General features: G+C 66.6%; 205 protein-coding genes, 3 tRNA genes, 9 pseudogenes and 1 riboswitch (1 of these 218 only partly in view). Of the genes and pseudogenes, 95 read left to right on the forward strand and 122 right to left on the reverse strand.

All coding sequences use genetic code 11. From position 1 onward, the window contains the following. The 3 genes in view from mftR to K3G64_RS04205 are tightly spaced (at most 55 nt apart) and all read left to right on the forward strand, a layout consistent with a single transcriptional unit that may run on beyond the window. On the forward strand, positions 1-86 hold the 3' portion of the coding sequence (gene mftR / locus K3G64_RS04195) for a mycofactocin system transcriptional regulator (protein ID WP_238889217.1). Its footprint begins 514 nt before the window's first position; 86 of the gene's 600 nt are visible here — the last part of the coding sequence; its start codon lies off the left edge, out of view; the stop codon is at positions 84-86. Positions 87-141: 55 nt separating this feature from the next. Next, positions 142-672: an RNA polymerase sigma factor gene (locus K3G64_RS04200; protein WP_238889219.1), complete on the forward strand. Its 531-nt coding sequence runs from the start codon at positions 142-144 to the stop codon at positions 670-672. After that, positions 669-1,946 (forward strand): VOC family protein, encoded by a 1,278-nt coding sequence (locus K3G64_RS04205; RefSeq protein ID WP_238889220.1) that lies wholly within the window; start codon positions 669-671, stop codon positions 1,944-1,946. Before K3G64_RS04200 ends, K3G64_RS04205 begins: the two co-directional genes overlap by 4 nt. Before the next feature lie 5 nt (positions 1,947-1,951). Here K3G64_RS04205 and K3G64_RS04210 read toward each other — a convergent pair whose 3' ends face one another. After that, positions 1,952-3,127 (reverse strand): NAD(P)/FAD-dependent oxidoreductase, encoded by a 1,176-nt coding sequence (locus K3G64_RS04210; RefSeq protein WP_238889221.1) that lies wholly within the window; start codon positions 3,125-3,127, stop codon positions 1,952-1,954. Between the two features lie 58 nt (positions 3,128-3,185). After that, the gene (locus K3G64_RS04215) at positions 3,186-3,632 is read right to left on the reverse strand and encodes an Lrp/AsnC family transcriptional regulator (protein ID WP_238950398.1); all 447 of its coding nucleotides are present in this window, start codon (positions 3,630-3,632) and stop codon (positions 3,186-3,188) included. Between the two features lie 114 nt (positions 3,633-3,746). On the opposite strand from K3G64_RS04215, the gene ddaH reads away from it, so the two are divergent. The 4 genes from ddaH to K3G64_RS04235 are packed head-to-tail and all read left to right on the forward strand — an operon-like array spanning position 3,747 to position 8,269. Beyond that, a complete protein-coding gene (ddaH, locus tag K3G64_RS04220; RefSeq protein WP_370647094.1) occupies positions 3,747-4,601 on the forward strand; it encodes a dimethylargininase in 855 nt (284 codons plus the stop codon). Continuing rightward, positions 4,574-5,848, forward strand: coding sequence for an ornithine--oxo-acid transaminase (gene rocD, locus K3G64_RS04225; RefSeq protein ID WP_238889222.1), 1,275 nt, complete (start codon positions 4,574-4,576; stop codon positions 5,846-5,848). Before ddaH ends, rocD begins: the two co-directional genes overlap by 28 nt. Before the next feature lie 19 nt (positions 5,849-5,867). Further along, positions 5,868-7,391 (forward strand): amino acid permease, encoded by a 1,524-nt coding sequence (locus K3G64_RS04230; RefSeq protein ID WP_238889223.1) that lies wholly within the window; start codon positions 5,868-5,870, stop codon positions 7,389-7,391. Beyond that, a complete protein-coding gene (locus tag K3G64_RS04235) occupies positions 7,388-8,269 on the forward strand; it encodes a universal stress protein (RefSeq protein WP_238889224.1) in 882 nt (293 codons plus the stop codon). Before K3G64_RS04230 ends, K3G64_RS04235 begins: the two co-directional genes overlap by 4 nt. 16 nt (positions 8,270-8,285) lie before the next feature. Here K3G64_RS04235 and K3G64_RS04240 read toward each other — a convergent pair whose 3' ends face one another. From K3G64_RS04240 to K3G64_RS04285, 10 genes are all read right to left on the reverse strand, one after another. Beyond that, a complete protein-coding gene (locus K3G64_RS04240; protein WP_238889225.1) occupies positions 8,286-9,137 on the reverse strand; it encodes a mycofactocin-coupled SDR family oxidoreductase in 852 nt (283 codons plus the stop codon). Positions 9,138-9,301: 164 nt separating this feature from the next. Next, a complete protein-coding gene (locus K3G64_RS04245) occupies positions 9,302-10,138 on the reverse strand; it encodes an SHOCT domain-containing protein (protein ID WP_238950401.1) in 837 nt (278 codons plus the stop codon). A 78-nt stretch (positions 10,139-10,216) separates the two neighbouring features. Next, positions 10,217-11,065: a cutinase family protein gene (locus K3G64_RS04250; protein ID WP_238889226.1), complete on the reverse strand. Its 849-nt coding sequence runs from the start codon at positions 11,063-11,065 to the stop codon at positions 10,217-10,219. A 212-nt stretch (positions 11,066-11,277) separates the two neighbouring features. Beyond that, positions 11,278-12,468 carry an elongation factor Tu gene (gene tuf, locus K3G64_RS04255; protein ID WP_238889227.1) on the reverse strand — a complete coding sequence of 397 codons (1,191 nt, stop codon included), beginning with the start codon at positions 12,466-12,468 and terminating at the stop codon, positions 11,278-11,280. 167 nt (positions 12,469-12,635) lie between these two features. Further along, a complete protein-coding gene (fusA, locus tag K3G64_RS04260) occupies positions 12,636-14,741 on the reverse strand; it encodes an elongation factor G (protein ID WP_238889228.1) in 2,106 nt (701 codons plus the stop codon). A 72-nt stretch (positions 14,742-14,813) separates the two neighbouring features. After that, positions 14,814-15,284 carry a 30S ribosomal protein S7 gene (gene rpsG, locus K3G64_RS04265; RefSeq protein WP_068145307.1) on the reverse strand — a complete coding sequence of 157 codons (471 nt, stop codon included), beginning with the start codon at positions 15,282-15,284 and terminating at the stop codon, positions 14,814-14,816. After that, positions 15,284-15,658, reverse strand: coding sequence for a 30S ribosomal protein S12 (gene rpsL / locus K3G64_RS04270; protein WP_066901499.1), 375 nt, complete (start codon positions 15,656-15,658; stop codon positions 15,284-15,286). Before rpsL ends, rpsG begins: the two co-directional genes overlap by 1 nt. A 338-nt stretch (positions 15,659-15,996) precedes the next feature. Beyond that, positions 15,997-16,617: a TetR/AcrR family transcriptional regulator gene (locus tag K3G64_RS04275; RefSeq protein ID WP_238889229.1), complete on the reverse strand. Its 621-nt coding sequence runs from the start codon at positions 16,615-16,617 to the stop codon at positions 15,997-15,999. Between the two features lie 66 nt (positions 16,618-16,683). Further along, the gene (locus K3G64_RS04280) at positions 16,684-17,208 is read right to left on the reverse strand and encodes a DUF3558 family protein (protein ID WP_238889230.1); all 525 of its coding nucleotides are present in this window, start codon (positions 17,206-17,208) and stop codon (positions 16,684-16,686) included. 2 nt (positions 17,209-17,210) lie between these two features. Then, positions 17,211-17,744, reverse strand: coding sequence for a DUF3558 domain-containing protein (locus K3G64_RS04285; protein ID WP_238889231.1), 534 nt, complete (start codon positions 17,742-17,744; stop codon positions 17,211-17,213). An 87-nt stretch (positions 17,745-17,831) separates the two neighbouring features. Between K3G64_RS04285 and K3G64_RS04290 the strand changes: the two genes are divergently transcribed. Further along, entirely contained in the window at positions 17,832-18,266 is a 435-nt protein-coding gene (locus K3G64_RS04290; RefSeq protein ID WP_238889232.1) for a DUF3060 domain-containing protein, read from the forward strand. Next, a complete protein-coding gene (locus K3G64_RS04295; protein ID WP_238889233.1) occupies positions 18,263-18,661 on the forward strand; it encodes a DUF3060 domain-containing protein in 399 nt (132 codons plus the stop codon). The genes K3G64_RS04290 and K3G64_RS04295 overlap by 4 nt, the downstream gene beginning before the upstream one ends. Positions 18,662-18,687: 26 nt before the next feature. Here the strand turns inward: K3G64_RS04295 and K3G64_RS04300 are convergent, their stop codons facing one another. The 15 genes from K3G64_RS04300 to rplJ all read right to left on the reverse strand — a co-directional run bounded on the left by K3G64_RS04300 (position 18,688) and on the right by rplJ (position 44,191). Continuing rightward, complete coding sequence (locus K3G64_RS04300) at positions 18,688-19,455, reverse strand: crotonase/enoyl-CoA hydratase family protein (RefSeq protein ID WP_238889234.1); 768 nt, start codon at positions 19,453-19,455, stop codon at positions 18,688-18,690. Then, complete coding sequence (locus tag K3G64_RS04305) at positions 19,452-20,210, reverse strand: PaaX family transcriptional regulator C-terminal domain-containing protein (RefSeq protein ID WP_238889235.1); 759 nt, start codon at positions 20,208-20,210, stop codon at positions 19,452-19,454. Before K3G64_RS04305 ends, K3G64_RS04300 begins: the two co-directional genes overlap by 4 nt. A gap of 7 nt (positions 20,211-20,217) precedes the next feature. Beyond that, positions 20,218-21,156 (reverse strand): crotonase/enoyl-CoA hydratase family protein, encoded by a 939-nt coding sequence (locus K3G64_RS04310; protein WP_238889236.1) that lies wholly within the window; start codon positions 21,154-21,156, stop codon positions 20,218-20,220. Between the two features lie 88 nt (positions 21,157-21,244). Further along, complete coding sequence (locus tag K3G64_RS04315; protein WP_238889237.1) at positions 21,245-22,900, reverse strand: acyl-CoA dehydrogenase family protein; 1,656 nt, start codon at positions 22,898-22,900, stop codon at positions 21,245-21,247. 51 nt (positions 22,901-22,951) lie between these two features. Beyond that, positions 22,952-24,190, reverse strand: coding sequence for a cation:proton antiporter domain-containing protein (locus K3G64_RS04320; RefSeq protein WP_238889239.1), 1,239 nt, complete (start codon positions 24,188-24,190; stop codon positions 22,952-22,954). Positions 24,191-24,240: 50 nt separating this feature from the next. Continuing rightward, on the reverse strand, positions 24,241-25,446 hold the full coding sequence (locus K3G64_RS04325) for a phosphatase PAP2 family protein (protein ID WP_238889241.1): 1,206 nt from the start codon (positions 25,444-25,446) through the stop codon (positions 24,241-24,243). Between the two features lie 67 nt (positions 25,447-25,513). Then, entirely contained in the window at positions 25,514-26,266 is a 753-nt protein-coding gene (locus K3G64_RS04330; protein ID WP_238889243.1) for a deoxyribonuclease IV, read from the reverse strand. Positions 26,267-26,388: 122 nt separating this feature from the next. Then, positions 26,389-30,342: a DNA-directed RNA polymerase subunit beta' gene (locus tag K3G64_RS04335; protein ID WP_238889245.1), complete on the reverse strand. Its 3,954-nt coding sequence runs from the start codon at positions 30,340-30,342 to the stop codon at positions 26,389-26,391. 76 nt (positions 30,343-30,418) lie between these two features. Then, the gene (gene rpoB, locus K3G64_RS04340; RefSeq protein ID WP_370647095.1) at positions 30,419-33,901 is read right to left on the reverse strand and encodes a DNA-directed RNA polymerase subunit beta; all 3,483 of its coding nucleotides are present in this window, start codon (positions 33,899-33,901) and stop codon (positions 30,419-30,421) included. A 404-nt stretch (positions 33,902-34,305) separates the two neighbouring features. After that, positions 34,306-36,126, reverse strand: coding sequence for an alpha/beta hydrolase (locus K3G64_RS04345; RefSeq protein ID WP_238889249.1), 1,821 nt, complete (start codon positions 36,124-36,126; stop codon positions 34,306-34,308). Between the two features lie 108 nt (positions 36,127-36,234). Further along, on the reverse strand, positions 36,235-39,582 hold the full coding sequence (locus K3G64_RS04350) for a lipocalin family protein (RefSeq protein WP_238889250.1): 3,348 nt from the start codon (positions 39,580-39,582) through the stop codon (positions 36,235-36,237). Between the two features lie 54 nt (positions 39,583-39,636). Next, positions 39,637-41,907 carry a molybdopterin-containing oxidoreductase family protein gene (locus K3G64_RS04355; RefSeq protein ID WP_238889252.1) on the reverse strand — a complete coding sequence of 757 codons (2,271 nt, stop codon included), beginning with the start codon at positions 41,905-41,907 and terminating at the stop codon, positions 39,637-39,639. 9 nt (positions 41,908-41,916) lie between these two features. Continuing rightward, positions 41,917-43,014 (reverse strand): ABC transporter ATP-binding protein, encoded by a 1,098-nt coding sequence (locus K3G64_RS04360; protein ID WP_238889254.1) that lies wholly within the window; start codon positions 43,012-43,014, stop codon positions 41,917-41,919. A 194-nt stretch (positions 43,015-43,208) separates the two neighbouring features. Then, complete coding sequence (gene rplL / locus K3G64_RS04365) at positions 43,209-43,604, reverse strand: 50S ribosomal protein L7/L12 (RefSeq protein ID WP_238889256.1); 396 nt, start codon at positions 43,602-43,604, stop codon at positions 43,209-43,211. A gap of 59 nt (positions 43,605-43,663) precedes the next feature. Then, positions 43,664-44,191, reverse strand: a complete 528-nt coding sequence (rplJ, locus tag K3G64_RS04370; RefSeq protein ID WP_238889258.1) for a 50S ribosomal protein L10 — start codon at positions 44,189-44,191, stop codon at positions 43,664-43,666. 372 nt (positions 44,192-44,563) lie between these two features. On the opposite strand from rplJ, the gene K3G64_RS04375 reads away from it, so the two are divergent. Beyond that, positions 44,564-45,217 carry a hypothetical protein gene (locus tag K3G64_RS04375; protein WP_238889260.1) on the forward strand — a complete coding sequence of 218 codons (654 nt, stop codon included), beginning with the start codon at positions 44,564-44,566 and terminating at the stop codon, positions 45,215-45,217. A 19-nt stretch (positions 45,218-45,236) separates the two neighbouring features. On the opposite strand, the gene K3G64_RS04380 is transcribed toward K3G64_RS04375, so the two are convergent. From K3G64_RS04380 to K3G64_RS04400, 5 genes are read right to left on the reverse strand one after another with little or no spacing between them, the layout of a single operon-like run. Beyond that, on the reverse strand, positions 45,237-46,148 hold the full coding sequence (locus K3G64_RS04380) for an ROK family protein (protein WP_238889261.1): 912 nt from the start codon (positions 46,146-46,148) through the stop codon (positions 45,237-45,239). Continuing rightward, the gene (locus K3G64_RS04385) at positions 46,148-46,696 is read right to left on the reverse strand and encodes a DUF7158 domain-containing protein (protein WP_238889263.1); all 549 of its coding nucleotides are present in this window, start codon (positions 46,694-46,696) and stop codon (positions 46,148-46,150) included. Before K3G64_RS04385 ends, K3G64_RS04380 begins: the two co-directional genes overlap by 1 nt. Then, positions 46,693-50,859, reverse strand: a complete 4,167-nt coding sequence (locus K3G64_RS04390) for an NEW3 domain-containing protein (RefSeq protein ID WP_238889264.1) — start codon at positions 50,857-50,859, stop codon at positions 46,693-46,695. Before K3G64_RS04390 ends, K3G64_RS04385 begins: the two co-directional genes overlap by 4 nt. A gap of 40 nt (positions 50,860-50,899) precedes the next feature. Beyond that, complete coding sequence (locus tag K3G64_RS04395) at positions 50,900-51,166, reverse strand: hypothetical protein (RefSeq protein ID WP_238889266.1); 267 nt, start codon at positions 51,164-51,166, stop codon at positions 50,900-50,902. Positions 51,167-51,216: 50 nt separating this feature from the next. Then, positions 51,217-51,984 (reverse strand): endonuclease/exonuclease/phosphatase family protein, encoded by a 768-nt coding sequence (locus K3G64_RS04400; RefSeq protein WP_238889268.1) that lies wholly within the window; start codon positions 51,982-51,984, stop codon positions 51,217-51,219. Positions 51,985-52,028: 44 nt separating this feature from the next. On the opposite strand from K3G64_RS04400, the gene K3G64_RS04405 reads away from it, so the two are divergent. Continuing rightward, complete coding sequence (locus tag K3G64_RS04405) at positions 52,029-52,580, forward strand: nucleotidyltransferase (protein ID WP_238889270.1); 552 nt, start codon at positions 52,029-52,031, stop codon at positions 52,578-52,580. On the opposite strand, the gene K3G64_RS04410 is transcribed toward K3G64_RS04405, so the two are convergent. Beyond that, the gene (locus K3G64_RS04410; RefSeq protein ID WP_238889272.1) at positions 52,570-53,526 is read right to left on the reverse strand and encodes a helix-turn-helix transcriptional regulator; all 957 of its coding nucleotides are present in this window, start codon (positions 53,524-53,526) and stop codon (positions 52,570-52,572) included. The genes K3G64_RS04405 and K3G64_RS04410 overlap by 11 nt on opposite strands. Positions 53,527-53,588: 62 nt before the next feature. Between K3G64_RS04410 and K3G64_RS04415 the strand changes: the two genes are divergently transcribed. Both K3G64_RS04415 and K3G64_RS04420 read left to right on the forward strand, forming a co-directional pair. Further along, positions 53,589-54,113 (forward strand): DinB family protein, encoded by a 525-nt coding sequence (locus K3G64_RS04415; RefSeq protein WP_238889274.1) that lies wholly within the window; start codon positions 53,589-53,591, stop codon positions 54,111-54,113. 2 nt (positions 54,114-54,115) lie between these two features. After that, entirely contained in the window at positions 54,116-54,721 is a 606-nt protein-coding gene (locus tag K3G64_RS04420) for a DinB family protein (RefSeq protein WP_238889276.1), read from the forward strand. Between the two features lie 46 nt (positions 54,722-54,767). On the opposite strand, the gene K3G64_RS04425 is transcribed toward K3G64_RS04420, so the two are convergent. Then, positions 54,768-55,637, reverse strand: coding sequence for a type IV toxin-antitoxin system AbiEi family antitoxin (locus K3G64_RS04425; RefSeq protein ID WP_238889278.1), 870 nt, complete (start codon positions 55,635-55,637; stop codon positions 54,768-54,770). Positions 55,638-55,811: 174 nt separating this feature from the next. On the opposite strand from K3G64_RS04425, the gene K3G64_RS04430 reads away from it, so the two are divergent. From K3G64_RS04430 to K3G64_RS04450, 5 genes are all read left to right on the forward strand, one after another. Continuing rightward, positions 55,812-57,179, forward strand: a complete 1,368-nt coding sequence (locus tag K3G64_RS04430; RefSeq protein WP_238889280.1) for an ABC1 kinase family protein — start codon at positions 55,812-55,814, stop codon at positions 57,177-57,179. A gap of 1 nt (position 57,180) precedes the next feature. Beyond that, the gene (locus K3G64_RS04435) at positions 57,181-58,086 is read left to right on the forward strand and encodes an alpha/beta fold hydrolase (RefSeq protein ID WP_238950403.1); all 906 of its coding nucleotides are present in this window, start codon (positions 57,181-57,183) and stop codon (positions 58,084-58,086) included. A gap of 62 nt (positions 58,087-58,148) precedes the next feature. Next, the gene (locus tag K3G64_RS04440; protein ID WP_238889282.1) at positions 58,149-59,027 is read left to right on the forward strand and encodes a cyclopropane mycolic acid synthase family methyltransferase; all 879 of its coding nucleotides are present in this window, start codon (positions 58,149-58,151) and stop codon (positions 59,025-59,027) included. Next, the gene (locus K3G64_RS04445) at positions 59,024-59,884 is read left to right on the forward strand and encodes a cyclopropane mycolic acid synthase family methyltransferase (protein WP_238889284.1); all 861 of its coding nucleotides are present in this window, start codon (positions 59,024-59,026) and stop codon (positions 59,882-59,884) included. Before K3G64_RS04440 ends, K3G64_RS04445 begins: the two co-directional genes overlap by 4 nt. 105 nt (positions 59,885-59,989) lie before the next feature. Continuing rightward, a complete protein-coding gene (locus K3G64_RS04450; RefSeq protein WP_238889286.1) occupies positions 59,990-60,886 on the forward strand; it encodes a cyclopropane mycolic acid synthase family methyltransferase in 897 nt (298 codons plus the stop codon). 54 nt (positions 60,887-60,940) lie between these two features. Here K3G64_RS04450 and K3G64_RS04455 read toward each other — a convergent pair whose 3' ends face one another. Beyond that, positions 60,941-62,581, reverse strand: coding sequence for a PE-PPE domain-containing protein (locus K3G64_RS04455; RefSeq protein ID WP_238889288.1), 1,641 nt, complete (start codon positions 62,579-62,581; stop codon positions 60,941-60,943). A gap of 472 nt (positions 62,582-63,053) precedes the next feature. Between K3G64_RS04455 and K3G64_RS04460 the strand changes: the two are divergent. From K3G64_RS04460 to K3G64_RS04500, 9 genes and pseudogenes are all read left to right on the forward strand, one after another. Next, a pseudogene (locus K3G64_RS04460) lies at positions 63,054-63,233 on the forward strand (RNA polymerase subunit sigma-24); the annotation flags it as partial. 72 nt (positions 63,234-63,305) lie between these two features. Next, on the forward strand, positions 63,306-66,050 hold the full coding sequence (locus K3G64_RS04465) for a helix-turn-helix transcriptional regulator (RefSeq protein ID WP_370647097.1): 2,745 nt from the start codon (positions 63,306-63,308) through the stop codon (positions 66,048-66,050). A gap of 129 nt (positions 66,051-66,179) precedes the next feature. After that, positions 66,180-66,476 (forward strand): hypothetical protein, encoded by a 297-nt coding sequence (locus K3G64_RS04470; RefSeq protein WP_238889291.1) that lies wholly within the window; start codon positions 66,180-66,182, stop codon positions 66,474-66,476. 82 nt (positions 66,477-66,558) lie between these two features. After that, positions 66,559-69,369 carry a helix-turn-helix transcriptional regulator gene (locus K3G64_RS04475; protein WP_370647098.1) on the forward strand — a complete coding sequence of 937 codons (2,811 nt, stop codon included), beginning with the start codon at positions 66,559-66,561 and terminating at the stop codon, positions 69,367-69,369. A gap of 98 nt (positions 69,370-69,467) precedes the next feature. Beyond that, positions 69,468-70,154 (forward strand): LpqN/LpqT family lipoprotein, encoded by a 687-nt coding sequence (locus K3G64_RS04480; protein WP_238889293.1) that lies wholly within the window; start codon positions 69,468-69,470, stop codon positions 70,152-70,154. Positions 70,155-70,251: 97 nt separating this feature from the next. Beyond that, positions 70,252-70,671: a hypothetical protein gene (locus K3G64_RS04485; protein WP_238889295.1), complete on the forward strand. Its 420-nt coding sequence runs from the start codon at positions 70,252-70,254 to the stop codon at positions 70,669-70,671. 471 nt (positions 70,672-71,142) lie between these two features. After that, complete coding sequence (locus K3G64_RS04490) at positions 71,143-71,349, forward strand: hypothetical protein (RefSeq protein ID WP_238889297.1); 207 nt, start codon at positions 71,143-71,145, stop codon at positions 71,347-71,349. Between the two features lie 224 nt (positions 71,350-71,573). Then, on the forward strand, positions 71,574-73,316 hold the full coding sequence (locus tag K3G64_RS04495) for a DUF4012 domain-containing protein (RefSeq protein ID WP_238889299.1): 1,743 nt from the start codon (positions 71,574-71,576) through the stop codon (positions 73,314-73,316). A 216-nt stretch (positions 73,317-73,532) separates the two neighbouring features. Then, positions 73,533-74,987, forward strand: a complete 1,455-nt coding sequence (locus tag K3G64_RS04500; RefSeq protein ID WP_238889301.1) for a polysaccharide biosynthesis tyrosine autokinase — start codon at positions 73,533-73,535, stop codon at positions 74,985-74,987. Positions 74,988-76,106: 1,119 nt separating this feature from the next. On the opposite strand, the gene K3G64_RS04505 is transcribed toward K3G64_RS04500, so the two are convergent. Further along, positions 76,107-76,919: an ATP-binding protein gene (locus K3G64_RS04505; RefSeq protein ID WP_083044876.1), complete on the reverse strand. Its 813-nt coding sequence runs from the start codon at positions 76,917-76,919 to the stop codon at positions 76,107-76,109. After that, the gene (gene istA / locus K3G64_RS04510; RefSeq protein WP_238889302.1) at positions 76,916-78,469 is read right to left on the reverse strand and encodes an IS21 family transposase; all 1,554 of its coding nucleotides are present in this window, start codon (positions 78,467-78,469) and stop codon (positions 76,916-76,918) included. The genes K3G64_RS04505 and istA (K3G64_RS04510) overlap by 4 nt, the downstream gene beginning before the upstream one ends. A 208-nt stretch (positions 78,470-78,677) precedes the next feature. Between istA (K3G64_RS04510) and istA (K3G64_RS04515) the strand changes: the two genes are divergently transcribed. From istA (K3G64_RS04515) to K3G64_RS25630, 3 genes are all read left to right on the forward strand, one after another. Beyond that, positions 78,678-79,919: an IS21 family transposase gene (gene istA, locus K3G64_RS04515; protein ID WP_238886612.1), complete on the forward strand. Its 1,242-nt coding sequence runs from the start codon at positions 78,678-78,680 to the stop codon at positions 79,917-79,919. A gap of 2 nt (positions 79,920-79,921) precedes the next feature. Further along, a complete protein-coding gene (gene istB / locus K3G64_RS04520) occupies positions 79,922-80,704 on the forward strand; it encodes an IS21-like element helper ATPase IstB (protein ID WP_441338866.1) in 783 nt (260 codons plus the stop codon). Between the two features lie 106 nt (positions 80,705-80,810). Next, positions 80,811-81,494, forward strand: coding sequence for a class I SAM-dependent methyltransferase (locus K3G64_RS25630; protein ID WP_370647099.1), 684 nt, complete (start codon positions 80,811-80,813; stop codon positions 81,492-81,494). Positions 81,495-81,840: 346 nt separating this feature from the next. On the opposite strand, the gene K3G64_RS04525 is transcribed toward K3G64_RS25630, so the two are convergent. The 10 genes from K3G64_RS04525 to K3G64_RS04570 form a co-directional block, all read right to left on the reverse strand. After that, entirely contained in the window at positions 81,841-83,061 is a 1,221-nt protein-coding gene (locus K3G64_RS04525) for a hypothetical protein (RefSeq protein WP_238889303.1), read from the reverse strand. Positions 83,062-83,099: 38 nt separating this feature from the next. After that, positions 83,100-83,453, reverse strand: coding sequence for a hypothetical protein (locus K3G64_RS04530; RefSeq protein ID WP_238889304.1), 354 nt, complete (start codon positions 83,451-83,453; stop codon positions 83,100-83,102). Positions 83,454-83,568: 115 nt separating this feature from the next. Further along, entirely contained in the window at positions 83,569-85,044 is a 1,476-nt protein-coding gene (locus K3G64_RS04535; RefSeq protein ID WP_238889305.1) for a hypothetical protein, read from the reverse strand. Continuing rightward, a complete protein-coding gene (locus K3G64_RS04540) occupies positions 85,041-86,147 on the reverse strand; it encodes a glycosyltransferase family 4 protein (RefSeq protein ID WP_238889306.1) in 1,107 nt (368 codons plus the stop codon). The genes K3G64_RS04535 and K3G64_RS04540 overlap by 4 nt, the downstream gene beginning before the upstream one ends. Continuing rightward, positions 86,144-86,713 (reverse strand): hypothetical protein, encoded by a 570-nt coding sequence (locus K3G64_RS04545; protein WP_238889307.1) that lies wholly within the window; start codon positions 86,711-86,713, stop codon positions 86,144-86,146. Before K3G64_RS04545 ends, K3G64_RS04540 begins: the two co-directional genes overlap by 4 nt. Before the next feature lie 1,220 nt (positions 86,714-87,933). Further along, complete coding sequence (locus K3G64_RS04550; RefSeq protein ID WP_238889308.1) at positions 87,934-89,043, reverse strand: polysaccharide pyruvyl transferase family protein; 1,110 nt, start codon at positions 89,041-89,043, stop codon at positions 87,934-87,936. Positions 89,044-89,182: 139 nt separating this feature from the next. Further along, positions 89,183-90,181: an NAD-dependent epimerase/dehydratase family protein gene (locus tag K3G64_RS04555; RefSeq protein ID WP_238889309.1), complete on the reverse strand. Its 999-nt coding sequence runs from the start codon at positions 90,179-90,181 to the stop codon at positions 89,183-89,185. Between the two features lie 17 nt (positions 90,182-90,198). Continuing rightward, positions 90,199-91,464 carry a glycosyltransferase family 4 protein gene (locus K3G64_RS04560; RefSeq protein WP_238889310.1) on the reverse strand — a complete coding sequence of 422 codons (1,266 nt, stop codon included), beginning with the start codon at positions 91,462-91,464 and terminating at the stop codon, positions 90,199-90,201. A gap of 479 nt (positions 91,465-91,943) precedes the next feature. Next, the gene (locus K3G64_RS04565; RefSeq protein ID WP_238889311.1) at positions 91,944-93,722 is read right to left on the reverse strand and encodes an SLC13 family permease; all 1,779 of its coding nucleotides are present in this window, start codon (positions 93,720-93,722) and stop codon (positions 91,944-91,946) included. A gap of 427 nt (positions 93,723-94,149) precedes the next feature. Continuing rightward, a complete protein-coding gene (locus K3G64_RS04570) occupies positions 94,150-95,655 on the reverse strand; it encodes a sugar transferase (RefSeq protein ID WP_238889313.1) in 1,506 nt (501 codons plus the stop codon). 663 nt (positions 95,656-96,318) lie between these two features. Between K3G64_RS04570 and K3G64_RS04575 the strand changes: the two genes are divergently transcribed. Next, positions 96,319-96,792: an arsenate reductase/protein-tyrosine-phosphatase family protein gene (locus K3G64_RS04575; protein WP_370647100.1), complete on the forward strand. Its 474-nt coding sequence runs from the start codon at positions 96,319-96,321 to the stop codon at positions 96,790-96,792. Positions 96,793-97,022: 230 nt separating this feature from the next. Here the strand turns inward: K3G64_RS04575 and K3G64_RS04580 are convergent, their stop codons facing one another. From K3G64_RS04580 to K3G64_RS04640, 13 genes are all read right to left on the reverse strand, one after another. Continuing rightward, positions 97,023-97,292 (reverse strand): DUF732 domain-containing protein, encoded by a 270-nt coding sequence (locus K3G64_RS04580; protein ID WP_238889316.1) that lies wholly within the window; start codon positions 97,290-97,292, stop codon positions 97,023-97,025. Positions 97,293-97,583: 291 nt separating this feature from the next. Further along, complete coding sequence (gene rplA, locus K3G64_RS04585; protein ID WP_238889317.1) at positions 97,584-98,291, reverse strand: 50S ribosomal protein L1; 708 nt, start codon at positions 98,289-98,291, stop codon at positions 97,584-97,586. 113 nt (positions 98,292-98,404) lie between these two features. Then, positions 98,405-98,833: a 50S ribosomal protein L11 gene (rplK, locus tag K3G64_RS04590; protein ID WP_238889318.1), complete on the reverse strand. Its 429-nt coding sequence runs from the start codon at positions 98,831-98,833 to the stop codon at positions 98,405-98,407. A 47-nt stretch (positions 98,834-98,880) separates the two neighbouring features. Next, a complete protein-coding gene (gene nusG, locus K3G64_RS04595; RefSeq protein WP_370647101.1) occupies positions 98,881-99,717 on the reverse strand; it encodes a transcription termination/antitermination protein NusG in 837 nt (278 codons plus the stop codon). Between the two features lie 59 nt (positions 99,718-99,776). Beyond that, entirely contained in the window at positions 99,777-100,202 is a 426-nt protein-coding gene (gene secE, locus K3G64_RS04600) for a preprotein translocase subunit SecE (protein WP_238889319.1), read from the reverse strand. Positions 100,203-100,277: 75 nt separating this feature from the next. Beyond that, positions 100,278-100,350, reverse strand: a tRNA-Trp gene (locus K3G64_RS04605). Between the two features lie 116 nt (positions 100,351-100,466). Further along, the gene (gene hadC, locus K3G64_RS04610) at positions 100,467-101,036 is read right to left on the reverse strand and encodes a (3R)-hydroxyacyl-ACP dehydratase subunit HadC (protein WP_238889320.1); all 570 of its coding nucleotides are present in this window, start codon (positions 101,034-101,036) and stop codon (positions 100,467-100,469) included. A gap of 2 nt (positions 101,037-101,038) precedes the next feature. Continuing rightward, positions 101,039-101,467, reverse strand: coding sequence for a (3R)-hydroxyacyl-ACP dehydratase subunit HadB (gene hadB, locus K3G64_RS04615; protein ID WP_238889321.1), 429 nt, complete (start codon positions 101,465-101,467; stop codon positions 101,039-101,041). Further along, positions 101,454-101,903: a (3R)-hydroxyacyl-ACP dehydratase subunit HadA gene (hadA, locus tag K3G64_RS04620; protein ID WP_370647162.1), complete on the reverse strand. Its 450-nt coding sequence runs from the start codon at positions 101,901-101,903 to the stop codon at positions 101,454-101,456. Before hadA ends, hadB begins: the two co-directional genes overlap by 14 nt. Positions 101,904-101,982: 79 nt before the next feature. Continuing rightward, positions 101,983-102,150, reverse strand: coding sequence for a 50S ribosomal protein L33 (rpmG, locus tag K3G64_RS04625; RefSeq protein ID WP_059101288.1), 168 nt, complete (start codon positions 102,148-102,150; stop codon positions 101,983-101,985). A gap of 38 nt (positions 102,151-102,188) precedes the next feature. Continuing rightward, positions 102,189-102,262, reverse strand: a tRNA-Met gene (locus tag K3G64_RS04630). Between the two features lie 30 nt (positions 102,263-102,292). Beyond that, positions 102,293-102,365: transfer RNA gene (locus K3G64_RS04635), tRNA-Thr, on the reverse strand. An 81-nt stretch (positions 102,366-102,446) separates the two neighbouring features. Next, positions 102,447-102,686, reverse strand: a complete 240-nt coding sequence (locus K3G64_RS04640) for a DUF4352 domain-containing protein (RefSeq protein WP_238889325.1) — start codon at positions 102,684-102,686, stop codon at positions 102,447-102,449. A 147-nt stretch (positions 102,687-102,833) separates the two neighbouring features. Between K3G64_RS04640 and K3G64_RS04645 the strand changes: the two genes are divergently transcribed. The 10 genes from K3G64_RS04645 to K3G64_RS04690 all read left to right on the forward strand — a co-directional run bounded on the left by K3G64_RS04645 (position 102,834) and on the right by K3G64_RS04690 (position 111,632). Next, on the forward strand, positions 102,834-103,697 hold the full coding sequence (locus tag K3G64_RS04645; RefSeq protein ID WP_238889327.1) for an NYN domain-containing protein: 864 nt from the start codon (positions 102,834-102,836) through the stop codon (positions 103,695-103,697). 21 nt (positions 103,698-103,718) lie between these two features. Next, entirely contained in the window at positions 103,719-104,435 is a 717-nt protein-coding gene (locus K3G64_RS04650) for an MBL fold metallo-hydrolase (protein ID WP_238889329.1), read from the forward strand. 30 nt (positions 104,436-104,465) lie between these two features. After that, positions 104,466-105,125 carry a hypothetical protein gene (locus K3G64_RS04655; RefSeq protein ID WP_238889331.1) on the forward strand — a complete coding sequence of 220 codons (660 nt, stop codon included), beginning with the start codon at positions 104,466-104,468 and terminating at the stop codon, positions 105,123-105,125. Between the two features lie 155 nt (positions 105,126-105,280). Next, positions 105,281-106,174 (forward strand): hypothetical protein, encoded by an 894-nt coding sequence (locus K3G64_RS04660; protein WP_238889333.1) that lies wholly within the window; start codon positions 105,281-105,283, stop codon positions 106,172-106,174. 80 nt (positions 106,175-106,254) lie between these two features. Further along, entirely contained in the window at positions 106,255-106,953 is a 699-nt protein-coding gene (locus K3G64_RS04665) for a crotonase/enoyl-CoA hydratase family protein (RefSeq protein WP_238889335.1), read from the forward strand. 11 nt (positions 106,954-106,964) lie between these two features. Continuing rightward, a complete protein-coding gene (locus K3G64_RS04670) occupies positions 106,965-107,582 on the forward strand; it encodes a TetR/AcrR family transcriptional regulator (protein WP_238889337.1) in 618 nt (205 codons plus the stop codon). 80 nt (positions 107,583-107,662) lie between these two features. After that, the gene (locus K3G64_RS04675) at positions 107,663-108,400 is read left to right on the forward strand and encodes a hypothetical protein (protein WP_238889338.1); all 738 of its coding nucleotides are present in this window, start codon (positions 107,663-107,665) and stop codon (positions 108,398-108,400) included. Beyond that, entirely contained in the window at positions 108,333-109,994 is a 1,662-nt protein-coding gene (locus K3G64_RS04680) for an HD domain-containing phosphohydrolase (protein WP_370647102.1), read from the forward strand. Before K3G64_RS04675 ends, K3G64_RS04680 begins: the two co-directional genes overlap by 68 nt. Positions 109,995-110,259: 265 nt before the next feature. Further along, a complete protein-coding gene (locus K3G64_RS04685) occupies positions 110,260-110,616 on the forward strand; it encodes an STAS domain-containing protein (RefSeq protein WP_238889340.1) in 357 nt (118 codons plus the stop codon). Positions 110,617-110,648: 32 nt separating this feature from the next. Then, entirely contained in the window at positions 110,649-111,632 is a 984-nt protein-coding gene (locus K3G64_RS04690; RefSeq protein WP_238889341.1) for a magnesium transporter CorA family protein, read from the forward strand. 1 nt (position 111,633) lies between these two features. Here K3G64_RS04690 and K3G64_RS04695 read toward each other — a convergent pair whose 3' ends face one another. After that, a complete protein-coding gene (locus K3G64_RS04695; protein WP_238889342.1) occupies positions 111,634-112,773 on the reverse strand; it encodes an NAD(P)/FAD-dependent oxidoreductase in 1,140 nt (379 codons plus the stop codon). 263 nt (positions 112,774-113,036) lie between these two features. Between K3G64_RS04695 and K3G64_RS04700 the strand changes: the two genes are divergently transcribed. Then, positions 113,037-113,483: an STAS domain-containing protein gene (locus K3G64_RS04700; RefSeq protein ID WP_238889343.1), complete on the forward strand. Its 447-nt coding sequence runs from the start codon at positions 113,037-113,039 to the stop codon at positions 113,481-113,483. A gap of 51 nt (positions 113,484-113,534) precedes the next feature. Continuing rightward, entirely contained in the window at positions 113,535-114,236 is a 702-nt protein-coding gene (locus K3G64_RS04705; RefSeq protein WP_238889345.1) for a DUF3060 domain-containing protein, read from the forward strand. Here K3G64_RS04705 and K3G64_RS04710 read toward each other — a convergent pair. From K3G64_RS04710 to K3G64_RS04725, 4 genes and pseudogenes are all read right to left on the reverse strand, one after another. Beyond that, complete coding sequence (locus tag K3G64_RS04710; RefSeq protein ID WP_238889347.1) at positions 114,233-115,129, reverse strand: haloalkane dehalogenase; 897 nt, start codon at positions 115,127-115,129, stop codon at positions 114,233-114,235. The genes K3G64_RS04705 and K3G64_RS04710 overlap by 4 nt on opposite strands. A 48-nt stretch (positions 115,130-115,177) precedes the next feature. Further along, positions 115,178-116,005 carry a sulfurtransferase gene (locus tag K3G64_RS04715; RefSeq protein WP_238889349.1) on the reverse strand — a complete coding sequence of 276 codons (828 nt, stop codon included), beginning with the start codon at positions 116,003-116,005 and terminating at the stop codon, positions 115,178-115,180. Positions 116,006-116,008: 3 nt separating this feature from the next. Next, positions 116,009-116,620, reverse strand: a complete 612-nt coding sequence (locus K3G64_RS04720; RefSeq protein ID WP_238889351.1) for an HD domain-containing protein — start codon at positions 116,618-116,620, stop codon at positions 116,009-116,011. Between the two features lie 31 nt (positions 116,621-116,651). Next, positions 116,652-117,808: pseudogene (locus K3G64_RS04725) on the reverse strand (zinc-binding dehydrogenase). A 198-nt stretch (positions 117,809-118,006) separates the two neighbouring features. On the opposite strand from K3G64_RS04725, the gene recC reads away from it, so the two are divergent. From recC to K3G64_RS04775, 10 genes and pseudogenes are all read left to right on the forward strand, one after another. Beyond that, positions 118,007-121,252 (forward strand): exodeoxyribonuclease V subunit gamma, encoded by a 3,246-nt coding sequence (gene recC, locus K3G64_RS04730; protein ID WP_238889353.1) that lies wholly within the window; start codon positions 118,007-118,009, stop codon positions 121,250-121,252. Then, positions 121,252-124,539 carry an exodeoxyribonuclease V subunit beta gene (gene recB, locus K3G64_RS04735; RefSeq protein WP_238889354.1) on the forward strand — a complete coding sequence of 1,096 codons (3,288 nt, stop codon included), beginning with the start codon at positions 121,252-121,254 and terminating at the stop codon, positions 124,537-124,539. The genes recC and recB overlap by 1 nt, the downstream gene beginning before the upstream one ends. A 38-nt stretch (positions 124,540-124,577) precedes the next feature. Then, positions 124,578-126,233, forward strand: a complete 1,656-nt coding sequence (gene recD, locus K3G64_RS04740) for an exodeoxyribonuclease V subunit alpha (protein WP_370647163.1) — start codon at positions 124,578-124,580, stop codon at positions 126,231-126,233. Positions 126,234-126,333: 100 nt separating this feature from the next. Beyond that, positions 126,334-127,185, forward strand: a complete 852-nt coding sequence (locus K3G64_RS04745; protein WP_238889355.1) for an endonuclease domain-containing protein — start codon at positions 126,334-126,336, stop codon at positions 127,183-127,185. Between the two features lie 99 nt (positions 127,186-127,284). Continuing rightward, positions 127,285-128,691 carry an SLC13 family permease gene (locus tag K3G64_RS04750; protein WP_370647164.1) on the forward strand — a complete coding sequence of 469 codons (1,407 nt, stop codon included), beginning with the start codon at positions 127,285-127,287 and terminating at the stop codon, positions 128,689-128,691. Positions 128,692-128,719: 28 nt separating this feature from the next. Beyond that, positions 128,720-129,620 (forward strand): annotated as a pseudogene (locus K3G64_RS04755) (isocitrate/isopropylmalate family dehydrogenase). 240 nt (positions 129,621-129,860) lie between these two features. Beyond that, positions 129,861-130,307: an SRPBCC family protein gene (locus K3G64_RS04760; protein ID WP_238889357.1), complete on the forward strand. Its 447-nt coding sequence runs from the start codon at positions 129,861-129,863 to the stop codon at positions 130,305-130,307. Further along, positions 130,300-132,123: a sulfatase-like hydrolase/transferase gene (locus K3G64_RS04765; RefSeq protein WP_238889358.1), complete on the forward strand. Its 1,824-nt coding sequence runs from the start codon at positions 130,300-130,302 to the stop codon at positions 132,121-132,123. Before K3G64_RS04760 ends, K3G64_RS04765 begins: the two co-directional genes overlap by 8 nt. A gap of 486 nt (positions 132,124-132,609) precedes the next feature. Beyond that, positions 132,610-134,244, forward strand: coding sequence for a fatty acyl-AMP ligase (locus tag K3G64_RS04770; RefSeq protein ID WP_238889359.1), 1,635 nt, complete (start codon positions 132,610-132,612; stop codon positions 134,242-134,244). 40 nt (positions 134,245-134,284) lie between these two features. After that, a complete protein-coding gene (locus K3G64_RS04775) occupies positions 134,285-135,091 on the forward strand; it encodes a GAF and ANTAR domain-containing protein (protein WP_238889360.1) in 807 nt (268 codons plus the stop codon). On the opposite strand, the gene K3G64_RS04780 is transcribed toward K3G64_RS04775, so the two are convergent. Then, positions 135,088-135,846 (reverse strand): GAF and ANTAR domain-containing protein, encoded by a 759-nt coding sequence (locus K3G64_RS04780; protein WP_238889362.1) that lies wholly within the window; start codon positions 135,844-135,846, stop codon positions 135,088-135,090. The two genes, K3G64_RS04775 and K3G64_RS04780, sit on opposite strands and share 4 nt — an antisense overlap. 36 nt (positions 135,847-135,882) lie before the next feature. Next, the gene (locus tag K3G64_RS04785) at positions 135,883-136,590 is read right to left on the reverse strand and encodes a GAF and ANTAR domain-containing protein (protein ID WP_238950409.1); all 708 of its coding nucleotides are present in this window, start codon (positions 136,588-136,590) and stop codon (positions 135,883-135,885) included. A gap of 311 nt (positions 136,591-136,901) precedes the next feature. Between K3G64_RS04785 and K3G64_RS04790 the strand changes: the two genes are divergently transcribed. Continuing rightward, complete coding sequence (locus tag K3G64_RS04790) at positions 136,902-137,039, forward strand: hypothetical protein (RefSeq protein ID WP_238889364.1); 138 nt, start codon at positions 136,902-136,904, stop codon at positions 137,037-137,039. Between the two features lie 10 nt (positions 137,040-137,049). Here K3G64_RS04790 and K3G64_RS04795 read toward each other — a convergent pair whose 3' ends face one another. The 3 genes from K3G64_RS04795 to K3G64_RS04805 all read right to left on the reverse strand — a co-directional run bounded on the left by K3G64_RS04795 (position 137,050) and on the right by K3G64_RS04805 (position 139,465). After that, positions 137,050-137,250, reverse strand: coding sequence for a hypothetical protein (locus tag K3G64_RS04795; protein WP_238889366.1), 201 nt, complete (start codon positions 137,248-137,250; stop codon positions 137,050-137,052). A 156-nt stretch (positions 137,251-137,406) separates the two neighbouring features. Then, complete coding sequence (locus tag K3G64_RS04800; RefSeq protein WP_305071275.1) at positions 137,407-138,477, reverse strand: fatty acid desaturase family protein; 1,071 nt, start codon at positions 138,475-138,477, stop codon at positions 137,407-137,409. Between the two features lie 184 nt (positions 138,478-138,661). Next, positions 138,662-139,465: a transglutaminase-like domain-containing protein gene (locus K3G64_RS04805; RefSeq protein ID WP_238950410.1), complete on the reverse strand. Its 804-nt coding sequence runs from the start codon at positions 139,463-139,465 to the stop codon at positions 138,662-138,664. A gap of 332 nt (positions 139,466-139,797) precedes the next feature. Between K3G64_RS04805 and K3G64_RS04810 the strand changes: the two genes are divergently transcribed. Further along, positions 139,798-140,247, forward strand: a complete 450-nt coding sequence (locus K3G64_RS04810; RefSeq protein ID WP_238889368.1) for a DUF5994 family protein — start codon at positions 139,798-139,800, stop codon at positions 140,245-140,247. 5 nt (positions 140,248-140,252) lie between these two features. Here the strand turns inward: K3G64_RS04810 and K3G64_RS04815 are convergent, their stop codons facing one another. The 5 genes from K3G64_RS04815 to K3G64_RS04835 all read right to left on the reverse strand — a co-directional run bounded on the left by K3G64_RS04815 (position 140,253) and on the right by K3G64_RS04835 (position 144,934). Further along, positions 140,253-141,593: a DEAD/DEAH box helicase gene (locus tag K3G64_RS04815; protein ID WP_238889369.1), complete on the reverse strand. Its 1,341-nt coding sequence runs from the start codon at positions 141,591-141,593 to the stop codon at positions 140,253-140,255. 254 nt (positions 141,594-141,847) lie between these two features. After that, on the reverse strand, positions 141,848-142,267 hold the full coding sequence (locus tag K3G64_RS04820; protein ID WP_238889371.1) for a pyridoxamine 5'-phosphate oxidase family protein: 420 nt from the start codon (positions 142,265-142,267) through the stop codon (positions 141,848-141,850). A gap of 90 nt (positions 142,268-142,357) precedes the next feature. Further along, positions 142,358-143,815, reverse strand: a complete 1,458-nt coding sequence (locus K3G64_RS04825; protein ID WP_238889373.1) for a wax ester/triacylglycerol synthase domain-containing protein — start codon at positions 143,813-143,815, stop codon at positions 142,358-142,360. Between the two features lie 31 nt (positions 143,816-143,846). Further along, positions 143,847-144,296 carry a DUF5994 family protein gene (locus K3G64_RS04830; RefSeq protein WP_238889374.1) on the reverse strand — a complete coding sequence of 150 codons (450 nt, stop codon included), beginning with the start codon at positions 144,294-144,296 and terminating at the stop codon, positions 143,847-143,849. 200 nt (positions 144,297-144,496) lie between these two features. Then, a complete protein-coding gene (locus K3G64_RS04835) occupies positions 144,497-144,934 on the reverse strand; it encodes a nitroreductase family deazaflavin-dependent oxidoreductase (protein ID WP_238889375.1) in 438 nt (145 codons plus the stop codon). A gap of 229 nt (positions 144,935-145,163) precedes the next feature. Between K3G64_RS04835 and K3G64_RS04840 the strand changes: the two genes are divergently transcribed. Further along, complete coding sequence (locus K3G64_RS04840; RefSeq protein ID WP_238889376.1) at positions 145,164-145,949, forward strand: hypothetical protein; 786 nt, start codon at positions 145,164-145,166, stop codon at positions 145,947-145,949. Positions 145,950-146,051: 102 nt separating this feature from the next. On the opposite strand, the pseudogene K3G64_RS25735 reads toward K3G64_RS04840, so the two are convergent. After that, positions 146,052-146,174: pseudogene (locus K3G64_RS25735) on the reverse strand (ERCC4 domain-containing protein); the annotation flags it as partial. Between the two features lie 14 nt (positions 146,175-146,188). Next, positions 146,189-146,851, reverse strand: a complete 663-nt coding sequence (locus K3G64_RS04845; RefSeq protein WP_238889377.1) for an NUDIX hydrolase — start codon at positions 146,849-146,851, stop codon at positions 146,189-146,191. 73 nt (positions 146,852-146,924) lie between these two features. Between K3G64_RS04845 and K3G64_RS04850 the strand changes: the two genes are divergently transcribed. Both K3G64_RS04850 and K3G64_RS04855 read left to right on the forward strand, forming a co-directional pair. Further along, the gene (locus K3G64_RS04850) at positions 146,925-148,358 is read left to right on the forward strand and encodes an ADP-ribosylglycohydrolase family protein (protein WP_238889378.1); all 1,434 of its coding nucleotides are present in this window, start codon (positions 146,925-146,927) and stop codon (positions 148,356-148,358) included. 44 nt (positions 148,359-148,402) lie between these two features. Next, the gene (locus K3G64_RS04855) at positions 148,403-149,362 is read left to right on the forward strand and encodes a ribonuclease HI (protein WP_238889379.1); all 960 of its coding nucleotides are present in this window, start codon (positions 148,403-148,405) and stop codon (positions 149,360-149,362) included. 7 nt (positions 149,363-149,369) lie between these two features. On the opposite strand, the gene K3G64_RS04860 is transcribed toward K3G64_RS04855, so the two are convergent. Beyond that, positions 149,370-149,723, reverse strand: coding sequence for a Fe-S protein (locus K3G64_RS04860; RefSeq protein ID WP_238889380.1), 354 nt, complete (start codon positions 149,721-149,723; stop codon positions 149,370-149,372). 127 nt (positions 149,724-149,850) lie between these two features. Continuing rightward, a complete protein-coding gene (locus K3G64_RS04865) occupies positions 149,851-150,483 on the reverse strand; it encodes a TetR/AcrR family transcriptional regulator (protein ID WP_238889381.1) in 633 nt (210 codons plus the stop codon). Positions 150,484-150,552: 69 nt separating this feature from the next. Here K3G64_RS04865 and K3G64_RS04870 point away from each other — a divergent pair, with 69 nt between their 5' ends. Next, a complete protein-coding gene (locus K3G64_RS04870; protein ID WP_238889382.1) occupies positions 150,553-151,773 on the forward strand; it encodes an oxygenase MpaB family protein in 1,221 nt (406 codons plus the stop codon). A gap of 4 nt (positions 151,774-151,777) precedes the next feature. Here K3G64_RS04870 and K3G64_RS04875 read toward each other — a convergent pair whose 3' ends face one another. Beyond that, the gene (locus K3G64_RS04875) at positions 151,778-152,332 is read right to left on the reverse strand and encodes a TetR/AcrR family transcriptional regulator (protein ID WP_238889383.1); all 555 of its coding nucleotides are present in this window, start codon (positions 152,330-152,332) and stop codon (positions 151,778-151,780) included. Between the two features lie 120 nt (positions 152,333-152,452). Here K3G64_RS04875 and K3G64_RS04880 point away from each other — a divergent pair, with 120 nt between their 5' ends. Next, positions 152,453-152,785: a hypothetical protein gene (locus K3G64_RS04880; protein WP_370647165.1), complete on the forward strand. Its 333-nt coding sequence runs from the start codon at positions 152,453-152,455 to the stop codon at positions 152,783-152,785. A gap of 31 nt (positions 152,786-152,816) precedes the next feature. Here K3G64_RS04880 and K3G64_RS04885 read toward each other — a convergent pair whose 3' ends face one another. Then, on the reverse strand, positions 152,817-153,293 hold the full coding sequence (locus K3G64_RS04885; protein ID WP_238950411.1) for a DUF1942 domain-containing protein: 477 nt from the start codon (positions 153,291-153,293) through the stop codon (positions 152,817-152,819). A gap of 118 nt (positions 153,294-153,411) precedes the next feature. Here K3G64_RS04885 and K3G64_RS04890 point away from each other — a divergent pair, with 118 nt between their 5' ends. The 3 genes from K3G64_RS04890 to K3G64_RS04900 all read left to right on the forward strand — a co-directional run bounded on the left by K3G64_RS04890 (position 153,412) and on the right by K3G64_RS04900 (position 155,623). Then, positions 153,412-154,422: a TIGR03617 family F420-dependent LLM class oxidoreductase gene (locus tag K3G64_RS04890; RefSeq protein ID WP_238889386.1), complete on the forward strand. Its 1,011-nt coding sequence runs from the start codon at positions 153,412-153,414 to the stop codon at positions 154,420-154,422. A 118-nt stretch (positions 154,423-154,540) separates the two neighbouring features. Then, positions 154,541-154,771 carry a hypothetical protein gene (locus K3G64_RS04895; RefSeq protein WP_238889388.1) on the forward strand — a complete coding sequence of 77 codons (231 nt, stop codon included), beginning with the start codon at positions 154,541-154,543 and terminating at the stop codon, positions 154,769-154,771. Between the two features lie 171 nt (positions 154,772-154,942). Next, positions 154,943-155,623 (forward strand): sensor domain-containing protein, encoded by a 681-nt coding sequence (locus K3G64_RS04900; protein ID WP_238889389.1) that lies wholly within the window; start codon positions 154,943-154,945, stop codon positions 155,621-155,623. Positions 155,624-155,626: 3 nt separating this feature from the next. Here K3G64_RS04900 and K3G64_RS04905 read toward each other — a convergent pair whose 3' ends face one another. Genes K3G64_RS04905 through K3G64_RS04920 form a run of 4 tightly spaced genes read right to left on the reverse strand, consistent with a single transcriptional unit; the run spans position 155,627 to position 159,789 of the window. Continuing rightward, on the reverse strand, positions 155,627-155,944 hold the full coding sequence (locus K3G64_RS04905; RefSeq protein ID WP_238889391.1) for a hypothetical protein: 318 nt from the start codon (positions 155,942-155,944) through the stop codon (positions 155,627-155,629). Beyond that, positions 155,937-156,752: a slipin family protein gene (locus K3G64_RS04910; RefSeq protein WP_238889392.1), complete on the reverse strand. Its 816-nt coding sequence runs from the start codon at positions 156,750-156,752 to the stop codon at positions 155,937-155,939. The genes K3G64_RS04905 and K3G64_RS04910 overlap by 8 nt, the downstream gene beginning before the upstream one ends. Continuing rightward, positions 156,752-157,384: a hypothetical protein gene (locus tag K3G64_RS04915; RefSeq protein WP_238889393.1), complete on the reverse strand. Its 633-nt coding sequence runs from the start codon at positions 157,382-157,384 to the stop codon at positions 156,752-156,754. The genes K3G64_RS04910 and K3G64_RS04915 overlap by 1 nt, the downstream gene beginning before the upstream one ends. Next, entirely contained in the window at positions 157,381-159,789 is a 2,409-nt protein-coding gene (locus K3G64_RS04920) for a nitric-oxide reductase large subunit (RefSeq protein WP_238889394.1), read from the reverse strand. Before K3G64_RS04920 ends, K3G64_RS04915 begins: the two co-directional genes overlap by 4 nt. Before the next feature lie 160 nt (positions 159,790-159,949). On the opposite strand from K3G64_RS04920, the gene K3G64_RS04925 reads away from it, so the two are divergent. The 5 genes from K3G64_RS04925 to K3G64_RS04945 all read left to right on the forward strand — a co-directional run bounded on the left by K3G64_RS04925 (position 159,950) and on the right by K3G64_RS04945 (position 164,472). Then, positions 159,950-161,161 (forward strand): FAD-dependent oxidoreductase, encoded by a 1,212-nt coding sequence (locus K3G64_RS04925; protein WP_238889395.1) that lies wholly within the window; start codon positions 159,950-159,952, stop codon positions 161,159-161,161. A 111-nt stretch (positions 161,162-161,272) separates the two neighbouring features. After that, positions 161,273-161,587: a WXG100 family type VII secretion target gene (locus K3G64_RS04930; protein ID WP_238889396.1), complete on the forward strand. Its 315-nt coding sequence runs from the start codon at positions 161,273-161,275 to the stop codon at positions 161,585-161,587. Positions 161,588-161,596: 9 nt separating this feature from the next. After that, the gene (locus K3G64_RS04935) at positions 161,597-163,330 is read left to right on the forward strand and encodes a TNT domain-containing protein (RefSeq protein ID WP_238889397.1); all 1,734 of its coding nucleotides are present in this window, start codon (positions 161,597-161,599) and stop codon (positions 163,328-163,330) included. Between the two features lie 35 nt (positions 163,331-163,365). Continuing rightward, positions 163,366-163,809: a hypothetical protein gene (locus K3G64_RS04940; protein ID WP_238889398.1), complete on the forward strand. Its 444-nt coding sequence runs from the start codon at positions 163,366-163,368 to the stop codon at positions 163,807-163,809. Positions 163,810-164,055: 246 nt separating this feature from the next. After that, the gene (locus tag K3G64_RS04945) at positions 164,056-164,472 is read left to right on the forward strand and encodes a hypothetical protein (RefSeq protein WP_238889399.1); all 417 of its coding nucleotides are present in this window, start codon (positions 164,056-164,058) and stop codon (positions 164,470-164,472) included. Positions 164,473-164,519: 47 nt separating this feature from the next. On the opposite strand, the gene K3G64_RS04950 is transcribed toward K3G64_RS04945, so the two are convergent. After that, positions 164,520-166,181, reverse strand: a complete 1,662-nt coding sequence (locus tag K3G64_RS04950; RefSeq protein WP_238889400.1) for an NERD domain-containing protein — start codon at positions 166,179-166,181, stop codon at positions 164,520-164,522. Positions 166,182-166,334: 153 nt separating this feature from the next. Here K3G64_RS04950 and K3G64_RS04955 point away from each other — a divergent pair, with 153 nt between their 5' ends. After that, positions 166,335-167,306 (forward strand): aldo/keto reductase, encoded by a 972-nt coding sequence (locus K3G64_RS04955; protein ID WP_238889402.1) that lies wholly within the window; start codon positions 166,335-166,337, stop codon positions 167,304-167,306. 137 nt (positions 167,307-167,443) lie between these two features. Beyond that, on the forward strand, positions 167,444-169,894 hold the full coding sequence (locus K3G64_RS04960) for an alkaline phosphatase family protein (RefSeq protein WP_238889404.1): 2,451 nt from the start codon (positions 167,444-167,446) through the stop codon (positions 169,892-169,894). A gap of 15 nt (positions 169,895-169,909) precedes the next feature. On the opposite strand, the gene K3G64_RS04965 is transcribed toward K3G64_RS04960, so the two are convergent. The 4 genes from K3G64_RS04965 to K3G64_RS04980 form a co-directional block, all read right to left on the reverse strand. Further along, on the reverse strand, positions 169,910-170,845 hold the full coding sequence (locus K3G64_RS04965) for a glycine betaine ABC transporter substrate-binding protein (protein ID WP_238950412.1): 936 nt from the start codon (positions 170,843-170,845) through the stop codon (positions 169,910-169,912). A gap of 29 nt (positions 170,846-170,874) precedes the next feature. Then, positions 170,875-171,594, reverse strand: coding sequence for an ABC transporter permease (locus tag K3G64_RS04970; RefSeq protein WP_238950413.1), 720 nt, complete (start codon positions 171,592-171,594; stop codon positions 170,875-170,877). A 65-nt stretch (positions 171,595-171,659) separates the two neighbouring features. Then, a complete protein-coding gene (locus K3G64_RS04975; protein WP_238950414.1) occupies positions 171,660-172,838 on the reverse strand; it encodes an ABC transporter ATP-binding protein in 1,179 nt (392 codons plus the stop codon). A gap of 10 nt (positions 172,839-172,848) precedes the next feature. Then, positions 172,849-173,496: an ABC transporter permease gene (locus K3G64_RS04980; protein ID WP_238950415.1), complete on the reverse strand. Its 648-nt coding sequence runs from the start codon at positions 173,494-173,496 to the stop codon at positions 172,849-172,851. Between the two features lie 365 nt (positions 173,497-173,861). Here K3G64_RS04980 and K3G64_RS04985 point away from each other — a divergent pair, with 365 nt between their 5' ends. Together K3G64_RS04985 and K3G64_RS04990 are read left to right on the forward strand one after the other, a co-directional pair. After that, positions 173,862-174,395 (forward strand): DUF732 domain-containing protein, encoded by a 534-nt coding sequence (locus K3G64_RS04985; protein WP_238889405.1) that lies wholly within the window; start codon positions 173,862-173,864, stop codon positions 174,393-174,395. A gap of 18 nt (positions 174,396-174,413) precedes the next feature. Then, on the forward strand, positions 174,414-175,382 hold the full coding sequence (locus tag K3G64_RS04990; protein WP_238889407.1) for a hypothetical protein: 969 nt from the start codon (positions 174,414-174,416) through the stop codon (positions 175,380-175,382). On the opposite strand, the gene K3G64_RS04995 is transcribed toward K3G64_RS04990, so the two are convergent. The 3 genes from K3G64_RS04995 to K3G64_RS05005 form a co-directional block, all read right to left on the reverse strand. Continuing rightward, positions 175,379-177,112, reverse strand: a complete 1,734-nt coding sequence (locus tag K3G64_RS04995; protein WP_238889408.1) for a DUF4407 domain-containing protein — start codon at positions 177,110-177,112, stop codon at positions 175,379-175,381. The two genes, K3G64_RS04990 and K3G64_RS04995, sit on opposite strands and share 4 nt — an antisense overlap. Positions 177,113-177,289: 177 nt before the next feature. After that, positions 177,290-177,685, reverse strand: a complete 396-nt coding sequence (locus tag K3G64_RS05000; RefSeq protein WP_238889409.1) for a TA system VapC family ribonuclease toxin — start codon at positions 177,683-177,685, stop codon at positions 177,290-177,292. Continuing rightward, positions 177,682-177,909: an antitoxin gene (locus tag K3G64_RS05005; RefSeq protein ID WP_238889410.1), complete on the reverse strand. Its 228-nt coding sequence runs from the start codon at positions 177,907-177,909 to the stop codon at positions 177,682-177,684. Before K3G64_RS05005 ends, K3G64_RS05000 begins: the two co-directional genes overlap by 4 nt. A gap of 82 nt (positions 177,910-177,991) precedes the next feature. On the opposite strand from K3G64_RS05005, the gene K3G64_RS05010 reads away from it, so the two are divergent. After that, positions 177,992-179,611, forward strand: coding sequence for a peptide chain release factor 3 (locus K3G64_RS05010; protein ID WP_238889411.1), 1,620 nt, complete (start codon positions 177,992-177,994; stop codon positions 179,609-179,611). A 28-nt stretch (positions 179,612-179,639) separates the two neighbouring features. On the opposite strand, the pseudogene K3G64_RS05015 reads toward K3G64_RS05010, so the two are convergent. The 4 genes and pseudogenes from K3G64_RS05015 to K3G64_RS05030 all read right to left on the reverse strand — a co-directional run. Continuing rightward, a pseudogene (locus K3G64_RS05015) lies at positions 179,640-179,849 on the reverse strand (PIN domain-containing protein); the annotation flags it as partial. 115 nt (positions 179,850-179,964) lie between these two features. Then, positions 179,965-180,351: a type II toxin-antitoxin system VapC family toxin gene (locus K3G64_RS05020; RefSeq protein WP_238889412.1), complete on the reverse strand. Its 387-nt coding sequence runs from the start codon at positions 180,349-180,351 to the stop codon at positions 179,965-179,967. Continuing rightward, entirely contained in the window at positions 180,351-180,605 is a 255-nt protein-coding gene (locus K3G64_RS05025; RefSeq protein ID WP_238889413.1) for a type II toxin-antitoxin system VapB family antitoxin, read from the reverse strand. The genes K3G64_RS05020 and K3G64_RS05025 overlap by 1 nt, the downstream gene beginning before the upstream one ends. Positions 180,606-180,762: 157 nt before the next feature. Continuing rightward, the gene (locus tag K3G64_RS05030) at positions 180,763-181,914 is read right to left on the reverse strand and encodes a serine hydrolase domain-containing protein (protein WP_238889414.1); all 1,152 of its coding nucleotides are present in this window, start codon (positions 181,912-181,914) and stop codon (positions 180,763-180,765) included. A gap of 275 nt (positions 181,915-182,189) precedes the next feature. Here K3G64_RS05030 and K3G64_RS05035 point away from each other — a divergent pair. Beyond that, a pseudogene (locus K3G64_RS05035) lies at positions 182,190-182,760 on the forward strand (glutamate synthase-related protein); the annotation flags it as partial. A gap of 93 nt (positions 182,761-182,853) precedes the next feature. Here K3G64_RS05035 and K3G64_RS05040 read toward each other — a convergent pair. The 4 genes and pseudogenes from K3G64_RS05040 to K3G64_RS05055 all read right to left on the reverse strand — a co-directional run. Beyond that, positions 182,854-183,009: a hypothetical protein gene (locus tag K3G64_RS05040; protein WP_238889415.1), complete on the reverse strand. Its 156-nt coding sequence runs from the start codon at positions 183,007-183,009 to the stop codon at positions 182,854-182,856. Positions 183,010-183,644: 635 nt separating this feature from the next. After that, positions 183,645-184,643 carry an AAA family ATPase gene (locus tag K3G64_RS05045; RefSeq protein WP_238889416.1) on the reverse strand — a complete coding sequence of 333 codons (999 nt, stop codon included), beginning with the start codon at positions 184,641-184,643 and terminating at the stop codon, positions 183,645-183,647. Continuing rightward, a complete protein-coding gene (pnuC, locus tag K3G64_RS05050; RefSeq protein ID WP_238889417.1) occupies positions 184,640-185,302 on the reverse strand; it encodes a nicotinamide riboside transporter PnuC in 663 nt (220 codons plus the stop codon). Before pnuC ends, K3G64_RS05045 begins: the two co-directional genes overlap by 4 nt. A 242-nt stretch (positions 185,303-185,544) precedes the next feature. Continuing rightward, a pseudogene (locus K3G64_RS05055) lies at positions 185,545-185,728 on the reverse strand (DUF3375 family protein); the annotation flags it as partial. 171 nt (positions 185,729-185,899) lie between these two features. On the opposite strand from K3G64_RS05055, the pseudogene K3G64_RS05060 reads away from it, so the two are divergent. Further along, positions 185,900-186,077, forward strand: a pseudogene (locus K3G64_RS05060) (DUF6036 family nucleotidyltransferase); the annotation flags it as partial. Positions 186,078-186,169: 92 nt separating this feature from the next. Here K3G64_RS05060 and K3G64_RS05065 read toward each other — a convergent pair. The 3 genes from K3G64_RS05065 to K3G64_RS05075 form a co-directional block, all read right to left on the reverse strand. Continuing rightward, complete coding sequence (locus tag K3G64_RS05065) at positions 186,170-187,318, reverse strand: ATP-binding protein (RefSeq protein ID WP_238889418.1); 1,149 nt, start codon at positions 187,316-187,318, stop codon at positions 186,170-186,172. Positions 187,319-187,460: 142 nt separating this feature from the next. Further along, on the reverse strand, positions 187,461-187,670 hold the full coding sequence (locus K3G64_RS05070; protein WP_238889419.1) for a hypothetical protein: 210 nt from the start codon (positions 187,668-187,670) through the stop codon (positions 187,461-187,463). After that, the gene (locus tag K3G64_RS05075; protein WP_238889420.1) at positions 187,671-187,970 is read right to left on the reverse strand and encodes a hypothetical protein; all 300 of its coding nucleotides are present in this window, start codon (positions 187,968-187,970) and stop codon (positions 187,671-187,673) included. Positions 187,971-188,055: 85 nt separating this feature from the next. After that, a riboswitch (SAM riboswitch) is annotated at positions 188,056-188,167 on the forward strand. Between the two features lie 65 nt (positions 188,168-188,232). On the opposite strand from K3G64_RS05075, the gene K3G64_RS05080 reads away from it, so the two are divergent. Then, a complete protein-coding gene (locus K3G64_RS05080) occupies positions 188,233-188,805 on the forward strand; it encodes a hypothetical protein (protein ID WP_238889422.1) in 573 nt (190 codons plus the stop codon). 167 nt (positions 188,806-188,972) lie between these two features. On the opposite strand, the gene K3G64_RS05085 is transcribed toward K3G64_RS05080, so the two are convergent. Beyond that, positions 188,973-189,863: a hypothetical protein gene (locus tag K3G64_RS05085; RefSeq protein WP_238889423.1), complete on the reverse strand. Its 891-nt coding sequence runs from the start codon at positions 189,861-189,863 to the stop codon at positions 188,973-188,975. 241 nt (positions 189,864-190,104) lie between these two features. Here K3G64_RS05085 and K3G64_RS05090 point away from each other — a divergent pair, with 241 nt between their 5' ends. The 4 genes and pseudogenes from K3G64_RS05090 to K3G64_RS05105 form a co-directional block, all read left to right on the forward strand. Continuing rightward, positions 190,105-190,479, forward strand: coding sequence for a hypothetical protein (locus K3G64_RS05090; protein ID WP_238889425.1), 375 nt, complete (start codon positions 190,105-190,107; stop codon positions 190,477-190,479). A 15-nt stretch (positions 190,480-190,494) separates the two neighbouring features. Further along, positions 190,495-191,136: a vWA domain-containing protein gene (locus tag K3G64_RS05095; RefSeq protein WP_238889427.1), complete on the forward strand. Its 642-nt coding sequence runs from the start codon at positions 190,495-190,497 to the stop codon at positions 191,134-191,136. A 92-nt stretch (positions 191,137-191,228) separates the two neighbouring features. Further along, positions 191,229-191,795, forward strand: coding sequence for a TolC family protein (locus K3G64_RS05100; protein WP_238889429.1), 567 nt, complete (start codon positions 191,229-191,231; stop codon positions 191,793-191,795). A gap of 416 nt (positions 191,796-192,211) precedes the next feature. Continuing rightward, positions 192,212-192,469: pseudogene (locus K3G64_RS05105) on the forward strand (DNA cytosine methyltransferase); the annotation flags it as partial. Positions 192,470-192,502: 33 nt separating this feature from the next. Here the strand turns inward: K3G64_RS05105 and K3G64_RS05110 are convergent. From K3G64_RS05110 to K3G64_RS05120, 3 genes are read right to left on the reverse strand one after another with little or no spacing between them, the layout of a single operon-like run. After that, on the reverse strand, positions 192,503-196,306 hold the full coding sequence (locus K3G64_RS05110) for an ATP-dependent DNA helicase (protein ID WP_238889431.1): 3,804 nt from the start codon (positions 196,304-196,306) through the stop codon (positions 192,503-192,505). Between the two features lie 27 nt (positions 196,307-196,333). Then, positions 196,334-198,316 (reverse strand): AAA family ATPase, encoded by a 1,983-nt coding sequence (locus tag K3G64_RS05115; protein ID WP_238889433.1) that lies wholly within the window; start codon positions 198,314-198,316, stop codon positions 196,334-196,336. Next, positions 198,313-201,753 (reverse strand): DEAD/DEAH box helicase, encoded by a 3,441-nt coding sequence (locus tag K3G64_RS05120; protein WP_238889435.1) that lies wholly within the window; start codon positions 201,751-201,753, stop codon positions 198,313-198,315. Before K3G64_RS05120 ends, K3G64_RS05115 begins: the two co-directional genes overlap by 4 nt. A 643-nt stretch (positions 201,754-202,396) precedes the next feature. Between K3G64_RS05120 and K3G64_RS05125 the strand changes: the two genes are divergently transcribed. Next, positions 202,397-202,924, forward strand: a complete 528-nt coding sequence (locus K3G64_RS05125; RefSeq protein WP_238889437.1) for a hypothetical protein — start codon at positions 202,397-202,399, stop codon at positions 202,922-202,924. Here the strand turns inward: K3G64_RS05125 and K3G64_RS05130 are convergent. Further along, positions 202,911-203,804 (reverse strand): hypothetical protein, encoded by an 894-nt coding sequence (locus tag K3G64_RS05130; RefSeq protein ID WP_238889439.1) that lies wholly within the window; start codon positions 203,802-203,804, stop codon positions 202,911-202,913. The genes K3G64_RS05125 and K3G64_RS05130 overlap by 14 nt on opposite strands. A 129-nt stretch (positions 203,805-203,933) precedes the next feature. Here K3G64_RS05130 and K3G64_RS05135 point away from each other — a divergent pair, with 129 nt between their 5' ends. Further along, the gene (locus K3G64_RS05135) at positions 203,934-205,592 is read left to right on the forward strand and encodes a DUF7937 domain-containing protein (RefSeq protein ID WP_238889441.1); all 1,659 of its coding nucleotides are present in this window, start codon (positions 203,934-203,936) and stop codon (positions 205,590-205,592) included. 9 nt (positions 205,593-205,601) lie between these two features. Here K3G64_RS05135 and K3G64_RS05140 read toward each other — a convergent pair whose 3' ends face one another. From K3G64_RS05140 to K3G64_RS05150, 3 genes are all read right to left on the reverse strand, one after another. Beyond that, entirely contained in the window at positions 205,602-206,039 is a 438-nt protein-coding gene (locus K3G64_RS05140) for a hypothetical protein (protein ID WP_370647103.1), read from the reverse strand. Positions 206,040-206,570: 531 nt separating this feature from the next. Continuing rightward, positions 206,571-206,726 carry a hypothetical protein gene (locus K3G64_RS05145; protein WP_238889445.1) on the reverse strand — a complete coding sequence of 52 codons (156 nt, stop codon included), beginning with the start codon at positions 206,724-206,726 and terminating at the stop codon, positions 206,571-206,573. Positions 206,727-206,826: 100 nt separating this feature from the next. Further along, a complete protein-coding gene (locus K3G64_RS05150) occupies positions 206,827-208,047 on the reverse strand; it encodes a serine hydrolase domain-containing protein (RefSeq protein ID WP_238950416.1) in 1,221 nt (406 codons plus the stop codon). 144 nt (positions 208,048-208,191) lie between these two features. On the opposite strand from K3G64_RS05150, the gene K3G64_RS05155 reads away from it, so the two are divergent. The 8 genes from K3G64_RS05155 (at position 208,192) to K3G64_RS05190 (ending at position 215,325) form a co-directional block, all read left to right on the forward strand. Then, positions 208,192-208,920: a sulfite exporter TauE/SafE family protein gene (locus K3G64_RS05155; RefSeq protein WP_238889447.1), complete on the forward strand. Its 729-nt coding sequence runs from the start codon at positions 208,192-208,194 to the stop codon at positions 208,918-208,920. Positions 208,921-208,984: 64 nt separating this feature from the next. Then, positions 208,985-209,830 carry a superoxide dismutase[Cu-Zn] gene (gene sodC, locus K3G64_RS05160; protein WP_238889449.1) on the forward strand — a complete coding sequence of 282 codons (846 nt, stop codon included), beginning with the start codon at positions 208,985-208,987 and terminating at the stop codon, positions 209,828-209,830. A gap of 37 nt (positions 209,831-209,867) precedes the next feature. Next, positions 209,868-211,127 carry an alpha/beta hydrolase gene (locus K3G64_RS05165; protein ID WP_238889451.1) on the forward strand — a complete coding sequence of 420 codons (1,260 nt, stop codon included), beginning with the start codon at positions 209,868-209,870 and terminating at the stop codon, positions 211,125-211,127. A gap of 32 nt (positions 211,128-211,159) precedes the next feature. After that, positions 211,160-211,900 (forward strand): peptidoglycan recognition protein family protein, encoded by a 741-nt coding sequence (locus K3G64_RS05170; RefSeq protein ID WP_238889453.1) that lies wholly within the window; start codon positions 211,160-211,162, stop codon positions 211,898-211,900. A 79-nt stretch (positions 211,901-211,979) separates the two neighbouring features. Further along, positions 211,980-212,909: an alpha/beta fold hydrolase gene (locus K3G64_RS05175; protein WP_238889455.1), complete on the forward strand. Its 930-nt coding sequence runs from the start codon at positions 211,980-211,982 to the stop codon at positions 212,907-212,909. A 203-nt stretch (positions 212,910-213,112) separates the two neighbouring features. Then, positions 213,113-213,235 (forward strand): DUF2293 domain-containing protein, encoded by a 123-nt coding sequence (locus K3G64_RS05180; protein WP_238889457.1) that lies wholly within the window; start codon positions 213,113-213,115, stop codon positions 213,233-213,235. Positions 213,236-213,378: 143 nt separating this feature from the next. Further along, positions 213,379-214,089, forward strand: a complete 711-nt coding sequence (locus tag K3G64_RS05185; RefSeq protein ID WP_238950418.1) for a M15 family metallopeptidase — start codon at positions 213,379-213,381, stop codon at positions 214,087-214,089. Positions 214,090-214,707: 618 nt separating this feature from the next. Continuing rightward, the gene (locus K3G64_RS05190) at positions 214,708-215,325 is read left to right on the forward strand and encodes an RES family NAD+ phosphorylase (protein WP_238889458.1); all 618 of its coding nucleotides are present in this window, start codon (positions 214,708-214,710) and stop codon (positions 215,323-215,325) included. 35 nt (positions 215,326-215,360) lie between these two features. Here the strand turns inward: K3G64_RS05190 and K3G64_RS05195 are convergent, their stop codons facing one another. The 4 genes from K3G64_RS05195 to K3G64_RS05210 are packed head-to-tail and all read right to left on the reverse strand — an operon-like array spanning position 215,361 to position 217,793. Then, positions 215,361-215,759, reverse strand: a complete 399-nt coding sequence (locus tag K3G64_RS05195) for a type II toxin-antitoxin system VapC family toxin (protein WP_238889460.1) — start codon at positions 215,757-215,759, stop codon at positions 215,361-215,363. Continuing rightward, positions 215,746-215,976, reverse strand: a complete 231-nt coding sequence (locus tag K3G64_RS05200; protein WP_238889462.1) for a FitA-like ribbon-helix-helix domain-containing protein — start codon at positions 215,974-215,976, stop codon at positions 215,746-215,748. Before K3G64_RS05200 ends, K3G64_RS05195 begins: the two co-directional genes overlap by 14 nt. A gap of 51 nt (positions 215,977-216,027) precedes the next feature. Beyond that, complete coding sequence (locus K3G64_RS05205) at positions 216,028-216,459, reverse strand: hypothetical protein (RefSeq protein ID WP_238889464.1); 432 nt, start codon at positions 216,457-216,459, stop codon at positions 216,028-216,030. Continuing rightward, entirely contained in the window at positions 216,456-217,793 is a 1,338-nt protein-coding gene (locus K3G64_RS05210) for an alpha/beta hydrolase (RefSeq protein ID WP_238889466.1), read from the reverse strand. Before K3G64_RS05210 ends, K3G64_RS05205 begins: the two co-directional genes overlap by 4 nt. Positions 217,794-218,066: 273 nt before the next feature. On the opposite strand from K3G64_RS05210, the gene K3G64_RS05215 reads away from it, so the two are divergent. Continuing rightward, on the forward strand, positions 218,067-218,546 hold the full coding sequence (locus K3G64_RS05215; protein WP_238950420.1) for a DUF309 domain-containing protein: 480 nt from the start codon (positions 218,067-218,069) through the stop codon (positions 218,544-218,546). Between the two features lie 54 nt (positions 218,547-218,600). Further along, entirely contained in the window at positions 218,601-220,889 is a 2,289-nt protein-coding gene (locus K3G64_RS05220; protein ID WP_238889468.1) for an alpha/beta hydrolase-fold protein, read from the forward strand. A gap of 17 nt (positions 220,890-220,906) precedes the next feature. On the opposite strand, the gene K3G64_RS05225 is transcribed toward K3G64_RS05220, so the two are convergent. Continuing rightward, positions 220,907-221,299 carry a hypothetical protein gene (locus tag K3G64_RS05225; RefSeq protein WP_238889470.1) on the reverse strand — a complete coding sequence of 131 codons (393 nt, stop codon included), beginning with the start codon at positions 221,297-221,299 and terminating at the stop codon, positions 220,907-220,909. A gap of 188 nt (positions 221,300-221,487) precedes the next feature. Here K3G64_RS05225 and K3G64_RS05230 point away from each other — a divergent pair, with 188 nt between their 5' ends. Continuing rightward, positions 221,488-221,916 (forward strand): lipoprotein LpqH, encoded by a 429-nt coding sequence (locus K3G64_RS05230; protein WP_238889471.1) that lies wholly within the window; start codon positions 221,488-221,490, stop codon positions 221,914-221,916. Between the two features lie 7 nt (positions 221,917-221,923). On the opposite strand, the gene K3G64_RS05235 is transcribed toward K3G64_RS05230, so the two are convergent. Together K3G64_RS05235 and K3G64_RS05240 are read right to left on the reverse strand one after the other, a co-directional pair. Then, positions 221,924-222,751: a DUF1206 domain-containing protein gene (locus K3G64_RS05235; protein WP_238889473.1), complete on the reverse strand. Its 828-nt coding sequence runs from the start codon at positions 222,749-222,751 to the stop codon at positions 221,924-221,926. A 91-nt stretch (positions 222,752-222,842) separates the two neighbouring features. Then, positions 222,843-224,402, reverse strand: coding sequence for a DUF2252 domain-containing protein (locus K3G64_RS05240; RefSeq protein WP_238889475.1), 1,560 nt, complete (start codon positions 224,400-224,402; stop codon positions 222,843-222,845). Positions 224,403-224,519: 117 nt separating this feature from the next. Here K3G64_RS05240 and K3G64_RS05245 point away from each other — a divergent pair, with 117 nt between their 5' ends. Continuing rightward, entirely contained in the window at positions 224,520-226,031 is a 1,512-nt protein-coding gene (locus tag K3G64_RS05245) for an MFS transporter (RefSeq protein WP_238889477.1), read from the forward strand. Between the two features lie 7 nt (positions 226,032-226,038). On the opposite strand, the gene K3G64_RS05250 is transcribed toward K3G64_RS05245, so the two are convergent. Beyond that, positions 226,039-227,430 (reverse strand): WS/DGAT/MGAT family O-acyltransferase, encoded by a 1,392-nt coding sequence (locus K3G64_RS05250; RefSeq protein ID WP_238889479.1) that lies wholly within the window; start codon positions 227,428-227,430, stop codon positions 226,039-226,041. Between the two features lie 86 nt (positions 227,431-227,516). Further along, positions 227,517-227,978, reverse strand: a complete 462-nt coding sequence (locus K3G64_RS05255; RefSeq protein WP_238889481.1) for a cyclic nucleotide-binding domain-containing protein — start codon at positions 227,976-227,978, stop codon at positions 227,517-227,519. A 169-nt stretch (positions 227,979-228,147) separates the two neighbouring features. Here K3G64_RS05255 and K3G64_RS05260 point away from each other — a divergent pair, with 169 nt between their 5' ends. Further along, on the forward strand, positions 228,148-229,395 hold the full coding sequence (locus K3G64_RS05260; RefSeq protein ID WP_238889483.1) for a cytochrome P450: 1,248 nt from the start codon (positions 228,148-228,150) through the stop codon (positions 229,393-229,395). Positions 229,396-229,428: 33 nt separating this feature from the next. Here K3G64_RS05260 and K3G64_RS05265 read toward each other — a convergent pair whose 3' ends face one another. Further along, positions 229,429-230,625, reverse strand: coding sequence for a fatty acid desaturase family protein (locus K3G64_RS05265; protein WP_238889485.1), 1,197 nt, complete (start codon positions 230,623-230,625; stop codon positions 229,429-229,431). Between the last annotated feature and the right edge of the window lie 61 nt (positions 230,626-230,686).

Below are 230,686 nucleotides of genomic sequence, written 5' to 3' on the forward strand. Positions count from 1 at the left end.
TGGCCGACGAGTCGGTGTCGCTGCGCCAGGCGCTCGGCGCCTCGTTCGACACCGTCGCCGACGGGCTGTGGGCGCTGGACCGGTGAGAATTCGTCTCAAGTAAGGCGTCGGAGTTCGGCCCCGGACGGCGACGATAGGGGTGTGAGCGCCGAACCGGATGGCACCGACGCTCCGCGGACTCTGCTGGCGCTGTACGACGACGCCCTGCCGGTCGTGTACGGCTACTTCGTCCGGCGCTGCGGTGACCGCGGAACCGCCGAAGACCTGACGTCGGAAACCTTTCTGGCGGCGATGGACACCGCCCGCAGGAAGGGTTCAGCCGCTCCTGATATCACCCTGCCGTGGTTGCTCGGGGTGGCTCGCCACAAGCTGGCCGACCACTACCGACGCCGCCACGACCGGTTCAGCGTTCCGGTCGCCGAGGTGCCCGAGCAGTTCGACGCATCCGACGACTGGGACGCCGAACTCGACCGCATCGTCGCCGAGAGCGTGTTGGCCAAGCTGCCCGAGCAGCACCGCACCGTGTTGGCGCTGCGCTACATGGACGACCGGTCGGTGCCCGAGTGTGCCGACGTGCTCGGCCGTACCGTGCACGCCACCGAGGCGCTGCTGGTCCGGGCACGCCGGGCGTTTCGAGCGCACTACCCGCAGCCGGAAGGAGGACGGCCGTGAACACCCGTGACCCGCTGGCCGTGCTGCACGGCGGCGAACTGCCGGTCCAACCCGATCCGGCGTTCGCGGCCCGGCTCCGGGCACGGTTGGAGTCAGCGCTGTCCCTACCCAATCGAACTGAAGGAGTGGAAATGAGTGGCACCGACACGGCACTGGCGGAACTGTCCGAGCCGGCCGCAGAATCGACCGTCCCGCGGCCCGCGGCGTTGCCCTACCTCGCCGTGGCCGATGCGCGGGCAGCGATCGACTGGTACGTCGACACGCTGGGCGCCAGCGTGCTCGGCGATCCCATCGTGATGGACGACGGACGCATCGGACACGCGGAGCTCGTGATCGGCGACGGCGTGCTCTACCTGGCCGACGAGTATCCCGAGTTCGGGCTGAAAGCTCCTTCCCCGCAGGCAGTTTCGGTAAGCCTGCTGCTGCAGGTCGGCGATACCGATGCCACGCTGGAACGGTGCCGCGAGTCCGGTGCCCAGGTGCTTCGCGAGGCGTACGAGAATTACGGATCGCGCAATGCGACGATCGTCGACCCGTTCGGGCACCGCTGGATGCTCAGCGGCCGGCTCACCGGCGCGGCGGTGCCGATTCAGCACGGCGACGTCGGGTACATGTCGGTGTGGGTTCCCGACGCCGATCGGGCGGCGGCGTTCTACGGCCACGTGCTCGGCTGGACCTTTGACCCCGCCACCCGCGAGGTGACGAACACCCGTCAGCGCATCGGCATCCACAGCGTCGCGAGCGCGCAGGGCTTGATGTGCTGCTATGCGGTGGCCGATCTCGACGGCGCACGGCAGTCCATTCTCGACGCAGGCGGCACGGTCGGCGAGGCGCAGGTCCACCCGTTCGGCACGGTGGTGGACGCCACCGATACCGCAGGGACCGCGTTCGCGATCTTCCGGCCGGCACCGGGCACACCGCGGCCCGCCTTGAACGGTGAAGGGCCGGGCGAGCTTTCGTACCTCACCTACCAGGTGCCCGACTCGACGGCGTTCAAGGCGTTCTACAGCCGGATACTGTTCTGGGGCTTCGAGCCCGGCCGGGTCGACGACGGCTGGCAGATTCAGCAGACGCACCCGATGGCGGGTGTGGCCGGCGGCAGCGCCCGGCCGGCGATCGTGCCGATGTGGACCGTGGCCGACGTCGAGGCGGCCGTGGCCCGCGTGCGGGAGGCCGGCGGCACCGTCATCGAAGAACCGTCGCAGCAGTCCTACGGCTTGTCGGCGTTGTGCACCGACGACCAGGGCACCCGCTTCTACCTGGGCCAGCTCTAGATCGCTCAGCCCAGGACGTCGGCGATGGGTGCGCCGGATGCGATCTTGTTGCGCACCTTCATCACCTTGCCGGGCATGCCCCCGCCGACCACGCCGGCCACCAGGCCGTCGCGTTCGTAATAGGCGAGGAACTTGCGGCCGTCGTCCTCGACGATGTGGACCGTGTCGCCGGCCTCCGGTTCGCCGAGGCACTGGATCTTGACGTCGTACTGGTCGCTCCAGAAGTACGGCACCGATACCGTCGCCGGCGGTTCCGCCCCCAGCATCGTCGGCACCAGCACTCGCGCCTGGTCGGCGACGTTGCTCCAATGCTCAACGCGCACTTGGTGTCCCAGCCGGTGTCGCCACGACGCCACGTCGCCGATCGCCCACACGTGCGGTGCGCTCGCGCGGCCGTGGTCGTCGCAGACCACGCCGTTGTCGAGTTCGATTCCGCTGTCCACCAGCCAGTCCGTGCCCGGCTTCGAGCCGATGCCGACAACCACGAGGTCGGCGTCGAGTTCGGTGCCGTCGCCGAGCACCACCTTCTCGACCCGCTCGCCACCGCGCACCTCGTCGACACCCACACCGCAGCGCACGTCGACACCCTCCGCGCGGTGCAGGCGGGCCACGAGTTCACCGATCTGCTCGCCGAGCACCGAGGCCAGCGGCGCGGGCTGCGGTTCCACCAACGCCACCTCGACCCCGAGTTTGCGCAGGCTGGCCGCCACCTCGCAGCCGATGAAGCCGGCGCCGACGACGACGGCACGCCGCGCCGACCCGGCCTCCTTGCGCAGCGCCACGCTCTCGTCGTAGTTGCGCAGCACGTGGATGCCGCCGAGATCCGGGAACGACGGGATCCGCTTGGGCACCAGCCCCGTGGCGATGATCAGCTCGTCGTAGCGCAGTTCGCTGCCGTCGGCCAGCGTCAGCGTCTGCGACGAGGTGTCGACGGCGCGCGCACCGTTGTGGAGCAGCACGGTTACGTCGTTGTCCGCGTAGAACTCCGCCGGTTTGAGCGTGACGTCGTCGGTCTCGGAGCGCAGCACTTCCTTGGACAGCGGCGGCCGGTCGTACGGCAGATGGTCCTCGTCGCTGACGATCGTGACCGGACCGGGGTACTCCGAACGGCGCAGTTGCTCAGCGGTGCGGGCCGCCGCCAGGCCGCCACCGACGATGACGATGCCCCCAGGAGTGGTCATGGGCAGTTCTTACACGATGGCCGCGGCGTCTGGTCCGGCACCCCGCCCGCGGGGAGCGTCAGCCCCGGTCGCGGTCGATGATGTTGGTCAGCACCACGATGCTCTCGCTGCGCTCGACGTCGGCCGCCGACCGAATCCGTTCGAGCGCCTCCTCGAGGTGGCGCATGTCGCGGGCCACCACGTGCAGTATCGCGTCGGCCGTGCCGGTGACGGTGGCGGCGCTGATCACCTCCGGGATGTCGATCCACGCCGCACGCAGGCGGTCTGGCGCGATCGTGCCGTGGCGGAACACCTGTACGTAGGCCTCTGTGGTCCAGCCGAGCGCGCTGCGGTCCACGACCGTAGTGAAACCACGGATGACACCGCTGTCGAGCATCCGGTCCACGCGTCGCTTCACCGCGGGGGCCGACAAGCTGACCTGCTCCCCGACCTCCGCATAGGTGGCCCGCGCGTCGTTGGTCAGCACCGCGAGGATGCGCTCGTCGGTCTCGTCGAGCCGGTCCATCGTCACCTCCACGCAACGGATCACCGCGATCCTAGCCAACTCGCGATATTTCGAACGCGTATACGCAAGAAGCGGTGATTGATTGCGACAGATGCCCGGCAATACCGTTGATTCATGACGATGCCGCGGGTGCAGGTCGCCGCCCAGACCATCGATGGCGCGGTGCCGCGCAGGCCGAGCCCGCGACACTACGTCATGACGGCGCCCACGTTCTTCGGCGTCGAATACGCGATCAACCCCTGGATGGACACCTCCGTGCCAGTCGACGCGGCGCTGGCGGTGTCCCAGTGGGACGGGCTGCGCCAGACGTACCACCGATTGGGCCACACCGTCGACCTCGTCGAACCCGTCGCAGGCCTGCCCGACATGGTGTACGCCGCCAACGGCGGTCTGCTGGTCAACGGCGCCGCTGTCGTCGCACGCTTCGCTCACCCGCAGCGCGCAGCCGAATCGACGGCCTATGCGAAGTGGATGTCCGAGCGTGGATACCAGCCCGTAGAGACCCGGCATGTGAACGAGGGCCAGGGCGACCTGTTGGTGGCCGGACCGATCCTGTTGGCGGGATACGGCTTTCGCACCGACCGTCGAGCACACATCGAGATCACCCCTATCGTCCAGATGCCGGTGATCAGCCTCGAGCTCGTTGATCCTCGCTTCTATCACCTCGACACCGCACTGGCGGTGCTCGATGACACCACGATCGCGTATTACCCGCCGGCGTTCGGCGCGCGGTCGCGGGCCGAACTGCTCGAGGTCTTTCCGGATGCGATCGAGGTCGGTAGCGCAGACGCCTATGCGCTGGGGCTGAACGTCGTCTCTGACGGCTTCAACGTCGTGCTGCCCGCCGGTGCAGCGGGTTTCGCCGGCCAGCTGGAGCGCGCAGGGTTCCGGCCCGTGTGCGTCGGCCTCGCCGAACTTCTCAAGGGCGGCGGTTCTGTCAAATGCTGCACACTGGAGGTACATTCGTGACGACTGTCGAAACCCGCCGCTCGGCCACCGGCGCGGTGATAGCCCTCGACGACAGGTATGTCGCACACAACTATGCCCCGCTGGCCGTCGTCGCCGCCACCGCCGAGGGCGCGTGGATCACCGACGTCGAGGGCCGCCGCTACCTCGACTGTCTGGCGGCGTATTCGGCCGTCAACTTCGGCCACCGCAACCTGGAGATCACCGCGGTCGCGCACGCCCAACTCGACACCATGACCCTGGTGAGCCGGGCCTTCCACACCGACCGGTTGGCGCCGTTCTGTGCGGCGCTGGCGGACCTCTGCGGCAAGGACATGGTGCTACCGATGAACAGCGGCGCCGAGGCGGTGGAAACCGGCCTGAAGGTCGCCCGCAAGTGGGGCACCGACGTCAAAGGCGTGCCCGCGAACGAGTCGAAAATTGTGGTGGCCCACAACAACTTCCACGGCCGCACCACCACGATCATCAGCTTCTCCGACGACGACGCGGCCCGCCGCGGCTTCGGTCCCTACACCCCCGGCTTTCGTGCCGCCCCGTTCGGTGACGCCGACGCGTTCGCCGATGCGATCGACGAACACACCGTCGCGGTGCTCGTCGAACCCATCCAGGGCGAGGCCGGGATCGTCGTCCCGCCCGACGACTTCCTGCCCCGGCTGCGGGCCCTGTGCACCGAGCGCGAAGTGCTTCTGATCGTCGACGAGATCCAATCCGGGCTCGCGCGCACCGGGCGTACCTTCGCCTGCGACCACTGGGGCGTCACACCCGACGTCTACCTCCTGGGCAAGGCCCTCGGTGGCGGCGTGGTTCCGCTGTCGGCGGTGGTGGCGAACCGCGAGGTGCTCGGCGTGCTTCACCCCGGCGAGCACGGTTCGACGTTCGGCGGCAATCCCCTCGCCGCCGCGATCGGCACAACGGTGGTGGCGATGCTACGGCGGGGCGAATATCAAGCGCGCTCAGCGGATCTCGGCGCTCACCTGCACGGGCGCCTACACGGGTTGCTCGGGCACGGTGTCGTCGCGGTTCGAGGCCGAGGCCTGTGGGCGGGTGTCGACATCGACCCGGCGCTGGGCACCGGCAAGCAGGTCAGCACCCGCCTCGCCCAACGCGGCGTGCTGGTCAAGGACACCCACGGCGCAACGCTGCGCTTCGCCCCGCCGCTCGTCGTCACCGCAGACGAGATCGACTGGGCGATCGAGCAGTTAACCGATGTGCTCGCCGATATGGGTTCACACTTGTCCCTACCCCGATAGCCGGTCCACAGGAGGGTCCATGACCGCCCCGTCGACATCCCTCTCCCAGCAGATGCGACGACGTCGGCCGGTGGTCGGCGCCCCCGTCGCCCGTGGTGCCTCCGACCATCTGAAACGAAGTATCGGCACCTTCCGGCTGATGATGTTCGGAGTGGGCGCCACCGTGGGCACCGGCATCTTCTTCGTGCTCGCCGAGGCGGTGCCCGAGGCAGGCCCCGCGGTGATCGTCTCGTTCGTCTTCGCCGCCGTCGCCGCCGGCCTGTCGGCCATCTGCTACGCCGAACTCGCCTCCGCGGTGCCCGTGTCGGGCTCGACCTACTCGTACGCCTACACGACGCTCGGCGAGTTCGTCGCCATGGGCGTGGCAGCGTGCCTGCTGTTGGAATACGGCGTCTCGATCTCGGTCGTTTCCGTCGGGTGGAGCGGCTACCTCAACGAACTGCTGGACAACCTGTTCGGTTGGCAACTGCCGCAGGCGTTGTCGTCGGCACCGTGGGCTGAGGATCCGGGGTTCATCAACCTTCCGGCGGTGGTCCTGATCGCCCTGTGCGCACTGCTGCTGATCCGTGGGGCCAGCGAATCGGCGTTGGTCAACACCATCATGGTGCTCATCAAACTGGGCGTATTGCTGCTGTTCGTCGTCATCGCCTTCACCGCATACGATTCCGACCACTTCGCCGGCTTCTGGGATGCCGGCATCGGCGGCATCACCCTGGCGGCGGGCTCCATCTTCTTCACGTTCATCGGGCTGGATGCGGTCGCCACCGCCGGTGACGAAGTCAAAGACCCCCAGCGCACCATGCCGCGCGCGATCATCGGGGCGCTGCTGATCGTCACCACCGTGTATCTCCTGGTGGCCTTCTCGGCGCTCAGCTCGCAGCCGACCGCGGAGTTCGGCTCCGAGGAGCAGGCCAGCGCCGGACTGGCGGTGATCCTGGAGAACATCACCGGCGGAAGATGGGCGAGCACGGTGCTGGCCGCGGGCGCGGTGATATCGATCTTCTCGGTCACGCTGGTCGTGATGTACGGTCAGACCCGCATCCTGTTCGCCATGGGACGCGACGGCCTGCTGCCCGCGATGTTCGCGAAAGTCAACTCGCGCACCATGACTCCGGTCAGTAATACGATCGTCGTCGCGGTGGTCTGTGCGCTGCTGGCCGGGTTCGTCCCGCTCGAGTATCTGTGGGACCTGGTCTCCATCGGCACCTTGGTCGCGTTCATCGTCGTCTCGATCGGCGTGGTCGTCCTGCGGGTACGTCAGCCCGAACTGCCGCGCGGATTCAAGGTGCCGCTGTATCCGATCACGCCGGTCCTGTCGGTGCTCGCGTGCACCGCAGTGCTGCTCAGCCTGCCTGCCAACACTTGGTTCTGGTTCGGTCTGTGGGTCGGGGTGGCGCTGCTGTTCTACCTGTTCTGGGGGCGCCGCCACAGCGCGTTGAACGACGTCGGCGACGGCAGCGACGGCAGCGACGGCAGTGACGGCTATGTCCCGGTCGCCGCCGACGAAGTGCCGCTGACGCGCGAACCGGAGGACAGGCAATGACCGTCGCCGTCGGCTATCTCGCGGGCAAGGGCGGACGGTCGGCGCTCTACCTGGCGGTGGAAGCCGCGCAGACGCTCGAGACCTCGCTTGCCGTCGTCACCGTTGTCCCGCGGCCGTGGCTGACGCCCTCACCGGCGCGCGTCGATGCCGAGTACGCCGAGTACGCGCGGCAGTTGGCGGCGCACTCGGCCGAAGACGCCCGCCAGGTCATCGGTCCGCTCGCACCGAACCTCGATGTGAGCTATCACAAGGTCGCTCACCGGTCGGCGTCCGGTGGACTGCACCAAGCGGTCGCCGAGCTCGATGCCGACGTGTTGGTGCTGGGTTCGGCCTCCGACGGCAAGCTCGGCCAGGTGGTCGTGGGGTCTACGGCGGACCGGCTGCTGCACTCGTGCTCGGCGCCGGTGGCGGTCAGCCCGCGCGGTTACCTTGGCACGAAGGCGGGCGGGCTCACGCGCATCACCTGCGCCTACCCCGGCACGACGGAGTCGGTCGCGGTCGTGGAACGCGTTGCGGCGCTTGCCAAGCGGCTCAGGGTGCCGATGCGGGTGGTGACGTTCGCGGTGCGCGGGCGCACGATGTATCCGCCCGAGGTCGGCCTTCACGCCGAAGACTCGATCCTCGAGGCGTGGGCAGGCCAGGTTCGACAGCACCTGTCCCAGTTGCAGGACGACGGTGTCGTCGGCGAGGACGTGGTGCTGCAAGTGGTCACGGGCAACGACTGGTCCGCGGCGCTCGACGCCGCGGAATGGCTCGACGGTGAACTGCTCGCGCTGGGCACCTCGCCGGCGGGCCCGATCGCGCGGGTGTTTCTCGGCTCCCGGGGCACCAAGATCGTTCGGCACAGCCCGGTGCCGGTACTCGTGCTACCGGGCTAGCACGGGCGGTCGGCGGTCAGTGCTTCATGGCGCCGCGGTCGACGGCGATCTGGCTGCCCGACAGCGTCTTCGAGCCGTCACCGGCCAGCCACGCGACGACGTCGGCCACCTCTTCGGGCTCCATGAAACCCTGCAGCCCCTTGTTCTCCTCGTCGACCGGCTGATACGGCATGGGCGCGAAGCTGTGCAGATAGCTCGGGTACTTGGCGAAGATCGCCATCATCGCGTCCTTCTCGACCATTGGGGTCTCGATCGAGTACGGATGAATCGAGTTGACCCGGATACCGAACTCGCCTGCCTCGATCGCCAGCGAGTTGGTCAGCGCGGTCAGGCCGTGCTTGGACGCCGCGTAGTGGGCGTTGCCGGGTGTCGCCTTCAGGCCGGCCGACGAGCTGACGATGACCACCGAACCGCCGTTGCCCGCTTCGATCATCGCGGGAAGGGCCGCGCGGATGGTGCGCCATGTGCCGTTGAGGTTGACGTCGATGACGGTGTCCCACTGTTCTTCCGACATCTCCCAGATGCGGCCCCAGCTGAGCACCCCGGCGTTGGCGATCAGGATGTCGAGCCGCCCGAACTGCTCCACCCCGTCGGCGACGACCTGCTGCAGCGCCGCCAGGTCGCGGATGTCGACCTCACGAGCGAGGACCTTGCGGCCCGTCGCCTCGACCTGTCGAACCGTCTCGGCGAGTTCTTCGGAGGTGGCCATCGGGTAGGTGATGCTCTCGGAGATCGGCGCGCAGACGTCGATCGCGATGATGTCGGCGCCCTCCTCGGCCAACCGGACCGCATGCGCCCGGCCCTGGCCGCGCGCGGCCCCGGTGATGAACGCCACGCGGCCGTCCAGGGGTCGGTTCGTCGCCGTCACCGCTGCTCCTCTCAGTTGGCGCGAGCGACCGTGTCTGAACAGCGACACGCCGCCCAGACCCGTACAAAAGCGGTCGCTCGCGCCGGTGCGACCGCTGCCTTCACGCTAACAGTCGAACTGGAACGTGTTCTAGTGGCCTATCGGACCTGAGGACCCAGGACCCGTCACAGGTCGGCGATGATCTGCTGGCGCTTGGCCGTGTACTCCTCGTTCGAGATGGCGCCGGTGGCACGCAGCGTCTCGAGTTCCTGCAACCGTTGGGCGGTGGACATCTCGGGCGCGGCCACCGTGGCCGCGGTGGGCGCCGCCGCGGCAGCGGCGGGCGGGGCGGGCGCCTGCTGCGCTGCGGCGCGACGGACGACCTCTTGGACCTGTTGCCGCGCAGCGGGGTTCGATCGCAGGTCGATCATGTTGTTCAGGCCGATGTTGTTGGCCTTGAGAATCTGCAGGATCTCCATCAGTGGGCCGGCCTGACCGGTCAGGTCGTAGCTCGTGTTGTCCTCGGCGATGGTGAAGTTGGCGGGCATCAGTCCGCTGACCAAACCGCTGCGCTCCCAGTCGATCTGGTATTCGTTGGTCATCGGGTCGACCAGCGCCACCAGTTTCCGGTTGGTGATCATCGGCAGTCGGGCGATCGACGCGATGACGCGGTCCTGGGTGGCGAACGGCACGAGCCCGGGTCCGGAGATCTGCAGATCGAGTTTGACCAGCGGCTGCTCGTTGATCCGGGTGCCGGTCTCCTGGATGCCGGTGACCTGGGCCAGCGCCAGCACGCCGGTCTGCTCCAGGGCGGCCGTCTTGGCCGCCGACTTGGCGCCCGCGGCAGTGATCGCCAGCGCGATCAACACGTCGGCCGCGGTGATCAGCAGGCCGGTCCAGAACATCCACTGCAGCATCGGGTTCGGCCCGGTGGCGAAGTAGATGACCAGGAAGATCGGGCCGACGATGCCGCACAACAGCACGAACGCCTGAATCCGGACGTAACGCCAGAAAGTGGACACGGCCATGCTCCCGTCACTCACGTTTGTGCGTGACAGATTAACGCCGAATCGCGGCCCGTGAGCCGGATCGTCGCGCGGTTAGGGCGTCGGTGCCGTCGCAGCCAGCGGCGTGATCGGCTCGGCGGGCGCCTCCGCGATTCCCGCAGGCCCGAGGAGCTCGTACAGCGGCTGCGTCCAGCGGTACCCGCCGGTGCTGTTGGTGTAGCCGGTGTGGATGACCGTCGCGATCGGCGAGGTCTCCTCTGCTTCGGGGTCGTAGTCGCAGACCGCGTCGCCGAGCTCGCACACGCTAATGGTGCGGGCGCCGATGGCCGGCGGCAGCGGCGCCGGAGCGTGGGCCAGGATGGGCCAGTCCTGCGCGACGCCCTTACCGGCGCCGGGCACCGACGTCACCGAGCCGATGTTGATGGTCGGGTCGGCAGGCAGGCGGTCGCCGTCGGCGATCAGCAGCGCACCCGCCACGTTCGGGTTGGCGCCCAGCGTGTGCAGGTTGCGGTGCACCACCATGGCCCCCTGCGAGTAACCGGCGAGGATCACCTTCGACGTCGGGCACTTCGCGGAGAACGCGGCGTATTGCGCACCGAGCGCGGTGGCCCCGGTGTCGACGCTGCCCATGAAGCCCAGCCAGTCACCGACACCGCCGTCGTCGTCGGGCACGGCGACGGCGGGATACTCGACCGCCTCGGCGGTCATCGTGCGTCCGTCGGCGGCCAGTTTCTGCTGCAGATCGCGGTAGGACTGGTAGATGTCGTCACCCATGCCCGCATTGGCGCTGAGGTCGCCGTCGCGCTGCCCGGAGCCCGCGGCGCCCATCCAGTGCACGTCGGGGCAGTCGGTCTGGGCGGCGGCGACTCCAGCAGACGCGCCGACAAAGGCGGCGCCCGCGACGGCCGCGGCGCTGGCGAGCGTGGTGAAACGACGGAACATGGACCCTAACCTCTCTGCGCCCCGACCAGGGCATTCGGGAAGTACATCGGCTCGGCGGCGCCGCCTGTTACAGCCGTACACGTTTGCCGAGATCGACGAAAGGGCGAATTCCTCCCGCACTTCGTCGCCCATACGTCGGTTTGGGCGCACAAGCGCACAAGCGCACAAGCGGCGCCCACCCCGAAAGGTGAGCGCCGCTTCGCTGCAGCGAACTACTTGACGATCTTGGTCACCCGGCCGGCGCCGACGGTGCGGCCGCCCTCGCGGATCGCGAAGCGCAGGCCCTCGTCCATCGCGACGGGCTGGATCAACTTGACCGAGATGTCGGTGTTGTCACCGGGCATCACCATCTCGGTGCCCTCCGGCAGCGTCACGACGCCGGTCACGTCCGTGGTGCGGAAGTAGAACTGCGGACGGTAGTTGTTGAAGAACGGCGTGTGCCGGCCACCCTCGTCCTTGGACAGGATGTAGACCTGACCCTCGAAGTCGGTGTGGGGCGTGGTGGTGCCGGGCTTCACGACGACCTGGCCGCGCTCGACGTCCTCACGCTTGATACCGCGCAGCAGCAGACCGACGTTGTCACCGGCCTGGCCCTGATCGAGCAGCTTGCGGAACATCTCGACACCGGTGACCGTGGTCTTGGTGGTGCCGGGGCGGATTCCGACGATCTCGACTTCCTCGTTCACGTTGACCACACCGCGCTCCACACGACCGGTGACCACGGTGCCGCGGCCGGTGATCGTGAAGACGTCCTCGACGGGCATGAGGAACGGCTTGTCGGTTTCGCGGACCGGGTCCGGAATCGACTCATCGACCGCCTCCATGAGCTCCACGATCGACTCGACCCACTTCTCGTCGCCTTCGAGCGCCTTGAGCGCCGAGACCTTGATGACCGGGGCTTCCTCGTCGAATTCCTGAGCCGCGAGCAGTTCACGAACTTCGAGCTCGACGAGCTCGAGCAGTTCCTCGTCGTCAACCGCGTCGGCCTTGTTCAGCGCGACCAGGATGTAGGGCACACCGACCTGGCGGGCGAGCAGCACGTGCTCACGCGTCTGCGGCATCGGGCCGTCGGTCGCCGCGACCACCAGGATCGCGCCGTCCATCTGGGCGGCGCCGGTGATCATGTTCTTGATGTAGTCGGCGTGACCCGGGGCGTCGACGTGCGCGTAGTGGCGCTTGTCGGTCTGGTACTCCACGTGGGAGATGTTGATCGTGATGCCGCGCTGACGCTCCTCAGGCGCATTGTCGATCTGGTCGAATGCGCGCGACTCGTTCAAATCGGGAAACTTGTCGTGCAGCACTTTGGTGATTGCTGCGGTCAGCGTCGTCTTGCCGTGGTCAACGTGACCGATGGTCCCGATGTTGACGTGCGGCTTCGTCCGCTCGAACTTCGCCTTCGCCACTGTGTGGTCCTCCTGGACTGTGTTGGTGCTTGTTGTTAAGCAGTGATCTTTGCAGTTGTTGGTCCCCGCAGAGACGGCAGGTCAGTCTTACTGACCCGTCGCCTTCGCTGATTCCGTTGCTCGACTCCGGATCAGCTCCGAGCCTCGGCGCTGGCGCGCCTCGATTCTCACTGACCCGTCGCCTTCGCGATGATCTCCTTCGACACGGTCGCCGGTACTTCGGCGTACGAGTCGAACACCATGGAGTAGTTCGCCCGGCCCTGGGTCTTCGACCGAAGGTCGCCGACGTAGCCGAACATCTCCGACAGCGGCACCTGCGCCTTGACGACGCGGGCACCGGCCCGCTCCTCCATGGCCTGGATCTGACCACGGCGGGAGTTCAGGTCACCGATCACTTCACCCATGTAGTCCTCGGGTGTGGTCACTTCGACCGCCATGATCGGCTCGAGGATCACCGGCTGAGCGGCCTGGGCGGCCTTCTTCAGCGCCTGTGAGCCCGCTACTTTGAACGCCATTTCCGACGAGTCCACCTCGTGGTACTGGCCGTCGAGCAGCGTCACCTTGAGGTTGACCAGCGGATAACCGGCCAGCACGCCGTACTGCATCGCGTCCTGGGCGCCGGCGTCGACCGACGGGATGTACTCCCGGGGGACACGGCCGCCGGTGACCTTGTTCTCGAACTCGTAGGTCGCCCCGTCCTCCCCCTTGAACGGCTCGACGCTGATGATGACCTTCGCGAACTGTCCGGAGCCACCCGTCTGCTTCTTGTGGGTGAACTCGACCTTCTCCACCGGGCGCTTGATGGTCTCGCGGTAGGCCACCTGCGGCTTGCCGACGTTGGCCTCGACCTTGAACTCGCGCTTCATCCGGTCGACGAGGATGTCGAGGTGCAGCTCGCCCATTCCGCCGATGACGGTCTGGCCGGTCTCGTCGTCCTGGTGGACCTTGAACGTCGGGTCCTCCTCGGCCAGCTTCTGGATCGCCGTGCCGAGCTTCTCCTGGTCGCTCTTGGTCTTCGGCTCGATGGCCACCTCGATCACCGGATCGGGGAAGGTCATCGACTCCAGGACGACCTGCTCGTTCGGGTCGCTCAGGGTGTCACCGGTGGTGGTGTCCTTGAGGCCGATGACGGCGTAGATGTGCCCAGCCGAGGCCCGGTCGACCGGGTTCTCCTTGTTGGAGTGCATCTGGAACAGCTTGCCCAGCCGCTCCTTCTTGCCCTTGGTCGCGTTGATGACCTGCGAACCGGACTCGACGGTGCCCGAGTACACGCGCACGTAGGTGAGCTTGCCGAAGAACGGGTGCGTCGCCACCTTGAACGCCAACGCCGAGAACGGCTCGTCGACGGACGGGTTGCGGGTGACCTCCTCGTCCTCCTTGCCCGGCACGTGGCCCACGGCAGGCGGCACGTCCAGCGGCGAGGGCAGGTAGTCGATGACCGCGTCGAGCATGGGCTGCACGCCCTTGTTCTTGAACGCGCTGCCGCACAGCACGGGGTAGGCCTCCGAGCTGATGGTCAGCTTGCGGACCGCACCCTTGATCTCCTCGACCGACAGGTCCTCGCCGCCCAGGTACTTCTCCAGCAGCGCCTCGTCGGTCTCGGCGACGGTCTCGAGCAGCTTGGTGCGGTACTCCTCGGTCTTCTCGGCCAGCTCGGCGGGGATCTCGACGACGTCGTACTTCTCGCCGAGCTTGGCCTCGGCGCTCCACACCTTGGCCTTCATCTCGACCAGGTCGACGACGCCCTCGAAGTCGCTCTCCGAGCCGATCGGCAGCTGGAGCGGGATGACGTTGGCGCCGAGACGCTCCTCCATGGTGCGCACCGAGAAGTAGAAGTCGGCGCCCAGCTTGTCCATCTTGTTGACGAAGCAGATGCGCGGGACGTCGTACTTGTCGGCCTGGCGCCACACCTGCTCGGACTGCGGCTCCACGCCTTCCTTGCCGTCGAAGACGGCGACGGCGCCATCGAGGACACGCAGCGACCGCTCCACCTCGACGGTGAAGTCGACGTGGCCGGGGGTGTCGATCAGGTTGATCTGATGGTCGTTCCAGAAGCAGGTGGTCGCGGCCGAGGTGATCGTGATCCCTCGCTCCTGCTCCTGCTCCATCCAGTCCATCGTGGCGGCGCCGTCGTGGACCTCACCGATCTTGTAGGAGATACCGGTGTAGTAGAGGATCCGCTCGGTGGTCGTGGTCTTACCGGCATCGATGTGGGCCATGATGCCGATGTTGCGGACCTTGTTCAGGTCGGTAAGCACGTCCTTCTGTGCCACAGAAGTCTTCTCTTTCGCTTGGTAGTTGCTGTTGTTGGCTACGCCGGCGGCCACACTGCGCGCCGGCGGCGATCACCAGCGGTAGTGCGCGAAGGCGCGGTTGGCCTCGGCCATCTTGTGGGTGTCCTCGCGCCGCTTGACTGCGGCACCCAGGCCGTTGCTGGCGTCGAGGATCTCGTTCGCCAGGCGTTCGATCATGGTCTTCTCGCGGCGCTGCTTGGAGAAGCTCACCAGCCAGCGCAGGGCGAGCGTCACCGAGCGGTCCGGCCGCACCTCGACCGGAACCTGGTAGGTGGCGCCGCCGACGCGGCGGCTGCGAACCTCGAGGGCCGGCTTGACGTTGTCCATGGCCCGCTTGAGGGTGACGACCGGATCGGTGCCGGTCTTCTCGCGAGCCTGCTCGAGCGCACCATAGACAATGCGTTCGGCGAGCGATTTCTTCCCGTCCAGCAGAACCTTGTTGACCAGCTGGGTGACCAGTTGCGACCCGTACACCGGGTCGTTGACCAACGGACGCTTGGGCGCGGGTCCCTTGCGCGGCATCAGCTCTTCTCCTTCTTCGCGCCGTAGCGGCTGCGGGCCTGCTTGCGGTTCTTGACACCCTGGGTGTCCAGCGAGCCGCGGATGATCTTGTAACGCACCCCCGGCAGATCCTTCACACGACCGCCACGCACGAGCACCATCGAGTGCTCCTGCAGGTTGTGGCCCTCGCCCGGGATGTAGGCGGTGACCTCGACCGCGCTGGTCAGCTTCACGCGCGCGACCTTGCGAAGCGCCGAGTTCGGCTTCTTCGGGGTGGTGGTGTACACGCGGGTGCACACGCCACGGCGCTGCGGGCTGCCCTTGAGGGCCGCGGTCTTCACCTTGGCGACCTTGTCGCGGCGACCCTTGCGGACCAGCTGGTTAATGGTTGGCATCTACCGGCTTTCTGTGTTGCTCTTCTGGTTGCTCTTCAGTTCTCAAGTCTCTGTACTGCTGTTTCGACCCGTCCGCGTACCCCGCGATCGGGTGTGTCGCACGCACCCGCCTGAGGCAATTCGAAGGCTTTGCCTCAATGTCAGGGCACGGCGACATGCGAATTGGCCCGGCGTGCAGGCACGCTTCGCAGGTCTATTTGGTGACCGCACCCGCGATGCGCCTTATCTGCCAGGCACGATCGTCCACGATACCAGCCAGCGGTCAGCGCTCCAAACCCGTCGGAATCAGCCTAACCGCAGGTCAGGTCTACTTCCGCTGTGGATGCGTCAAGCGCCGCTCAGCGCCTCTCCATTCCGGAGGCCAGCCGCAGCACCATGTCGGTGAACACCAAGTCGGTGTCGATGCCGTTCATCACTCCGGTCATCTCCAACAGCACGAAGCCGTGCATCGCCGACCAGAACTCCAGCGCCGCATAGAACGCGTTCTCACCCTCGAGTCCGTAGGACGCCAGCACCGAGATGACCGGTGCCGCGGCGGCCCGTGTCGCATCGGTGAACTCGGGGTCGTCCCCGCCGAGCGGCATCCGGGTGAACGCCGAATAACGCCCCGGATGGTGATGGGCGTAGCTGCGGTAGGCGCTCGCCATGACCATCACCGCGTCGTCGCGGGTCCGGCCCTGCCCCACCGTGTTGAGCATGTCGATGATGTCCCCGACGACGCGCATCCGCACCGTCCGTCGCAGGTCGTCGAGGCTGGTGACGTGGTTGTACAGCGATGGGCCCTTGGTGCCGAGCTGGGTTGCCAGCGCGTTGATCGTCAACGCGTCCCAGCCCTCCCGGTCGAGGAACGTCAGTGCGGCGTTGACGATCGAGTCACGGCTGAGCCGCGATGCTCGTCGGCCGGTGCCGACGGATGCCGACGGCCGGGCGACATCCGAGGTCTGCTCCGGCGGTGTCATGTATGGGCTCGCCCTTCGGGTCGCTGATGCTCCGCGAGAAAACTAACACCTCTAGTTTCCGCGGACTCAGTTGACGCGCTCCTGACTGAGCTCGGCGAGTTGCTCGGTGACCGAGCACAGTTCGGGCAGTGTCGAGGGGTTCATCGTCTGGATCGACCAGGTGATGACGTCGCCGCCCTTGGCCACGTAGAAGCTGCAGGCGTTGGCGTCGGAGGCCTTGAACCCCTTGTTGCCGTCGACCGACAGCTCGGTCAGCGTGCGGCCGGCCTGTTGTTCGAGCTTGCGCTCGGTGTCCATGTCGCTGCCGCGGTACCACCACGTCGAGATGCCCATCCCCGCGCCGACGGTGCCGAACATCGAGTTCTCCTGCCAGAAGCAGCCGGCATCGCTGACCACGGCCGGACTGAACTCGGCGCCGCCCGCCGCGTCGGCGATGTCGGCGTCGGTGATGCCGTTGCAGTCGACGCTGTCGAACCCACCACCCGGCGCGGACGGTGACGGCGCTGCGGGTGGCCGATTCTCACCCGAACCGCAGCCGGCCAGCAGCACGCACACCGCCGCCGCGACGGTGGTGGTATATCGCAACCGCACGGTCACATCTCCGCCCGCAGCGTGGCCGACAGCAGCTCCTCGGCCTCGGCGCAGGGATCACCGGCCGACCGGCCGCGGAACTGCACCCACCAACTCAGCACGCCGCTGCCTGCGGCCGCCGTCGCCGAGCACGCCGCGCCGGTGATGTCGCGGCGCGCCGTGAACGCCTCGTGGCGCTCGACGACGATGTCGGTGACCTCGGCGCCACGCTCGGCGGCCACCGTGCGCTCGCGGTCCAACGTGCCCGATTCGAACCACGAGTAGGTGGCATCGACCGTCTCCTCGCCACGGAACAACACGTACTGACAGACCGCGCCGCTGTACGGGCGGGTCACCCCGTCGGCGCCGAGAGTCTCCTGCACGGTCTCGTCGACGAGCAGGCCGCAGCGGTCGTCGACGTAGCCGTAGCTGCGGTCCGGGTCGGGGACCTCCGGGCGGGCCCGCAGCGCGCTTCCGTCGACGGTTTCAGCACACCCTGCCACCGTCACCACCGCCACGATCGCCGTGACAGCAATCGGACCGAACCGCCAACGCATCGCCGCTCACGCTACCCAGCGCGCCGCCCGATGGCGACTCGGCCGAACCTTGCCGAGACCAAGGCTCGACGACGTACGCTCTCCTCCATGACGTGGACTGTTGTAGCCCGGTCACTTGCGGCATCCACCTTCGCGTTTCCGCTGCTCGTGGCCGCTCCCGGCGCACAGGCGGAACCGGTGGTCTGCTACCCGCTGGCGCGCAACTGCGCCGACACCGGCGTCGTCGGTAGCCACCGGGGGACCGACACCCACATCACGGGTATCGGCATCGTCGAGACCATCGACTGCAAGAACTCCACGCTGCTCGTCAACGGCGCCAACAACCAGATCACCGCGCTCGGGAGCTGCTGGGCGGTGACCACGCAGGGCAACAACAACATCGTGGTGGCCGACAACGTGGTCAACGACATCACGGTCTACGGCTGGGATCAGACGGTGCTCTACAAGAACGGAGCCCCGTTGGTGTGGGACCGCGGCCGCGAACTGGGCATGACCAACCGCATCAACAAGGTGCCGGCGTGAGGACCCGCGGTTACGCCGCCGCGGCCGCCGTCGCCGCCGTCGTGCTCGCCGGCTGCGGGTCGGAGAGTTCGGACAGTCCGACTCCGACCGCGACCGCCGGAGACGAGGGCGCCCAGGTCGAGGTCGGCAACACCATCAACTACGGCTCGTTCGGCACGACGGCCGACATCGACTGCGCCGACGGCAAGTCACTGAACATCGGCGGCTCGAACAACACGCTGACCGTCAAGGGCACCTGCGCCAGCGTCAACATCGGCGGCGCCGACAACAAGGTCACCTTCGAGCGGGTCGAGCAGGAACTGTCCGTCGTCGGCCTGAACAACACCGTCACCTATCAGGAAGGTGACCCAAGGGTCAACGACACCGGCGCCAACAACACGATCAGCAGGGCCTAACCCTCACCTGACGAACGTGGACCCAGTCACGCGCTCGCGCCGTGACGGCCGGCGCCGGCGGCGAACCGCGCCGCGCCCTCCAGTGATTCGGCGGCGACGCGCGACATGCTGCCGAACTCGAAATCCATCGCCTCGGCCTCGGCTCGCCCCCACTGGTTGAGCATCGACAACCGGTCGGCGCGCATACACTGCTGCGGCAACCCGGCCAGTTCGGCGGCGAGTTCCTCGGCATGTTGGCGCGCTTCACCTTTGGGCACCACGCGGTTGGCCAGTCCGATCGACAGCGCTTCGGCGGCGTCGACGGCACGTCCGGTCAGGATCAGGTCCATGGCGCGACTGTGCCCGATCAGCCGCGGCAACCGCACGGTGCCGCCGTCGATCAACGGCACACCCCACCGGCGGCAGAACACGCCCAGGACCGCGTCCTCCTCGACCACCCGCATGTCGCACCACAACGCCAGTTCCAGCCCGCCGGCGACGGCGTAGCCGCTGACCGCCGCGATCACCGGCTTGGACAGCGCCATGCGGCTCGGACCCATGGGGCCCGGACCGCTGCGATGGACGGGGTTGGCGTCGGGGGTGCCGAACGCCTTGAGATCGGCTCCGGCGCAGAAGGTTCCGTTGTCGCCCCACAGCACGGCCACCGAGGCCGAGTCGTCCTTGTCGAACTCGTCGAACGCGGCGTACAGCTCGGCCGCGGCGGGGCCGTTGACGGCGTTGCGCGCCTCCGGACGGTTCATGATGACCGTCGTCACCGGGCCGTTGCGCTCGACCCGCACTCCACCACCGGTCATGTCGCCTCCATCAGTTCGTCACGTCGCGTGAGCGACAATCCGGCACCATCGCGCCGCATGGACAACTCCGCGGCGAAGTCATTGTAGGAACCCCGCAACCGCGCACCGGGCCAGTCGTCGGGCAGCAGTTCGGCGGGCAGCACCGGATCGGTCAGCAGGTGGCGCACCGACGCGGCCGCGACGACGAACCGCCCGGGAACGTCGGCGGCCGAATCCATCTCGGCCAGCAGCCGATGTCCGGTACGCGCCCACCGCGACAGGTCCCAAAGCCGGCGGGCCAGGTCAGCGGGGTCGGCGTCGCGCGATCGCAGTACCCGCACCCGGCGGTGCACCTCGGCAGGCACCTCCGCTGCCAGATTGTCGGGTCGCATCCACACCCCTTCCCGCAGTTCCCCGAAGCGGCTGTCGTGCAACATGTTCCGCAAGCCGGCCCGGGTACGTGCGTCGACGCCCACGCTGGTCACCACCAGCGTCGTCCACTCGCCGTGCCAGTCGCGAAGCCGCGGGTCGATCGCCTCGTCCTGACGACGCTGACGGGCCAGGAGCCGGTCCGACAATCGGTAGCCGTCCTGGGACCGCACCAGATCACCGCCGGCGACCATCCGCGTCAGCGCCACCCGCACCGTGGGCTCCCTGATGTCGAAATCGGCCGTGAGCCGGATCAATTCGCTAGCGGTGGCCCACGCCGGATGCGCACCGAGCAGCACGCTCAGCACGACGGAGCGCGCCGTCATCCGCGACAGCGACTTGGCCATTGCGGCGCTACACCCCGGACGTCCTGCGGCCGTGGTCGCCGAACGGTTCGTCACGCTGGCGCACCGCCTCGCGGAACCCGTGCTCGCGGGACTGCGCGACGAACGCGTGACCTTCGGGCGTGTGGCGCGCGACGCCGTCGAACACCGTCGAGATCATCGCGCTGTTGGCCACGCCCTGGTTGAGCAGTGCCGAGTTCATCGCCAGCTTCACCATGATCAGTTGGTTGATCGGCACGCGGGCGATCCGCTCGACCAGCCGCTCGGTGCGCTCGTCGAGATCCTCAGCCGACGGCGCCTCCACCGCCAGCCCCCACTTGGCCGCCTGCGCCCCGGTGATCGAATCACCGGTCAGCAAAAGGCGTTTGGCACGCTGATCACCGAGCCGGTGTGCCCACATCCCCGCTGCGGGCACGCCCCACACCCGGGTGGGCGGATACCCGATCTTGGCGTCGGCGGCCGCGATCACCTGGTCGGCGTGCAGTGCGATGTCGGTGCCGCCCGCCACGCAGTAGCCGTGGATCTTGACCACCGTCGGCTTGTCGCAGTGCAGCAGGCTGGAGAAGCCGCGGACGAAGCGGCTCATCATCTGGTAGTCGATCATCGGGTCCCACGGCTGATCGGGCAGATGGTTGATCGCCTGCCTGCGGCCCGACAGCACGGTGTCGCGGTACGGGCTGCCGCCACCCGCCGACGAGGAGCCCTCGGCGTAGGCGGACAGGTCGAAACCCGCGCAGAAGCCCTCTCCGCGACCGGAAACCAGGATCACGTGCACGTTCGGGTCGAGGTCGGCCCGCTCCACCAACGCCGACAGTTCCAAGGGAGTGTCGGCGACGATCGCGTTGCCCTTCTCGGGCCGGTTGAAGGTGATGCGCGCGACCCGGTCGGTGACCTCGTACGTCATCGTCTTGAGGTCGTCGAAGTCGACGGGCCTGATCGCGTGCGTCACGCCGTCATCTCCCTCTTGCGCCGAAATAGCATTCCTGGCTGTGAAACAGCCGTCGTGACCGCCCGGAATGCTATTCCGCGGAGGCCCGTCATCCCTTGACCAGCGCCCGCTCGAGGATCGGCGCCAGGTCGAGGCCGGTCGGCAACGTTCCGAACGCACCGCCCCAGGCTTTACCCATCCGGGTGGCCAGGAACGCCTCGGCGACGGCCGGATGCCCGTGGCGCACCAGCAGCGAACCCTGCAACGCCAGGCTGATGTCCTCGGCGACCTTGCGCGCCCGGTACTGGATGGTCTCGAGGTCGCCCAACTCGGGCCGCAGCGCGTCGACGTGGCCGTCCAGTCGCGGATCCGAACCGGCCGTCGACGCCAGTTCGTCGAACAGCACGTCGATGCACTCCGGCCGGGTCGCCATGGCGCGCAACGTGTCCAGTGCGCTCACGTTGCCCGACCCCTCCCAGATCCCCATCAGGGGCGCCTCGCGGTACAGCCGCGGCATGCCCGAGTCCTCGACATAGCCGTTGCCGCCGAGGCATTCCATGGCCTCAGCCGCGTGCGGGGTCGCCCGCTTGCACACCCAGTACTTTGCGGCGGCCAGCCCGATCCGGCGCAGCAGCGTCTCGCGCTCGTCGCCGCGCACGGCGGCGTCGGTGGCGCCGGCCATCCGCATCGCGATGATGGTGGCCGCCTCCGCCTCGACCGCCAGGTCGGCCAGCACGTTGCGCATCAGCGGCTGGTCGATCAGATACTCGCCGAACGCCTTTCGGTGCTGGGCGTGGTGGATCGCCCGGCTCAGGCCGGTGCGCATGCTCGTCGCGCTGCCCAGGGTGCAGTCCAGCCGGGTGAGGTTGACCATCTCGATGATGGTCGGCACACCGCGACCCTCCTCGCCCACCAACCAGGCCGTGGCGCCGTCGTACTCCACTTCGCTGGAGGCGTTGGCATGGTTGCCGAGCTTGTCCTTCAGCCGCTGCAGGAACATCCGGTTGCGGCTGCCGTCGGGCAGAATCCGTGGCAGCAGGAAGCAGCTCAGGCCGCCGGGCGCCTGCGCGAGCACCAGGAAGATGTCACACATCGGCGCCGAGGTGAACCACTTGTGACCCCGCAGGGAGTAGCTTCCGTCGCCATTGGGCGTCGCCTCGGTGGTCCCGGCGCGCACGTCGGAGCCGCCCTGCTTCTCGGTCATGGACATCCCCGCGGTGATACCGGCCTTCGCGGTCGGCACCGTCAGCTCGGGGTCGTAGTCCCGGCTCACCAGCAGCGGCTCGTACACCGCCGCCAACTCGGGGTTGGTGCGCAGCGCGGGGACGACGGCGTAGGTCATCGAGATCGGGCAGATGTGCCCCGGCTCGGGCGTCCACACCGAGGTCTTGGCCGCGCGCACGACGTGTGCACCGGGCCGCTCGTCGGCCCACGGCGCGGCGTGCAGGCCGTGCCGGATCGCGACGGTCATCAGCTCGTGGTAGGCGGGGTCGTACTCGACCTCGTCGACGCGGTGACCGTACCGGTCATGGGTGTGCAGCACCGGCCGGTTGCGGTCGGCGAGCTCGCCCCAGCGCTGCGCCTGCCGCGAACCCGAGAGCGCGCCCAACTCGGTGACCTCGTCGAGGCCCCACTGCCCGCCCTCGCGGATCAGCGCCTCGACGAGAACCGGCGAGGTCGCCGGGTTGTGGTCCTCCAGCGGAGGGGTCTGATTGGTGACGACATGCGTGTCTGCGGACGCAAGGAGCGATGGGGCTTCAGCCATGGCAACTACTATTACATTTTCGCCGACGACTGCACAAGATACGTAATGCGATCACTTCGCCGACTCGCGGTCAGCTGCGGCCGCCTCACGTTCTGCGGCTTTGACGTAGAGGGAGCGACCGAGCACCCCGCTCAGCCCGAAGGCGATGGTGCTCATCACCAGCACGAGGCATCCGGCAGCCAGCACCGTCTCGTCGACACCCATGCGCTCGGCCTCCAAGGTGAGGTAGAACAGCGCCGACACCCCGACCGGGCCGAACCACCCGAGGTAGAGGGCATCGCGCGTCTGCAGTCGCAGTGGACGCCGGAGCAGCAACAGGATCGGGATGCGCCGCAGCACCAGGATGGCGAGCGCCAACACGACCGCCCGCCAGCCCAGCTCGAACCAAGTGGCCCACGGCAGCGTCGCCCCGAGGATCACGAACAGCGGCAGGACGGCGAACCGGTTGATGGCCTCGTCGATGGGCACCTCCGCCGCCCGTTCCCGACCGGTCCCGACCAGGTTGAACGCCAGACCGCCGACGAACACCGCGAGGACGCCGTCGGTGTGCACGAGGCCGGCAACGCCGAGTATTCCCAGTGCCAGCACCAGGGTGAAGAACAACGCGGGCGCCGAGGCGGTGGCGCCGTACCGGTCTCCCCACTTCAGCGCCAGTCCCCCGGCCGACCCCATCCCGGCGCCGACCGCGACCGCTCCCAGTACCTGCCACAGGGATTCTCCGAGCGCGGCACCGGCGCCCAGGCCTCCGGCGACGGCGATCGCGGCCAGGACGAGCGGCAATGCCAACCCGTCGTTGGCACCGGACTCCAACGACAGCAGCCGTCGGTCGTGGGCAGGCAGATCCCGCTCGGCGTCCTCACCGGTCACCACGCTTGACGCCAGCACCGGGTCCGTAGGACAGATCGCGGCGCCCAACAGAACCGCTGCGGCGAGCGGAATCGAGAGCACCAGCCAGCCCAGCGCAGCCGACACCATCGCCATCACCGGCATCGCGACCAGCAGCAGCAGAGTCACCGGACGCCAGCAGCGCCGCACGTCGGCGAACGGGTATCGCAGCGCCACCGCCATCACCGACACCGCAAGCAGGATGCGGCTCGCCTCGTGCAGCAGCGAATGTGCTTCGGTGATCGGCGGCAAGCGGAACACGTCGAACACCTGGGGGCCGATCAGGACCCCGGCGACCAAACCCAACAGCGGTTCGGAGATCGGCAGCCGGCGCATCTTGGCTGACAGCGCCGCGACGACCACCCCGAGGATGCCCACGGCGGTGAGTACGATGTCGACTTCCATGGCCTAACCGTTCCCGTTCAGCCGCCGAAGAATCACCCCGCGCTGCCGAGTCAGCGACTGTCGAGTTCGGCGACCTCCCGGCGAAGCGGCGCGGGCTCGACAGACTCCGGTTCGGCCGGTTGCGGCACGGCAGGCTCGGGCGCCCAAGGTTCCGCCGCGACGGGTTGCGGCTCGGCAACGGGCATCTGCACCGGTTCCAAGTCGATCGGGCGCATCGCCCGGGCATGACGCCAGGCTTCGTATCGCTTCACGGCGAGCATCACCGCGGCCGCCAACGCCCACCCGAGCAGGATGTCGATGACGTAGTGCTCGGCGGTGTAGACCAGCGTGAAGGCCATCACGAGCACATAGGCGGCGAGTAGGGGACGCCATCCCCGGTGCACGCGACGCCACAGGAACGCGGCGATCGCCGCGGTCATGCCCGCGTGCAGCGACGGGATCGCCGCCACGAGGTTGACGCTGGCCTGGCCCGCGTCGAGCAGTGCGCTGGCGGTGTGCATGTTGAGGTTGCCCCAGCCGCGGCCGACGATCCGCTCGATCCACGGGTTCGCGCCCTCCTGACTGGACTGCATCGCCCCGAGCAGACCACCGTCGGGCACTCCGCGGGCCGAGCGGAACATGCATCGCACGCTGGCCGGCCCCCCTTCCACGTCGGCCGGCGTGCAGCGAGCCGCTGCCCACGGCGGCGCGGCCGGCACCAGGGCGTAGATCGACAACCCCACGAAGTTCAGCCCGACGAACAAACGCACGAACGATTTCCACTCCTCGCGGTCCCGCAGCCAAAGAACCGCAGCCACCACATACGGGAGGATGAAGAACGACATGTAGACGCAGCTGCTGACGACCTCCCACCACGGCGGCTGCGGTTGCTTGAGCTGCTCCTGCAGCCACACCGTCGGCACCGTCCCGAAGAACAGCCAGCGATCGGCATCGGCCGGCCACTCCCACAGCGTCGGGCGGCCGATCATGTCCGCCGCTCCCCTGCTCAGGTCGTAGGCGATGAGCACCAGCGCGAACGGCAGCCAGTCGCGGACGACGTAGAGCATGCGCCGGCCCCGCCCGATGCTGGCCGCCAGCAGTCCCGTGGCGATGTAGAGCAGCAGCAGCTCGCGGTTGAAGGCGAATCCGAGGGTGACGGTCCGGTAGACGATGACGGTCGCCCACACCGCGACGGCGATCCACCGCACGATGGTGAGCCGGCTGGCCCGCACCTCGGCGCTCGACGCCACAACTGGCGACTCGTCGATCGCGGCCATATTCGATGAATCTAGTTCACCGTCGCGTCACCGACAGTTCGTGGGTGGTTCGGTTAGCGGATCGTGATCAGCCGAGGTGGTCGCGCAGAAACGCGATGTCGTCCTTGCGGCCCTCGTCCGAGGTTTCGCAGATGACGGGCGCGTCGGCCGCCTCGACCACGGCGACGAGCAGCTGCGGGTCGATCTGGCCGGTGCCGAAGTTGGCGTGCCGGTCGGCACCCGAACCCGCCGCGTCGCGGGAGTCGTTGCAGTGCACCAGGTCGATGCGCCCGGTGATCGCCTTGATGCGGTCGACGGCGTCGATGAGCGCCTCACCGGCCGCCCACGCGTGGCAGGTGTCCAGGCAGAAGCCGATGCCCTTGTCGCCGATGTGGTCCCACAGCCGCGCGATGACGTCGAAGTGCCGGGCCATCGCGTGGTCACCGCCTGCGGTATTCTCCAGATAGACCGGCACGTCGCTCTCCAGGTAGTCCAGCGCCTTGACCCAGCGCTCGAAGCCGGCCTCCATGTCGTTGTCGTCGGCGTGCCCGCCGTGCACGATGACCGCCGTCGCGCCCACCTCGGCTGCCGCGTCGCAGGTGTCCTGCAGGATCTTGCGCGACGGGATGCGGACCCGGTTGTTGGCCGAGGCGACGTTGATCAGATACGGCGCATGCACGTACAGCGGCATGGTGGCCGCCCTGAGCGCCTCGGCGTCCTCGCGTGGCTTGGGTTTCTTCCAACTCTGCGGGTTGCCGAGGAAGAACTGGACCACATCTGCGCCGTCGGCCGCGGCGTCGGCCAGCGGGTCGTCTCCGTGAACATGGGAACCGATAAGCACGGAGCCGAGTCTAGGCGTGCGGTGTGACCGGACAAATCGCGCCGAGGTCGACGAAATGGCGCGATCTACTCGCACTTTCTCGCCCAAACGTCGGTTTGGGCGAGAAAGTGCTAGCGGTAGTCCTACCGATAATCCGAGTAGCCGTAGTCGTCCAGCGGCACCGCGGCACCGGTGGCCTGGCCGAAGTCCGGGCTGTAGTACTGATCCTCGTACGACGGGATCGTGTACGCGGCGGCCCTGGCCTCCTCGGTCGGCTGCACCTGGATGTTGCGGTAGCGGCTGATGCCCGTACCGGCCGGGATCAGCTTGCCGATGATCACGTTCTCCTTCAGACCGTTGAGCTTGTCGCTGCGGCAGTTGATCGCCGCATCGGTCAGCACGCGAGTGGTCTCCTGGAACGACGCCGCCGACAGCCACGAGTCGGTGGCCAGCGACGCCTTCGTGATGCCCATCAGCACCGGGCGACCCGCCGCGGGCTCGCCGCCCTCGGCAACCACCCGACGGTTCTCCGACTCGAACTCGGCACGCTCGGTCAGCGAGCCGGGCAGGAACTCCGTCGAACCCGAGTCGATGATCGTGACGCGACGCAGCATCTGCCGGACGATCACCTCGATGTGCTTGTCGTGGATCGACACACCCTGAGCGCGGTAGACCTCCTGGACCTCCTTGACGAGGTGGATCTGCACCTCGCGGGGGCCCTGGACACGCAGCACCTCGTGCGGGTCGGCGGAGCCTTCCATCAGCTGCTGGCCCACCTCGACGTGGTCACCGTCAGCGAGCAGGCGTTCGGTGCCGTCGTCGTGCTTGAACACCTTGAGGCGCTGACGACGAGACAGCTTGTCGTACACCACTTCCTCGCCACCGTCATCGGGGACGACGGTGATCTTGTAGAAGCGCTCACCCTCTTCGAGGCGCACCCGTCCGGTGACGTCGGCGATCGGCGCCTTGTCACGCGGCACGCGGGCCTCGAACAGTTCCTGCACGCGCGGCAGACCACCGACGATGTCGCTGCCACCGGAGACGCCGCCCTGGTGGAACGTACGCATCGTCAGCTGCGTGCCGGGCTCGCCGATGGACTGCGCGGCGACGATGCCGACCGCCTCGCCGATGTCGACGAGCTTGCCCGTCGCCATCGAACGGCCGTAGCACATCGCGCACACGCCGGTGCCCGTCGCGCAGGTCAACACGGAGCGGACCTTGACCTCGGTGATGCCCGCGGCCAGCAGCGCCTCGATCGCCGGGTCGCCGAGGTCGTGGCCACGCTCGACGACGACGTTGCCGTCGGAGTCGACCGCGTCGGTGGCCAGGGTGCGGGCGTAGGCCGACGTCTCGATGTGCTGATCGCGCACCAATCCGTCGACGCCGGGCTCGGCCAGCTTCACCAGCACACCGCGCTCGGTCTCGCAGTCGGTCTCGCGAACGATGACGTCCTGCGACACATCGACCAGACGACGGGTCAGGTAGCCCGAGTCGGCGGTACGAAGCGCCGTGTCGGCCAGGCCTTTTCGCGCGCCGTGGGTGTTGATGAAGTACTCCAGCACCGTCAGGCCCTCACGGAACGAGGACTTGATCGGCCGCGGGATGAACTCACCCTTCGGGTTGGTCACCAGGCCCTTCATACCGGCCAGCGTCCGCGTCTGCGTGAAGTTACCGGTCGCACCGGAGTCGACGATCGTGATGATCGGGTTGTCGCTGGGGTAGTGCTCCCGCAGCGCCTTACCGACCTCTTCGGTCGCGTCCTGCCAGATCTTGACCAGGGCCTCGTTGCGCTCGTCGTGGTTGAGCGCACCGCGCTGGTATTTCTTCTCGATCCCGTCCGCTTCCTTCTCGTAGCGGTCCAGGATCTCCTGCTTCTGCGGCGGCACCAACACATCGGCCATGGAGACCGTGACACCCGAACGCGTGGCCCAGTAGAAGCCGGCGTCCTTGAGCTTGTCCACGGTCTGCGCGACCACGATCATCGGGTAGCGCTCGGCCAGGTCGTTGACGATGCGCGCCTGCACCTTCTTGTGCATCTGCTCGTTGACGAACGGATACCCCTGCGGCAGAAGCTCGTTGAAGAGCACCCGACCCAGCGTGGTCTCGGCGGTCCAGGCGTCGCCCGGCTTCCAGCCCTCGTCGCCGAACAGCTCGGCCTCCAACTCGACCGGCGGACGCAGCTGCGTCAACCGCACCCGGATCTTGGCCCGCACGCTCAGCGCGCCGCGGTCCATCGCCATGATCGCCTCGGCGGGCGAGCTGTACACACCGGACTCCGGCTGATCCTTTGCGGCCGCGGTGTATTCGCCGGTGTCGCCGTCGATCATCGTCGTCAGGAAGTACAGCCCGGTCACCATGTCCAGACGCGGCATGGCCAGTGGACGGCCCGACGCCGGCGACAGGATGTTGTTGCTCGACAGCATCAGGATGCGGGCCTCGGCCTGCGCCTCCGCGCTCAGCGGCAGGTGCACGGCCATCTGGTCACCGTCGAAGTCGGCGTTGAACGCTTCGCAGACCAGCGGATGCAGCTGAATCGCCTTGCCCTCCACCAGCTGCGGCTCGAAGGCCTGGATGCCGAGGCGGTGCAGCGTCGGTGCGCGGTTCAGCAGCACCGGGTGCTCGCCGATGACCTCTTCGAGGACGTCCCACACCTGCGGGCGCTGACGCTCCACCATCCGCTTGGCGCTCTTGATGTTCTGCGCGTGGTTCAGGTCGACCAGCCGCTTCATCACGAACGGCTTGAACAGCTCCAGCGCCATCAGCTTGGGCAGACCGCACTGGTGCAGCTTGAGCTGCGGGCCGACCACGATGACCGAACGGCCGGAGTAGTCGACGCGCTTGCCGAGCAGGTTCTGGCGGAACCGGCCCTGCTTGCCCTTCAGCAGATCCGACAGCGACTTCAGCGGACGGTTGCCCGGTCCGGTGACGGGCCTGCCCCGACGTCCGTTGTCGAACAGCGCGTCCACCGACTCCTGAAGCATGCGCTTCTCGTTGTTGACGATGATCTCGGGCGCACCCAGATCGATCAGCCTCTTGAGCCGGTTGTTGCGGTTGATGACGCGGCGGTACAGGTCGTTGAGGTCCGACGTGGCGAAACGGCCGCCGTCGAGCTGGACCATCGGGCGCAGCTCCGGCGGGATCACCGGCACTGCGTCGAGGACCATGCCCATCGGCGAGTTGCTGTTGCTCTGGAACGCCGCGACCACCTTGAGCCGCTTGAGGGCGCGAAGCTTCTTCTGCCCCTTGCCGTTCTTGATGACGTCGCGCAGTTCGTCGGCCTCGGCGTCGATGTCGAAGTTCTCGATCAGCCGCTTGATGGCCTCGGCGCCCATCGCACCCTGGAAGTACTCGCCGTAGCGGTCCTGCAGTTCGCGGTAGAGCACCTCGTCGACGATGAGCTGCTTGGGCGCCAGCTTGGTGAAGGTGTTCCAGATCTCCTCGAGCCGGTCCAGCTCGCGCTGGGCCCGGTCGCGAGTCTGGCGCATCTCACGCTCGCCGCCGTCGCGCACCTTGCGGCGCACGTCGCTCTTGGCGCCTTCCTTCTCCAGCTCGGCCAGGTCGGCCTCGAGCTTCTGGCTGCGCTCGGCCAGGTCGAGGTCACGCTGGTCCTCGACGGCCTTGCGCTCGACGACCATCTCGGCCTCGAGCGTGGACAGCTCGTTGTGGCGCATCTCGTCGTCGACGTCGGTGATGACGTAGGCGGCGAAATAGATGATCTTCTCGAGATCCTTGGGCGCCAGGTCGAGCAGATACCCGAGCCGCGACGGCACACCCTTGAAGTACCAGATGTGCGTGACGGGCGCAGCCAGCTCGATGTGGCCCATCCGCTCACGGCGCACCTTGGCGCGGGTCACCTCGACGCCGCAACGCTCACAGATGATGCCCTTGAAGCGGACGCGCTTGTACTTGCCGCAGTAGCACTCCCAGTCGCGAGTCGGTCCGAAGATCTTCTCGCAGAACAGGCCGTCCTTCTCTGGCTTCAACGTGCGGTAGTTGATGGTCTCCGGCTTCTTGACCTCGCCGTAGGACCACTGACGGATGTCGTCGGCGGTGGCGAGACCGATGCGGAGCTCATCGAAGAAGTTGACGTCTAGCACGTAACTCCCTTTCCCCTTTCGGGATTAGCGGCGCTTGTGGTTCTTCGCGCAAGCGCTCATCACACCAAGTAACTACTTAAGCCAAATCTTCTACAGAAGCAGATTCGTTGCGGGACAGGTTGATTCCGAGGTTCGCGGCAGCCCGCTCCAAGTCCTCGTCGTCACCGTCGCGCATCTCGATCGCGGCGCCGTCACTGCTCAGCACCTCGACGTTGAGGCACAGCGACTGAAGTTCCTTGAGCAGCACCTTGAACGACTCCGGAATGCCCGGCTCGGGGATGTTCTCGCCCTTGACGATCGCCTCGTAGACCTTGACCCGCCCGACGGTGTCGTCGGACTTGATGGTCAATAGCTCCTGCAGCGTGTACGCCGCGCCGTAGGCCTGCATGGCCCAGCACTCCATCTCGCCGAACCGCTGGCCGCCGAACTGCGCCTTACCGCCCAGCGGCTGCTGGGTGATCATCGAGTACGGGCCGGTGGAGCGGGCGTGGATCTTGTCGTCCACCAGGTGGTGCAGCTTGAGGATGTACATGTAGCCGACCGTCACCGGGTACGGGAACGGTTCGCCACTGCGGCCGTCGAACAGCTCGGCCTTGCCGTCGTCGTTGACGAGCTTGTCGCCGTCGCGGTTGGGCAACGTGGCCGACAGCAGGCCCTGCAGCTCGTTCTCGCGGGCGCCGTCGAACACCGGCGTCGAGACGATGCTGCCCGGCTCGGACTCCATCAGCTCCTCGGGCAGGGCGCTGGCCCAGTCCGGCGATCCGTTGATCTTCCAGCCGGCCTTGGCCACCCAGCCCAGGTGCGTCTCGAGGATCTGGCCGATGTTCATGCGACGCGGCACACCGTGGGTGTTGAGGATGATGTCCACGGGCGTGCCGTCGGGCAGGAACGGCATGTCCTCGACGGGCAGGATCTTGCCGATGACGCCCTTGTTGCCGTGGCGTCCGGCCAGCTTGTCGCCGTCGGAGATCTTGCGCTTCTGCGCGACGTAGACGCGGACCAGCTCGTTGACACCGGCTGGCAGCTCGTCGTCGTCCTCGCGGGAGAACACCCGGATGCCGATGACCTTGCCGGATTCGCCGTGCGGCACCTTCAGCGACGTGTCGCGCACCTCGCGCGCCTTCTCACCGAAGATCGCACGCAGCAGCCGCTCCTCCGGGGTCAGCTCGGTCTCACCCTTCGGGGTGACCTTGCCGACCAGGATGTCGCCGTCGCGGACCTCGGCGCCGATGCGGACGATGCCGCGCTCGTCGAGGTCGGCCAGCACCTCATCGGAGATGTTCGGGATGTCCCGGGTGATCTCCTCGGCGCCCAGCTTGGTGTCGCGGGCGTCGATCTCGTGCTCCTCGATGTGGATCGAGGTGAGCACGTCCTCCTCCACCAGACGGTTGGAGAGGATGATCGCGTCCTCGTAGTTGTGGCCCTCCCACGGCATGATCGCGACGAGCAGGTTCTTGCCCAGCGCCATCTCGCCGTTCTGGGTGCACGGACCGTCCGCGACGACCTGGCCGGCCTCGACCCGCTCGCCGGCGTCGACGATCGGGCGCTGGTTGGCGCAGGTGCCGTGATTGGACCGGGCGAACTTGCGCATCCGGTAGGTGTGCCGGGTGCCGTCGTCGGCCATCACGGTGATGTAGTCGGCGGAGACCTCCTCGACCACCCCGGCCTTGTCGCTGACGACGACGTCGCCGGCGTCGATCGCGGCGCGCAACTCCATGCCGGTGCCCACCAGCGGTGCCTCGCTGCGCACCAGCGGAACCGCCTGGCGCTGCATGTTGGCACCCATCAGGGCGCGGTTGGCGTCGTCGTGCTCGAGGAAGGGGATCATCGCCGTCGCGACCGACACCATCTGGCGCGGCGAGACGTCCATATAGTCGACCTCGGTGGAGGAGACGTATTCGACCTCGCCGCCCTTACGGCGCACCAGGACGCGCTCTTCTTCGAAGCGGCCGTCGGCGTCGATCGGCGAGTTGGCCTGCGCCACGACGTGGCGGTCCTCCTCGTCGGCGGTCAGGTACTCAATGTCATCAGTGACGACACCGTTCTTGACCTTGCGGTACGGCGTCTCGATGAAGCCGAACGGGTTGACCCGGGCGTACACCGACAGCGATCCGATCAGGCCGATGTTCGGGCCCTCGGGCGTCTCGATCGGGCACATGCGGCCGTAGTGGCTGGCGTGCACGTCGCGGACCTCGAGGCCGGCACGCTCACGGGACAGACCGCCGGGGCCCAGCGCCGAGAGGCGACGCTTGTGGGTCAGGCCCGACAGCGGGTTGTTCTGGTCCATGAACTGGCTCAGCTGCGAGGTGCCGAAGAACTCCTTGATCGCCGCCACGACGGGACGGATGTTGATCAGGGTCTGCGGCGTGATCGCCTCGACGTCCTGAGTCGTCATGCGCTCACGCACGACGCGCTCCATGCGCGACAGGCCGACCCGGATCTGGTTCTGGATCAGCTCGCCGACGGTGCGCAGGCGACGGTTGCCGAAGTGGTCGATGTCATCTACTTCAACAGGGACCTCGACTCCGCCAGGAACGGTCATCACCATCTGGCCGTCGTGCAGGCGGACCAGGTACTCGATGGTTGCGACGACGTCCTCTTCGGTCAGCGTGGACGTGGTGATCGGCTCACCGGCGTTCAGGCCGAGCTTCTTGTTGACCTTGTAGCGGCCGACGCGAGCCAGGTCGTAGCGCTTCTCCTTGAAGAACAGGTTCTCCAGCAGGGTCTGCGCCGACTCCTTGGTCGGCGGCTCGCCCGGGCGCAGCTTGCGGTAGATGTCCAGCAGGGCCTCGTCGGTGCCCGCGGTGTTGTCCTTCTCCAGCGTGCTCATCATGATCTCGCTGAAGCCGAAGCGCTCGGTGATCTGCTCGTTGGTCCAGCCCAGCGCCTTGAGCAGCACGGTGACCGGCTGACGGCGCTTGCGGTCGATGCGAACGCCGACGGTGTCGCGCTTGTCGACGTCGAACTCCAGCCACGCGCCGCGGCCGGGGATCACCTTGACGCTGTGCAGCAGCTTCTCGGTGGACTTGTCGATGGTCTCGTCGAAATACACGCCCGGCGAACGGACCAGCTGGGACACCACGACACGCTCGGTGCCGTTGATGATGAAGGTGCCCTTCTCGGTCATCATCGGGAAGTCGCCCATGAAGACCGTCTGGCTCTTGATCTCACCGGTGTTGTTGTTGATGAACTCGGCCGTGACGAACAGCGGCGCCGCGTACGTCATGTCCTTGTCTTTGCACTCGTCGACGGGTGCCTTGACCTCGTCGAAGCGCGGATCGGAGAAGGACAGCGACATCGAACCGGAGAAGTCCTCGATCGGCGAGAGCTCGGTGAGCACCTCTTCGAGGCCGCCAACGGGCGTGACCTCGCCGCGCTCCTTGGCCTTCTCCCGCCAGGCCTCGGAGCCGATCAACCACTCGAAGGACTCGGTTTGAACGTCGAGAAGCCCGGGAACCTCAAGGGGCTCACGGAGCTTTGCGAAGGAAATTCGGTTCGGTGCCCCGGGGACGGAGTTTTTCGTAGCTTCTGCTGTTTTGCTCTGGCGAGAGACTGCCAAGATGCATCCTTCCAGCACCTCAAGCGACTGTCGGGTGAGCCGGTGAGCACCGGTCCGTCTGCCGCGTTATCTGCGTCGGTTCGGCTGGCCACTCACGACCACGAACTTCCCGAACAAACGGCACGCGACTAGATCACTGAGCGGGGCTCAGGCTAGGACACCGGTGTCAGATGCGGGTTTAGGTGGGCAGGACGCAGCCAGCGCAACGTCCAACAGTACCGCAGGACGGCGTATTCCTCAACCAGCGCGTGCGAGGGCAGATCGGGCGCTGGCTGGCGACTCGATACTTCTCTACCCGTCCACACATTGCTGCGAAATAGATTGGCCCCTCGAAGCCTTCCCGTCAAGAGATAACACGCTGTTCGCTGTGGAGTTCTGCGTCGAATCGACGTCGGATCGCGCCGTCAGGCCGCGATCGAGTCCTCGCAGCCACCCGCCACACCCATCGAGGCCGCGACGCAGATCGGCTCGAAGGTGAAGATCCAGTTGCCGAGCGCGACGAACGGCTGCAGGAAGTTCAGCGGGAACCACTTGGTCAGCGAGTTCGGCAGCGCGACGGCGGTCGCGTCGCCTCGCGGCGTGTCGATCGACACCTTCTGGCCCGGATCGAGATACACACCCTGATCTTGCGTTCCAGCGAACATGTCGTTGACCCAGCCGACCATGATTCGTTCGGCGGCCACTACGTTGCGCGGCTTCGAGAAGCCCGACACCAACTGCTGCGCAAACTGGATCAGCGGGTTGCCGCCACGCATCGTGTCGACGTGGGCGCCGTCGACGAGGGTCACGCCGATGAAGGCGTTCGGGCGTGCCTGCTGCAGCGCGGCGCTGCCGACCCCGAACTGATTCCAGAAGTACTTGGGTGCCGCCAGCTGGTAGATCGGGATGGTGTCGGGCACGTCGTCGAGTGAGAGCGCCATCGCGCCGTCCTCTAGGCCGACGCCGTCGAGCAGCACCACCCCGGCCAGCCGATCGATGCTGCTGTCCTGGGCCATGAAACCGGCTGCACCCGACACGGCCCCGCCGCCCAGGGAGTGCCCCATCAGCACGACACGATCCGGCACCGGACCCGAATAACCCGCGGCGAGCGCGCTGTTCGCCAGTGCGGGATTGCCCTCGTCGAACAGGCTCGCAATGGCTTCGTGCATCGGTGCAGCCCCGAGCCAGCACGCGTCCGCGGCCAGGAAGTTCGACGTGATCGAGGGCGCCACCACGATGCTGTTGGTCTGTTCGGCCAGGGCCGCGGCGGTGTGGCTGTACCACGGTCCGCTGGCCAGGAAGCCGTGCTGCAGGTAGATCAGCCGCTCCGGCGGCTGGTCCTTGACCGCCTTCGGTACGTACCAGTCGGCCGTCACCTCGATGGTGTCGCCATCGTCGCAGCCGCAGTTCAGCACCAGGCTCGAGCTGCGCACGGTGACCGTGCTGTTGGCAGGCAGGATCGGGGGTCCGCCCAGCAACCGGGTCGCCATGCCATAGAGGTTGAACACGATCGTGCCGATCACCCGGATGATGCCGGGGATCTGCGGCGCGGTCGCCGTCGCGTTGACGGCTGCCGTCGGCGCTGCGGCGAAGGCCACCGCCTGCACCTCGGGGGTTTCCGCGGCGTCGGCGGCGTTGTCGATGACGACCGTCATGCGCTGGTGCCCGGCCGGTTCACCGATCTCCGCCTGCTGGTCCTTCTCGACCACGGTCTCGGTCTCAGGTTCGACGGCGACGATGCGCGCGTACTGGGGCGCAGTGGTGGGTTCCGGCTGCGCCGGTGTGACCGTCACCCGGTCTGTGCCGCCGCTGTCGGAGTCGTTCTTCTCGATGTCGTTGTTCTCGGTGACGCGCTCCACCGGACGGCCTTCGGCGTCAGCCGTGGTCTCGGTCTCGCCTGCCGCGTTCTCGGTGTCCTCGTCGACGGAGTCGGCGGGCTCCTCCTCCACGGGCTCTTCGCCCGACTTCTCCTCGTCGGTGCCGCTTCCCTGTTCCGTCTGCGTGTCACCGGGAGTCGGCGCGGCGGAGTCGCCATCGATTCCGACGGTGGACTTGGTGTCGTTTCCGACGGTCGAGTCGGTGTCGTTCCCGACAGCGGACCTGGTTTCCGACGACTCGGACGAGCCCTGGCCGCCGGCGCTTGACGCGTCATCGGCGATCGCCACGCCCGCGCCCGCGACCATGGCCGCCGACATGCCTGCCGTTATGACGCCCGCACTCACCCACACCAGAAACCGGTCGACCATGACCCCTCCTGTTCGACAACCCGAGCAAGATAACGCGCGTTGTCAGCACCGCGAGGCGTTTCGGCCGCCCCACGTGGACTCACCGGCGACGTTTCGGCGAAAGTTCGCTTACACCGCGACAGTCGCCGTCGGGTACTGCCCGGTGCGCAGGATCGGGCCCCGCACCCCGAGTTGCTTGGCCCGGTCGAACAGCTGGTCGTACTCAGCGTCGCTGACGACCTGATCGCGGGTCAGGATGTAGCCGCTGAACCGGCTGGGATCGCTGACGATGGCCCAGCTGTAGTCGGGTGCGTAGTCGAGGATCCAGTAGTTGCCCGGCTCGTTGGCGGAGGGCTGGCCGAAGAAGAAGCCGACGTTGAGCCGGGTGTTGGAGGCGTTCACCGGGACCGCGGAACCGACGATGGTCGACTTCAAGCCGTTGGGGGTGAAGTAGTACCCCGAGTTCTCCACCCGGATCGAGCCGTCGGCATTCAGGCTGTACTGCGCCTTGGTGTTGACCAGGCCGATGGAGAAGAACTGCGGCACACTGCCCTGCTCGTACCAGGTGCCCAGGTAGTCCTCGACCGTCACCGGCGGCGGTGCCGGCAACGTGGCGGCGGTCGCCTCGCCCATGACGAAGTCCTTGTTGCCCCCGTCGTAGGCGATGGGGGTCTCTCCGTCCGGTCCGTAGATGCCGTAGAGGGGCCCCTCGATCGTCTCCGAGTAGGTCGTGTTGCCGGCATAGATGTCGTTGACCCACCCGGTGGCCAGCGTGCGCACCGCGGCCTTGGCGCCCGGCGGGGAGGGGCGCACGACGATCGAGCTCAAGACCTCGGCAAGCTGCGCGAACAGGCTGTCACCCGCGATGACGTCGGTATGCGAGCCGTTGCGGATCTGCAGGCCGTTGAACCGGAGCGGGTAGGTCGCCACCATCGTCTCGGTGGTCACGTCCCAGGCGTTCCACCGCTGCGGCGGCGCGGAGATCTGATAGACGGCGATCTCGGCATCGTCGAGTGCCTGCAGCGAGTCGGTGAACAGCGGTGCCCGCGAGACGCCGTCGAACATCACCACCCCGAGCAGGTTGTCCTCCTGGGGTGTGTCGACGATGAGCGCGCCCACCGCGGTGGCGAAGTTGCCGCCGGCGGAGTGGCCGGTGAGGAGGAACTTCTCGGGCAGCGGGCCGTCCAGCCCTGCGTTGTTGGCGCTGACGGTCAAGGCGGAGCGCGAGCCCTGGAACATCGAGGCCGCCGCCTCCCGAATGGCCTCCCCGCTCAGGACGCAGCCCGGGCACAGTGGGCTTTCGAACGACGGGATGGTGGGCGCGACGACGATGCTGTTGGTCTCCTGCGCCAGCGCCTGAGCCATGTCCGAGTACCACGGGTTGAAGCCCAGGAACCCGTGCTGCAGCCAGACCAGGCCGTTGGCCTGCACGGTGCCGTCGGCCTGGGTGGGGAAGTACCAGGTGGCCGGCGCGGCGTACCCGTTGTCGCCGACCGGGATGTCGAGCGCGGCCCTGCCCGTGCGCACACCGGTGACGCCGTTCGAGTACACCGGCCGCACGACCGGCTGGTCGGGGTCCAGCCCGTTGCTGCCGGTGTTGATCGGGGTGGGCAGGATGCTGAAGCCGAACAGGCTGCCGACGGCGTCGATCACCGAGGTGAGGACTCTGCCGCCGAAGGAGAGCTGGTTGGCCACGGGCGACGGCAGCGCCAACGCCGCGGCGGGGCCCATGATGATCTGCTGGTTGGCCGCCGCGTAGAAGCCGTACTGCGGCGCCGACGGCGTCGAGCCGACGTACATGTCGTTGATCCACCCGGTGCTCAGCGTGTACACCGCGGCGGTGTTGCCCGCAGGCACCCGGCCGGTCACGAGTTGCAGCACGAGGTCGAACAGCGGGTTGACGCCCATCATCGAGTCCACGTGCGAGCCGCCGGCCAGCACCACCCCGGTGAACTGTCCGGGCAGGGCGCTCAACAGCGCGTTCGTGGTGGCGCCGAAGGCGTTCCAGGCCTGCGCAGGCGCGGCGATCTGGTAGATCGGCTTGCCTGCGGCCTCGAGCACGTCGACCTGTTGGGTGAAGCTGCCGTCCATCGCGCCGTTGGAGACGCCGTCGAACATGAGCACGCCGACGAAATCGGCATCCTGGGCGTCGGTGCCGTCGTTGAGGTAGTCCGAGGCCACCGCGGTGGCGAACCCGCCGCCCGCGGAGTGGCCGGCCAGCACGAACTTGCCCATCAGGGCATCGGTGGAACCGGTGTATCCGGCGGCCTCGGCACTGTTGATCAGGGCGGTGCGGTTGGGATCCAACAATGCCGCGGACGCGGCCTGCTGGCTGCTGGCGCAACTAAGGCAGCCGCCGGAGAAGGTGAACGGAATGGATGACAGCGTGGGGGCGACCACGATGCTGTTGGTCTTGGCGGCCAGTTCCCGGGCGAGTGCGGAGTAGAACGTGTTGGTGGCGCCGAAGCCGTGCTGCAGCCAGATCACGCCCTGGGCGTCCACGCTGCCGTCGGCCTGGGTCGGGAAGTACCAGTCGGCGGCCACGGAGTTGCCGATGAAGGCGCCCGGGATCACCAGCCGGGAATGGCCGACCTGCACGCCGGTCACGCCGTTGGTGGCCCCTGGCAGGAGCGGGGCCGCCTGCTCGGCAACGGCCTGCGTGGTGCGACCGGCAGGAACCGTGCTTGGCGGCGGGGTGACCGGCGCTGGATTCAACAGCCGCGCCGTTCCGGTGAGCAGGTTGAGCACGATGGAGCCGAGGACGTCGGTGGGCGAGCGCGCGGGCGCGGGCTCCGGGGCCTGGACGAGGGCAGTCGATTCCACTGACGGCAGATCGAACGCGTCCATGGTGCGTGCCGCGGGCATCGCCGGTTCCGGCGCGGCGATGGTCGCGGCGGCGGCGAAAGCGACCGCCGGATCGAGCGTTTCGGGTGCCGACGGAACGGGTTCCGACGTCACCCGCCCAGCCTCGGGCGCCGGGCTCGGGGACCAGGTGGAGAACGCCTGCGTTGACGGGTCCTCGACGGTCGGGTCGGATCCGTCCTTGCGCGTGTCGGTGGTCTGGTCGGACATGTCGACCGGCGCCTGGGGGGTGGGCTGCGCCCCGACGCCATCCGCTTCCTCGACCGGGGCTTCGGTCTCTTCGGTTTCCTCCTCGACGAGTTCGTCGGGCTCGTCGCCATCGACGTCGGCCCCGGTGTCGGTGCCCGTTTCGTCGTCGTCGCCGGCCCCGGTGTCGTCACGCAGCGGGTCGGCGCCCGGTGCGTCGGTGTCCGGGTCGGTGCCGGCATCGGTGTCCGGGTCGGGGTCGGCGGCCTCGGAGTCGTCGTCGCGGGACTGCGACGCCGTCGTGCCGTTGGCATCCGAGCCGCCCTCCGTGCTGGCGGCCGCCAACCCGGTTCCACAGGTCAGCAGCGCCGCGGTGACACCGGCCGTCACCACGCCTGCGCCCAGCCACCTGACGATCTCGTCGCTCATAGTCATAGAACCTATTGCGCATCCGTCAATTCGGGCGGGCCCGTCAGGGAACCGTCACATCTCGGCGTGCACAGCCGCGGTTTCGACGCGCGACACCCGCACCGGTACCCCGGTCAATCGGGCCATCCCGGCCAGGCTCTCGATGTCGGCGGGGTCGCTGGACATCAACCGGTTGACGTTGGCACCGCCGGCATCGTTGGCCACCCGCCACCGGGCGGTGCCCTTATGCCCCCACCCGTGGGGGACCGCGACCACCCCGCCGACGATGTCCTTGGTGACGGCCACCGGCAACTCGATCTCGCCGTGGGGCGACGCGATCCGCACCATGTCGCCGTCGGCGATGCCACCCGCCGCGGCGTCATCGACGTGCATCCGCGCCTGCTGCACCCGGTCACCGCGCATCAGCAGCGGCGAGTTGTGCAGCCACGAGTTCTCCGACCTGGCCTCGCGCATGCCGATCAGGCGCATCGGATAGCCGTCGGGCACCCTGCGGCAGGCCAGCTTGTCGACCTCGGCAGCGATCTCGTCGTGGCGCAATCGCATCCTGCGGCCGCGGTACACGACCGTGTCGCGCAGCACCCCGTCGCGCAGGTTCGGCGCCAGCACCGCGCCGTGCGGATGGTCGGCGATCAGCTTCGAGAAGCTCAGCCCGCGGCGCAGACCGAACCGGTCGCCGCCCTCACCCAGCCGGATCACCGCGTCGACCAGCAGCCGGGGACTCAGCCGAACACCCGACGCGCCGAACAGTTTCCGTGCACCCGCCAGCCCGGCGAAGCCGAGCGTGCGACGCCACAGCCGGCCGGTCAGGTCGTCGATGATCTCCCACTCGGCCCGCGCCTGGCCGACCGGCGCGACGACCGCCTCGGTGGCCTGGCGGAACGGTGTCGGCTGCAGGGACTGGAACGGCAGCGGGAAATCGTCGCGCTCGTACATCGTCGTCGCGGGCAGCACGTAGTCACAGTGCGCCAGCGTCTCGTTGACGTAGATGTCGATGCCGACCATCAACTGCAAGGAGTCCAATGCTTCTTCCAGTTCGTCACCGTTGGGCACCGACAGCACCGGGTTGCCGGCACTGACGAACAGCGCCTTGACCTGACCGCGGCCCGGCGTGGTGATCTCCTTGGCCATCACCCCGGCGGGTTCGGACGCCAACACCGACGGAAAGCCGCCCACTCGCGAGCGCCGTCGCGAGTAGATCGTCCGCAGCAGCGCGCCGCCTGCCTTGTTGAGCCACCGCTCCCCCGGCAGCCCGAACCGGCCGAACATGCTGCCGCCGGCGACATCGAGGTTGCCCGCCACCAGGTTCACCGCATCGAGCAGATACGTTGTGAGCGTTCCGTTTTCGCCGATGCTGGTGCCGACGCGGCCGTACACCGCGGCGCGTTCGGTGCGCACCAGGTCGCGGGCCAACGACCGGACCGTCTCCGGGTCGATACCGGTGTGCTCGGCGGTCGCCTCGGGACTGAACGGCCGGGCCAACTGCTCGAGCCAGACGCCGCCGTCGGCCTGCCGCGCCAACCGGGCGCGGTCGACGAGGTTCTCCCCGAACATCACCTGCAGCAGCGACAGCAGCAGATAGGCGTCACCGTCGGGCACGATGCCCAGCCACTCGAACTGGGCCGCGGTCTCGGTCTTGCGCGGATCGACCACCAGCACCCGACCGCCGCGCTTGACGATGTCGTGCATGCGGTCGCGGATCCGCGGCACGGTCAGCACGCTGCCGTGCGAGACAACCGGATTCGCGCCCATCACCATCAGCAGGTCGGTGCGCAGCACGTCGGGCACCGGCAGCGCCAGCGGCGTGCCGTAGAGCATCTGGCTGGCGACGAAGCGGTTGTTGACGTCCTGCGAACCGGCGGTGAACACGTGCAGTCCCCGGCCGCCGGTCAGCCCGAGTCCGAAGCCGAGCATCAACGTGGTCAGGCCCAGCGTGTGGGAATAGCTGAACGCCCCCGGGTTGCCGTAGTACCAACCGATCGCGCCGGAACCGTGCCGCCGATGGATGGCGGCCACCCGGTCGGCGATGTCGGCCATCGCCTCGTCCCAGCCGACCGGCTCGAAGTCGCCGTCGGCGGATGAGCCGCTTGCGCGAAGACCCTTGGGCTGAGTGCGCCGCAACGGGGTGGTGACGCGGTCAGGATCGTTGACGACCTCGGTGAACGCGATGCCCTTCTGGCAGGCGAACCCCGCCGACAGCGGATGGTCCTTGTCAGGGCGCAGCGCGGTCAGTCGGCCGTCTTCGACGGTCGCGATCATGCCGCACAGCGGCTCACAGATCCGACAGAACGTGGTGTGGTGAGCGCGGGCGGTATGCCGAACGCTCATCGGAGCGGCCTACTGCTGGGCGCGTGGGATGGCGCCGGTGGGGGCGTCGTCCTCGGCGGTGCGGTGCCGGGCGGTCGCGTCGTCGTCGTCGTGGTACGAACGCCCCTGACTCTGACCCTGACCCTGCGAGCTGCTCTCGAGGTCCTCGCGGATGGCCTCCTGCGCGGCAGGCGGCAGGGTATGCATGATCTCGCGCACGCGGGCCTGGCGACGGTATACGGCCTGGCGCTCCGGCATGCCCGGCGTCGCCTGGATCTGCGGCGGCACGCCTTCGATCTCCTCCACGCCACCGTCGTGGTGGCCGGCGTCCATCATGGCCTGCTCCTCGGCCATCGTCGACTCGTCCTTCTCCTCGGACATGCCGATCGGGCCGATGCGCCGGCCGTTGAGGAACTGACGGACGACGGGCTCGTCGCTGGTCAGCAGCACCTCGCGCGGACCGAACATCACCAGATGCTTGCGGAACAGCATGCCCATGTTGTCGGGCACGGTGCGGGCGATGTTGATGTTGTGCGTGACGATCAGGATCGTCGCGTCGATCTGCGCGTTGATGTCGATCAGCAGCTGCGACAGATACGCCGTACGCACGGGGTCCAGACCCGAGTCGGGCTCGTCGCAGAGGATGATCTGCGGGTCGAGCACCAGAGAGCGGGCCAGCCCGGCACGCTTGCGCATACCGCCGGAGATCTCGCCGGGGAACTTGGTCTCGTCGCCGGCCAGACCGACCAGCTCGAGCTTCTCCATGACGATGTTGCGGATGTCGCTTTCCTTTTTCTTGGTGTGCTCACGCAAGGGGAAAGCGGTGTTGTCGTAGAGGCTCATCGAGCCGAACAGGGCGCCGTCCTGGAACATCACTCCGAACAGCGTGCGGATCTCGTAGAGCTCCTTGGCCGTGCACTGGATGATGTCGGTGCCGTCGACGATGATCTTGCCGCGCTCGGGGCGCAGCAGGCCGATCAGCGACTTCAGGAACACGGATTTGCCGGTACCCGACGGGCCGAGCAGCACGCTGACCTCACCCGGCGGCAGGTCGAAGGTGACGTCCTCCCAGATTCGCTGGGGGCCGAAGGACTTGGTCAGTCCCTCGATCTGAATACCAATGCCCACGCGAGATCCTTCCGCCAGATTTCATCCCCGCCACCTGCGCTCCCGCTTGTGGCTTGAGTCACTGTAGCCTACGCCGCCGCGTCCGTATTCGGGTGCGCTCAGATTGTGACAGACCCACAAATAGCCGTGGGGCCGGTCTGTTTGCCAGACTGGCCCCACGGGGTGTTCTCGTCGGCTCGGCCGACGGGTGCTGACTACTTGACGGACACCGACGCGCCCGCGGCCTCGAGCTTGGCCTTGGCGTCGTCGGCGGCGGCCTTGTCGACCTTCTCGAGCAGCGGCTTGGGCGCGCTGTCGACGAGATCCTTGGCCTCCTTCAGGCCCAGACCCGAGACGATCTCTCGGACGACCTTGATGACGCCGATCTTCTTGTCGCCGGCACCCTCGAGGATGACGTCGAACTCGGACTGCTCCTCGGCGGCCTCGGCGGGCGCTCCGCCGGCGGCGGCACCCGGGGCGGCCGCGACGGCGACCGGAGCGGCGGCGGTGACCTCGAAGGTCTCCTCGAACTTCTTGACGAACTCGGAGAGCTCGAGCAGCGTCAGTTCCTTGAACGCGTCGAGCAGCTCGTCGGTGGACAGCTTGGCCATGATTGGTCCTTTCTGGTTCTTACTTCTCGTGGCTAGTGGGATGCCGATGAAGGACGCGGCTACGCGGCCTCTTCGGCGGCCTTCTTTTCTTGCAGAGCGGCGGCCAGCCGGGCGACCTGCGACGCCGGAGCGCTGAACAGACCGGCGGCCTTGGACAGGTTGGCCTTCATCGCGCCGGCCATCTTGGCCAGCAGCACCTCGCGCGACTCCAGGTCGGCGATGCGCTCGACCTCGGCGACGGTCAGCGGGCGACCATCCATGTAGCCGCCCTTGATGACGAGCGCCTTGTGGTCCTTGGCGAACTTCTTGATCGCCTTGGCTGCGTCGACGGCCTCGCCCTGGACGAACGCGATCGCGGTGGGCCCGACGAACAGCTCGTCGAGGCCCTCGATGCCCGCCTCCGCCGCGGCACGCTTGACCAGCGTGTTCTTGGCGACGGTGTAGGTGGCGGAATCACCGAGCGAGCGGCGCAGGTCCTTGAGGTTGGCCACCGTCAGCCCGCGGTACTCGGTGACCAGCGTCGCCGAAGCCCCCTTGAACTGCTCGGCGATGTCGGCAACCGCGGTGGCCTTGTCAGCCTTGGCCATGCATGCCTCCTCGTGGATGGGAACCGTCAGGCCGAGAAGGAAGGAGGGCGGAAAACGACGAACGCCCCGACGCAGACGGGTCGGGGCGCGCAGCAAGCGTGAGCCTCGTCCTCCTGCGTGGGCCGCCCGGGTGATCCGGGACCTTCAACCGATTGCTCGGTGACCGACGGTCTTCGGTGGAACGCGGTCAAGAATAGCCGACCGCCCTGCGATCAGCCAAAACGCTCGCCGCGCATGTGCGGTTCGACGCGGTTGGTCACTCTCACCGCGAAATTTGCGCCGGAGTCACAGACGCAGCGGCTCCGCCGAACGCCACGACCCGTTAGCTGAATCTGTTGTTATCGGCGGCGCCGCGTGCATAGCATTGTCGCCATGGCAAACCATGGGGGAAGTAGTCAGACGGTTCCAGAAGCTCATAGCGAGGAGGTCGGCGGGGGCGACGGCATGGAGGTCGCAGTAAACACTGGTGGCAGCGCAAACGTCGGTTCGAAGAAGAATCCGAGAAAGAATGAGAACCGGCAACCGCTGTCTTGGTTACCGATATTGCTCGGTCTTTTCCTACTCGTCTTGAACATCGCCGCCGCTGCTCGGCTGTGGAAATTCCTCCCAATCTCGAAGCCGCAGAGCGCGGTTCCGATCGTATTGCTCGCATCGAGCGTCTTCATCGGTGTGTTTCTCATCGTTTACGCGATCGCCCTGCGGCGTAGTGAACGGCACAGCACCGGTATCGACGCCCAGGTGGCGCCGCGATCAACTACCGCTGGCCAAACGACATCATTTGCCAGGTGGGTCACAGTGCCCCTTCTGGTCGCCCTACCCGCGCTACTCCTGACGGTCTGGGGCGCCGAGGTCGCTCAATCCGGCACGCCGCAACCCAATGCTCAGAAGCCGTGCATCGAGCTGTACCAGCAGGCGGCCAGCATTCAGAGGGACAACCCGACTTTCCGGATGCCACCCCAAGACCGTGACGAACAAAGGTGCAACATCAACAGGGCTCTGCGCCTGCAGGCGGCCCCGCCCCGCTGACGGGATAGCGGACGGCCCCCTACACCCGCTCACGCAACAGCGCCGCCGCGCCGACGAGGCCCGCGTGGCCGCCCAGTTCAGCGGGCACCACCTGCAGATCGCGGATGAAGCCGAGTCCGGCATAGGACGCCAGCTTCTCGCGCACGGGGTCGAACAGCAGCGCACCGGACTTCGCCACGCCGCCGCCGATCACCACGCGGTCCAGGTCGCACACCGCGCCCACCGACGCGATCATCGCCGCCACCGCTGTCGCGCCCCGCCTGAACGCCCGCAGAGCGATCGCATCGCCTGCACGCGCCGCGTCGGCGAGTTCTTTCGCGTCGGCCCCGGCCGGCGCGGTCCAGCCCTGCTCGCGGGCCCACTGCGCCATCCGCGGTCCGGCGGCGACGGTCTCGACGCAGCCGTGCCCGCCACAGGTGCACAACCCGCCGTCCGGGTCGACGACGACGTGGCCGACGTGCCCGGCGTTGCCGGTGCGGCCGTCGTACGGCGCACCGTCGAGCACCAACCCGCCGCCCACCCCAGTCGACACCACCATGCCGAGCAGGTAGTCGGCCCCGCGCCCCGCCCCGCGCCACCGCTCCCCCAGCGCCATGCACAGCCCGTCACCGGCAAGCCGCACCGGGGCGCCGACGGTCATCGACACCCGCTCGACGATCGGGAACCGTTGCCACTGGCCGATGTTGATCGGGCTGACCGTCCCAGTGAGCAGGTCGATCGGTCCGGCCGATGCGACGCCGACACCGCGCACATGGCCGCCGGCGCTCGCCAGCGCCTCGGTGATCAACGAATCAACCACCGCCCAAATCGATTCGGCATCACCGTCGGGTGTCGGCAACTTGGCCGTGTGGACCAGCGCGCCGCGATCGTCGACCAGACCCGCGGCGATCTTCGTGCCGCCGATGTCGAGTGCCAGCGTCAGCTCGGCCATCAGTGCCGGTGCGTGTTGTCGGGTTGGCGGGGATCTGCGGGATGCTCGTATCCGGGCGCAAGCTGTACGACGACCGCGCACCGGGCGTCCAGCCACAGCCGGAAGGCCCGCCGTCGCGCCGCACCCAGGAGATCGGCGATGATCTCGGCATCTGAGTTGTACCGCAGGGGGTTTCGCGACCGGTACGACGCCACGGCAGCGGCGCTCACGTCGACACCAGCGGTGACGTCGACGAACAGCGCGCGGGCCAACGGATCGGCCAGGACCGACGACGCCACACTGCCGAGCTCCAACCGGACCGTGTTGTTCGGCAGCAGGTCTGCCTCCGCAGGCGCATTGTCGGCCGTCAGTGCGCGGTCCGCAGCCTCGGCGGCCACCACCCGCTCGGCGACCAGCAGCTGTGTCAGCCAACGCCGGAGCTGACGTCCTTCGCTGGTGCCCGGTCGCGGCAGCGACGCCGTGATGTGCGACGCCCGGAGTCGCGCTTCCCGCGCGTCGATGTCGGCGACCGTCACCGGCACGCCGTCCACCGACGCAGCGACCCTCATCGCACCGTTACCTTCACCGCCGGTGAGTACACCAGGTGCCCCGCGGCGGCGAGCCGGACCAGCGCCCACCATTCACCGGGCTGCGCGCCACGCGGGGGCGCGACGTCGAACACGATGTCGGCCGTGCCGCGCGCGGCCAGCTCCATACCCGTTGCGGCGGGGCCGATCCACTCCCACGTCCCCCACGGGCTGATGAGGTGCGCCTCGACGGCGACGGCCGCACACGCGTCGGTGCCGACGGTCACCGTCAGCTGCGCCGTCTCGCCGGCGGCGATTTCGACGGGATCCGGCCCGCTGACCAGACGCAGCAGGACGTCCTCGGCGGGCGCGTTCACGTCGACGACGCAGACGTCCTCGACCATCTGTCGCCATGAGGCAGGCAGATGGCTGCCGGTCAACGTCAGTTCGGCCCGCACCGGATAGCGCCCGGGCGGGACTGTCCCGGGCATCGAGACCGTCACGTCGGTGTCGAGGTATTCGCCGGACGGCAGCATGAACGGCAGCACGGCCGGGTCCGCGCTCCACCCGTCGGGTACCACCAGTCGCACCCTACCGTGCAGCCCTGCGTCGCTGCAGTCGCTGACCACCGTAAGCCGCAGGCGCACAACCGAATCCGAGGCGAGCACCTGTTGGGGGTGCAGATGGGCGACGGCAGGCAGCCCGCCGAGCGGGGCGGGGCCGCGGTTGTGCAGCCAGTACCGCGCGTAGAGCGGCTGCGCGGCTTCGGCCTCGGCCGCCAGTTCGTCGTCGGCCTGCATCACCTGCGGCAGGTTCAACCGTGCCAGCACCGTCGCGATCTCGAAGCCGTGCAGGGACAACCCGTCGGAAGCGTCCTGCATCCGCGGCTGTTCGAGCAGGTCCACCCGGGCGGCGTCCGACACCCGTCGCAGCCCCGATGTGACCATGACTTCGCTTGCCGCACCGAGACTCTCGACGATACGGATCGTCACACCATTCGACGGGTGCACCGGCTGACTGCTGCCGAAGGCCAACGGATTACCGGCGGCCTTCAACGCACCGAGTTGCACCTCTCCGGCGGGCTCGATCTCGAGGAACGAACCCCATGGCGGTAAGTGGCCCGTGCCCGAGTCCGGATTCACCACCGCGATCAGCGGATGCGAGAACTCCGAACTGCGGGCCGGAATCCGGGACTCCCGCCAGTCGCCGCGACCGGAAGCGAGCGCGTAGTCGAACACATGGGTCCAGTGCTGCAGCTGGAAGTTCGACCCGTCCGGGGCGGTGCGCCGCGGCGGGTCGATCCAGGTGCCCGACGGCCACCCGCTGCACGAGCGCATCAGCGACATGTGCAAGGTTCCGTCGCTGTCGACGGCGAACCCCGGTATCCCGCGGTTGAGCAGAGCGACGGTGTGGCCGTCACCGTCATCGTCGGCGACATTCGACGGTGCCTCCTGATCGACGACGATCCGGAAGTCCCCCAGATCATCGACCATCGCCGCGATCTCGCCGGCCAGCGGATCGCCGGCGACGATCAGCACCGGCAGCGTCCGCGCACCCCGCAGGTCGGCGCCGGGACGCCAGACCTCGTGCAGCGCGCCGTCGGCCGGTACCCAGACCCGGGCTGCGCCGGAGGCACCCAGTTGCCGCGAGAGCTCGTCGGCATAGACGGGACCGGCATCGGCGAGAACCGCTGCAGTGAAGGCGTTCTCGTCCGGACCGCCGAGCGCGATCCGAACATCCGGCAGGTTCGAGTCGACGGCGAGGTCGCCGTATCGCGGCTGCCCGGCGGCGCTGAAGGTCGCGGTCACACCCGCGCGCACCAACGCGACCAGCAACGGACGCGCCAACGCCGAGGACTGCGATTCCGACGGCGCCACCACCTCGGCGACGGCCACTGCGCGATCACAGCCGTTGACCCGCACCCGCGCGGTCTGCGACAGCCCGAACCAGCCGAACGCCGGGTTGTCCAGTGTCCACGGCTGTTCGGCCGAGTCGACCGCCTCGCGCCGACCGGGCTCGTGCAGCAGCCCGAACCCGCGGCCGATCACCGCGTCACCGACCTCGCTGACCGGAAGGGCACCCTGCAGGAGACACGACCAGCGCAGCCGCAGCAGCCGGTCCGCGTCAGCGAAGTCGTCGACGGCCGTGGAACACTCGACGCGGTCCACGCCATGCCACAGCGTCAGTGTCTGCGTGTAGCGCAGCACACCGTCGATGTGGCCCCGCACGACGAGCCGTTCCCCGAGCGGACCCCGGTACGCCTGCACCGAAACCTCCCCGGCCGCCGCCCCGGAAGCCGATGACATCACGGGCCCTTTCGGCAGCAGATGCCACGGTCCCTCACCGGCCTCCGGATGTGCCGGGTACTCCTCGTAGACGGCGATCTCGTTACCGAGGCCGACGACGCGCCGACCGTCGGCCTCCCGCACGGAGGTCACCGCGCCGCCACGCCGGGCATCGACCGTCACCGTGTAGTGCGCGTTGGCGATCTCGCTGCCGCTCAACGGGACCCAACCCGCGGCCTCGTCCGCGGCTTCCAGCCGGTAGGACCTCCAGCCCAGCGACGGCACGTCACGAGCCAGCCAGCTCAGCGACCGTCCGTCGTCCTCGACGTGCACCCGCTGTTCCACGCCCTCGGAGTCGAACACCCGCGCCCCGGCACCGAGAGCTTCGTTCAGTCGCACCGTAACGACGTCGGTCCGCTTGTGCGCCAGCGGGTTCCACACCACCACCGACCCGTCGACCGCACGCGACAGCATCGCCAGCGAATTGTCGCGCGCCCTCGTGCCCAGCTCCCAGGCGTCGCGCCACCCGGTCAACAGATCCAGGTAGACCTGGTCGGACTCCGATCCGGTGATCGCGTCGTGGTGCGCGCCGTAGACCAACTGCACCCACGCTTTGGCCAGCGCCGCTTCCGGATACGCCGCGCCGCACACCAGACCGGCGAACACCGAGAACTTCTCCGCGTCCAGCACCGCGTTCTCCGCGGCCCGGTTGGCCTGCTTGGTGTCGATGTAGGACACGTCCTTGCCCGTGTAGATCGGGTTCATGTCGCGGGTCTGAGGCGAGGCCTCGACGCCCCGCGCGGCGAGTTCGGCGCGCACCGCCGCGAAGAATTCCCTCGGCAGCGCGCAGACGAACCGCGGCCAGGTATAGCGGGAGTTCCAGGACCGGTGGATATCGGTGACCCACTTGTTCGGTGGCGTGTAGTCGGTGCCGACGGGCAGCAACACGTTGCGCGTCAGCGCCACCTTCTTCAGTGACCGGAACAGCCCGTAGGTCTCGGCTTCGGCCTGCTCGAGCGTGGCCGCCGAGTCCATCCACCACCCGGCCGCATAGTGGGCGGGCATGTAGTGCGTCAGCAGGCCGCGGCCGGACGGGGCGATCCACTCGAACTCGCTGCTGAACTGCATCCGCTCGGGGTCGCCGCCGCCGGCCATCGGGCCCCATTGGTGGTGCGGCCCGCGAGCCCATGAGCTCGACGTCAGGCCGGCGTCGGCGGCCATGCCGGGAAACTGAGGGTCGTGACCGAATGCGTCGAGCTGCCATGCCGTCGTCGGCTCGGCGCCCAGCACACCTCGCTGAAACCCGATGCCGCACATAAAGTTCCGGATGGTCGTCTCGGGGCTGGTGAGGTTGGTGTTCGGTTCGTTGTACGTGCCGCCCATCACCTCGACGCGACCGTCGGCGATGAACCGACGCAGGTCGGCGCGCTCCTCGGGATGGGTGTCCCAGAACGGTTTGAGGTAGTCGACCTCAGCGAGCACGAATTTGTATTCCGGCTCGCGGCGGGCCATTTCGAGATGCGCGCGCACGAGGTCGAACGAGTTGGTCTGCCGGCAGCGGCCCGGCGGGTCCTCACTCCATACGCTGGTGTAGGCACCCTGGGTGTTCCACCACACCGGGTCGTAATGGAAGTGGCTGATCATGTACACGGTCCAGCCGGGCTCGGCGACGGTGAGCACGAACTCCACAGCGGAATCACCGCCGACCACCCGCGCCTGGCGCTGCTGGCCGACCACCGGGTCGCGCACCGACACCGGGACCTCGATCACTCCGTCCGAGTCGGCCGGTGCCTGCCCCGACAGTCCGTCGCCCTCGATGCGAACCTCGCCGCCGCCGGAGCACGCCACCCGCGCGATCTGGAGCGGCGCATTGGCGGGACCGACGAACAGTTCCGTCGACTCCGCCGAGATGACCTGCACGCCCAAACCCTACGGCCTACGCGCGATCGGCACGCCGAAGTCAGGATCCGTTGCGGCGGCCGATGATCAGGTCCTTGATCTCGGCCAGGTGCTCGTCGACCGAGCGAAATCTGGCCCGGGTCTCGTCGCGAAACCCGTAGAACTCCGTCTTCAGGTCCGCGACCTCGGACCTGACCGCAGTCAGGCCGAGCGATAGATCCCGCTGATTGACCGCCAAGGCGTTCACCGCGGCGAGCACTGCGCGGTAGTCGGCCTGCGAAGCCTCCAGCGCCGCAACACGAGCTTCCAAATCTTCCAGCGCGGCCACTACGCCATCCTAAGAGCCCGCGCACACCCCGGCAGCGGTTATCCCCAGGGCTATCCTCGCGCGACGTCGACGACCAGCGCGCGGTGATCGGAGATCGTCAGCATCGGCGCACAGCACCGCACGATCCGCAGCCCGTGGTCGTCGGTGAGGATGTGGTCGAGCTGACGGTCGGGCTCGCCGGCCGGGAAGGTCAGCGCGGAGCCCAGCGGCCGCAACCGTGACCATCGGGCGACGGTCTGCGGTGTCAGGTTCAGGTCGCCCATCAGCATCCGCGGCGGCGGGAAGCCGCGCATGTCGCGCAGCAGTCGCCGCAGCTGCCTGCGGTTCCAGCCCGGCACGAAGGACAGGTGGGTGTTCGCGACCGTGAGCGGGCCCAGTGGCGTGTCGAACCGCCCGATCATCGCCGCCCGCGGTTCCTCGTCGACGATCTGCACCCGGTTCGGCCCGGGAAGATACATCGGGAATCGCCCGGGGATCCGCGGCAGCCGCAGCACCTGCCACGAGTCGGCCGGGTACCGCGACAGCAACGCGATCCCGTAGGCGGCGGTGCCGGGCTGCTCGTCACCGGTCGCGGCCATCCACGTCGCACCGGGCGTTCCGGAGATCGCGGCCACGAACCGGTGACTCTGCGCGCCCATCGCCTCGGCGGCGACGGCGGTCAGATCGGACATTCCAGAGCGCGGCTGATCGAGGTCGACCTCCTGCAGGGCGAGGACATCGGCGTCGAGTTGCTTGATCGATTCGACGAGCCGATCCGGATGGACGACGCCGTCGTGAAGGCTTCGGCCGTGCAAGATGTTGAAAGTAGCCATCCGCATGGGTATCTACCTACCCACAATCGCCGCCGGCCATCAGGAGTGTCGTGCCACAACGAAACGACGATCTGCGCGACGCGCTCAAGCGCGCGGCGTCGGCGCTGCGCGCCCAGGGCCCGGAGTTCGCGCTGGGCGGCAGTTACGCGCTGTGGGTGTTCGGCGGGCCGGAACCCGTGCACGACGTCGATCTGGTCGTGGCCGAACCGGATACCGAGAAGGCCGCCGCCACCTTGGAGGAAGCCGGCTTCCGGGTGGAGCGAACGCCGGAGGACTGGCTGTTCAAGGCATGCGTCGGCGACGATTTCGTGATCGACGTGCTGCACCGCCTCAACGGCGTGCCGGTCGACAAGGAAAGAATCCTGGCTGCACAGGAGTACGACGTTCTCGCGATCCGCATGCGGGTCCTGCCGCCGACCGAGGTGGTGCGCGAAAAGCTCAACTCGCTCAACGAACACAACTGCGACTTCACGGGGTTGCTGCCGGCTGTCCGTGCCGTTCGCGAAGAGTTGGACTGGAAACGAATCCGGAAGGACACCGACGAGAATCCGTATGCCGCGGCGTTCGCGTTGCTCGCCGACCGGCTCGGGCTCACCGATTGACGGTGGCACGTCGCAACCGCGCCGACACCGCTGCCACCGCGCGGATCAGCTCCGGTGGCTCCAGCACCTCGAAGTCATAGCCGACGGCGGCGAAGTAGGACACCATGCGCTCTGGGTCATCGGCGCCGGTGGTCACGACGCACGCGTTCGGGCCGTCGGGTTCGATGGTGACGGAAGCAGGCGAGAAATGTTGACGCAGAACGGTTTCTGCGGCGCGAAACCGCACGCGGGCGACGTAGCGGTACGGCGAGCTGCTGATCGACCGGCCGACGTAGGCCGCGGCGTCCGGAGCGTCGCGGGCGGTGAACGTGGTGCCCGTGGCCCGCACGTCCGACATCCGGTCCAGGCGCAGGCTGCGCCAGTCCTGCTTGTCGCGGTCGTAGGCCAACAAGTACCAGCGTCGGCCGGTGGTGACGAGTTGATACGGCTCGAGCCGCCGCCGGGTGGCATTGCCGCGGATGTCGACGTAGCCGGCGGCGACGTGTTCGCGGTCGCGGCAGGCACGTGCCAAGGTCATCAACACCTCCGGTGCGACGGGCTCATCCGACGGGGAGGTCAGCGTGACGGTCGCCTCGTGCACCGCCGACACCTGGGACCGCAGCCGCGACGGCATCACCTGGTCGAGCTTGGTCAGCGCCCGCAGCGCCGACTCACCCACCCCGGCCACCGACCCGCCTGCCGCCAGCCGCAGACAGACGGCCATCGCCACCGCCTCGTCGGGATCGAGCAGCAGCGGCGGCAGCGCCGCCCCGGCGCCCAACTGGTATCCCCCGCCGTGGCCCTTGCTGGCGTGCACGGGATAACCGAGATCGCGCAGCCGCTCGACGTCGCGGCGCACGCTGCGCGTCGTCACGCCGAGGCGGTCGGCGAGTTCCTCGCCGGTCCACACCCGACGTGACTGCAACAGCCCGAGCAGTTGCAGCACCCGGCTCGTCGTCTCCGACACGCCTACCAGCCTGACACAGTTTTAGGACAGAAGCTGTCCTATATCCGCGTCATGCTGTCCCCATGACATCTGCGGACCATCTCGCCGAGCAGCTCGACTTCCACTGGACGCACTTCCTGCGCCCGCGCCTCGACGGACTCACCGACGGCGAGTACTTCTGGCAACCGGTGCCGAACTGCTGGACCGTGCACCCGGACGGGTCGGTCGACTTCGCCTACCCCGAACCCGACCCGCCGCCGTTCACGACCATCGGTTGGCGGCTCGCGCACGTCATCGTCGGCGTGCTGGCCGTGCGCAACCACCACCACTTCGGCGCACCGGAGGCCGGCTACGACACCTGGCGCTACGCCACTGACGCCGCGACCGCGCTGCGCCAACTCGACGAGCAGTACCGCATCTGGAACGCCGGCGTGCGCGGCCTGTCCGACGACGATCTCGATCGGCCCTGCGGACAGGCCGAAGGACCGTACGCCCAGTACCCGATGACCGACCTGGTCCTGCACATCAACCGCGAGACCATCCACCACGGCGCCGAAATCGCTTGTATCCGAGATCTTTACCGCCACACCAACACGAAGGGTAAGTAACCATGCCAGGAATGCCGCCACCGGCCGCCGACGAACGCCAGAGTCTCCTCGAGTTCCTGGCGTTCCAGCAGAACGCCTTCTACGCCGCCGCCTACGGGTTGACCGACGAGCAGGCGCGCTCCACGCCGTCGGTCAGCGCGCTGTCGATCGGAGGGCTGGTCAAACACGCCGCAGGCGTGCAGAAGGGCTGGGTGCAGCGTGCGGCCTGCGCACCGGACTTCCCACCCAAGGACGACCGTCCGATGGAGGAGATCGTCGCCGAGTACGGCGAGCAGTACGTCATGCGCGACGACGAGACGCTCGAGCAACTGCTCGCCGCATTCGAACAGCAGAACGCCGAGTCGCTGCGGGTGTTCGGGGAGGCCGACCTCGACACCCCGGTGCCGGTCCCGCCCGACGTGCCGTGGTTCCCGCAGGACCTGGACCACTGGACCGTGCGCTGGGTGATCCTGCACCTGATCGAGGAGCTGTCGCGCCACGCCGGGCATGCCGACATCATTCGCGAATCGCTCGACGGCGCAACGATGTACGAGTTGCTGGCCGCTCGTGAAGAATGGCCCGAGACCGACTGGATCAAGCGCTGGAAGCCGGCCGCCGCCGAGGGCTGATCCGGCGCTACCCCCGCCCCTCGCCGCGCGTGAGCGCCCATGGTCGCTACGCCGGGCGTTTGACGACCATGGCTTCTCGCTCACGCTGTGCCCAAGCTCGGCGAACCCGGTCGACGACGTCGCGCGCCGAGTCTTCATTGATGACGCGTACGTGGATCCACCCCAACTCGATGAGCGCCCGCAGCCGCCTGACGTCCCATGCATACTGCGCGCGGTCCGTGCGGTGCTGGTCGCCGTCGTACTCGACCGCGATCTTGACTTTGGGCCAGCCCATGTCGAGGTAGGCGAACGGATACCCGTCGGCGTGGTGAACGGGGATCTGAGTCTGCGGCCGCGGGAAACCGGAGTCCACGAGCAGAAGGCGCAGCCACGACTCCTTCGGCGACTGAGCGCCGCCGTCCATCAGCTCGAACGCCTCGCGGCACTGCGCCACCCTTTTCGCACCGGCATAGCGCTCGGCGAGCGCGACGGCGTCCACCTTGCGCAGTCGAGTCGCGGCGACCAACGCGTCAAGGTGCGTGACGGCGCTGACGCGGGACTGGTGGCGAGCCAGGTCGAGCGCCACGCGCGCAGGCGTCGCGACAGACATGCCGTCGATATCGCACATTTCATCGTCGGCGATGCGCTCGCGCCGGGTGACGATGCCCTCGGGAGCCCGGTTGTTCGGCCAGAGCATTTCGATCGGCGCCTGCTCGTCGACCCATTTCGCGCCGTGCAGCGCAGCCGCCGCCCGACCTGTGATTACTGCCCGGCGCCCGGACCACAGCCACGCGCCAACGCTTCTGTCCCGCAGCGTCGGCACGTCGTCGCGTGGTACGTACACGTCGGGGTAGAGCGCGCGATACCGCCAACGCAAACGCGCCCGCGTGATATGCCCCGTTGCGACGGCCTCTGAGCCGAGAACGATCTCCCCCACACCGGAAGCATGGTCGACGCCGCGCAATGCACCGGGCCGTGAGCGCTCATGGCTGTGAATAACCTCGCGCAACGACCATGAACGCTCGCTCGGGCCGCTAGGGCCGCGAGCACCTCACTGTGAGCCGGTCCACACGTTTTCAGACTCTAAGAAATCTTTGAGACACTGGCCGCTATGAATACCACGCGAAAGACTCAGCACCGCGAGGTAGCCAAATTGGACCGGGTCCCACTCCCGGTCGAAGCTGCCCGCATCGGAGCGACGGGCTGGCAGATCACGCGCACGGGCGCGCGGGTCGTCTCCACGATGGCTTCCAAGGGCTCGCTGCAACAGAAGATCGTCAAGCAGGTCCCGCAAGCGTTCGCCGACCTGGGCCCGACGTACGTCAAGTTCGGCCAGATCATCGCGTCGAGCCCCGGAGCGTTCGGCGAGCCGCTGTCCAAGGAGTTCCGCAGCCTGCTCGACCGCGTGCCGCCGGCCGACGAGAAGGAGATCCACAAGCTGTTCGTCGAGGACCTCGGCGACGAACCGGCGAACCTGTTCAAGAGCTTCGACGAGAAGCCCTTCGCCTCCGCCTCGATCGCGCAGGTGCACTACGCGACGCTGCACACCGGCGAGGAGGTCGTCGTCAAGATCCAGCGCCCCGGCATCCGCCGCCGCGTCGCCGCCGACCTGCAGATCCTCAAGCGCGGCGCGCGCCTGGTGGAGTTCGCCAAGCTGGGCCAGCGTCTGTCCGCGCAGAATGTGGTCGCCGACTTCGCCGACAACCTCGCCGAGGAGCTCGACTTCCGGCTCGAGGCGCAGTCGATGGACGCCTGGGTGGCCCACATGCACGCCTCGCCGCTGGGCCGCAACATCCGGGTGCCGCAGGTCTACTGGGACCTCACCAGCGAGCGGGTGCTGACCATGGAGCGCATCCAGGGCACCCGCATCGACGACGTCAAAGCCATCCGTCAGAAGGGCTTCGACGGCACCGACCTGGTCAAGGCGCTGCTGTTCAGCCTCTTCGAGGGCGGGCTGCGTCACGGCCTGTTCCACGGCGACCTGCACGCCGGCAACCTCTACGTCGACGACGACGGCAAGATCGTCTTCTTCGACTTCGGAATCATGGGCCGCATCGACCCGCGCACACGGTGGCTGCTCAGAGAGCTGGTCCATGCGCTGCTCGTCAAGAAGGACCACGCCGCGGCGGGCAAGATCGTCGTGCTGATGGGCGCCGTCGGCACCGTGAAGCCCGAGGCGCAGGCCGCCAAGGACCTGGAGAAGTTCGCCACGCCGCTGACGATGTCGACGCTGGGTGACATGAGCTATGCCGACATCGGCAAGCAGCTCTCGACGCTGGCCGAGGCCTACGACGTGAAGCTGCCGCGGGAGCTGGTGCTCATCGGCAAGCAGTTCCTCTACGTCGAGCGCTACATGAAGCTGCTGGCGCCGAAGTGGCAGATGATGAGTGACCCGCAGCTGACCGGGTACTTCGCGAACTTCATGGTGGAGGTCACCCGCGAACACAAAGAGCATCACACCGATGAGCTGGAGGTCTGAGTTGCAGGTCCGTGAGGGCAAGGCGCCGTCCGGGGAGCTGCAGATCCACTACGAGGACATGGGCGACCCCGACCACCCGGCGGTGCTGCTCATCATGGGTCTCGGCGCGCAGTTGCTGTTCTGGCGGGACGGCTTCTGCCGCAAGCTCGTCGACCAGGGCCTGCGGGTGATCCGCTTCGACAACCGCGACGTCGGGCTGTCGAGCTACTTCGACGGGCATCGTCCCAGAGGGTCGCGGGTCGGCAACATGGCGCGCTCGCTGCTTGGCCGCAAGAGCCCGTCGCTGTACACCCTCGAGGACATGGCCGACGACGCCGCCGCGCTGCTCGATCACCTCGACATCGACCGCGCGCACGTCGTGGGCGGTTCGATGGGCGGCATGATCGCCCAGATCTTCGCCGCGCGGCACGCCCACCGCACCCACACGCTCGGCGTCATCTTCTCGTCCAATAATCAGCCACTGCTGCCGCCGCCGGGTCCGCAACAGCTGCTGGCGGTGATCACCGGCCCGTCGCCGAAGGCTCCCCGCGAAGAGATCATCGAGAACTCGATCCGCGTGAGCCGGATCATCGGCAGCCCCGCCTACCCGGCGACCGAGGAGACGTTGCGCGCCGACGCGGTCGCGTTCTACGAGCGCGCGTTCAATCCGCATGGCATCGCACGGCAGTTCAACGCCATCACCGGCAGCGGCAGCCTGCGCAAGTACAACCGGCAGACAACTGCACCGACGGTCGTCATCCACGGCAAGGCCGACAAGCTGATGCGGCCCTCCGGCGGCAAAGCCATCGCCAAGGCTGTCCCGAACTCGCGGCTGGTGCTGTTCGACGGCATGGGCCACGAACTGCCCGAACCGCTGTGGGACGACATCGTGGGCGTGCTGAAGTCGCACTTCGGTGCCGCCACGTGACCCCACGCTGCAAGACTCTCGATTCGTTACCCAAGCCCTCGACCACGTAGATTCACACCGTTATGGCTACCGCGCGCAAACTGACCCCGCATTTCGCCGACGTGCAGGCGCACTACGACCTGTCCGACGAGTTCTTCGAGCTCTGGCTGGACCCCAGCCAGACCTACAGCTGCGCCTACTTCGAGCGTGACGACATGACCCTGGAGGAGGCGCAGCTCGCCAAGGTCGACCTGGCGCTCGGCAAGCTCGGCCTCGAGCCGGGGATGACGCTGCTCGACGTCGGCTGCGGCTGGGGTTCGACGATGCTGCGGGCGATCGAGCGCTACGACGTCAACGTCGTCGGCCTGACCCTGAGCGAGAACCAGTACGCCCGCGTCGAGCAGCGGCTGGCCGACTCGAAGAGCCCGCGCGACAAGCGGGTGCTGCTGCGGGGCTGGGAGGAGTTCGACGAACCGGTCGACCGCATCGTGTCGATCGGCGCGTTCGAGCACTTCGGCAAGGACCGTTGGGACGACTTCTTCGCGATGGCCCACCGGGTGCTGCCGGACGACGGCGTCATGCTGCTGCACACCATCACCGCGCTGACGCTGCCGCAGATGACCGAACGCGGTATGCCGCTGACGTTCTCGGTGGCGCGGTTCGTCAAGTTCATCCTGACCGAGATCTTCCCCGGCGGATACCTCCCGACCATCGAACTGGTCGGCGAGCACGCCGCCGAGGCCGGCTTCACCCTGACCCGCGAGCAGTCCCTGCAACCGCACTACGCCCGCACGCTGGACTGCTGGGCGGCAGCGCTCGAAGAGCACCGCGACGAGGCGATCGCGGTGCAGTCCGAAGAGGTCTACGACCGCTACATGCACTACCTCACCGGTTGCGCGCACGGCTTCCGCGTCGGATACATCGACGTCAACCAGTTCACGCTGCAGAAGTCGGCGCCATGACCGGCCTGACGCCGCACTTCGACGACGTCCAGTCGCACTACGACCTCTCCGACGACTTCTACCGGCTGTTCCTGGACCCCACCCAGACCTACAGCTGCGCCTACTTCGAGCGCGACGACATGACGCTGCACGAGGCTCAGCTCGCCAAGATCGACCTGTCGCTGGGCAAGCTGGATCTGCAGGCGGGTATGACGCTGCTCGACATCGGCTGCGGCTGGGGCGCGACGATGGCGCGTGCGGTCCAGGATCACGGCGTCGACGTCGTGGGCCTGACGCTCTCGGAGAACCAGCATGAGCATGTGCAGAAGAGGTTCGCGACGATGGACGGCCCCCAGTCCAAGCGGGTGCTGCTGCAGGGCTGGGAGCAGTTCGACGAGCCCGTCGACCGCATTGTGTCGATCGGCGCCTTCGAACACTTCGGCGCCGACCGCTGGAACGACTTCTTCGCAATGGCGCACCGGGCGCTGCCTGCAGACGGCGTCATGCTGCTGCACACCATCACCCGATTGCCGCTGGCCGAACTCGAGGGCCGCAACATCCCGCTGTCGATGGACGCCGCGCGGTTCGCCAGCTTCATCGCCAAAAAGATCTTCCCGGGCGGGCAGCTACCGACGATCGAGGCGGTCCGGGAACACGCCGCCGACAGCGGTTTCACCGTCACCCGTGTCCAGTCCTTGCAGCTGCACTACGCCCGGACGCTCGACATCTGGGCCGATGGCCTCCAGGAACGCCGGGACGAGGCCATCGCCATCCAGTCCCAAGAGGTCTACGACCGTTATATGAAGTACCTGACCGGCTGCGCGGACATGTTCCGGCGCGGCTACATCGACGTCAACCAGTTCACGCTCGCCAAGTAGGGCGCGCGGCGAATTGGAGTGGACGACCCGCTAAACGCTAGGGTGTACGACCAGATCAACACGTGATGATCGGTTCATCACGTCCGCGAGAACCCCGAGGGAAACATGTCTGACAACTCCACCGGCACGAAGGATATGACTCCTCATTTCGAGGACATCCAGGCGCACTACGACCTGTCGGACGACTTCTTCGGTGTGTTCCAGGACCCGACGCGCAAGTACAGCTGCGCCTACTTCACCGGTCCCGACGCCACGCTGTCCGAGGCCCAGATCGCCAACGTCGACCAGCACCTCGACAAGCTCGACCTGCGGCCGGGGATGACGCTGCTCGAGGTGGGCTGCGGCTGGGGCCTGACGTTGCAGCGCGCTATCGAGAAGTACGACGTCAACGTCATCGGCCTGACGCTGAGCAAGAACCAGAAGGCCTACTGCGATCAGCTGCTGAGCAAGCTCGACACCGAGCGCACGTTCGACGTCCGACTGGAGGGCTGGGAGCAGTTCCACTCCCCCGTCGACCGCATCGTGTCGATCGAGGCGTTCGAGCACTTCGGCTTCGAGCGCTACGACGACTTCTTCAAGATGTGCTTCGAGGTGCTGCCCGAGGACGGCCGGATGACGATCCAGAGCAGCGTCGGCTACCACCCCTACGACCTGGCCGCCCGCGGCAAGAAGCTGACCTTCGAGCTGGCCCGCTTCATCAAGTTCATGATCACCGAGATCTTCCCGGGCGGGCGGCTGCCCACCACCCAGATGATGATCGAGCACGGTGAGAAGGCCGGCTTCCAGGTGCCCGAGGCCATGTCGCTGCGCAACCACTACATCAAGACGCTCGGCATCTGGGCCGACCGCCTCGAGCGCAGCAAGGACACCGCAATCGCGGCCACCGACGAGCAGACCTACGAGAACTACATGCGCTACCTCAAGGGCTGCCAGTTCTACTTCATCGACGAGAGCATCGACGTCAGCCTCGTCACCTATCTCAAGCCGGCCATCGCGGCCTGATCTGAAGAAGCGAATCCCCCCGCGCACCTGGAGCGGGGGGACTCTGCTTGATCGTCAGGCGGCGGCTTGCTCGTCACCTGGCGACTCGGTGGATTCCTCGGCAGCCGGCGCAGGCCCGGGGTCGCCCACTGAAACCTGCTGGTCGGCGCCCTGCTCACCCTCGGCGCTTTCGGGCTGGCCGGGTGAGAAGCTCAGTGACACGCTGCCGCCGTCGGCGTCGATCGTGCCGTCTTCCTGATCTTCGATCCGCGCGTCCGGCTGTTCGTTCAGGGCCTCATTGGCGAGCTCCTCGATCTCCTGGCCGTCGATCTCGTTCTGAAGCTCCTCGACCTCCAGGCCCAGCCCCTCAGACGGTTGCTCTTCGCCGCCACCTTCGGCGTCTTGCCCGACCAGCTGCTGATCAACGACATTCAGATCCCCGAGCTGCTGACCGCTGGGCTCGCCCTGAGATTGCAGCTCCTCGACACCACCGCCGCTCTGCTGCAACTCCCCCTGCGGTTGCGAGTCGAGTTCGGCCGCGGTTGCCGAGAAGGAAGCCAATTCCGTGGTGCCCGACGGCGGCGCGATCATCATCGACCCGCCGCCGAACGCGTTCTCGACGCCCTCGACGACCGCCTCGACGAGGTCCACACCGACCTGGAGCCAATTCTGGAACGGGTTGAACGGCAGGATCGACAGGTACCGAGTCTGGTCGGGATCACCGCTCCAGTCGTAGCCCAAGTTGATCAAAACCCTGAGCACCGGCGACACCAGTTCGACGATCGGCTGGACCAGGGGTCGGAGCTGCTCCGGGATCAGCGAGGTGAGCAGGTTCATGATCGGCAGGCTCTTGGCCGGGATCATGTAGTACTCGTTGCCCTCGCTTCCGAGCCGGCAGTAGTCGCCGGGGCAGCCGGTCGCGAGGATGTCGGCGATCTCCTGTTCGGTGTAGCCGTAGGCGATCGAGTCGGTCGGACCGTTGCCGTTCGGCGTCAGGTAGAACCCGTGCACGTTGTCGAATGCAGCGACCGCGTTGAGCATCGCCAGCGGATTGCCCCAGTAGTGCGGGGCATACATCACCGGGTCGAACTCGAAGCCGATGCCGAACATCTCCACGCCGGTGTCGACGGGCGTGGCGGGGCCGAACGTGACGTCGAGGAACGGGATCGTCGGCAGGAAGCCGAGCCGGGTGAAGATGCCGCCGTCGGGGTTGTAGGCGTTGCCGATCATCACGACTGTGTCGATCTTGTCCAGCAACGCCGGGTTGTCTTGCTGGATGCGGCGCAACGTGTTGGAGACGACGGCGCCGCCCTGCGAGTACCCGAGCACCAGCAGTTCGGGGTCCACGGTGTTCTCGACGCCGGTGTACAGCCCGTCGACGCCCGCACCCACCGAGGCGTTCCACGTCTCGCACCGGCCGGGCTCACACCAGCCGTCGAAAATGACCAGCGGGAAGAACGACGCCGGGTAGTCGATGCCGTCCAGCAGGCAGCCATTGTCGGAGGTGCACGCCGGGTTGAACGGGAAGCTGTAGCGGTCGACGAAGTTCTGCCGGTAGTCCGCGACGACGTTCGCGTCGGGGGTGCCGGTGCCCGGGACGATCAACGCGGTCGCGGCCAGGCTAATCGCCGAGAAAACCGCGGCGATCGCGGCGAGGACGGCTGTGCTCAGCGCGCTGAGGATGAACAGGAAGGTGATGCGGACGGCCTGACGCATCCGTCAACCTTCACATATCGACAAGGCCATTTTCGGGAGAACTGTCGGATTGTCCCGACCGTGTTCGTCGATCGGATAAGAGTGGGACGCAAGGGTCCGCTCGCTACTGGAAAGGTCTCTCATGCACTACTTTGCGCTGTTGCTCGGCCCGCAGTCGACCGACGAACCCGACGCCGCCACCCAGGCCGAGATCATGGCGGCTACTACGTTCTGGAGGCCGACATTCTCGACGACGCGCTGAAAGTCGCCTCGGCAATCCCGGCCTGCCGCGAAGGCGCTGTCGAACTGTGGCCGATGGTCGGGTGGGAGGGCCCGACGGCGCCCGTCGGCAGCGACTGGTTCGCGCTGCTGCTGGAACCGCCCGACCACGAGTGCACCCCCGACACCGCCGAGTGGGAGAGTGATCGCCTCGACGATCCCGGCGACGACGGTCGAGGTGCACCGCCTGGCGGGCGTGTCGGGTGACCTCACGGTCGCCGAGGATCCGCGGTTGGCCCGGTCCAACACGGTCGCCACCATCCGCGCCGACCTGCTCCGCCGCGCGGGCCGCGTCACCGAGGCCGCGCACTGGTACGGAACTGCTCTGCAGCACAACGGTTCCGAGCCTGCCCGACGGTTCCTGGCCCGCCGCGTCGCGGAGTGCGGCGGCTGACCGACCACGCTTGCGGGGCCGAGGGGGTACATTTCTCGGCGTATGCAATCGGGTGGGGTCGATTCTTCGGGGGTGGTGCACCGCTCTGCCGTACGGCGCGCGGTGGATAACTTCCTGCAATCGGCCGAACGCCAACCCAGCGGGCTCGTCATCGAGGGTGAAGCAGGCATCGGCAAGACCACCGTCTGGTTGGACGCCCTCGACCGGGCTCGGCGACGCGGTTTCCGCGTGCTCTCGGCGAGGATGGGACCCACCGACTTCGTTCTCCCGTTCGCGGCGCTGGCCGACCTGCTCTCCGTCGTGGAGCCGGAATTAGCCGCGCAGCTCTCCGACACGCAACGCCTCGCGATCGACCGAGTTCTGCTGCGAGACAGCGCCGACGGCCCCGCGACCAACGAGCACACCGTGGCGGCGGCGATAGCGGTGCTGCTCAACATGATCGCGGCGGACAGCCCACTGATCGTCGCGGTCGACAACGTGCACTGGCTGGACCCGTCCAGTCGAGTGGTGCTCGCGTTCGCGGTCCGGCACCTCGACGGCCGCGTCGGAATGCTGGTGACCGAGCGGTGTGATCCCGATCGTGATGCAGCGGCGTGGCTGCAGCTGAGCAGACCGGGCGGTATGGACCGCATAGAGGTTGGTCGGTTGAGCCTGGGCGGTCTGCACGCGATCATCTCGAAGCGCCTCGGCAGATCCTTCTCGCGGCCGGTGATGACCCGCATCGCGAACATCTCCGGCGGCAATCCCTTCTATGCGCTCGAGCTTGCCCGCGCCATCGATCTCGGCGCCGGCGGCGCCCAACCGGTCTTACCCACCACGCTTGCCGAGTTGATGCGGATGCGCATCGGCGATCTCGACAGCGCGTCGGGTGACGCGCTGTTGGCGGCGGCCTCGGTCCCCAACCCGACGATCGAGTTGGTGGCGACGGTGCTGGGCATGTCGCAGGAGCGCACCGTCGAGCTTCTCGAGGAGTCGGAGGACAAGGGCATCGTCACGATCGCGGGCAACCTCGTGCGGTTCTCCCATCCGCTGTTGGCGCAGAGCATCTACAGCGAGGCCAAACCCGCGCGCCGGCGCGCGGTGCACCGGCGGCTGGCCGACGTCCAGCTGATGCCCGAGTTGAGGGCGCGACACATGGCGCTGGCGGCCGCCACGGCGGACTCCGCGACGCTCGACGCGCTCGACGATGCCGCCGATACGGCCTGCGCGCGCGGCGCACCGGCCGCCGCGGCCGAACTGCTTGATCTGGCGATGTCGCTAGGCGGTGACACGCCCGTGCGCCGGGTGCGCGCCGCCGAACACCACTTCCGAGCGGGTGACGCCGACCGCGCCCGCGGACTGCTGGAACCGACGATCGACGGGCTGGAGCCTGGCGTGTTGCGCAGCGTGGCGTGCAACCTGATGGCGGGAATCCAGGCGAACGGCGACCGCTTCGTCGAGGCCGGTGCTTTCCTCGAGGGCGCACTCGCCGATGCCCAGGGTCATCCCGGTCTGCAGGCCCGCACGCTGATGTCGCTGGCGTTCGTCCAAGCGATGACGGGCGAGTTCGACGCGGGACTGAGCAGCGCGCGGCAAGCCGTGGAGTACGCCGAGCAGGACGGTTCGGCGTCGCTGCTCAGCCAGGCCCTGGCGACGCTCGTCAACACGCAGTTTCACCTCGGGCAGGGAGTCGACGAGGCCACACTCCAGAGAGCGCTGGAACTCGAAGATCCCGCCGCCGAGGTTCCGATCTCCTTCTCGGCCAGTGCCATTCACGCGCTGACCAACGCCTGGACCGGCCGACTCGGCACCGCGGCCAGGCAGATGGCCGTGCTGCGGGAGCGATGTGTGGAACGGGGCGCCGAGGTCGATCTGATGGCCATCACCGGTTTCTGCACGCTGATCGCAATCTGGCGCGGCGACTTCACCGAAGCAGCCGTGCTGGCCGACGAAACCAGGGAGCGTGCCGAGCAGGTCGGCGGCTCACTGGCGGTCTCCCTGGCGGTGCGCGCCGCCGTGGCGGCGTATTCCGGACGCGAGGCCGACGCTCGTGCCGATGCCGCTGCGGCGCTGCGCATCGCCGAGGATTGCGGGTCGGCGCGGCTGGCCGAGTGGCCGATCATGACGCTCGGGTTCCTCGAGGTGTCGCTCGGCAGGTATGAACAGGCCCTGACGACACTGCAGCCGATGCTCGACGGGCTGGCGGAGCGTCCCGGCATCGAGATCATGACCGGAGCGTTCCTCGCCGACGCGGTCGAGGCGATGATCGCGCTGGGGCGTCACTCCGACGCCGAACCGCTCATCGAAGCGTTGGAGCGCACCGGCACTCGGCTGTCCCGGCAGTGGATGATCGCGGTCGGCGCACGCTGCCGCAGCATGTGGCTGGCCGCCACCGGAGACGTGCCGCGGGCACTGACCGTCGTCCAGGACGCCCTGGTGGACCATGCGAAGGTGCCGATGCCGTTCGAATGTGCCCGCACGCAACTGCTTTTGGGTCAGCTCGAGCGGCGGCAACGCCACAAAGAGGGCGCCGTCGCGACCTTGCGGGCCGCGCTGCAGGCATTCGAGAACATGGGAACACCCCTGTGGGCCGATCGGGCGCGTGCCGAGCTGGCACGGGTGAACGTCGCGCCGACGCGCGACATGTCGCTGACTCACACCGAGCAGCGGGTGGCGCAGTTGGCGGCCGCCGGCAAGACGAACCGCGACCTCGCGGCGGCTCTGTTCGTGAGCCCGAAAACCGTTGAGGCACATCTCAGCCGGATCTACCGCAAACTCGGGATCGGCTCGCGCGCGGAGCTGGGACGGGTGATCGGCAACGCCGATTCCTCGTCGTAGGGCGTGACGGCGTTGGGCGTCTTGGCACTGGGTGCCGACAGCGACTGCCCGCACTAGATAACGCAATAATCACGAATTCGTAGGGAAACACCCGATTCATCGCGGGAGACAAATAGCTACCGTTCCAGCATGGAAGCGGTTGGGGACTCCGCCTGCTACCTGGCGGAATGGTACCTGCCGGAGCTCAGCGAGAAGTGCGTCGACGACCTCGTCGCGCGGGTGGATGCCGCCGCTGCCAGCGCCGCCGAGGCCGGTGAGTCCGTTCGACTGCTGGCCACCTTGTCGGTTCCGACCGACGAAGTGCTCTACGGCGTGTTCGGAGCCGACTCCCAGGAGGTCGTGTCGCGGACCTGCTCGGCGGCCGGCGCACCGCATCATCGGTTGTCCGCGCATATCGGCACCCGCATTCGGGAGCTACATCCATGAGTTTGCCAATCCGCCGCCTCGGCAACTGATTTCGCGACGCTAAGCATCGGCCTGCCTGCGCCGGCCCGTCCACGGTACCCGTTTGAGCAATAACGATGTATGGTCGGGTTTGCTGCTGACGAGGGGGTCACTGGCTTTGGGGGTTATCGAACGGCCGGCCGAATACCGGGCCGTCACCGATGTTCTGTCGGCCGCGATGTCGCGGCCGGCGGCAGTCGTCATCGAGGGCGAGGCAGGCGTCGGCAAGACGACGCTGTGGCTGGCCGGCGTTTCCGAGGCCCGCGACCGCGGATTCCGGGTGCTCTCGGCGCGCAGCGGTGAGGCCGAGACCGCCTTCGCCTACGCTGCGGTGGCCGACCTGCTCTACGACGTCGAACCGGCCCTGCTGACGGACCTGCCCGACCTGCAGCGCCTCGCCGTCGATCGGGTGCTGCTGCGGGCCGACGGGGAGGGACCGCCGACCGATCAGGGCGTCGTGGCAGCCGCGCTGGCCGCGGTCATCGAACTGCTGGCCGCCAGGTCGCCGGTGCTGGTGGCACTCGACGACGTGCAGTGGCTCGACCCGTCGAGCCAGGCCGTGGTGGCCGCGGCGGCCAAGCGGCTCACGGGGCGGGTGGGCATGTTGCTCACCGAGCGGACCGAACACGAGGGGCCGGGTGCGGCGCAGTGGCTGCAGCCGGGAGGAGGCGGCGAGGAGATCGGCCGGATCCGCGTCGGCCCGCTCAGCCTCGGCGCGCTGCACGCGTTGATCTCGGCGCGGCTCGGCCGCTCGTTCTCCCGACCGACGATGGTGCGCATCCGCGACATCTCCGGCGGCAACCCGTTCTACGCGTTGGAGTTGGCTCGCACCATTGAGGCGGGTGCTTCGGAGGCGGTGCTGCCCGCCACCCTTGCCGAGCTGATGCGCCGACGAATCGGACGGCTGGACAGCGGGACCCAGACGCTGCTATTGGCCGCGGCGTGTGCCGCGGCGCCCACCCCCGACCTGCTCGCCCGCGTCACCGACACCACCGTGGAGCGCGTCGTGGAACGGCTCGGCGAGGCGGAAGCCAAGGGCATCATCACTATCGAGGGCGGCCCCGAGGGCGGCATTGTGTGTTTCACGCACCCGTTGTTGGCGCGCAGCGTGTACACCGACGCGATGCGACATGAGCGACGCGCGATGCACCGCTCGCTCGCCGAGGCGGTGGAGCTTCCGGAATTGCGGGCCAGGCACATGGCCCTGGCCGCCTCGAGCGCCGACCCGACGACGCTGAAGGCGCTCGACACCGCGGCCGACACCGCACGAACGAGGGGTGCGCCGGCCGCCGGCGCCGAATTGATCGAACTGGCAATCGGTTTGGGCGGCGACACCTCGAAGCGACGGATCCGGGCTGCGGAGTACCACCTGCAGGCGGGTGACCTCGGACGTGCGCGACGGCTGCTCGACGGGCTGCTCGGCCGGCTGGGGCCCGGGTCGGACCGGGCCAGGGCGTTGATCCTGCTGGCGCAGAAGCGTATTCATCACAACGACTTCGGCGAGGCGGTGCGCCTGCTGGAGGAATCCCTCGAGAACGCCTTACACAGCGCCGAGCTCCGCATCCACACGCTGCTGTGGTTGTCCTGCGCGCAATTGAACGCCGGTGATTTGTTGGCCGCACTGCAGAATGCAGAGCGCGCGGTCACCCAGGCCGAGGACGTCGACGACCCCAACCTGATCAGCCACGCGCTGGGGCTGCGGGCCAGCGTGGCGTTCATGTGTGGGCGCGGCGTCGATCTTGTCAGCCTGCGTCGTGCGGTCGCATTGGAAGATCCGAACAGCGACGCGCCCTTCACCTTCCGAGCCAGCGCGAACAGTGCCCTGCTGTTGTCGTGGTCGGGGCGGCTCGATGAAGCATGCAAACAGCTCACCGACGAGCGACGGCGCTGTGTGGATCGCGGTGCCGAAACCGACGTCCTTTTCGTGGCTCTGTTCATGGTGATCACCGAAATCTGGCGAGGCGAGTACGTCGAGGCAGCGCGCATCGCCGAGGAGATGAAGGAGCGGGCGCAACAACTCGGTGGTGAACACATGCAGGTGCTCGCGATGACCGTGAAGACCGTCGTCGCCTCCTATGCGGGCCGCGAGGAGGAGACGCGCAGCACGGCGGTCGCGGCGATCGAGCGCGCCCATCGCTGTGGTTCGCCGCGGCTGACGGAGTGGGCGGTGATCAGCGTGGGCTTCCTGGAGGTGTCGCTCGGCCGTCATGAACAGGCGCTGCAGGCCCTGCAGCCGCTGCTCGATGTCTTCGGGTTCATCCCGGGGACCGAAATCGTCACGGCGGGTTACATTCCCGATGCGGTCGAGGCGATGATCGCGCTGGGGCGGGCGGCCGAAGCCGAACCGTTGATCGAGGCACTGGAGACAAACGGGCGCATGGTCGATCGGCCGTGGATGTTGGCGACGGGTGCGCGGTGTCGCAGCTTGTGGTTGGCCGCGCGCGGACAGGTGACCACCGCCGCGGAGATGGCGGAGCAGGCGCTCGTTCACCATGAGCGGCTGCCGATGCCGTTCGAGCGGGCCCGCACCCTGCTGGTGCTCGGTCAGTTGCGGCGCAGGCAGCGCCAGAAGGAGACCGCCCGGGCGACGCTCGCCGAGGCGCTGGAGGTCTTCGAGACGTTGGGCGCGTCGCTGTGGGCGGACCGAGCGCGGGCGGAATTGGATCGCGTCGGCTTGTCCTCGACGGACGAGTGGGGTCTGACGCCTTCCGAGCAGCGGGTGGCCGAGCTCGCGGCCACGGGCATGACGACGCGCGACGTCGCGTCGGCGCTGTTCATCAGCCCCAAGACGGTCGAGTCCAACCTGGCGAAGGTGTATCGCAAGCTGGGGATCAGGTCGCGCGCCGAACTGGGCCGGGTGATGAGCGAGGGCTGATGATGGCGGACCTGGCCGTGGCCTCCGCCGGATTTCACCGCGGCGGGTGGGAGCGGACCGTAGGCTGTGGCCGGGAGCGAGTCGACTTGGGGGGCTTGATGAGATCGTCGCTGCGGGCCAATAGGGTCATCGCGGCCATGGTGGCTGTTGTGCTGGGGCTCGGGATGGCGGCGTGCGGTTCCGACGACGAGACGGCAACGTCGTCGCCATCACCGCAGACGACCGGCGCGCCGACTTCTGCTCCTGAGCAGGCCGCTCCGGAGATGACGATCGCCGAGTACATCCAGCGGAACAACATCACGGAGACGCCGGTTCGCCGCGGCGACCCCGGGGCGCCCACAATCGAATTACCGGTGCCGCCGGGGTGGCGAGACGCGAACACTCGCGCTCCCGAAGGTGCCTACACGGCAATGGATTACGCGGATCCGGCCGGGGCGGCCGACACGGGCACGATCATCGCGTACGTCTCCAAGCTGACCGGGAATGTGGACCCTGCCAAGATCCTCGAGTACGCCCCCGCCGAGATCCAGCGGCTGCCGGGCTACGAGGGCCCGAAGGTCGGCGGGCCGACCAAGGTGGGCGGATATGACACGACGCAGATCGGTGGCGCATACACCAAACTCGGTGCCAAACGAGCCATCGGTCAGATGACCACGGTGATCCCCGCCCAGGACGGTACGTACGTCCTCCAATTGAATGCCGAGAGTCCCGGCACGCCGGAGCAGGTTCAGGCTCTGACCCTTGCGACGGCCTTCCTGGCCCAGCAGGCCAAGGTCACGCCGTAGCGTGCGCCCCTGCTCGAACCATAGGGAAACGCCCTATTCCTATTGCACCACTCGCCTGCGAAGCTACTTGCGGAAGAAACTCAAATTTGGGGGAATCATGACTGGTGCTTCGGGTACTGCCGCCCGCTTTCGACTTGCCGTAGCAGCGTCGGCTGTCGCGGCCGCTGCCACGCTTGCGCCGGCGGCGGTCGCTTATGGGAGCCCACTGACGCCGGCGCCGCTGGCCTCGATCGGATCGACGCTTGGCGGCGACACCGTCGCTGCCTGCGACCCGAGCATCTCGCTTTGCGCCCCTGAAGTGGCGTCCATCGTGGGTGACTCGAGCCTCGCGGCCGCCCAGAGCCCGTTCCAGAACTCGCTGTTTTGGTTCGGCCCGGCCAACCCGAACTTCGTGCCGCTGTTCGGCATCGTCTTCCCCAACTTCTTCGGGCTCAACTTCGAAGCCTGCATACTGGGCGGCGCCATCCACCTGTCGCCCTACGGCGGAGGGTTCATCGGCCTCGGCGCCGGCTGCTGACCGAAGAGGGCTGACGGTAGGAAATCAGGTCACGTCAGCAAAGCGCTAGGTGATGAGCGCGAACCGAGTTGATTCGCATTCTGGTATTGCAGGCCTTCACGGTCCACTCTTCAACCGCGCGCGCCACACGAGGCGAGCACAACGCGCCCGACCTGCTAGCCTCGCTCGTCGCGCCGCATTTAATCCACCGTCAATATTTGGATCGGTGGTTGACAGCGTGTCGGAAGTCTGCGAGGCTCACAGTTAACTCTGGGAGGGGGGAATTTGATGTCTACTAGTGCATCGAAAATTCGTATGGTCACTGCGGCCACCGCTGTCGCGGCCGCTGCTACTCTTGCGCCTGCGGCGGTAGCACATGCGAGCCCACTGACGCCGGCACCGCTGGCCTCGATCGGTTCGACGCTGGGCGGCGACACCGTCGCTGCCTGCGACCCGAGCATCTCGCTTTGCGCCCCTGAAGTGGCGTCCATCGTGGGTGACTCGAGCCTCGCGGCCGCCCAGAGCCCGTTCCAGAACTCGCTGTTTTGGTTCGGCCCGGCCAACCCGAACTTCGTGCCGCTGTTCGGCATCGTCTTCCCCAACTTCTTCGGGCTCAACTTCGAAGCCTGCATACTGGGCGGCGCCATCCACCTGTCGCCCTACGGCGGAGGGTTCATCGGCCTCGGCGCCGGCTGCTGACCCGGCAACAGCCCACCAAGCGGTTGCTGTTTCACGCCAGATCACTGTTGTTGTCGGGTCTGCGACGTGCTGCCCGAAATCGAGGACGGAATCATCCCTAGGTGCCGAACTTTTCGCGACGCCCGTTCCGACGGACGCCAGACGGTGATGACGCACCGATCGACAGGGAGTACGACAGCGAGACCCGCGTAAGTCGGCTCCGCGAGGCGCTCAGCCGACGAGAGGTGAAGTTCGGCGGCGTACTGCTGTTATTGATTGTCGTCGGTTTGGGTTGCTGGCTCGGTATTGCTGCCTTTCAGGCGAAGTCAGGACTCGAACAAGCCCGCAGTAGCGCGCAACAGGCGAAAGACGCGCTACTGCAGGCAGACACCGCCGAGGCGTCAAGGTATGCAGACGAAGCCCGGTCTCAAGCGCAATCGGCACGCGACGCGACGCACTCACTGCCGTGGAGCATCGCAGCGGTGGTTCCGTGGCTGGGTAGCCCCTTCAAAACGGGCCAGCAGATCTCCGATGTCGTGCTCGGCTTAGCGGCCGACGTGCTGCAGCCGTCGGCGAATGTCAGCGCGGCGCTTTCTCCAGACCGGCTGCTTCATGACGGGCGAGTTGACGTACAGCTGCTTCGTGAGAACGAACCGGCACTCAGCCAGATAGCGGACAGCGCGAACAGGCTCGACGCTAAGGCCGAAGCTATATCGGATCCGACATATCTATCGCTGATCCGCGATGCGCGCTTAGAACTTCAGAATCAGACGCTCGAAGTTACGGCGTTACTTGAAAACACCGCGCTGGCCGCGCAATTGGCTCCGTCGATGATGGGCGCCGACGGCCCGCGGACATACTTCATGGCTTTTCAAACGAACGCAGAACTGCGCGGCACCGGTGGATTGTTGGGCGGGTTCGGGATCCTGCGAATGGACAACGGCAAGCCGACCGTTGAGAACCTCGCTCCGAACACCGAACTAAGAGGATTATCAGCGCCCGTCGATCTCGGGCCGGAATTCGTGAAGCAGTACGGCCAGAGCTCTCCCTTCTCCGATTTCCGGAACAGCAACCAAAGCTCGCATTTCCCCTACGCTGCGCAGATTTGGCGAGCGATGTGGGCGCAGGAGTCCGGCATGAGCGTCGATGGCGTGATCGCCATCGACCCAGTCGCTCTGAGCTACATCCTGGGCGCGGTTGGCCCAGTGAGGATGCCCGATGGCGAGGTGGTCACGCAGGACAACGTCGTCGAACTGACCGAGTCCACTGCTTACGCTCGCTTTCCAACGGATCAAGTCGCACGAAAGCAATATCTTCAGGACATCGCTAATGAAGTCGTGAAGACGACCACGGGGCCAGTAAAATCGCCGAGTAAGTTGCTCGATGCCCTCGGCAAGGCCGCTGGTGAACGGCGCATCGCGGTGTGGAGTTCGTCGCCGACAGAACAGAAGCTTCTCGAGGAGACAACGCTCGCCCACGTGGTTCCCGACGATTCCACACCCTACGCAGAAGTCGTGATCAACAACCTGGGCGGAAACAAGCTCGACTACTACCTCCAAACAAAAATCGAGTACGCGGCCGACGGTTGCGACGGTGAAAAGAGAATGTCCACCGTCACTGTAAGGATGACCAACACACTGCGAGATGGGCGACCACTATCGGACTATGTGGCGTCCGCAGGCGGCCTGCCGGCTGAAGTTCAGAACACAGTGCCGAAGGGCGTAATGATTTCCTCGGTTCGTCTCCTAGCGACGACAGGCGCGACATTGGTGAGCGCAATCGCCGATGGCCGGCGAGTTACGGTCTTCCCCGGCACGGAACGCGGTCACCCAACCTTCGAGGCGCAGGTCGCCGTTCCGCCGGGGCAGTCCGGTGTATTGACTTTCCACCTCTCTGAGCCGACCGCTCCAGGCGCTCCGCGCGTCCCGGTTCAGCCGTTGCGGGAGACCGTCGCGCCGACAGTTTCGGTACCCGAATGCTCAGAATGAACGTGAAGGTGTGATATGTGTGGGCATGCGACGCGGCGCCATGGGTGCACGAATTCGCCGCAAACGAGGAAGAGTATAGATGTCGAATTGGCATGTCCTACGCAGCAAACTAGTGTTTCGGCGATCAGCATGGTCCACTAGCGATAAGCTTTCGCGAATCACCCAGTCACCTAGCGGACCGGAAAATCTCGAAGAACTATATTGCAGGGGCGGACATTGACAATCCAGGACTATGTGAAACTCCTGCGCGGTCGGTGGATCATCATTTGCGTCACCGCCACCCTCACCTTGCTGGGAGCCGTCGCATTCAACTTACTTTCGACCCCGCTCTACGAGGCTTCCACGAGGCTGTTCGTCTCCACTACGTCTGGCGACTCGGTCGCCGAAATATATCAGGGAAATCTTTATTCTCAACAACGCGTCGTCTCCTACACGCAACTACTTATGGGCGAGACTTTGGCACAGCGCACTGTGGACAAGCTCGGCCTGGACATGACCGCTAGCGAACTCCAAAAAAATGTCAATGCGACGTCGAAAGCCGATACGGTCCTGCTAGACGTCACAGTCGTTGACGAATCACCGGTACGCGCGCGGGACATCGCGGACGCATTGTCTGACGAGTTCGTCGTGATGGTGCGGGAGCTGGAGACGCCCCCAGAGGGGACGACACCCGATGCGCGGGTGGTCGTCGAACAGCGCGCGTCGATTCCCTCCAGTTCCGTGGTTCCACAGACTAGGCGCAATCTTGCGATCGGCCTTGCACTTGGCGTGGTGCTGGGTATTGGACTTGCGGTTTTACGAGACATGCTCGACAATACGGTCAAGGAACGACAGACCCTAGAGAACATTGCCGGCGTCGGGGTTGTCGGGAGCATTCCGCTCGATAAGGAGCGCCGGAGGGTACCGGCGATACCCTTCGAAAGCGACAGTTCGGCGATCGCTGAAGCGTTTCGCAAGCTTCGAACCAACCTGCAATTCCTGTCCGTTGATGACCCGCCTCGCGTCATTGTCGTCACTAGTTCGATGCCGAACGAGGGCAAAAGCATCACAGCAATAAACCTTGCGCTGGTCTTGGCGGAAGCTGAACACAACGTCGTGATAGTCGATGGAGACCTGCGACGCCCTCGGCTCAACACCTATCTGGAGCTGATCGGCTCAGTAGGTTTCAGCACCGTACTGGCGGGCGGCGCCTCTTTAGATGAGGTGGTGCAAAAGACGCGGTTCAAAGGGCTGTCCGCCGTTACCTCGGGAACGATTCCGCCCAACCCGAGCGAGCTCCTCGGGTCAATGGCAGCCAGGAAGGTCTTAGACGAACTGCGCTCTCATTTCGACTATGTCATCGTGGACTCATCCCCGCTCTTAGCCGTAACGGATGCCGCAGTTCTGGCAACCCACGCCGACGGAGTACTTGTCATAGCGCGGTACGCGCATACCAAGCGCGATCAGCTCGCGCAAGCGCTGGAACATCTCAGGGACGTCGGCGCTCGAGTACTCGGTGCGGTCTTCACGATAACGCCGACTCGCGGCGGGTCGAGCTACAGCTACACGTATTACGGAGAGGGCCGGCGGGCGTCGAGCGCTGATCTAAAGGCACATCCCAGCGATTCTGCGCAGTCTCAGCGACGGGACGGATGGGGCTCATCGCTAAGGCGCATCGTCTCGAGACAATGACGTTCATCGAAGATCGGGCGGGAGCGCCAAACCCAATCGCAAACGAAATCCACGCTGAAAGAGACCTTCTGCGACACATGCATACCGGCCAAGTCGCAGCGGCGACCAATCGTCGGTCACCGGAACGCGATGCTCGTCGCGGGCGCCTTTCAGCCGAACCCATGATCGTGCGACAACGACGGTCGGATGTCGGCGGGAGCGCGCGTCGCCAGTACGCCGCGCCGGCCGTCTTCGTCGCTCCCGCCGATACGCTGACCAGTCCGCAGCCAGAATGTCACGTTGCGCGGTCACGAGCCTGAACTTGCTCCACCGCGACTTGTTCCGGCGCACCAGGAACCACATCGCGCGAACCTTCTGCCGTCCTCTGGACGGCAAGTCCCAGCCCGGCATCCCGTGCTTCGGCCCCTAATCTAGTTTCAAACCGGGTCCTCGAACCCGGCCACACTCCATTGCGACTCTGCGAATCCCGTTCGATCAAGAACCCATAGAACGCTGCGACCGCGGCCATCCGATGATTGACCGTCCGAGCAGCGCGTCGATCGATACCACGACCAAATCCCACTGCGAACTCCTCGAACATATTCACCGACCGTCGAACGCCGCCACAGCTACCCCGGTAACATCACCCGCACGGAGTTCGAAACGTTCTGCACGTCTACCATTCGACCCCCCGACTCGCATAACCACCGCTCGAAACGGGCGGGTACAGATCAACTGGACCACTACGAGGGGCTCACCCCACGTGTAATTTCGCACCACTGTGCCGCTCTTATGCGACCCCTACCCCCCACTCATAGAATCGCACGGAGCAATTCGAATTCGGGAAGAACATCCTCGACGCCTCCTACACCCAGAGACGCTCTACTAGTTTGGTGGGTCGGGGTAGGCGACATCTACGCGCCACCAATGGTGGGAGAGTCGCCGCTGTTGCGATCGGAACCTCTAAGGGCGAGTTCAGGACCCCTGCGGCAAATCCAAGCTGTTGTTGACGACGGTTGAAAACTAGGCCAGTTGTGTCGCCTGCCAGGGTGATGGGACCTCTGGTTTGCCATGAGCATGGGACCGGGTTGTTCCGGTTTCAGGCCGTGCGTTGATAGTGGCCGAAGGGGTGGTTGCCGGTCAATCCGACGAAGTCGGAGGGGCCGGCTTTCGTGTCCCTGGTTTCTGGCGTTGCCGGTAGGACTCGCCTTCGACGACGAGTTCGTAGGCTGCTGATTGCAGTCGGTCCATCGCCGATTGGGCCAGCAGCGGGTCGGCCATCATGGTCAGGATCTCGGGTGGTTCGCGGTTGCTAGTGATGACGGTCGAGGCGGCGCGGTGGCGTTCGACGATGATCTCGTAGAAGTCGGTGGTCTCGGTGGCCTCCAGGCGGTGCAGCGCCAGGTCGTCTATGATCAGTAGGTCGACGCGGTGCAGTTTGCGCATCTCGTCTTCGTAGCTGCCATCCAGTCGTGCCCCGCGTAGGCGTTTGAACAGTTTGTCGGCCCGTTCGGTGTGCACGCTGTGATGTTTGCGTACCGCGATGTGCCCTAAAGCGTTGGCCAGGAACGTCTTTCCCACTCCGACCGGTCCCATGACGAGCACGTTGTAGGCATCGGCGAGAAACCGCAGTGAGGTCAATTCGGCCCACAACTGTTGATCGAACGCCACCGCAGCGGAGTCGTCCCAGGCCTGCAGCTGCATCGCCGGGTCCAGGTGGGCGGCCTTGGCGCGACGGGCCGCGGATTCGCGGTCACGACGGGTGACCTCGTCGGCGAACAACAACTCCAGGAAGTCGTGATGGGGCAGCCGGTTGGTGCGGGCCAACGCCAGCCGTTCGGGCAGCGTGTCGAGCAACTGCCCGAGCTTGAGGCGACGCATCAGGGCTTTGAGGTCAGCGGAGACCTCGATCGGCTTGACCGCCGGTGCGGCATCGGGACGGGCGGGGCTCATGAGGGTCTCCGCACCGCGAAATCCGCGCCGTCACGGACGAACCGCGACGCCTGCGCCGGTGGTGTGGGCATCAGTGGCAGTTGTTCACCGCCGCCGCGGGTCACGATCCGCTCGATGAGCCCGACGTCGATGACCTCGGTGTCCAGGGCCCGGCGGCACGCGTCATCCACGGCGTCGGCGCCGTGACGGCGGACCAGCCCGAGCAGCCGGTAGACCTGACGCATCTTGGTCCACGGCAGCGGATGCTCCAACACAGCGGTGGCGTAGGCGCCGACATGGGTGCCGTGCGCAGCTGCCTTGCGCTGCAGGGCTTTCAGATCCCGCATGGCATAGACCGAGACCTCCGAGGGGAGATCGGCCGGATCGGTGTGCCGGCGGCCCGGCGCCATCACCGGATGCACCTTGATCAGCTCACCACGCCAGTACAGCTTGACCGAGTGGGCATCAGCGCGGGCCTCGATGCGCTTGCCGACCAGCTCTCCGGGCACGCTGTAGAGCGCCTTGGCCACCTGCACGTGGCGGTCGGGTGCCACCTTCGGATGGGTCCAGACCGGAACGTCGAATACCGTCTCAGGCACGGGCTTGAGTGCGGGCAGTTCGTCGGCGGCGAACACCTCGGCCGGGCGCTGCCGGGTGGTGCCGTGGATCCGCAGCCCGGCGATCTGAGCGCACCACTGCTCGGCGCGGTTGCGGCAGTCGTCGAGATCCCGGAATGCTTCTCCGGCATAGAAATTCGACCGCACGTAGGTCACCATGCGTTCCACTCGCGGCTTATCGCGCGGGCTGCGGACCCGCGCCGGGTCGATGGCGAACCCACGCGACTGCGCATACTCACGGAAGGCATCGTTAAGCCGGGGCTCGGTCGCATGCGCGGTGGTGACGATGGCTTTCATGTTGTCCGGGATCACCACCGCGAACACTCCGCCGAAGAACACCCACGCGGCTTCGAACCCAGCGATCACATCACCCAGGGTCTGACGGTAGGTGGGCCAGACGAACATGTGCCGCGAATACACCGCGGTAAAGATCAATCCCTGCACGACTCGGCGCCGGCCGTCGGCGGCATCGGTGAGCATCCCGAGGCGCCCAAAGTCGACCTGCACCTCCGCACCCGGTTCGCAGTCGGCCACCGGCACCGTGGCTTGGCGGCGGCCGAAATCCAACTCGGTTGTGGCGTAACGATTCAACGTCCGATACGACACCACCACACCCCGGCGCCCCAACAGCGTATGGATCTTGGTCAGCGTCAACCCGTCTTTGAGCCAGGCCTTGATCTGCTCGTGCTCGGCGGCGATCGTCTCCCACGCCAAGCTCTTGCCGGCCGGCCGGTGTGGACGCACCCCGGCAATCACCGCCGCGATCAACTCATCAGTGAGCTGACCGTCTCCGCCATCGCGGTCCAGCCCACTGGCGCGGGCTCGGTCGACATACCTGCGCACGGTCTTGCGGTCGGTGCCCGATAACCGGGCCACCTCCCGCAACCCCAACCCCTGCAGCCACAGCCGCAGCATTTCCACGATTTCGATCACCGATACCTCCCGGTAGCTCATCAGGCCAATACAGCGGCCCAACAACCGGAAGAACCCACGCCACGCCGAGGTGGTCCCAGAACTGGCAAACCGCCAGCCAGATGGTCCCATCAATGGCAAACAGGTGGTCCCATGCTCATGGCAAAACCAGCTCTGAAGTGGTCCCATTCACCTGGCAGCCGACAAGTTGCGACGGTCGAAAAGTAGGCCACCCATACAGATTGGATGGGTGATCTCCTTGGAAGACTGGGCCTTCATTCGGCATCTTCACCGCAGCGAGGGTTTGTCGCAGCGGGCCATTGCACGTCAACTCGGCATCGCGCGTGACACGGTGGCTAGTGCGCTGGCCAGCGACGATCCACCAAAGTACGAGAGGGAATCGCCGGCCTCGGCGATCAACGAGGTGGAACCGCGGATTCGGGCGTTGTTGTCGGCCTATCCCCGGATGTCGGCGACGGTGCTCGCCGAGCGGGTGGGGTGGACGGGCTCGATCTCCTGGTTTGGGGAGCGGGTCCGGATGATCCGCCCGGAGTACCTGCCCGCTGATCCGGTCGACCGCCTCGAGCATCCGCCGGGTCGGGTGGTCCAGTGCGATCTGTGGTTCCCGGCACCCAAGATCGCGGTCGGGTTCGGTCAGGAGGCGATGCTGCCGGTGCTGGTGATGGTGGCCGCGTTCTCCCGCTTCATCGCCGCGGTGATGCTGCCCTCGCGCCAAACCATGGATCTGGTGGCCGGGATGTGGCAGCTGCTCTCACAGAACTTCACCGCGGTGCCGCACGAGTTGTGGTGGGACAACGAGGCCGGGATCGGACGCCGCGGCCGGTTAACCGATCCGGTCACCGCGTTGATCGGGACGCTGGGTTCGCGGCTGGTGCAACTCAAACCCTATGACCCCGAGTCCAAGGGCATCGTGGAGCGAGCCAACCGGTATCTGGAGACTTCGTTTCTGCCCGGGCGCAGCTTCACCTCACCGCAGGACTTCAATGATCAACTGGGACTGTGGCTTCCGACCGCAAACCGTCGTCGGGTGCGGGTGTTGGATGGTCGCCCGGTGGACTTCTTGGCTGCCGACCAAGCCCAGATGCTGACCCTGCCACCGGTGGCGCCGACAGTGGAGACGAAGACGTCGGTGCGGTTGGGGCGTGACTACTACCTGCGGGTGGCCGGCAACGACTACTCGGTGGATCCGAGTGCGATCGGCCAGCTCGTCGAGGTGAGGACCACCCTGGCCCAGGTGACCGTGATGCGGACGGGGCGCCTGCTGGCTGCTCACGATCGCTGCTGGGCAGCGCGACAGACCCTGACCGACCCTAAACACGTCGAGACCGCTGCGGTGTTGCGTCGACAGTTCCAAGCCGGGCCGCCACCGGCGACCGGTGACCAGCTGGTGCGTGATCTGGCAGACTACGACCGGGCATTCGGCGTCGACTTCACCACTGCCGAAGTCACTTCTGATGGTGAGGTGGCATGAGCATGGCCGAGGATCCGATGAAGGCCGTCCTGCACTACGCCCAAGCCCTCAAGGCGCCACGCATCCGCGACGCCGCGGCCCGCCTGGCCGAGCAAGCCCGCGACGCCGGCTGGACTCACGAAGAGTATCTGGCGGCCGTTTTATCGCGGGAGGTTGCGGCTCGTGAGGCCTCCGGTGCGGCGACCCGTATCCGCTCCGCCGGGTTCCCGACCCGGAAGTCTTTGGAGGACTTCAACTTCGATCACCAACCCGCACTCAACCGGGACATGATCGCCCACCTCGGCACCGGCGCGTTCCTGGCCAAGGCCTCCAACGTGGTCCTGCTCGGGCCACCCGGAACTGGCAAGACCCACCTCGCCATCGGATTGGCGGTCAAGGCCGCGCAGAGCGGGCATCGCATCGCGTTCGCCACCGCGGTGGACTGGGTCGCTCGCCTCAAGGCCGCCCACAACGCCGGGCGGCTCCCGGCTGAGCTGGCCAAGCTGCGTCGCATCGGGTTACTCGTTGTCGACGAGGTCGGCTACATCCCCTTCGAACAGGACGCGGCGAACCTGTTCTTCCAACTGGTCTCCAGCCGCTATGAACACGCCTCGCTGATCTTGACCTCGAACCTGCCCTTCGCCCGCTGGGGCGACGTGTTCGGTGATCAAGTGGTGGCCGCGGCGATGATCGACCGCATCGTGCACCATGCCGACGTCCTGACCCTGAAGGGATCCAGCTATCGGCTCAAGGACACCGGAATCGACACCTTGCCCTCCGCACGCGCAGACAACACGGCACAATAACCACAACCACGTGGCCTACTTTTCGACCGTCGCTTCTGGCCTACATTTGGACCGTCGTCAACAGCTGTTCTAGAGAACCTCGAGGCCCGCTCGGTACACTAGCGTCATGCCCCAGAATGTACACGTAAACATTGCGGACAAGAACACTGGTTATCGCCCATACCACCAGGTTGTTGCTCGACTTGTTGCGAAATATGGCGATCCCTCGCTTCCACTATTGGACGTTGGAACTGGCGCGGGTAACATTCCGCGGCTCGTACATTCGCTGGGCTTTCAATCTATTGATGTGGCGGACGCGTACAAAGAGTGCCTGCAAAGCACTGCCGAAAGCGTGCCTATTCGCCAGTCGTACCTTATCGACGAAAACACTTTCAACATTTCAGATGTCATCCCGCCGAGTTCATATAACGTGGTCACCATGTCCCACGTCCTCGAACACTTATTGAACCCAGTGAAGGGACTCCAAGACGTTTATGATCTAATCGCTCCCGGAGGCGTAATGGTTTTGGCGGTTCCGAACCCTATGCGGCCGATCGGCGTCATCCAAGCAATCCGGCGAAAGCGCTACTCTAACCTAGGGCACGTCGTTACGTGGGACCGATCGCACTGGATGAACTTCCTTGAGCGAATCATGGCCTACGAGGTCGCCGAGTACGCAAGCGATTCGGTACCCATTCTCCCGAGGAGCAGTGGACGCTTTGAAAGAGCAGAGATTAAGCTCGCACGAGTCCTACCGTGGCTCAGTTTTACTAATATTGCGGTAATTCGTAAGCCGCTTCACCCCCATTAAATGGCAATTGCAAGTCGAGTCATGAGCATTTAAGCACAAAATTCGCATTTTGCGAGCCGATTGTAGTCGGGCGCGTGTCAGACCGAGTTCGTCAGATTAGCGTTGTAAGCGGCATCTTCGATTAGGTGGTTTCACTTCCCGGCAGCGGTCGGCGAACGTGATCGCGACGGCGTTCACCGCTGGTTTCCAGCGCATGGTCCATCGCCTCGGTCCGGTTCCAGGTCGGAGCCCAGCGACCGGGTGACACGCCACATTGGGCGGCGCAGTGCCCGCCGTGGCCTTAGCGAGGGACAGCGCCGGCCTAAGCGCTCGATGCCAATCGCGGCGAGCCCAATTTACCTGGATATCACAGTTCGGCGATCCGTTTGCTTTCGCGCTCACTGGTGGCGGTGACTATCGCCCTACGGTAATAAGCCCACCAGATTGACGCGCTGATGGGACTTGAGATCGCCAGTGCAACCACGGTGCCAATTGCGCCGTTGATCAAGGCTCCGGCGACCTGCGAACCGACGAAGATTGCCGTTGTATAGATACGCGCCCGCACTGTTCGAGATCCGTCTGCGAGTGACCTAAGGCCCACCATTGGCGCGATTGTGCAGCTGGAGACAATCTGCGCAATGGCGAGATACGGAAGTAGTGGTTCGGCCGTCTCCCAAGTATCGCCAAGCACGGCGACCCCGACAGAGTCGGGCAGCGCCAACACCACCGCAGACCAGACAATGCTGAGCGCGGCTAGGAGGCCGGCGGTCAGTAGTATCTCTCGCTGAAAACGGCTGATTGAACGTCTAGCCGATCGGACGAGCTCTGGGACAACAGCGCTTTTTACAGCCATCGAAAAAACCGAGGCTGGCCGGAACAAGGTAGTACCGCCGTTGAAGGCGCCTACAGCGCTAATTGGCGCCACAGCCGCTAGCGCGAGACTTCCAGAATGTTGGCCGAGTTGAGTAATGAGGTTGTCTGCGGCAAGGCGCCGAGGCAACACACCTTGCCTATCGAACCATCTGCGCATGCCACAAAGGTTGGGCCGCACCCGGAGGTGTGACGCCGAGAAGGCGCCTGCGATCCATGCGGACAACCCCCATGCTGCCAAGATCTGCCAAACAGCAGTATCGCCTCCTAGCACCAGGAAAGCGATGCCGACAGACTGAAAGAGCAGCTGTATGCAGTCATTTAGCGCAGCCGCTCGTGGGCGACGAGCCGCCAATGCGGCGTACCTCATGAAGTCCTGAAGTAGCAGGCCTGGCAGCAGTAGGCCAAGGGCGCATACCGCCTGGCCAAATGAGCCTCCGACCAACCAGCCGCCAAGTGAGATTGCTACGCCGACAATAACCCCCATTGTGGCCGCTGAGCCTGCGCCATTTTTTGCGGCGTCTCTCCAATCCGATTCAGACGAAGTCGAATGGGAAACCGAAAATGTCTCTGCAACGAGGCCGCGCGCACCTCCTTGTACAACGAGAAAGACGACATACGCGAGTGAGAAAGCTCCAAATTCCGCCGCAGTCGACTCGCGCGCCACCATTACCGTCAGCATGAAATTGGAAAGACTGAACAGCAGCTGGTCGGCCATCCCGACGAGGGTTCTACCAGCTCGGCGTGACGACAGTCTCACCTTCGCGTGCCGTGCATCAATGGTTTCGCGCTAACCCCTGCTCCTACCGAAGTAAGCTTACCTGAGAGGGAGGGAAGGTCCATTATTCCGAACTGGCACTTCCGTCTACGGACCACGAGCGGCGTGACAGAAGTCGCGCCGACCAGCGGTAGATGGTAAGTGGCGCGAATTGCCCGTTTAGAACGAATAACAAACGAATCGTGCCAAGTTTCGAGCACAGTCGAAACTCGCGCGGTTGCTGCTATTGCTTCGACCTCGGCAATTGTGCGTGACGAAACAATTTGATCGCCGCTGTGATACGCGCGGTTTTCTGGGCGCAGGGTGATGACAAAATTTTCTTCGTTGGTCACACAGTCCTCACAAACATCGGTGCAGCCCACGGGTTTGCTCGGCGGTGGCGTCGCGCAGCCTGCCGATGATGGCCTGGAGCCATGCGCCGCGCGCAAACCGATGGCGGGGAACGCGCTACGATCTCGCAACAATCTTACCTGGCGTCGTATTGGGAGGTTTGCGATGTGGTTCCCGAATGAGGGCCCACGAAATCAGAAGTGCCAAGGTGCAGTCGCGCAGGAGCGGAAACCAGAATCCGACGAAGTCGCCCGACGATAGCGACAGCGCTGTGTGCAGCATAACGTAGGCTGTCGCAACCCCTCCAGCGATTGATATCTCGGCGAGCCTTAGCGTGCGTTGGCGCACCCAGGCGAACAGCCATCCGACCAGAGCGGCGGCGAGGGCGAGTCCTGGCAGCCCAAAGTTGAGATACGCCTCGCCAAGCAGGCCCGGAGGGCGCCCCGTAATTCGATCGGTTCCAAGGCCGAATATTGTTGCTCCGTATTCCGGACCAAGCCTGACGTTCGGCTTGTCGGGCCACAGACTTCTCGGAACTGGCGCAGCGAGGCCCTGAAGGTATGTCCGGCCATTCATATAGTCGACCACCTCAGGGACGGCGGCCCGGACAGCCGCCAGTTTGGCTGCGTTGTAGCCTTCTCTGCCACTGGCAAAGTCGCCGAGCGCCGCGAGTGGGGCGACGTCAACCCCTACGCGCTCTTCGTTGCCGACTGAACGAATCCCGCCTGCGATTGAGGCCGTCACGGCGAGTGCCAACACGACAACTACGACCCGGCGGACTCGAACCTTCCTTGCGGTCCACATCATGATGACAAGTAGTAGCGCCCAGACGAAGAGCGCCTGAGAGCGGGACCCGAGAAGCATTCCGGAAACTGTGGACACCACAGCAAATAGGGCCAGCAGCACGCGCGCCGGACGGGTTCTCATCGAGGGATACTTGCGCATGGCGTAATAAATCACGCCGGCAGTTGGCGCCGCAGCAAGCGTGAGTAGGCGTGCGAGACCGCCGACGCCTAGCGCGGGCGATCCGGCTTCGTCGATCAACACGCGCCGTTTGGCGATTGGCCGGGCGAGCACCTCTTCGAGTCCGTTGACGCCCGATTTGCGTAATGCCAATACCACACCAGCTGCCGAGAGGGCTAGCAGCGCAATCGCTATCCCTGAGTAGTGCTTGCTCCAGGTGACAGGACGACTGGGGCTATCCTTTAGATCCCAAGAAGCTGCGGACGAGCGACGGTTGTCAGGTATTCCTGAAGCCGCAGCTTGAAGAGCACGCGTTTGCCGGTGGTGCGTGCGTGGCTCGTTCTTTTCGCTGCTTTGTTTCCTGGACATGGACAGGTAGAAGAGGACTGCGAGTGCCATCCACATTGCCTGGATGGTGACGGCGTGCTGCCAATCTGCCCCCGTGGCGCGGGACAGATCAAAATATGTCGGACGTCCGCCGTTGAATGTCCAGTAGGCAACATGGAGGACCGTACCGACGAAATACGGGTACATCAGGAAGGGGAGGGGTGACAGATTGCGTTTGCTTTCCGTGACGTAGGCAAGGAGCGGAACCACAGCGCCAGCCAAGGCGACGAGTAGTGCGATCACGACAGGCCTCGGCTCTTTCGGTGAAATAGTTCATTGGCCGTTCGGCTGGGCCGTGCTGACTGTTTGTCGACAATTACATCGGCAAGCTTTTCGATTGACGACACGGTGTCACAAGCCGCACGGGAATAGCTGGCACGTGCATCCGATCGGATGAGTGCGATATCGCCCCTTAGTACGTCGATCACCGCCTCAGAAAATGCTCGATCGCTCGGGACGATGCAGAGGCCCCCGGTGTCGGCAAGTTCCGGGATAGCGCCAACGGCAGTTGCGATAACCGGCGTACCAACGGCTAACGCTTCCCAGATCACAAGGGGCTGAGCTTCGTTGGCGTATCGCGAAGGAAACAGGAGCAGATCGAGCTGCCTAAGATAGTCAAATTTTGCCCTGTCTTGCAGGGGGCCCACTCTCTCGAGGTTCGCGGCCGGTTGGGCTGACAGATATTCGTCAGCATCCTTCGCGATTGGCCCTGCCAGGGTCAAGGTTGCAGCTATGCCTTCCGACTCAAGCGCGCGCAACGTGCTTACCGCGACGTCAACGCCCTTGTCCAATGTCAGATTGCCGAGCATTCCTAGCTTGACCCTGCGACCGGTGGTTTCAGCGGGCGCATCAGTCATGTCGGGCGGAGAAATCAAGCCCGCGTTGGAGACCACTTGGGTTCGGGCGGGGTACGAGCCGGCGAATCGGAGTGCCCTCGCCATGCTGTCCGATAGGACGATGTGCATCGTCCGTTTTCCCCCAACCCGGACAAGTAACGAGAGCACAACGTTCTCTCGGCCCAGGTAAGACCACGCGTGATGGTGGGCGAGAATCCGACGGCCCTGAACACGGGCTAGGGCGATAAGAACCAGAGTACCGATCATGCCACGCCCTGAATCAACAACAACGTAGAGAGCACCACGGGAGGTCCATGGATACCGCCGCAGCAGCGCAAGATGTTTTCGAAGGCCCCATCGAAGACCGGTCTGGCCGTGAGCGGCACTGACGTAGCGCCGCTCAATTTCGATTTCGCCGAGTTGCTCGAACTTCTCCGCCATGGCCAAGGACGCCAGTGTCATCCCAGTGGTCGGCGGAGGCACTACCACCAGAAAGTGAATCTTGCTCATCGCGCCAGAATTCGGTGGTAGAGGTCGTCAGCCCTACGCAGTAGCTCGCTGGCCTCGGTCGTCTCGAAAAGAGGCGCTAGTCGGGCACTTTGCTCGCTGCGCTTCGCCGTGGGAATCGATAGTTTCTGCTCCGGGATGGAGCCGAACCTGCGATCACCGAGCGCCTTCACCGCGTCGAATAATTGGGCTTCCTGCGGCAGAGTCTTTGGCCTGTCAAGAGCCAAGCCGGTCGCGTCGCTAAGCGCTGCAACCACTTCCGGCATGTGCGCGCGTACATCCTCGAAGCTCGCGACATAGACGAGCGGGTTGGCCAGGTGAGTGGAGGAGTAGTAGTCGATCCATCGGCGAATGGCTGGGATGACCGCATTCGAACCCGAGTAGACCAGCATCGATCGGATGGTCTCTGCTGGTGGACGGGCGATAACGAGGCTCGCCACGCCGAGTTGGTTGGCGCGCGCGACGTGGGCTGGGTGATGCACGTGCGACGCAACGACCAAATTGGGCCAGGCCAGTTTCGCCCACGCTATGGCATAGGTATTTCCGGATCGCGGGTGGCCCTCAATCACCAAGTCAGTGTGCTTATCCACCACGTGCCGGTTGCGCCCCCGCTTAAACTGCGCGATCGCGCAGTACAGGCGTGGGTACCGCGCGACTATCGCTCGACTATGTTCTGCTATCACCTCGAGTACCCCCAACGTTGCCCAAGCGGCAAGCCAGTCAATTCCTCAAGCAGCGCAACCTCATTCCGAAACTCGCTACGGAGGTCGCTAGCGAGCTGTGCGTCAGGTGAGGGTCGTGTTACATCCGCGTAAAGCATCTGGTCTCTTGTCGTGCGCAACTTGCTGACGATCAGGCTCGGGAGAGCTCGTTTTGCTCCCCGCGTGACTTTTCGGAACCCGGGCCGTCTGAGGAGGCCCGGCAGCGGCCCACGCGCACGTCGCGCTCCGTTGTGCGCCGTTAAGTCGACTTCCCTATCTGGCACGCCAAGCCAGCCGGTCACTTGCGCGAAGGTACCGGCGGGATCTGCCTTGAGGTCCTCGAAGACTACGAATCGCACGCGGTCGAGCCCGACTTGGTCTCGAACGAGGGAGAGTTGGCTTCCGATGCTGGCGATCGAGTGATACTCGAGTAGGCCGGAGTCAGGACATAGCTTGGTCGGGCCGGTGAGCCGCGGGTTCATTCGCTCTGCCCAAGCGTCGCTGAACGTCCGCAGGTCGAATCCCTGGAGGGCCATCTGACCATGAAATGATTGCGCGATATCGACAGGGTTCCGAAGTAACGCGATCAAGATCGGATCAGCGCCAAAATCAACGAATCTCATCGCCGCCCCGCGGCTTGCGAGATACAGCGACGACGCTTCTCCGACCGCTACATGACGTGGTCCCGCGCGGTCGAATAACCGAGAATATGAGGTCACATCGGAAACTCCCTGGAGGGCGCGCAACCCGGGGAAGTCGTCGGCAAAGAAGAAGGGCTCTTTAGGATCCGTGAGATATACAGCAGGGTGCGACTCTAGCCAGCGTGCGAGCGAGGTCGTTCCACACCGGGGCGCACCGATTATTGCAAAGTTTGGTTGAGTCATCTTCTCACGTGGCCGCGTGGACTATCGCCGCGCGCAGGTCGTGCGCGACTGGAGGCCGCATTGTATGCCGGTTGAGGGGCCACCGTACTATCGCCGGTGGCGCAGTTAGTGAGCGCACCTTCAGGCGGGCCCATCGTCGGATTCGTCTCGCCAATCCGCTTATTCGACAAAATCAAACCGGATCTTTCCATAACGGGTTGCTGCCTACACGTGCGCCATCAACCACGCGAGTTCATTCTGGCGCTCGTCTTCCAGATAGGCCGGGTCGATCGACACCGGCCGGTTGCGTATATCGCCACAGCCGACGCGGTCGAAGAGCGCTGACCTAGCGCTCGGTGTGAACAGCATCGCCGGACTGCCATAGGCGAGCGTGACGACGCATGCATGCACGCGGTCTGCCAACGTCATACACGAGTTCGCATATACCGTGAAGTATGTCCACGGCTCGTCAGACGCAATTGCGTTCTCGTGTTGGTAGATTTTGTATGTCATATGCGGGTTAAAACGGTGCTCCGGCCGGATGATCTTCCTCCCATTGAGTTCTTGTGGAAGCTTGCGGCGATCAAGCGCATGACCAATGTATGCCTGTACCTTCGAGCGGTGCGCTAGCCGGGACACTACTGGGGGAACTCGCAGGTTCCACATCACCCCTTCAGCTTCGAACCGGATGTCTGAAAACCTTTTCTCTGGGCCAAGGGTGATCGAAGGCTCGGGATACCGGTCGAAATTGAACGCGTAGTAGTCCAGGTCCGCTGTCCTGAACGGTACGTAGGTTTTCGGCGCGAAAAACGCACTGTCCAAACCGTCGTAGAGCGGAACGCCTAGATCCCACGATTCCAAAATTGAATAAGATCTGGAATCTCGGGTAGAAATCAAGGCTGGCGGGAATTGCTCAAGAAACTTACGAACCGCCGCAAGCTCATGATTGGTGAACTTAAAGAATGCCGCTCCAATCAGAAGGAACTTCGTGCCTCGCTTCGAGAGAGCAGTAATAGTAGCTGCCCACAACTCTGCGATATATTCAGAAAACACCGGACCCTGCAGGACGATGTAGTCTACATCTAGGTACTGTATGAATCCGATGTCGTTTTTCGGGTTTCCTCTTGCCGCGTTGTGGAACGTACGATAGCCGGGCTGGTCCTGAATGAACTCCACGACACCCAGTCCGAAAATTTGCTCCAATAGCCATTTTCCGCCAACATTAAAGAAAGCATTGCCGATGTTCTGACCCCAAAATCCACTTACGAGTGCAACACGGGGCCTCGGCGACGTCGTCATCGATTCAAAATCCTCTGATAAGATGCCACGGGTCACCTCTCTGACGATCTTTGTCAACCGCCTTTATCAACGTCTCAAACCGAAAACGTGCCATGGTTACAAGATTCGAAGCTACTCACTAACCTAACAGTGATCATTATTGACTCTTCTCAGAGAAGTGGGGCTTAACCTTGCCTTAGCCTGCGGCCCGTACGCCTCTGTGCGTGGACAGTTGGTCGAAGATCCATTGGTAAGTCTTCTCAAGGCCATTAACGAGTCGTGTGGATGGCTCCCATCCGTAAACGGACTTGATCATCGTATTGTCGCTGTTCCGGCCGCGGACGCCTAGTGGTGCATCCAACTTATAGTTGCGCCTGACCGTAATCCCAGCAATCTTCTCGATGATGTCGACCATTTGGTTGATGGTCACGAGTTCAGAACTCCCCACGTTCACCGGTTCAGGACTATCACCCTCGGCCACTCGGATCGATCCCTCGACGCAGTCATCGACATACATGAAGCTGCGTGTCTGCTCGCCGTCACCCCAGATCTCGATTTCGTGCCTACCGCTGAGCACTGCCTCAGCGACTTTGCGGCATAGCGCCGCTGGAGCCTTCTCACGGCCGCCCTCAAAGCTCCCAATCGGTCCATACACGTTGTGGTAGCGCGCCACTCGAGTTTCGAGGCCAAAGTCCTCAAGGAAATGGCGACACATGCGCTCACTGAACAGCTTCTCCCACCCGTAGCCATCTTCAGGCATGGCCGGGTAGGCGTCACTTTCCCTCAGCGCCGTCACATCGGCAGCGACCTGCTTGTCGGCAGCGTAGACACACGCTGAGCTGGAATAGAAATAGCGGCTCACGCCGGCATCCCGGGAAGCAATCAGCATATGCGTGCTCGTCAGCACCGACAGCATGCAGTCCGCTTTATGGGTTTCGATGAACCCCATTCCCCCCATGTCAGCAGCCAACATGTATACGATGTCGACTCCCTCAACGGCACGCCTGCAGTCTTCTATCTTCGATAGGTTGAGTTGCAGTGTCTCCACACCCAAGGGAGCCTGATACCAATCGACTGTCGACTTGATATCCGCACCACGGACCGTGGCACCTTTCTGAGCCAGATTCCGCGCCAAGTGGCCTCCGATGAAGCCACCGGCCCCGGCGACGAGCACCGTTTCCTTATTGCTGGCCATGTCTGTTCCTCCCGTGATCACTCGTCCATCGCGAGTGTCGTCGTACTTGTCTCGTCGGCCAGTTCGGCCGGTTCAAGTTCTTTATGCAGCGGGTCCCCTAGGCCGGCTGCATACAGAATCACTTCCTCGAAGCGGTCACAAATATTCTCGATGTGAAAGACACGCTCCGCGTAGCGACGGCCATTCGAGCCCAGCTTGTGGCGAAGATCCGGCCTGGCGATCAGGCGGAGAAGCGACGACTTGGCGCCCTCCGCGTCGCCTGGACGCCGGACAATCCCGGCTCCTGCATGCTCGATCGTTTGAGCGGCAGCATTGTCCAGCGGCAACAACGCCAACACCGGGCGTCCCGCGCATAGATAGTTCAGGATTTTTGAAGGTACCGAGTAGCGGCTCGCGTCAGATTCAAGCAGCGCGAGGAACACGTCGGCGCTAGCGAGCATGTCCGGAAGCTGTTCATAGGGCTGATAGTCCAGTAAGACCAGTTTATCGGTGTCCCGGCAACTCTCCTCCAGCCACTCCCTGCCCTTACCCTGAGAGACCACGACGATTCGGCAATCGTCGGAAACCGCATGTGCCAGCTCGGCAATTCTTGAGGGATCATGTTTCAGCCCAAGGGTTCCCGCGTACATCACCACAGTGGAATCACACAGTCCGTGCGCCTTCGACCATAGGTTGGTCCGAGGCCTAACGGGGACCTCGTCCAATGCTCCCCAGTTGGGGATGACCCGAACTTTTTCGTTTGCGATGTTCCATGTCCGCAAGCGCTCAACGAAAGCGTCGGCGATCGGGATGATTGCTGCCGCATTGCGCGCAACTGCAGATTCCATCCGATCTGCAAGCCAACCTATCGCGGCGCCGACCGACCCAAGCTTTCGGCGGGCGGCGGTGCCCACCGCCTCGCTATACACATCCTGCCACCAAGAAATGTAGGGAATCCTTCGCAGCCGCAGCGCTATTACGATGATGAGCAGCGGTATCACAGGGACATTCGCGAAGATCACCGCATCTGGATGCGCCGCGAAAATGGCCCTTACCGAGAGCCAGCTGTACTTGAACTCCTGCGAGATACGCCGAACCGGCGAGTACCGCGCAAACTCCTTCTTTAGCCCTATGCCCAGTATTGAGAAGGAACTTGGGTCATCAGGCCGGCGATCCGTGGCACCTTGGCCGGTGGCAACTGATGAGCAGTAGTGGTGCTCGACGACATGACCGCGTCGCGCGAGTTCGCGACTGAGCTGCAGCTGCCCAGGGTGGCCTGCGAAGTCATGGACGACAAGCGTCAAACGTGGACCATTCGTAGGATGCATCTAGGTGGCGGTATCTCGACGGTGTCCGCTAGCTCTGGGGACACTCGGTAGCGACGGAAAGACGGAGGTTAATTGCACCTCCAGTGCGCTCGTGCGACTCATGCGGGCGTCTTCCGCCCACCAACAGCCGAACCACGTACCACGTCATACCCCCAAGTGGCCGCCTGGCAGCGGCACCATCACTGAGAACTCAGGATCCCCCGACCGAGCGGCTCCACGGTGTCACTCCGTCGTGCGTGCCGGTCGTCCTCACTTGATAGTGAGCATATTACCGAGCGCACTTCGAGGAATCGGGGGTTTCCCTAATGTTCGTGGCGAACGAGGAACTCATGGTCGAGTCAGTCCGCCTCACTGGAAGGGCCGAGCGATTCCCACCCAGGCCTCGCGGCTCAACGCGCGCTAGGTCGACGGTTTGTTGGTCAGATCTGCCGGTCAGGCAAGCCCAATCCATTAAACTAAAGCGGAAAGAACATAGGAACCAACGCCGGCGTAGCCAGCAGAACGAACAAGGTCAATGGCGCACCGAGTCGTGCGAAGTCGGTATACCGATAGCCTCCCATCGCCCACACCATGGTGTTCGTCTGGTAACCGATTGGCGTAAGGAATGACAGGCTCGCGCCGAATATCACCAAGACCGCGAAGGGCAGAGGGTTGACTTGGGCCTGTTCGGCTACCGCGATGGCAATTGGGAACATCATCGCGGCCGCAGCAATGTTCGATATCACCTCTGTGACAAGCATCGTGGCCGCAAGGACGGCGACGAGCAGGCCGTAGTTCCCGAGCCGATCAGAGGCGGCCACAACGAGATCGGCCAGCGACGAGGCGAGACCACTCTGCTCAACAGCGGTTCCGAGCCCGAAGCTAGTTGCAATCAGGAGCAGAACATTGACATCAATGAAGCGCCGAGCATCTCGCAGGGTCACGATTCTCGCGATGATGAGACCGAAAGCGATGAGTAGCGACACCTTCATCAGATCTAGCGCGCCGGTGCCAGCAAGCAGGATCAGCGCCGCTATCGCCAACTCAACAGTCCTCGAATGTTCGCGCCTAATCGGCATGTCCTGGTTCAGGGGAGAAACGACAGCGAAGTCGCGGTGCTCACGGTAACGCTGGTAGAAATCGGGGCCGGCCAAAACCAGCAGCACGTCACCTGCCCGTAGGCGGACATCGCCCAGCTTGCCCTTCAGCTGTTCGCTAGCCCGATGGATTGCTACAACGGCCGAGCCATAACGGCGGCGGAATCCCGAGGCCTTCAGGCTGGAACCGATCAGCGGGGAACCGGCTCCTATGACGGCCTCCACGAACTGACGCTGCGGGTTTCGCGCCAGATCAGCGAAGTGACGGGCCTCAGCCGAAACTAGACCGGATATCCGCTGCAAATCCAGCACCCGAGTGAGGTTTCCGACGAACACTAGGCGATCCCCTGCTGCCAGTGGCTCTTCCGGACCTACTGCGGCGATGACCTTCTCTGCCCGCTCTACCTCTATTAGGAACACCCCATCGAGATTGCGTAGACCCGCTTCGGCAACGGTCGCTCCGGCAAGTGAGCTATTGGCGACGACAGTCATTTCCACGGTGAACTCGCGCTCTGTGCCGGCGAGTACTTCACCGGGCGCAGTGCGATCCCTCAGTAGGCGAGGCCCCAACAAAACCATTAGAACTATGCCGCCGAGGGCAAGTGGGAGTCCGATCCCCACAATCGCGAACACATTGAGTCTGCCCAGACCGGCCTTATCGATAAGGTCGTTGACGAAAAGGTTGACCGAGGTGCCGATCATGGTCATACACCCGCCGAGAATCACGGCATAGCTCAACGGCATGAGATAGAGCGAGGGTGACCGGCCCGTGCGCCGGCACCAGCGCAAGACCCGAGGAGCAAGCATCGCGACTAAAGGCGTGTTCGCAATAAATGCCGACGCTGCAGCCGACGGACCACACACACGCATCAACTCTCCCCGAGGCCTAGTCCGGGACGCGCCACCAAGGAGTCTCGAGGTGAGACCGTCAAACGCACCAGTGATATCGGCTGCTCCAGCCAACACATACAGTGCGGCGACGATCACCAAAGATTCGTTGGCAACGCCGGCCAACAACTGGTCTTGGTCAATGACGCCGAGGGCATACAACGCCAGAACAGCGCCGCCCATAACCAGCGTTGAGTTAAACCGGTCCAGTATTAGCAAACTGACGGTAGCGCCGACGACGGCGAGCGTGATCCATGCATCAATCGTCACAAGCCGCCTCCGCTAGACCCGTCAACCGCAATCTCGCATAGTCGTGCAAGCGAAACCTATAACGCCCTTGGAGACCGTAGCGTCGAAAGCTCGTCACTCGCGGCGTTGAGTACGCCCGCGAACGGTCATTCGCGGTGCTTCGACGAAGCGACATCACCAAAACGCGGCCCACACTGAATATTCCAGCGCGGAGCCTGCACGGCTTCGCACGCATTCCCGGTGGCATTCAATTGTCCGTGCCTCGCGATGCCAACGGCTATTGCGTCGGCTGGCGACCGCAGGAACTGAACTACTCGCCGGGATCGACAGCGGTTAGCGATCGCCGATTGTGCACGCCGCACGTCGGTCAAAGCTGCTGAGCAGCGATACGACGTGCGCCTCCGAGCTGTCATGGCGGACCCGCTGTTACCGCGGATGAAGCTGGGACTCACCTTTCGCGATAGAAAAGCACCTCGCGGAAGGTTCTGAGAATGATCTTTATATCCAGCCACAGGGACCAATTCTCGATATAGAAGTTGTCGTAGCGCGCGCGGTCGGCGATCGACGTGTCCCCTCGTAATCCACTCACCTGAGCGAACCCAGTGAGCCCAACCTGCACGCGGTGACGATGCATGTACCTGTCGAACTGTCCGGCGAATTGCTCCACAAAGTGCGGCCGCTCTGGCCTGGGTCCGACGAGAGTCATATCACCGCGCAGGATGTTCCACAACTGAGGCAACTCGTCAATCGACGTGCAGCGCAAGAGTCGCCCGACCGCACCGACTCGGTCGTCATTGGCCACCGTCCATTGGGTCTGTGACTCATGGACATTTGCCGGACGCATCGACCGGAATTTGAGCAGTTCGAAGTGCTTACCGTCGCGCCCGACCCTCACCTGGCGGAATATCACTCCCGCGCCACCTTCGATCCTCACAGCGAAAGCCGTTAGCGCAAGGACCGGCAGCAAGAGAGTCAGCGCTGTGACGGCGACGACGATGTCGAAGCCGCGCTTGAAGAGTCGGGCAGGACCATGAAGGTTTGGGTTGCGGATCCGCATGACCGGGATCGAGCCGATGTGGTCAGCCATGCCCGTCTGCGTGTGGAAGTAATGCATCCGTGGGACGACGAGAAGTTCAATGTCCTGACATACCTTCGTTCGAACGGCGTCCATCAGTGCCCGTTCCTCGAACTCACCGTCTGCCACCAGCAGAGTAACCGCACCGGTTGTGAGGACTGCGAAGTCGAGATCTGCGAGCCTACCCAGGCGTCCAAGATGCTTGTAAGCCGGCGCCTGCTCACCGTCGTCGACGAAGCCGACAAGCTTAATGCCGTATTCACGATGTGCCGCAACGATTTTCGCTATCTCAACTGCGAGATGACCTCCACCAATCAGGATCGTGCGATGCTCGACGATGCCCGCCTTACGGCCGATGGCGATCAGACGTGTGGTGATGACGCGGCCGAGGATGACCAGTGCGACCGCTTGGCATGCCGTCTCCAGGAACGTTAGAACCTGTGAACGCTGATGGAGATAAAGGATGACCGCGCAAACGACAGCCACGGCGGTCATCAGCCTGGTGATGATCGACGGCAGTTCATCCAGAACACTCAAGTGCAATCGCGAGACGTACCGCCCCCCTCCACAGAGGAGAAGCGTCGCCAGCAACGCCAAAGTGAGTATGGAGTAGATCTGCGGCGGTCGCCAAGCCATGGGAGCGAGGATCAACAGGAAGTCAACGACTGGCACCACCATCCACGCCCGGACCCGGCGCAGGTGGCGGACCAGTCGGCCTGGCGAATCGGCTTGCTTGACGTCGTCGGCGACTGCAATCTCAGTGTGCGCCGCCCGGGCCGGTGAGTCACGAAAATCCAGCACGGGCAGATTTCTTGGCACACTTCTGATCGGATCCAGCCCGCCTGCAACGAATGGCGAAATCGGATCGACAACCGTCATGGCTTCCCCCCCGCCGGACAATGAAAGCGACATCCCGCGTCGCAACGGCTCATAAGAGCGCCCCCCAACGTCACAACGACCCCCCAAACAGCGGTCGAGCCGCTACTGTCCCCTGCTTCGAGTCCGACGACGTTCCGGCCCTACCCCCGGGTCACGGCGCGACGTCCAACTCGTCTCAAGTAGATCACAGCCTATTAACTGACGTCCGTGAAAGGAATAGGGACTTTCCCTACAGTTGGACCCGATAGAAACACGCGCCGTTGGGTGAGTGTTTCGTATTCGGCTCTCACGTCACGGGCGAGGCCATTCATGAAGCCCTGTGTTCGGTCTATGGGCGCGCGAGGCAAGTGGTCTGACAGCCGCGGCAGATCTGCTATTAGCTGCTAGTGCCTTCAGTTGGTTTTGAGCTGATCGTTCGCGCACAAGGCTCGTAGCTGACTGTGTGTCCGCACCCTTGGCGTGTAGCTCGCTTGACGGCTCGAGAAGCCAGTCCACAGCGGAGGCGATAGGCGTCCAACTCGAGCCACCCAGAGGTTGCGACCACCCATTCGCGTTAGGTTCAGACGTCGGAAGCTGGGAAAGCTCTGCATACGCTTCCGACCCAGAAGAAGGGTAGCTATGCACGTTCTATTCGTTTGCACGGGCAACATCTGCCGGTCGCCCATGGCTGAACGGCTCAGCAGGAGTTATGGCGATCAGCCAGCAGGCGCAGAGATCACTGCATCGAGCGCAGGAACCCGTGCGGTCATCGGTCACCCGATGCACCCCGACGCAGCGGCCGCGCTCGAGGACCTGGGCGGCGACCCGTCCCAATTTGCAGCACGACAGGTCACGCAACGAATCGCTTCGGAGGCCGATCTCGTCGTCACCATGACGCGAGTCCACCTCGACGCCGTGCTCGAACTTGCCCCTAAGCAACTACACAGAACCTTTACCCTGCATGAGGTCGCGCGGCTCGTGGATGTCTGTGGCGCGACAACCGTCGAAGACCTCGCTGCGCTACGCCCTCAGCTGGCCACCCAGGCTATGCCCGATGTCGCCGACCCCATCGGGCGGAGTCCTGACTTCCACGCGATCATCGGCCGGGAGATCGCCGACCTGGTGCCCTCGGTCTTGAAACTTCGACCGGCGCACTAAGACCACGGCCCGGCGTCGACCACTCGAAGTCCGATCAGGATGGAGGGCGCAGGCCAACTGCCCTACAGCACAGGCTTGGGTAGGACCTCGCGCATAATCGGGCGTCTCATGCTTCCACGACATCTCCATCAATTATTCGCCGCGAACAAATCCGGCCAACCGCTGATCGGCACCGCACGACTACTTCAGGGCGCCAATGTGCACAGAAGTAGAGACCTAAGCGAGCGCCATCAACGGCAGTAAATCGGATTGGCGGCCCTGATGAATTCTTGAGTCTCGGTCGCGGTCCAGCCCATATGCAGTGACAAATCCTCGACCGCAGTCCCCCTGGGCGTACCGCGTCCTTCGGGATTAGGCGAGCTCTGCCTGATACTCGCAACGCAGAAGTCTTTCGCAGCGCGAATCGCTTCTGTCCGGTTGGCGTAAGGCACGTGCTCAGAATCGAGTTGGGCGATGAACTTGTCGTCCTTCTCGTCGGCATTCGCGGGCGCGACGGACACGAACCCACCTGCCGCCAGTAATAGAGTTGCGAGCCCTGCACTCGCAAGACGGCGCAAAGCCATTCTTTTCATTTCTCCCCCTGTGAAACATCCCCGTAGCTCTGTCCGCCATGCCTTCCGCGTTCAGGGCTATCAACAAGCACCGTACCGCAAAAAGCCTTAGTTCATCGGAGGATCCACCGGTCGCACCAGGAGGAGCTTCCCAAACCAGACATTGGCGGTTGTGCCTTCTTCCGGTGAGAAACGCCGAAGCCCCCGCCAACGTATGGCGAGGGCTTCGAGCTTTGGTACTTACGCCTCGGTGAAGTTGCGCGTCACCGCGGGGTCGACCGGGATGCCCGGGCCGGTGGTCGTCGAGACGACGATCTTCTTCAGGTAGCGGCCCTTCGACGACGACGGCTTGGCCCGCAGGATCTCATCGAGCGCGGCACCGTAGTTCTCGGCCAGCGCCTTCTCGTCGAACGACGCCTTGCCGATCACGAAGTGCAGGTTGGCCTGCTTGTCGACGCGGAAGTTGATCTTGCCGCCCTTGATGTCGGCCACCGCCTTGGCCACATCCGGGGTCACCGTGCCCGTCTTCGGGTTCGGCATCAGACCACGCGGACCCAACACACGCGCGATGCGGCCCACCTTGGCCATCTGATCCGGCGTCGCGATCGCGGCGTCGAAGTCCAGCCAGCCGCCCTGGATCCGCTCGATCAGATCGTCGCTGCCCACCGCGTCGGCGCCGGCCGCCTCAGCCGCCTCGGCCTTGTCGCCGACCGCGAACACGATCACCCGCGCGGTCTTGCCGGTGCCGTTGGGCAGGTTCACGGTGCCGCGCACCATCTGGTCGGCCTTACGCGGGTCCACGCCGAGGCGGATGGCCACCTCGACGGTCGCGTCCTGCTTCTTCGACGACGTCTCCTTGGCCAGCTTCGCCGCCTCCAGCGGGCTGTACAGCCGCTCGCGGTCGACCTTCTCGGCGGCCTCGCGGTACGCCTTGCTCGTCTTGCTCATTCGTTTCTCCTAGTTGCTGAGTTGTGGTTCGTGATGGTTGCTCTTCGCGAGCGCTCATCGCCGAGCCGAAGCTGGCTCTCCCACGGTTCGACGCCACGGCGGCGCCGAAAGATCTATTCGACCGTGATCCCCATCGACCGGGCGGTGCCGGCGATGATCTTGGCGGCCTGGTCGATGTCGTTGGCGTTCAGGTCCTCTTTCTTGGTTTCGGCGATCTCGCGCACCTGATCCCAGGACACCTTGGCGACCTTGGTCTTGTGCGGCTCACCCGAGCCCTTCTGCACCCCGGCAGCCTTGAGCAGCAGCTTGGCCGCCGGCGGCGTCTTGAGCGCGAACGTGAAGCTGCGGTCCTCGTAGACGGTGATCTCCACGGGGATGACGTTGCCTCGCTGGTTCTCGGTTGCGGCGTTGTACGCCTTGCAGAACTCCATGATGTTGACGCCGTGCTGACCGAGCGCCGGACCCACCGGCGGGGCGGGGTTGGCCTGCCCGGCCTGGATCTGCAGCTTGATCAGCCCGGTGACCTTCTTCTTCGGGGCCATGGGTGTGTTGTTCCTTCTTCTCTCGTAGTGGGCTCGAACGCCCGCGATCAGATTTTGGCGACCTGGTTGAAGGTCAGTTCGACAGGTGTCTCGCGGCCGAAGATGGACACCAGCACCTTGAGCTTCTGCTGTTCGGCGTTGACCTCGCTGATCGACGCCGGCAGCGTCGCGAACGGTCCGTCCATCACGGTGACCGACTCGCCGACCTCGAAGTCGACCTCGATCGGCGCCCGCTCGGTCGCGCCCACGTCGGCGGCCGCCTGCGATGCCGCGGTGGCCTTGCCCGGCTTCTTTGCCACGGCCGGCGGCAGCAGGAACTTGACCACGTCGTCGAGGCTCAGCGGCGACGGCCGCGACGTCGCACCCACGAAGCCCGTCACGCCGGGCGTGTTGCGCACCGCGCCCCACGACTCGTCGTTGAGTTCCATGCGCACCAGGATGTAGCCGGGCAGCACCTTGCGGTTGACCTGCTTGCGCTGGCCGTTCTTGATCTCGGTGACCTCTTCGGTGGGCACCTCGACCTGGAAGATGTAGTCGCCGACGTCGAGGTTCTGCACGCGGGTCTCGAGGTTGGCCTTCACCTTGTTCTCGTATCCGGCGTAGGAGTGGATGACGTACCAGTCGCCGGGCTTGCGCCGCAGCTCCTTCTTCAGCGCGACCGCCGGATCCTCGTCCTCCTCTTCCGGAGCCGTCTCGGCGTCGGGCGCCGGGGCCTCGCCGGCCGCGTCCTCCACGGTCGCCGCCTCGTCGCTCACGGCGTCGCCGGCGACGTCGACCTCCTCGGTGGCAGGGTCGGTCGTGGCCTCGGTGGTGGCATCGGTCGTCTCACCGTCCACCAGGTCGACGCTCTCGGCCGAAGGCGTGTCGCCCTCGAAGCTAGTCACGTGTCAGTCCTCTCGATTTCCCGCTCGTCAGTGCCCAATGTTCCTCGCGCGAGCGCTCGTCAGCCGAACACCAGCATGACGAGCTTGGCCAGGCCGTAGTCCACCGCACCGATCAGGGCCAGCATGAACGCCAGGAACAGCAGCACCACCGTGGTGTAGGTGACCATCTGCTTGCGGTTCGGCCAGATGACCTTGCGCAGCTCGGCGACGACCTGCTTGAGGTAGTTGACGACGAACAGGAACGGGTTGCGCGCCGGCCCGTTGCCGCGATCCCTGGCCGTCTTCTTCGCCGTGCCCGAGCCGTTCTTGGTCGGTGTGGCCTCGGTGCCGGTCGCCAGGTCGACGGCGCCGCCGCCGTCCTCGCCGTCCGTGGCGCGCCGGGACCGCTTGCCCGTGGGCCGCGTCGGCCGGGTCCCGACCGCGCTGCGGCCGGCGTCGTTCTCGGTCTCGCCTGCGGAGCCGGCACCATCGCGCTCGTCGCTCACCGCATGCCTTTCGTTCGTCTGGTCTTGTGTGGGTTCACTATCCAGTGTCCACACGTTGTCGAGTATTCACTTGAGCAGGGGCGACAGGACTTGAACCTGCAACCTGCGGTTTTGGAGACCGCTGCTCTGCCAGTTGAGCTACGCCCCTTCATCCGGGACTCACACACTTCGCGCGCTCCCCGATCGGTCGATGAAACCCGACGGAAGCGCGCTGGACTGGGAAAACCCCGAGGTCCGAGTGTAGCGCGCCACCCGTGGTAGTTACTAATCCGCCGCCCGCACGCTCTCGGCGTCGTTGACCTCGATCACCACCTCGTCGTCGTCCTCGTGCGCGACCGGTTTGCGTGTCACCTGACCGGTCTCGGGATCCCATCCGGCCGAGATCGAGTTGTCGCCCTCGTGGCCCATCAGCGTGGTGAACGACTCCATCACCAGCTCGCCGTGCTGGTCGACGAGCGTGTTGCGGGTGGTGACGATGTCGGCGCCGAAGCGCTCGTCGACCGACTCGACATACAGCGTGCCGGTCAGCGCGTCGCCGGCCTTGATCGGCCGGTGGAACTTGAACTTCTGGTCCACCTGCACGATCTGCAGGGTCTCGAAACCGAGGTCGTTGTGCTGGAAGAAGTGCCGCTGGATCATCACCGCGAAGATCGACATGAACGTCGGCGGCGCGATCAACGCCTCGTGGCCCGCGGCCTTGGCCGCCTCCAGGCTGTGGCTCGTCTCGTCGTGCGCCTTGACGGCGTAGGCGTACTGGCGGATCTGCTCGTGACCCACCACGTAGGGCTCGGGGTACTTCCAGACCATCCCGCGGATGTCGATTTTCAGCGCCATAATTACGCCAACTTCGCGACGGCGACGGCCCGGCCGAAGATCTTCTTGCCGCCTGCGGTGGCGGTCAGCGCGATGGTCACCGACTTGGTCTCCGGCTCAACGGCTTTCACGCGACCGTTGAACACGATCTCGGCGCCCACACCGTCGTTGGGCACCGGCACGACGGCGGTGAAGCGCACGTTGTACTCGGTGACCGCGGCCGGGTCGCCCACCCACGCGGTGACGTAACCGCCACCCAGACCCATGGTGAGCATCCCGTGCGCGATCGCGGTGTCCAACCCGACCTGCTTGGCGATGTCGTCGTCCCAGTGGATCGGGTTGAGGTCACCGGAGACGCCGGCGTAGTTGACCAGGTCCGCCCGGGTCAGCGGGATCACCCTCTCGGGAAGTACGTCACCCTTCTTGACCGAATCGAACTCACGCAGTGGCATCTGAAAAACCCTCTTCTCCCTCACCCGTTCGACCCGCCAAGGTCGTGTAGGACTCCTGGACCACGTCACCGGCCTCGTTGGTGACGATGTTCTTGGTCACGATGATGTCGGTGCCGTGGGCCTGTTTGACCGAGTCCACGTACACGTCGCAGTACAGCCTGTCGCCCGCGAAGATCGGCTTGACGAGGTTGAGCACCTGGTCCACCTGCACAATCTGCATGTCGCTGATGCCGATGCCGTGGGCGTCGAAGAACGCGCGCTGCGCCTTGTAGCCGAACACGGAGATGAACGTCAGCGGCGCGGGCAGCGCCTTATGGCCGAGTTCGGCGGCGGCCGCCTCGTCGAAGAACACCGCGTCGTCGTTCTTGACCGCAACGGCGTACTCACGAACCTTCTCCCGGCCCACGACGTAGTGGTCGGGATAGCGGTAATGCATCCCGACATGCTTCGAAGACAACGGCACGGTTAGCCAACCTACCTAGTGCACCCTGGGCAGACGCCCGCGGGCTCGCACGTCAGCGCGACTCTTTGTGGGGTTGGTGCTTGCCGCAGTTGGGGCAGAACTTCTTGATCTCCAGGCGGTCGGGGTCGTTGCGGCGGTTCTTCTTGGTGATGTAGTTGCGGTGCTTGCACACCTCGCACGCCAAAGTGATCTTTGGCCGTACGTCGGTACTGGAGGCCACGGCTGTCGTCCTTACGTCTATGCGTTTGTGCTGTCCTGTAGCGGTGGGGGGGCTCGATCCCCCGACCTCACGATTATGAGTCGTGCGCTCTAACCAGCTGAGCTACACCGCCCCGATGGGTACGGGCGCCGCCCGTCCACCGAGCCCCCTAACGGAATCGAACCGTTGACCTTTTCCTTACCATGGAAACGCTCTGCCGACTGAGCTAAGGGGGCCTGCCTACTTCGGGTCCCGCGCACCACGGCGCGAGCCTTAAAGAGGGTACAGTCTCGCGGTTTGACGCGCCAAACCGCAGGTCACTCCAAGTCCACCGTAACCCCGTCGGAGTACTTGCCGTCGTGGAGTTCGATCGACTCGGGCCGGGTGCCGTCGGGGACGTCGAACACCACCGCGGTGTTGATGGTGCCGCCGGGGTTGAGGTCGGCCAGGGTGTTGCCGAGGTAGATCCACGCCGGTGACGACGAACGCGAAGTCGCCGTCGCGCACCTGTTGCCCGAGGGTCGGGACGTGCTCGCCGAACGCGGCGGCAGTCTCACCCAGCGGCGCGCTCGTCTCGGCCGACGATCACCTTGGCGTCGGGTCCCGTGCGCCGCGATGGGATCACGGATTCTGACATCACTGCTCAGCCACCGGGTTTGCCGAGCACGTGCACACATCCGGCTGGCAGGTGGTAGGACGTAACGGTGACCGAACCCGGCGCGACCCGTGTGGCGGTGTACCTCGACTTCGACAACATCGTCATCTCCCGCTACGACCAGGTGCACGGCCGCAGTTCGTTTCAGCGCGACAAGACAGCCGGGTTCCACAAGCACCCCGGGCGGCTGACCCAGGCGACCGTCGACGTCGGCGCCATCATCGACTTCGCATCCTCGTTCGGCACGTTGGTGCTCACAAAGGCCTACGCCGACTGGTCCACCGACGTCAACGCCGACTACCGCGACCAGCTGGTGGGCCGCGCGGTGGACCTCGTGCAGCTGTTCCCAGCCGCCGCTTACAGCAAGAACGGCGCCGACATCCGCCTGGCGGTCGACGCGGTCGAGGACATGTTCCGGCTGCCCGACCTGACCCACGTGGTGATCGTGGCCGGCGACTCGGACTACATTCCCCTCGCCCAGCGCTGCAAGCGCCTCGGCCGCTACGTCGTCGGCATCGGCATCACCGGCTCGATCAGCCGGTCGTTGACCGCGGCCTGCGACGAGTACGTCTCCTATGACGCGCTGCCCGGCGTCCCGGCGCTCAAGACCGAGGCGCCCAAGCGACGCCGCACCAAGGCCGAGGCAGAGGCCGAGCCCGAGCCACCCGACCCGCAGGCCGCCGCGACCGCCCTGCTGGAGCGCGCGCTGCGGATCAGCCACGGCCGCGACGACGACTCCGACTGGCTGCACAACTCGGCGGTCAAGGCGCAGATGAAGCGGATGGACCCGTCGTTCGGGGAGAAGTCGCTGGGCTTCCGCTCGTTCAGCGACTTCCTGCGCTCGCGCACCGATCTCGTCGAGCTCGACGAAAGCAGCACCATCCGGATGGTCCGGCTGCGCGGCAACGACTGAGCCGTCGATACGCTGACGGCCATGGCTGACACCGACCGCCTCTACTTCCGCCAGCTGCTCTCGGGCCGCGACTTCGCGACCGACGACATGATCGCCCAGCAGATGCGCAACTTCGCCTACCTGATCGGCGACCGGCAGACCGGCGACACCGTCGTCGTCGACCCCGCCTACGCCGCAGGCGATCTGGTCGACGCGCTGGAGGCCGACGGGATGCACCTGTCCGGTGTGCTCGTCACCCACCACCACCCCGACCACGTCGGCGGCTCGATGATGGGCTTCGAGCTCAAGGGGCTGGCCGAGCTGCTGGAGCGCACCAGCGTCCCCGTGCACGTCAACGCCCTTGAGGCGGATTGGGTTTCGCGGGTCACCGGCATCGCGCGCAGCGAGCTCACCGAGCATCAGCACGGCGACGTGGTCAACGTCGGCGACATCGACATCGAACTGCTGCACACCCCTGGCCACACGCCGGGTAGCCAGTGCTTCCTGCTCGACGGCCGCCTGGTCGCCGGCGACACGCTGTTCCTGGAAGGCTGCGGGCGCACCGACTTCCCCGGCGGCAGCGTCGACGACATGTTCCGCAGCCTGCAAGCACTGGCCAAGCTGTCCGGCGACCCCACCGTCTTTCCCGGGCACTGGTATTCGGCCGAGCCGAGCGCGTCGCTGTCGGAGGTCCGCCAGACCAACTACGTCTACCGGGCGAGCAACCTCGACCAGTGGCGCATGCTGATGGGCGGCTGAGCTCTCCAGGGCTTCTCTAGGCTCGGGCCCGTGGCCGACACGCTGTATGCCGACGTTTCCGAATGGCAGGTCGGCGTCGACGACAGCTACCCGTATCGGGTGTTGTGCATCCGGTCCAACGACGGCACCTATCGGGACCGACGTTGGCGGCACAACTACGACTGGTGTCGCCGCAACGCCGACAGCGGACGGCTCACCTTTTTCATCTCGTATTTCGTGTATCGCGTCAATTGGCGGCAAACCGTCGAAACATTTCGGACGCAGATCGGCACGCCGCATCCGAGAATGGCGGTGATGCTCGACGTGGAATCCTGGGGCGGGCAAATCCGCGGCGACCAGTCGGCGGGTCTCAACGCGACGTGGCGCGCGGTGGGTGAGTTCGTCGGGTCCACCGCCCGGGTCCTCGGATACGGCAATGAGGCTGACCTCGACAGTCTCTGGCCGCACCGGCCGCCGGGCCTTCGCCTCGTGGTCGCCGCCTACGGTCATGACCCGCGCTGTGTCGGCAAGGTTTCGCACCAATACACCGACGGTTCGGGCCACGGCGGCGGCCTGCCCGAGGGCGCGGCACCGTTCGGGAACTGCGACATGAACTCCGCGGACGGACTGACACATGTGGAGTTCGCCCGTGCGTGTGGCATCAACCTGCCGCCTCACAAGCCCGAACCGGATGGCGCTGACACCGTGTAGCAACCTCTGGCAACCCGATCCGTGCGACCCGGTAGTTTGCTCTTGCGACGGTGCATCGTCGTGAAGAAGCCGTGACCAGTGTTGTGCCAGCAAGGTTTTCCGACGGCCCTGGGCAAATGAGGTATCGGCGGGCGAGCCATGGTATACAGCGGGGCATGGACTGGGACAGCACACTGTTCGGGGTCTCGGCGGGCATGTGGACGGCGCTGGCGGCGTGGCTCGCCGTCGTGGTCGGCATCGTTGCGCTGATCTACGCGTGGCGGCAGTCTCGGCGGGCCAGACAGCAGGCCGCCGAGATGATGCAGCCCAACGTGGCCATGTTCATGGAACCGGCCGCCAACGACTGGCATCTCGTCGAGTTGGTGGTCCGCAACTTCGGCCGCACCCCGGCCTACGACATCCGATTCGACTTCGCCAACCCGCCCACGGTCGCCAAGTACGAGAACGTCTACGACGACGGCCACGTGGACATCACCCCGCTGAACCTGCCGGCCGAGATTCCATACCTGGCGCCCGGTCAGGAGTGGCGGATCGTGTGGGATTCGGCGCTCGACCGCCGTGAACTGGGCGAGAGGATCGCGTCGCGGTTCGACGGCGCCATCACCTATCACGACAAGCCCGGCGCCGACGGGAACAAGCGTGGCAGTCGCCGGTTGCGCACGTCGACGATCCTGGACTGGTCCACGCTGCATCCCGTCGAGCGACTGGAACTGCTGACCACCCATGACCTGGCCCGTCAGGAGAAGCAGAAGCTGGAACTGCTGCGCCATCTGCTGACCTACTACCACTACGCCGCCGGCGAGAGCCGCGAGGACATGTTGCGCGGCGAGATCGAGAAGATGCGCGCCGCCTCCGATGAACTGCGCGAACTGCGGGACCGCTACCGGGCCGACGCCGCCCAAGCGCCCCAGGCCCCGCCACAGCCCACGCCCCAGGCTCCACAGCCGCCACAGTTGCCACAGGCGGACTCCTACCAGGACAGCGATCCGGACTTCGACGAAGCGCACACCCAGGTCATCGATACCTCCGCCCGCCACCGGCGCGGCTGAGCACGCGACCCGACTCCCGCGGTGGACCACCTCGGCCATGTTTCGTAACATTGATCCGATTCGACACCCAAGGAGAAGCGATGACCGTTGACTACGAATTGAACGACGACTCCGTCGCGACGATCCGGCTGGGCGACGGCAAGGTCAACGTGCTCGGGCCGGTGATGCAGACCGCGATCAACGAGGCGTTGGACCGCGCGGAGAAGGAGTCGGCAAAGGCGGTGGTGATCGCGGGCAACGGCCGGGTGTTCAGCGGCGGCTTCGATCTGGCGGTGTTCTCCTCCGGCGACGCCAAGGCCGCCCACGACATGCTCGCGGGCGGGTTCGAGTTGTCGATGCGGTGCATGACGTTCCCCGCGCCGGTCATCATGGCCGCGACCGGTCCGGCGATCGCGATGGGGTCGTTTCTGCTGCTGTCCGGTGATCACCGCGTCGGCCAGCAGAAGACCAAGTGCCAGGCCATCGAGGTGGCGATCGGCATGACGATTCCGCTCGCCGCGCTGGAGATCATGCGGTTTCGGTTGACGCCCGCCGCGTTCCACCGCGGCGCCTCGATGGCCGCCACGTTCGCCGGCGACGAGGCCATCGCGGGCGGCTGGCTCGATGAGATCGTCGAGGCCGACCGGGTGGTGGCGCGGGCGCAGGAGGTGGCGGCCGAGGCGGCGGCGACGCTGCACACCGGCGCGCACAAGGCGACCAAACTGAAGGCGCGCGAATCCGCGCTGCAGGCGATCCGTTCCGGGATCGACGGCCTGGCAACGGAATTCAGCCTCGGCTAGGTAGCCGTCCGATGCCGAGGGCGAAGCAGCGCACGCCCGAGTTGCGCGACCATCTGCTGGAGGTGGCGATCACCACGCTGTCCGAGCAGGGCGCCGCGGGCCTGACCACCCGACGGGTGGCCGAGCGCGCGGGCACGTCGGTGCCCGCGGTCTACGAGCTGTTCTCCGACAAGGCCGGGCTGTTGCGGGCGATGTTCTTCGAGGGTTTCCGGTTGCTCGGGGCACAGCTTGCTGACGTCGCGGTTACCGACGACCCGATGGCCGACCTGGAGCGGCTGGTGCCGGTGTTCCGCCAGTTCTGCCGGGCCTATCCGCGGCTGGCGCAGCTGATGTTCTCGCGGCCGTTCGCCGACCTCGATCCCGGTCCCGACGAGCTGGCGGCAGGGGCGTCGGTGCGCGAGGCGTTCACCGGGCGCATTCAGCGGTGCGTCGACGCGGGCTTGCTGGCCGGCGACGTCGCCGACATCGCACACGTGCTGCTTGCGCTGGCGCAAGGGTTGGCGGTGCAGGAACTCGGCCGGTGGCTGGGCCCGTCGGGCGGGTCGGTCGAGCAGCGGTGGGCGCTGGGCGTGGAGGCGGTGCTGGCCGGCCTCCGGCCGCCGCGATTTGGGCGTGATTCCGTGCGCTGAGCGCATGTTTCACACCCGAATCGCCGAATTGAGGCAGTTGCCTCATGTGCCGGCCGCATCCCTCGTCGAGTCTCGACACCATGACCATTACACCTGCGGCCGCAGCGGCCGCCACGAAACACCTCCCCCTGCCCGACGGTGACGGCGAACGCGTCGTCGGCTTCGGCGTCATGGGCCTGCCCTTCGCCAACGGCCACTACCTGGCGTTCCGCGACTTCCCGGAGACGTCGTTCTCCCCCGCCTATCAATCGGTATGGCATCGCACGCCCGATGGGGTATGGACGTTCTACGCCACCACACCCGGGCCGCAGAGCTGCTCGCGGTACTTCAGCTCGGCCACCCACGTCGACCCCGTCGTCTGCGACATCAGCGCACACTGGCCGACCCCGTGGTCGCTGGCCATTTCGATTGCGGGCGTGCTGGATTGGCGCATCGACATCACCGAAACCCCGGCCACCCGCATGATGACCGCGATCGCGTCGCGCATGCCCGCCGCGGTTACCCGCAACCGCAGCACCTTACGTGCCATGGGTCCGGCCGTCGGCCCGCTGCTGGGTCTGGGCCGCGTCCAGCTCACCGGCAAGCTGCCCAACGGCCAGGAGTTCCGCATCGCACCACGCCAGCTGTGGAGCGTCGCCGACTCGACCGCCGTTCTGCACGGCGTCGACCTCGGACCCGTCGGCCCCCACGCCGAGCAAGGTCATCTGGCCGACTTCCAGTTGCCCCAGCGCGGCATCTGCGTGGTGGCCCATGGCCTGTTCGAGGCGTTCGACGTCGCCAGGCACCGCGACGCCGACCGGCTTGGCCTATCCCGCTGATTCCAGGGCGACGGCGTTGCAGAATCAAGCCGTGCCGACCCGGTCCGCACCACCCGAGCTCCCGACCCGCGCGGAGCTGCTCGCGGCGCTGTCGGTGGCCGTCGACCTCGGGCTGGGCCAGCCGGCCGAGCACATGCTGCGCTCGGCGCTCATCGCCACGCGGCTGGCCCACCGGCTCGGCCTGACCGAGCGGCAACGCGACGCCGTCTACTACTGCACGCTGATCATGTGGATCGGCTGCCACGCCGACTCCCACGAGTACGCCCGGTGGTTCGGCGACGACATCGCCGTGCGCAGAAGCTCCTACTTCGTCGACTGGTCGGGTCTGCCGTACCAACGTTTCCTGCTGGCCAACATCGGGCGCGGCGAGTCGCTGCTGGCCCGGCTCAAGACCACCGCGACGCTGTACGCCAATGCGCGCGGGCACATCTCGCAGCTGATCCACTCGCACTGCACATCGGCCGGTCTGCTCGCCGAGCACATCGGGCTCGACACCGGTGTGCAGGATGCGATGCGCTACACCTTCGAGCGCTACGACGGCGGTGGCCTGCCCGACGGCGCTGCCGGCGAACAGATCCCGATCGAGATGCGGGTCGCCCAGCTCGCCGACATGGTCGAGGTGCACGACCGCCAGTACGGGGTAGACGGTGCGGTGGCGATGGCGCGCAGCAGACGCGGCGGCCAGTTCGACCCGGTGGTGGTCGACGCCTTCGTCACCGATCCGGCCGCGGTGCTGACCACTCCGTCCGGCGACGTCTGGAGGACCGCGCTGCAGAACGCGCCCGACCGCCATGTGCGGCTGGACGACACGGCGCTGGATGGGCTGCTCGCCGCGCTCGGCGACTTCGTCGACCTGAAATGTCCTTTCACGCTTGGTCATTCGGGTGCGACGGCGGAGTTGGCGGCAGCCGCCGCCGCAGCCGCCGGACTGGCCGATGACCAGATCGCGCTGACCAGACGCGCGGCCTACGTGCACGACATCGGCCGCATCGGAGTGTCGAACCAGATCTGGTCCAAGGCCGGCGGGCTCACCATGGCGCAGTTCGAACGCATGCGTCTGCACCCGTATCTGACGGAGCGGATCCTGTGCCAGGTGCCCGGCCTCCGGGAGGTGGCGACGGTCGCGGCCAACCACCACGAAACGCTCGACGGCGCAGGCTATCCGCGTGGCCTCTCGGCGCGGCAGCTCACTATGCCGGACCGAGTGCTGGCCTGCGCGGTGAGCTACCGAAGCGCGCTGGAACCGCGGCCGTACCGCGAGGCACTGGGGCCGGCGGGCGCGGCGCGACGATTGCGGGAGCGGGTCCGCGACGGTGCGCTCGATCCGGCCGCCGCCGACGCGGTGCTGCACGCGGCCGGACAACCCGCGGCCGGCAGAACAAAGCCGCACGGGCTCACCGCACGCGAGGCCGAGGTGCTGCGCCGGGTGGCCCAGGGGGCCAGCAACAAGCAGATCGCGGCCGAACTGGTGATCAGCGAGAAGACAGTCCGCAACCACGTCGAGCATGTGTACGCCAAGATCGGCGTGTCGAACCGGATCGGCGCCAGCCTGTACGCCCTCGAGCGTGGACTGGCCGGCCACGTCGGCCGGTGACCGGATCTGCCGTCGAATTCCTCTGTCCGAGCGACCATTTCGTGAGCGTCGTTCCGCGGCGGCGGAAGTCTAAGCCGATGATTGTGATTCCGTGAGAATGTGCCCGCTGATTAGGCCTAGCGGTCGATGCGGGCGTAGGGTGTGCTCAGGTTGAGTTGCCAGCCGCTCGGGAAACGTCGTAGGGCCCAGGCGCCGAACGCCTGATCGAAAGCCCTTTTCGTGGCGCAACCACCTCACTTTTCTTAACCCCATGGGAGTTTCTTGCATGCCTTCGATTTCCATTGCCCGTCGGACTCCGTCGCACAAGCGGGAACGCCTCGCGTTCGCCACCGAATGGGTCGATTCGTACGTCGTTCGCATCACCGTCGCCGGTGATGTTGACGCCTCCAATGCGCAGGAGCTGCGCGAATACGTCCTTCGTCGCGCCGCCAACTGCCGCAGCCTCGTGCTGGACCTCAACGACGTCACATTCTTCTCCACGGCCGGGTTCTCGATGCTGCGCACCATCGGCGTCCGCTGCGACCGCGCGAACGTGCGGTGGACGCTGAACTGCAACCCGGCGGTGGCACGGGTCATCGAGGTCTGCGACCCGGATCGGACCCTGGCGAGCCGGATGGTCTGACCGGGCTCGTCCATCGCTGACATGATGTCGAGGTGACCGGTGTACGCGGCAGGGTGTGGCGTGGCGGCAAGCCACAAGAAGAGTTCGAGTTCTGGTCGATCAGCGACTACCTGGCTGACGACGACACGTTGGTGTGGTGTGACATCTGCGAACCCGACCATGCCACGTTCAAGGAGCTCGCGGCCGAACTCGGGCTGAACGACTGGGCCGTGGAGGACGCGATCGCCGAGTCGGAGCGCACCAAGGCCGTCGTCTACCGCACACACACGTTCTTCACGGTCTACTCGGTGGCCGCAGAGGATCCCGGCGAAGACCGGTCCGCCTTCTCGGTGCACCGCATCTCCGGGTTCGTGCTGCCCCGAGGCCTGATCACGGTGCGGTTGTCGCCCGAGTTCGACGTCGACACGGTGTCGCAGCGCTTCGACGAACTCGGCGGTCAGGAACACGGCGTCGGCGCGCTTGTGCACGGCCTGCTCGACGTGGTGGTCGACGGTCACTTCGACGCGGTGCAGGCCCTCGACGACCGGATCGAAACCCTCGAGGACGACCTGTTCGAGGACCGGCCCCAGCGGGTCGACGTGCAGCGCAAGACCTACCGGCTGCGCAAGGACCTCGTCGAGTTGCGGCGGGTCGTGCTGCCGATGCGCGAGGTGGTCAACACCATCCAGCACCGCAGACGCGACGCCAAGAGCGCACCGGAACTCGATCCGCTCTACGCCGATCTCTACGACCACGTCATCCGGGTGACCGAGTGGACGGAGTCGTTGCGCGACATGATCACCACGGTCTTCGAGACCAACCTGTCGCTGCAGGACGCCCGGTTGAACGCGGTGATGAAGAAGCTGACCGGCTGGGCGGCCATCATCGCGGTGCCGACCGCGGTGACCGGCTTCTACGGCCAGAACGTGCTGTACCCCGGAATCGAGACCGCGAGCGGCTTTCTCACCAGCACGGCGATCATCGTGGTGCTGGTGGTGGGGCTCTACGTGATGTTCCGACGACGAGACTGGCTGTAGCTCAACGGCTTCGGTTGCGCAGCAGTTGGTCGGCGCGCCGGTGGTCGTCGTCGGCGTTGAGTGTCAGCACCCCAACCACATCGCCGTGCGCCTCATAGGTGACGGTGAAGCCGTTGTGGTGGTCGACAATTCGGCTCGTCTCGTGGCCGAGGCCCCAGCCGCGGTACTTGAGCACCAAACCGCCGATGGTGCACGAGTATCCGGGCACGACGTCCCACGCCGCGGGGTACCCGGCGGCCGCCAGGCCCACGACGTAACCCTGATATGCGGCGTCGCGCCAATGCTCGGCCGGTATCGGGCGACCGGCCGCCACGTTCTCGGCCAGCGCGACGTCCCCGGCGGCGTAGACGTTCTGCGCCGAGGTGTGCATGCGCTCGTCGGTGACGATGCGGCCGTCGCGGGTGGTGAGCCCGGCGGCCTCGGCGAGGCGGATGTCGGGCCGCACCCCGGTGGCGCAGACGACGAGGTCCGCCTCGACGCTCTCGCCCGAGTCCAACAGCACGTTGCTGTCCTCGATCGCCGCCACGCTGGTCTCGCCGGCGAAACGAACGCCGTTGTCGGACAGGATCTTCGCTACGCGTTCGCCGGCTTCCACGCCGAACCGGCGCTGCAGCGGCACGTGTTCGGCAGCGACCACCATCGTCGCCACGCCCAACTCGGCCAGGCAGGAGGCGGCCTCGCAGCCGATCAGCCCGCCACCGATGACGACGGCGCAGTCGGAGTAGTGCGCGGCCATCTTCAGCGCGACGGCGTCGGCGAACGAGCGCAACGTGAGCGCGGCCTCGATGCCGGGGATGTCGGGGCGCACGGCCGTCGACCCGGACGCGATCAGCAGATGCCAGTAGGGATAGCGGTTGCCGCCCGCGGTGACGACTTCCCGGCGGTCGAGATCGATGCGCCGGACGGTGATGCCGCGCATGAGGTCGACGCGGTTGTCTCGGAACCAGCGCTCGCTGTGCAGGTTGAGCTTGGTCTCGCGGTCGCAGAGGAAGTCCTTGCTCAGCGGCGACTTGGCGTAGGGCAGCGCGGGGTCGGCGGTCAGGATGCGCACAGGTATGTCGGGGTGCTTGCTGCGAAACGTCTCGGCGGCGCTCACTCCGGCCGGACCGCTGCCGATGGCGAGGAAACCTGGTGCCACCACGCAGGTCGGGTACCACTATGCGGGATGAAGCATTCCTATGCTTAGCCGGCCGTAATTTTTTGCTGCCCTTCGTCGTGGCTATCGGATTCGACGAAATCCGTAGCCGATCTACCGGTATATGTTGGCCGAGAAGGCTGACAATCCTGAAAATTGCAGGTAGATAACTTTTCCCAAACCGCGCACGGGCTACGTAATCCGCACTATCCTCAAGCCAGGTTGAGCTCCCGGCCCAACGGGTGTCACGACGGGGGAGATGGCTAACTATGGCTGCCAAGGGGACTGTGCGGATTCATCGCTCGAACACAGCGTCATCGGACGATCTGCAGCGGAGCGGGCGGGCGACGTTCTCGGTGCGCCGCATGTCGCCGATGCGGATGGTCGTGGCCGTGCTGGGCGAACTCGACGCGGTCAACGCACGCGCCCTGGGCCGCTACGTCGAGGACCACGTCCGCTACTCCAAGCAACTGATCGTCGACCTGCGCGCCGTGGACTTCGTCGGCAGCCAGGCCTTCACCGCGCTGTACTACATCAGCGTGCACTGTGCCCGCGGCGACGTGGACTGGATCATCCTCGGCGGCCCGCCGGTGCGGCGCCTGCTGGCCGTTTGCGATCCGCAGGGCGAACTGCCACTGGCCGAGGATCTGCTCAGCGGACTGGCGCGCCTCGACCGGCTCGCGCAGTGCCACTACCACGTCGCCCCTACCGGGTAGCCAGCGCGCGACTTACCGCCACGGCGCCACGCGTTGTGGGAGCATCTGCGCATGAACCCCGAGGAGGATCCCGAGGCCCGGATCCGCCAACTCGAGCAGCCGTTGGCCGGCTATGCGGTCGAACTGGGCGCCACCGAGTCCGCCGGTGGCGCGAACCCGACGGTGCAGCTGCCGCCGCCCGTCTACACCGACCCGTACCAGCAGTCCCCCTACACCGCACCGCCGTTCGGCGTCTCCTACCCACAGATCCCCAAGAAGGGCCCGCCCATCGGGTTGATCTTCGGGCTGATCGCCGCGGTCGTCGTGTTCGTCTTCGTCGCCGTCGGCACCGTCGTGTGGACCATGGTGGCCGACACCGACATCGTCAGCACAGTGCCCACCTACGATCCGGGCGACCGCGACAGCGGCGTCGCCGGTCCCACCCGGATCGCGCCGACCGCGGCCCCCACCGACGAGCCGGGTCGTCAGGTCGCGGTCGCGCCGGCCGGCGGCCAGTACAGCGTCTCGGGTGTCGAAGAGGACGAGACCATCGAGTGCAACGGCAGCAACATCAACGTCAGCGGCGTCAACAACACCGTCACGCTGCTGGGCCACTGTCTCAGCGTCACGGTGTCGGGCGTGGAGAACCAGGTGACCGTCGACAGCGCCGACCGGATCGGCGCCTCGGGCTTCGACAACCAGGTGACCTACCGGTCGGGCACGCCGCAGGTCGACGCGTCGGCGGGCACCGGCAACGTCGTCGCGCAAGGTTAGGCGCTCCACTCCAGGATGCGGGTGGCCAATTCGGGGCCGCAGTCTTCCTGGACGAAGTGGCTGCCGTTGATGCGGGCGTGCGGCTGACCCTTCGCGCCGGGCACATGGTCGATCAGCGGGCGGTCGGCCTTGCCCAGGATCGGGTCCTTCGCGCCGAACACACACAGGAACGGCTTGTCCCACCGGCCGAGCGCATCCCACGCGGCGCGGTTGGCCGGAATCGCCGGATCGTCCTGCGACGTCGGCACCAATGCCGGAAAGGCGCGGGCCCCAGCCTGAAATCGCTTGTCCGGGAACGGTGCGTCGTAACCGGCGCGCACCGCGGCCGACACGCTCGTCGCGGTGCCGAAGCCGACGATGCGGCCGGCCGGGAACACCGGCGTGTACTTCGCGAACGCACGCCACGCCTTGAACGCGATGTTAGCCGACGCCTGACCGGCGGGCAGGAAGCCGTTGGCGACGACGATGCGCGCGATGCGGTCGCTCTGTTCGGCGGCGATGCGCAACCCGATCAGCGAACCCCAGTCCTGCACGAAGATCGTCGCGTCGCGCAGATCGAGCGCCTCGAACCAGGCAGTCACCCACTCGACATGGCGCAGATAGGTGTAATCGCTGACGCGGGTGGGCTTGTCGGAGCGACCGAACCCGATCAAATCCGGTGCCAGCACCCGTCGACCGCCTGCGGCCAGCGGCGGGATCATCGTGCGGTACAGGTAGCTCCACGTGGGTTCGCCGTGCAGCAGCACGACGGCCGGGCCGTCGGAGGGCCCTTCGTCGAGGTAGTGCATGCGGATGTCGTCGGTGTCGCCGGCGCGGACGTCGACGTAGTGCGGCGCGAACGGATAGCCCGCGAGGTTGGCGAAGCGGTCGTCGGGGGTGCGCAGAACGTCCATGTGGCCTCCTCGTTGTCGTGGGTCCAGCCTAGGAGGCGCGCCGTTCGCCTACCCGCGGGCCACCGGACGGGTCGGATCCGAGCACCACTCCGACCACGAACCCGGGAACAGCGCCGCGTCGACGCCCGCTGCGGTGAGCGCGGCGACCACCACCGCGGCCGTCACACCGGACCCGCAGTAAACCGCGACGTCCTTCCCGCCCAATCGTCGCGCCAGGTCGGCGTCGGCCGACAGGGTGCCGTCGGCGGCCAGCAGGCTGGTGCTCGGCACGTTGACCGCGCCCGGAATGTGCCCGGCGACCGGGTCGACGGGTTCGGCGTCGCCGCGGAACCGCTCGGGGGCGCGGGCGTCGAGCAGCTCGCCGGCCGTCAGCACCGCCTCGGCGTCGACCGTCGGTCGGGCGCCGGCGTACAGGTCGTCGTGGCGGACGGTCACGTCGCCGGGCGACGGCACGACGGCCCCGGTTTCCAAGCCGCCACCCGCGGCCGTCCACGCCGACAGTCCGCCGTCGAGGATGCGGACGTCAGGGATGCCGGCTGCGGTCAGCACCCACCACGCCCTGGCCGAGCCGGCGCGGTTCCAGTCGTCGTAGACCACGACCGGCACGCCGTCGCGCACACCCCAGCGCCGCGCCGCCTGCTGCAGTGCCGCGCCGGAGGGCAACGGGTGACGGCCACGCCCGGCGACGGCGTGATCGCTCAACTCGTCGTCGAGCGAGACGTACACCGCGCCGGGCAGATGGCCGCGTTCGTAGGCGGGTCTGCCGTCGGGTTCGGCGAGCTGCCATCGGACGTCGAGCAGCGTCACGGGCGCACCGGCGTCGAGCAGGTCGGTCAGCTCTGTTGCGGTGATCAGCACATCGGCGCGCGCACTCATGGCTCACACGGTAGCGGCGACCTGCGGCCCGATTTCCTCTGCGAGCGTTTCGATCACGCGCGCCAGCTCGTCGACCAGCCAGCTGTCGCTGCGGCTGCGGTAGACCTCGAGCAGCGAGCGGTAGTACCAGAGATGCTGGTGCGGGTCCTCGTTGTTGAACCGCCGCCAGACGTCGGGCCCGAACCGGCGTAGGTCGCGCAGTATCGCGCGGGCGTTGTCGAGCTTGTCGGCCGTCGACACCCGGATGGCGCTGTCCGACGCCGTGCCCAGGTGCGCGATGTAGCGCTCCTTTCGTTCGCGCCACGGGGGCTTGGGGGTGATGACGGTGTCGCTGCACTCCTCGACGATGTCGGCGACCTCCTGGCCGAACCGCTCGGTGATCTCGACCAGCGTGACGTCGCCGCCCTGGTCCTCGGCGGCGTCGTGCAGCAGCGCGGCGATCGCCTCGGTCTCGGTGCCGTCGGCCTCGATCACCAGACCCGCCACCGACAGCAGGTGCCCGACGTAGGGCACGTCGCTGGCCTTGCGGGTCTGGGTGCGGTGCAGTTCGGCGGCATACGTCAGGGCCTCGTGGAACTTCGGGCCGAGCCGCGGCGACGTCGTGGTCTCGCTCATCCTCCCGGCATACCCCGCCGACTGCCGCTGCTCACCTCGGACTCGCGGCGTCGCTCTTCGGATCGATCAGGATCTTGGCGTGGGCTTCGGGATCGCCCAGCGCGCCGAACGCGGCGTCGACACCGGACAGCCCCACGGTCCCAGTGATCAGCGGCGCGGCGTCGATCTTGCCGTCGGCCAGCAGGTACAGGGTGTCGCGGAACTCCAGCGGGGTGTAGCCGAGCACGAACCTCAGGTCGATCTCCTTGTTGATCGCCATCGACGGGCGGAAGCGGTCCGCGCCCATGCAGACGCCCACCACGACGACACGGGAGAACACCGGCGCGCTGCTGACGATGCTCTCGATGATGCCGGGCACGCCGACGCACTCGAAGACCACCGGATGCTTCGGCGTGGTGGCGCCCGCCTTGTCCGCCGCGCGCCACACGTGCCACCAGGGGAGCCGCAGCTTGGTTATCTTCTCTATCGTCGTCAACGCGAGATCACCTGCGGCGGCGAAGGATTCGAGGAAGCCGTGCTCGCCGGCGAACGGCGAGTCGGCGGCGGGGTCGACGACGACGTCGGCGCCGCAGCGGGTGGCCAGGGCACGCCGGCCCGGCGAGAAGTCGCTGGCGATCACGGTGCGCACGCCCTTGGCCTTCAGCGACAGGATTACAGCCAGCCCGATGGGCCCGCAGCCGATGACGATGGCGACCTGGCCCTTGCTCACCTCACCGCGCTGGACGGCGTGCCAGCCGACGGCCATGGGTTCGGTCAGCGCAGCGATCTCGGGGGCCAGCCCGTTGGGCACCGGGAACGTCAGCGCCTGCTCGACAAGCAGCTGTCGGCGTACGCGCCGGGCGCCTTGGTGGTCAGGCCGATGCCGTGCACCGCGCCGTCGTTGCGCAGCAACGGCATGGCGACCACCGTTGTGCCGGGCTTGGGCGCCTTGCGGGTGCGGGGTCCGTGGTCGAGCACGGTCCCGCAGAACTCGTGGCCGAACACGACGTGCTGGGACGAGCGCATGAAGGCGTCGTATCCCGACTCGGCCATCACGTCGGCGAGTTCGTCCATGTGATGGCGGGCGTGCAGGTCGGACCCGCAGATGCCGCAGCGGACCACGTCGACGAGCAGCTGACCTCTACCCGGCGTCGGGGTGGGCTGGTCGACGACATCGAGGACCGCGTCGGTACAGGTGACGGCTTTCACCGAAGTGAGCCTAAACGTTTGCGCCGAAATCAGGTTCCGGTACACGAAAGCGGCCGGGGGCACCCCTCGCCTCAGCGCGCTGCCGGCGGGAGCGCCCACGGTCGTGACGACCGGTGAATTACAGCCCTGGGTACTCTTCGGCGCGCTTTCGGCCACACTGGCAGTCCGTGTCAGTGCGAACCTTTAAGGTGGCGAGCGATGGCGCTTCACATCCATCGTGCGGAACGCACCGATCAGCTCGCCGACGGACTGGGTGCCCTGCTCGCCGATCCCCTGCCCGACCCCCTCGCCGAGGAACTGGTCATCGTGCCCGCCAAGGGTGTCGAGCGGTGGCTCAGCCAGCGGCTGTCGCACGTGCTCGGCCGCGGAACCGGCGGCGACGGCGTCTGCGCGGGCATCGCGTTCCGCAACCCGCGATCGCTGATCGCCGCACTCGCGGGCACCGCCCGCGGCGACGACCCGTGGTCACCCGACTCGATGGTGTGGCCGCTGATGGAGGTCATCGACGAGAACTGCACCCAGGACTGGTGCAAGACCCTGGCCACCCATCTGGGGCACTTCGAAGCCGGCGAGGAGAAGGAGCTGCGCCAGGGCCGCCGTTACGCCGTCGCGCGGCGGCTGGCCGGCCTGTTCGCCTCCTATGCCCGGCAGCGGCCCCAACTGCTCGTCGACTGGGAGAACGATGTAGTCGGCGACGTCGCCCCGGACCTGCGGTGGCAGCCGCCGCTGTGGCGGGCCCTCATCGACCGCATGGGCGCCGACACCCCCCACATTCGCCACGCGAAAGCCGTTGCGCGTCTGCAGGAGTCGCCCACCGAGCTGCCCGCACGCCTCTCGCTGTTCGGCTACACCCGGCTGCCCGGCACCGAGATCGAACTGCTCGACGCGCTGTCCACCCACCACGACCTGCACCTGTGGCTGCCCCATCCCAGCGACCACGTGTGGCAGCGACTCAACGGCGTCACCGGTCAGATTCCCCGCCGCGTGGACACGTCACATCGCCAGGTCGGCCATCCGCTGCTGGCCACCCTGGGCCGCGACCTTCGCGAACTGCAGCGCGGCCTGCCCGCCGCCCGGGCCACCGACGAGTACCTGGGCGGCACCGGCTATCCGGCAACGCTGCTCGGCTGGCTGCAATCCGACATCGCTGCCGACGCGCTGAGGCCGGCCGGTCGCGTGCTCGCCGAGGGCGACCGCTCGGTGCAGGTGCACTCCTGCCACGGCCCCGCCCGCCAGATCGACGTCCTGCGGGAGGTGCTGCTCGGCCTGCTCGCCGACGACCCGACACTGGAACCGCGCGACATCCTCGTGATGTGCCCCGATATCGAAACCTACGCACCGCTGATCGTCGCGGGCTTCGGCCTCGGCGACGTGATCAAGGGCGTCCACCCCGCGCACCGGCTGCGCGTCAAGCTCGCCGACCGTGCGCTGACCCAGACCAATCCGCTGCTCGGTGTCGCGTCGCAGTTGCTGACGCTGGCCGCCGGCCGTGCCACCGCCAGCGAGGTGCTCAACCTCGCGCAGGCCGGGCCGGTGCGGGCCCGCTTCGGCTTCACCGACGACAACCTCGAAGACATCACCCGCTGGGTGCGCCAGGCCAACATCCGGTGGGGCTTCGACGCCGACCATCGCGCGCCGTATCGCGTCGACTTCATCCAGAACACCTGGCGGTTCGGCATCGACCGGGTGCTGGCCGGGGTGGCCATGTCCGACGACTCGCACGCGTGGATCGACAAGACCCTGCCGCTCGACGACGTCAGCAGCAACCGCGTGGACCTGGCGGGTCAGTTGGCCGAGTACGTCGACCGCCTACAGCGCACCGTCCGGACGCTGACGGGCACCCGGCCGCTGCATCAGTGGCTCGACTCGCTGGCTCGCGGCGTCGAGTTGCTGACCCGGGTGGGCGACGACGACGCCTGGCAGACAAGCCAACTCGAGCGCGAGTTCGCCGACGTGCTGGCCGGCGCGGCTGCGCGCACCGACACCGAGATGCGACTGCCCGACGTGCGCGCGCTGCTGGACCGCCACCTGGCGGGCCGGCCCACACGCGCCAACTTCCGCACCGGCACGTTGACGGTGTGCACGATGGTGCCGATGCGGTCGGTGCCGCACCGGGTCGTCTGCCTGGTCGGGCTGGACGACGGGGTGTTCCCGCGCCTCGGCGTGGTCGACGGTGACGACGCGCTGGCCCGCGAGCCGATGACCGGTGAGCGCGACATCCGCTCCGAGGACCGGCAACTGCTGCTCGACGCGATCGGCGCGGCCACCGAGACCCTGGTGATCACCTACACCGGCGCCAACGAGTACTCGGGCCAGGAACGCCCACCGGCGGTTCCGCTAGCTGAGTTGGTGGACACCCTGGACCGCACGACGGACAAGCCGGTGCACGATACGGTCGTCGTCAAGCATCCGCTGCAGCCGTTCGACACCCGAAACGTGCTGCCCGGCAGGCTGGTCTCCGACGTATCGTTCTCCTTCGACCCGAGCGTCGAGCGGGCGGCGCGCGCGCGTCTCGGTGAGCGCGCAGCGCGGCCGAACTTCATCAGCGGGCCGCTGCCCGCTCCCCCACCCGACGACGTCAACCTCGCCGACCTCGTCGCGTTCTTCCGCGATCCGGTCAAGGGGTTCTTCCGCGCCATGGACTACACGTTGCCGTGGGAGGTCGACGGCGTGGCCGACGCGATGCCCGTCGACATCAACGCGCTCGAAGAGTGGACGGTCGGCGAGCGCATGCTCACCGACATGCTGCGCGGCATGGACCCCGACCAGGCCCGGCACGCCGAGTGGCGACGCGGCACACTGCCGCCAGGAAACCTCGGGTGGCGCAAGTCCAAGGAGCTCTGCGACCAGGCCACCGAGATCGCCACGGCCGCCGCGCCGTATCGCGGAGCCGAACCCGAAGCCGTCGACGTCGACATCGACCTCGGCGGGCGGCGGCTCACCGGTACCGTCGCGCCCTTCTTCGGTGATCGGCTGCTGTCGGTGACTTATTCGAAGCTCGACGGTCGACACCTGCTGCAGCCCTGGATCCCGTTGCTGGCCTTGTTCGCTGACGACCCCAGCCGCAACTTCACGGCGGTCTGCATCGGCAGGCCCAGGCGGGGCACCACGCCGCGGGTGGAGGTGATCGGCCGGCCCGAGGCGTCGCCGACCGCGCTGCTGGCCGATCTCGTCGCGATGTACGACGAGGGCCGCAGACGACCCCTGCCGTTGCCGGTGAAGACGTCCTATGCCTGGGCTGAAGCCGTCCACAGTCACGGCGACCCCGACCGCCTCGCCGGTTACAAGTGGCGCAGCAGCGACTACTACCCCGGCGAAGATGCGGACAAGGCATACGTACTCGCGTTCGGGCCGGGCACCTGGCTGAAGCATCTCGTCGAGCGGGGGCTCGACACCTACGCGAACCGGCTGTGGTCGCCGATGCTGCGGGCGATGGAGACCTGATGCGGCCCTTCGACCTACGCGGCGATCTGCCCGCCGAACGCAAGACCACCGTGCTGGAGGCCAGCGCCGGAACCGGTAAGACGTTCGCGCTGGCCGGTCTGGTCACTCGCTACCTCGCCGAGGGTGCGGCGACGCTCGACCAGATGCTGCTGATCACGTTCAGCCGAGCGGCCAGTCAGGAACTGCGTGACCGGGTGCGCAGGCAGATCGTCGACGCCGTACGGGCTTTCGACGACCCGCAGGCGGCCGGTGACAACCAGGTCATCGAGCACCTGCTGACCGGAACGGCCGACGAGCGCGCCGCCCGCCACCGCAACCTGCGCGACGCGTTGGCCGGCTTCGACGCCGCCACCATCGCCACCACGCACCAGTTCTGCCAGCTGGTGCTGCGGTCGTTGGGCGTGGCCGGTGACACCGACAGCGGGGTGACACTGGTCGAGAGCCTCGACGAGGTCATCACCGAGATCGTCGACGACCTCTACCTGCGCCACTTCGGCCGCGAGCGCGAGCAGCCGCTGCTGGCCTACCGCGAAGCGCTGCGCCTGGCCCGTGAGGTCGTCAACCATCCGGCGACCGAATTGCGTCCGAAGGACCCGGATCCGGATTCGCGCGCCGCGGTGTGCCTTTCGTTCGCCGAAGACGTGCTGTCCGAGCTCGAGACACGGAAGCGACGCCGAGGCATCCTCGGTTACGACGATCTGCTGGTGCGTCTGGCCGACGCCTTGGAGTCCGACGACTCCGCCGCGCAGGTGCGCATGCATCAGCGGTGGCCCATCGTGATGGTCGACGAGTTCCAGGACACCGATCCGGTGCAGTGGCGCGTCATCGACCGCGCGTTCACCGGCCGCTCGACCCTCGTCCTCATCGGCGACCCGAAGCAAGCCATCTACGCCTTCCGCGGGGGCGACATCGTCACCTACCTGTCGGCCGCCGAGACCGCCGACGCGCAGATGACGTTGGACACCAACTGGCGCAGCGACGAAGCGCTGGTGACCCGACTGCAGGCGGTGCTGCGCGGGGCGCAACTCGGCCACCCGCGCATCGTCGTCCACGACGTCGCGGCACGCCACACCGGCACCCGGTTGGCGGGCGCACCGTGTGCCGAACCGTTTCGGCTGCGGGTGGTGCGCCGGGAACCGTTCGGCCGCAGCGGTACTGCGCCGATCTTCATCGACCAACTGCGTACCCACATCCCTAGGGATCTGGCGGCAGACATCGGTGCGCTGGTGCGTTCGGGCGCCACCTTCGACGGCGAGCCGCTTCGGGAGGGCCACATCGCGGTGATCGTCGAGAAGCACCGCGACGCCAGGGTCTGCTATCAGGCGCTCTGCGACGCGGGCATTCCGGCGGTCTACACCGGCGACTCCGACATCTTCAACTCCGACGCTGCCGAGGACTGGCTTGCGCTGCTCGAGGCGTTCGACCAGCCGCACCGCCCCGGCGTCGTGCGGGCCGCGGCGGCGACGATGTTCTTCGGCGAGACCGCCGAGTCGCTGGTCGCAGGCGGCGACGAGTTGACCGACCGCGTCGCAAAGACGTTGCGCGAGTGGGCCGGTCACGCGCGCGAGCGCGGCGTCGCGGCGATCTTCGAGGCCGCTCAGCTCGCCGGGATGGCCGACCGGGTGCTGTCGTGGCAGAACGGCGACCGGTTCATGACCGACCTCGCGCACATGACACAGCTGCTGCAGGAGGCCGCGCACCGCGAGCGGTTCACGCTGCCCGCACTGCGCGATTGGCTGCGCGCCCAACGAGAGGAACGCAGCGGTGCCGCCGAACGGTTCCGCCGCCTCGACAACGATGCCGCCGCCGTACAGGTGATGACGGTGTTCGTCGCCAAGGGTTTGCAGTTCCCGGTGGTGTACCTGCCGTTCGCGTTCAACCGCAACGTCCGCGACCAGGACCTGGTGCTGTTCCACGACGGCGACACGCGGTGCCTGCACATCGGCGGCAACGACAGTCCGGACTTCACCGCGGTGGCCAAGCTCGGGCGCGCCGAGGACGCCAGCGACGACAGCCGCCTGATGTATGTGGCGATGACGCGGGCGCAGGCCCAAGTCGTCGCCTGGTGGGCGCCGTCGAAGGACGAACCCAATGGCGGGCTGTCGAGGTTGCTGCGGGGCCGGCGGCCGGGCGAGCCGATGGTGCCCGATGCCGTTGTGCCGTCGAAGGTTAGCGACGACGAGGCGATGGAGCGCCTTCGGGAGTGGGCGGCCGTCGGCGGCCCGGCCATCGAGGACTCGGTGCTGGTGCCCGTTCCGGCACGGGCCCCGGCGGAGGTGCCGCCCGAGGTCACTGCCCGCCACTTCCACCGGTCGATCGACACGGCGTGGCGCCGGACGTCCTACAGCGGGCTGATCCGGGTGGCCGAGACCACACCGGTGAGCAGCGAGCCCGAGCTCGTCGAGCTCGACGACGAGGTGGCGGAGGTGCCGGTGGTGTCGTCGCCCGCGGGTGAGGACGTGCCGTCGCCGATGGCCGATCTGCCGACCGGCGCGAAGTTCGGCACGCTGGTGCACGCCGTGCTGGAGAGCGCCGATCCGTTCGCCACCGACCTGGCGACCGAACTCGAGGCCCACATTCGCGAGCACTCGCTGTGGTGGCCGGTCGACGTGGCGCCCGCCGACCTGGCGGCGGCGATGGTCCCGATGCATGACACCCCGCTGGGGCCGTTGGCCGACAACGTGACCCTTCGCCAGATCGGGCTTGCGGACCGGTTGCGTGAAATGGAGTTCGAATTCCCCTTGGCCGGCGGTGATCTGAGCGCATCGGCACCCGACACCCGGTTGGCGCATGTCGGCGAACTGCTGCGTGGCCACCTGGCTGCCGATGACCCGCTCGCCTCGTACGCAGAGCGGCTGACCGGCGCGGCCCTCGGCGGGCAGCCGCTCAAGGGCTATCTCACCGGCTCGGTGGACGTGGTGCTGCGCGTCGGCGGGAAGTACATTGTCGCCGACTATAAGACGAACTGGCTCGGTGACACCGGCCGGCCCTTGACCGCCGCCGACTATGCCGCCCCACGGCTGGCCGAGGCGATGCTGCACTCCGACTATCCGCTGCAGGCGTTGCTGTACAGCGTTGTGCTGCACCGTTTCCTGCGGTGGCGGCTGCCCGGCTACTCGCCGGATCAGCACCTGGGCGGTGTTCTGTATCTGTTCCTGCGCGGGATGTGCGGCGCGGCCACCCCGGCGGTGGACGGCCACCCGGCGGGTGTATTCGGCTGGCGGCCGCCGCCGTCGCTGATCACCGCGATGTCGGATCTGCTGGACGCGGGCAGGAGCGCGGCGTGACGAGCGTGGAGTGGCGGCGGGCGGTCGGCGCCTCCGGACTGGTACGCACCTTCTCCGAGGCGGAGGTGCTCGACGCAGCCGATGTCCATGTGGCCCAACGACTCGGCGAGCTGGCCGGTGGGGTGGATGAGGCCGTCGCGCTGGCGGTGGCGCTGGTGGTGCGTGCGGTGCGCGGCGGGTCGGTCTGCCTCGATCTGCGGTCGGCCCAACGGCAGGTGGGTGTCGACGGCCTGCCGTGGCCGGCGGTCGACGAATGGCTGGCGGCGATCCGGTCGAGCAAGCTGGCCGGCTCGCCACCGGTGCTGCGCATCGACGGGGACCTGCTGTACCTGGACCGGTACTGGCTCGAAGAGCAACAGGTGTGCGCGGACATCCTGGCGATGGTCGCCGCGACACCGCTCGGGTCGACCCCGACCATCGACCGGTTGTTCCCGCCGGGCTTCGAGGAACAGCGGGCCGCCGCCGAAGTCGCCCTCTCCCAAGGCTTGACGGTTCTCACCGGCGGCCCGGGAACGGGCAAGACCACCACCGTGGCACGACTGCTGGCGTTGCTCGCGGCCACCACACCGGGTACCCGGTTGCGCATCGCGTTGGCCGCGCCGACGGGCAAGGCGGCGGCCCGGCTGCAGGAGGCGGTGCAGATCGAGGTCGGCAAGCTCGACGGGGCCGACCGGCAGGCGCTGGCCGACCTGCACGCGACCACCCTGCACCGGCTGCTGGGCCCGCGACCCGACACGTCGGCCCGGTTCCGGCACCATCGGGGAAATCGCCTGCCGCACGACGTCATCGTCGTCGACGAGACCTCAATGGTGTCGCTGACGCTGATGGCGCGCCTGCTCGAGGCGGTGCGGCCGGACGCCCGGCTGTTGCTCGTCGGCGACCCCGACCAGCTGGCGTCCGTGGAGGCGGGCGCGGTGCTCGCGGACCTGGTCGACGGGCTCGGTGCGGGTCGGATCGCCGAGTTGCGGACCTCGCACCGGTTCGGTGCGGCAATCGGCGAGCTGGCGGCCGCGGTCCGGGCCGGCGACGCCGACCGTGTCGTCGAGGTGCTGCGCGCCGGCGGTGACAGCATCGAGTGGATCGACACCGACGAACCCGCCGACCCGTTGCGGAAAGTGCTGCTGCCGTTGGCTGTCGAGCTGCGCCAGGCGGCCGTCCTCGACAACCGTCGGGAAGCGCTGGCCACCCTCGACAAGCATCGGTTGTTGTGCGCGCACCGCCGCGGGCCCTTCGGAGTGCGCTACTGGAACCATCAGGTCGAGCGGTGGCTGGCCGAGGCGACCGGTGAGCCGGTCTGGTCGACCTGGTATCCCGGCCGCCCGGTCCTGTTGACCGCCAACGACTACGGGCTGGGCCTCTACAACGGCGACACCGGCGTGACGCTGCTGCGCGACGGCGTTCTGCGGGCGAGCATCGCGGGCAGCGGAGAACTGGAGTTCGCGACGAGCCGACTCTCCGACGTCGAGACCATGCACGCCATGACGATCCACAAGAGCCAGGGCAGTCAGGCCGAGGAGGTCACCGTGCTGCTGCCCACCGAGGATTCGCGATTGCTGACGCGCGAACTGCTGTATACCGCGGTGACGAGGGCCAAGCGCCGGGTCCGCGTCATCGGCACCGAGGCCGCCGTGCGCGCCGCGACCGAGCGCCGGGTGGTGCGCGCGAGCGGGCTGGCCCGCCGGCTTTCCCGTTGACTCTGCGCCCAGGGCGCGATTCATCCACAGGTTCGCGCCGTAGACGCAGAGTCAACGCAAAGGTGTCGGGAATGTCGGAGGTGTCGGCCAGTCTGCCGCCATGGAGCCGATCCATGGACCCTTCATCGGCAGCGAGGCGCTGGCGGCCGGCGCGCTGAACCGATACCACCTGCGCCGCCACCACCGGGCGATCATGCCGAACGTCTACCTCGACAACCGCGTGGAACCGACGCTGTACGACCGAACGGTCGCGGCATGGTTATGGTCGGGTCGCCAGGCCGTCGTCGCCGGCCTGGCCGCCGCGGCGATCCACGGCGCGAAATGGGTCGACGACGACACACCGGTCGAATTGATCTGGCGCAACGGACGATCGCCGACCGGCGTCGTCACCCGCGACGACCTCCTGCTGCCCGACGAGTACCGGCGCTACGACGGCCTACCCGTTACCACGCCGGAGCGCACCGCGTTCGACTTGGGCAGACGCGCCAAGATCGGCACGGCCGTCGCGCGGCTCGACGCTCTCGCAGCGGCAACAGGATTCAAGGTGAATGACGTCGAGCCCATCGCCGCCGTGCACCGCCACACTCGCGGACTGCGCCAACTCGAACGGGCCCTTGACCTGATGGACCCGGGCGCGCAGTCACCGAAGGAGACCTGGTTGCGGCTGCTGGCGATCGGCGAGGGATACCCGCGGCCGTGTACACAGATTCCGGTGTTGGGTCCGGATGGCTGGCCGCTGTACTACCTCGACATGGGTTGGGAGGACATCAGACTTGCTTTGGAGTATGACGGCGGGCAGCACTGGGACGACGCCAAGCGGGTCGCCTACGACATCAAACGCGCCGAATACCTCGCTGGCGTCGGTTGGACCGTCGTACGCGTGACGAAGGGGCACCGTGCCGCCGACGTTCGGGCCCGACTGCGACGGGCCTGGGAGCGATCCACCCGTTGACTCTGCGTCCAGGGCCCGATTCTCTCGCACTTCCGCGCCCTCAACGCAGAGTCAGCGCCGCAAGACCGGGGGACGGAGCCGACCGACGTCGACAAGGCGCTGCTGGGTTCTGCGACCTACCGCAGTCTCGGCGAACAGCGACTCTCGCCCAAGGAGGAGCGGTTCGAGAAGGGCAGACGCACGGTCGGACTGTTCCTGGCACCACTGCTCGCGGTGGTCATGCTGGTACTGCCGCTCGACATCCCCCGCGAACAACAGGTGCTGGCCGCCGTGTTGCTCGGCGTCATCGCGCTGTGGATCACCGAGGCGGTGCCCATCCCCATCGGTGGCCTGCTCGGTGTCGCCGTCGCCGTGTTCCTCGGAGTGGCCCCGGTCGACGACGTCCTCGGCCCCTTCGGGTCGTCGACGATCTTCACGTTCATCGGCGCGTTCATCCTCGCCCAGGCGATGCTCAAACACGCTCTGGCGCGGCGGTTCGCGTTTCGCATCCTGTCGCTGCCGCGCGCCGGCGGGTCCACCACCGGCGTGATCCTCGCGTTCGGCGCGATCACCGCGCTGCTGTCGGCGTTCGTGTCCAACACCGCGACGGTGGCCATGCTGCTGCCGACCGCCATGGGCATCCTCGGTGTGATCGCCAAGATGATGCAGCGCCGCGGCGATGTCGAACCCGACTTCGACCCGCGACGGCTGCGGGTCGGCACGGCGCTGATGCTGATGCTGCTGCTGGCCTTGATCCTGATCCGGCTCAACAAACCCGAGATCAGCAGGATCGAAGGCGTCGAGGAGTACGTGGCCGGCGAGCGCGAGAAGCTGGGCAAGCTCACCCGGGCCGAGAAGAACACGCTCATCGCGTTCGGCGTGACGGTGACCCTGTGGCTGCTGCCGGGCATCTTCGCGTTGGTCACCGGCACCGATTCGACCACATACGAATTCGTCAGCGACCGCCTCGACGAAGGTGTGGTCGCGGTGTTCGGCGCCTCGCTGCTGTTCCTGTTGCCGACCGACTGGCCGCAGCGCGAGTTCACGCTGCGGTGGCGCGATGCCTCCGAGATCGACTGGGGCACAATCATTCTGTTCGGCACCGGCATCATCTTCGGTTCGCTGATCTCGAGCACCGGACTGGCCGAGACCATCGGCACCTCCGTCGACGACGCGCTCGGCCTATCCAGCGTCGTGCCGATCACGATATTCGCAGTGCTGCTGGCGATCATCGTGTCGGAGACGACCTCGAACACCGCGTCGGCCGCGGTGGTGGTGCCGATCGTGATACCGGTGGCGGTGGCCGCCGGGGTCAACCCGTTCGTGCCCGCATCGGCGGCGACCTTCGCCGCGTCGTTCGGGTTCATGCTGCCGGTGTCGACGCCGCAGAACGCCATCGTCGACGGGTCCGGCGTCGTGCCGATCACCAAGATGATCCGCTCGGGCATCACCTTCGACATCGCCGGGGCGATCCTGATCATCCTCCTGTTGCCGATCATGGTCGGCCTGCTGGGCCTGGGCTCGTGAGCGAAGCTTGCGAGCGAACGGTGAACAGATGACGAGCATCGCCGTCATCCCCGGCGACGGAATCGGTGGCGAAGTCATCGATTCGGCCCGCGCGGTGCTCGACGCCGTCGCCTCCCGACACGGAATCTCGTTGTCCTACACAGAGTTCGACTGGTCCTGCCTGCGCTACGACCGCGAGGGAACGATGATGCCCGCCGGCGGCGTCGAGAGCCCGCTGCGGCAGTTCGACGCGATCCTGCTGGGCGCCGTCGGCTGGCCTGGCGTGCCGGACCACGTGTCGCTGTGGGGGCTGCTGATCCCGATTCGCCGAGAGTTCCGCCAGTACGTGAATTTGCGGCCGATCCGGGTGTTCGACGGCGTCGAGAGCCCGCTGCGCACCGTCGACGACGTCGACTTCCGTGGTGGTGCGCGTGAACGTCGAGGGTGAGTACAGCGAGATCGGCGGGCGGCTGAACCGCGGCTTCCCCGACGAGATGGCCGTGCAGGAGTCGGTGTTCACCCGCGTCGGGGTGAGCCGCATCGCCGACTATGCATTCGAATTGGCGCGCAGCCGCCGCGGATACGTGACATCGGCGACCAAGTCGAACGGGATCGTGCACACGCTGCCGTTCTGGGACCAGGTGGTCGCCGAACGGGCCGGGCAGTTCCCGGATGTGCGGTGGGACAGCGAGCACATCGACGCCCTGGCGGCGAAGTTCGTGTTGGCACCACAGCGGTTCGACATCGCCGGGCAGGGTATCGCGAACCCGGTCGGTGCGGTGTGGTCGGCGGCGCTCATGCTCGAACACCTGGGCCACCGGGCAGCCGCGGACGACGTGATGGCCGCGATCGAGGCGACGCTGGCCGATCCGCAGACCCGCACCGGCGACCTGGGTGGCCGGGCGTCGACGGCCCAGGTGACCGAGTCCCTCGTCGCACGCCTGCGGTAGCGCGGCCGCGGCGCGGGGGGGCGAAAATCAGTGCACCGGGGTGGTTCCGGCCGGTGGTAGCGGCGGGCCGACAGACAAGGACAGTGCCGATGGGTTGCAGCTGGTGTCGAACCAGAACATCACCGTTGCCGGCGCCGACGCGGGCCTCGAGCCGGGCGAAGTCGGATATGTGACCCCACCGTCTTCACCGAAGCACTCATTCCCCGGATCGGTTGATCGCGGGCGGTTACCGTGGGGGCCGTGGCCGCCATCGACCGCACCCGCAAGATCGCCGCCACCGCGGCACAGATCTGGGACATCCTCGCCGACTTCGGCGCGCTCAGCGGTTGGGTCGACGGCGTCGACCACTCCTGCATCCTGACCGGTGACCCCGCGACCGTCGGCACCACCCGGCGCGTGCAGGTCGGCCGCAACGTTCTCGTCGAACGCATCAGCGAGTTCGACCCGCAGGTCGCGCTCGGCTACGACATCGAGGGGCTGCCGAAGCTGCTCGGCAAGGTCGGCAACCGCTGGAGCCTGGCGCCGACGAGCGGCGACCGGACACTGGTGACGATCACCAGCACCGTGGACGTCGGGCCCCGCCTCGACCAACAACTCGCCGAGCGCGTCGCGTGTCGCGTGCTGGCCCGACAGTCCGACGGGATGCTCGCCGGGCTGGCCGACCGATTGGAGAACGCCAATGTCTGACCCGCGGCCCGACATCGTCGTCATTATGACCGACGAGGAGCGGGCGATCCCGCCTTACGAGACGCCCGAGCTTCTCGACTGGCGATCACGAAAGCTGACCGGGCGCAGGTGGTTCGACGACAACGGCGTCAGCTTCGCCCGGCACTACACCGGCTCGCTGGCGTGCGTGCCGAGCCGCCCGACGATCTTCACCGGCCAGTACCCCGATCTGCACGGAGTCACGCAGACCGACGGCCTCGGCAAGAGGTACGACGACTCCCGCCTGCGCTGGCTGCGCCGCGGCGAGGTGCCCACGCTGGGCAACTGGTTGCGCGCGGCCGGGTACGACACCCATTACGACGGCAAGTGGCACATCTCGCACGCCGATCTGCCCGACGAGTCGGGACGGCCGCTGGCCACCAACGACGACGACGGCGTGATCGACCATGCGGCCGTGCAGCAGTATCTCGACGCCGATCCGCTTGAGCCGTACGGCTTTTCGGGCTGGGTCGGACCGGAGCCCCACGGCTCGGCGCTGGCCGACGCCGGCATCCGGCGTGACCCGTTGATCGCCGACCGGGTGGTGGCCTGGCTGGACGATCGCTACGCGCGCCGACGCGCCGGTGACCAAGCGGCGATGCGGCCGTTCCTGCTGGTGGCCAGCTTCGTCAACCCGCACGACATCGTGCTGTTCCCCGCATGGGCCCGGCGCAGCCCGATCCAGCCGTCGCCGCTGGATCCACCGTCGGTTCCCGCGCCGCCGACCGCCGAGGAGGATCTGTCGACGAAACCGGCGGCGCAGATCGCGTTTCGCGAGGCCTACTACTCGGGCTACGGCCCGGCGCCGGCGATCGACCGCACCTACACACGCAACGCGCAGCGCTACCGCGATCTGTACTACCGGTTGCACGCCGAGGTCGACGGCCCGATCGACCGGGTGCGCCGGATGGTGACCGAGAACGGGTCGTCCAACGCGGTGCTGGTGCGGACGGCCGACCATGGCGACCTGCTCGGCGCGCACGGCGGGCTGCACCAGAAGTGGTTCAACCTCTACGACGAGGCGACGCGGGTGCCGTTCGTCATCGCGCGCATCGGCAAGCGAGCCACCGCCGCCCGCACGGTGAGCGCCCCGACGTCGCATGTGGACCTGGTGCCGACACTGCTGGGCGCGGCCGGTGTGGACGTGGACGCGGCGGCGGCCGAACTGGCCGAGTCGTTCTCCGAGGTGCATCCGCTGCCGGGACGCGATCTGATGCCGGTGATCGACGGGGCGCCCACCGACGAATCGCGTGCGGTGTACCTGATGACGCGCGACAACGTGCTCGAGGGCGACAGTGGCGCGTCGGGTCTGGCGCGCAGGTTCGGCCGGATCGCCAACCCGCCTGCGCCGTTGCGGATCCAGGTCCCTGCACACGTCGGCTCGAACTTCGAGGGCCTGGTGGTGCGCGTCGACGAGGCGGGCGGGCAGGGACACCTGTGGAAGCTGGTGCGCACCTTCGACGATCCTGCGACGTGGACCGAGCCGGGGGTGCGCCACCTCGCGGCGAACGGGATGGGCGGCGAGACGTACCGAAGCGAACCGCTCGACGACCAGTGGGAGCTCTACGACCTGACCGCCGACCCGACCGAGGCCGTCAACCGCTGGACCGACCCGGACCTGCACGAGTTGCGCCAATACCTGCGCATGCAGCTCAAGCAGGCCCGCGCCGGCTCGGTGCCTGAGCGCCACCACCCATGGCCGTACGTGAATCGTCAGGCGCCGAGCACCCAGCCGGGGCCGGTTCGCCGGCTCGTCGGTCGAGTCGGGCAGCGGGCGTCCCGGCGGCTCCCGCACTGACGCCGAAACGACGGCCGGGCGCCCTAAACGCCGACGACCGGCGACACACGGGGTACCGTTGTCGCCGGGTTGACTCTCCAGCCTTTGCGGAAACGTCACGGTGGCGATGCCAGCTCCCCGCCGACAGGATGATCAAACCTGACGTCAGCCGCAGAAATCGGTGTGGTGTGACGAGCTGGGGATGCAGTGTCACGGCTTTACCGCGGGACGCTGCGTGGTTAGCGGCGCGCTGCCGACGGCGGCGACGACCCGCCCGGTACAGTCATGGAGCCCGAAACTCTCTACATCTCGCTCCGGCCGGGGTGAGGGATCTACTGGAGTGGACTTGAAGGAGCCTCGCTCTTCCGCAGTAGTCGTTTGCCCGACCGGGGCGGACGACGGTCGACCTCCAGCGGCTTTCGCCCCCGCCGGCGCCCCTACATCGCCTGGCGCATTACCCACACCATCTCAATACGGCGTCCCGGCGCCGAAGGCCGAAGGGTTGAAGTGAGCCTTTTTACCGAAACGATGTACCGAAACGCCCGGTGGAGCACCAACGGCATGGTGACCGGCGAGCCGGCCGTCCCGGTCCGGCACACCTGGGCAGAAGTGAACGAACGTGCCAGCAGGGTCGCCGGCGGCCTCGCCGCGGCCGGTGTCGGGCACGGCGACGCGATCGCCGTGCTGGCCGGCGCGCCGGTGGAGATCGCCCCGACGGCGCAGGGCTGCTGGATGCGTGGCGCCAGTCTGACCATGCTGCATCAACCGACCCCCCGCACGGACTTGGCGCGCTGGGCCGAGGAGACCACCGCGGTGATCAACATGATCGCGGCCAGGGCTGTCGTCGTCTCCGACCCGTTCATGGCCGTCGCGCCGGTGCTCTCCGAGCTCGGAATGACGGTGCTGACCATCGAGTCGCTGCTCGCAGGCAGCCCGGTCGAGCCGATCAGGACCGACGACGACGACGTGGCCCTGATGCAGCTGACGTCGGGTTCGACGGGGTCGCCCAAGGCGGTGCAGATCACGCACGCCAACATCGTGGCCAACGCCGAGGCCATGACCGCGGGCTGCAACTTCGACATCCACACCGACGTCATCGTGAGCTGGCTCCCGTGCTTCCACGACATGGGCATGACCGGCTACCTGACGGTGCCGATGTTCTTCGGCGCCGAACTGGTGAAGGTCACGCCGATCGACTTTCTGCGCGATACGTTGTTGTGGGCCAAGCTGATTGACAAGTACAAGGGCACCATGACCGCGGCGCCGAACTTCGCCTACAACCTGCTGGCCAAGCGGCTGCGACGCCAGGCCACCCCGGGACAGTTCGATCTGTCGTCGCTGCGGTGGGCGCTGTCGGGAGCCGAGCAGGTCGACCCGTCCGACGTCGAAGACCTCTGCGAGGCCGGAGCGCCGTTCGGGTTGCGACCCGAGGCGATCGTGCCCGCCTACGGGATGGCCGAGACGACGGTGGCCGTGTCGTTCTCCGAATGTGGCCGCGGGATGGCCGTCGACGAGGTGGACGCCGACCTGCTGGCGGTGCTGCACCGCGCCGTGCCCGCGACGAAGGGGCACACCCGTCGGCTCGTCTCGCTGGGCCGACCGTTGCAGGGCCTGGAGGTGCGGGTGGTCGACGAGGACGGCGCGGAGATGCCGGCACGCGGCGTCGGTGTCCTCGAAGTGCGCGGTGACCCGGTGACCCGGGGCTACACCACGGTGGCCGGTTTCATCCCGGCGCAGGACGAGCGGGGCTGGTACGACACCGGCGACCTCGGTTACCTGACGGAGTCGGGTGAGGTGGTGGTGTGCGGGCGGCTCAAGGACGTGATCATCATGGCGGGGCGCAACATCTATCCGACGGACATCGAGCGGGCCGCCGGCCGGGTGGCAGGCGTGCGGCCAGGTTGTGCCGTGGCCGTTCGGCTGGATGCGGGGTTGTCGCGGGAGACGTTCGCGGTGGCGGTGGAGTGCAAGAACTTCGCCGACCCCGACGAGGTGCGCCGCGTCGAGCGGCAGGTCGCTCACGAGGTGTTCGCCGAGGTCGACGTGCGGCCGCGCAACGTGGTCGTCCTGGAGCCCGGCATGATCCCCAAGACCCCGTCGGGCAAACTGCGCCGTGCCCATGCGTTGTCGCTGGTGAGCTGATACCGACGCCTCGAGGCAGCGAGTACATTCGGTACTCACGATGGATGTCTACGACGCCCAGCCCGGTCGGCGATCGGTCCCCGAAGCCGAGCTGTCCGCGGCCCAACGCGACGCCGACGAGGCTGACCTGTACGCCGGCCTGACGGGGGTGGCCGAGCTGGTCGCCGGTGCAGGGGCGATGACCGAGCTGATCGCAGAGGTGGCCGAGTTCGCGGCCCGGGCCATTCCACGGGTGGACGGGGCGGGCGTCGCCTTGTCGCAACAGCGGGACGGGTCACCGAGCATCCAGAATTGGGCGGCGACAGCCGACTTCGTCGACGAGATCGACGAAGTCCAGTACCAGGAGCTCAACGAGGGGCCCTGCATCACGGCCATGCTGTCGGGGCGCCCGGCGGTCAGCGGCTCGCTGGGTAGCGACCCGAGGTGGTCTCGGTTCAGCGGGCGGGTGGCCCGCATGGGGGTGCATTCGGCGCTGTCCCTGCCGTTGATCGTCGGCGACCGGGTGATCGGCGCCATCAACTCCTACTCCCGCGAGCGCGACGCTTTCGGAGAGCACGCCGTCGAGTTGGGGATGCGATTCGCCGGACCGGCAGCGGTGTCGGTGCACAACGGCCAGCTGCTCGAACACGCCCAAGAGCGGATGGCCCAGCTGCAGCGCGCCCTGGGCAGTCGGGCGGTGATCGACCAGGCGATCGGGATCATCCGCAGCCGTTCCGGCGCGAGCGCTGAGGAGGCGTTCGAGAGGCTCACGCGGCTCAGCCAGGCCGAGAACGTCAAGCTGCATCTGGTCGCGCAGCGGCTGGTGGACGAGGCCGTCCGCCGCGCCCGCGCCCGCGCTCGGCCCTAGTTCGCCGCGCCCGCCGCGAATTCGGAGATCGCGGCAACCACAGCGGGCCGCCGGTGCCGGTCGGTCATCAGCCGGCGAGCCACCTCGGTGAGGTGTTCGCCGTTGGCCCGCGCATAAGAGCGCAGCACGACGAAGGCGTCCTCGACGGGCACATTGAGAACCTCGCGCAGGAAACCCTTGGCCTGCTCGACCACCACCCGCCCGGCCAGCGCGGCGCGAAGCTGGGCCAGCACGGTGTAGCGGGTCGGGGCGCGTTCCTGCAACACCGCGACGCAGGCGACGTGGGCCAGCGTCTGGCCGGTGAGCAGGTCGGCGTCATCGAGTTCCCCGGGCCGGGTGCCGAACAGGCCGATTGCACCGAGCGCGGTGCCGGCCGCGCGCATCGGCACGGCGTGCACGGACGCGAACCCGGCGTCCAGCGCGGCGGGCACGAACCTCGGCCAGCGATCGGCGGCCCCGCTCAGATCGGCCACCGTGACGGGCAGCGAGGTCGCATAGCAGTCGACGCATGGACCCTCGTCGGACTGGAGTTGGAACAGTTCGAGTTCCCGGGCCCGCTCGGACGTTGCGGCCAGCACTCGCAGGCGGTCGAACGGGTCGGCGAGCAGCAGTCCCGCGGCGTCGACGTCGAGCAGTTCGGCGCAGCGGTCGGTGAGGTCGGTCAGCAGGTCTACGACGTCGTAGTCCTCGAGGAGGACGCCGACGAGGGACACCACCGCCGCCAGTGCGCGGGATTCCGGGGCTGTGTCAGTCACGCTGCCTCCATTGTGCGGTCGCGGTCAAGGTCGGCATCAGCCCGTGTCCAGCCGCAGGCCGCGGTCGAGGATGTGGCGGGCCACATCGCTGGTGCTGCGCCCGGTCGAATAGGCGTGTGCCCGCAACCTGACCAGCGCCTCGGCCGGTTCGACGCCCAACTGCGCGACCACCATGCCGGTGGCCTGGCTGACCTCGGCGCGCGACAGCGAGTGCAGGTCCGCCCAGGCGTTGCTGCGGGGATCCGCGACGGCGGCCCGCAGGTCGGCGTCGAGCAGATCGATCACCGGCACGCCGGCCATCTCGGCGGCACTGATCGCTCCGGCGAGTTCGTCCTCTCCGAGCGCCCCGGGCCGGTTACGGAACAGGTCGAGTGTCCCGACGTACTCGCCGGCGACCAGGACTGGCATCGCGAATACCCCGCGGATCTTCAGGTCGAGCATGGCGGGGCTGTACAGCGGCCAGCGGCGCTCACTCGGTGCGGCCAGATCGTCGACCAGCACCGGAGCACGACGCGCGATCGACTCCAGGCACGGCCCTTCACCGAAGATGAATTGCTGTTCGTCGTACCGGCGAGCGGCGGGGCCACTCGACCCCAGGGTTGCGGTGCTGACACCGTCGAAGATCAGGGAGATGGCCGCCGCGTCGATGTCGAGCAGCCCGACGCACGCCTCACACAGCCGGTCGGCCGCGTCCGAACCGCGGCTAGCGCCAACGGCGGCGAGCAGTTGCTCGTGCATCGCCATCGTCAGCCGCACCGCACGACATGAAGGTCGCCCGATTTACACGACATGCGCGCGGCAGCCCGCAGATGATTCACACTGCTCCCAGCTCGCTCAGCGTCGGCGTCTCCGGCAGGAGCGGTTGCTCACGGGCTCAGCGGGAGATCGGCTGATGCAGCCCCGGACTGGCTGGGTTCCCAACACCTCGACGCTACACCGTTCCACCGCACGGGAGACCATTCCCGGCGTCGGTCCGATGGAGCGCACTAATGGGGCCGCCCGCGTACGGTTGAGCCATTGGGACCATCCGAGGCCCCACAATCAAGGGGCAACTGATGTCTGACAAATCGCCGCGACAAGCCATGTCCAAGAAATCCGGCAAGTCGCTGAAGGAGAAGCGGGCTGCCAAGCAGGCCAAGAGCGCCGCCAAACTCTCGGCCGTCGAGTCGGTGATCGAGAACAAGAAGCGCTGAGGCGCATCGGTCAGCGCTGCCAGAACCGTCCCTTTTGGCCGCCCTTCTGGTCGCCTTCGACGCCGGTCCACTCGCCTGCCTCGTACCGGTGCGGCTCATTCGACCCACCGCGCAACACGTCGAGCGTGCCGTCGTTGTGTTCGAGGTAGGCGTCGCCGAATCGGCGGTAGTTGTCGGTAGTGCCGTCACGCAGCGTCACCGTTACGGTCATGATGGAATCCTCCAGACCACCGGCCTTACCGGCGGTGCAGCATCGACACCCTTGCCAATCAACATGATTGCGGCTGCGATACCTTCCAGAGTACGCCGCCACACGAAGGCTTAGGGCCGCCGGTCGACGCGGACCGGAGGGTCAACCGCAGCCGATTCAAACGCGTTCGGGCAGCGCGAGTTTCAATATCGTACGCAGAGTCTGAAGATACTGGCGAGCCAGTGAACCCGTGGTGTAGGGCAGGTCGTACTTGTCGCACAGGGCTCGCACCCGTACGGCGACCTCGGCCAGCCGGTTGCTCGGCAGATCCGGGAACAGATGGTGCTCGATCTGGTAGCACAGGTTTCCGCTCGCGAACGCCAGCACCTTCCCGGCATTGAAGTTCGCCGCACCCAACATCTGGCGCAGGTACCACTCGGCACGCGACTCCTCGGCCAGCGTGTCGGCGGTGAATTTCTGCGCGCCGTCCGGAAAATGCCCACAGAAGATAACCACGTAAGTCCACAGGTTCCGCAGCAGGTTGGCCACGACGTTCGCGACGAGAGTTCGTCGCCACCGGGTGCCGCTCAGTGCGGGAAAAAGGACGTAGTCCTTGCCGGCTTGCCGCGCGATCTTGCCGATCAGCCGGCGTCTGGCGCGGCTCACCTCGGCGGCGTCACCGGCGGCGCGATCGCGTTCGGAGTGCACACCGTGCAGTGCGATGCCCCACTCGAAGATGACGGCCAGCAACAGGTTTCGCAGCGGCTGCACCAGGTGCACCGGTTGCCACGGCACGTCACGGGTGACGCGCATGATGCCGAAGCCGAGGTCGTCGTCCACTCCGACGACATTGCTGAACATGTGATGGCGGTAGTTGTGCGAGTACCGCCACTGCGACGAGACCCCGACCATGTCCCACTCCCAGGTGTTCGAGTGGATCTCGGGGTCGTTCATCCAATCCCATTGGCCGTGACCGACGTTGTGCCCGATCTCCATGTTCTCGACGCTCTTGGCGGAGGCCAGCGCCACGGTTCCGGCGAGCCGGCCGACCCGCGACCGGCTGCAGATCAGCAGTCGCGCGGCCACCTCGAGCCACCGCTGGAACGCGATCGTGCGCCGGATGTACGCCGCGTCCTTCGCCCCGAGAGACTCCTCGACATCACGGCGGATCGCGTCGAGTTCAACGCCGAGCGCCTCGATGTCCGCACGGTCCAGATGCGTGTAAGCAGCGATGTCCGCGATTGCCAAGGTCCGTCGTCCTGCCTGGTTCGTGTGGATGGTGCCGATGGGCTCGAGTGAGAACCCGGACTTTGCGGACCACCGGCCGGTATCGCGAAGACGACGGCAGCGTGTCGGCGTGAGTCCACCATACTGGACAGCGATCGCTCGCGTCCACGTCGCGCGATGTGGCCCACGGTGATTCAACTGCGGCTCAGCCGAGTGACACCAACCGGTCGATCGAGTCATCCGGCAGGTCACCGTCGACGACCGCGGTCACGTGCATCTTCTCCAGGGTGACCACACCCCCGTGATTGGTCAGGAAGGCGGTGTCGGCGGCATCGCGTCCGGTCGCGATGCGGATCATCGATGCGCGGGGCGCCAGCAGGCTCGCGTCGACCACCCGCCAGCGGCCTGCGACGAATGCCTCGGCGACCGCATGGAAATCCATCGGCGAGAGGCCGGGCGCGTACACCGACACGACGCGCGCAGGCACGGCTACGGCACGCAGCAAAGCCACGACCAGATGCGCGAAGTCGCGACACACTCCCGCACCGGCCAAGAGGGTGTCGACGGCACCGTCGATGGAATCGCTGGAACCCGGGACGTAGTTCAGCCGGGTGCCCACCCATGAGGACACGTTGCGTAGCAGGGCCGCCGAGTCCGCACCGGCACCGAACTCCCTTGTCGCGAAGCCGTGGAACTTGTCGGCTTCGGCGTACCGACTGGGGCGCAGATACATCGAGAGGTCGGAGTCGGTCACCGGCGCCGGATCGGCACGCCCGGTCACGGTGGCGGCGTATTCGACCGTGAGGCTGCCCGGCGGCGCCGTCAGCTTGTGTATCCGGTTGCCGTGCGCTCCGAGGATCTCGACCGGCTCGACGGGGTCACCGTTGAGGACGAACGACAGCGTCTCGGAGAGATCGACGCCCGGCTGCGACGCGACGGCGAGCTGGAATTCCAGAATCGTCGGGACTTCGATCTGCAACTGGAGCTCAGCGCTCACGTCACGCTTCATCGGCGGCGGGCTCCGTTCGAAGGGCGTCGGCGACAGCACGATCCGGATGGCCGCGTGCGAGGGATTCACCGATGCCGCCACTCTACGCCCCGGCGACCTCGACCGCCGGGTGTGCGTCCTCGTCGTGCACCATGGCTGCACCACTTGAGGTTTCGCCGATCTTCTGTGGCCGCGCAACCGGGGCCACCGATCGACTCACCGCGGTCGCGTCGCCCCCGGGTGTAGGGTCGGTTGCGAACCGCTTCGATCTCGGCCTCCGGGCCGACGCGATCCGATTCATCACCTGACTGCGCCGGCGCGCGGCGGGTCGGCTTCGACGTGAGGATCAGCGGTTGACCGACTCCATCCGATTGACACTGGCACCCGGACTCGGCGCGGAGATCTGCGGGGGCTGGTGGCCGTACACGGCCTCGATGGCGCGCGAGCTGCCCACCTTGATCGATGCGCTGGCTGGGCCGTTGGGCAAGGTCGTCGACATCAGCGTGAACTGGACGTCGTTGGATGGGGTGCCCGACCTCGACATGTTGAGTCGCCGGGTCGCCCTTCCGCTCCCACAGCGAGAGCCGCATCACCATCGCGTAATGACGGTCACCGGTGGGCTCGGACGAGCGAACCTGCTCGTCGTACCGTCGGACACCGCCAAGAGCCTCGCGGTGATGGTGCTGCGATGCGCAGCGGATCTCCCGGTCCTGGAGGTGCATCGGGACACCAGCGTCTATCGAGCCGCCGAGTCGATCGTGCGCGCCGCTCGCGAGCAGCGCGGCGAGCACGTCGTCGGCTAGACCTCTTAGACCCTGGCGTCGGCCCGGCGGCGGTTCCGGTTGCCGCCGTGGCTGTTTCGCTGGCCGTTGCGCTGACCGTCGCGCGATCCGCCGCCGGCCTGTCCGCCACCCGAGGGGCGACGATGCCGAGAGCCGTTGGCCTTCTGCGGCTTTGCGGCCACCTGGACCTTCGGGGCCGGGGCCTGGTGGGGAGCGCGGTCTCCGACCAGCGCCGACACCACCGGCGAGTCGGCGGCCACCTGTTGCGGCCGGACCGACAGCCCGGCCCGTCGCATCAGGGTCTGGAGTTCACGCCGCTGCTCGGGCAGCACCACGGTGACGACGTCGCCCGCGTTGCCTGCCCGCGCGGTCCGGCCGGACCGGTGCAGATAGGCCTTGTGCTCGGCGGGCGGGTCCACGTGCACGACGAGTTCGACGCCGTCGACATGGACACCGCGCGCGGCGATGTCGGTGGCCACCAGTACTCGCGATGCCCCCGAGGTGAACGCCGCCAGGTTGCGGTCGCGGGCCGGCTGAGAAAGGTTGCCGTGCAGGTCAACCGAGGGCACACCGGCCTCGGTGAGCTCGCGAGCCAGCTTGCGTGCCTGGTGCTTGGTGCGGGTGAACAGGATGCGCCGCGAGCGTCCCGATGCGAGGTGTCGAACCAGCGCCTTCTTGGCGCCGGCGCCGTCGACCTGGAACACGTGGTGCGTCATATCGGGCACCGGTGTTTCCACTTCGTCCACCGAGTGCGTCACCGGGTGGCGCAGGAACCGGTGGACCAGTTTGTCCACGCCGTTGTCCAGCGTGGCCGAGAACAGCAGCCGCTGGCCACCCTGCGGTGTCGCGGCGAGGATGCGGGTGACGACCGGCAGGAAGCCGAGGTCCGCCATGTGATCGGCCTCGTCGATCACGGTGATCTGCACCGCGTCGAGGCTCAGAACACGCTGCTTCATCAGATCGTCCAGCCGGCCGGGGCAGGCCACGACGATGTCTACGCCCGACCGCAGCGCGCTGACCTGACGGCCCTGCGGGACGCCACCGAAGATGGTGGTCACCTTGAGCCCGTGCGCGGACGCCAGCGGCTCGATCACGGCGGCGATCTGGGACGCCAGCTCCCGGGTGGGCGCCAGCACCAGACCGGCTGGGCGCTTTTGCCGCGGCGCCTTGGCCAGCCTGTCGACCAGCGGGATCGCAAACGCGAGCGTCTTACCGCTGCCGGTCTTGCCGCGACCAAGGACATCTCGACCTGCGAGACCGTCGGCCAGCGTCAGTTCCTGAATCGGGAACGGATTGTGGATCTCTCGCGCGGCGAGCGCTGCGAGCAGCGGCCGGCTCACGCCGAGATCGGCGAAAGTGTTGTTCACGTGTGTTTCGGTGCCTTTCGGGCATCGGTGGTGCCATGCGGGTGTGAATGGGGTGCAGGCACGAGGGTGGCGAGATTGCCGGTGGGCAATATCGATCGCCGCAAAAGTCTTGTGCTCAAGGAGAACGAGAAGCGTTCCACGACGTGTCGGTGTCGTGTCGACGACTCCAACGTTGGGATCAGCCTACAGCAGCACCGCCCCATCCGTGCCATCGGCCGTGGGTCCCGGCCGGCCGAACCCTGCTTGGAGTGCGGCTATTCCTTGGAATAGTCGGTGCTGAGCCAGCGTGTCGGGCGCATCCGGATCACTATCGACGTCGGCGTCAAATTCTGGTCGGCGAACTCGTTGCCTGCGCCGTCACCGAGGTAGCGGATCGCCAGTGCACGCACGTCGGCGTCGGTCGCGGGACCGATGCCGGTGACGTCACCTTCGGCCGTGACGTACTTGTAGGGCGGCTGCTCGTCCTGCACGGTGATCGCGAACCGGCCCGCGTCGCTGATCAACCGGTGTTTGAGCGAACCCGACTCGGTCCACAGCAGGACTTCGCCGCCGGGCTGGTAGCCGTACCAGATGGGAACGCTCAGCGGCGCACGGCCGGGCCGCTCGACCGCTATGACGCCCACGTGGACGTCGGAGAGATACTTCTGGCGCTCGTCTGCGTTCATCGTCGGCATGCTTGGGGCAACCGGCGCGAGCCGCGCCGAATTCCCGGGTCCGCATGGCCTGCCGATCCGGCGTGGACCGGCGGAGCATCCGAGCAGCGGTCACGACCGCCTGCTGGCATGCGAGTTCAGCTCCGAAACCACCGAACGGCCCTCGCCGCGTGGTGATTTCGTCGCTGACCTCACCAGCACGTCGATGGCGTCGGTGATGCCACTGCAGAGGTACTCCACGTCCGGGACGTTGTCCGGGCACGCGGTGACGCATACGTCCAGCACGTCACCGTGGCCGATGATCCCGACGTTGAGCCCGCAGCCCTCGGCGAGCGGGGCGACGGAATACATCGCGACGACGTCGGCGCCGGCGCAGTACATGGGGCCCGGCCGCTGCGACGCGAACGCCACGGCGCCGTGGCGGCTCGACGGGCGCAGGCGCGTCAACCCGAAGCGGCTGTAGGCCTGCATACCCGCATGAGTCAGCCAGGGCGGCAACAACGCCATGAGGGTGATCAGAGGCGCAGGCCGCTCGGGATACCGGTGCGCTGAGTGCAGCCGCTCGGTGGCGGTATGCAGGTTGCTGAGCACCTGCACCGGATCGTCGGTGTGGACGGGCACCATGATCTGCCCGGTGGCCGGTGCACACCCGTCCTCGGCGGCGTCGCCATCGGGGGTGGCCAGCGGGACGGTGAGCACCAGCGGGTCGTCGGGCATCCGGTCGTAGCGCAGCAGCCAGGAGCGCAGCGCGAGCGTGCACGCGGCGAGGACGACGTTACGGGCGCTGCCGCCGAATGCGTCGCTGATCGTTTGCACGTCGGCCAGCGGTATCGCCGCAAGTGCGGTGGACCGCCGCCTCGTCAGCGGGCCGGTGAACGGACGGCCGGCCCCTGGCCGCCGGGGCGCGACCGGTGGGTCGGCGGCGTCGTACAGCTGACGGCGCAGTGCCACCACCGCGCCTGCGGCCGCTTCGGCGACCAGCCAGGCTCCGATGACCTGGTTCTCGATCACCTCGGCCAGCGTGTCGGCGACGAGCGCGGCCCGTGACGGTCCTGGGCCCAACCCGGCCTCCGGCGGCGAAAGGTATTCCGAGATCGGTTCGCTGGTGATCAGCTGCTGCCACAACGCGGCAAGGCCGTATCCGTCGTCACAGAGCACCGGTGACATCTTGACCGCCAACGCCCAACGGCCACCGGCCAATCCGTCGATGCTCCAGGCCTGCCACAACGATCGGCGCCAGTCCTGCATCCCGGCGCTCAGTTGCATGACGAGCTCGGCGAGCTCGCGGCGGCCTCCCGGTGCACGCACGGTCGCGCCGTGGATCTGCGGCATCGGGTCATAGCTGTCGATCTCCGCCCATAGGGGCTGTCCGACCCCCATCGGCTTGCCCACCAGCCGGCTGCGGAACCGGGCGAGCCGCGGCAGGGACGAGGCCAGCAGCTCCTGCAGCCGTGGATGGCTGAGCTCTTCCGAGCGCTCCATGACGAGCACGGCCACCGTGTGTGCCGGCGCGGTCGTGGTCTGCCGATGAAGCGCGACCGCGTCCTCGATGCCCAACCGCAGGCTCATGACTGCTCCATCCGAAACCGATGCGAGGACGTCAAGCTCCGGTCGTGAGAAGGGAATCCACCGTCGATGCGTTGCCGGGCTCGGCGGCCGCCATGGCGATGGTGTGCGCATGGTCGGGCTCGGTGCCGGGCGGAACGATCAACAGGACGGTTCTGGCGCCGGTATTGCTGAGCACCTCGATCGTGTTGGCCGGCTGGCGGTGGTATCCGTCGAGTCGGACCACCTGGCCCTCCACCCGGAACTTCCTGGGCGCCGGCGCCCACTCCGCGAGGTTGTAGGCCACCCGCGCCACCCCTCCCAGCCGCACCGAGAGCACGGTCACGAGGTCGGGCAGTTCCTGGGCCAGGTCGCCGCTGTGCGGCCACCACGCCCCATCGACGTGACCGGACGTCGGCGCTTTGCGCTTCAACCGCAGTCGTGGTGTGTTCTCGGGACCTTGCTCGCGTGCGCCCGCGACGGCAACGCTTTCCGGTGAAGTCATGGTCGATCCTGCCCAGGCCGCTCAGCGGCCAGATCTTCGATCGGCGACGACACAATCTCGAGTGGTCGTGTGCAGCAAGCCGCCGATAGGGTCAGCCTACGCCATCGAACCGGCAATAATCCCGATCGGCCGAGTTGGAAGTGACGGGTGAGCGTCCACCCGCTGAACATCAAGCGGCGCAGGCTGAATCGCGTGCGCGACTATGACGCCCGGGCGTCGACCAGCTCGAAGATGGGGATCACCCGGTCGGTGCGTTGCTCGTATTCACCGAACCCCGGCGCGCGCTCGACGACGACTGCGTAGATCCGGTCGCGCTCGTCGCGCGGTACCTCGCGGGCCACGACGGGCCTCGGCGGGTCGGCGCCGATCTCCACCGAGGCGTTCGGGTCGGCGCGCAGATTGAACACCCACCCCGGGCTATTCTCGCGTCCGGCAGCGGAGCCGACGACGTAGACCCTGCCGTCGATGTCGAAGTAGGCGATGGGGTTGACGCGCTGTTCGCCGCTCTTGGCGCCGGTGGAGGTCAGAAGTAGCAGCGGGAAGCCCTCGAACTGACCGCCGACCCTGCCTCCGTTGCGTCGGAACTCCTCAATGTTGCGGGCGTTGAAGTCGCGTTCGCCGGCCAGATCTTCGCTCATGGGTTCATGGTGACACGCGGGGGCGCAGAAGGTGGCCCGATCGGAGCTGCCGGCGGGCATCGGAACACTCTCGGCGACAACGGAACAGGCACCGTGAGATGAGCCATCGTGCATCGCGTCCAGCGTGCCCCGATTCGTTATCAACGGGCTGTGCGACGGTGATGACGGTGGGGTACCCCATCCGCAGCTTGCGCCGTACCGAATACTCCGTGTATCCGAAGGAGACGAATTGGCGAACCGGACGAACGCAGCGCCCAGGCGTAACGCCCCCCGGGTAGTCACGTGGCGGTGGGTCGCCGCGGCGCTGGCACTGACCCAGCTGGCGGCGCCGTTCGTGGTGCGCGCGGTGGCCGGTGACTTCCTCGAGAGTGGTGCGACCAACGAGGCACTCATCACGCCGGCGGGCTACGCGTTCAGCCTGTGGGGTCTGATCACCGCGTTGAGCGCGGCCACCGCGCTGGCGGTGCTGCGGTACGGGCTGGGTTCGTGGTGGGAGACGAGCGTGCTGGTCGACGCCAGCGTGGTGTTCGTCGGGTTCAGCCTCTGGCTGCTGGTCGCCGGGCAGGACTGGCTGTGGGTCAGTGTCGTGGTGTTCGTCGTGATGGTCTCGGCGCTGGTGCACATCATGCGGCTGCTGGTGCGGCGCCGCCACGATCTAACGTGCCCGAAGTGGCTGACGGTGCTGGCCACCGCGACGTTCGGACTCTATCTGGGGTGGAGCAGCGTCGCCGTCTTCGCCAACGTCGCCGCGGCGCTGATCGACGGTGGCGTGTCGGAGTCGGTGGTCTGGTGGCAGCTCGTGGTGCTGGTGGCCGCCACGGCGTTCGTGGTCGGGCTCACAACGATGCTGCGCGGCACGCTCGGCCTGGTGGCGGGCAGCCTGTGGGCGCTCATCGCGATCGCCATCGGAGCGAGCCATCGCGACAGCACGGTGCTGTCGGTGACGGCGGTGATCGCGGCGGTACTGGTGATCGGCACGGCCGCCGCGGCGTGGCGTCAGCGGCGGCAGATCTAGCGGTCACCCGCTTCGTGGGCTTCCCGCCACGCCTGCCAGATCTCGGGAAAAACGCCGGCCGGACGTAGTCGAGCCGGAACAGTTGGGAGTAGCGCTCTTCGACGCCTTGACTCGCGGCCACGTGCCGGATGTCCGAAACAGCAGGTCACCGCCGGGCTGCGGAAGCCGTATCAGGTACGGCAGCTTGGAATCCGGGTCCGGATTGGCCGAAATCAACAACTCCACCCGACCAGTCTGAGTCAGGAGTCGCGCTCGATCGCATCGACCCTTCGGAACACCTCCGCCGGTCGACCCCTGTTGCCGGTCGCCACGGTGCCGGTCGGCGCCAGATGCGGTTCCATCGAGCGGCGAAAGGTGTCGCGCTGCAATGGCTTTCCGGCCACTGCTTCGTGTGCCAGCCGCAGTTCGCGCAGGGTGAACTCGGCGCCGAGCAGCCCGTCGGGATCGGGCTTGTCGGCATAGCGGGCACGGATGTGGGCGACGGCGAGGTCGATGATGTCGGCGTGGTCGTAGGGCAACCGCCCCGGCCGGTCGGTCGGGACCAGCCGCGTCCGGTCCGGGAAGCGCGACGTCAACCGGTCGGGCCGCACCACCTCGATGTGGGCGACCGACAGCACCCAACCCCGGTCGTCGCGGGCCGGGTCGTCGAAGACGTGTAACTGGCGGGGATGCAGGCCGCGCACGTTGGCCTTGACGCGCAGCGAGCGGTCGACCGCGTCGGCGAGCACCTCCCCCTCGTGCAGGAACGTGCCCGGCAACGCCCAGCCCGGGCCGTGGGGCCGACGTACCTCCAGCACGACGAGGCCGTCGTCGGCGTCGAGGGTGAGCACGGCGGTGTCCACCGCGACGGACGGCCGCGGATAGTCGGTCAGGCTGCGCCCACCGGGCGATTCTGCGCTCATGTCGGAGCCACAGCGTACAGTGGCAGCTATTAGCGCGGAGTTGCGCAAAATGTGCTCTTGGGAGGAGGGCGGGATGGCTTCGTACCACGATCGTGTTGAGGGAGTGCTGTTGGGCACCGCGGCCGGCGATGCGCTCGGAGCGCCGTATGAATTCCAACCGCCGCGCGGACCGGAACTCGAGGTGACGATGGCCGGCGGCGGGCCTTGGGAGCCTGGCGAGTGGACCGACGACACGTCGATGGCTCTGGCGATCGCGGGGGTGGCGGCGACCGGCGCCGACCTGCGGGACGACTCGGCGCAGGACGCGATCGTGGCGCGCTGGCTGCAGTGGTCGCGGGTCACCAAAGACATTGGTGTGCAGACCGGTTCGGTCCTGCGAGCTGCCACCCGTGGTGGCGCCGTCACGGCGGCGGATGCGCGTGCCGCTTCGGCGGAGTTTCACCGGCGCACCGGGCGCACGGCAGGCAACGGATCGCTGATGCGTACCGCGCCGGTGGCGTTGGCGTATCTGCACGACGAGGACGCGATGGTCGCGGCGGCCCGCGCGATCAGCGAACTGACGCACGCCGACCCGGACGCCGGCGACGCCTGCGTGTTGTGGTGCTGCGCGATCCGGCATGCGGTGCTGACCGGCGAGCTCGACGTGCGAATCGGATTGGGCCACATCGACCGCCAGAATCTGTGGGTTCGGCGACTCGACGAGGCCGAGTCGGCGCCGCCGGCGTCGTTCCCGAACAACGGCTGGGTGGTCGCGGCGATGCAGGCGGCGTGGTCGGCGATCGCGACGACGGTGGTGCCCCAGGACGATTCCGCGGCCGGGGTGTTCCGCGCCGACCACCTGCGGCGGGCTTTGGACGCCGCGGTGCGGGCGGGCTATGACACCGACACGGTCGCAGCCATCGCGGGCGGCCTGCTGGGCGCGGCGTACGGCGCGTCGGCGATACCCGGCGAGTGGCGCCGCGTGTTGCACGGATGGCCGGGGGCGACGGCGCACGATGTGGTTGCGCTGGCAGCGGCGATCGAGCGCGGCGGCGAGCCCGACCCGTTCGACTTCTCGTATCCGGGTTCGCCGGTCGACACCTGGGCCCGCCATCCGTACGACGACGGCGTGCTGCTCGGCGGGATCGGCGTGCTGCGGCGCCTGCCTGCCGACGTCGATGCGGTGGTGTCGCTGTGCCGGGTGGCCGACGACGACATCCGCCGCGACATGCCGCATGTGGAGGTGCGGCTGATCGATCGGACCGAACGCGACGAGAACCCGCATCTGGACTTCGTGCTGCTGGACACCGTGCGGCTGATAGAGCAGCTGCGCAGCGAGGGACGCACCGTGCTGGTGCACTGCGTGGCCGCCTACAGCCGCACACCGAGCGTGGGTGCGCTCTACGGCGCGCGGTTACGCGGTGTCGGCGTCGACGAGGCGGTGGCCGACGTGACGGCCGTCCTGCCCGGTGCGCATCCGAACAGCGCATTCCGGGCCGCGCTGCGGCGCATCGGTCGTGCGACGTGATGACCGGGCCGGGGTTGTCGGTGGCGGTGAATACAGTGCCGGGCATGCACACCGCAGTCACCGAGGAGCCGCCCTCACCGCCGAAACCCGTGGCCCGGCCGCCGCGCGTTGACATCGTGCCGGCCCGACCGCGCCCCATCATGTCGGTCGCCGTTGTGTTCGCCCGTCAACGCGGGTCCACGTTGCGCTATGCGGCATGCTCGGACCACCAGCAATGGGCGGGAACGGTCGAGGCGGACTCGTTCGAGGCCGCGGTGCTCGACGTGATCAAGCAGGTGCGCCGCGAGTGCGAGATCGAGCGGATCCGGTTCCTGGTGCAGATGCCGGCGCGCAGCACGTTGTGGGCATTGCGCGACGAAATCGCCCTGTTGATCCCCGGCATCTGCGTGGAGCGGCCGCGGCTCTCCGACGAACGACTGGTCGCGAGGGCGCAGGACGGTCTGCGCGCCACGGCGCCGCCGCCGCCGACCGGGCCGGTGTGGGTGGCGACGGACGGCTCGGTGCGGGGCAAGGTCACCGGCTACGGCTGGCTGGCGTCGTCGGGCGAATACGGACTGTTGGGATTTCGGCATTCGCGAAAGCAGATCGGGCCGGAGGTGGTGCTCGTCGCGGAGCTGCGCGCGATCGCGACGGCAGTCGAGAAGCTGCGCGGTCGCGACATCACCGTGCTGAGCGACAGCCGCCCGGCCATCGCCATGGTGCAGCGGTGGATGGCAGGCGAGGACGTACTGCCGCAGGGCTACACCGTGTATCGCGAGAACGGCAAAACACCCGGCCTGGTCAGGGCGCAGCGGATGATCCACGCCGAGCGCGAGCGCATCACCCCGGTGTGGGTGAAGGGCCATCAGGGTGAGCCACTCAACGAGGGAGCCGATGCGCTGGCGCGCCTGGCGTCGCGACATGTGTTGGGCGACAGCGGGTTGGACGCCGAGGGATACCACCGGCGCGCCGACGGGCTGGCCGAGGCTTTCGCGGCGGAGTTCAACCGGCAGCGCTCGGCGTAGCGTCAGCTCACCACAGAACTGCGATGGCGGCGGCCGCAAACGACAGCACGCCGACCGACCAGAACATCACGCCCGGCACCGCATTGCCGCTGCGGCGCTGGCGCGCGCTGCCGATGCCGAGCAGTGCGCCGATGATCACCAGGATGACGAGCTTGACGATGATCTTCGGGTAGTTCAGCTCGACACCGGCCGGCCAGGGCGCGGCGAGTGCCAGGCCGGTGAGCAGCGAGAGCAGCAGCCCGTAATCCATGGTGCGGGTGAACCGGAACCGCTTCGCCGTGGCTTCGGCCACCCAGGCGCCGAACGTCACCGCGAAGCCGACGATGTGAAGTAGTACAACTACATTTCGTAGTAGTTCCATGCATCGAGCCTAGGCAGCGAGGCTTCGACTGCACAAGCGCGGATCCGCCACCTTTGCGCAAGTCTCGTTGCGCAACGAGTTCTTCGCGTGGCCGGCGGTGCGGCAGGCCGTATCAGCCGCACCCGCCCTAGCTGGTGCCGAGGCCCTTCACCACAGCGACGCACAGGTCGGCGGCGACCGCCGCGAGTTCGGCAGGCGTTTCGGTCGGCTCCGCCAACCACGACTCGATGAGCGAGTTCGCCCCGCCGACCATGAACAGGGCGCCATGGCGCAGCGCATCGGGGTTGGGCGTCTCGGCGCCGAGGACCTCGGGGGCCAGTTCGACGATCAGCGCGGCGATGTGGTCGAGGATGCCGGCGCGGTGCTCGGCCAGCCCGGGCACGGTGCTGACGTCGCCGGTCGCGATGCGGTGGATGTGCGGGTCGGCGGCGATGGTCTCCAGGAACGCCGTCAGCGCCGAGCGCAGCTTGTCGGTCAGCGTGCCGGGGTCGCCGACACCCGCGGCGACCAGCGCGGCGAGCAGCTCGTCGCGGACCTCGTCGGCGACGGCGAACACTATCGCCTCGCGGTTGTCGAACTGCTCGTAGAAGTAGCGCGTGGTCAGACCCGCCGCGCTGCACACGCCGCGCACGGTCACCTCCGTGACGCCCGACGCGCCCCAGATCCGGCGCGCGGCGGCGAGCAGCTTGTGGCGCCGTTCGGTGCGGCGGTCGTCCGCGCTCACACCGCCGTAGTCACGCACCACCTCCGCGCGCCTCATTGACACGACCCTACCTGCACGTTAGCTTTGGACAACGGTTGTTATCAGAAGTGCTCAAGGGAGAGTCCGATGAGTCAGCCCGTTCCGGCCCGCCACCCGTCCCGACCAGGGCCTGTCCCTGCGGCCGTGAAGTTGTTCACCGCCCTGCTGGGGATCGAAGCGCCGTCCGCCGAGCGGTGGCAGAGGCTCGGCGAACACCTCAACGTGGGCGACGAGCCGATGGACCGCCTGGTCGAATGGATGTCGACGACGGGCATGGAGCAGGCCCGGCCGCTGTTCGACCGTGCGCTGACGTCCGGCATCGCCACCGTGCCCGATGCGCCAGAACCGTTGCGGGACTTCTTCACCGGGATCGAGGCGGTGCCGGAGTGGGTCGACTGGAAGTTGCTGCGTATCGGCCAGCGGGCGATGCGCCGCGGCGGCGCCGACGGCATGTACATCGCGCGTGACGTGTCGCTGTTGGGCGGCTACCAGTTCTCCGGGTTCAACAAGACGCTGATCCGGACCGGTGCGCTGGAGAAGGGCTCGAACAAGCGGTTCGCCGAGACAATGCAGTGGGCGATGGACGTCATCTCGGAGGACGGGATGGCGCCGTTGGGTGCCGGCTACCGGTCGACGATCCGTGTCAGGCTGATCCACGCGTTCGTGCGCAGGCACGTCGCGGCGATGCCCGACTGGCGGGGCGACGAGTGGGGGGTGCCGGTCAACCAGACCGACATGGCGGCGACACTGGTCGGCGCGCTCATCGCCCCTGCCGCGGGTGGCATCGGCATGGGGCTTGTGTTGTCGCCCAGAGAGTTTGACGGCATCGCACACCTGACACGGTATGTCGGGTGGCTGATCGGGGTGGATGACGAGTGGCTGCCACGTGACTTCCGCGACGGCGTTCGGGTGCTGTACCACACGGTCGCGGCGCTGTCGGAGCCGGACGAGTCGACCAAGCAGTTGGCGATGCCGATGGCCGACGACCCGATGCAGTGGCACTACGGCACGCTTGGCGGTGTGCGCCGGCGGTTGGCGCGGGCGCAGCATCTGTCGGTGACCAGCGGATTCCTGGGGCCGCGGGCGATGCGCTCGCTGGGCCTGCCAACCTATGTGCCGCCGTGGTATCCGCTCTTGAAGATGCCGGCGAACCTGATGCGGAGCGCGGCGGCGCTGACGCGGCGTGGCGGGCTCCATCGTGCGGCATCACGGGGCGAGCGAGAGCAGAAGGCGCTGCTGCGCACCATGATCGGTGACGGCGAGGCGACGATCGGCGAGTCGGCCGCCCATGTGAGCCGGGTGGCGTAACCCGTCAGTCGGCTCCGGAACGTACAAGGGGCCAGAAGAGGTCGAACAGTCGCTCTTCCCACCCGTTCGCGACGCGGCCCGTGCGGGCGCGCTCGGCGATGACGGCACCGACCACCGCGTCGACGAGTGTGGCGCCGGCGATGTCTTTGCGAAACGAGCCATCGGCCTTCGCGGCCGCGATCACCGATTCGAGTTCGGCCCGCTGGCGGGTGAGGATGCGACGGAAGAGCTTCGTGAAGTCAGGGTCGTCGTCGGTGAGCAGCGCGGCGAGGCCGCCGAATCCGATGCCGACCTCGATGGTCTTGACGGCTTCCCCGATGAGCCAGCGCAACCGGTCGGCCGCGTCCGCTTCTGCACCGAGCGGCTCAGGAGAGGCCAGGCCCGCCAGCGCGACCGACAACATGTCGCGTCGGTCGCGATGCCGCCGGTAGATGGTCGTCTTCGCGATACCCGAACGGGCCGCTACGGCTTCGACCGTCACCGACCTGGGGCCCTTGGTTCGTAGGAGGCCCAATGTGGCGTCCGCGATGCCGTCGTCGACATCGCGTCGTTGTGCCATCGCGTCTCCTCGTTCGGCCGGGAATACCTGTCGCGAGAAAAACGCTACACGTAGCGTTTTGTCTCGTGATTGGAGTTGGTAAACGTGTTGCGGAATTTCAGACGAATCTCGTTGACCGATGTGGCGTACGTCGGTCTGCTCTTGGTGTTCGTGGCACTAGGGCTGTTCGTCTACGCCCTGGCCGTCGGAAGCAAGGTGGCCGGAGCCATCGGCGCGAGTCTGGTCGTGCTGATGTTCGCCACGGTCGTGGGGTTCCGCGTCGGTGCCCGTAGGCGGGCGGAGTCCAACGACAGCGGTATCCCGATCGAAGGCGCAAACGTCTGGGCGCGACCGCTGCGCCGCGAGCAGATCGACCGCTACCTGCTGACCTATCGCGGGGTGCCCAGCGACCCGCAGCGGACCGTGTCCGTTCTGAGGGAACCGAAGAACTCGGTGGATCGGCGCGCCGCCTGATCACCCGATGGCCGCGACTGAGCACCCGCCGCTACGGACGCGTGCCACCCTGCGGCTGGCCCGGAATCCACGCGATGATGTCGCGGGTGCCGTCGTTGTAGACGACGCTGTTCGGCGCCATACCCACGACCTCGAAGTAAAGCTTGCCCGTCGAGCTGCCGCCCGGCGGTACGGGGCCGGGGCCGGCGTTGCCGACGAGGCGGTACAGAGCCCTGTTCTCGGCGCGCGCGTTGAACATGTGAAGCATCGGAGTGGCCGGGCTCCCGAAGCCGTCGACGATAAGGGTCGCTTCGTACAGCTGGCCGTTGTGGGGCACGGGGTCGGAGCTCGGCTGGAGGTCTTTCACCGTGTAGCCGATCATCGTTCCGCCGGTCACGAAGTCCAACAGTCTCGCCTGCTGACCGAACGGCTTGACGTTCTCGACCGCCGAGGCCGGGCCGGCCGTACCGGCCGCGACAGTCATTGCGATTGCGGCGGCGCCCACGCAGGCCGCGAGTTTCTTCATCATCACCAGTTCTCCCCTCCTGACGACGCTGTGAGCAGCGCGGGATTACCCGGTTGCCTGACTTTCAAACGCGAAGTCGCATCGGGGATCGGCGCTGGTCAGACCGGCGTACTGTGCGACCGTGCATGTCGACGTGATGACCACCCCACAGCCCCTCCGAGAGATCGGTGATCTGGCCCGGCGGACGAAGGCGGCGGGATTCTCGGGGATGCTGTTCACCGAAACCGGCCGGACGGCGTACCTCAATGCCGCGGTCGCGGCGCAAGCCGCGCCGGCCCTCGACTTGTCGACCGGTGTCGCGGTCGCGTTCCCGCGCAGCCCGTTCGTGACGGCGGCGACGGCGTGGGAGTTGCAGGAGGCAACGGGCGGCAGGTTCCGGCTCGGGCTCGGCACTCAGGTCCGGACGCATGTGGTGAGGCGCTACGGCGTGGAGTTCGAGCGGCCGGGTCCTCGGCTGCGCGACTACGTGCGGGCGGTGAAGGCGTGCTTCCACGCGTTCCGAACCGGACGGCTCGACCATCACGGCGACTTCTACGACCTGGACTTCATCACGCCACAGTGGAGTGCGGGGCCGATCGACGCGCCGGACCCGAAGGTCGATATCGCGGCGGTGAACCCGTGGATGCTGCGGATGGCGGGCGAGGTGGCCGACGGCGTGCATGTCCATCCGCTGGGCGAGCCGGGCTACATCGCGCGCCATGTGGTGCCGAATGTCGCTGAGGGAGCGGACAAGTCGGGGCGGTCGACGTCTGACGTCGCGGTGATCGTGCCGGTGATGACGATCGTCGGCGACACCGACGAGGAGCGAGACCGCGAGCGCGAGCTGGTGCGGGCGAGCATGAGCTTCTACGGCAGCACACCGAACTACGCGTTCATCTGGGACGAGGCGGGCTTCGAGGGAACCACGGCGCGGATCCGCGAGAAGCAGAAGGCCGGTGACTACGCGGGGATGGCGGCGCAGATCACCGACGAGCACATCGCGACGTTCGCGACCGAGTCGACGTGGGACGGTCTGGCCGACGCGTTGCGCGCGAAGTACGGCGCTGTCGCCACCCGCATCGTGCTGTACAACGCGCTGGCTGATCCGGAGCGGTTCGCCCGGTACGGCGAGGTTGCGCGCCAACTGACCTAGCTGCCGTCCTAGCGACCGTGGGTCTCGGGTTTACGCGGCGTCGGTAAGCGGATGCGTATGGGAATAACGGCGTAACGTAAGAGGTAGATCAGTCCCGCCGTCCCGGAGAGGAGCCAGCATGTCGGTAAAGCGATCGAGCGCCTTCGCTGGAGCCTGCCAGGACGCGATGACCGCCGTGCTTGAGGCCATCGCCTCCGACGGCGACGAACGCCGCGGACATCTCGCGGAGGCCAAGCTGGCGGTCGGCCGAGCCGCACACGACGCCCACAGCAGTGAAGAGTGGTATCTCGCCGAGCACTTGCGTCGGGGAATCAAGGAAGTCGAGGCGTGCTCGCTGGACGCCGCCTAGGCCAAGCACCGCAGCTCCGAATCGTTATCGGAAACAGCGCCTTTCGTTATCAGAAACACCGTCAGACCTCACCGACCCGACGGCTCAGTTGCCGCACCATTGCTATGTGAGCCGCGATGGGGGACATCGCGGCACGCAAATCGGTTGGGCACGAGTGGAATGGGGCGGAGCATGCGCCGACCAGCGACCGCAATCGCAGTCGCAGCGATCTGCACACTGATCGCCGGCTGCGCCACGACAAGGGGCGACGCCACGCTGCCCGCCACCCCGACGATGATCCCGCGGCCACTCTTCGAGCGTGAGCTGCCACAGTTGCTGCTCCGCCCGGAACAGGTGGACGCCGCGATGGGGGCGACCGGAATGACGGTCACCAGCGACCAGAGCTCGATGTCTGACAACAGCGCCACCATGGCCCCTCCGGAGTGCCTCGCGATCGACGGCGCGGCAGAGGCTCTCGTCTACGCCAACACTGGTTACCGGGCCGAGCGCGAGCAGAGTCTCAACGACGGCGACGGATTCGCGCACTATGCCAAGCAGGCGGTGGTGTTGTTCCCTACGGTTCGCCAGGCGCGCACCTTCTTCGATGCCTCCGCCCAGCAGTGGCCGGCATGCCACCACTACACCCACACGCAAAGCGGAACAGAGTGGACGGCCGGTGAAATCTCGAACGTCAACGACACGCTGAGTACCGTTGCGACACTGCAGGATGCGGCCGCTCCGGGTTGGGCTTGCGGGCGGGCGCTGGCGTTGAGGAACAACGTGATCATCGACGTGAACACCTGCAGCGCCAGCCCTGCCGACTCGGCGGTGAGGATCACCGAGCAAATTGGGGCCCACGTGACTGCGTTGTAGCGATCAGCGTTCGATCGCATCCTGTCCGTGGAAATGCCGCCACAGTCGCGCGCCACCGGAGAACGCCACCAAGACCCCGACGCCACCGACGAGGATGCCGACGAACAACGACAGGAACATCGGGTCGATCGAGTCGCCGGTCGTCCCCGCCCCGAAGGTGCCACCGATGAGGAAGCCGAAAAGTGGCCCGAGCGCGGCAACCGCCGATCCCAGCAGCGCCCGCCACAGGCCGGGCGGATTCGGCTCGAGGACCACGGGCCGGCCGGGCTCCACCGCATCGGCTTCGTCGACCACGGCGGGGTCTGGTGCGCTGCTACTCATCGGATCTCACCCTTCTGATATGTGGTACAGCGTCGCCGGGGCTGCCTGAGCCCTCCCGTCCTGCTTCCAGAAAGGGGCGGACGATGTCCATCGGGATCGGGAAGACGACCGTGGAGTTCTGGTCGGCGCCGAGTTCGAGCAAGGTCTGCAGATAACGCAGCTGCAGTGACGCCGGGCTCTCGCTGAGCGTGATCGCGGCGTCGCGCAATTCGGCGGATGCCTGCAGTTCACCGTGCGCGCTGATCACCTTCGCCCGTCGTTCCCGTTCCGCCTCGGCCTCACGGGCCATCGCGCGCTGCATCATCTCGGGAATCTCGACGTCCTTGATCTCGACGACCTCGACGACGATGCCCCACGGCTCCGTCTGTTTTGCAATCGAGGCGGCCAGGTCCTCGTTGAGGTCGGCGCGGTGGGCCAGCAGGGTGTCGAGATCTGCGCGACCGACGACCGAGCGCAGCGTGGTCTGGGCGATCTGAGACGTGGCGATCGCGAAGTTCTCCACGGCCATCACCGATTTCGTGGGATCGGTCACCCGAAACAGCACCACCGCGTTGACCCGGGCGGTCACGTTGTCGCGAGTGATGACCTCCTGCGGTGGAATGGTCAGCGTCACCGTACGCAGGTCGACGCGCACGAGCTTGTCCACGCCGGGCAGCACGATGACCATGCCCGGACCCAGCGGCCCGCGCAGTCGGCCGAGGCGGAACGCGACGCCACGCTCGTATTCCTTGATGATGCGCAGGGACGCGACCGCCGCACCGAGAACCAGGACGGCCAACAAGACCACGACAACGACCCACGCGCCCATCAGCGCACCTCCCGCCGGTCGGATGCATACGAGGAACGATGACGGATCTCGGCCTCGGCCAACCGCTTCCGGTCCTCGATGTTGTCGTCGAGCGACTGGAACACCACCCCCGCCGGCACCGCCGGGGTACGGCGCAGATGCGACCACAGCGGCAGCGACACCAGACCGGCCGCGACGGCGCACCCGACCAGCAGCAGCGCCTCGGCGACGGTGGCGGCCGCCAGCGCCATGGCCAGCGGCCAGATGACGGCGATGGCGCCGACCGCACAGGCGAGTCCGCGGTGGAAGCGGGCGGCCTCCGAGGCCGGCCAGCTGTCGATCGCCCGGATCACCTCGCGGCCGTCGTGTGAGGTGGTGCACGTCTGCTTCACCGGGCAGGCGTTGCAGATCGATGGGCTCCCGCGATAGCGCATCACGCGGTTGTCGGGGTCAAAGGACTTGGGCCACAACCACTGATCCTGCGGACACAGCCAAGCGTCGTGATCCTCGTGGTAGACGAACGCCCCCGAGCGGTGCTGCTCCACCTTGGCCGCGGCGCGCCGGGCGAACGTGTCGATGCCGTACGCGATCGCCACGAGCACCGCGGCGTACCCGACCGTCAGCCAGGCGGCGACCCCGATGCCCGCGGTCATGGGCTCTTCCCGGTGTCGTCGCCGTCGTCGAGCGTCGCCCGGCGGTCCGAGGCGTAACGGCTGCGTCCCGTCACGGCCAGACCGGTCCGGTCCTCCTCGGCCTCGGCGTGCTCCTCGACGAACAGCGTCTCGGCGGGCAGCCGGTGCGTCGTCGCCTTGATGCCGTGACGCACTCCGACCCAGGCGATCCAGACGAAAGGCAGTACGCCGCCGAGGATGAACAGGAAGTCACCGGGCATCCGCAGCCACTCCAGCACGACGTTGCCCGGCTGGGAGATATAACCCAATGTCCGCGCCTCGTAGTAGCCGTCGTTGACCGAGTGCCACAGTTGCAGGACACCGAGCGGAAGCAGGGTGGCGAACACCATCCACGCCAAACCGATGTTGAGCGACCAGAACGACAGCTTGGCCAGTTTGTCAGGCCATCGGTGCGGCGGGATGATGTAGCGCAGCGCGAACAACGCCAGCCCGACGGCGAGCATCCCGTAAACGCCCATCATCGCGCCGTGCGCGTGGTTGGCGGTCAGCGCGGTGCCGATCTGGTAGTAGGACACGATCGGCAGGTTGATCAGGAAGCCGAAAATGCCTGCGCCCACGAAATTCCAGAAGCCGACGGCGACCAGGAACATCACCGCCCACCGGTGCGGGAACGGTGCGCTGCTGCGGGACTGCTGCCGCGAACCGAGTTGCAGGAACGTCCACGCCTCGACGGTGAGGAAGGTCAGCGGGATGACCTCCATCGCCGAGAAGAACGCCCCCAGCGCCATGTGCTCGACCGGTGTCCCGGAGAAGTACAGGTGATGCATCGTGCCGATCACGCCGCCCACCGAGTAGAGGATGATGTCGAGGAAGATCAGCTGGATCGCGATCCTGCGCCGCACAACGCCCAGCATCACGAAGATGTAGGCGACCATCACCGTGGTGAACAACTCGAGGAAGTCCTCGACCCACAGATGCACCACCCAGAAGCGCCAGAACTCGGCGACGGTCAGGTGGGTCTCGGTGCCGGCGAGCATGCCGACCGCGTAAAAGGCGGGGATCGCCAGGCCGGCGTAGAAGAACAGCCACGGCATGTTCAGCTTGCTCTCGGTCTTCAGGCGCGACCGGATCGAGCGGAAGATGATCGCCATCCAGATGAACAGCCCCAACACCAACAGGATCTGCCAGAACCGCGGCAGGTCAAGGTATTCCCACTGCTGGTCGAAGAAGATCGAGCCCTTGGCCCAGTCGACGCCGAAGGTGCTCAACGCCGTGCCCACCAGCGTGCCGGCGACGACGACGAACAGCGCGCCGAGCAGCCCGTAGGCCAGCCACGACTGCCTGCGCGGTTCGCGCCCGGAGATGATCGGGGCCAGGAAGATGCCGGCGGCCAGGAAGGAGGCCGCGGTCCACAGCAGCGACAGCTGCACGTGCCAGGTCCGCGCCAGATTGAACGGCAGGATCTGGGCGAGGTCGAATCCGAAGAAGTCGCTCAACTCGGCGCGGTAGTGCTCGATGGCGCCGCCCAGCACCGCCTGGCCGAGGAACAGCACGGCCACGACGAGGAAGAACCATGCGGTCGCCTTCTGGGACGGCGTGATGGCCACCTCGCCGGGTTGACGGAACGCAAGCGACGGGGTCTCTGTGGCGTGCCAGCCGATCCTGCGGCTCCACCGGCCGTAGAAGGCGAACAGCGCGCCGAGACCGGCGAGCAACGCGATGAGCGACATCGCCGACCAGACCAGGATGTCTGCGGTCGGTGTGTTGTTCACCCGCTCTTCGGGCGGCCAGTTGTTGGTGTAGGAGTACGCGTGACCCTCGCGCTCGGCCGCACTGGCCCAAGCGGTCCACGCGAAGAACGCGGTGAGGTCGGTGATCTCCTGCGGGTCGGTGATGACCTGCGCGATGAGCCCGTGCTCGGTGGTGTCGGTGCCGAAGAAGTCGGCGTAATAGGCGCGGACCGCCTCGAATGCGCTCACCTGCTCGGCGGTGAACTGCAGGGTTCCGGTGGCCTCGTCGTAGCGGTTGGTCCGCATCATCTCGACGAGGGCGGCGGTCGGGTCCGGCACGCCCGAGTCGCGCAGTTCCTGGCCGACATGGTCGGCCGACAGCCGTAGATACTCCGCGGTGTAGTCCGGGCCGAGGTAGCCGCCGTGACCCATCACCGAGCCGTACTGCTGCAGCCCTCGGCGCAGGAAGATCTGCTGGCCCGCGGTGATCTGCTGCCCGGTGAAGAGCGCCTGACCGCCCGGGCCCACGACGCGCTCGGGCAGCGGCATCGAATCCGAGTACGTTCGGGCGGCCAGCATCCCCATGATCAGGAAGCCGAAGACCATGACCAGGGCGACACCCTGTACCCATCCTTTGGAGATGGAAAGCTCGGCTTTGGTCGGGACGGGCTCCAAGAACTGCTCTGTCACTGCCATACCCCCAGGCGAGACCGATTCACGACGCAGCGTGCCCGGTCAACGTATCGAAACACCGTGCTGAAAGTGGCCGTGTCGGAAACATTCGCGGGTCGACCCGTTGCGTATGCGCATGGATAAGTCGCTGCGGGGCCGGCACATGATGCGGGATGCTGGCAGCGTGAGCGACAATACGACATGCGCGATCGTCGGGGGCGGCCCGGCGGGATTGTTCCTCGGATTGATGCTGTCGCGCGCCGGTGTCGAGGTCACCGTATTGGAGAAGCACGCCGACTTCCTGCGTGACTTTCGAGGCGACACCGTGCATCCCGTCACCATGCGCTTGCTCGACGAACTGGGTTTGTTCGGGCGGTTCGACCGCCTGCCGCACACCGTCGTCGAGAAGGCCCAGTTCGACGTCGATGGCCGTCTGCTCACCCTCGTCGACTTTCGTCGCCTCCGGAAACAGCCTCACCCCTACGTGGCGATGGTGCCGCAATGGGATCTCCTCGATCTCATTGCCGATGCGGCCGATGCGGAACCCACCTTCGCGTTGCGCATGCAGCATGAGGTGACCGGGCTGCTTCGGGATCGCGATGGTGTCGTCGGCGTGCGCTACATGAGCCCCGAGGGTCCCGGCGAGCTGCGCGCCGACTTGGTCGTGGGCTGCGATGGACGCACGTCGGTGGTGCGACGCGACACGGGCCTGCCGATCCGCGATTTCCCGGTGCCCTTCGATGTGTGGTGGTTTCGGCTCCCCCGCAACCAGGACGCGGAGTTCTCTTTGATTCCCCGCATCAGGCCAGGCCGGCTGCTGGTCATGATCCCGCGTGAGGGCTACTTCCAGATCGCCTACCTGATACCGAAAGGACGCGATGCGCAACTGCGGGCCGACGGGCTCGACGCGCTGCACCGCGAGCTCGCCGAATTGGTGCCCGAAACCTCGGCCGAGGCGATCACGTCGTGGGACGACGTCAAGTTCCTCGACGTCCGGCTGGACCGGCTCCGTCGCTGGCACAGCAAAGGAGTGCTGTGTATCGGCGACGCCGCACATGCGATGTCACCCGCCGGCGGGGTCGGGATCAACGTGGCCATCGCCGACGCCGTCGCGGCGGCCGGCATTCTCGCGCAACCACTTCGGACCGGCCGGCTCACGACCCGACATCTCGCGGCGGTGAGCCGACGGCGAGCACTGCCGACCGTCGCGATCCAAACGGTGCAGCGCGTCTTGCACAGTCGCCTGATGGCACCCGTACTGGAGGGGCGCGACGTGAGTCCGCCCGCGGCGCTGCTGAAGCTGGTGGCGCGTGTTCCGCAACTGTCGGCCATTCCGGCTTATCTCGTCGGAGTCGGACTACTACCCCAAGAAGCGCCCGACTTCGCCCGACGCTGAATCTGCGTGCGTATCGACGCATACGCCTGTCCTCCTGACCCACAGAATTGGCGCGTCAGCAGCTCTCGGAGCGGTGTTAATCTGCGGCTGACACTGAAAAGGGGGGCTGCGGTGGCGCATCCGGACGAACCGCTGAAGGTCGATCCGACCGAACTGCGCATGACGGCAGATCGACTCGATGGTCAGGCCGGCGCGTTTCGGACTGCGCATCAAGCGGCTCAGTCACGGGCGAGCAAGGCGGCTCTCGGGTCGGGATCGGCGGCGACCGCGTTGCCCGGGATGCTGGCGGCATGGGAGGCCGACAGCGCGCGATTCGACAGACAGCTTCTCGAACATGCGCGAAGACATCGCGAGGCGGCGGACAGCTATGAGCGAACCGATGCCGGCGGCGCGGACGCCATCGACGACGCGGGTCCAGCACAGTGAGCTGACCACGTGGCGTCGACCTTGAAGGAGCTCAAGCAGTGGCCGCCTGAGATCGCCGACCTGGCTCAGTCAGCGCGTGATGCCGCCGAAAACCACACCGACTCCGTTGACTTCTATCGCTCGTTGATTGCCGTGTCGACCTGGGAGGGGGAAGGTGCCCAGGCGGCCAGGTTCGCGATGGCGGCCGCGGCCGGTGACCATGAGGGCGCGGCAGACAATCTCGGCACAGCGGCGAACCGGATGGAACTCGTCCATCAGGACGCCGAGAACCTCGCCGGAACAATCAAGGACATCCTCGACGACGCCGCCGCCCACCCGGCGATCCGGGTAAACGAGTCGACCAATCAGGTGATTCCGCCCGACACGAGTCACATGACACAGGAATACGCCGCACAGGTGACCGCCAAGGTCTCCGATCTCCGGGAGCGCATTGGGGCCGCGCTCGCCGACGGTGAGCGGATCGACGCCGAACTGGCGGGTGCGATAACCTCCGCCGGCGGTCGCGCCGGGCCGGCGGTGAAGACGGCGGCTTCGTTGGACGATCTGCTGCTCCCGGAGGACGGCGGTCGACGTAGCGACGCCGACCGCGGCGAGCCTCACCCCGCACCGGACGGTCTCGACAATGCCCTCGATCAACTTGCCGGAGGATCCGGCGAGGGAACCGCTTTTCCCAAGCCCGGCGAAGCCGCCGATGGCCCGGCCGCCGGGCCGGTCCCGCTTAGTCCAGCGAAGGTCGAACAGTTCAGAGATCTTGCCCGACAGACGATGCTGCGCCAAGGGGTGCCGCCAGATCAGGCGGAGCAGCGACTCGACGCGATGGTCGCCGCAGCGCAGAAGCCTCTCAGCGGGCAGAAGCCGCCCGAGCGCGCACCGATGCCGTCGCCGGGCTTTTCAAATGGCTTCGCGGATGGCTGGTTCAACGCCGAAGAGAACATCAAGGACCTCGTCGGGGCGAACGGGTGGGAAGAGCTGAAACGGGCCTGGGCCGACATGGCCGAAGGCAGCTGGGAACGAATCACCAACCCGATCGACACCTGGAGCGCGGAGGCCGAGCACTTGTTGACCCACCCCGAGCATTTCCTGGGTGAGCTCGCCGGCGAAACCTCCCTCACAGCGCCGGCCGCCATGTTCGGCGGTGAAGCCGCGCTGGGGCTACGGGGGGCCGGAGCGGCCATCCCCGACGACGTCATCGATATGCCAAGTCAGACAGGCACAGTCGAGCAGTCGACTCCGACTCCGGTCGGTGGCACCTTCGGCGGCCAATTTCCTGATGTGCCAGCGGCTGCACCACTCGCAGTCGAATCTCCGCTTTTCGACGGCTACGACCCGACACCCCCGGGTCCGGAGTTCACCAACCCCGACGGCAGTCTCATCTACCCGGATGCGAACCTGCCGAGTAAGCCATATGCGGTGCCGGGCACGATTAACCCCGACGCTGACTTACCCGCTGGCACCGTAGTGGACCGATTCGGCAGCCCGGGTGGTGCGTGGCTGTCAACTGACGGAACGCCCTTTGCCGAACGGGCGCTACCCCCAGACAGCACCTTGAAGCCCTATCATCGGTACGTCGTCAACGATCCCGCTCTGCTCCCATCCGGATACCACATCGAGCAGTCCCAGGTTGCACCCTGGTTCCATCAACCAGGTGGTGGTACCCAGTATCGGATTATCGGGCCCGACGGACGCGACGCTCCGGTGCAAGATCTACTTGACTCGCAGTTCTTCAGGAAAGCCGGTGGATAGTGGTCGATTTCTCTCGCTTGTCGAACGACTGGATCATGTGGTCGAACATGAGCCAGTTAGCGAACGCATTAGTGTCTACCGATTGCGACGGCGCACAGATCTGCTTCAAGTCTGAGGACGGATCCTTCTACCTCAGACAAGAGGCCGGTCGATGGATACTCGATCAAGTCGACGAACGTGGCCAACGACACGACGACGCGGCCAGCTTCTCGTCTTTCGAACTGGCCGAGAAGTACCTCATCTGGAACTGGGCGTCCGTAGCACGCAGCGCAATCGGCGCGCCGGGACTCGGACGTGCGCTGCACGCACTCGGCTTCAATCCCGAAGTCCGAGTAGACCAGCTACGAGAAGGCATCTATAGACTGACTTCTCCGTTCGGCGACGCGGTTGTGATGGGAGTGCCGGCGACGATTTTCAGCCACCTGATGTCGAAATCTGTGGACGACATCGAGCAGATGGTTCGTCAGGATCTGAAGTAGCGAGTTCTTCATGCCAAAGGGATTAGGCCACGTTCACCGAGACGCCACGCCGAAACGCAGCGGCCTGACGGCAAGGTCTACTACTCCACCCCGTTCGGCGACACCAGAGACGGCAAACAGAAGCTGTTCCTGCTTGAACGCGAAAGCGTTCGGTGCATGACGGTCGTTGCGGGCTGGTGATCCTGGGCCCGCATTCATTCGGCGACTTGCACGCGTCGCTCGGACCTCGACGCCTATCATCGCGTCGTGACCGCAGGAAATGAGGCGTCCTCCGAATCCCTCGCCGAAGCTCTGTCGAAAGCGGGCATTCCCATCGAGAATCACGCATTCATCATGGACGTCACAACCGCGATCGGCATCGCGGGGTACCGCACGATGCGGAACTCCCGCAAGACGTATATCGTCGCCAAGCGACGCGACGGTAAACCAGATCTGCATATCTACTGGGGATTCACGAACGGCTTCGAAGAGGAGGAGCTCAAGCGGATCGCCAATGGCGCAACTCGAAAGCGAAGCTCTCGGCGAGGAACGTGGTATGTCGAGCACCCACTCACGAAAGTGCATTCCGGCGGCGAACGCTCACGAAGCACACGCCGGGAAGCCGGCTTCTGTGACTGCGGTATGCAGCTGTCATTGACTGGTGCATGTGCGAACTGCGACTAGACGTCAGTCTCGCGGATCTGAATCGGTGAGCGAACCGCGCGTCGTCTTTACGGCGGCGTCGGAATATTCAGCCGCCGCGCCAGATCCGGTCCGCCGACCTCGCGGATGAAGGCGGGATCTCCGCACACGACGAGTCGGTCGCGCGCACGAGACAACCCGACGTAGAGCCGTTCGCGGGAGCGCTCGAACTGGCTCGAGTCGTTGACCACCAGCACCACCGCGCGCCGTTCGAGACCCTTGAAGCCGAGCACGTGGCCGTAGAACACCTGGTCGGTGTCCCAGAAGGTGTCCCAGTACGCCTTGTGCCCTTCCTTCTGCCGCTCGGCCTGCTCGGGATGCCGACTGCCGGTGGTCAACAACGCGAGATCCTCAGGCCGCCAACCCTCTTCGAGCAGCGCCTCGATCTGATCGTCACCGACGTTCATCGCGTCCTGGCGGCTGCAGGCGACGAACTCGACGGCCGGGCCCTCCCCGCCCAGGAACCGCATCGGGTGGTCGACGAGTGGCTGAAAGGCGTTGGCGATCTGGCGGGTGTTGCGCAGGTTGTGGTCGAGGATCAGCGGCACCAGCGGTACCGGCGGGGAGCCGTACCGGTTGAACACGCGCTGCCCCTCGTCGGTGAACACGTACAGGCCACCCTCGTCGGGATCCTTAAGCGCGATCAGCAGCGGTTCCCACCAGGAGTCGGCGAAGTCCTGCGCCTCGTCGACGACGATGGAGTCGAATCGGTTTCCGGGTTCGAGTTGTGTTGCCAGCTCGGCCATTTGCAGCGGAAGGTCTTGCTCCCAGAACTTGACGGTCTCTTCGGTGCGCAGCGACTCGTCGGGTCCCTCGGGCGCGCCCCACTGCACACCGAGGGCATGGAACTCGCCGACGTAGCCCGGCTGCTGGCGCCGTGGCCAGGTGGCGCAGATGCGCTCCAGATACGACGCGAGGCCGTGCGAGTAGCAGACGAGGGCCACGCGCTGACCGCGCTGGGCCAGGCGCCGGGCCTGCTCCATCGCCAGGAACGTCTTGCCGCTGCCCGCGCCGCCGCGAACCTCGATGCGGTTGAGCAGCCGGGTGGCGTCCAGGATGACGGCCTGGTGCTCGGTGAGCGCATCGGCGGCGTCCTCGTTGGCCAGGGCCCGGGCGACGACGTCACGTTGCGGCAGTCCGCGACCGCTGAGCGCGGTGATGATCTGGTCGATGCCGTCCTTGGCGAGCAGCGGCCGGTCGAGCTCCTGGCGGAGCAGAACGTAGCGCAGCTTGTCGGCGAGCTTGGGCAGGTCGGTGCGGTCGACGACCTTCCAGCGCGGGCAGTCGGGCAGCCCGAAGTCGGCGGGCAGTTCGGTGTTGGGCAGCACCACGATGTGGTCCCAGCGCAGCCGGGGCTGCGTCCAGCGGGGGTCGTTCTCGATGTAGTCGCGCAGGGCGTAGCAGGCTTCGCGGGCCTGACGGACCGGATGAATTGTGTGCTGATGCCCCCCGCGTTTCTGGCGCCAGTGCTCGCCGTCGTGCCAGACCTCGCCGCCCTTGACCTCCAGGCACGCGATGCCTGCGCCCTCGATCGCGACGACGAAGTCGACCTCGTGGTCCTTGAGGTGGTCGGTGACGCGCTGGCCGGCGATGACGAGGTCGTTGGGCTGAAGCTGCTCGAGCAGCGCCTGGTAGACGCGGCGCTCGGCGCGGTTGGCCAGCCGCGGGGTGTCGGTGGGCGTGATCGTCATCGGCGCGCTGTGCTCTCGAACCGCGACGACATGTCCAACCCCTCCCCGTGAGTGTTGTTGCCGATGGTAGCGACCGGCCCCGACAAGCCCGGTTGGTGTCCGGTCAGGATTTCGTCACGGTTGGCGACCCAGCGCGGTCAGTACGGTGGCGACATGAAGTACCTGCAGATAACCGGACTGGGATCGGTCAGTCGAATCGGCCTGGGCACGTGGCAGTTCGGTTCGCCGGAGTGGGGGTACGGCAGCAGCTACGCCGCCGGACCGGCTCGCGAGATCGTGACCCGGGCCCGCGATCTGGGTGTCACCTTGTTCGACACCGCCGAGATCTACGGCTACGGCAGGAGCGAGCGCATCCTGGCCGAGGCGCTCGGCGACGGGCGCGGCGATGTGTTGTTGGCCAGCAAGGTGTTCGCGATCGCCCCGTTTCCGCCGGTCGTCAGGCATCGCGCGGCGGCCAGTGCCAAGCGGTTACAGCTGAACTGCATTCCGCTGTACCAGATCCATCAACCCAACCCGCTGGTCCCCGATTCGGTGATCATGCCGGCAATGCGTGAGCTGCTCGACAGCGGACGCATCGGCGCGGCGGGGGTGTCGAACTACTCGCTGGAGCGATGGCGCAAGGCCGACGAGGCGCTCGGCCGGCCGGTGATCAGCAACCAGGTGCACTTCTCGCTGGCCCACCCTCAGCCGCTGGAGCGCCTGGTGCCGTTCGCCGAGCGGGAGAACCGCATGGTGATCGCCTACAGCCCGCTGGCGCAGGGTTTGCTAGGCGGGAAGTACGGCGTCGACAACCGCCCCAGCGGCGTGCGTCGATACAACCCGCTGTTCGGCACCGAGAACCTCCACCGGGTGGAGCCGCTGTTGACCACGCTGCGCGACGTGGCCGCCGAGGTCGGCGCGAAGCCGGCGCAGGTTGCGCTGGCGTGGTTGGTGAGCCTGCCCGGGGTGGTCGCCATTCCCGGGGCCTCCAGCGTCGAGCAACTCGAATTCAACGTCGCCGCCGCCGAGATCGAGCTGAGCGCCGAGTCACAGGACGCGCTGACCGCCGCGGCGCGGGCCTTTCGGCCGGTGTCATTTCGCCGCAGCTTCGCCGACACCGTCCGCGAGAAGATCGGCCGCCGCTGACCAAGCAAAGTTGACGTCACGCCGTCGGGGGCGGCGATGGCCTCGCGAACCAGGGCAAACTCCCCGTTCTTCGCACGCGGTAATTGTCGTCGGCGTAATGTCACGTCGCCACACCCGCACGCGGCGAGGAGCGCCCGATGGCTTACGCCCGACATGTTGCCCGGTTCGGCGCGTTGGCGGTCACCCTCTCGGTCGGGGCCGCGCTCGCCACCATGCCCGCAGTGGCGATCGCAGAGCCGACGGACTCCGGCTCGTCGTCGCCGTCCAATCCGGGGCCGGGCGGTGCTGGTGCGCCGGCCGGCGAGGCCGACGGCGCGAAGGAGTCGGCTCCGGGGCCGAACGCGCCACCGGACTCCACGAAGTTCTCCGAGGCCGACGCCGACGTCGACGCCGTCGACACCGCCGCCGAGGAGGCCGGGGAGGAGAGCGCCTTCGGCGGCGATGAGAACGAGCTTGCCGCCGCCACGCTTGGGGACGAGAACGTCGTCCCCGCCGCGGGTGAGGCGGGCACGTTGCCGGTGAACCAGGAAGGTGCCGACCCGCCCGTCACCGGTGACGACTCGAGCATCGCCGAGTCCGACGGGCAACCGGTGGGCCATCGCGCACGAACCTTCAGCCAGCCTGACGCCTTCGCCGATGTCCAGTCGACGGACGGCACCGAGAAGCCCTCTCCGACAACGCAATCTACAGAACTCCTGCGCACCGGCACCGCGGCGGAGGAGCCTGCACTGCACACCGTGGCGTTGGCGGCCCCGCTTGCGACGTCCAGCACGCGCACGCCGCCCGTGGCGGTGGTCACGCCGCCGCGGCCGACCTTCGCGGACATCCTCGAGGAGCCCCACACCTTCCTCGTCAATGTGACCGCGCACCTGGTGAACTCCGTGCTGCAGGCGCTGCTGGCGCCGCTGGGTCCGGGTTCCCCCGCGCAGTCGCCGGTGCTGTGGGCGTTGCTGGCGTACGTGCGCGACGAGTTCCGGCGCATCCTGCTCCCGCACACCTCGCCGACGCCGGCGAGTCCCACCCTGCTGCAGGCGCCCAACCTTCTGGTCAACCCGGGCGCCGAAATCGGTGACCCGTCTCTGTCGGGCTACAGCGCCGTGACCGTCCCGGGCTGGACACTCGCCGGCACTCCGACGGTCATCGAGTACGACACCCCACGCCGGTTCCCGGTGCCCACGCCATCGCCTGGGCCGGTGCTGCCGAACCTGCTGGCGTTTCCCGGGCACGGCGGGGCCATCCCGATTCCTCCCGACAGTGGGCGGCAGTTCTTCGGCGGTGGGCCGGTGGCGGATTCCGCCCTGAGACAGCACGTCGACCTCAGCGCCGCCGCCGACGCGATCGACAACCGTTCGGGAGGAGTGCAATACGAGCTGAGTGGTGACCTCGGCGGCTTCCTGATCGACCCGTCCCGCGCCAAGGTCACCGTGACATTCCTCAACCAAAACGGCGTCGCCTTAGGCACCGGATCGCTGAAGCCGGTCACGGCGTGGGACCGCCTGTTCGCGACCGGGCTGCTGCACCGCCGCACCGTCGGGACGATCCCGGTCGGAACCCGCGCGGCTCAAGTGGTGGTGTCGTTCGATGACCGCAACCCCGTTCTGGGCAACTACAACAACGCCTACGCCGACAACCTGTCGTTCAAGGTCGACGCTGACGGCCTGTCCGCGGCGCCGCTGATACGGCCGGATTCGACTGTGGGACAACTCGATCACGTCTTCATGGTGTACTTGGAGAACAAGGGGGTGTCTCAGATCGTCGGCAGCCCGAACGCCCCCTACCTGAACCTTCTGATCGACAACTACGGATATGCGTCGAACTACTACGGCCTCACCCACCCGAGCGATCCGAACTACTATCCGATCATCGGCGGGTCGGACTTCGGCATCAACTACAACTGTCCGTCGAACTGCTTCCCGGCCGGGACGCCGACCCTGGTGCAGCGCCTCGACGAGGTGGGCAAGACGTGGGCCGGCTACGCGGAGGGTGGCGGCGGCTACAGCACGCCGACCGACCGGCTGCCCTTCCTCGCCTTCAGCGACATCTACAACGATCCCCAACTCGTCGCGACACACCTCTTCGACATCTCGCAGCTCCAGCAGGGCCTCGCCGATCCCACCACCGCCCCGAATTTCGTGTGGTTCGCCGCCGACGACGCCACGAACATGGAAGGCCCCACCGACTTTCCGATCGGGATCCTACGGTGGGTGCTGGGCTTCTTGAGCCCTGCCCATCAGTACAACGTCAAGGCTGGCGACGATTGGCTCCAAGGTCCGCTGACCACCATCTTCAACTCGCCGACGTGGCAGGATCCGGCCAGAAGGAGCGCCATCTTCATCACGTTCGACGAGGACTACAACAACCTGTCGACCGGTGTGGGCAACGAAGGCAACCACATCGTCACGATCGTCATCCCGTCGGCGGGGGCCGTAGCGGATGGGATGCGCAGCGGCTCGTTCGTCGCTGATGACCACTACAACCACTACAGTCTGCTGCGCACCATCGAGGATTCGCTCGGACTGGCCCCAGTGACCAACAATGACCGATACGCCGTTCCCATGAACGGATTCTGGGAGGTGAAGGCCGCGTAGGCCTTCGAGCCGGGGCTAATTCGTCAGCAGACCCTGCTCGATCAGCCAGTCTCGCGCCACGATCGCGGGGTCGGCGCCGTCGTTGTCCACCTTGGCGTTGAGCGCCAGCATCGTCTCGTTGGTGAGCAGCGGATTGAGTTGGGCGAAGATCTCCGCCAGCTCCGGATGGGCGGTCAGCAGGTCGGTGTTGACCACCTCGGTGAGGTTGTAGAGCGGGAAGAACTGCCGGTCGTCCTCGAGCACCCGCAGGTCCAGTGCGGGGATCCGGCCGTCGGTGGTGAACACCTCACCGAAGTTGCATTCGCCGTTGGCGGTCGCGGTGTAGATCACGCCCGTGTCCAGGGTGGTGACGCGGCCGATGGCGTCTCTACTCAACCCGTAGGCCTCCAGCATCGGGATGAAACCGTCGTTGCGGCTGGCGAATTCGCTTTCCACACAGAACGTGAGCTCCTCCTTGGGCAGCCGCTGAAGATCGGAGAGCTTGGTGACGCCGAGTCGTTCGGCCTCGCTCTCGCGGATCGCGAAGGCGTAGGTGTTGTTCATCGGCGCCGGCGGCAGCCACGTCAGGCCGTTGGCTTGGTCTGCTTCGTTGACGGCCTTCCACTGCTCCACCGGGTTCTTGATCGGCTCCTCGTTGCCGAGGTAGTTGATCCACCCGGTGCCGGTGTACTCCGGCGACACGTTCGCCTCGCCGCTGAGCATGGCCTGGCGCACACCGAAGCTGCCGGGTGTGTTGGTCTGGTTCGTGACGTCCGCGCCCGCCGTCGCCAGGATGATCGAGAGCATGTTCCCCAGGATCAGCTGCTCGGTGAAATCCTTTGCTGCGACGGTGATCTCGACACCCTCCAGGGAGTCGTAGTGCTTGATGGTTCCGGGGTTGGCTTCCAGCACCGCTCCGCTGGCCGAGCGCAACCCACAGCCGGCGACGAGTACCAGGCACATCAGCAGCACGCCGCCCAGGCGAGCCGTGCGCGCGCCCATCACAGCCCCTTCGGCGCGGCGACGAGTTCGACGATGCGGGCCAGCCAGTCGATGAACAGCGCTAGTGCGGCAACGAGAATGGCGCCCACGATCAGCGTCGACGTCTGATTCAGCTTGATGCCGGTGGTGATCAGCTGGCCCAGCCCGCCCGCGCCGGTGAACGACGCCAGCGCGGCCGTGCCGACGATGAGGACCAGCGCGGTGCGGACCCCGGCGACGATGACCCGCAACGCCAGCGGCAGCTCCACCCGCAGCAGGGTCGCCCACGCCGACATGCCCATCCCCCGGGACGCCTCCACCAGGCGAGGGTCCACGCCGTCCAACCCGATGACGGTGTTGGCGATGATCGGCAGCGCTCCATATACGGTCAACGCGACAATCGCCCCGGTGCTGCCGATCCCGAAAAGCACTGCGCCCAGCGCGATCAGGCCGATCGCCGGGGCCGCCTGCCCGAACCCGGCGACGGTGATGATCGGCTTGGAGAAGCGTCGCATTCCGCCGCGGGTCAGCATGATGCCCAGCGGGATCGCGACCGCACATGTCAGCAGCGTCGCGGCCAGGCTGACGACCATGTGCTGGCGAAGCAGGGTCAGGAGTTGATCGACGCTGAGGGACCGCTTCTCGGACTCGGAGATGTCGGCGACTCGCACGTAGATCAGCGACGCGACCACCGCCGCGACGCAGACCAGGGGTTGCACCGTCCACCGCGCAAGCGTCATCCGCCGTTGGCCCCCGGAGCGGGTCGGCTCCTGCGGCCCGGTGTCGACGTCCGGTAAGACAGCCGTCACGGGGCCGACTCCGATTTCGCGGGGCCGCGCAACTCCGCCATCGCGTCCATGATCGTCTCGATACTGATCACGCCTTGGTAGGCGTCGCGGCGCCCGGTCACCACCACCACACCGTGGGATGAGGTGAGCATGTCGTCGAGCGCATCGTTGAGTGTCGATGCGAGAGTGACTTTCTCGAGGTTCTCGTTGCGGGTCACCGTCGTCAGCGAATTCGGGTCGGCGAGGTCTTCGAGTGCGATCCAGCGCAGCGGCCGGTCATGGGCGTCGAGCACGATCACGTGCTCGCGGTCCATCGCGCGGGCGGTGCGGGCCGCCTCGGCCGGGTCGTCACCGACATGCGCGACCGCGGCCTCGTGCAGTTCGACGTCGCGGACGCGGGTCAGCGTAAGTTGCTTCAACGCGGCCCCGGCGCCGACGAATCCGCACACGAAGTCGTTGGCGGGGTTGCGCAGGATCTCCTCGGGCGTGTCGTACTGCACGATCTGCGAGCCTTGCTGCAGGATGGCGATCCGGTCGCCGAGCTTGACCGCTTCGTCGAAGTCGTGGGTGACGAACACGATCGTCTTGTGCAATTCGTCTTGCAGCCGCAGCAATTCGTCCTGCAGGCGCTGACGGGTGATCGGGTCGACCGCCCCGAAGGGCTCGTCCATCAGCAGCACCGGCGGGTCGGCGGCCAGCGCCCGGGCCACCCCGATGCGCTGCTGCTGGCCGCCGGAGAGCTCCCGCGGATAGCGGTTGCGATACTGTGCCGGTTCGAGATTGACCAACTCGAGCAGTTCGTCGATCCGTGCGTCGATCCGCTTCTTGTCCCACTTCATCAGCCGCGGAACGATCGCGATGTTGTCGCCGACGGTCAGATGCGGAAACAGCCCGGCGCCCTGGATGACATAGCCGATGCGGCGCCGCAGCAGGTCCGGGTTGCCGTGGGTGACGTCGTCGTCGCCGATCAGGATCCGCCCGCTGGTCGGCTCGATGAGGCGGTTGATCATCTTCATGGTGGTGGTCTTGCCGCAACCGGAGGGCCCGACGAGCATCACGATCTCGCCGGCCGGGATCTCCATCGTGATGTCGTCCACCGCTGGTGCGGATTTCGGGTCGTAGCGCTTGCTGACGCCGTCCAGCAGGATGCGGGCGCCGCCGGTGCGCGTCTCGGCGTCGTCTGTGGCCGAAGCGATTGTCGCCGAATCAGACACGGATCCCCCTTGGGGTGGTGAGGCGAGTGAGGACGTTGAGGACGGTGTCGAGGATGACCGCCAGGATCAGGATTCCGACGGTGCCCGCGACGACGGAGTTGGTGGCGTTGGCGCCGCCGTAGCGGGAGATCCCGGAGAAGATGTAGCCGCCGAGACCGGGACCGAGCGCGAACGCGGCGATCGCGGCGATGCCCATCAGCATCTGCGCCGACACCCGCACGCCGGTCATGATCACCGGCCAGGCGAGCGGCAGTTCGAGCTTGAGCAGCGTGGCAGGCCGGCTCATACCCATGCCGCGCGCCGACTCGATGAGGGTCTTGTCGACGCCGGTCAACCCGACCAGGACGTTGCGCAGGATCGGGAAGAACCCGAAGAACACCAGCATGATCACCGACGGCCACACGCCGATCCCGACGATGCCGACCAGCACCCCGAGCAGCGCATAGGACGGGATGGTCAGGCCGACGGAGGTCAGCGCGTTGCCCGCGGCCATGCCCCACGGCGAGCGATAGATCAGCACGCCAACGAGGAGGGCGAACACCGTCGCCAGGGCGAGGGTCTGCACGACCAGGCTCATGTGCTGGTAGGCGAGGAAGATCAGGACGGACGAACGCTCCCGGACGAACTCGAAGAAGCCGATCAAGTCCCGCCGCGCCCTCCGAGTCCACCGGCCGCGGGGGCCACGTTGACCCGCGCCGGTGTATCGACACTAGCGAAGCTCACAGTGGCGTCACGCCGGGTTGACCATGTTGTTATCTGGCGAGAGAAATTCACCAGGCATGTCGTCACCTGCCGCTGCTTCGCCCCGCGGCGTAGACCAGAGCACCGGCCGGCGTTATTCGCTGGGTCAGGCCGCGACAACCTCGACCAGGTTCTCCAAGCCGACGAAGTCTGAGACGTTGCGGGTGTAGAGCCGCGCCGAATGAGCATGTGCGGTGGCTGCAATCAATAGGTCCATAGAGCGCGCACGGGGTCGGCGACATTCGGGATCCGTGGGGCTGACGCGTGAGAGCGATTCTGGACACCAGCGTCGTCATCGCCACCGATGTCCCTCCGCTCGACGGCGAGGTGGCCGGCCAGTTCCTCACGGTCGGCGCGCCACGCCGGGTCGGCGAGCCCGGCAAACGGTTGGCGCGTCGCGGATTTGTCGGTGGCCGGGTCTACCGTCGACACCGAAGCGCTCATCAAGGGGGGATCATGCGCTTACATAGGGTATTTGCAGGTGTGCTCGCGGTGTGCGGGGCGGTGGCGTTGTCGGGTCCGGCGCGTGCCGACCAGTACGACTTCATCGCGCAGCTCGACAACATGGGGGTGTACTACTCCTCGGTCGTCGACATGATCGACATCGGCAAGGAGCTGTGTCACGACCTGCGGTTCGGGGCGCCGCCGCCGGCCGTGCTGGGCAAGCTGCAGCGGTCCGGGTTCGCGCCCGCCGAGGCGGCGATCGTCCTGCTGTCGGCGGTGAACACCATGTGTCTGGACGCCAAGCCGGCCGTCGTCGAGTGGGCAAGCGGCATCGGCTACACCCAGCCGCTGTAGGGGTCTTGGGCGGTCGCGATGGCAAGTCGTAATTCGGACTCCGGCGGGATGGCGGGTTTCTTCGGGGTGCTGATCCTGATCTGGGTCGTCATCACCTATTGGTGGGTCATCGTCGGGGTGGGGGTGGCGGTCGGGCTGTTCTTCGGGGTGCGTGCGCTCATTCGCCGCGAGGAGGAACGCCGGCTGGCCGCGGCCCGCGAAGCCGAGATCCTGGCGCACCGCGCCGACCGGCAGCACCGATGGGCGAGCCGCGGCGACCGCAGGGGCATCTACGGCGTCGAAGGAGCCGAGTTGATGCGCTCTGTCTCGCCCGAGCCGGCACCGCCGGATGCGGCGGCGGACGACGACGGTCCCGTCGCCGAGATCGTCTACTGCGCTGAGGATCTCGACTTGCTGCTGGCGGAGAAGGCAACGGCGTGGCCGTGGGCGGCGTTCGTATCGGTGCTCGTACAACGTCTCGCCGAGGTGCGGCCGCGTCTGCGCGACCTCGACCTGCGCTACACCCCGTTTTGCCGGATGCACATGCGAAACGGTCATGAGGTGGCGGTCTTCGTCGAGATGTGCATGGACGAGCATTACGAGATCGCCGCCCAGCTGGAGACGTTCATGGGGTCACCGGCTTTCAGGGGCATGTGCGGCGACAACAGCAACGAGAGCACGGCTGACGCCTACGGCATCGTGCACGTCGCCAACCGACTGATGGACTTCCACGAGCGGTTCCTCGAGCTGGCCGAACGGTGCCGCGACGTCGATGTGCCCTCGGCGTACCGCGGACTGCTGAGCGACTGCTCGCAGCTGATGCGTATCCCCATCGACGGATACCGGGCCTTCATCGACGAGATGGTCGACACTGTCGGCGAGTTGCCCGAGCTACTGCGTTACGCGCCAGGCGATCTCGACCTCGGCTCGGTCCCGCTCGAGATCATCGCCGAGGATGCTCTCATCGACCGAATCGCGAAGCAGGTGCGCGCCGCCAGGAGATCCTAACGCCCGGGCGGGAGTTCGCGGCGCCCGCGGTGGCCGGGCAATTCACGGGTGCCGCTGCCGGTCAGCGTCCGGCGCTCGGACCCCGTCACTGCCGCGTGGTCGGCACCGGCACCGAGTCGGTCGTAGCTGTGGTCGCGATCAGCGGGTTCGACGGTCGGCGCGTCCGTAGCGCATTCCGCTGCAATGTCCTCGCCCTCTTCGATGTGCGTGGTCACCTTGCGGCTGCGTCGCATCGAGAAGTGGATCTCTTCGGTTTCCTCGAAGACCTGCCGCGCACCACGCAGCGGCTTGGTGGTGGCGTCGACGGCGTTGACGATGACCGGCGGCACCAGCGGACGGATCCAGCGCGCGGCGGCGCGGGTGACATCCGGAATGGTCGGGATCAGCGGCCGCCCCGCATCGCTGGCGGGTTGCACCGACCGGGCGTCGTCAGCGCGCGCAGGGACATTCGGTGAGGTGGTCACATCGACATCCTCCTCGGAAGCGGGCGCCTCGGCCGCCGGCAGTTCGGCCGTGACGAAGCTCGCCCTTTCGGCCTCGGCGGCGATGGGCAGGTACACGTCCTCGGGCTCGCTGATGCGTTCCGAGCGGGTGGGCATCGGCGGCTCGATCGCCTCCATCACCCGGCGGCGCTGCTGCTCGCGGTCGATCTGGAGTTGCGCCTCGACGGCCAGGCGGGCGCTGGCCAGTTGCTGTTCGGCCCACATGTTGTCGATGGCGGCGCGCACCTCGGCCCGCTTCACCGCGACCGCCGTGTCGGCCTGTAGTTCGGCGCGGTCCCGCTCGACGTCGGCGGCGATGCCGCGATCCTGGGACGTCTCGCCGCGCCACAACCGAAGGATCAGCGGCAGCAGGCTCAGCAGGACGAAGAACGCGTCGACGAGCAGCCGCAGCGCCAGCGCCCCCGGATTGGCCAGCGTGTGGTCGTTCATGGCGACCCATCGCGCACCCAGCCCGCGATCCGCGGCGACCGTCGCGGTCTGCCGGGCCTGCGCCAGCGCCTGCTCCGCGTCGGCAATCCGGGCATCGAGCATGGGGCCCTGACGGTCGCGCTCGGCCAGTGCGGCGTCGAGCGCCGCTTGCGCGTCGGCGAGGTAATCGTTCGCCGTCCGATTCTCCGGCCCGGCGCCGGGCACACCGGTGATGAACGTCTGCGGGCAGTCGGGCCGGGGGTTGAACTCGCAGCGGGCCACCACCAGGGCTTCCTGGCGGCGTCGCACGGCCTGTTCGACGGCCTCGTCGAGGTCACCCCGCGCTGCCCGAGTGCGGTCCAGGTCGGCAGCGGCCTGCGCGACCGCGGGGATGGATTCGGCGGTGCGCGCCGCCCCCTCCTCGAGCCTGCGGTCGATCGACCCGGAGAACAGGACGACGGCGGCAAATTCGCCGACCACCAGCCCCACGGCGACGGCGACGGCCGCCCGGCCTGCTGCGGCCCTCCCCTGGATCGCGCCGGAGGCGATCGCGCGGCTCAGCGCACCAACCAGCAACCCGAACGCCGAGGTCGCCACGACAACCGCGGCCAACGGCCACGATGTCGACTGAGCCAGCGCGGCGGCCGCTACCAGCCACGCCAGCACGGCCGCGACCAGCACCACCACACCAGCGCTGACCAGGGTGGACCGCTCGTGGCGAGCACCGGGCTCACGCCGCTCGCCGCCGCCGAGCCAGACGAGTGCCGAGGTCAGCGGTGAAGGGGCAGCATCGGGCTCAGGATTCCTGTGGGCGCCCATGGAAACTCCAACCATCTCCGGGGTGTGACCAGGCGTGATAGGGCGCCGACCGACGTCCTTGTCGGTGGTGTGGGCCCATTGACCCCCCGCGGGTCGCACCATCACGCCGATGCGAATGCTCGATCTTCTCACAGACACCCGGGCCCGTGCCTAATCCGGGGAACGATTCGAGTGCCTTCACGTCGGTATGAGAATCGCGACGTCGTCATGAAGATGGGCCAATCCAGCGTCGAGCGTCGCCAACTGTCCGTTGTTTGTTCTGGTGAGCTGAGCGAGATACGCGTCGGTTACTTGACGGTGCCCGACGATTCCCTTCACCTTCACACTTGCGAATGAAATGGCATCCGGCCAAAAGGTATGCCGCTCAGACGCTTCCAATGCACGGACCACATCGCGCGCGGACGCGGCAGATTGCCCCGAACGCACGAGGAAGCGAACCAGACTTCCCTGAGTCACCGGACATGTGGCGAAGTCGATAGTCGATGCGGCCAGCCACTCCGTGGACGCGTCGTGATGGACGTGCTCGGCCACCACCAGTGCGATGAGCACGTTCGCATCGAGAAGCACCGTCACTCCTCGTCCTCCAACGACCGCACGTCTTCGGACGTCACTGCGGTTCCGACGCTGACGAGCGGCAGTCCCGTCCTGGGATCGGTGGAGATCGGCGCGGATACGTCCGACCCGAGTCCGCGCCTGATGAGGTCGGCGACGGTCTCGCTCAGCGACCGGCGGGTGTCGCGGGCGATGGCGAGCGCTTGTTTGTGCAGGTCGTCGGGGAGATCGATGGTGGTGCGCATAGCTCAGGCTACATCAGTGCATCATGATGCAGTGATGCCAATTGCTGGCTCACGCTTCCAAGCCAATACCATCGGAAAAGCTATGACCGAGATTGCATTCACGGCTGTGCCGACCGCCGATTCGTCGCCCCCTGGCCGTATCTCCGCCGAGGCGCGCCGCCGCAGGACCTTCGCCGTCATCAGCCATCCCGACGCCGGTAAGTCGACGTTGACCGAGGCGCTGGCGTTGCACGCCCGGGTTATCACCGAAGCGGGCGCGGTGCACGGCAAAGCGGGCCGCCGCGCGACGGTGTCCGACTGGATGGAGATGGAGAAGGCCAGGGGCATCTCGATCACGTCGACGGCGCTGCAGTTCCCGTACCGCGACTGCGTCATCAACCTGCTCGACACCCCCGGCCACGCCGACTTCTCCGAGGACACCTACCGGGTGCTGACGGCCGTCGACTGCGCCGTGATGCTCATCGATGCGGCTAAAGGCCTTGAGCCGCAGACGCTGAAGCTGTTCCAGGTGTGCAAGCACCGCGGGATTCCGATCATCACGGTGATCAACAAGTGGGACCGGCCCGGCCGACACGCGCTGGAACTGATGGACGAGATCCAGTCCCGGATCGGTTTGCGCCCAACGCCGTTGACGTGGCCGGTCGGCATCGCCGGCGATTTCAAGGGAGTGCTCGACCGGCGGACCGGGAAGTTCATCCGGTTCACCCGCACCGCGGGCGGTGCCACCGCGGCTCCCGAAGAGCACATCGCGGCGGCCGACGCGCACGACGCCGCCGGCGATGACTGGGACGTCGCCGTCGAGGAGTCCGAACTGCTGTCCGCCGACGGCTCGGACTACGACCGTGAACAGTTCCTCGGCGGGGTGGCCTCACCGGTGTTGTTCACCTCGGCGGCGTTGAACTTCGGCGTGAACCAGCTTCTGGATGTGCTCGTCGAGTTGGCGCCGGCGCCAAGCGGAGCGGTGGACGTCGACGGGGCCCGGCGTGCGGTCGAATCACCGTTCAGTGCCTTCGTTTTCAAGGTGCAGGCGGGGATGGATTCCGCGCACCGCGATCGGATCGCCTATGCGCGGGTCGTGTCGGGCACGTTCGAGCGCGGGGAGGTTCTCACCCACGCCGCCACCGGGAAGCCGTTCGTCACCAAGTACGCGCAGTCGGTGTTCGGTCAGCAGCGCACCACGCTGGACACCGCGTGGCCGGGCGATGTGATCGGGCTGGCCAACGCGGCCGCGCTGCGTCCGGGCGACACGCTGTATCGCGATGTGGCGGTGCAGTATCCGCCGATCCCGAGTTTCTCCCCCGAGCATTTCGCGGTGGCACGCGGTACCGATCCGAGCAAGCACAAGCAGTTCCGACGCGGCATCGAGCAGCTCGAGCAGGAGGGCGTCGTGCAGGTGCTGCGCTCGGACCGGCGCGGCGACCAGGCGCCGGTGCTCGCCGCGGTCGGGCCGATGCAGTTCGAGGTGGCCACCCACCGGATGGCAGCCGAGTTCAGCGCGCCAATTGCGTTGGAGTCGCTGCCGTATCAGGTCGCGCGGATCGTCGACCCGGCCGACGCCGGATTCATGGACAGGCAGGTGTCCGCGGAGGTGCTGACCCGCAGCGACGGCGTCATGCTGGTGCTGTTCTCCACGCCGTGGCGGCTGGAGGGTTTTCAGCGCGACAATCCCGACGTCAAGCTCGGGTCGTTGGTGGCGGCGTAGGACTCGCGGAGTCGCCCAGGGTTCGGTGTCAGACGTGGATTATCGCGAGACCGCCGACGCCCTCCAGGGCATAGAAGTCGCTGTCCTGCGTGACGACCGGCAGGTGCTTGGCGGCTGCGATGGCAGCGATCCACAGATCGTTGACTCTGGCCCGTCGCCCCGCCTCCGCCAAGCGGACACGTAGCAGCGCCCAAAGTCGGGCCGCCTCTTCGTCGATCGGCAACGCGGTCATATCAGCGGTCATGCGGCCTCCCCGGGGTCGTAAAGGCCTTCGGGCGGCGGCGACTGCGGTGAGCCTGAATCGCGTAAACGGATCATCCCTTGGTCGCTATTGTCGACCGCCGAGGTTCCCTTCAGAATCCGCCGATATCGGTCTGCGCGAAATCGTCGCCTTTGAACAGCAGAGGCTGGTTGCTGACCTTGGCCAGAGCGTAGGAGAAGCAATCGCCGTAGTTGAGGGCTGCGCGGTGCCGGCCTTTGCCATACGTACGGTAAGCGACCCGAGCGACCTCGACTTGGCCGGCGTCAACCGCCACCAGCTCGACCGCGGCCCGATGCAGCCAAAGATCCAATTCACGCCCACCAGGCTCGCCGAATCGTGTTTCGATCACGATCGCCGTCTCCAGATACGATGCCGTCGACATCAACCGGGTGCCGTCCGCTTCGACAGCGGCCTCGAACACGTCGGCCTCCGGTTCGTCGCTCAGCATGGCTACGAGCGCCGACGTGTCGATGACCATTACGCGGGCAGACCGCGGTCATCGTAGCCGAGGATCTCATCGGCGGATCGGTTGTCGACGACCGGCAAGGCTGCGCATCGACGACGTATCGCGGCCAGCTCCTCGCGCAGCGGAATACTTCTCGTGCGCCCCGTCTCGCGGGCCAGCCGTTCGCGCAATGCGACCAAGACTGCTTCGGTCAGGCTCTCTCCCGTGCGAGCCGATAATTCTCGGGCGAGCCTGTCCGCCTCTGGGTCCTTGATACTCAGCGCCATGTCGAGATTATATACAAACATCCGGAATCTAGACTTCACGGCCACCGCAAGGCCTCATCGACGCTCTGCACACGCAACGTCGATGACTTCCGAGGGTCAAACAAAATCCTGCCGATTATCGACGTCTGAACCGCCGCAATCCATCGCGCTGGAGTGTTCAGGAGATCGCCGCGCCGAGTTCGGCGTAGACGGCGGCCTCGAAGCCGAGGATGGTCTCGACCATCTTGGAGTCGAAGAACGGCAGCAGCTGGGTGGCGATCACCGCGCCGATGCCCGCCTTGCGGTCGATCCAGAAGAAGCTGTTGAACAGCCCCGACCAGTCGGCCGAGCCGGCGCTGCGCATGCCGGGCAGATCGACCAGGTACAGGTGAAAGCCCAGGCCCCAGCCCTGCGGCACGTCGAGCAGCTCGACCGGGTTGGCCAGCTCGGGGACCATCGGCTCCATCGACTTCGGCAGCGGCGCCCCGTCGAGGTGGTCGCGCAGCGCCAGCTCAACGGTCTCCTCTTTGAGGATGCGGGCGCCGTCGAGCTCGCCGCCGTTGAGCCAGGCGCGCACGAAGCGCCCGTAGTCGGCGATCGTCCCGTAGGACCCGTGGCCGGCGGCGTCCCACTCGGACTCGGCGGGCAGGTCGAGGTCCGTCGCGACCAGGCTGCCGTCCGGCGCCCGGAAGCGGACGGGCAGCAGCCGTGCGCGCTGCTCGTCGCTGGGGGTGAACGTCGAGTCCGTCATGCCCAGCGGCTCGTAGACGTGCTCGGCGAGGTAGTCGGCGAGCGTCTGGCCGCTGACGGCCTCGACGACCATGCCGACCCAGTCGGTGCTGACGCCGTACTCCCACACCGTGCCGGGATCGTGCACCAGCGGCGCGCTGAGGCTCTGCTTGCGGCCCTCGAGCGGGTTGGGGAAGTCCTTCTCGGTGCAGTAGGTGAAGAGCTTTTCGTTGAGGAAGTGGTAGCCACAGCCGGCCGTGTGGTTCATCAGCTGCCGGATGGTGGCCTGCGTGCTGGGTGGCCGCAGGACCGGTTCGCCGTCCTCGAAGCCGTCGAGCACCTGGAGCTCGCCGAACTCGGGCACGACCGACGCGACGGTCGCGTCGAGCTGCAAGCGGCCCTGCTCGACGAGCTGCAGCGCGGCGGTGCTGGCGACGGCCTTGGTCATCGACGCGTTGCGGAACATGGTGTCGGGCTTGGCCTCTCCGGCTGCGCCCTGGTACAGGACGCCGTCGCGGCCGACCACGGTGGCGGCGACCCCGTGCAGCGACCCGTCGGCGGTCACCCCGTTCAGCAGATCGTCGATTCGCTCGAATCCCATCTCCAGCTCCTTTGCTTTCGGGGATATGGAGCCATCATCGCATGGGGCGCGGCGGCGACTCCTTCTCTTGTGCGATGACTCTGCGTCCATGGCGCAAAATCGGCGAGGTGACCGCCGTGAGCGCAGTCTCAGTCGGCGCGAGCCCTGCGTCCGCCGTGCAGGCCACATTCTCCGACGTCGTGCCCGCCTCCCCGATCCACGGGCGCGACATCGAGTTGCCGGGCGCGAAGGTGCTCGGCGGTCCGCGCGGGCGCAAGCACGCGTTCCGGCCGGCGTCGGTGGTCGGCGGAATGGTGTTGTGGCGCGAGGTGGCCGAGCGGATGGCCGACGGGCAGCGAGGCGTGGACTTCATCGCCGTCGACGGCGGCGAGGGCGGCACCGGCGCTGCGCCGCTCGTGTTCGCCGATCACGTGTCCTTCCCGTTCCGGGTCGGCTTCGCTCACGTCTACGGGCTGTTCACGCAGGCGGGGCTGAGCGACCGGCCACGTGGATCGGGTCGGGCAAGCTGGGCCTGCCGGGCAACGCGCTCGGGTGCATCCAGGCGCAGAAGTGCCACACCGACCACTGCCCGACCGGTGTGGCGACGCAGAACCCGTGGCTGGCGCGCGGTCTCGATCCGGGGCAGAAGTCGCACCGGCTGGCCAATTACGCTCTGACGCTAAGCCGCGATTTATTGAAGGTGTCGGAGGCGGCGGGCGTCCGGCACCCCGCGATGCTAGGCCCCAACGTGTCGAGATCCTCGATGGCGATCGCGGACATCGGCCGCTCACCGAGGTGTGCTGTTACCAAAACGGCTGGGGCGTAGCGGGATCCGAGATCGTGCACGACATCAACAGCTGCAGGTGACCCAAGATCCGAACCAAGCGACGGAGTGAGCGGGCAGAGCGGAGTTGGGGCGGCGTACTCAAGGGTGACGCACGAGCGAGCCGCGGCTGGCGGCTAAGAGGTGCCGTCGAGGTCGGGTGTCCGCACAGCGCGGTTCACGGCCCGCACATACAATTCGAACACCCGCGGCGACGTCTGCGCGGGGTCGAATTCGTCGGGTGCCTCGTCGGTGTCGGACTCGTCGTCCTCCGTTTCCCAGTCCATGTCCATCAAACACAGCGTGTCGAAATCACGCTGGACGCACCTGATGGCGCGCTGCACGTCACACCAGTGCTCGTGCATGCACCGGGCCACCACGCTTTCACACACCGAGCCAACCAAGGGAATGTGCTCAGCGAGTTCTCCGCCACGGTAGCGGACGAGCGTGACGTCACTGAAGGCGTATCCAGGGTCGTCGAGGGCAACCTCCGTGATGACGTGAACGACTCCCGCCCCTTCGATCGGAATCTCGGTATGGAGCCGAATCGGCGGCTAGTATATGTTGCTGACACGAGCTAGATCGCGATCCAAAGTCGGGAAGATAATGGTAGCTGCCTGCATATATCCATTATAGTGACCAACTCCGACAACGATCCGGCTAGTTTGCTAGCCGTGAATTCCGACAGGACATAGGGTCAGGTCGTCGATGTCGGGAGAGGAACGCACTACGCCGAGCCACTTGCCGCGCTGGCAGGGGGAACCGTGTCGCATCGGAACGAACCACTGAAGGTCGATCCGACAGAGCTCCGGATGACGGCCGATCAGCTCGAGGGCCACGCGGGTGGTTTTCGGGCAGCGCATCAAGCGGCACAGTCCTGGGCGAGCGGGGTCGCTCTCGGAACGGGAGCGGCGGCCGATGGTGCGACTCATGGGTCGAGCCCGCCCGCACGCAGTAGCGGTTCGATCGCTGCAATTGCCTGGCGCACCCTAAGGTTGCGGTCGCCCGACACCTCGATCCATGGAACCGTCACCGCCGCAAGGAGTTGCCGGTAGCGGTCGTGCATCGCGCGGCGCTGTTCACCGTCGTGCCGCAGGCCGGTTGAGTCTTGAACGAACGGTGTATCGACGCCGCACAGAATGTAGAGGTGGTACGTGCGCCGCAGCGCGCGTTCGAAGAGCCGACTGTCGGTGGTGCCGAGATAAACCTCGTGGAAGACCGCAGTGACGAGCGGATTGGTGTCGCACACCAGAACCGGGCCTGACCAGCGCGCGGCGTCATCCTCGATTCGCTCCTGCACTTCAGTGATGAGCTCGAAGTCTCGGGTCGACCAGCGGTACCGCTGAGGCTCGGGCATTGCCTCGGTGAAATGTCGCCCGAACTCCGGTACGGCAACGGTGCCGAGGCGACACGCGAGATCGTCGGCGAGTGTTGTCTTGCCGGTGGATTCGGCGCCGACCACGCTGACGCGCTGGACGTAGTGGGCCCGCACTGGCGGGTCGAGCCGGTCGAGGTGCGCCAGCGGCGCGGCCCGCACGGCCGTACCGGAGAGACCGCCGGGTTCCCGTTCGCCGTAATCGTGGACGCACCCGAGCGCCTGTGCATAGGCGTCGCCATAGTCCTCGCCGGTGAACACCACGTCGGGTGCTCGTCCGAGCAGTTCGAGAGTGATCGCCGCCCACCCGGCGCTGTCGTCGTCGGCGACGTCGTAGCGATCGCCGTCGACAGTAAGCACTTTCGCCCGAATGCCCAGCCCACTGCATGTCTCGTCGATCCAGGCGGCGCGCCGCTCGACAGGGATCTGGTGCCAGCCGGCGTCGCAGACGATGATGTCCAGTTCGTCGACACGGCGCGCGGCCCGTTCAATCAACGCGCGGTGGCCGTGGTGAAACGGGAGGAACTTGCCGATGACGAGGCCCCGCGTCACCGCAGCGCGTCCTCGGCTTCACCGGCGGGTCTTTGCTCAGGCAGCATTGCCCGCCAATCGATTGCAGCCTTGGTCGACATGGCAAGTAGCACCGCATAGAGGCCTGCCGACAAGTAGAGGTCTCGTGTGGTGAACAGAGCGATGTAGCCGACGTCGATGACGATCCACAGATACCAGGTCTCGAGGCGCTTCCGAATCAACAGATAGAGCGCTCCCAGCGAGCCGGCGGTGAGCAGAGCGTCCCACAGCGGAGCCGAGCCGCCAACCTCGATCAGCCACGCTCGAATCGCCAATGTTCCGAGGACGATTGACGCGAGCACCACAGCGAGCTGGCGGGTGGAGGCCCGGTGAACGTCGGCCTCGTCTGCCTGTTTATCGCCGCGCCACCACGCATAGAGTCCCGAGACGCTGAAGGCGATGAAGACGACCTGCAGGCCCGCATCGGCGTAGAGGGCGTGGTCCCAGAAGATAACGAAGTAGATCCCGGTGGAGACGATCCCGGTCCCCCAGGTCCAGATCGACTTGCGCACCGCGAACCATACCGAGAGCGCATACAGCACGACGGCGAACACTTCGGGCCACCCCGACGGGCCATAGCCTCCCAGTAGCTTGAACTGGTAGACGGCTGCTAACACCGCCGTCGCCCCGACGAAGGACATGCCGGGGAGGGTAGGACGAAATCTGCGGATGACGCCAGGCCGCCGGTTCGCCGGGTCGTCACTGGCTGTTGTCCGCTCGTTGGCGGCTCCCACCGCACGATTAGACCATGCGGCAGTGACGGGGTTGTCGGTTGCCGAAATAGAACTCGGTTTACCTCGACGGGTCGACCTCACAACAGCCGTTTCGCGGCTTGCTGATCTGAGGCGCGTCGCACTGCGCGGTCGACCGCCGTGCTGTCACGCCGGGCCGTCACGCTCAACCGCTGTGCCTCATCCCGGTTGTCGGCGAGCGCATGGACCCGCGCCGCCAGATCGCCGAGTGCCTACGGCGGCGATCTCGGCATCGAGTTCGTCACGGCGCCGGTGTAATTCGGCCAGCCGGACTTCGGGCTGGGCTTCGGTTCCGTGCACGATCTGGCGCAGCAGCTCAGGCAGCAGTCTGGCCAATGCCAGTGCTGTGTTTTTTGGCGTTTGGCGAGGAATAGATAGACGTCAGAACTCCCCCTCCGCCGGCGTGCTGGCCGACGAAACACGGCACCGGGTGCTGAAAGCAATCAAGAAGCACTGGTCGCAGCGGCAAGCACCCGACCGAGCCGGGTGAACCGGCAGCAACTCGCCCACCTGCTCCGTGCGGCGCGCACAGTCGCAGGTGATCCGAAAGTCCTTGTACTGGGGTCACAGTCGATCCTGGAATCGTTCGATGAAGACGGCACTTCTTCCGGAGGCCACTGCCTCCATCGAAGCCGATATTGCGTTTCTTAACGATCCAGATCGGCAATGCGTGGTGTCTCACGTCGTGTCATCTGAGTTCCGTCTCAGATTCGTGTCATTTCTTCGGAAGCAGCCCAGACGGCCCGGCTCGGTGGTTCAGGCATTGGTTCGGAGGTAGGCCGCGAACCCTGGAATGGTGAACCGAAGCTTCCCGTGTCCAACCGCCTCGATGTAGCCCCGGTCGATCAGCTGCTGCCGAGGCCTACTCACAGCTGTGGTCGCCACACCGAGTTCGGCGGCGATCGCCGCGCGCTCCACCGGCCCATCCCCGACTGCTGCCATAGCTGCCAGGAACCGCTGCTGCTCGGACGTGACGCGGGCCAGACGGGTGCGGAACAACCCCCTCATGCGGTCCTCAATCTCCTCCTCGGCCCGCCGTACGTGGCCGATCTTGATCGTGCTCCCTGAGTTGGGTCGTGCGACCTCCCACGTGGCATCGCCGATCAGCTGCACCTTGTGCGGGTAGCCAGCAGCGAGCTCGATTGCCGCGATGATGGCCTCGTCAGTCCATGTGACCTCGTGATGCTGTGCGGGCAACCGGATCGCCTCGGCAACGGCAACCTCGCTCAGCAGACCGAGTTCGACGAACCGTGACCGCTCGCCGAACGTGGCTGCCTCGGTCACCGCCGGCGGCAACGAGGGCAACCCGGCAGCGATGACCGCGACCGGAGTCGCGTCCGGGGCACCATCAAAGTGCTGCAGCCCGATCAGAAGACTCTTGCGGTCTCCCAACTGTGCTTCCTGGAACTCGTCGACGAACACGACCAGCCCCTTCGCGTCGTGGTTGCGGCCGAACCGGCCCGCATCCTCGAGCAACTTTTCGAGCACCGCCGAACCCGGCGACAGCTTGTCGTCGGCGGAAAGGGTCGCGCCGACCTTGACACCTGGGATCCCAAACTCGACCTGGACCTGGGCCAGTCGGTGCAGCAGCGCGTTCGCCCGCTCCCCGAAGGAATGCTCCTTGACCGCCACGCTCAACTCCTGCGCCAGATCGGGCGACATCGGACGGTCATCACGTCCAGTGATCCACGCGGTGAGGAACCCCTCAGAGATCGCGTCGCGCTGAGCCATGCGCAACAACGAAGTCTTCCCCAGGCCCCGCGGAGCGTGGAAGGCCAGCAGCGGTCCGCCGGAACGCCCAAGCATGCTCAGCCGTGACACCTTGTCACGGATCAGATCGCGCTCGCGGCCGCGGCCGGCCAGGTACTCCGGCAATGAGCCGGGTGCGTACGGGCTCGGCTCCATCGATCCCACCTTACGCATAGGTCTGTATAACTCACCCCGAAGTATACGGACCTATACGGCGGTCGGACGACCAGCGTGGTGTCGAAACCATTTTGCGCGGCGCACGCATTTCAAGGTGTAGGAGAGCTTTACCGGCAGTTCCCTACGGCGTGACCCAGCAGTGAAACAGCGGCATCCCCTCCCAGGGACCGCCGCGGGCGACCACGACGACGGCATGCGGTCGGTCGAAGGTGACCTCGACGCGGTGGATGGTGCGCTCGACGAACTGCGGGGCGCCCGTCGTCATCACCAAGGCTGTGACGGCGGCGGCCTCGAACCCGTTCTCGTCGTGGGCCGTTGTGGCCGCCTGCACTCATTTGGTCGGCCCGGCGAGTTCAGACACAGCCTCTTTCAGTGACGCGGTGACGAGGCTGGCGGTGTCCGGGCGGGTCGTCGTCGTCCACGTGGAATCGTCATTTCGGCCAATGGTTTTGCGCTGACCGCACGTCACGCACTCGGTGGTCCAGTCGCCCGGCATCACGCAGCACCCGCCCAGTGCGAGGTCCGGCCGGCGGTCTGCTTCCTCGAACAACTCTGGGGTGGGCATTCCGTGGACCTTGTGGTGCAGCGCGGTCGATCCGCATCGGCCGCAGGCGGGACTCTCGTTCGTCATGGCTGGCAGGTTAGCTCGCCGCACCGACAGCCAGGCCGCAGAGAGATTTGAGCCGATGTCAGCCCGCAGAAGTAGCCTGCACACAGCTCTCGAGCGGACGACTGTTCGGGTACCTGGCCCGTCGTCCCGGCAACCGCGCCACCATCGCACGGTGCCCCAGGGGAAGAGCCGGCACCATCGGGGTGCAAGCGGTGGACGTTCGGGTGCAGCGTCGCCGGGACGGTGAGTGATGAACAGGTCTAATAGTGCCGCGGATGACGCGGTGCGAGAACGCGTTACGCAGCTGTCGGTTCATATCCCCTGTGGGCAGATTCGCGGTCCGATCGGACCGTTGCAGCGGTCGGGGTCCACCTCGTACGGCCGCTGGCAGTCCTGCGTCGACGAGGATGCACCGCAGAAGTGGGCCGGGTGCGACGTTTCTCGTGAATTCGATCTGTGCGTCATCTGTTTCAGGGCCACCGCGGGCGGCACGTCGCGCTGGGCGTGGCTGGCCTGTGAGGACTGCCGCACCATCAACGACCGGATCGGATCGCGTTGGGGGTTCCGACCCTTCGCCCTGGGCAGGCATAGCCTGATGAACGGCGTCGGCGTCGCGCTCAGCAGCACCGAGGAGGCGCAACGGGAGCAGATCGACAGACTCGTCGAGTTTGTCCGGAGCCGTGATGGCCTGAGGGGTTGGCACAGTCGCGAGTACGCCCGGTTGGCGAGTCGCTTCGACCCACTCGCCGATATTCCGCTGCGAAGATGGCAGGAACAGTGGCCGCCGGGACGAGACGCATCCGAAGACGCTTTCACTCGGCTCTTCGGCGGGTCCTGGCCGCTACCGCCGATCTGAACCCGGCACCCATACCCCTTCATCTTGCCGAGCAACGGTCACAGTGCCCCGCGGGCATCGCTTTCCGCCAGGGCTGGGCGTCGCGGAAGGTCTTCGCGGGCTGGGCGATGAATGACCGCATCGAACGTTTCCGACGGCGACAAGTTCCCCTCCATCGCCGTGTCGGTTCATCGCAGCCGTTTGGCGGCCTCCTGATCGGCGGCGCGTCGGACGGCACGGTTGAGCGCGGTGGTGTCGCGCCGGGCCGCCACGCTCAACCGCTGCGCCTCGTCCCGGTAGTCGGCGAGAGCGTGCACGCGGGCCGCCAGATCACCGAGGGCTTCGGTCATCTGCTGCCGGTCCTCGGCGACGGTTGACCGGATATCGGCGTCGTCGCGAAGGCGACTGCTTTCCAGCGCCGCCAAGGCCTGGCGGTCCTCGGCGATCTGCCGTGCGCTGGCACCGATCTCGGCGAGTTCGTCGCGCAGATCGATCGGCACGATGTAGAGCCGCGAGGAGGCCCAGAGCGGGATCTGTTCGATCTCGGACGCGATCTTGGCCGCGCAGTAGGCGAGCGTGCCCTCGTCGCAGGTGATCATCGTGTTGGCGGTCGACGTGTCCTCAGAGTCCATCGGATCGACGTGCAGTCGTGACTCAGCTCGCTCGCAGAGGGCCCTGTAGGCGTGGAAGTCGTTGACCGCGTCTTGCGTCGAGAGATACACGACCGCGACGCCGCCGACAACGATCAGGAAGAGCGCGACGCCTGTCACCGTGAAGGCGGACACTTCCGAGGCGGCGCCGATGACCGCGAATACGGCTGCCGCCGCGGCCGCGCACCACCCGCTTACTTGTGTTCTTTGCCGCGTGTGGATTTCATCAGGCGGATCGACCTCGTCGGGCCGCGGCAGCCGTAGGTCACCCCGGTACCGAGCGGCCACGAACGCGACATACTTCCGATCCGCGGCTGTCTTGGGCGCGACGTTGGTCAACCGCTCCCAGTGGGACGGCATGTTGGATCGCGCGAAGACGTCCTTCGGCCTGATTGCACCGTGCGCGCTCTCCGCCGTCCCCTCGGCCATACTCGTTCCCTCCCGCGGACCACGGTAGCGGGCGTTGGTGACAGTTGGCCGCCGCCGCGATGATCAGCCGGCCGCGGCATAGCTGTCGGTGGTCACCCGCATAATGCGGTCACCGGGGTTCAACTGATCGGGGGGAGCACGTGACCAGTTCCAACGCGGGCGAGGCACCGCGACCGCCCGGACGCAGATAATGCGAAGCCGCAGTTATTGCGTATCCGCAGTTTATGCGGTACCGTGACGTGTGCCCAACCGATACGCACGGATCCGATCCGAGCTCGCCCGCGCCGAAAAAGCCGATCCGGCAACCGCGCTCACGCATCTTCGGGCCGTGCTCGACGACCTCGGCCGGCTCATCGACGAGACGCTGGCTGACGCCGTCGTCGACGCCGAGCTGTCCCTTCGCGCGGCAGCGGACAAGGTCGGGCTGACCGAGAACGCGATCGGCCCGCGGCTGGCCACCACCACGAAGCTGGGCGGCTACGCCGCCGATGGTCGGGTCAACGCCAGAGGCGTCATACGCGCCCGCTACGACAAGGAGACCGGGAACGCACCACCGCCTGCACCGACGCCCGACGCGAAACCCATGCAGTTCAAACGCCGCCGACCGACCACCTGAGTGAGAGGACCTCCCATGTCGAACCCCGATCGCACCCTGCTCGTGTTCCTGCTCGACCGTTCGGGGTCGATGCAGTCCATCAAGTCCGACGTCGAAGGCGGATTCGCCGCGTTCGTCGATGAACAACGCAAGGCGCCCGGTGACTGCGCCGCGACACTGGCCCAGTTCGACACCGAGTACGAGCTCGTCTACCACCGGGTCCCCGTCGGCGAGGTTCCGGCGCTGAACCTGCAGCCGCGGGGCGCCACGGCACTGCTGGACGCGATGGGCAAGCTCATCACCGATACGGCCGCACAGCTCGACGCGACGCCGGAGTCCGAGCGCCCGGGCACGGTGATTGTGGCGATCATGACCGACGGCCAGGAGAACTCGAGCCGCGAGTGGACGCACCCGGCGATCAAGAGCCTGGTCGAGCAGCAGACCAAGCACGGCTGGGAGTTTCTCTACATGGGCGCCGACCAGGACGCCATCGAAGTCGGGGCACGCCTGGGCGTGCAGCGCGACAAGTCGGTCACCTACGGCAGGGGTAAAGCCCGCGATGTCATGGCCGCAACCTCGGCCAACATCAGCCGGCACCGCGCGGCCAGAATGCAGGACCCTGCCGCCGTCATGGACGGTTACTCCGGCGAGCAACGGGCCGACCTCGCGGACGGTTAGCGGTCAGCGCGTCGGGGGAATCTTCTCAGACTCCCTTCGGTATTCGCGCTAAAGCGCCACTTCGCGCACGGGCAAACTTTTATAGTCGCGGAATGGAGCCCCCGTTCTATTTTGTGCGCGATAGAGCATCAAGTGCGGCGCACCATTGGGACTACTTGAGGAACCGGCGGGCGACAGCGTTATGCGGGCATGACTACGACGATCCCCAGTGGGAAGGGCCTGCTCGGCCGAGCAAGGTGTGCCGGCGTTGTCAGGAGGTGCTTCCCCAGTTCGAGGCGAAGTGGTGGAAGAAGGCCGCGCGCCGCGTCGAAGTACACCGCGCCCAACTCGAGGACAGCAACGCCAAGCTGCAAAGCGAAGTTGCGCACTTGAAGCGACAGCTTGATCAACTCACCTATCAATTGGAGCTTTCGAAGGACACGATCGAGACGCACAAGAAGAAGATCAACAATCAGCGGTTGACGTTGCACCGCCTTCAGACGGCGAGATCAAGCAAGTCGGCGACACCTCAGAGGGCCCAGGCCGGGTCTACCACGCCGCCGTCCAAGGCCACGAAGTCTAAGCCGGGCACCGTAAAGACCGAGAAGTGGCGGTCAGCGAACGATGTCTTCTCTTCCAGCGGGCCCCGGAAGGGATCAAGGCCATCAGCGTCGCGGTGATGCGACTCCTGGCGGGTATCGAACGCTCGAGTCTTTAGAGGTCAAGTGCAAACCGATAATCCCTACCCGGGTTTCGTCAGCCCGCGTGACCACCAGCGCATGGTCCGATTTCTCGAACGAACCCTGACGCCAAGGGAGGCGCGCAATGCGCTCTCGCGCTTCTCGAGCGACAGCCGCGGACGCTCGATCGAGTGGATAGTCGCTGCCGCCGAATACGAGAAAGCCCCGCGAAGCACCCTTCGCCTCACGGATGAAGAAGTGTTTCGACTTCTCGTCGAGCTCGCCGGCGTTGACCTCCTGGCGGACCGCGAACTACGCCGAATCATCGCCAGTCGCTGCGACTCCCGAACGCTGGAACGCCTCCACAACTATCCGTCCGGCGAGCGCGGACGAGGCGGCGACCGTTCGAAGGCCAATGGTCTAAGCCATCTCATACGATCAGGACGGAATTCTTCAAACCCGAAAAGGGAGCGTACCTACATCCGCAATGGGACGCCGCCGGGAAACATCGCGTAAACAGACCGATCACGCACCTAGAGGCGTCGCTGCTGCAGGACTTCCCCGAAGACTACCTCTGGTGTGGTCCCAAGATTGAGATCGCCAGGCAGATTGGCAACGCTGTGCCTACCGGACTGGCCAAGGCTATCGCTCGACACATCGCCGACCATCTTTAGGATTCGGCTCCGTCACTGCAGGACTCGTGATCCTCACCTTGTGATTTTGGGGGATGACTTCTTTACGACACGACGCTTAGCAGGACTGCCGTCGGCCGGTGCGGCCTCCGACGCCTGTACGCCGAGCACTTCCGACGCGAAGTCCAACCAGGCTTGAGCGTTCGCTCCCTTAAGATCGTCGGTCCACATAAGCACTGTGTTGCCGGCATTCGCGTCGTCGTGCGGCAACACACCGTTGTCCGCGTACCAAGCCTTCTTCAGTTCCCACTTCGCCGCGTAGTCTGGCCGATCAAGCATTCCCGCGTGCTCCCACAACACTTTTCGCCCGCTGCCCGAATTAATTGTGAAGTCCGGAAGCACCTCTCTGCCGTCGCTGCCGCGAAACGGCTCTTCGTAGCTCCACTCACCGGGCACCAAACGATCGAGTAGTGCCGCAATGATGACTTCGTTCTTGCTCGCCATCGGAGTGCCATTCGCTGATACGTGCATTAGGCGCCGTTCGTATCTGCGACGCACCCCCCGCAGCTCTAGAGACACGGGATTCGGCACCGCGAACAGATCGGTGAGTCGACGGGCTGTTTCGGAGCGCCAAGATTCAGAGAGGTCGCGAAGGTCTGCGAGAGTTCCCTCGTGCAGGATGACGACCCGATCCTTCTGCCGTGTCAGTGCGGTGTACATCAATTCTCGAGAGACGTTGGCCCGCACCGGAAGAACAAGAAAGGTTGTGCCAAATTCAGAGCCCTGCGACTTGTGAACCGTTACAGCCCAGGCAAGTTCAAGAGGCGGATCGTCGTTAACTGACGGCCAGTAACTGTATTCGAAGCCGGGCTGCGAAGAGAACTCGACCTTAAGCGACAAGTTGCCTTTTTTGCACTTGTGAGCTGGCACGACCCGGCCGATCGCTACACCAATCTCACCATTTGCGACATAGTTCATCGCGCCCTGTGACGGGTATGCCTTCTGCTTCCTGTTCTCGGTTTGCATGACCTTGTCGCCGCGGACAATCAACTCTGGCCCAATAGGTTTGGGGATATTGGCCTTCGCAGTACGCTGACCGAACTCGGTGTCGTTAACCCGATAGGTACGCTTTATATGTCGGTTAAGTTCAACCGTGCCGAATGCACGCGATCGCGTGGGCGAGAGGATCTGCCAGTGCTCTGCACGCTTGCCCGCGCCCGGTTCCCAGTTGAGGTATGGCCCGTTCAGCGTGGCGCCGTAGGTGAGCGCGAAGGCCCAGTCGGGCTTATCGTGGTCGCCCATCGGTAGCTCCTCGGCCAGAGCCTCTGTAAGTGCCTGGATGACATTCGCGTCACCCCATCGCAGGTAACGAAGGGTTGGACGGTTCGGTTCGTGCGCGAGTTCAGACCAGATGAGTTCATCGCCTGCGCCGCGAGTCCCACCACCGAACCAGGCTGCCAACTCGAGATCGTGGCGAGTGCCGTAGCCGCCCTCGGGCAACTGCCTTCGCGTCACCTGCAATTCGACATAACCTGGGCCGACACGAAACCAGTTCCCGAAGGCGTCGGGCCGCACGACCTCGACAAGGTCTACAAACGGGCGGCCGGCGCCAATAGGAGGAAGCTGTCGCGGATCACCAACGAGGACAATGCGTCCAACTCCGCTGAACGCGTCGAGCGTGGCAGCCAACATCTCCTCTGTGAGCATCGAAGCCTCATCGATAACGACGAGGCCGTGGCTTTTACGCGGTTGTTGATCACCCCACACGAGGTAGCGACCAGTGGCGCCGTCGTACCGATTCGTCGGAGCAAGGTAGCTGGCAAGGGTCTTCGCCGGAAGGCCAACCTTGGTCTCCAGTTGGACTCGCGCCTTGCCCGTCGGCGCTAAGAGCAACACCCCTCCATCACCGACGCCCGGGTACTCCACGAGCGCCCGCAGCAGGGTTGTCTTTCCGGTACCTGCTGGCCCAATCAAAACCGACAGCGGTGAATCGTGGAGCTCGTCGAGCCCTGCGGCCTTCTCCGTTCGCGCACGCTCCTCAAGCTCATCGAGTCCGGTGCTCTCCGTATCAACGTACTGATTACGCTTTAGGGCTTTGTCCAATACTTCGCGTGCGTCACTGAGGCGGCCGAGGGGTGGCTTCGCTTGCTGGCCTCGGATCCAGCTCCGAATCATGTCTGCCGTCTCGACATAACGCGTTAGTTTGAGCGCGGGCGCGCCATCGGCCAGTGCGACACCAGTGATGGGCGACCACTCTTCCTGATCAACGAGGGCATCATGGTCAAGATCAAGCGCCGCGAGCACCATATGCGCCAAGTAAGGTGGCCGGCTCAGTTCGTAACCGTTAGCCGCGTCGATCGCCTCATGCTCTGGCAGCACCGTGTCACCTTGAAGTCCCTGGCGTTCGAGCACATCTGTCAGGAGCGCCTCGACCCGCCGACGGTCTAGGTGATCGTCGATCTGGATCTCGTTGGGCAGCGCCGGTGACCATTTCACATGTGTTGGCGGGAAGAGCGCTCGATCGATGGATAAGAATGGAACATGGAGTTCCATGCCATAGGTGCACGTGCTCGCGAAGTAGGGATTTGCAAGCAGCTCGCCCGGTGCGCACTCTGGTTCTGTGGCCCCTGCCATCAGCATCTCGACTTGCTGGGCGGAGATGTCGAATGCCGAAAGTAATTGTAAGACAGCCTGCCTGTCGCTGCCGAGCTTCCGCCAAATTTTCTGAGTTGTGACTGTGAGGTAGGGGCGTAGCGGCTCGGGAATGGGTTTCTCATTGTCCAGCATTGAGCGCAGCGCGCCCCACGGTGCGGATTCGTCGACCGCGTTCATCAGCACCCTATGCGCGACGTAGGGCTGTTCGACGCGGAGGAACGCCAATATTGACGCTAGACCAGGCACCGGTCCACGTAGTTGCCAGAGCCGCTCGGTCTGATTCGTAAGCCACGTGAGCGCCGAGTCTGGTACATCTAAGCCGAGACCGCGCGCACCTTCCGCCGCACGCTTGAGGGACGCCAGGGCTTCAATTGCAGCGTCATCGGTGAGATGTTCTGTTACGTAACTAAACTCGAGGTTGCGGCCCTCCGGTGCCCAGGCGAGCGCCTCGTCGATATCGATGCCCTGATCCAGCATGCTCACAAGCTCTTGATACGGAATAAGCAGTCCGGCCTGCATGTCAGGCCGAAGGCTATGTTCAACAATCGTCTCCCACATGCATGAGTCAAATGGTGGTTTGCCATCCTGATTCCACATTGGCGGCGGTTGAATGCCGCTCACCGCGGCCGCCCCGACGAGGAGCCGGTCCGTGCGGGCTTCCTGCAGTGGTGAGTGCTTGAGATACACGAAGACAAGTGACTCGCCCGGGACGACAGGTGCGAAGAACTCATCCATTACCGCGCGTTGATTTTCTCCGTCCATTACCCACGACGCACCGTCCCGGAAGCCGAGTACTTCGTCGACATGATCCTCGGCTGTGGGGTTGTATGCCGGGACTCGGGCGAAGCCGACTTCTTCATTGAGCGATCCGCGGTTGAGCCAACGGAACGGAATGGATTCGAACGCATACCCCGGCAGCGATACTTTAGTCGGGCGCAACGAGTCCTTTAGGGACCTGTGCCAGGCGAAGGGATGGGTCTTCGTCACGGTGTAGCCGATGGGCGACATGAACATGCCGCGCTCGCTCAGACAGGGCAAGCGATTCGTATCTAAGGTATCGGTGGTTGCCGAAGAGTTCTCTTGCTCATAAGCATCATCCCGATTCGGGCCTACATTCGCCAATAGTGTGCATGAAGAGTTACTCAGAGGATCATCGCAGATTGCGGCGTCCCATGGTCTATCCCGCCATGGCACTCGCATTGACAGATGCATGATGCCGCTCATGGGCCTCCAATCAATGGGTTGCTGAAACTAGCGCTTCAGCTCGCGCGGAAGCGGCTTTGAATGCACCACGGCGAGTTCACGATTCGCGCGGGTCAGAGCCGTGTATAGCGGGCCTTTTCGTCCATAATTCGTTGGAAAATCGGCTGGCTCTACAACAACGACGGCATCAAACTCGAGGCCACGAGCGGAACCAGGCTGTAATACAGCGACTTCTGCGCCATCCATCTCCCACAGCCTCATATCCAGGCTCTTTGCCGTCCATCCGACTTTGCGTAGCGACTTCGTGATTGGCTCCGGCGCGACCGTGATAACCGCTACAGTCCCGAAGGCGTACTCCCCGATTAGACGTTTGACCTCGCCGCTGACTGCGGATCCGAGCTCCTTATCTCTCACCTTCCTTAGCTGAGGATTGGGACCCTCATACTGAAACGCCTGAGAGCTTCGTTGTTTTCGCGGCAAGAGCTTGTTGGCGAAGTCAAGAATGGGCTTAGTGGAACGATATGAACGCGCGAGGTGCCTTATTTTCGTATCTGGATCCAGATCCAGTTCGTCAAAGACGTCGTGCCAACTGGACAGTGTGTGATCCGATCGCCGTTGGTTCAGATCACCGAGGATTGTCCAAGCATTGGCCCTATTACTTGAGTAATCCCTATTGATTGAGTGCAACAGGCACCACTCGAGGGCCGTCATGTCTTGCGCCTCGTCGACAATCACGTGACTGACCTGCCTGAGATCTACCGGCCGCGCAAGCTCCCATTCGATGAATGCGAGCAGTGGCCTATGCGCCCGCAACCCGAGCGCCTTCTTGTAGGAAGGAAGTCCCCGCAGATATGCAGACCAATCAGTCTTTGCGGTTAAGAGACGCCCGCCGGCCTTGTTCAGACGCAAACACTCATAAACCGCCTCTCGGGTAGGCGACTTGCCAGTACTCTGCTGGCTCAAGTTAATCGCTAGCCGAGAAAGCCTCCCTAACATCGAATCTGCATCGAACCACACGTTGGAAGCCGGTCCTGTCGGCTCGTTGCGGAGATTCAGAATCTCCTGCATCAACTGTGGCATCGAACGGACGATGATCTTCCCCTCGCCATTCCCGAGTCTGACGACGATGTCACTGATATGGCGTGAATAGCTTGCCGTTGGTCCGATTACCAGAACTGCTCCGGTCGCACGTCGTCCACGTGGGGTGTTGTCATTCACTAAGTAGGCTGCACGATGAGACGCGACGATCGTCTTACCGGTTCCCGGCTGCCCTTCGATGACCGTGCTTTCGCTTGCCGGCAGCGTGACGAGATCGTATTGGTCGGGTTGAAGCGTCGACAGGACAGAACTAAGCCCCTTACCGCGCGGGGACCTGAGTTGTTCTCGCAGCAGCCCTTCTGCTCTTATCCCAGTACCGTCGTCGATCCCCTGTGACAGCGCAGACGCCCCCGTCGCTTCTGCCTCCGGAACCTGGTCGGTCGCGGCGTCCTTCGTATGAGTAACCGAGGGACTTTTTCCCGCGGTCGGATGACTCGGCACTTTCGGCTTACCACTAGGAGGTGCAGGGATCGACAAGCCTCGCTTCTGGAATGCCGGCGTAGGTGCATCGTCTCGCAGCTGGTCGTCGACGAACCCGTCGATCCGTCCGTTGACGTGACTGAACGACCGCACGACAGCGACGTCACGACAAAGGTCACCGAGGCCGTTCTTTGAGGTGTGCTGATGGTTTCGTCTGAAGAAACAACACGCGATGGGAGCAGTCCAACTGTAGACCTCGACGCCGTCGACCGTTGCGTGCTTTTCGGCGATATAGAAGTCGTTGCGCGCGCCGGTCAGCACCCGGTCCGGCTTCGTCAGGGCAACCCGGCCGACAAGACGCCCGTCCGGTACCTTCGGTGGGTCCGGCACCTTCTTCCCTGTGAAGGAGTAGGGTACCGGCTGGTCGCGGGCGTCTTTGAACAACTGCTCGCCGTATCGCTTCTCAGCAGTGCGCTCATCCTGGAGCTCAAGATCATTGTCACGCTGCTTCATGATTCTTCGCCCGCTGGTACGAATTCGACAACACACGCTGCGAGGTGCTCAAGGTGGATCTCAGGGCGAGGTCGGTTCGACAACTCGTTGGTCAGTCGCACGAACTTTTCTTCTGCTCTGCGCATCTGGCTGTGAAACAATCCCATCGTCCTGCTGTCTCTGCCCCGGCTGGTCGCCGTGTCGATGCGTTTTTGGATCGTCTCGACCTTCCGTCGATGTTGTTCTCCGAGAGTCGCTCGTCGAGCTTCTTGAAGAGCATCGAACTCTTGGTCTCGCTCGACTTTGACCCGCGCATGCTGGAAATCGAGTTGATCGAGCGCACGGTCGGCTAGTGTCGCCACCTGTTCAATGTCTGGCAGGGCGGCGTCTTCAAGCTGTCCTTCAGCCAGGGCGGCCAGCAGAGCGTTGGCCGGGCCCTCTTCGGCGTGTCGCCCGTCTCGTGTCACTGCCGCTCCCCAGATCTCATCGCCACCAAACCCCCCTGACGCAGCCTTCGCGAGAACCACAACATAAATTCCGGGTCCGACAATTTCAGTCCGCGCGGCGACACGCAGTGATGCGAATCGGGCCTCTCGGTGAATCGGAACGGACACCGCCGCCATCGTTAGCGGACTCGTCGCAGTCAGCAGCATGCCGCCGCCCGTGCGGGCGAGCTCCTGGTCGAGCACCAGAGATATCGGCATCTCGTTGCGAAGTAACGCCGAATAGTGACCCGTTTCTGCTCGTGTCCGCTTGGCGGATACGGCGAGCTCGTCGACGCGGATACCCATCTTTCGGTTGCCATACAGCTCGACAATCCGGCTGTCGTCCGTCGACATGACTCCGGGGGCGTCCTCGATTTTCGCCCAGTCGTGGACGAGTAGTGCAAGTTCATATTGGCCGACGTACCGTCCGGTACGGACCAACTCTTCCTCAAGGCCGGCGACATCAACATCGTTGCCGACCATGAGGGTGCTTGCGGCATCGGCGATATCTTCAAGCCCTGCTCGTTGCTCCTCGATCGCCATGAGCACCTCGTAGAGCTTCTGTTCGCGCTGCTCCCTGCTGAGGTTGAAGTCGAACGCCGCCTCGCGCGCCATCGGGGCGATGGCGGAGATGATCGGTTCCAACGCTCCGATCGAAGACTCAAAGATCTCTATTCGGTCGAGAAGGCGTCCCAGAATTCGTTCGTCGATGGTGTACTCATTGACGAAGTTGGCGATGAGTAGGACTTCCTCCGGTTGACCGATTCGGTCGATGCGACCGATACGCTGCTCGATCTCCATCGGATTCCAAGGAAGGTCGTAATTCACGACTGCGGAACAGAACTCGAAATCCAGCCCCTCGCTGGCAACCCGATTGGCGAGGACAAAATCGTAGGCCCCAGCTCGAAATTCGGCTATGATGCGCCGTCGTTCTTCCCGGCTGACACCGCCGTGCAGAACTTCGACCTTGAAGTCCCTTCCGAGGCGCTCCGACAGGTAGGAAATGGTAGGACGGGAGAAAGTGAAAACCAAAGCTCGCCGGCCTTGCGAGTTTAGTTCACTGAGGACCTGGTGCAACGAATCGAATTTCGTGTCGAGTCCCTCGGGCAAACGACGCGCGGCTTCCATCAGATCATGATGGGGTTCAAGCCGACCCACTGACTCGTCGCTGTCCTCGTCTGAAATTCTGCTAAAGGTCGGGTCCAACACTGCGCGCCGCGCCATCGGCAGACATGCGCTCGCGAGCCGAAGCGGCATTTGCATTGCGAACCCTGACGGGGCGTTCATTTCAAGGGCTCGCTGTCGGCACCACTCGACGTACTCGTCGTAGAAGTACTTTTCCTGCTCAGTCCACTCGATCTGCCGACGAATTTCAGTACGTTTAGCCTTGCGCTCATCGACTTCGACCTTCTTGGTCCGCGTAATGACCGTAGAAAGCGTGTTCAGTTCGGACAGCATCCTCCTGGCTTTCACGAGATCTCTTGGCTCGAGACGCGTCTTGCCGAGTAATTTACGTAGCAGAATGAAATCTGGACGTTGCATCAATGCGGCACCGAGGGTCATCTTTTCCAGCTGCCCGAGTTCAGCAATCAGCTTTGCACCGTCTGTCTCCCCGCGAGCGATCTTGGCCGCGACCGCGTTGATCACACGGTTCGGCTCTAATCGGAGTTCGAGATCGCGAAGGTCGCTGTAGTCCTCGGGAGCAAGCAGCTCGAGCAAGTGCAGCAAGTCGCTCTGATGCAGGTTGATCGGAGTTGCCGTTAGAAACACAAGGTTATCTGCCCACTCTGATAACTCCGTGCCTAACGCATAGCTCTTCGTGGCTTGGTTTCGCATCGAGTGCGCTTCGTCCACAATTATGAGGTCGAAAGCCGGTGGGATATCGCGCATCTCGTCGAGCCCATTCCAACCGCGGAGCCGCTCGAGGCTGCATATATAGGCCATTCTGCGGGGAAGCCGGTTTTGGCGATGCCGATGAAGGAAGTCAGTCAACCGACTGGCATCGAGTTCAGTCAGCTCAAAGTCGAAACGATCGGCCATCTCCTCTGTCCATTTGGCAACAAGGTTCGACGGACAGATCACCAGAACATGGTCGGCTTCTTGACGAGCCTCGAGCTCAGTCCAAATCAACCCGGCCTCAATCGTTTTGCCGAGCCCAACTTCATCCGCTATCAGAAGTCGAGCTTTGCCGGTCTCCAGGAGCTTGAGGACTGGCTTGAACTGATATGGGCGAAAAGTCGTCCTCGTTGCACGGAAGGAGAACAACGTATCGGCGAATTTACCCCTCAGCTTCGCTCGGGTGAGAGTCGCACCGAACCGACTTGCTGGTGTCGGCTCACCTGTGACCCACGTCCGAGGATCATCGAGAGGTGGGCGCGGCTTGAGCCCCGTCTCGAGGATCTCCTGACGGCGTCCGTCGACGAGAACCGTGTACGACCAGTGGCCGGTCAAGAACTTCTGATCTACTACGATTGCGTCCGCGTCGCCCGGGCTCGTGACGACATGCTCGTTGATCGAGAATCGTGGCGCGGGTACCTCGTCAGCCGCTGCCCAGAACTGCTCGGACCACGCCAATGCGGCGTTAAGGGGGTCGCCGGGAGAAAGATCATCCGCGTCCACGACGATAGCTCCACCTGGCGGCTCACCGCCGCCAACATGCACGATTAACGAACCCGCCTCCGCACCTTCGAACCAGTACAGGCCAGCAGGCAGCTCAACCTCTGGCCGCCATAGAATGCGGCAACTTTCGATACCCGCAAATGCTGCTCTGACCGATACATCGACGGCCAGTGCACGCGCGAACGTCCCCCGTCTCAAGATCGATTCCAATGACACCGCCGCGTCCGGGTGATAACCGAAAGAGAGTGCTGCGCCCGAAATGTCGTCTGACGTCATACCGCCACCGGCTCCGCGCAGCTTGAAGAAGAACGTGCCACCAAACAAACCCCTAGCCCCTTGGATCTCCCTAGCCACTCTACGAAAATCTTCAACACTTTAGCGACAGAAAAGGACGATTCCGTCGACGGGAGTGGTATCCGCCGCCTCGCCTGCACGTAGCGGAGTTGCCCGCTAACGAGGCGTGCTTCCTCCGTCCGGTCAGTACTTGAGCAGACCGACACGCTATGGAAACTGGGGTATCGATTGACACGAGATGATGGCCTGGCAGGGAGATTCTGTGACCGAACACCCGGACAATCTGAGTGAGCAAGCGCATCCCGATCGCCGATAGCAGTTCTTGAAGTCGGTTAAGCAGAAGAAACCTCGCGACATTGACGTGAGAGAATTTTTGGAGCTCTGGGGCTACAAACGCCGCGGTTCATGGATCACCAGAACAATCGAGAAAGAGTTACACAGTCGCGGCCTAGTCTAAGGCGACTCGATCACCGTCGTTGCGGGCAACTCGACGGAGCCTCCACCGCTTCCGGATCCGCCCCCATTCGAAGGCGCGTCCGGAACCACCGGAGCAACCGGTTGCGGGGCAACCGGCGCGGGCGCAGGCGCCACCGGCTCGGGCGCAACAGCAGGCGGCGCGTCAGCCGGCGCTGGCGGTGGCGTGTACGCGGGCGCTTGAGGTTCCGGCTCTGGCTCCGGTTCCGGCTCCGGCGGCGCCGTTGTCGTGGTCGGCGGCGCCGTGGTAGTCGTCGGCGGAGCTGTCGTGGTCGTCGTGGTCGGCGGCGCCGTGGTCGTTGTCGTCGTCGTCGGTGTCGTCGTCGGGAACGGCCACGTCGGCGTCGGCCACGGGCTCAACGTCGGCAACGGAACCACCGGCGGAACCGGCACCGGCACCCCCGGAACCGGCGGCGGCCCCGGCACGGGCACCTGCGGCACCGGCGCCACCGGTACGTTGTTCACCACCGGCCCCCGATTCGTCCTCACACTCGGCCGCGGCACCTCCGGCTGCGGCGACACCACCGCCACCGGCAACGCCAGCGGATCCGGCTCGTGCGGCACCTGCGGCAGATACCGCCCCGGCACCGGCTCCGCCTGCTGCACCGCCGGCGCCGGCTGCGCGCTCACGTCGCTCGCCGGCCGAATCGCCACTGCGACCGTCACCGCCAGCGCCGCGAAGCTCATCACCACGAACGCCAATGCGCTGCCCATCAGCACCGTCCGCGGCGGCGGCGGCGCGATCATCTCCGTGTAGGCGCCTCGTCCTCCTGCTCGGGGACGAACTCCTCGATAGAGTCCAAGGGCAACTCGTAGTAGTCCGGATCTTCCTGCGAGTACGCCAGCTGCGGCCCGACCGCCGCCGAGTCGCCGGTCGCGGGCGCCATCTGCGTCGCGTCCGCGGCCGCGGGCGCCATCATCGTCGCGTCCGCCGCCGCCGGGGCCATCTGAGTCGCGTCGGCCGCAGCGGGCGCCATCATCGTCGCCGCACCCGCCAGGAACTCACCACCATGAACCGTCTGCGCCGCACCCCGCGCCACCGCGAAGCCCGCATCCGGCGCCACCTCCACTGGCGCCGTCGAACTCAGTTCGGCCGCAAGCGAATCGAGGTCCGACCGCTGACCGACCAGCATGATTCGATGGATTTCCGATTCAGGCACCTGCTGCAGCACCGCCGCACACGCCACGGCCGCGCCCGCCGCGCCGATCGGCACCGACGCCAGCACCGACGTCGACTCTCCGTCCTCTCCGGAGTCCGCGCCGACCACCGTCAGCGACACTGTGTCATCGTCGGACAACAGCAAGGCAGCGTCCGCACCGGCACTGCGGGCAAGCGCCGCGGCCGCCTCGGTCCCCGCCACCACTTCCACGTTTTGCACGCCGGCGCTCAGCACCGTCTGGCGCAGCGTCTCGGCGTGCGACGCGTCGGGCAGGCACAGCCGTGTCGCGGCCACCCGGTTGCCCGACTCGGCCACCGCGCGATAGGTGCCGACAATCGTGTCGGCCAGGTCGGTCACCCCGTCATCGGGCAGGTCCAGTGCGTACTGGTCGAAAACCTCGCCGCCCGTCGCCGGCGCGCCGACCATCGCCAGGCGCGCCACCCGTCCGGTGACTGCCACCCCGAGGACTACGTCCACCGACCCACTCCTTGCCTCACCACGACCATTCCACGCTAGCGTCACGAGCCGCGCTGCTTGTGTCCACAACCAAAAGTGAGCACGCTGAGGTGCAACACCTCGCGGCGTCACTCAGGAAGGAATCGCTACGTGAGCGACCAGCGTTACGACGCGCCCACCGCCCAGGTGGCCCAGACCGGCGCGCCCGCCGGCGCCCGATCGCCGCGCGTCGGCTACCTCCCCGCCCGCACCAACACCGTGCGCGACGGCATCGCGGCCGCCCTGCTGGTCCTCGCGCTGCTCCTGCCGTGGAATCTCGACTTCGGCCTCGGCGTTCCCGGCAGCGACGGCTCGATCTGGTTGCTCGTCGCCGTCGTGACGCTGCTCGCGCTCGGCGCCGCGCTCGCGCCGCACGTCGGCCCGTTCCGGCTGGAGTCCCCCGAAGCCGACGTCCGCCGCACCAGCCGGGCCCGACTACTGCTCAGCGTCCCGTATGTGGTCGTCGCGCTCGGCTTCCTCGGCTACCACCTGCTCGAGACCCTCCGCGACGGCGGGACCGGTTACGCGCCGCCGGGCGTCGGTCCCGGCCTGCTCCTGGGCATCGGCGGAACGCTGCTCGCCGCGCAGCCGCCGGTCACCAGTATCACCATCGAACACAACAGGTTTCGACGCTGGTACGCGATCGCCCGGGCGCTGGGCGCGGTGTCGATCGCGCTGGCGACGCTGTCGGTCGGGTGGAACCTGTACTGGCGGCTGCGCTACCTGTTCGTCACCGAGGTGGACTTCGACGGCCAGGACGCCGCTGTCATCATCACCACGCTGCTCTACGGCGCGGTGGCGCTGATCGCGTTGGTCATCGCGTCGCGTTGGCTCATCGAGAAGTCCGCCGCCGCCCGACTGGCCACCACCGCGCTGGGCGGCTCCGCCGCGCTGGCCGCCACGCTGGTGTGGGTCTTTCCGGTCGGCCGCGACATTGACGCCTTTCACGGCATCGCTCAGAACACCTCGACGGCCGCCGTCGGCTACGAGGGCTACCTGTTCTGGGCGGCCGCCGCCGCGATCGTCGCCCCGACGACGCTCTACGCCGTCTTCCTGATCAAACCGCCGACCATCGGCGCCTACCGCTCCGCCGCACAGAAATGCCTGACGCTCATCGCGTTCTGGGCGTTCGCCGCGGCCGCACTGCGCGTCGTCGACTATTTGATCGCGTTGTCCCTTGACCTGCCCCGCGCCCTCTACGACAGCGTCGCGATGATGGTGTTCAACCTGTTCACCGGTTTCATCGCGCGCTGGCTACACCGCCAACTGGTCAAGGGCGAGGTGGCCACGACCGTCGTCGCCGCGTTCAGCGGGTTGCTGTTCGTGTTCACGGTCGCGAACCTGGCCATCGGCGTTGCGCTCGCGCCGCGCTACGCCGAGCCGCCGACCGAGGCCATCTACGGCAACAACCTCGCCCAGCAGATCACCAGCACCTTCGATGTGGTGATCTGCTCGCTGAGCCTCGCCGTGCTGGTCGCCATGCTGTTCACCGGCCCGCTGGCGGGTTTGTTGGCGCGCCGGCGTGAACCTCGTGCGGCGTCGGCACCACCGGCTCCCGAGCCCGAGCCGACGACCGCCGCGACACCCACGGTTGGTACACCGCGGCCGTCGGGTGTTCCGAGAATCGTTCGGCTGAAAGAGGATTCGACGACGGTGCTCGAGGCGCCACCGACCGTGCAGGTCTCCGCGCCCACCACTGCGCTCCGAATCCAGCGCCGAAACCCGCCGTCGGACACGACATCTCAGATCCCGGATGCGCCGACCGACTAGGTGCGCTGATCAGCGGAGGTAGGTCTGACCTTCCCGCGGATATCCGCCGCCGTCGGTAGCGACGTGGACATGGTCGTAATGGTTCGCGGTGTCCCCGCCGCGGTTCGACATCGTGCTACTCGAGCCGCCGGGCCGGTAGATGGTCTGCCGCCAGATGACGTGATCCAGTCCGAAGCGCTCCGCATTCTCCAAGACATACGCGACGACACTGTCTCCGAGCGCTATCCCCGCCGCCGAGCGGGAGTTCGGGATCATCACGTCGATCGCCAACCCGTGTGGATGCCATTTCAGGGGATCGGAGCGGACGCCGCCGATGTCGAGAATCTCGGGGAACGCCGCGCTGACCGAGCGGGCCGCCAAGATGGTTTTGACCTGGAGTCCGTTCTCCTGCGCGACGCCGCGGGGCAGGACGGGCGGCGGGGCGGGCGGAGCCTGCACATGAGCCATCGGCTGCACCGCTACCGGCGGCGGACTCGGCGGCTTCGGCGCCGCGACATCGTCGGTGTGCGGAGAACTGTCCGCGCCGACGACAAACAACGAGGCTGCAGAGACGACGCCCGCTGCCACTGACAAACGCGACCGTTGCCGCGTTCTAGCTAATGTGTGCCTTCCCATCGGAGCCGCACACTACCGACACGCCCGAGCCCCTAGCAAAATCGGTGCCTGGTCAGGAGGATCCATCGCCATGCCCGACCCAGCCGCAAAAGCACAGTTCACGGAGCCAGGATAGGAACTCCGCGCGCCTACGACCGGTAGCGCCGACGGCTCTGGTAGTGACCCATGTCAAGCCCCAGCTAACAATGTGACTCCTGCCAACTTGGACGGCCGGCTACGGTCTGCGACATAGCGCCGACGTTCACGTTTGTGTGGATGAGCACCGGGCCGAGCACGACGCGGTAGGGGTCGTACAGCCAACCCGGCGCTGGTGCGGCCACTGCCGCAACGCAAATGGACAACCGACGACCTGAACCGTCAGCGCTAAAACCAGACTTTTCGACCGCCGACGGGGCGACCGACCGCGCCGAGTATCCACAGCACGACGCCGACGACGATGAGGATCGCCCCGATGGTGTACAGGATCGACAGGCTGGTGAAGTATCCGATGATGAGAAGAATGACACCGAGGATGATCATGGTGGCTCCGATCGGCTAGGCGTGACCTGGTCGCAGAAGACTTGCCAATTCCGTCAATTTCCAAACAAGATCGCTGTCCGGGGGGTCGCGATAGCTCTGTCTACCTCGTCGTCGTCGGAGCTGCGGGCGCCAGCGACAATCCCGAGTAGATCTCATCGAGAACGGTCGGCAGCAAGGCGTTGGCGGTCGTCCTGCCGTCCGGCGACAGCGTCAGGTTCGTCCAGATGACCAGCGTGACGTCGTTCTCCGGGTCGTGGCCCATGAACGAGTTGAAGCCCGGCAGTTCCCCGCCGTGGTAGTACATCGCCGCGGTCGGGCTGTAGCGCTGATACGAGATCCCGTACCCGTACTGCTGCCCGTCCGGCGCGGCCGGATCCTCGGCCTGCCGGCTGTCCAACCACTGCCGGTGGTAGTCGGCATTGAACACCTGGCCCGACACGAGGGCCTTCATCCACGTCGCCAGATCGTCCGCCGTCGAGATACCCCCACCCGCCGCCGTCGCATACGAAGAGTTCTGGTCCGTGTAATCCGTGGGCTTGGCCGTGCCGGCGCGGATGGCAGCCTGCAGATCCGCGGGATACGGGTCGTCGGCGAGCGCGAAAATGGTTCCGCCGTACATATAGCCGTGCGAGTACAGGGCCGGCATGGACGTGTCGTTCGAATCGGGCAGCGATGTCTGCTCCAGCCCGAGCGGACCGAAGAGCCGCTTCTGAAACTGTTGTGCCAGAGGGCCTTCCCCGACCTTCTCGGCAATCAAGCCCAGCAGCGCGTAGTTGGTGTTGCTGTACTCGTAGGAGCTGTCAGGCGGAAACTGCGGCGGGTGCCTAAATGCGATCGCCAACACCTCTTGCGGCGTCCACGGTTTGGCGGGATCGGCGTCGAGTGCCGCCGCTAGTGCCGGATCCGCGGTATAGCCGTACAGACCCGACCTCATCTTCAATAGGTCTGCGACAGTGATGTTGTCACCGTTCGGTACGCCCGGAACGTACTTCGACACCGGGTCGCCGAACGCCAGCTTGCCGTCCTGAGCGAGCAGCACGATCAGCGCCGACGTCATTGTCTTGGTGTTCGAGGCGATACGGAAATGGGTGTCCGCGGTGGGGGCCGTACGGGTACCCAGCTCCGTGGTGCCGAACGCCGCCTCGAAGTCGCCTTGCTGCGTGCGCACGAGGACCATCGCACCCGGCACGAAGAGATCCTCGGCAGCGGCAGCCACCACCGCTTGAAACGACTCCCGGTCGATCGGTCTGAGGGCAGACGCATCCGGCGCCGAGGAGCAGCCGGCCGCCACCAGCGCGACGCATGCTGCGAGTGCGACCATTCGGTTGAGGCGCACCCGGTCGGTTCGACGTCGTCGCGCCCACAGGACCATTACCGCGAGCGTAGATCTTGAAGGTCGGCGACGGGCTGGATCGAACACCGCCGCCGACCCGCTGCGGCCGCGAGGTGCCATGCTGGCCTGATCATGAGCGTCTGGGGATACGCCATCGTGGCCACGACCATTCTGTTCGCCTCGGCGTTGCAGGCGTCGATCGGTTTCGGCATCGGTCTGCTCGCCGCGCCGATCATCGCGCTCGTCGACCCCGCGCTGATCCCCGGCACGCTGATCATGATCGCGACGCTCGTGACGCTGATGGTCGTCGTGCGCGAACGCGAGTCCATCGACTTGCATGGCACCGGGTGGGCGTTGGTCGGCCGGGTGCCGGGCACCATCGCCGGTGCACTGCTGCTGATGATGCTGCCGGCGCAGGGGCTGGCGATCATGCTCGCACTCGTCGTACTCGGCGGCGTCGCGTTGACGAGCCTCGGCTGGATCCCGGAGGCCCGACGACGCAACGTGATGCTGGCCGGTGTGGCCTCCGGCGTCTTCGGAACCGCGACGGCCATCGGCGGCCCGCCGATGGCGTTGGTGTGGCAGCGCAACGAAGGCGCCCGCCTGCGCGGCACCATGAGCGGCTTCTTCCTCGTCGGCTCGATCATGTCGATCGTCGCGCTCACCGCGACCGGCGCCGTCACCACCCACACGGTGTGGATGTTCGCCGTGTTCGTCCCCGCAGCGGTGCTCGGTTACGTGCTCTCGCGTGGCCTCAACCGCGTCCTGGACCCGAACCGGCTGCGCTGGATGGCCATCTGTGTTTCGGCGGTCGGTGCCGTCATGCTGATCGGCCGTGAACTCCTGGCAATCGGGGGCTGACCGGGGAGTGCATGGCATCGCAATTCGACGGATTGAATGATCGTGATCCGGGTAACACACCCTCATGTCCAAGTCCAGAACTGCAGTCGCCACGGCACTGGCGGCGCCCCTCGCCCTCGCCATGTTGTCCGCCTGTGGCCAGGAAGACCAGTCAGCCGACCAGACCACCTCCCCCACGAGCCCCGCGCCACAGGGGGAGACGATCAATACCGAGGTCAAGACTGCCGACGGTCGCACCGTCGCGAACGCGAACATCGAGTTCGCCGACGACTACGCCACGGTCACCGTCGAAACCACCGAAGCGGGCATCCTCTCGCCGGGGTTCCACGGTCTGCACATCCACGAATGGGGCCGGTGTGAGGCCAACTCCGTCGCGCCCACCGGCGGTCAGCCCGGTGACTTCAACTCCGCCGGCGGGCACCTGCACGGCGAAACCCCTCATCCCGCCATCGGCGACCTGGGTGTTCTGGATGTCCGCTCCGACGGATCGGCGCGGCTGGTCACGACGACCGACTCCATCACCGTCGACGACCTGCGCGGTCCACAGGGCAGCGCGCTGATGATCCACGAGCGCGCCGACAACTTCGCCAATATCCCGGATCGTTACACCGTCAACGGGGTGCCCGGCCCGGACGCCGAGACGCTGGCCACCGGCGACTCCGGCGCCCGCGTGGCCTGCGGCGTCCTGGAGGCGGCGAGCGCGACCGCCACGACAACGACGACGCCGACGACCGAGACGGTCACCGAGACGACCGCCGTGGTGCCCCCGCCGGCAGGCAGCCCCACGACGACCACCGCACCGTCACCGACCGGTACCACCACACCGGAGACCACCAGCCCGACGACCACTACGGAGACCTCGCCGACAACCACGACGGTCGTGACGACCACGCCCACTGAACAGCCATAAGGACTTCGCCGGCCCGACCGACTCTTAGGGTGGCCGGATGCGACGAGCGCGGGTCATCCACATCGCTCGACAGGTTGCGGCCCTGGGGGCGGCCGCGCTGAGCGCCGCGACCACGCTGAACGGATACCGCCCGCTGGCGCGCCGGGGCTACCCGTCGATCTGGTCGTGGGGGTTCGGCCTGGTTGTCACCGAACTGCCCCTGCAGACGCTGGCCAGCCAGGTCGGCGGCCTGGCGTTGACCGCGCGTGGGCTGACCCGCCCGGTGCGGACCATCGCCTGGCTGATCGCCGGACTCTCGGTGCTGGGGCTGTTGAACTTCAGCCGCGCCGGACACAAGGCCGACGTCCCGTTGACCGCGGCGTTGGACAGCGGGCTGGGCACCGGGCGCCGCCGAGACTCAGTGGGCCTCTGGCGCCGCCCGGCCGGCGGCGGCACCGCCCGAACGCCGGGGCCGCTGCGCATGCTGCGGATACACCGCGACTACGCCCACGACTCCGACATCAGCTACGGCCCCTACGGCAGCGCCAACCACCTCGACATCTGGCGGCGTCGCGACCTCGACCGGAACGGTAAGGCGCCGGTGCTGTTTCAAATCCCCGGCGGGGCGTGGACGACGGGAAACAAACGCGGACAAGCACATCCGTTGATGAGCCACCTCGCCGAGCTGGGCTGGATCTGTGTGGCCATCAACTACCGGCACAGCCCCCGCAACACCTGGCCCGACCACATCGTCGACGTCAAGCGCGCGCTGAGTTGGGTCAAGTCTCATATCGAGGATTACGGCGGCGATCCGGGCTTCATCGTCATCACCGGCGGATCGGCCGGCGGGCACCTGTCGTCGCTGGCGGCGCTGACACCCAACGACCCGCGGTTTCAGCCCGGTTTCGAGGACGCCGACACCCGCGTGCAGGCCGCGGTGCCGTTCTACGGCGTCTTCGACTTCACCCGTCTGCAGGACGCGATGCACCCGTCGATGCCGGAACTCCTGGAGCGGATGGTGATCAAGGAAGCACACGCGACCAATCCGCAGTCCTATGCCGACGCCTCACCGGCCAACCACGTATCCGCCGATGCTCCACCATTTTTCGTTTTGCACGGCCGCAACGACTCACTGGTTCCCGTCGAGCAGGCCCGTGCATTCGTGAAGCGGCTGCGCGACGTAAGCACCCAACCCGTCGTGTACGCCGAACTGCCGTTCACCCAGCACGCCTTCGACATGCTGGGCTCCGCCCGCGCCGTGCACGCCGCGATCGCCGTCGAGCAGTTCTTGGCCGAGATCCACCCGAACGCAGGGTAGTCCGCCTGCGAGTGAGGGCCTACCGTGAACTCATGGACGCATCCCCGCCGTTCCGGGTCGACGGCACCGCGGCGCTGAGCCGACGACGGCTACTGCAGCTGGCCGGCACGGCCGGACTGGCGGCCGCCACCGTGTACTCGACCAAATCCACCGCCCTTGCAGCACCCGCGATGCCGTCCGCTTCCCGCGCCGTGCTGTGTCGAGACGCCTGGGGCGCCGATGCCCCCCGCCCGGGCGGCACGCCTCACCAGCCCAGCCGCCTGACCATCCACCACACCGCTGTGGTCCTCGGCGACAACAGCAACGCCCCGGCCCGGCTCCGCCAGCACCAGCACTATCACCAGGACACGCAGGGCTGGATCGACATCGCCTATCACCTCAGCGTCGACCGCGACGGCAACATCTACGAGCTGCGCACACCGCAGCTCGTCGGCGACACCGCGACGAACTACGACCCGACCGGCCACTTCCTCGTCGTCTGCGAAGGCAACTTCGACGAAGAACAGGTCACCGAACAACAGGTCGACGGGGCCGCACTCGCCTTCGCCTGGGCCGCACAGCAATTCGACATCCCAACCGAAACACTCGCCGGCCACCGCGATGTCAGCTCCGAAACCAGCTGCCCCGGCGCAAGCCTCTACTCGCACGTCGCCTCGGGCGACCTCAGGAGCCGCGTCGACGGGCTGCTGGCCGGCGGGCCGGTAGACCTTTATCCGCTCTGTGGTCCTGAAGCCGCGGCGACCGTCGCCGACATCGAGTCCGGCCGTCGCTGACTGCAACGAACGCTGACCCGGGCGCGCAGTTTCCATTCCGGCCATCTCACCCGTCGGCCGCGCTTACCATCCACTCCGCATGGCCAACTTGATACGGCACCCGATCCGCGTCCCTCGCGTCGAGAAGCCCCGCTCCGAGGGCCGCTTCTACCTGCCCACCGGTCGGCGCCTCGGCTTCGCCGAGTTCGGCGACCCGGCTGGTGATCCGGTGCTGTGGTTCCACGGCACCCCCGGCGGCCGCCGCCAGTTCCCGCTGCTCGGCCGCCGCGCCGCCGAGAAGCTGAACCTGCGCGTCGTCCTCGTCGCCCGACCCGGCACCGGCCTGTCCGACCCGCACCCCTACGAATCGGTGGCCGACTGGGCCACCGACATGGCACACGTCGCGGACGCTCTCGGCGCCGAGCGCCTCGGTGTCGTTGGCCTCTCCGGCGGCGGCCCGTACGCCCTGGCCTGTGGGGCCGTTCCCTCGCTCGCCGAACGGGTCGCGGCGGTGGCCGTGCTCGGCGGTGTGGTGCCCTCGGTCGGCTCCGACGCGCTCGCCACCGGCGCGATCGCGCTGGCCCGACGCTTCGCCCCGGTTCTGCACAGCCTGCGCCGCCCGCTGGCCGAGAGCGTCAACGGGCTGATGATGCCGCTCCTTCCGTTGGCGCATTTCGCGTGTCAGGCCTACGCCAGCGTCATCCCCGAAGGTGACCGGCGGGTGCTCAAGGATCCCGAGATGGAGGGCATGTTCATCGACGATCTCGTGCTGGTGGCGAAGGGCCGGTTCCAGGGGATCATCGATGACGCGCGACTGTTCGGCCGCGACTGGGGTTTTCGGCTCGGTGACGTCACGGTTCCGGTGCGCTGGTGGCACGGCGACGCCGACAACATCGTTCCGCTGGCCGACGCGCAAGCGGCGATCGAGCGCCTCCCCGACGCCGAGCTGATCCTGCGCCACGAGGAGAGCCACCTGGGCGGCTTCGCCAGCGCTGACGACGTCCTCGCCTTCCTACGCTCACATCTCTGAGCCCAACCGCCGAGGCCGTTGTACGCTCGCCACATCTATGGCCGGTGTGAGGACAAGAGTCGCCCGGGCCGCTGAGGCGGCGGTGGGAGAACAGCAATTCGTCACTCTCCTCGATGTGTTGATCGGCTTGGGCTGGCTCACGCAGGCACACGTCGATCGGTGGCAACGACGTCGTGTCCGACTGCTCGAACCCATCATCCTCGGTGCGACACCTCGACACCGATTACGACGAACTGCTCATGTCGGGCGTGGACCGCGAATCGGCGCGCGAGCGGGTGCGCGATCAGGTCGACAAGAGGCTGGACGAGTGGCGCCGGCCTTCCTGATAGCGCGTGCCATAGCGCAGCCGCGCAGTACCATCCGGCCGTGGCCGGCCGCCGTGTCACTCATCGGCTGACACGCGCGATCGGGAGAAGGAGAAACGTTGGTGAAGCACGGCACCGGCCGTCGCCTGCCCGTTGTCACCAAACTGGCGGCAATCACCACAGCTGGTGCGTTGCTCGTGCAGTGCTCCGACCCGCCAGCGCCTCCCCGCGCCACCTCCTCGCCGAGCGCGGCCAGTAAGTCGCCGACCACTCAACCGCCTTCTTCGCCGCTGCCGGCCAATCCATCACCCGCGCCTGCAGGAGTCCTGCCCGTCACGGCCGCTGAGCTCGGTGCTAGCTGGCGGCCCGGGTGCCCGCTCGAGCCGGCCCGGCTGAGACGAGTCGAGATCGATCACCTGGGAATGGACGCGCGGATCCACCGTGGGGAGCTGATCGTGCATGAAGATCTGGTGGCCGAGGTCATCGAGATCTTCGAGCGGCTTCGCGAAGTGGGGTATCCCATCGAGAAGATGCGCACGCCCGAGTACTACCCACGCGCCGACGACGAATTGTCCATGCGCGACAACAACACCTCGGCGTTCAACTGTCGGGACATACCGGGAAGCGGCCAGTGGTCCCTGCACGCCTACGGCCGCGCCGTCGACATCAACCCTCTGCTCAACCCGTATATCGACAGCACGGGCGCGTTTCAACCCGCCAACGCCGCGCCCTACCTCGATCGCAACCGCATCGACCCGGGACTGCTGCACGACGGCGACCCCGCGGTACGGATCTTCACCGATCGTGGCTGGCGCTGGGGCGGCGACTGGCGAACCCCCAAGGACTATCAACACTTCGAGCGTCGTGACCGGTGAGTAATCACCACGCGAAAACCCGGATACGTCATAGACCTACAAGTCCTGCCCTGACCCGCTGAAGTTGTTTCGATTGTTTCGATCGTCGGCATCCAGACGTACAATGCACCTATGACTGCCGTCGTTGCTCCGCTGGCTCGCGACCTGGCTGCGCGGGCACGAACAGACGCACGCTTCGCGCGGGTCCTCACCGCCCTGCTGGATGCGCCCACCTAACCGCAGGGCACCCTCGAACGCGTCGCCGCCCACAATCTGAACACCCAACGCCGTACCGCTCTGGTGCAGGACTTCGTCGAGGGTTCCCTGCCCACTCACGCCGTTCAGACGCTGCTGAGCCTTCGCACACGCAGGCCGTCCATCGACTGCGGACCCGCGGGAAGCTCATCGGCGCCGCCGTCGGAAACCAGACATGGTTCCCCGCTTGGCAATTCGATGATGACCGCGTCCGCTCAGACCTTCCGCAGATACTTGAACTGCTCGCCCGGTTCACCGCCGACCCGCTGGCCGCAGACCGCGTCATGCGTATCAGGCACGACGAGCTCGGCGATATGTCGATCGCAGAAGCGATACGCAAGCCGCAGACCGCCCAGACCGCGTGGCAGATGCTCACCGCTGTCGGTGCCTGACCTTCCGGCCGGCTACCTGGCTGCCTTACCGGATGACCGGCCGGTCGGATTACGCCGCCGTTCGGTGATCGCCGGCACCCAGATCTGGCGGGTGGAGGCCACGGCCCCAGCCGACTGGGAATGGGGCGGCTTTCCCACCCCGCGGTATCGTTTCGACCCGCGCTCGGGGACCTTCCGGACGCGTTACACGGGTGCCACGCTCGTCGGCGCATTCCGAGAGCGATACCGGTCGACCGGACTCGTCATCCCCGCCGACCACGAAACGCATCACCTGGTGCGATTGTCGGCTGCGCAGAATCTCCGGGTGCTCGACCTGCGGACGGAGGCAAACCTCGACGCCTTGGCCGTCGACGACCAGATCAGTGCTGGCCAGCACCCTGATGTCTGGGACACCTGCCATCGACTGGCAGATGCTGTCCGGCACTGGTGGACCGACATCGATGCGATCGTCTACCGGTCGCGCACAACCCCGCAGACGTCTGCCAACTTCGCATTCTTTTCCGTCGACAAGTTCGACATCGAGTGCTGGCCAGTGGTGGATCGGACCGACACCATGACCGAGCTCGTGCTGCACGGTGACTTCACCGTTGGTTGGGACATCGCGCGGTGACGCGCAGCATCATGTCTCGCCGGTGACAGCACTTCTCATGCGCCTGGCATCACCTCGACCTGGCATCTGATGCGCGGTGCGCGCGCCAGACGTGCATCAGCGGTGACCAAGACGACGTCCAAAACCTCGGCGAGAGCAATGTATGCAGCGTCGTACGAGGTCACTGCGTGGCGCAACTCCCATATCCGCCCGAGCAGCGGCGTGTGAGGTGCGCGCCGCATCGGTAGGTCCGCGTGGTCAACCACCGCGGCGTTGGCTCGCCTGGCGGTCATCAGCTTCGCCGACACGTGACGACGCCACACCGACAGCACCTCGAGGTCGATAAGTTCTGGCGCAGCCAGTGTCTCGTCGCCCAACCGATGCCGGGCCCGCTGTCCATCCGACCCGTCGTCGCCCAACGCAACAGCCAGCACACTCGCGTCAACGACGATCACGTTCGGCCCGAACGTGGCGCGCCGCCGCATCGAACGTCACAGTTCCACCTTTGCGCGACGCAGCGCGCTCCATAACCTCCTCGGCCGTCGGCTGACTCGCCTCGGCGATCAGCCGGCTTCGTAGGTACTCCTGCAGCGACTGGTGTGCGCGCGCCGCGCGCTCTCGCAAAACTCGATGAGTGTCCTCGGGGACATCTTTGATCTGCACGCTGGGCATGGCGCCATAATGGCGCCAGTGGCGCCATTTCGCAAGCTGCGCTGGCGGCCGTCACCCACCGAGCATGCTCGTCACATCGGTGCCGACCGTCGCGCCGTCCCTGCGGTGATCGGTCATGGTGCCGCACTGCCCGCACACCTGAACCGAACCCCGCGCCTCGCCCCCGCAGGCCCGGCCGATCACCGCCATCACCGAGTCCGTGTGGACGACGACACCGAACGGGCAGCTGCCCGGCGGCGGCCCGTCGGACCAGCCGTGCGCCACCATCGCCGCCGCGATCTGTGCGCAAACCGCTTCCGGCGCAACCTCTTCCGGGAGCCCAAAGCTCATGTCCAGCCGCCCGCGATACGGCGGCTCCCCTTGGTCGTTGCACGACTCGAAGGTGAACGCGCCGGTGACATCGGCCAGGCCGGCCACCCGGACGATGTCCCTCGCCGCGTCGACCACCTGCGCCATCGCCTCGGCGTCCGTCAATCGCTTCACGGCGCCTCCCCGTCGAGCATCGCGCGGCGGCGGGCCGCCTCCGGGTCGATGTATGCCGGCGTCCCCGGAATCCGACTGTCGATGCGCGGCAGTCGGATTCGGCCACCCCACGGCAGGGTCACCTCGCGCGGTGTCGTCACCCGCGGTTGGCGTCGGCCCTGCGCGACCAGTCCTTCGCGCTCCAGCGCCGCGCCGTCCCCCGTGACGATGTGCACCATGCTGCGCAGCGCCTCGCCGCCGAGGTTGTAGTAGTGCGAATGGTCGCCGAAGTCCAGCACGTCGGCCCCCGTCGCCTCCGCCTTGAACCGGATTGAGCCGAAGCCCTCGCCCGCCGGGTCCGCCCCCAGCCCGGCGTCCGGGCCGAACGGCTGGCCCAGGGCATCGTTGAGGAAGTCCGGCACACTGCCCGACACCCCGATCCAGCTGATCGGATCCGTCGACGCCGCGCCGACGTACACCTCGCTGTCGACACCGAAGTCTGCCGCACTGCGCGCCACGTCGGTGCCCGGACTGCCCAGCAGCACCGCATCATTGGCCCGCATGCCGCTACGCGCGAACGCATCCGCGACGGTCGTCGCCCCGTACGAATGCCCGATCACCGTCACGTGCGGCAGGCCCGCGTGGGTCACCCACAAGCCGTTGACATCCTCGGCCAAGCGCTCCCCTCCGACGCGGGCCAGCACCGGCGCGGCGATCCCGCGGTCGGTGTAGTCGTCCGGGGTGTCGTAGCCCATCCAGGAGATCACCGACGTCGCCTCGCCGGGCCGGGCGATCAGCGACTGGTCGTAGAGGTTGATCGCCGCGTCGTGCCCGGCCGACAACCACCCGCCCGCCACGCTGCTGCCGGCGCCGGGCACGACCACCGCGACGTGGTCGGCCTCGTCGGGGTCGCCGATCGCGATCGCCGCCCGCCCCTGTCCGATGAACGTCGCCGGGTCGTAGGCCCACAGCAGCACCGGCCGCGGGTTGCCGGGGTCGGACCCCTGATGCCGCGCCAACCCTCGTCGGGTCTGCTCCGCGTTGCGGTACCGCAGCACGTCTCGGCTCGAAAGACTATATCGCTCAGGGCCTTCCAAGGCATCGGCCACCGGTGCAGCGTTCTCGACCCGGGCGAGGTCGTCCTCCACGACCGCCCGGTTCACCCGGTCCCGTGCGGCGGCCGGAACGCCGTTGAGATTGCCCAGCCGCGCCGGATGCTCGGCGATCAGCCGTTCCCGCTCCCGCTGGTCGAGCGCGCTCCACCACGCGTGGACATCCCGGGCGCTGCTCCCGGGCGGTGGCAGCGCAACGTCGCCGGTCGGGGCGGCCGGCGGCGGTGACGGATCGACTGGCATGGCGACACGTCGAACGTACCGCCCGGATGCGACGGCGGCGGCGGGGTACCCGGAAGCTCGACGCCCATTCCGGCCGGCCGACCCCGAGCGGACGCCACCAGTTCCCGGTCCGCGGCCGTCGCGCCGCCGAGAGGCTCGGGCCGCGCATCGTCGTCGTCGGCCGGCCCGGCACCGACCTACGTCCTGCGCGCACCCGAGATCGAAGGCATGTTCATCGAAGACCTCGCCGCCGTCGCCGAGGTGCTGGACGTACTCGCCGCCTACGTTGGAGGCATGGCCGCACGGGACCGCGATGAATCGGGTCGGCCGCAGAACGCCCGTCCCCGCGACGCGCTGGGCCGACCCCTGCCGAAGGGCAGCGTGGGCGTTCCGCGCATCCCCGAGGACCTGGAGCTACCGCCGGCCGAGAGCCTCGCCTACGCCCAGGACCTGCTGGACCGCGGACTGGCGTTCAACGCCCACGAGGTCCTCGAAGCCGCCTGGAAGACCGGACCCGACGACGAGCGGGCGCTGTGGCAGGGCCTGGCCCAACTCGCCGTCGGCATCACCCACGTCCAGCGGGGAAATCACCAGGGAGCCCTGCGCCTGTTGCAGCGCGCGACGGACCGCCTCGCCGACCACGACCAGCCGCCACCACATGGCATCGACCTCGCCGGCCTGATCGACTGGGCCAATGCCCTGATCGACGACCTCGCCGCCGGGGCACAGATCACGCCATATCGCCTGCACCCCCGGCTCGTCGCCTCTGGGTGACGGCACCTCGCCGAACCGCCACGCGAAAAGCCATACGGCCCATAGGTTGAAGCCATGTCGCTTCTCGACCTCGCGCTGCTGCCGATCCGGATCGGGCTCGGCGTCGCCGACACCGTGATCAGGGCCGTCACCCCGCAAGCGCCTGCCCCACCGTCGGACCTGCGCGTCATCAACGGGATGCCCGAAGGCGTACCGGCGGCCGCCCTGCAGCCCGAACCGAAACTGCCCACCCCCAACGGCTGGCCGTTCGGCGAGGACTTCCCCCGCACCTGCGGCACCGGCCGCTTCGCCGGCGGCGCGGTCTTCTGGACCGACTTCGTCTACGACGACCACGGCGCGTTCGGCGTCCCGGTCGACATCCCCACCGGCGGGCTGGTCCCGCCGCGCGGCACCTACGTCTATCCCGACGGCCCCGCGGCCCGCAACGGCGCCGACATCTTCCGCGTCGCGATCGGCCTGACCGAGACCCACACCTGGTGGCGGGTCGACTGGAACACCCTGCTCGACCCGTCGATCCCCGTCGCGTGCTTCACCTTCGACACCCATCGCGGCCGCGCTCCCACCAATGACTGGCCGGCCAACGCGGGCGTCACCTCGGCCGGTATCGACTCCGCGCTGCTGATCTCGGCGCAAGGCGCCTGGCTGCGGGATCTCGCGACGAACGCGTCGGTCCTGGTCGAGTACGAGGTCGACATGCGATCGCGCTCCTTCCTCGCCCGGATACCTCGCGAACGAGCCCAGCCCACCGGCACCTGGACCGTGCGCCTCGCCGCCGGGTTGGCCAACGACGCCGGCGACGGGTTCGCCGACGTTCCGCTCTCCCGCGGCGCGCGGCCCGGCCAACCCAACGTCTACAACGTCGCCTTCCGCACCCACCGGCAGGAGAAGGCGCGCCTGAACTTCTGGTCCGACGAGGCGCAGGCCGAAGCGCTGTCCGACGGCGACATCACCGAGTTCTCGCTCGCGGTGCCGTGGGACCAACTGGCCGCGGGCCTCACCACCGCCGAGCCGATCGTCACGGGCACCTCCACCCGGTGGTATGTCTCGTCGATCGAACTGGGCCAGGGCGTCGCCCCGACCAACATCTTCAGCACCGACCCGCAGTTCCTGGGCCGGGTGCAGCCCTACTCGGTGTGCCTGCCGTCGACCTACTCGCCCGGCCGCCGACTGCCGCTGACGCTACTACTGCATTCACTTGCGTTGGGGCAGAACCAGTTCGCCGCCATCGACCCGCGTCTGCTGCACCAGGTGTGCGAGGACCGGGAGTCGGTGGTGGTGACGCCGCTGGCCCGCGGACCGTCGTGCTGGTACTTCGACGAGGGCGAGCTCGACGTGTGGGAGGTGTGGGCACGGGTCGCCGAACAGCTCGGCACCGACCCCGACCGCACGGTGATCTCGGGCTACTCGATGGGCGGCTATGCCGCATACAAGCTGGGGCTGACGTACCCGGAGGTGTTCGCCCAGGCCGTCGTGTTGGCCGGGCCGCCGGTGTGCGGGGTGCGGCTGCTGCCCGACGTCGACATCCCCGGCGACCTCGACCCGAACTCGGCCTGCGCCCGCGCCGGCGACACCTGGGAGCTGCTGCCCAACGGGCGGTGGCTGCCGTTCGTCATCGCCCACGGCGTGCTCGACCAACTGGTGCCGATCACCTCGGTGCTGTCGCAGGTCCTCGAACTGGACCGGCTGGGCTACCGCTACCGGTTCACCGTCTACCCCTTCGAGGACCACATCTCGTGGGTGTTGGAGGACGAGTTCGACGATCCGATCTCACAGATGGGCACCGGCTACCGCCAGGGCGACCCCGGCCACATCACGTACGGCTGGTACCCCGAGCTGGTGCGGCCCGACCTCGGCCTTGGGCCGCAACGGGTTTGGTGGTTGTCGGACCTGGCCGCCGATCCGGCCGCGGCCGGCAGGCGCGGGGCGATCGCCTCCGTCGACGCGCGGTCGTATGCACGCCCGGATCCGACGCGCACGATCCGGCGCCGCCGCGGCGTCGAACCCGACCTCGACGAACCCGGCCTCTACACCGAACTCGAGTGGCGCATCGGGCCGGCCGTCGAGCCGATGCCGTTCCTGACGCTCAGCCTGTCCGCTGTGGCGCACGTGACCGTCGACGTCGCCCGCGCCGGCCTCGCCGACCTGGCCGCCTCGAGCATCGACGTCTCCACAGACACCCCCGTCCGGGTGAAGCTCGCCGCCGTGCCGCCGGACACCGCCGTTCTTCTCGACGGTGAGCCGGCCGGCCCGCTGGTTGCGGTGCCGATCGGACGCCACACCATCACGCTCACCGCCGCGACCGTGCCCTCCCGCGAGGTGGTGACCGCGCTGCTGCGGCGATGACCCTCGGGAGTCGACTATCAGACCTTCTCGCGTGCGGCCGAGATCGACGCGGCCAAGCGCTCGACCGCGGCGGTCAGCGCCCACAACGCCTGGGTGTCCGGATGCGGTTTCGGTGCCTCGGCCGCGCCGGTGTCGACGGCATGCCGGCCGCCGGTCGGGCGCGCGATCGTGGACTCCGTGCGGTGCTCGCGTCGCCACCTGTTCGCCGACCCGACATGAAAGCCGCATTCGTCCCAGCGCAGCGACCCCGTCCCGTCGGCATCCGGCAGGCCGACGTGCTCACCGCGGTGTCCGCCGTCGAGCGTGCAGCGTTGCATCGACGCCACCTCGTTGCCTCCCAGCCATCTCTGAAGCGACTGCCTGAGCGGCTCGTGCAGGAACACCGTGGCACGGCACTGTTCCACGTTCATTGGCATACCTCGGATGGCGATTGCGAGCCCATAGCGTGTCGTGCAGTAGGCGCACGGGTTCAGTCCCGCGCCCAGCGGTATGAAAGTGAAACCGAGACGTGACGTCTCCGCGCCGACGTCACGCGCAACATCTCGGTTTGTCCGGGGCGCGATTGTGGGTAATCCGCGCGAACGGGGAGGTGGGGCGAATGCGGATCCGAGGGCTGGGCCTGGCGACGACGCTGTCGGCGGTCGCTTTCTGCGCGGGCTGCGGGCTCATCGGGTCGACGCCGAGCGAACCGGAAGCCCAAGCCGGCGAGATCACCGTCGACGGCAGCACTTATGAGACCCAGTCGGTGGAGTGCACACAGATCAAGTGGGACCTGACCATCGACGCCACCGCCGAAACGGGAAGCGCCGAGGCTTTCCTCGTTCTGGGCGGCACTCAGCCGGAAGTGCGAACGGTGAACATCGAGAACGTCAACGAGGTGACCGCCGTCGCCGGTGGCCAACTCGGCGAGGCCGAGGCCACCACCAACGGCAACGTCTACACGATCACCGGCACCGTCGTCGGATCCGATCCCGCCAACCCGGGCCGGTCGCGCACGATGCCGTTCGAGATCAAGGCACCGTGCTGAGCCCGCGCTACGTGACCGGGCGGTACCGCGCCTCGGCGAACGAGAACAGCCCGTAGGCGAACAGTCCGACCGCGATGACCCACAGGACGACCTGGCCCCAGCTCTGGCCGGCGAGGTCGGACAACAGTCCCGAGAGGCCCTTGACGTTGTTGGGATCGTAGGTCAGGCCCGCGGTCACGAAGAAGAAGCCGACACCGATCGTCACCAGGCCGCTGCCCAGATAACCCGCCCGGCCCAGCGCTTCCACCGTCTTACGCTTGTCCTGCTGCAGTGATCCGATGCGCTCCATGAAGCCGCAGTTCATCGTGTGCTTGTAGATCTGGTAGGCGCCGAAGCCGATCGCGATCAGGCCGATGATCATCACGATCCACCTGCCGCCGGGCAGGCCCATGATCAACCCGGTGGCCTGCTGCTGGCCGCCACCGCCGCCGCCACCGGGCACGGCGCCGGCGTTGCCGCCCCAGTTCGCGATCAGGATCGACAGCGAGGCGAGCGCCGCACCGCTGTACAGCACACCCTTGAACGCGTACTTGGCTCGATCACTGCCCTCGGAGCCCTCGACCGGATCCCCGGCGGCGGCCTGGGTGAACTTCCACACCACCAACGCGATCAGCGCGACCGTGAGGGCGATCAGCAGGAACTTGCCGAACGGCGCCTGCGCGACGGTCTGGATGGCGCCCGTCTCGCTGGCCGAACCGCGGTTGCCCAGTGCGACGTTGATCGCCAGGAAACCCAGCAGCGTGTACAGGGCGCCCTTGCCTATCAGCCCGGTCCGCGCGACTTTCGATCTGATATCTCCTGCATGGCCCTGCGCACGGGATGTGGGGCTGCTCATGGGGTACTCGCCTTCGTCTAGTGATCCGCTGTGCCAAGCGATTACCCCATGCGGAGCCGGGCGATACCTCGAGCGTCAATTTGTTGCGGCCTCAGCGATAAACCACGTCGACGCGACGGAACGCCCCCAGCGAGTGGTCGGCGCGGAACGCCTTGTGATCGGACTTGTTTCGGGCGTCGGCCTCGGTGGCGAACCGCACGATGTCGTCGACGAACAGGTCGTCGATGCCGATGGCGGCCACGATCTCCGGTTCGATGTCCTGGTCGACCAGACCCGCCTCGTCGGACAGCGCATGCGCCTGGGCCAGCAGTCCCCCGCACAACTCGGCGTACTCACGCCACTCGCCGAAGGACAGGTCGTCGAGGTCGATGTCGTCGCGGAACCACGACCGCTCTCGGACCAGGAAGCTGATGCCCTGGTGTTTGATGCTGCCGTAGAACCGGTCCCCGCTGACCAACTGCACCCGGTGACCGTGCACCACCCGATCGGCGTCGCCCTCGACGACGTGGTCCGACGGCGGCACCAGTCCCTCCAGCGCCGAGCGACGCGCTTGCTTGAACTCGAGCAGTAGGTCATCGGTCGCGTCGGCGTTCGGCCCCTCGATCATCACGTAGTAGCGCACCAGGCCGAGCGATGCCGTGCCCTGGCCCCGGCGTTCGGCGACGTCCTTGACCCGCATCGAACCCGCTCGCTCGGGCACCGACAACTGTGCCTCGCGCACGTACCGGTCGATCAGTTCCTGGAACTCGTCGCGCCTGCTCGAGATCGGCACCAGCTTCTTGCTGGACTTGAAGCCCCGCTTGGTCTCGTCGTAATACTTCTTGTTCAGCCACTTGGCGCGCCCACCCGACATGGCGTCGTCGATGAGGTCGGCGATCAGGTCGGGGGCATTGTCCTGCCTGAGATCATCGGCGTCCTCGGGCTGTTCATCGGCGTAGTCCCGGATCTTGGCGACATAGCCGCGGACGAACGACGCGGCGATCTTGCGCCGCTTGGCGCGCCCGTAGCCGCCGATCTCGTCGCCGGCGATCATGAAGCCGGTGGCCCCCCGTTTGAGGTCCCAGGTGAACGGCGCGTAGAACACCTCGTCGAAGTCGTTGATGCCGAAGATCGGCACGTTGTCGACGTTGGGCATCACCCCGAAGTTCTCCGGGTGCACATCGCCTGCGGCCAGCACCGTGGGCATCCAGGGGTCCTCGCCGACCATGTCGCGGTAGAACAGCAGCGCGGTGCCGCGGAAGAACGAGTATCGGGACTTGGCGAGCTTGTCGAACTTCTCGAACGCCTCCTCGTTGTGGCGGGCGATGCGGACCGAGTGGTCCTCGCGAATGGTCTGACGGACGTGCACCCGGCGGCCGTCGCCGGTGAGCATGCGCGGCAGCACCACCATCGCCCCGGCGGCGCGCGCGGTGGCCAGCTCCTGGAACGCCTCCGTGCGGGAACCCGCGGGCCGGTCGGTCGCCGACACCCGGCCGCCCGGGTCGGTCTGGTCGGAGCTGTCGGCGGCCTCGGGGCGATCGCCACCGGAACCGTCAGCCACACCGGCGAGCATGTCCATCAGCTCGGCCTTCGGTGTTCGCGACGTCGCATCCAGGTCGAGCTCCTTGGCTTTGCGATAGAGCTCGTCGCGGGTGGCGTTCTCGATGTCCATGCATGACCACTACCCCTGAACTCGTCGGCGATACCCCTGCGGCGGATCCGTCGAACGCCAGACGCGGACACGTCATTCGGACCGGGCCGACCCGGCACGGCCAGTAGCATCCACCGCGTGTCGGTCGCTCCCAGCCAGCAGCGCCAGGTTTCGGGGCTGGCCGCCGCCATGACGATCGTCGCGATGGGGCTCGGCTACGCCATCTCGATCGGCGACCCGACGAGCATGTCGGCCAACCTGTCCCTGGTCACGGCCGGCCTGCACATCACCGGCTCCACCGCGACCTTCGTCGACAGCCTCGCCACGCTCACCATGGCCGCCGCCGTGCTGTCCGCCGGCGCCCTCGGCGACCTCTACGGCATGCGCCGGATGTACCTGGTCGGGTTGTCCGGCGCCCTGGCGTTCAACCTGCTGGCCGCGGCGGCACCCGTGTCGGCGGCGCTGCTCGTCGCCCGCGCCGGAGCTGGCATCACGTTCGCGTTCCTCATCGGACTCTCGCTGGCGATCACGAACGCCGTCTTCCCGCCGGGCAGGCGGGCCGTGGCGATCGCCTCGTACTTCGGCGTCGGGTACGCCGTCGCGACTCCGATGCCGGCGATCAGCGGCGCGTTGGGCAACGCGATCGGCTGGCGTGCCTGCTTCTTGGTGGTGCCGGTGATCGCCGCGATCGGGTTGCTCGTGGTCTGGCGGTTCGTGCCCGAGACCGTGCGCGCGACCCGGCGGCTGGACCTGGTCGGCATGGGGCTGTTCGCCGTCGCGCTGCTCGGGCTGATCTTCGGCATCTCACGCATCGAGACCGGCATCAACACCGTCGGCCTGACCGCGATCGCGGTGGGGTTGGCTGCGGGCGCGGCGTTCGTCTGGCAGGAACTGCACACCCGTGACCCCGCGCTGGACATGCGCGTCTTCCGCTCCGGCCGGTTCAACGCCGCGGTGACCGCGGGCGTGATGTTCAACATCGTGCTCGGCGGCTCGATGGTTCTGCTGGCCTTCTACCTCGTCACGATCCGGCGGGAATCGCACGAGCTGTTCGGCCTGCTGCTGATCCCCGCTACCGCGATGGCCGCCGTCGCCGCGACCTCCGCCGGGCCCGCGGCGAACCGGTTCGGTCCGCGCACCGTCATGGTGTCCGGTCTCGTGGTGATGCTCGGCGGCCTGCTGATGATGCGCCTGTTGACCCTCGAGACGTCGCGCACGACGGTGTTCATCACCACGGCGCTCATCGTGGTCGGCGGCGCGCTGGTCACCACACCGCAGGCGACGATCATGATGAGCAGCGCCCCGGCCGACCTCGGCGGCGCGGTGTCAGCGGTCAAGAGCGCCGTCAACGAGGGCGGCTACTCGCTGGGCCCCGCACTGTTCGCGCTCATCGGCATCAACCTGTTCCTCACCGACAGCGTGCGCAACCTGCGCGACGCGGACATCACCCGCGCCGAGGCACGCGAGGCGCTGGTGGTGGCCCACAGCGGCCGGGGAGCTCAGATGGTGGATCCGGAGAAGGCCCGGCTGGTGATCGAGCAGGCGCCCCACACCGCTGTCGACGCGATCCACACCCTCAGCGCCGTCATGGCCGTCGGACCGGTGATCGCGATCATCCTGGCGCTCTGGTTGATCAAGTCCACCAAGTGATTCGGGCTCAGCGACCGCTGCCGCCCAGCAGTTCCGCCAGCTCGGCCTTGAAGCGATCAGCGAGGTCCCACAGGTCCCTGACCAGCGTCCCGCACGAGATGATGCCCACGTTTAGCCTGCCGCTCAGCGACATCACCGTGATGTTCAGACCCGAGCCGTGAAAGATCGGGCCGAGCGGATACAGAGCCTGGATTTCGGCGCCCACCGCATACAGCGGGGTATCCGGTCCCGCCACGTTCGAGATGATCACGTTGTGGATCGCTGTGCGCTTCAACGGGGTGTGCGACAACACCTCCAACGCCGCGCCGAACAACGCGGGCGGCATCGCTTGCGTCAGGTCGCCCATCAATGTCGGGGCCAGCGATGCACTGTGTTCCTTCGCGCGCGAATCGGATGCGGCGATAACGCGTAGTCGCTCCACCGGGTCTTCGATATCCGTCTGCAGATTGCAGAACATGCCCGAGAGCTGATTGCGTCCCGGTCGATCGGACTTGTCGTGCACCGACGCCGGCACCACCGCGATCAGTGGCTTGTCGGGCAACTCTGAGCGGTCGGCGAGGTACCCGCGCAATGCGCCGGCGCACAACGCCATCACCACGTCGTTGACCTTGACGCCGAACTCGTTCTTGACTCGTTTGACGTCGTCCATCTCCAGTTGCGCCAACGCGATGGTGCGGTCGGCGGTGATCTCTGCGTTGAACACCGTTGCCGGGGCTTTGAAGGGCGCGGCCATCGCCGTGCCGCTGCGGGCACGGCTGATGGTGTTGACGATCGTCGACATCGTCTCGGGCACCACCCTCACCAGCTGCCACGGACGAGTGAGGGCCCGCATCAGCCCCCCGCCGGCTATCTCCAACGGCGTCGCGCCTCCGGGCCCGTCCACCGAATCGGGTGGCGGGGCGTCCGGCACCACGTCACACAGCTGACTGAGCAGGTTGGCGGCCGACACCCCGTCCACCGCGGCGTGGTGCACCTTGATCATGAGGCCGATCGGGCCATCCCGCTGCGGGTCCGTGCCGCCGACGCCCTCGATGACCCACATCTCCCACAGCGGCTTGCTGCGGTCCAGCGGAACCGACGCGATACGTCCGCACACATCGGCCAGTTCCTGGCGCCCTCCCGGCGTCGGCAGGGCGATGCGACGCAGATGGAAGGACAAGTCCAGGTCCTGGTCCTCGACCCACACCGGATGGTCGAGGTTGAGCTGGCTGTCGGCGAGCTTGGCCCTCAACTCCGGCAGCGCCCGCAGACGTGACGCCAGATGGTCGTGTAACCGGTCGAAGCTGTATCCGCCGGGAATCGTCGTCGTGTCCAACTCGGCGATCGAACACACATGCAGGGGCACGGCCGCCGACTCGCTGTACAGCATGCTCGCGTCGAAACCGCTCAGCCGTTCCATCCGCCTGACGTACCCGCAACGATGTGGACGTCAAACGAAGGATTCATCCGCTGAGCGCAATGCCGCGAGGTTCTCGATCGCTCCGATCAGTCTGAATCGGCGGTGCTCGGCACGTGCCGCTTGACCGTTTCGTCCATCATTTCCTTGAGTGCGGGTAGTTCGTCGAGCAATCGCGCAAGGTCGTCACGATCGACATGCAACACCTCGGCCTGCCCCGTCGTCGTCACGGTGGCATTCCGCAGTTTTCCGCGTTGCAGTGCAGACTCCCCGATGACCTCTCCTGGGCCGACGACCGCGATGCGGTCGTTTCCGACATAGACGCCCGCCTCGCCGCTGAGCAGGATGTAGCAGGCGTCCGACACAGTGTGCTGACGGATCAGCGGCCACGGGCCGGAGGTCGAGGTGCGGTGCGCCGCCTGCGCCAGGCGCTTGAGGTCCTGTTCGGAGAACCTCGCGAAGTTGTCGAATTCGCGCAGGCGGCGGGCGTCTTCCTCGATCTCTTGTGCCCGGGCCTGCCGGCTGTTGCGAGCGTGCTTGCGGTTGTCCACGGTAGATCCCCGATCCAAGAGGTTGCCCTGTTTCGGAAGAGTAACGCCCGAGCCTCGTGTGCAGACGGAAATGTCAGGACCAGTTCCACGACGATCACACCGGCCGCCGTCGCGTCGGCGGTGTGCCCATTCTCCCGTGTCGGCGCGCGCGGTGTCTCATCCTGAAGGCATGGTGACCCCGAACCTGCCGCTGGGCTTCGACTTCACCGATCCGGACATCTACGCGCAACGACTGCCGATGGAGGAGTTCGCCGAGTTGCGGCGGGCAGCGCCGATCTGGTGGAACGAGCAGGACCCTGACGTCGGCGGGTTCGGTGATGGCGGCTACTGGGTGGTGACCAAGCACCGCGACGTACGTGAGGTGTCGCTGCGCGCCGACGTGTTCTCGTCGTCGGAGAAATCCGTGGTGCCGCGGTACCCGGTGACCGGCGGCGGCGGCCAGATCGAGGCGGGCCGGGCGTCGATGATCATGATGGACGACCCCGAGCACTCGCGGTTGCGCAAGATCGTCTCCCGCGGCTTCACGCCCCGCGCCGTGGAGCGGTTGCGCGGCGAGCTCGGCGATCGGGCGCAGCAGATCGCCGCTGAGGCGGCCGCCGAGGGGTCCGGTGACTTCGTCCTGCAGGTCGCCCGCGAGCTTCCGCTGCAGGCCATCGCCGGGTTGCTCGGCGTGCCGCAGCAGGACCGAGAAAAGCTGTTCGACTGGTCGAACCGGATGATCGGCGCCGACGACCCCGAATTCGCCGACTACGACTCGCTGGCTTCGGCGGGCGAGATGATGTGGTACGCCATGCAGTTGGCGCAGCGCAAAGCCGGGGACCCAGGACCAACAGATCGTGACATCGTCAGCACACTGATCGATGCCGACGCCGACGGTCAGCTCAGCGACGCGGAATTCGGCATGTTCGTGGTGACACTGGCGATCGCGGGCAACGAGACCAGCCGCAACTCGATCACCCAGGGCATGATGGCGTTCGCCGAGTTCGGTGACCAGTGGGAGCTGTTCAAGGCGCAGCGGCCCAAGACCGCCGCCGACGAGATCATCCGATGGGCGTCGCCGATCACCGCGTTCCAGCGGACGGCGTTGGCCGACACCGAACTGTCCGGGGTCCCGATCAAGAAGGGGCAGCGACTGGTGCTGTTCTACCGGTCGGCGAACTTCGACGAGGACGTCTTCGAGAAACCGCACTCATTCGACATCCTGCGCACCCCCAACCCGCATCTCGGGTTCGGTGGCACCGGCGCGCACTACTGCATCGGCGCGAACCTCGCGCGGATGACGATCGACCTGATGTTCAACGCGATCGCCGACCACCTGCCCGATCTACGCCCGGTGTCGACCCCCGAGCGGTTGCGGTCGAGCATGATCAACGGGATCAAGCACTGGCAGGTCGACTACGGAACGCGGCGGGGCTGACACCGGCCGATCCGACGGTCTGGACCGCGGCGCTCAGCGCCGAATTCGCCCGGCCCGAGCGCGAAGCGCCGTCTGCAACCCGACAATCCGGCCGCCAGGTCGCGTCACCGGGCGGGAGTCGGAGCCGAACTTCCGCTCCGAGGCAGTCTCGGGGGCGTCGTCGGAGGTGGCCGTGAGCATTCCGTCGGGCAAGGCAAGCTTGTGCACGGTCCGCAGCGTCAAAAGGTATTGGCGCACAAGCGAGCCGCTGGTGTACGGCAGGTCGTACTTTTCACACAGCGCCCGTACGCGGACGGCGATCTGCGCGTACCGGTTGCTCGGCAGGTCCGGAAACATGTGGTGTTCGATCTGATAGCAGAGGTTGCCGCTGGCGAAGGCCAGCACGGGTCCGGCGTCGAAGTTCGCAGCTCCCAACATCTGACGCAGATACCACTCCGCACGGGTTTCCTCATCGAGGACGTCCGCGGTGAATTTCTCTGCGCCGTCGGGGAAATGCCCGCAGAAGATGACCATGTAGGCCCAGATGTTGCGGGACAGGTTCGCCACCGCGTTCGCGGCCAGGGTCCTGCGCCAGCGAGACCGGCTCAGCGCCGGGAACACCACGTAGTCCTTGACCGCCTGCCTGGCTACCTTCACCATCAGGGCTTTCACCTCGGCCGTCATCCCCTGGCCCCGCTTCAGCTCGACGTCGTGCAGGGCGATGCCCCACTCGAATGTCGCGGCGAGGAACAGATTCTGCAGCGGCTGCAGAAGATGCCGAGGTCGCCACGGCTGATCTCGGGTCATTCGCATGACCCCGAAGCCGAGATCCTCGTCCATGCCGAGAACGTTGCTGAAGACGTGATGCTGGTAGTTGTGGGCGTGCCTCCACTGCGACGAGAGCCCGGCCATGTCCCACTCCCACGTGCTCGAGTGGATCTCGGGATCATTCATCCAATCCCATTGACCGTGGCTCACATTGTGGCCGATCTCCATGTTCTCGATGCTCTTGGCCACCGCCAGCGCGGCGGTGCCGACCAGCCATCCGGGGCGTGACCGGGTACCGGCGATGAGAAGTCGCGCCGCGACTTCCAGCATTCGTTGAAAACGGATCGTGCGTTGAATGTATGCCGCGTCGCCGGTGCCGAGGCTCTCCTCGATGTCTCGCCGTATTCCGTCCAATTCGTAGCCGAGTGCCTCGATGTCCGCCTCACCCAGATGTGCGTAGGCAGCGATATCGGCGATTGCCATGAGATGTCCTGGTCGATCCGGCCGTGCTGGCGAAAGATGGGCTCGTGCGAGAACCCGCGGT

The organism is Mycobacterium sp. IDR2000157661 (assembly GCF_022317005.1).
In the GTDB taxonomy this organism is placed as follows: domain Bacteria; phylum Actinomycetota; class Actinomycetes; order Mycobacteriales; family Mycobacteriaceae; genus Mycobacterium.

Coding starts and splice junctions, on each gene's coding strand:
- K3G64_RS04210 (WP_238889221.1), bottom strand. CDS start 3,127: ATGACCACTCCTGGGGGCATCGTCATCGTCGGTGGCGGCCTGGCGGCG.
- K3G64_RS04215 (WP_238950398.1), bottom strand. CDS start 3,632: ATGGACCGGCTCGACGAGACCGACGAGCGCATCCTCGCGGTGCTGACC.
- ddaH (WP_370647094.1), top strand. CDS start 3,747: ATGACGATGCCGCGGGTGCAGGTCGCCGCCCAGACCATCGATGGCGCG.
- rocD (WP_238889222.1), top strand. CDS start 4,574: ATGCTGCACACTGGAGGTACATTCGTGACGACTGTCGAAACCCGCCGC.
- K3G64_RS04230 (WP_238889223.1), top strand. CDS start 5,868: ATGACCGCCCCGTCGACATCCCTCTCCCAGCAGATGCGACGACGTCGG.
- K3G64_RS04235 (WP_238889224.1), top strand. CDS start 7,388: ATGACCGTCGCCGTCGGCTATCTCGCGGGCAAGGGCGGACGGTCGGCG.
- K3G64_RS04250 (WP_238889226.1), bottom strand. CDS start 11,065: ATGTTCCGTCGTTTCACCACGCTCGCCAGCGCCGCGGCCGTCGCGGGC.
- rpsG (WP_068145307.1), bottom strand. CDS start 15,284: ATGCCGCGCAAGGGACCCGCGCCCAAGCGTCCGTTGGTCAACGACCCG.
- rpsL (WP_066901499.1), bottom strand. CDS start 15,658: ATGCCAACCATTAACCAGCTGGTCCGCAAGGGTCGCCGCGACAAGGTC.
- K3G64_RS04275 (WP_238889229.1), bottom strand. CDS start 16,617: ATGACACCGCCGGAGCAGACCTCGGATGTCGCCCGGCCGTCGGCATCC.
- K3G64_RS04285 (WP_238889231.1), bottom strand. CDS start 17,744: ATGCGTTGGCGGTTCGGTCCGATTGCTGTCACGGCGATCGTGGCGGTG.
- K3G64_RS04290 (WP_238889232.1), top strand. CDS start 17,832: ATGACGTGGACTGTTGTAGCCCGGTCACTTGCGGCATCCACCTTCGCG.
- K3G64_RS04300 (WP_238889234.1), bottom strand. CDS start 19,455: ATGACCGGTGGTGGAGTGCGGGTCGAGCGCAACGGCCCGGTGACGACG.
- K3G64_RS04305 (WP_238889235.1), bottom strand. CDS start 20,210: ATGGCCAAGTCGCTGTCGCGGATGACGGCGCGCTCCGTCGTGCTGAGC.
- K3G64_RS04315 (WP_238889237.1), bottom strand. CDS start 22,900: ATGGCTGAAGCCCCATCGCTCCTTGCGTCCGCAGACACGCATGTCGTC.
- K3G64_RS04320 (WP_238889239.1), bottom strand. CDS start 24,190: ATGGAAGTCGACATCGTACTCACCGCCGTGGGCATCCTCGGGGTGGTC.
- K3G64_RS04325 (WP_238889241.1), bottom strand. CDS start 25,446: ATGGCCGCGATCGACGAGTCGCCAGTTGTGGCGTCGAGCGCCGAGGTG.
- K3G64_RS04345 (WP_238889249.1), bottom strand. CDS start 36,126: ATGGTCGACCGGTTTCTGGTGTGGGTGAGTGCGGGCGTCATAACGGCA.
- K3G64_RS04350 (WP_238889250.1), bottom strand. CDS start 39,582: ATGAGCGACGAGATCGTCAGGTGGCTGGGCGCAGGCGTGGTGACGGCC.
- K3G64_RS04355 (WP_238889252.1), bottom strand. CDS start 41,907: ATGAGCGTTCGGCATACCGCCCGCGCTCACCACACCACGTTCTGTCGG.
- rplL (WP_238889256.1), bottom strand. CDS start 43,604: ATGGCCAAGCTGTCCACCGACGAGCTGCTCGACGCGTTCAAGGAACTG.
- rplJ (WP_238889258.1), bottom strand. CDS start 44,191: ATGGCCAAGGCTGACAAGGCCACCGCGGTTGCCGACATCGCCGAGCAG.
- K3G64_RS04375 (WP_238889260.1), top strand. CDS start 44,564: ATGGCAAACCATGGGGGAAGTAGTCAGACGGTTCCAGAAGCTCATAGC.
- K3G64_RS04380 (WP_238889261.1), bottom strand. CDS start 46,148: ATGGCCGAGCTGACGCTGGCACTCGACATCGGCGGCACGAAGATCGCC.
- K3G64_RS04385 (WP_238889263.1), bottom strand. CDS start 46,696: ATGAGGGTCGCTGCGTCGGTGGACGGCGTGCCGGTGACGGTCGCCGAC.
- K3G64_RS04400 (WP_238889268.1), bottom strand. CDS start 51,984: ATGCGGATGGCTACTTTCAACATCTTGCACGGCCGAAGCCTTCACGAC.
- K3G64_RS04415 (WP_238889274.1), top strand. CDS start 53,589: ATGACATCTGCGGACCATCTCGCCGAGCAGCTCGACTTCCACTGGACG.
- K3G64_RS04420 (WP_238889276.1), top strand. CDS start 54,116: ATGCCAGGAATGCCGCCACCGGCCGCCGACGAACGCCAGAGTCTCCTC.
- K3G64_RS04430 (WP_238889280.1), top strand. CDS start 55,812: ATGAATACCACGCGAAAGACTCAGCACCGCGAGGTAGCCAAATTGGAC.
- K3G64_RS04440 (WP_238889282.1), top strand. CDS start 58,149: ATGGCTACCGCGCGCAAACTGACCCCGCATTTCGCCGACGTGCAGGCG.
- K3G64_RS04445 (WP_238889284.1), top strand. CDS start 59,024: ATGACCGGCCTGACGCCGCACTTCGACGACGTCCAGTCGCACTACGAC.
- K3G64_RS04450 (WP_238889286.1), top strand. CDS start 59,990: ATGTCTGACAACTCCACCGGCACGAAGGATATGACTCCTCATTTCGAG.
- K3G64_RS04455 (WP_238889288.1), bottom strand. CDS start 62,581: ATGCGTCAGGCCGTCCGCATCACCTTCCTGTTCATCCTCAGCGCGCTG.
- K3G64_RS04470 (WP_238889291.1), top strand. CDS start 66,180: ATGGAAGCGGTTGGGGACTCCGCCTGCTACCTGGCGGAATGGTACCTG.
- K3G64_RS04480 (WP_238889293.1), top strand. CDS start 69,468: ATGAGATCGTCGCTGCGGGCCAATAGGGTCATCGCGGCCATGGTGGCT.
- K3G64_RS04485 (WP_238889295.1), top strand. CDS start 70,252: ATGACTGGTGCTTCGGGTACTGCCGCCCGCTTTCGACTTGCCGTAGCA.
- K3G64_RS04505 (WP_083044876.1), bottom strand. CDS start 76,919: ATGAGCCCCGCCCGTCCCGATGCCGCACCGGCGGTCAAGCCGATCGAG.
- istA (WP_238889302.1), bottom strand. CDS start 78,469: ATGAGCTACCGGGAGGTATCGGTGATCGAAATCGTGGAAATGCTGCGG.
- istB (WP_441338866.1), top strand. CDS start 79,922: ATGGCCGAGGATCCGATGAAGGCCGTCCTGCACTACGCCCAAGCCCTC.
- K3G64_RS25630 (WP_370647099.1), top strand. CDS start 80,811: ATGCCCCAGAATGTACACGTAAACATTGCGGACAAGAACACTGGTTAT.
- K3G64_RS04525 (WP_238889303.1), bottom strand. CDS start 83,061: ATGGCCGACCAGCTGCTGTTCAGTCTTTCCAATTTCATGCTGACGGTA.
- K3G64_RS04540 (WP_238889306.1), bottom strand. CDS start 86,147: ATGAGCAAGATTCACTTTCTGGTGGTAGTGCCTCCGCCGACCACTGGG.
- K3G64_RS04555 (WP_238889309.1), bottom strand. CDS start 90,181: ATGGCCAGCAATAAGGAAACGGTGCTCGTCGCCGGGGCCGGTGGCTTC.
- K3G64_RS04570 (WP_238889313.1), bottom strand. CDS start 95,655: ATGACGGTTGTCGATCCGATTTCGCCATTCGTTGCAGGCGGGCTGGAT.
- K3G64_RS04575 (WP_370647100.1), top strand. CDS start 96,319: ATGGCTGAACGGCTCAGCAGGAGTTATGGCGATCAGCCAGCAGGCGCA.
- rplA (WP_238889317.1), bottom strand. CDS start 98,291: ATGAGCAAGACGAGCAAGGCGTACCGCGAGGCCGCCGAGAAGGTCGAC.
- rplK (WP_238889318.1), bottom strand. CDS start 98,833: ATGGCCCCGAAGAAGAAGGTCACCGGGCTGATCAAGCTGCAGATCCAG.
- hadC (WP_238889320.1), bottom strand. CDS start 101,036: ATGGCGCTGAAAATCGACATCCGCGGGATGGTCTGGAAGTACCCCGAG.
- hadB (WP_238889321.1), bottom strand. CDS start 101,467: ATGCCACTGCGTGAGTTCGATTCGGTCAAGAAGGGTGACGTACTTCCC.
- hadA (WP_370647162.1), bottom strand. CDS start 101,903: ATGCATTACCGCTATCCCGACCACTACGTCGTGGGCCGGGAGAAGGTT.
- K3G64_RS04650 (WP_238889329.1), top strand. CDS start 103,719: ATGGCTGACACCGACCGCCTCTACTTCCGCCAGCTGCTCTCGGGCCGC.
- K3G64_RS04660 (WP_238889333.1), top strand. CDS start 105,281: ATGGACTGGGACAGCACACTGTTCGGGGTCTCGGCGGGCATGTGGACG.
- K3G64_RS04665 (WP_238889335.1), top strand. CDS start 106,255: ATGACCGTTGACTACGAATTGAACGACGACTCCGTCGCGACGATCCGG.
- K3G64_RS04670 (WP_238889337.1), top strand. CDS start 106,965: ATGCCGAGGGCGAAGCAGCGCACGCCCGAGTTGCGCGACCATCTGCTG.
- K3G64_RS04675 (WP_238889338.1), top strand. CDS start 107,663: ATGACCATTACACCTGCGGCCGCAGCGGCCGCCACGAAACACCTCCCC.
- K3G64_RS04680 (WP_370647102.1), top strand. CDS start 108,333: ATGGCCTGTTCGAGGCGTTCGACGTCGCCAGGCACCGCGACGCCGACC.
- K3G64_RS04685 (WP_238889340.1), top strand. CDS start 110,260: ATGCCTTCGATTTCCATTGCCCGTCGGACTCCGTCGCACAAGCGGGAA.
- K3G64_RS04700 (WP_238889343.1), top strand. CDS start 113,037: ATGGCTGCCAAGGGGACTGTGCGGATTCATCGCTCGAACACAGCGTCA.
- K3G64_RS04705 (WP_238889345.1), top strand. CDS start 113,535: ATGAACCCCGAGGAGGATCCCGAGGCCCGGATCCGCCAACTCGAGCAG.
- K3G64_RS04710 (WP_238889347.1), bottom strand. CDS start 115,129: ATGGACGTTCTGCGCACCCCCGACGACCGCTTCGCCAACCTCGCGGGC.
- K3G64_RS04715 (WP_238889349.1), bottom strand. CDS start 116,005: ATGAGTGCGCGCGCCGATGTGCTGATCACCGCAACAGAGCTGACCGAC.
- K3G64_RS04720 (WP_238889351.1), bottom strand. CDS start 116,620: ATGAGCGAGACCACGACGTCGCCGCGGCTCGGCCCGAAGTTCCACGAG.
- recC (WP_238889353.1), top strand. CDS start 118,007: ATGGCGCTTCACATCCATCGTGCGGAACGCACCGATCAGCTCGCCGAC.
- recB (WP_238889354.1), top strand. CDS start 121,252: ATGCGGCCCTTCGACCTACGCGGCGATCTGCCCGCCGAACGCAAGACC.
- K3G64_RS04745 (WP_238889355.1), top strand. CDS start 126,334: ATGGAGCCGATCCATGGACCCTTCATCGGCAGCGAGGCGCTGGCGGCC.
- K3G64_RS04765 (WP_238889358.1), top strand. CDS start 130,300: ATGTCTGACCCGCGGCCCGACATCGTCGTCATTATGACCGACGAGGAG.
- K3G64_RS04775 (WP_238889360.1), top strand. CDS start 134,285: ATGGATGTCTACGACGCCCAGCCCGGTCGGCGATCGGTCCCCGAAGCC.
- K3G64_RS04785 (WP_238950409.1), bottom strand. CDS start 136,590: ATGGCGATGCACGAGCAACTGCTCGCCGCCGTTGGCGCTAGCCGCGGT.
- K3G64_RS04790 (WP_238889364.1), top strand. CDS start 136,902: ATGTCTGACAAATCGCCGCGACAAGCCATGTCCAAGAAATCCGGCAAG.
- K3G64_RS04795 (WP_238889366.1), bottom strand. CDS start 137,250: ATGACCGTAACGGTGACGCTGCGTGACGGCACTACCGACAACTACCGC.
- K3G64_RS04805 (WP_238950410.1), bottom strand. CDS start 139,465: ATGAAGCGTGACGTGAGCGCTGAGCTCCAGTTGCAGATCGAAGTCCCG.
- K3G64_RS04820 (WP_238889371.1), bottom strand. CDS start 142,267: ATGCCGACGATGAACGCAGACGAGCGCCAGAAGTATCTCTCCGACGTC.
- K3G64_RS04825 (WP_238889373.1), bottom strand. CDS start 143,815: ATGAGCCTGCGGTTGGGCATCGAGGACGCGGTCGCGCTTCATCGGCAG.
- K3G64_RS04830 (WP_238889374.1), bottom strand. CDS start 144,296: ATGACTTCACCGGAAAGCGTTGCCGTCGCGGGCGCACGCGAGCAAGGT.
- K3G64_RS04835 (WP_238889375.1), bottom strand. CDS start 144,934: ATGAGCGAAGATCTGGCCGGCGAACGCGACTTCAACGCCCGCAACATT.
- K3G64_RS04845 (WP_238889377.1), bottom strand. CDS start 146,851: ATGAGCGCAGAATCGCCCGGTGGGCGCAGCCTGACCGACTATCCGCGG.
- K3G64_RS04850 (WP_238889378.1), top strand. CDS start 146,925: ATGGCTTCGTACCACGATCGTGTTGAGGGAGTGCTGTTGGGCACCGCG.
- K3G64_RS04855 (WP_238889379.1), top strand. CDS start 148,403: ATGCACACCGCAGTCACCGAGGAGCCGCCCTCACCGCCGAAACCCGTG.
- K3G64_RS04860 (WP_238889380.1), bottom strand. CDS start 149,723: ATGGAACTACTACGAAATGTAGTTGTACTACTTCACATCGTCGGCTTC.
- K3G64_RS04865 (WP_238889381.1), bottom strand. CDS start 150,483: ATGAGGCGCGCGGAGGTGGTGCGTGACTACGGCGGTGTGAGCGCGGAC.
- K3G64_RS04870 (WP_238889382.1), top strand. CDS start 150,553: ATGAGTCAGCCCGTTCCGGCCCGCCACCCGTCCCGACCAGGGCCTGTC.
- K3G64_RS04875 (WP_238889383.1), bottom strand. CDS start 152,332: ATGGCACAACGACGCGATGTCGACGACGGCATCGCGGACGCCACATTG.
- K3G64_RS04885 (WP_238950411.1), bottom strand. CDS start 153,293: ATGATGAAGAAACTCGCGGCCTGCGTGGGCGCCGCCGCAATCGCAATG.
- K3G64_RS04895 (WP_238889388.1), top strand. CDS start 154,541: ATGTCGGTAAAGCGATCGAGCGCCTTCGCTGGAGCCTGCCAGGACGCG.
- K3G64_RS04900 (WP_238889389.1), top strand. CDS start 154,943: ATGCGCCGACCAGCGACCGCAATCGCAGTCGCAGCGATCTGCACACTG.
- K3G64_RS04905 (WP_238889391.1), bottom strand. CDS start 155,944: ATGAGTAGCAGCGCACCAGACCCCGCCGTGGTCGACGAAGCCGATGCG.
- K3G64_RS04910 (WP_238889392.1), bottom strand. CDS start 156,752: ATGGGCGCGTGGGTCGTTGTCGTGGTCTTGTTGGCCGTCCTGGTTCTC.
- K3G64_RS04915 (WP_238889393.1), bottom strand. CDS start 157,384: ATGACCGCGGGCATCGGGGTCGCCGCCTGGCTGACGGTCGGGTACGCC.
- K3G64_RS04920 (WP_238889394.1), bottom strand. CDS start 159,789: ATGGCAGTGACAGAGCAGTTCTTGGAGCCCGTCCCGACCAAAGCCGAG.
- K3G64_RS04940 (WP_238889398.1), top strand. CDS start 163,366: ATGTGGTCGAACATGAGCCAGTTAGCGAACGCATTAGTGTCTACCGAT.
- K3G64_RS04950 (WP_238889400.1), bottom strand. CDS start 166,181: ATGACGATCACGCCCACCGACACCCCGCGGCTGGCCAACCGCGCCGAG.
- K3G64_RS04955 (WP_238889402.1), top strand. CDS start 166,335: ATGAAGTACCTGCAGATAACCGGACTGGGATCGGTCAGTCGAATCGGC.
- K3G64_RS04960 (WP_238889404.1), top strand. CDS start 167,444: ATGGCTTACGCCCGACATGTTGCCCGGTTCGGCGCGTTGGCGGTCACC.
- K3G64_RS04970 (WP_238950413.1), bottom strand. CDS start 171,594: ATGACGCTTGCGCGGTGGACGGTGCAACCCCTGGTCTGCGTCGCGGCG.
- K3G64_RS04990 (WP_238889407.1), top strand. CDS start 174,414: ATGGCAAGTCGTAATTCGGACTCCGGCGGGATGGCGGGTTTCTTCGGG.
- K3G64_RS04995 (WP_238889408.1), bottom strand. CDS start 177,112: ATGGGCGCCCACAGGAATCCTGAGCCCGATGCTGCCCCTTCACCGCTG.
- K3G64_RS05005 (WP_238889410.1), bottom strand. CDS start 177,909: ATGCGCACCACCATCGATCTCCCCGACGACCTGCACAAACAAGCGCTC.
- K3G64_RS05010 (WP_238889411.1), top strand. CDS start 177,992: ATGACCGAGATTGCATTCACGGCTGTGCCGACCGCCGATTCGTCGCCC.
- K3G64_RS05020 (WP_238889412.1), bottom strand. CDS start 180,351: ATGGTCATCGACACGTCGGCGCTCGTAGCCATGCTGAGCGACGAACCG.
- K3G64_RS05025 (WP_238889413.1), bottom strand. CDS start 180,605: ATGGCGCTGAGTATCAAGGACCCAGAGGCGGACAGGCTCGCCCGAGAA.
- K3G64_RS05030 (WP_238889414.1), bottom strand. CDS start 181,914: ATGGGATTCGAGCGAATCGACGATCTGCTGAACGGGGTGACCGCCGAC.
- K3G64_RS05040 (WP_238889415.1), bottom strand. CDS start 183,009: ATGGACATGGACTGGGAAACGGAGGACGACGAGTCCGACACCGACGAG.
- pnuC (WP_238889417.1), bottom strand. CDS start 185,302: ATGTCCTTCGTCGGGGCGACGGCGGTGTTAGCAGCCGTCTACCAGTTC.
- K3G64_RS05065 (WP_238889418.1), bottom strand. CDS start 187,318: ATGGAGCCGAGCCCGTACGCACCCGGCTCATTGCCGGAGTACCTGGCC.
- K3G64_RS05075 (WP_238889420.1), bottom strand. CDS start 187,970: ATGACGAACGAGAGTCCCGCCTGCGGCCGATGCGGATCGACCGCGCTG.
- K3G64_RS05085 (WP_238889423.1), bottom strand. CDS start 189,863: ATGGCCGAGGGGACGGCGGAGAGCGCGCACGGTGCAATCAGGCCGAAG.
- K3G64_RS05095 (WP_238889427.1), top strand. CDS start 190,495: ATGTCGAACCCCGATCGCACCCTGCTCGTGTTCCTGCTCGACCGTTCG.
- K3G64_RS05100 (WP_238889429.1), top strand. CDS start 191,229: ATGGAGCCCCCGTTCTATTTTGTGCGCGATAGAGCATCAAGTGCGGCG.
- K3G64_RS05110 (WP_238889431.1), bottom strand. CDS start 196,306: ATGAGCGGCATCATGCATCTGTCAATGCGAGTGCCATGGCGGGATAGA.
- K3G64_RS05115 (WP_238889433.1), bottom strand. CDS start 198,316: ATGAAGCAGCGTGACAATGATCTTGAGCTCCAGGATGAGCGCACTGCT.
- K3G64_RS05140 (WP_370647103.1), bottom strand. CDS start 206,039: ATGGCTCATGTGCAGGCTCCGCCCGCCCCGCCGCCCGTCCTGCCCCGC.
- K3G64_RS05145 (WP_238889445.1), bottom strand. CDS start 206,726: ATGATCATCCTCGGTGTCATTCTTCTCATCATCGGATACTTCACCAGC.
- K3G64_RS05150 (WP_238950416.1), bottom strand. CDS start 208,047: ATGGTCGCACTCGCAGCATGCGTCGCGCTGGTGGCGGCCGGCTGCTCC.
- K3G64_RS05155 (WP_238889447.1), top strand. CDS start 208,192: ATGAGCGTCTGGGGATACGCCATCGTGGCCACGACCATTCTGTTCGCC.
- sodC (WP_238889449.1), top strand. CDS start 208,985: ATGTCCAAGTCCAGAACTGCAGTCGCCACGGCACTGGCGGCGCCCCTC.
- K3G64_RS05165 (WP_238889451.1), top strand. CDS start 209,868: ATGCGACGAGCGCGGGTCATCCACATCGCTCGACAGGTTGCGGCCCTG.
- K3G64_RS05170 (WP_238889453.1), top strand. CDS start 211,160: ATGGACGCATCCCCGCCGTTCCGGGTCGACGGCACCGCGGCGCTGAGC.
- K3G64_RS05175 (WP_238889455.1), top strand. CDS start 211,980: ATGGCCAACTTGATACGGCACCCGATCCGCGTCCCTCGCGTCGAGAAG.
- K3G64_RS05200 (WP_238889462.1), bottom strand. CDS start 215,976: ATGCCCAGCGTGCAGATCAAAGATGTCCCCGAGGACACTCATCGAGTT.
- K3G64_RS05210 (WP_238889466.1), bottom strand. CDS start 217,793: ATGCCAGTCGATCCGTCACCGCCGCCGGCCGCCCCGACCGGCGACGTT.
- K3G64_RS05215 (WP_238950420.1), top strand. CDS start 218,067: ATGGCCGCACGGGACCGCGATGAATCGGGTCGGCCGCAGAACGCCCGT.
- K3G64_RS05220 (WP_238889468.1), top strand. CDS start 218,601: ATGTCGCTTCTCGACCTCGCGCTGCTGCCGATCCGGATCGGGCTCGGC.
- K3G64_RS05225 (WP_238889470.1), bottom strand. CDS start 221,299: ATGAACGTGGAACAGTGCCGTGCCACGGTGTTCCTGCACGAGCCGCTC.
- K3G64_RS05230 (WP_238889471.1), top strand. CDS start 221,488: ATGCGGATCCGAGGGCTGGGCCTGGCGACGACGCTGTCGGCGGTCGCT.
- K3G64_RS05235 (WP_238889473.1), bottom strand. CDS start 222,751: ATGAGCAGCCCCACATCCCGTGCGCAGGGCCATGCAGGAGATATCAGA.
- K3G64_RS05240 (WP_238889475.1), bottom strand. CDS start 224,402: ATGGACATCGAGAACGCCACCCGCGACGAGCTCTATCGCAAAGCCAAG.
- K3G64_RS05250 (WP_238889479.1), bottom strand. CDS start 227,430: ATGGAACGGCTGAGCGGTTTCGACGCGAGCATGCTGTACAGCGAGTCG.
- K3G64_RS05260 (WP_238889483.1), top strand. CDS start 228,148: ATGGTGACCCCGAACCTGCCGCTGGGCTTCGACTTCACCGATCCGGAC.
- K3G64_RS05265 (WP_238889485.1), bottom strand. CDS start 230,625: ATGGCAATCGCCGATATCGCTGCCTACGCACATCTGGGTGAGGCGGAC.